General features: G+C 73.7%; 207 protein-coding genes and 3 pseudogenes (2 of these 210 running past the window's edge). 114 read left to right on the top strand and 96 right to left on the bottom strand.

Annotated elements, in window-relative coordinates; translation table 11 throughout:
* From ACFYYW_RS15425 to ACFYYW_RS15435, 3 genes are all read left to right on the top strand, one after another.
* A protein-coding gene (locus ACFYYW_RS15425; RefSeq protein WP_387649033.1) for a winged helix DNA-binding domain-containing protein crosses the window boundary here: on the top strand, positions 1–410 show its final stretch. It extends 715 nt beyond the left edge of the window; 410 of the gene's 1,125 nt are visible here — the last part of the coding sequence; its start codon lies beyond the left edge, outside the window; it ends in the stop codon at positions 408–410.
* A gap of 63 nt (positions 411–473) precedes the next feature.
* A complete protein-coding gene (locus tag ACFYYW_RS15430; RefSeq protein WP_352324527.1) occupies positions 474–1,100 on the top strand; it encodes a PAS domain-containing protein in 627 nt (208 codons plus the stop codon).
* Complete coding sequence (locus ACFYYW_RS15435; RefSeq protein ID WP_387649037.1) at positions 1,097–2,227, top strand: aminotransferase class I/II-fold pyridoxal phosphate-dependent enzyme; 1,131 nt, start codon at positions 1,097–1,099, stop codon at positions 2,225–2,227. The genes ACFYYW_RS15430 and ACFYYW_RS15435 overlap by 4 nt, the downstream gene beginning before the upstream one ends.
* Here ACFYYW_RS15435 and ACFYYW_RS15440 read toward each other — a convergent pair.
* The 4 genes from ACFYYW_RS15440 to ACFYYW_RS15455 all read right to left on the bottom strand — a co-directional run bounded on the left by ACFYYW_RS15440 (position 2,214) and on the right by ACFYYW_RS15455 (position 4,915).
* Positions 2,214–3,023, bottom strand: a complete 810-nt coding sequence (locus ACFYYW_RS15440) for a TetR/AcrR family transcriptional regulator C-terminal domain-containing protein (protein WP_387649039.1) — start codon at positions 3,021–3,023, stop codon at positions 2,214–2,216. The two genes, ACFYYW_RS15435 and ACFYYW_RS15440, sit on opposite strands and share 14 nt — an antisense overlap.
* A gap of 141 nt (positions 3,024–3,164) precedes the next feature.
* On the bottom strand, positions 3,165–3,518 hold the full coding sequence (locus tag ACFYYW_RS15445; protein WP_352355057.1) for a hypothetical protein: 354 nt from the start codon (positions 3,516–3,518) through the stop codon (positions 3,165–3,167).
* 244 nt (positions 3,519–3,762) lie between these two features.
* Positions 3,763–4,398: a GNAT family N-acetyltransferase gene (locus ACFYYW_RS15450; RefSeq protein ID WP_387649042.1), complete on the bottom strand. Its 636-nt coding sequence runs from the start codon at positions 4,396–4,398 to the stop codon at positions 3,763–3,765.
* Between the two features lie 127 nt (positions 4,399–4,525).
* On the bottom strand, positions 4,526–4,915 hold the full coding sequence (locus ACFYYW_RS15455) for a MerR family transcriptional regulator (RefSeq protein WP_352328115.1): 390 nt from the start codon (positions 4,913–4,915) through the stop codon (positions 4,526–4,528).
* 54 nt (positions 4,916–4,969) lie between these two features.
* Here ACFYYW_RS15455 and ACFYYW_RS15460 point away from each other — a divergent pair, with 54 nt between their 5' ends.
* On the top strand, positions 4,970–6,274 hold the full coding sequence (locus tag ACFYYW_RS15460) for an MFS transporter (protein WP_387649045.1): 1,305 nt from the start codon (positions 4,970–4,972) through the stop codon (positions 6,272–6,274).
* Here the strand turns inward: ACFYYW_RS15460 and ACFYYW_RS15465 are convergent.
* The gene (locus ACFYYW_RS15465; RefSeq protein ID WP_387649048.1) at positions 6,198–7,673 is read right to left on the bottom strand and encodes an LLM class flavin-dependent oxidoreductase; all 1,476 of its coding nucleotides are present in this window, start codon (positions 7,671–7,673) and stop codon (positions 6,198–6,200) included. The genes ACFYYW_RS15460 and ACFYYW_RS15465 overlap by 77 nt on opposite strands.
* A 78-nt stretch (positions 7,674–7,751) precedes the next feature.
* On the opposite strand from ACFYYW_RS15465, the gene ACFYYW_RS15470 reads away from it, so the two are divergent.
* Positions 7,752–8,222, top strand: coding sequence for a MarR family winged helix-turn-helix transcriptional regulator (locus tag ACFYYW_RS15470; RefSeq protein ID WP_387649050.1), 471 nt, complete (start codon positions 7,752–7,754; stop codon positions 8,220–8,222).
* 76 nt (positions 8,223–8,298) lie between these two features.
* On the opposite strand, the gene ACFYYW_RS15475 is transcribed toward ACFYYW_RS15470, so the two are convergent.
* On the bottom strand, positions 8,299–9,258 hold the full coding sequence (locus tag ACFYYW_RS15475) for a DsbA family protein (protein ID WP_387649053.1): 960 nt from the start codon (positions 9,256–9,258) through the stop codon (positions 8,299–8,301).
* Between the two features lie 57 nt (positions 9,259–9,315).
* On the opposite strand from ACFYYW_RS15475, the gene ACFYYW_RS15480 reads away from it, so the two are divergent.
* The 6 genes from ACFYYW_RS15480 (at position 9,316) to ACFYYW_RS15505 (ending at position 14,562) form a co-directional block, all read left to right on the top strand.
* The gene (locus ACFYYW_RS15480) at positions 9,316–9,879 is read left to right on the top strand and encodes a TetR/AcrR family transcriptional regulator (RefSeq protein WP_387649055.1); all 564 of its coding nucleotides are present in this window, start codon (positions 9,316–9,318) and stop codon (positions 9,877–9,879) included.
* A gap of 182 nt (positions 9,880–10,061) precedes the next feature.
* Positions 10,062–11,036, top strand: coding sequence for a small ribosomal subunit Rsm22 family protein (locus ACFYYW_RS15485; protein WP_387649058.1), 975 nt, complete (start codon positions 10,062–10,064; stop codon positions 11,034–11,036).
* Between the two features lie 26 nt (positions 11,037–11,062).
* Positions 11,063–11,830, top strand: a complete 768-nt coding sequence (locus ACFYYW_RS15490; protein ID WP_387649060.1) for a GNAT family N-acetyltransferase — start codon at positions 11,063–11,065, stop codon at positions 11,828–11,830.
* Positions 11,831–11,873: 43 nt separating this feature from the next.
* Positions 11,874–12,767 (top strand): pentapeptide repeat-containing protein, encoded by an 894-nt coding sequence (locus tag ACFYYW_RS15495; RefSeq protein ID WP_387649063.1) that lies wholly within the window; start codon positions 11,874–11,876, stop codon positions 12,765–12,767.
* Positions 12,768–12,790: 23 nt separating this feature from the next.
* The gene (locus tag ACFYYW_RS15500; RefSeq protein WP_358001181.1) at positions 12,791–13,270 is read left to right on the top strand and encodes an Rrf2 family transcriptional regulator; all 480 of its coding nucleotides are present in this window, start codon (positions 12,791–12,793) and stop codon (positions 13,268–13,270) included.
* A gap of 44 nt (positions 13,271–13,314) precedes the next feature.
* On the top strand, positions 13,315–14,562 hold the full coding sequence (locus ACFYYW_RS15505) for an MFS transporter (protein WP_387649066.1): 1,248 nt from the start codon (positions 13,315–13,317) through the stop codon (positions 14,560–14,562).
* Positions 14,563–14,599: 37 nt separating this feature from the next.
* Here the strand turns inward: ACFYYW_RS15505 and ACFYYW_RS15510 are convergent, their stop codons facing one another.
* Positions 14,600–15,097, bottom strand: a complete 498-nt coding sequence (locus ACFYYW_RS15510) for a MarR family winged helix-turn-helix transcriptional regulator (RefSeq protein ID WP_387649069.1) — start codon at positions 15,095–15,097, stop codon at positions 14,600–14,602.
* Positions 15,098–15,173: 76 nt separating this feature from the next.
* Here ACFYYW_RS15510 and ACFYYW_RS15515 point away from each other — a divergent pair, with 76 nt between their 5' ends.
* Entirely contained in the window at positions 15,174–16,085 is a 912-nt protein-coding gene (locus ACFYYW_RS15515; protein WP_357981480.1) for an EamA family transporter, read from the top strand.
* A gap of 37 nt (positions 16,086–16,122) precedes the next feature.
* Positions 16,123–16,986, top strand: a complete 864-nt coding sequence (locus tag ACFYYW_RS15520) for an SMP-30/gluconolactonase/LRE family protein (protein WP_387649073.1) — start codon at positions 16,123–16,125, stop codon at positions 16,984–16,986.
* Between the two features lie 16 nt (positions 16,987–17,002).
* On the opposite strand, the gene ACFYYW_RS15525 is transcribed toward ACFYYW_RS15520, so the two are convergent.
* Complete coding sequence (locus ACFYYW_RS15525; protein WP_352327009.1) at positions 17,003–17,491, bottom strand: DinB family protein; 489 nt, start codon at positions 17,489–17,491, stop codon at positions 17,003–17,005.
* Between the two features lie 67 nt (positions 17,492–17,558).
* Between ACFYYW_RS15525 and ACFYYW_RS15530 the strand changes: the two genes are divergently transcribed.
* From ACFYYW_RS15530 to egtE, 8 genes are all read left to right on the top strand, one after another.
* Positions 17,559–17,957 (top strand): VOC family protein, encoded by a 399-nt coding sequence (locus tag ACFYYW_RS15530; protein WP_387649077.1) that lies wholly within the window; start codon positions 17,559–17,561, stop codon positions 17,955–17,957.
* Positions 17,958–18,187: 230 nt separating this feature from the next.
* Positions 18,188–18,781, top strand: a complete 594-nt coding sequence (locus ACFYYW_RS15535; RefSeq protein ID WP_352327007.1) for a sigma-70 family RNA polymerase sigma factor — start codon at positions 18,188–18,190, stop codon at positions 18,779–18,781.
* A 40-nt stretch (positions 18,782–18,821) separates the two neighbouring features.
* Positions 18,822–19,067, top strand: coding sequence for a zf-HC2 domain-containing protein (locus ACFYYW_RS15540; protein ID WP_352327006.1), 246 nt, complete (start codon positions 18,822–18,824; stop codon positions 19,065–19,067).
* Positions 19,068–19,153: 86 nt separating this feature from the next.
* A complete protein-coding gene (egtA, locus tag ACFYYW_RS15545; protein WP_387649081.1) occupies positions 19,154–20,419 on the top strand; it encodes an ergothioneine biosynthesis glutamate--cysteine ligase EgtA in 1,266 nt (421 codons plus the stop codon).
* Positions 20,416–21,711 carry an ergothioneine biosynthesis protein EgtB gene (egtB, locus tag ACFYYW_RS15550; RefSeq protein WP_387649084.1) on the top strand — a complete coding sequence of 432 codons (1,296 nt, stop codon included), beginning with the start codon at positions 20,416–20,418 and terminating at the stop codon, positions 21,709–21,711. The genes egtA and egtB overlap by 4 nt, the downstream gene beginning before the upstream one ends.
* Positions 21,712–22,422, top strand: coding sequence for an ergothioneine biosynthesis protein EgtC (egtC, locus tag ACFYYW_RS15555; protein ID WP_352327003.1), 711 nt, complete (start codon positions 21,712–21,714; stop codon positions 22,420–22,422).
* Positions 22,423–22,441: 19 nt separating this feature from the next.
* Positions 22,442–23,422, top strand: a complete 981-nt coding sequence (gene egtD, locus ACFYYW_RS15560) for an L-histidine N(alpha)-methyltransferase (protein WP_352327002.1) — start codon at positions 22,442–22,444, stop codon at positions 23,420–23,422.
* Positions 23,419–24,555: an ergothioneine biosynthesis PLP-dependent enzyme EgtE gene (gene egtE, locus ACFYYW_RS15565; RefSeq protein WP_387649088.1), complete on the top strand. Its 1,137-nt coding sequence runs from the start codon at positions 23,419–23,421 to the stop codon at positions 24,553–24,555. Before egtD ends, egtE begins: the two co-directional genes overlap by 4 nt.
* Before the next feature lie 74 nt (positions 24,556–24,629).
* Here egtE and ACFYYW_RS15570 read toward each other — a convergent pair whose 3' ends face one another.
* From ACFYYW_RS15570 to ACFYYW_RS15580, 3 genes are read right to left on the bottom strand one after another with little or no spacing between them, the layout of a single operon-like run.
* The gene (locus ACFYYW_RS15570; RefSeq protein WP_387649091.1) at positions 24,630–25,877 is read right to left on the bottom strand and encodes a cytochrome P450; all 1,248 of its coding nucleotides are present in this window, start codon (positions 25,875–25,877) and stop codon (positions 24,630–24,632) included.
* Positions 25,878–25,893: 16 nt separating this feature from the next.
* Positions 25,894–27,270, bottom strand: coding sequence for an NAD(P)/FAD-dependent oxidoreductase (locus ACFYYW_RS15575; protein ID WP_387649094.1), 1,377 nt, complete (start codon positions 27,268–27,270; stop codon positions 25,894–25,896).
* A complete protein-coding gene (locus ACFYYW_RS15580) occupies positions 27,263–27,463 on the bottom strand; it encodes a ferredoxin (protein ID WP_352355003.1) in 201 nt (66 codons plus the stop codon). Before ACFYYW_RS15580 ends, ACFYYW_RS15575 begins: the two co-directional genes overlap by 8 nt.
* A 131-nt stretch (positions 27,464–27,594) precedes the next feature.
* On the opposite strand from ACFYYW_RS15580, the gene ACFYYW_RS15585 reads away from it, so the two are divergent.
* From ACFYYW_RS15585 to ACFYYW_RS15625, 9 genes are all read left to right on the top strand, one after another.
* Complete coding sequence (locus tag ACFYYW_RS15585) at positions 27,595–28,167, top strand: TetR/AcrR family transcriptional regulator (RefSeq protein ID WP_352327684.1); 573 nt, start codon at positions 27,595–27,597, stop codon at positions 28,165–28,167.
* Positions 28,164–29,525 carry a DHA2 family efflux MFS transporter permease subunit gene (locus tag ACFYYW_RS15590; protein WP_387649097.1) on the top strand — a complete coding sequence of 454 codons (1,362 nt, stop codon included), beginning with the start codon at positions 28,164–28,166 and terminating at the stop codon, positions 29,523–29,525. The genes ACFYYW_RS15585 and ACFYYW_RS15590 overlap by 4 nt, the downstream gene beginning before the upstream one ends.
* Positions 29,522–30,028, top strand: coding sequence for an FBP domain-containing protein (locus ACFYYW_RS15595; RefSeq protein WP_364419235.1), 507 nt, complete (start codon positions 29,522–29,524; stop codon positions 30,026–30,028). Before ACFYYW_RS15590 ends, ACFYYW_RS15595 begins: the two co-directional genes overlap by 4 nt.
* Before the next feature lie 46 nt (positions 30,029–30,074).
* Positions 30,075–30,464 (top strand): hypothetical protein, encoded by a 390-nt coding sequence (locus tag ACFYYW_RS15600; RefSeq protein ID WP_387649101.1) that lies wholly within the window; start codon positions 30,075–30,077, stop codon positions 30,462–30,464.
* 71 nt (positions 30,465–30,535) lie between these two features.
* Entirely contained in the window at positions 30,536–31,087 is a 552-nt protein-coding gene (locus ACFYYW_RS15605; RefSeq protein WP_364419239.1) for a toxin-antitoxin system HicB family antitoxin, read from the top strand.
* Positions 31,087–32,073, top strand: coding sequence for a DUF4097 domain-containing protein (locus ACFYYW_RS15610; RefSeq protein WP_387649104.1), 987 nt, complete (start codon positions 31,087–31,089; stop codon positions 32,071–32,073). Before ACFYYW_RS15605 ends, ACFYYW_RS15610 begins: the two co-directional genes overlap by 1 nt.
* Before the next feature lie 17 nt (positions 32,074–32,090).
* Entirely contained in the window at positions 32,091–33,071 is a 981-nt protein-coding gene (locus ACFYYW_RS15615) for an ATP-binding cassette domain-containing protein (protein ID WP_387649107.1), read from the top strand.
* Positions 33,068–33,871: an ABC transporter permease gene (locus tag ACFYYW_RS15620; RefSeq protein WP_387649110.1), complete on the top strand. Its 804-nt coding sequence runs from the start codon at positions 33,068–33,070 to the stop codon at positions 33,869–33,871. Before ACFYYW_RS15615 ends, ACFYYW_RS15620 begins: the two co-directional genes overlap by 4 nt.
* Complete coding sequence (locus ACFYYW_RS15625; RefSeq protein WP_387649113.1) at positions 33,868–34,398, top strand: DUF1707 domain-containing protein; 531 nt, start codon at positions 33,868–33,870, stop codon at positions 34,396–34,398. The genes ACFYYW_RS15620 and ACFYYW_RS15625 overlap by 4 nt, the downstream gene beginning before the upstream one ends.
* A gap of 23 nt (positions 34,399–34,421) precedes the next feature.
* Here the strand turns inward: ACFYYW_RS15625 and ACFYYW_RS15630 are convergent, their stop codons facing one another.
* Positions 34,422–36,518, bottom strand: coding sequence for a prolyl oligopeptidase family serine peptidase (locus ACFYYW_RS15630; RefSeq protein WP_387649115.1), 2,097 nt, complete (start codon positions 36,516–36,518; stop codon positions 34,422–34,424).
* 414 nt (positions 36,519–36,932) lie between these two features.
* Here ACFYYW_RS15630 and ACFYYW_RS15635 point away from each other — a divergent pair, with 414 nt between their 5' ends.
* Positions 36,933–37,724, top strand: a complete 792-nt coding sequence (locus tag ACFYYW_RS15635; protein ID WP_387649118.1) for a putative protein N(5)-glutamine methyltransferase — start codon at positions 36,933–36,935, stop codon at positions 37,722–37,724.
* 172 nt (positions 37,725–37,896) lie between these two features.
* On the opposite strand, the gene ACFYYW_RS15640 is transcribed toward ACFYYW_RS15635, so the two are convergent.
* The 3 genes from ACFYYW_RS15640 to ACFYYW_RS15650 all read right to left on the bottom strand — a co-directional run bounded on the left by ACFYYW_RS15640 (position 37,897) and on the right by ACFYYW_RS15650 (position 41,555).
* Entirely contained in the window at positions 37,897–38,238 is a 342-nt protein-coding gene (locus ACFYYW_RS15640; RefSeq protein WP_387649121.1) for a WGxxGxxG family protein, read from the bottom strand.
* Positions 38,239–38,422: 184 nt separating this feature from the next.
* The gene (locus ACFYYW_RS15645) at positions 38,423–39,793 is read right to left on the bottom strand and encodes a diaminopimelate decarboxylase (protein ID WP_352354979.1); all 1,371 of its coding nucleotides are present in this window, start codon (positions 39,791–39,793) and stop codon (positions 38,423–38,425) included.
* A 151-nt stretch (positions 39,794–39,944) separates the two neighbouring features.
* Entirely contained in the window at positions 39,945–41,555 is a 1,611-nt protein-coding gene (locus tag ACFYYW_RS15650) for a PucR family transcriptional regulator (RefSeq protein WP_387649124.1), read from the bottom strand.
* 45 nt (positions 41,556–41,600) lie between these two features.
* Between ACFYYW_RS15650 and ACFYYW_RS15655 the strand changes: the two genes are divergently transcribed.
* Positions 41,601–42,134, top strand: a complete 534-nt coding sequence (locus ACFYYW_RS15655) for a hypothetical protein (protein ID WP_352331293.1) — start codon at positions 41,601–41,603, stop codon at positions 42,132–42,134.
* Positions 42,135–42,215: 81 nt separating this feature from the next.
* On the opposite strand, the gene ACFYYW_RS15660 is transcribed toward ACFYYW_RS15655, so the two are convergent.
* On the bottom strand, positions 42,216–42,980 hold the full coding sequence (locus tag ACFYYW_RS15660) for a PP2C family protein-serine/threonine phosphatase (RefSeq protein ID WP_387649128.1): 765 nt from the start codon (positions 42,978–42,980) through the stop codon (positions 42,216–42,218).
* A 287-nt stretch (positions 42,981–43,267) separates the two neighbouring features.
* Here ACFYYW_RS15660 and ACFYYW_RS15665 point away from each other — a divergent pair, with 287 nt between their 5' ends.
* From ACFYYW_RS15665 to ACFYYW_RS15695, 7 genes are all read left to right on the top strand, one after another.
* Positions 43,268–44,470 (top strand): sensor histidine kinase, encoded by a 1,203-nt coding sequence (locus tag ACFYYW_RS15665; RefSeq protein WP_387649131.1) that lies wholly within the window; start codon positions 43,268–43,270, stop codon positions 44,468–44,470.
* On the top strand, positions 44,467–45,585 hold the full coding sequence (locus tag ACFYYW_RS15670) for a hypothetical protein (RefSeq protein WP_364419249.1): 1,119 nt from the start codon (positions 44,467–44,469) through the stop codon (positions 45,583–45,585). Before ACFYYW_RS15665 ends, ACFYYW_RS15670 begins: the two co-directional genes overlap by 4 nt.
* A complete protein-coding gene (locus ACFYYW_RS15675) occupies positions 45,555–46,247 on the top strand; it encodes a sigma factor-like helix-turn-helix DNA-binding protein (RefSeq protein WP_352326571.1) in 693 nt (230 codons plus the stop codon). Before ACFYYW_RS15670 ends, ACFYYW_RS15675 begins: the two co-directional genes overlap by 31 nt.
* A 98-nt stretch (positions 46,248–46,345) precedes the next feature.
* Positions 46,346–46,732 (top strand): pyridoxamine 5'-phosphate oxidase family protein, encoded by a 387-nt coding sequence (locus ACFYYW_RS15680; protein ID WP_352326573.1) that lies wholly within the window; start codon positions 46,346–46,348, stop codon positions 46,730–46,732.
* A 111-nt stretch (positions 46,733–46,843) separates the two neighbouring features.
* On the top strand, positions 46,844–48,154 hold the full coding sequence (locus ACFYYW_RS15685) for a hemolysin family protein (RefSeq protein WP_387649135.1): 1,311 nt from the start codon (positions 46,844–46,846) through the stop codon (positions 48,152–48,154).
* Complete coding sequence (locus ACFYYW_RS15690) at positions 48,151–49,152, top strand: hemolysin family protein (RefSeq protein WP_387649137.1); 1,002 nt, start codon at positions 48,151–48,153, stop codon at positions 49,150–49,152. The genes ACFYYW_RS15685 and ACFYYW_RS15690 overlap by 4 nt, the downstream gene beginning before the upstream one ends.
* 82 nt (positions 49,153–49,234) lie before the next feature.
* Positions 49,235–50,206, top strand: coding sequence for a glycosyltransferase family 2 protein (locus tag ACFYYW_RS15695; RefSeq protein WP_387649139.1), 972 nt, complete (start codon positions 49,235–49,237; stop codon positions 50,204–50,206).
* Positions 50,207–50,210: 4 nt separating this feature from the next.
* Here ACFYYW_RS15695 and ACFYYW_RS15700 read toward each other — a convergent pair whose 3' ends face one another.
* The 8 genes from ACFYYW_RS15700 to ACFYYW_RS15735 form a co-directional block, all read right to left on the bottom strand.
* Positions 50,211–51,449 (bottom strand): glycosyltransferase family 4 protein, encoded by a 1,239-nt coding sequence (locus tag ACFYYW_RS15700; RefSeq protein WP_387649141.1) that lies wholly within the window; start codon positions 51,447–51,449, stop codon positions 50,211–50,213.
* Positions 51,446–52,699, bottom strand: a complete 1,254-nt coding sequence (locus tag ACFYYW_RS15705) for a lipopolysaccharide biosynthesis protein (protein WP_387649143.1) — start codon at positions 52,697–52,699, stop codon at positions 51,446–51,448. Before ACFYYW_RS15705 ends, ACFYYW_RS15700 begins: the two co-directional genes overlap by 4 nt.
* The gene (locus ACFYYW_RS15710; protein WP_387649145.1) at positions 52,687–53,433 is read right to left on the bottom strand and encodes an NTP transferase domain-containing protein; all 747 of its coding nucleotides are present in this window, start codon (positions 53,431–53,433) and stop codon (positions 52,687–52,689) included. The genes ACFYYW_RS15705 and ACFYYW_RS15710 overlap by 13 nt, the downstream gene beginning before the upstream one ends.
* An 8-nt stretch (positions 53,434–53,441) precedes the next feature.
* Positions 53,442–54,065, bottom strand: a complete 624-nt coding sequence (locus tag ACFYYW_RS15715; RefSeq protein WP_387649147.1) for an HAD family hydrolase — start codon at positions 54,063–54,065, stop codon at positions 53,442–53,444.
* A gap of 5 nt (positions 54,066–54,070) precedes the next feature.
* Positions 54,071–55,246 (bottom strand): 2-phospho-L-lactate transferase CofD family protein, encoded by a 1,176-nt coding sequence (locus tag ACFYYW_RS15720; protein ID WP_387649150.1) that lies wholly within the window; start codon positions 55,244–55,246, stop codon positions 54,071–54,073.
* Entirely contained in the window at positions 55,243–56,031 is a 789-nt protein-coding gene (locus ACFYYW_RS15725) for a glycosyltransferase family 2 protein (protein WP_387649153.1), read from the bottom strand. The genes ACFYYW_RS15720 and ACFYYW_RS15725 overlap by 4 nt, the downstream gene beginning before the upstream one ends.
* A gap of 4 nt (positions 56,032–56,035) precedes the next feature.
* Complete coding sequence (locus tag ACFYYW_RS15730) at positions 56,036–56,719, bottom strand: hypothetical protein (protein ID WP_387649155.1); 684 nt, start codon at positions 56,717–56,719, stop codon at positions 56,036–56,038.
* 399 nt (positions 56,720–57,118) lie between these two features.
* Positions 57,119–58,324 carry a CoA transferase gene (locus ACFYYW_RS15735; protein ID WP_387649157.1) on the bottom strand — a complete coding sequence of 402 codons (1,206 nt, stop codon included), beginning with the start codon at positions 58,322–58,324 and terminating at the stop codon, positions 57,119–57,121.
* 210 nt (positions 58,325–58,534) lie between these two features.
* Here ACFYYW_RS15735 and ACFYYW_RS15740 point away from each other — a divergent pair, with 210 nt between their 5' ends.
* The 5 genes from ACFYYW_RS15740 to ACFYYW_RS15760 all read left to right on the top strand — a co-directional run bounded on the left by ACFYYW_RS15740 (position 58,535) and on the right by ACFYYW_RS15760 (position 62,194).
* Positions 58,535–59,371, top strand: a complete 837-nt coding sequence (locus tag ACFYYW_RS15740; RefSeq protein WP_387649160.1) for an SAM-dependent methyltransferase — start codon at positions 58,535–58,537, stop codon at positions 59,369–59,371.
* Between the two features lie 103 nt (positions 59,372–59,474).
* Entirely contained in the window at positions 59,475–60,044 is a 570-nt protein-coding gene (locus ACFYYW_RS15745; protein ID WP_352326896.1) for an RNA polymerase sigma factor, read from the top strand.
* Positions 60,044–60,982 carry a CU044_5270 family protein gene (locus ACFYYW_RS15750; RefSeq protein ID WP_387649163.1) on the top strand — a complete coding sequence of 313 codons (939 nt, stop codon included), beginning with the start codon at positions 60,044–60,046 and terminating at the stop codon, positions 60,980–60,982. Before ACFYYW_RS15745 ends, ACFYYW_RS15750 begins: the two co-directional genes overlap by 1 nt.
* Positions 60,983–61,446: 464 nt before the next feature.
* Positions 61,447–61,731 carry an HPP family protein gene (locus ACFYYW_RS15755; protein WP_387649166.1) on the top strand — a complete coding sequence of 95 codons (285 nt, stop codon included), beginning with the start codon at positions 61,447–61,449 and terminating at the stop codon, positions 61,729–61,731.
* 7 nt (positions 61,732–61,738) lie between these two features.
* Entirely contained in the window at positions 61,739–62,194 is a 456-nt protein-coding gene (locus ACFYYW_RS15760) for a MarR family winged helix-turn-helix transcriptional regulator (protein ID WP_387649169.1), read from the top strand.
* Positions 62,195–62,216: 22 nt separating this feature from the next.
* Here ACFYYW_RS15760 and ACFYYW_RS15765 read toward each other — a convergent pair whose 3' ends face one another.
* A complete protein-coding gene (locus ACFYYW_RS15765) occupies positions 62,217–63,260 on the bottom strand; it encodes a hypothetical protein (protein ID WP_387649171.1) in 1,044 nt (347 codons plus the stop codon).
* Positions 63,261–63,565: 305 nt separating this feature from the next.
* Between ACFYYW_RS15765 and ACFYYW_RS15770 the strand changes: the two genes are divergently transcribed.
* Both ACFYYW_RS15770 and ACFYYW_RS15775 read left to right on the top strand, forming a co-directional pair.
* Positions 63,566–64,684, top strand: coding sequence for a methyltransferase (locus ACFYYW_RS15770; protein WP_387649173.1), 1,119 nt, complete (start codon positions 63,566–63,568; stop codon positions 64,682–64,684).
* Positions 64,685–64,847: 163 nt separating this feature from the next.
* On the top strand, positions 64,848–65,621 hold the full coding sequence (locus ACFYYW_RS15775) for a methyltransferase domain-containing protein (protein WP_387649175.1): 774 nt from the start codon (positions 64,848–64,850) through the stop codon (positions 65,619–65,621).
* A gap of 24 nt (positions 65,622–65,645) precedes the next feature.
* Here the strand turns inward: ACFYYW_RS15775 and ACFYYW_RS15780 are convergent, their stop codons facing one another.
* The 8 genes from ACFYYW_RS15780 to ACFYYW_RS15815 all read right to left on the bottom strand — a co-directional run bounded on the left by ACFYYW_RS15780 (position 65,646) and on the right by ACFYYW_RS15815 (position 72,705).
* Positions 65,646–66,917 (bottom strand): cytochrome P450, encoded by a 1,272-nt coding sequence (locus tag ACFYYW_RS15780; protein WP_387649178.1) that lies wholly within the window; start codon positions 66,915–66,917, stop codon positions 65,646–65,648.
* A gap of 1 nt (position 66,918) precedes the next feature.
* Entirely contained in the window at positions 66,919–67,119 is a 201-nt protein-coding gene (locus tag ACFYYW_RS15785) for a ferredoxin (RefSeq protein ID WP_387649181.1), read from the bottom strand.
* The gene (locus ACFYYW_RS15790) at positions 67,116–67,724 is read right to left on the bottom strand and encodes a helix-turn-helix domain-containing protein (RefSeq protein WP_352327213.1); all 609 of its coding nucleotides are present in this window, start codon (positions 67,722–67,724) and stop codon (positions 67,116–67,118) included. The genes ACFYYW_RS15785 and ACFYYW_RS15790 overlap by 4 nt, the downstream gene beginning before the upstream one ends.
* A gap of 45 nt (positions 67,725–67,769) precedes the next feature.
* Complete coding sequence (locus tag ACFYYW_RS15795; protein WP_387649184.1) at positions 67,770–68,156, bottom strand: FixH family protein; 387 nt, start codon at positions 68,154–68,156, stop codon at positions 67,770–67,772.
* Positions 68,153–69,430, bottom strand: a complete 1,278-nt coding sequence (locus ACFYYW_RS15800; protein WP_387649187.1) for a hypothetical protein — start codon at positions 69,428–69,430, stop codon at positions 68,153–68,155. Before ACFYYW_RS15800 ends, ACFYYW_RS15795 begins: the two co-directional genes overlap by 4 nt.
* Complete coding sequence (locus tag ACFYYW_RS15805) at positions 69,427–70,509, bottom strand: hypothetical protein (RefSeq protein WP_387649190.1); 1,083 nt, start codon at positions 70,507–70,509, stop codon at positions 69,427–69,429. Before ACFYYW_RS15805 ends, ACFYYW_RS15800 begins: the two co-directional genes overlap by 4 nt.
* A gap of 148 nt (positions 70,510–70,657) precedes the next feature.
* On the bottom strand, positions 70,658–71,698 hold the full coding sequence (locus tag ACFYYW_RS15810; protein ID WP_387649193.1) for a methyltransferase: 1,041 nt from the start codon (positions 71,696–71,698) through the stop codon (positions 70,658–70,660).
* Positions 71,695–72,705: an ABC transporter substrate-binding protein gene (locus ACFYYW_RS15815; RefSeq protein ID WP_387649195.1), complete on the bottom strand. Its 1,011-nt coding sequence runs from the start codon at positions 72,703–72,705 to the stop codon at positions 71,695–71,697. Before ACFYYW_RS15815 ends, ACFYYW_RS15810 begins: the two co-directional genes overlap by 4 nt.
* 237 nt (positions 72,706–72,942) lie before the next feature.
* On the opposite strand from ACFYYW_RS15815, the gene ACFYYW_RS15820 reads away from it, so the two are divergent.
* A complete protein-coding gene (locus ACFYYW_RS15820; protein WP_387649198.1) occupies positions 72,943–73,485 on the top strand; it encodes a GtrA family protein in 543 nt (180 codons plus the stop codon).
* 2 nt (positions 73,486–73,487) lie between these two features.
* Here ACFYYW_RS15820 and ACFYYW_RS15825 read toward each other — a convergent pair whose 3' ends face one another.
* The gene (locus ACFYYW_RS15825) at positions 73,488–75,350 is read right to left on the bottom strand and encodes an ABC transporter ATP-binding protein (protein WP_364392135.1); all 1,863 of its coding nucleotides are present in this window, start codon (positions 75,348–75,350) and stop codon (positions 73,488–73,490) included.
* Positions 75,351–75,420: 70 nt separating this feature from the next.
* Here ACFYYW_RS15825 and ACFYYW_RS15830 point away from each other — a divergent pair.
* The 5 genes and pseudogenes from ACFYYW_RS15830 to secD all read left to right on the top strand — a co-directional run.
* A pseudogene (locus tag ACFYYW_RS15830) lies at positions 75,421–75,531 on the top strand (PT domain-containing protein); the annotation flags it as partial.
* Positions 75,532–75,651: 120 nt separating this feature from the next.
* Positions 75,652–76,779, top strand: coding sequence for an esterase-like activity of phytase family protein (locus ACFYYW_RS15835; protein ID WP_387650027.1), 1,128 nt, complete (start codon positions 75,652–75,654; stop codon positions 76,777–76,779).
* Between the two features lie 153 nt (positions 76,780–76,932).
* Positions 76,933–78,543, top strand: coding sequence for an amidase (locus ACFYYW_RS15840; RefSeq protein ID WP_387649202.1), 1,611 nt, complete (start codon positions 76,933–76,935; stop codon positions 78,541–78,543).
* 55 nt (positions 78,544–78,598) lie between these two features.
* Entirely contained in the window at positions 78,599–78,988 is a 390-nt protein-coding gene (locus tag ACFYYW_RS15845) for a hypothetical protein (RefSeq protein ID WP_387649205.1), read from the top strand.
* A 38-nt stretch (positions 78,989–79,026) separates the two neighbouring features.
* The gene (gene secD / locus ACFYYW_RS15850; protein ID WP_387649208.1) at positions 79,027–81,264 is read left to right on the top strand and encodes a protein translocase subunit SecD; all 2,238 of its coding nucleotides are present in this window, start codon (positions 79,027–79,029) and stop codon (positions 81,262–81,264) included.
* A 48-nt stretch (positions 81,265–81,312) separates the two neighbouring features.
* Here the strand turns inward: secD and ACFYYW_RS15855 are convergent, their stop codons facing one another.
* The 7 genes from ACFYYW_RS15855 to ACFYYW_RS15885 all read right to left on the bottom strand — a co-directional run bounded on the left by ACFYYW_RS15855 (position 81,313) and on the right by ACFYYW_RS15885 (position 88,195).
* On the bottom strand, positions 81,313–82,296 hold the full coding sequence (locus ACFYYW_RS15855; RefSeq protein WP_387649211.1) for an alpha/beta fold hydrolase: 984 nt from the start codon (positions 82,294–82,296) through the stop codon (positions 81,313–81,315).
* A 96-nt stretch (positions 82,297–82,392) separates the two neighbouring features.
* A complete protein-coding gene (locus ACFYYW_RS15860; protein WP_387649214.1) occupies positions 82,393–84,003 on the bottom strand; it encodes a GMC oxidoreductase in 1,611 nt (536 codons plus the stop codon).
* Position 84,004: 1 nt separating this feature from the next.
* A complete protein-coding gene (locus tag ACFYYW_RS15865) occupies positions 84,005–84,541 on the bottom strand; it encodes a carboxymuconolactone decarboxylase family protein (RefSeq protein ID WP_352325308.1) in 537 nt (178 codons plus the stop codon).
* The gene (locus tag ACFYYW_RS15870; RefSeq protein ID WP_387649217.1) at positions 84,538–85,620 is read right to left on the bottom strand and encodes a dihydrodipicolinate reductase; all 1,083 of its coding nucleotides are present in this window, start codon (positions 85,618–85,620) and stop codon (positions 84,538–84,540) included. The genes ACFYYW_RS15865 and ACFYYW_RS15870 overlap by 4 nt, the downstream gene beginning before the upstream one ends.
* Positions 85,621–85,679: 59 nt before the next feature.
* Complete coding sequence (locus ACFYYW_RS15875) at positions 85,680–86,156, bottom strand: TIGR03618 family F420-dependent PPOX class oxidoreductase (RefSeq protein ID WP_387649220.1); 477 nt, start codon at positions 86,154–86,156, stop codon at positions 85,680–85,682.
* A 34-nt stretch (positions 86,157–86,190) separates the two neighbouring features.
* Positions 86,191–87,630, bottom strand: a complete 1,440-nt coding sequence (locus tag ACFYYW_RS15880; RefSeq protein WP_387649223.1) for an MFS transporter — start codon at positions 87,628–87,630, stop codon at positions 86,191–86,193.
* A 79-nt stretch (positions 87,631–87,709) separates the two neighbouring features.
* Positions 87,710–88,195, bottom strand: coding sequence for a MarR family winged helix-turn-helix transcriptional regulator (locus ACFYYW_RS15885; RefSeq protein ID WP_387649226.1), 486 nt, complete (start codon positions 88,193–88,195; stop codon positions 87,710–87,712).
* 125 nt (positions 88,196–88,320) lie between these two features.
* Here ACFYYW_RS15885 and ACFYYW_RS15890 point away from each other — a divergent pair, with 125 nt between their 5' ends.
* Both ACFYYW_RS15890 and ACFYYW_RS15895 read left to right on the top strand, forming a co-directional pair.
* Positions 88,321–88,755, top strand: a complete 435-nt coding sequence (locus tag ACFYYW_RS15890) for a peptidase inhibitor family I36 protein (protein WP_387649229.1) — start codon at positions 88,321–88,323, stop codon at positions 88,753–88,755.
* A 105-nt stretch (positions 88,756–88,860) separates the two neighbouring features.
* Positions 88,861–90,267: a hypothetical protein gene (locus ACFYYW_RS15895; protein ID WP_387649232.1), complete on the top strand. Its 1,407-nt coding sequence runs from the start codon at positions 88,861–88,863 to the stop codon at positions 90,265–90,267.
* A 99-nt stretch (positions 90,268–90,366) separates the two neighbouring features.
* On the opposite strand, the gene ACFYYW_RS15900 is transcribed toward ACFYYW_RS15895, so the two are convergent.
* Positions 90,367–91,317 carry an SDR family NAD(P)-dependent oxidoreductase gene (locus ACFYYW_RS15900; RefSeq protein WP_387649235.1) on the bottom strand — a complete coding sequence of 317 codons (951 nt, stop codon included), beginning with the start codon at positions 91,315–91,317 and terminating at the stop codon, positions 90,367–90,369.
* Between the two features lie 54 nt (positions 91,318–91,371).
* On the opposite strand from ACFYYW_RS15900, the gene ACFYYW_RS15905 reads away from it, so the two are divergent.
* Both ACFYYW_RS15905 and ACFYYW_RS15910 read left to right on the top strand, forming a co-directional pair.
* Positions 91,372–91,791: a MerR family transcriptional regulator gene (locus ACFYYW_RS15905; protein ID WP_387649237.1), complete on the top strand. Its 420-nt coding sequence runs from the start codon at positions 91,372–91,374 to the stop codon at positions 91,789–91,791.
* A gap of 33 nt (positions 91,792–91,824) precedes the next feature.
* Positions 91,825–92,385 carry a GNAT family N-acetyltransferase gene (locus ACFYYW_RS15910; protein WP_387649240.1) on the top strand — a complete coding sequence of 187 codons (561 nt, stop codon included), beginning with the start codon at positions 91,825–91,827 and terminating at the stop codon, positions 92,383–92,385.
* A 21-nt stretch (positions 92,386–92,406) separates the two neighbouring features.
* On the opposite strand, the gene ACFYYW_RS15915 is transcribed toward ACFYYW_RS15910, so the two are convergent.
* From ACFYYW_RS15915 to ACFYYW_RS15930, 4 genes are all read right to left on the bottom strand, one after another.
* Positions 92,407–92,871, bottom strand: a complete 465-nt coding sequence (locus tag ACFYYW_RS15915) for a MarR family winged helix-turn-helix transcriptional regulator (protein ID WP_387649243.1) — start codon at positions 92,869–92,871, stop codon at positions 92,407–92,409.
* The gene (locus ACFYYW_RS15920) at positions 92,871–94,343 is read right to left on the bottom strand and encodes an MFS transporter (RefSeq protein WP_387649246.1); all 1,473 of its coding nucleotides are present in this window, start codon (positions 94,341–94,343) and stop codon (positions 92,871–92,873) included. Before ACFYYW_RS15920 ends, ACFYYW_RS15915 begins: the two co-directional genes overlap by 1 nt.
* Positions 94,344–94,478: 135 nt before the next feature.
* Entirely contained in the window at positions 94,479–95,249 is a 771-nt protein-coding gene (locus tag ACFYYW_RS15925; protein WP_387649249.1) for a class I SAM-dependent methyltransferase, read from the bottom strand.
* A gap of 563 nt (positions 95,250–95,812) precedes the next feature.
* Entirely contained in the window at positions 95,813–96,244 is a 432-nt protein-coding gene (locus tag ACFYYW_RS15930) for a hypothetical protein (protein ID WP_387649251.1), read from the bottom strand.
* 337 nt (positions 96,245–96,581) lie between these two features.
* On the opposite strand from ACFYYW_RS15930, the gene ACFYYW_RS15935 reads away from it, so the two are divergent.
* Entirely contained in the window at positions 96,582–97,985 is a 1,404-nt protein-coding gene (locus ACFYYW_RS15935) for an alpha/beta fold hydrolase (RefSeq protein WP_387649253.1), read from the top strand.
* A 110-nt stretch (positions 97,986–98,095) separates the two neighbouring features.
* Here the strand turns inward: ACFYYW_RS15935 and ACFYYW_RS15940 are convergent.
* Positions 98,096–98,506 (bottom strand): annotated as a pseudogene (locus tag ACFYYW_RS15940) (TniQ family protein); the annotation flags it as partial.
* A gap of 141 nt (positions 98,507–98,647) precedes the next feature.
* On the opposite strand from ACFYYW_RS15940, the gene ACFYYW_RS15945 reads away from it, so the two are divergent.
* Positions 98,648–99,919, top strand: a complete 1,272-nt coding sequence (locus tag ACFYYW_RS15945; RefSeq protein WP_387649256.1) for a cytochrome P450 — start codon at positions 98,648–98,650, stop codon at positions 99,917–99,919.
* A gap of 202 nt (positions 99,920–100,121) precedes the next feature.
* Here the strand turns inward: ACFYYW_RS15945 and ACFYYW_RS15950 are convergent, their stop codons facing one another.
* Positions 100,122–100,820, bottom strand: coding sequence for an MBL fold metallo-hydrolase (locus ACFYYW_RS15950; protein WP_387649259.1), 699 nt, complete (start codon positions 100,818–100,820; stop codon positions 100,122–100,124).
* A gap of 121 nt (positions 100,821–100,941) precedes the next feature.
* Between ACFYYW_RS15950 and ACFYYW_RS15955 the strand changes: the two genes are divergently transcribed.
* Positions 100,942–101,874, top strand: coding sequence for a LysR family transcriptional regulator (locus tag ACFYYW_RS15955; protein ID WP_387649261.1), 933 nt, complete (start codon positions 100,942–100,944; stop codon positions 101,872–101,874).
* A 37-nt stretch (positions 101,875–101,911) separates the two neighbouring features.
* On the opposite strand, the gene ACFYYW_RS15960 is transcribed toward ACFYYW_RS15955, so the two are convergent.
* Entirely contained in the window at positions 101,912–103,366 is a 1,455-nt protein-coding gene (locus tag ACFYYW_RS15960; protein WP_387649264.1) for an MFS transporter, read from the bottom strand.
* Positions 103,367–103,450: 84 nt separating this feature from the next.
* On the opposite strand from ACFYYW_RS15960, the gene ACFYYW_RS15965 reads away from it, so the two are divergent.
* The 4 genes from ACFYYW_RS15965 to ACFYYW_RS15980 all read left to right on the top strand — a co-directional run bounded on the left by ACFYYW_RS15965 (position 103,451) and on the right by ACFYYW_RS15980 (position 106,863).
* Positions 103,451–104,338, top strand: coding sequence for a helix-turn-helix transcriptional regulator (locus ACFYYW_RS15965; RefSeq protein ID WP_387649267.1), 888 nt, complete (start codon positions 103,451–103,453; stop codon positions 104,336–104,338).
* The gene (locus ACFYYW_RS15970; RefSeq protein WP_387649270.1) at positions 104,335–104,958 is read left to right on the top strand and encodes a hypothetical protein; all 624 of its coding nucleotides are present in this window, start codon (positions 104,335–104,337) and stop codon (positions 104,956–104,958) included. Before ACFYYW_RS15965 ends, ACFYYW_RS15970 begins: the two co-directional genes overlap by 4 nt.
* Before the next feature lie 49 nt (positions 104,959–105,007).
* Positions 105,008–106,132, top strand: coding sequence for an NAD(P)/FAD-dependent oxidoreductase (locus ACFYYW_RS15975; RefSeq protein WP_387649273.1), 1,125 nt, complete (start codon positions 105,008–105,010; stop codon positions 106,130–106,132).
* A gap of 137 nt (positions 106,133–106,269) precedes the next feature.
* Complete coding sequence (locus tag ACFYYW_RS15980) at positions 106,270–106,863, top strand: TetR/AcrR family transcriptional regulator (RefSeq protein WP_387649276.1); 594 nt, start codon at positions 106,270–106,272, stop codon at positions 106,861–106,863.
* Here ACFYYW_RS15980 and ACFYYW_RS15985 read toward each other — a convergent pair.
* Positions 106,844–107,719, bottom strand: a complete 876-nt coding sequence (locus tag ACFYYW_RS15985) for an alpha/beta hydrolase family protein (protein WP_387649279.1) — start codon at positions 107,717–107,719, stop codon at positions 106,844–106,846. The two genes, ACFYYW_RS15980 and ACFYYW_RS15985, sit on opposite strands and share 20 nt — an antisense overlap.
* Positions 107,720–107,876: 157 nt before the next feature.
* On the opposite strand from ACFYYW_RS15985, the gene ACFYYW_RS15990 reads away from it, so the two are divergent.
* The 3 genes from ACFYYW_RS15990 (at position 107,877) to ACFYYW_RS16000 (ending at position 109,614) form a co-directional block, all read left to right on the top strand.
* Positions 107,877–108,857, top strand: a complete 981-nt coding sequence (locus ACFYYW_RS15990) for a prephenate dehydrogenase/arogenate dehydrogenase family protein (RefSeq protein ID WP_387649282.1) — start codon at positions 107,877–107,879, stop codon at positions 108,855–108,857.
* Positions 108,858–109,054: 197 nt separating this feature from the next.
* The gene (locus tag ACFYYW_RS15995; protein ID WP_387649285.1) at positions 109,055–109,354 is read left to right on the top strand and encodes a phosphopantetheine-binding protein; all 300 of its coding nucleotides are present in this window, start codon (positions 109,055–109,057) and stop codon (positions 109,352–109,354) included.
* Positions 109,351–109,614, top strand: coding sequence for an acyl carrier protein (locus ACFYYW_RS16000; protein ID WP_387649287.1), 264 nt, complete (start codon positions 109,351–109,353; stop codon positions 109,612–109,614). Before ACFYYW_RS15995 ends, ACFYYW_RS16000 begins: the two co-directional genes overlap by 4 nt.
* A 61-nt stretch (positions 109,615–109,675) precedes the next feature.
* On the opposite strand, the gene ACFYYW_RS16005 is transcribed toward ACFYYW_RS16000, so the two are convergent.
* Positions 109,676–110,494, bottom strand: a complete 819-nt coding sequence (locus tag ACFYYW_RS16005) for an S-methyl-5'-thioadenosine phosphorylase (RefSeq protein WP_387649290.1) — start codon at positions 110,492–110,494, stop codon at positions 109,676–109,678.
* 405 nt (positions 110,495–110,899) lie between these two features.
* Between ACFYYW_RS16005 and metK the strand changes: the two genes are divergently transcribed.
* The 4 genes from metK (at position 110,900) to ACFYYW_RS16025 (ending at position 114,129) form a co-directional block, all read left to right on the top strand.
* Complete coding sequence (metK, locus tag ACFYYW_RS16010) at positions 110,900–112,087, top strand: methionine adenosyltransferase (protein WP_364420250.1); 1,188 nt, start codon at positions 110,900–110,902, stop codon at positions 112,085–112,087.
* 152 nt (positions 112,088–112,239) lie between these two features.
* Complete coding sequence (locus ACFYYW_RS16015; protein WP_352329767.1) at positions 112,240–112,887, top strand: isochorismatase family protein; 648 nt, start codon at positions 112,240–112,242, stop codon at positions 112,885–112,887.
* 145 nt (positions 112,888–113,032) lie between these two features.
* Complete coding sequence (locus ACFYYW_RS16020; RefSeq protein ID WP_364392097.1) at positions 113,033–113,590, top strand: hypothetical protein; 558 nt, start codon at positions 113,033–113,035, stop codon at positions 113,588–113,590.
* Entirely contained in the window at positions 113,587–114,129 is a 543-nt protein-coding gene (locus tag ACFYYW_RS16025) for a hypothetical protein (protein ID WP_387649294.1), read from the top strand. The genes ACFYYW_RS16020 and ACFYYW_RS16025 overlap by 4 nt, the downstream gene beginning before the upstream one ends.
* Here ACFYYW_RS16025 and ACFYYW_RS16030 read toward each other — a convergent pair.
* The 3 genes from ACFYYW_RS16030 to ACFYYW_RS16040 are packed head-to-tail and all read right to left on the bottom strand — an operon-like array spanning position 114,073 to position 115,918.
* On the bottom strand, positions 114,073–114,798 hold the full coding sequence (locus ACFYYW_RS16030; protein ID WP_352329772.1) for an alpha/beta hydrolase: 726 nt from the start codon (positions 114,796–114,798) through the stop codon (positions 114,073–114,075). The genes ACFYYW_RS16025 and ACFYYW_RS16030 overlap by 57 nt on opposite strands.
* A 17-nt stretch (positions 114,799–114,815) precedes the next feature.
* Positions 114,816–115,586 carry a 4'-phosphopantetheinyl transferase superfamily protein gene (locus ACFYYW_RS16035; RefSeq protein WP_352329774.1) on the bottom strand — a complete coding sequence of 257 codons (771 nt, stop codon included), beginning with the start codon at positions 115,584–115,586 and terminating at the stop codon, positions 114,816–114,818.
* Entirely contained in the window at positions 115,583–115,918 is a 336-nt protein-coding gene (locus tag ACFYYW_RS16040) for a hypothetical protein (protein ID WP_352329776.1), read from the bottom strand. Before ACFYYW_RS16040 ends, ACFYYW_RS16035 begins: the two co-directional genes overlap by 4 nt.
* Positions 115,919–116,287: 369 nt before the next feature.
* Between ACFYYW_RS16040 and ACFYYW_RS16045 the strand changes: the two genes are divergently transcribed.
* Entirely contained in the window at positions 116,288–117,730 is a 1,443-nt protein-coding gene (locus tag ACFYYW_RS16045) for an MFS transporter (RefSeq protein WP_387649299.1), read from the top strand.
* A gap of 9 nt (positions 117,731–117,739) precedes the next feature.
* Here ACFYYW_RS16045 and ACFYYW_RS16050 read toward each other — a convergent pair whose 3' ends face one another.
* Positions 117,740–119,326 (bottom strand): acyl-CoA carboxylase subunit beta, encoded by a 1,587-nt coding sequence (locus tag ACFYYW_RS16050; protein ID WP_387649302.1) that lies wholly within the window; start codon positions 119,324–119,326, stop codon positions 117,740–117,742.
* 275 nt (positions 119,327–119,601) lie between these two features.
* Between ACFYYW_RS16050 and ACFYYW_RS16055 the strand changes: the two genes are divergently transcribed.
* Positions 119,602–119,772, top strand: a complete 171-nt coding sequence (locus ACFYYW_RS16055) for a hypothetical protein (protein ID WP_352354823.1) — start codon at positions 119,602–119,604, stop codon at positions 119,770–119,772.
* Positions 119,773–119,917: 145 nt separating this feature from the next.
* Here ACFYYW_RS16055 and ACFYYW_RS16060 read toward each other — a convergent pair whose 3' ends face one another.
* Positions 119,918–120,904 (bottom strand): helix-turn-helix transcriptional regulator, encoded by a 987-nt coding sequence (locus tag ACFYYW_RS16060; protein WP_364420244.1) that lies wholly within the window; start codon positions 120,902–120,904, stop codon positions 119,918–119,920.
* A gap of 97 nt (positions 120,905–121,001) precedes the next feature.
* The gene (locus ACFYYW_RS16065) at positions 121,002–122,114 is read right to left on the bottom strand and encodes a hypothetical protein (protein WP_387649305.1); all 1,113 of its coding nucleotides are present in this window, start codon (positions 122,112–122,114) and stop codon (positions 121,002–121,004) included.
* A 231-nt stretch (positions 122,115–122,345) separates the two neighbouring features.
* Between ACFYYW_RS16065 and ACFYYW_RS16070 the strand changes: the two genes are divergently transcribed.
* Positions 122,346–123,848 (top strand): benzoate-CoA ligase family protein, encoded by a 1,503-nt coding sequence (locus ACFYYW_RS16070; RefSeq protein WP_387649307.1) that lies wholly within the window; start codon positions 122,346–122,348, stop codon positions 123,846–123,848.
* A gap of 175 nt (positions 123,849–124,023) precedes the next feature.
* Here the strand turns inward: ACFYYW_RS16070 and ACFYYW_RS16075 are convergent, their stop codons facing one another.
* The 5 genes from ACFYYW_RS16075 to ACFYYW_RS16095 are packed head-to-tail and all read right to left on the bottom strand — an operon-like array spanning position 124,024 to position 128,721.
* The gene (locus ACFYYW_RS16075) at positions 124,024–124,827 is read right to left on the bottom strand and encodes a TIGR03084 family metal-binding protein (protein ID WP_387649310.1); all 804 of its coding nucleotides are present in this window, start codon (positions 124,825–124,827) and stop codon (positions 124,024–124,026) included.
* A 13-nt stretch (positions 124,828–124,840) separates the two neighbouring features.
* Positions 124,841–125,959 carry a carboxymuconolactone decarboxylase family protein gene (locus ACFYYW_RS16080; RefSeq protein WP_387649313.1) on the bottom strand — a complete coding sequence of 373 codons (1,119 nt, stop codon included), beginning with the start codon at positions 125,957–125,959 and terminating at the stop codon, positions 124,841–124,843.
* 10 nt (positions 125,960–125,969) lie between these two features.
* Positions 125,970–127,622, bottom strand: a complete 1,653-nt coding sequence (locus ACFYYW_RS16085; protein ID WP_387649315.1) for a GMC family oxidoreductase N-terminal domain-containing protein — start codon at positions 127,620–127,622, stop codon at positions 125,970–125,972.
* Positions 127,619–128,179, bottom strand: a complete 561-nt coding sequence (locus tag ACFYYW_RS16090; RefSeq protein WP_352330936.1) for a DUF5987 family protein — start codon at positions 128,177–128,179, stop codon at positions 127,619–127,621. The genes ACFYYW_RS16085 and ACFYYW_RS16090 overlap by 4 nt, the downstream gene beginning before the upstream one ends.
* Positions 128,180–128,193: 14 nt before the next feature.
* Entirely contained in the window at positions 128,194–128,721 is a 528-nt protein-coding gene (locus ACFYYW_RS16095; RefSeq protein ID WP_364392078.1) for a sigma-70 family RNA polymerase sigma factor, read from the bottom strand.
* A gap of 209 nt (positions 128,722–128,930) precedes the next feature.
* Here ACFYYW_RS16095 and ACFYYW_RS16100 point away from each other — a divergent pair, with 209 nt between their 5' ends.
* A complete protein-coding gene (locus ACFYYW_RS16100; RefSeq protein WP_387649318.1) occupies positions 128,931–129,779 on the top strand; it encodes a metallophosphoesterase family protein in 849 nt (282 codons plus the stop codon).
* Between the two features lie 219 nt (positions 129,780–129,998).
* On the top strand, positions 129,999–130,754 hold the full coding sequence (locus ACFYYW_RS16105; RefSeq protein ID WP_352331111.1) for an AraC family transcriptional regulator: 756 nt from the start codon (positions 129,999–130,001) through the stop codon (positions 130,752–130,754).
* A 69-nt stretch (positions 130,755–130,823) separates the two neighbouring features.
* On the opposite strand, the gene ACFYYW_RS16110 is transcribed toward ACFYYW_RS16105, so the two are convergent.
* From ACFYYW_RS16110 to ACFYYW_RS16165, 12 genes are all read right to left on the bottom strand, one after another.
* Complete coding sequence (locus tag ACFYYW_RS16110; protein ID WP_387649320.1) at positions 130,824–132,194, bottom strand: cytochrome P450; 1,371 nt, start codon at positions 132,192–132,194, stop codon at positions 130,824–130,826.
* On the bottom strand, positions 132,191–132,730 hold the full coding sequence (locus ACFYYW_RS16115; RefSeq protein ID WP_352329447.1) for a flavin reductase family protein: 540 nt from the start codon (positions 132,728–132,730) through the stop codon (positions 132,191–132,193). Before ACFYYW_RS16115 ends, ACFYYW_RS16110 begins: the two co-directional genes overlap by 4 nt.
* Before the next feature lie 22 nt (positions 132,731–132,752).
* Positions 132,753–133,181 (bottom strand): acyl-CoA thioesterase, encoded by a 429-nt coding sequence (locus ACFYYW_RS16120; protein ID WP_352329445.1) that lies wholly within the window; start codon positions 133,179–133,181, stop codon positions 132,753–132,755.
* A 3-nt stretch (positions 133,182–133,184) separates the two neighbouring features.
* Positions 133,185–139,016, bottom strand: a complete 5,832-nt coding sequence (locus ACFYYW_RS16125) for an SDR family NAD(P)-dependent oxidoreductase (protein WP_387649323.1) — start codon at positions 139,014–139,016, stop codon at positions 133,185–133,187.
* The gene (locus ACFYYW_RS16130; RefSeq protein WP_352330166.1) at positions 139,013–139,984 is read right to left on the bottom strand and encodes an enediyne biosynthesis protein; all 972 of its coding nucleotides are present in this window, start codon (positions 139,982–139,984) and stop codon (positions 139,013–139,015) included. Before ACFYYW_RS16130 ends, ACFYYW_RS16125 begins: the two co-directional genes overlap by 4 nt.
* A 4-nt stretch (positions 139,985–139,988) precedes the next feature.
* Positions 139,989–141,935 carry a CRTAC1 family protein gene (locus ACFYYW_RS16135; RefSeq protein WP_387649326.1) on the bottom strand — a complete coding sequence of 649 codons (1,947 nt, stop codon included), beginning with the start codon at positions 141,933–141,935 and terminating at the stop codon, positions 139,989–139,991.
* The gene (locus tag ACFYYW_RS16140) at positions 141,932–142,909 is read right to left on the bottom strand and encodes a DUF1702 family protein (protein ID WP_387649329.1); all 978 of its coding nucleotides are present in this window, start codon (positions 142,907–142,909) and stop codon (positions 141,932–141,934) included. Before ACFYYW_RS16140 ends, ACFYYW_RS16135 begins: the two co-directional genes overlap by 4 nt.
* 143 nt (positions 142,910–143,052) lie before the next feature.
* Entirely contained in the window at positions 143,053–144,045 is a 993-nt protein-coding gene (locus ACFYYW_RS16145; RefSeq protein ID WP_387649331.1) for a DUF1702 family protein, read from the bottom strand.
* 35 nt (positions 144,046–144,080) lie between these two features.
* Complete coding sequence (locus ACFYYW_RS16150) at positions 144,081–144,269, bottom strand: acyl-CoA carboxylase epsilon subunit (RefSeq protein ID WP_352325975.1); 189 nt, start codon at positions 144,267–144,269, stop codon at positions 144,081–144,083.
* 145 nt (positions 144,270–144,414) lie between these two features.
* Complete coding sequence (locus tag ACFYYW_RS16155; protein WP_387649335.1) at positions 144,415–147,186, bottom strand: AAA family ATPase; 2,772 nt, start codon at positions 147,184–147,186, stop codon at positions 144,415–144,417.
* A 57-nt stretch (positions 147,187–147,243) separates the two neighbouring features.
* On the bottom strand, positions 147,244–149,025 hold the full coding sequence (locus tag ACFYYW_RS16160; protein WP_387649338.1) for a 2-isopropylmalate synthase: 1,782 nt from the start codon (positions 149,023–149,025) through the stop codon (positions 147,244–147,246).
* An 18-nt stretch (positions 149,026–149,043) separates the two neighbouring features.
* The gene (locus tag ACFYYW_RS16165; RefSeq protein WP_352325979.1) at positions 149,044–149,370 is read right to left on the bottom strand and encodes a hydroxyisourate hydrolase; all 327 of its coding nucleotides are present in this window, start codon (positions 149,368–149,370) and stop codon (positions 149,044–149,046) included.
* Positions 149,371–149,737: 367 nt separating this feature from the next.
* Between ACFYYW_RS16165 and ACFYYW_RS16170 the strand changes: the two genes are divergently transcribed.
* The 4 genes from ACFYYW_RS16170 (at position 149,738) to ACFYYW_RS16185 (ending at position 155,918) form a co-directional block, all read left to right on the top strand.
* Positions 149,738–149,932 carry a hypothetical protein gene (locus tag ACFYYW_RS16170; protein WP_352325980.1) on the top strand — a complete coding sequence of 65 codons (195 nt, stop codon included), beginning with the start codon at positions 149,738–149,740 and terminating at the stop codon, positions 149,930–149,932.
* Positions 149,933–150,148: 216 nt separating this feature from the next.
* On the top strand, positions 150,149–153,214 hold the full coding sequence (locus ACFYYW_RS16175; RefSeq protein ID WP_387649341.1) for a BTAD domain-containing putative transcriptional regulator: 3,066 nt from the start codon (positions 150,149–150,151) through the stop codon (positions 153,212–153,214).
* A 73-nt stretch (positions 153,215–153,287) separates the two neighbouring features.
* A complete protein-coding gene (locus ACFYYW_RS16180) occupies positions 153,288–154,346 on the top strand; it encodes a glucose-1-phosphate thymidylyltransferase (protein WP_352325982.1) in 1,059 nt (352 codons plus the stop codon).
* 96 nt (positions 154,347–154,442) lie between these two features.
* Positions 154,443–155,918 (top strand): MFS transporter, encoded by a 1,476-nt coding sequence (locus ACFYYW_RS16185; RefSeq protein WP_387650028.1) that lies wholly within the window; start codon positions 154,443–154,445, stop codon positions 155,916–155,918.
* Between the two features lie 96 nt (positions 155,919–156,014).
* Here the strand turns inward: ACFYYW_RS16185 and ACFYYW_RS16190 are convergent, their stop codons facing one another.
* A complete protein-coding gene (locus ACFYYW_RS16190) occupies positions 156,015–157,223 on the bottom strand; it encodes an acyl-CoA dehydrogenase family protein (protein ID WP_387649344.1) in 1,209 nt (402 codons plus the stop codon).
* A 174-nt stretch (positions 157,224–157,397) separates the two neighbouring features.
* Between ACFYYW_RS16190 and ACFYYW_RS16195 the strand changes: the two genes are divergently transcribed.
* From ACFYYW_RS16195 to ACFYYW_RS16205, 3 genes are read left to right on the top strand one after another with little or no spacing between them, the layout of a single operon-like run.
* The gene (locus ACFYYW_RS16195; RefSeq protein WP_387649347.1) at positions 157,398–158,573 is read left to right on the top strand and encodes an acyl-CoA dehydrogenase family protein; all 1,176 of its coding nucleotides are present in this window, start codon (positions 157,398–157,400) and stop codon (positions 158,571–158,573) included.
* An 11-nt stretch (positions 158,574–158,584) separates the two neighbouring features.
* On the top strand, positions 158,585–158,986 hold the full coding sequence (locus ACFYYW_RS16200; RefSeq protein WP_352325986.1) for an SgcJ/EcaC family oxidoreductase: 402 nt from the start codon (positions 158,585–158,587) through the stop codon (positions 158,984–158,986).
* Between the two features lies 1 nt (position 158,987).
* A complete protein-coding gene (locus ACFYYW_RS16205) occupies positions 158,988–160,367 on the top strand; it encodes an FAD-dependent oxidoreductase (RefSeq protein ID WP_364392240.1) in 1,380 nt (459 codons plus the stop codon).
* A gap of 63 nt (positions 160,368–160,430) precedes the next feature.
* Here the strand turns inward: ACFYYW_RS16205 and ACFYYW_RS16210 are convergent, their stop codons facing one another.
* Together ACFYYW_RS16210 and ACFYYW_RS16215 are read right to left on the bottom strand one after the other, a co-directional pair.
* Positions 160,431–161,585 carry an epoxide hydrolase family protein gene (locus ACFYYW_RS16210; RefSeq protein WP_352359654.1) on the bottom strand — a complete coding sequence of 385 codons (1,155 nt, stop codon included), beginning with the start codon at positions 161,583–161,585 and terminating at the stop codon, positions 160,431–160,433.
* Positions 161,586–161,626: 41 nt separating this feature from the next.
* Entirely contained in the window at positions 161,627–163,168 is a 1,542-nt protein-coding gene (locus tag ACFYYW_RS16215; RefSeq protein ID WP_352330770.1) for a 4-hydroxyphenylacetate 3-hydroxylase N-terminal domain-containing protein, read from the bottom strand.
* Positions 163,169–163,321: 153 nt separating this feature from the next.
* On the opposite strand from ACFYYW_RS16215, the gene ACFYYW_RS16220 reads away from it, so the two are divergent.
* Positions 163,322–164,314: a methyltransferase gene (locus ACFYYW_RS16220; RefSeq protein ID WP_387649352.1), complete on the top strand. Its 993-nt coding sequence runs from the start codon at positions 163,322–163,324 to the stop codon at positions 164,312–164,314.
* Entirely contained in the window at positions 164,311–165,522 is a 1,212-nt protein-coding gene (locus ACFYYW_RS16225; RefSeq protein ID WP_387649354.1) for a cytochrome P450, read from the top strand. Before ACFYYW_RS16220 ends, ACFYYW_RS16225 begins: the two co-directional genes overlap by 4 nt.
* Positions 165,523–165,565: 43 nt before the next feature.
* Here ACFYYW_RS16225 and ACFYYW_RS16230 read toward each other — a convergent pair whose 3' ends face one another.
* Positions 165,566–166,405 carry a hypothetical protein gene (locus tag ACFYYW_RS16230; RefSeq protein WP_387649356.1) on the bottom strand — a complete coding sequence of 280 codons (840 nt, stop codon included), beginning with the start codon at positions 166,403–166,405 and terminating at the stop codon, positions 165,566–165,568.
* 161 nt (positions 166,406–166,566) lie between these two features.
* Between ACFYYW_RS16230 and ACFYYW_RS16235 the strand changes: the two genes are divergently transcribed.
* The 3 genes and pseudogenes from ACFYYW_RS16235 to ACFYYW_RS16245 all read left to right on the top strand — a co-directional run bounded on the left by ACFYYW_RS16235 (position 166,567) and on the right by ACFYYW_RS16245 (position 170,781).
* Complete coding sequence (locus ACFYYW_RS16235; RefSeq protein WP_387649359.1) at positions 166,567–169,731, top strand: S8 family serine peptidase; 3,165 nt, start codon at positions 166,567–166,569, stop codon at positions 169,729–169,731.
* Positions 169,732–169,821: 90 nt separating this feature from the next.
* Positions 169,822–170,316, top strand: a pseudogene (locus tag ACFYYW_RS16240) (AraC family transcriptional regulator); the annotation flags it as partial.
* 60 nt (positions 170,317–170,376) lie between these two features.
* Positions 170,377–170,781, top strand: coding sequence for a GlxA family transcriptional regulator (locus ACFYYW_RS16245; RefSeq protein ID WP_387650030.1), 405 nt, complete (start codon positions 170,377–170,379; stop codon positions 170,779–170,781).
* Between the two features lie 5 nt (positions 170,782–170,786).
* Here ACFYYW_RS16245 and ACFYYW_RS16250 read toward each other — a convergent pair whose 3' ends face one another.
* Positions 170,787–172,202, bottom strand: coding sequence for an FAD-binding oxidoreductase (locus tag ACFYYW_RS16250; protein WP_387649362.1), 1,416 nt, complete (start codon positions 172,200–172,202; stop codon positions 170,787–170,789).
* A gap of 49 nt (positions 172,203–172,251) precedes the next feature.
* A complete protein-coding gene (locus ACFYYW_RS16255) occupies positions 172,252–173,157 on the bottom strand; it encodes an LLM class flavin-dependent oxidoreductase (protein ID WP_387649364.1) in 906 nt (301 codons plus the stop codon).
* A gap of 199 nt (positions 173,158–173,356) precedes the next feature.
* On the opposite strand from ACFYYW_RS16255, the gene ACFYYW_RS16260 reads away from it, so the two are divergent.
* Together ACFYYW_RS16260 and ACFYYW_RS16265 are read left to right on the top strand one after the other, a co-directional pair.
* Complete coding sequence (locus tag ACFYYW_RS16260; RefSeq protein ID WP_387649367.1) at positions 173,357–174,079, top strand: SDR family NAD(P)-dependent oxidoreductase; 723 nt, start codon at positions 173,357–173,359, stop codon at positions 174,077–174,079.
* On the top strand, positions 174,069–174,599 hold the full coding sequence (locus ACFYYW_RS16265) for a MarR family winged helix-turn-helix transcriptional regulator (protein ID WP_387649370.1): 531 nt from the start codon (positions 174,069–174,071) through the stop codon (positions 174,597–174,599). The genes ACFYYW_RS16260 and ACFYYW_RS16265 overlap by 11 nt, the downstream gene beginning before the upstream one ends.
* Before the next feature lie 91 nt (positions 174,600–174,690).
* Here ACFYYW_RS16265 and ACFYYW_RS16270 read toward each other — a convergent pair whose 3' ends face one another.
* The 5 genes from ACFYYW_RS16270 to ACFYYW_RS16290 form a co-directional block, all read right to left on the bottom strand.
* Entirely contained in the window at positions 174,691–176,442 is a 1,752-nt protein-coding gene (locus ACFYYW_RS16270; protein WP_387649373.1) for a hypothetical protein, read from the bottom strand.
* Positions 176,443–176,582: 140 nt separating this feature from the next.
* The gene (locus ACFYYW_RS16275) at positions 176,583–177,521 is read right to left on the bottom strand and encodes a hypothetical protein (RefSeq protein WP_387649376.1); all 939 of its coding nucleotides are present in this window, start codon (positions 177,519–177,521) and stop codon (positions 176,583–176,585) included.
* Complete coding sequence (locus ACFYYW_RS16280) at positions 177,518–177,850, bottom strand: helix-turn-helix transcriptional regulator (protein WP_352327610.1); 333 nt, start codon at positions 177,848–177,850, stop codon at positions 177,518–177,520. Before ACFYYW_RS16280 ends, ACFYYW_RS16275 begins: the two co-directional genes overlap by 4 nt.
* 57 nt (positions 177,851–177,907) lie before the next feature.
* Positions 177,908–178,699 carry a hypothetical protein gene (locus ACFYYW_RS16285; protein ID WP_387649378.1) on the bottom strand — a complete coding sequence of 264 codons (792 nt, stop codon included), beginning with the start codon at positions 178,697–178,699 and terminating at the stop codon, positions 177,908–177,910.
* 266 nt (positions 178,700–178,965) lie between these two features.
* Positions 178,966–182,259 (bottom strand): WD40 repeat domain-containing serine/threonine protein kinase, encoded by a 3,294-nt coding sequence (locus ACFYYW_RS16290; protein WP_387649380.1) that lies wholly within the window; start codon positions 182,257–182,259, stop codon positions 178,966–178,968.
* Positions 182,260–182,354: 95 nt separating this feature from the next.
* Between ACFYYW_RS16290 and ACFYYW_RS16295 the strand changes: the two genes are divergently transcribed.
* Positions 182,355–182,927 carry a hypothetical protein gene (locus ACFYYW_RS16295; RefSeq protein ID WP_387649381.1) on the top strand — a complete coding sequence of 191 codons (573 nt, stop codon included), beginning with the start codon at positions 182,355–182,357 and terminating at the stop codon, positions 182,925–182,927.
* A 121-nt stretch (positions 182,928–183,048) separates the two neighbouring features.
* On the top strand, positions 183,049–183,633 hold the full coding sequence (locus tag ACFYYW_RS16300; protein ID WP_352328713.1) for a dihydrofolate reductase family protein: 585 nt from the start codon (positions 183,049–183,051) through the stop codon (positions 183,631–183,633).
* A 65-nt stretch (positions 183,634–183,698) separates the two neighbouring features.
* Here the strand turns inward: ACFYYW_RS16300 and ACFYYW_RS16305 are convergent, their stop codons facing one another.
* Both ACFYYW_RS16305 and ACFYYW_RS16310 read right to left on the bottom strand, forming a co-directional pair.
* Entirely contained in the window at positions 183,699–184,706 is a 1,008-nt protein-coding gene (locus ACFYYW_RS16305) for an RNA polymerase subunit sigma-70 (RefSeq protein WP_387649383.1), read from the bottom strand.
* Between the two features lie 95 nt (positions 184,707–184,801).
* A complete protein-coding gene (locus ACFYYW_RS16310) occupies positions 184,802–185,659 on the bottom strand; it encodes a helix-turn-helix transcriptional regulator (protein WP_387649386.1) in 858 nt (285 codons plus the stop codon).
* Positions 185,660–185,745: 86 nt separating this feature from the next.
* On the opposite strand from ACFYYW_RS16310, the gene ACFYYW_RS16315 reads away from it, so the two are divergent.
* Together ACFYYW_RS16315 and ACFYYW_RS16320 are read left to right on the top strand one after the other, a co-directional pair.
* Positions 185,746–186,528 (top strand): SDR family NAD(P)-dependent oxidoreductase, encoded by a 783-nt coding sequence (locus ACFYYW_RS16315; protein WP_387649389.1) that lies wholly within the window; start codon positions 185,746–185,748, stop codon positions 186,526–186,528.
* A gap of 196 nt (positions 186,529–186,724) precedes the next feature.
* Positions 186,725–188,701, top strand: coding sequence for a right-handed parallel beta-helix repeat-containing protein (locus tag ACFYYW_RS16320; RefSeq protein WP_387649391.1), 1,977 nt, complete (start codon positions 186,725–186,727; stop codon positions 188,699–188,701).
* Positions 188,702–188,852: 151 nt separating this feature from the next.
* On the opposite strand, the gene ACFYYW_RS16325 is transcribed toward ACFYYW_RS16320, so the two are convergent.
* The 4 genes from ACFYYW_RS16325 to ACFYYW_RS16340 all read right to left on the bottom strand — a co-directional run bounded on the left by ACFYYW_RS16325 (position 188,853) and on the right by ACFYYW_RS16340 (position 192,432).
* Entirely contained in the window at positions 188,853–189,698 is an 846-nt protein-coding gene (locus ACFYYW_RS16325) for an SAM-dependent methyltransferase (RefSeq protein WP_352323581.1), read from the bottom strand.
* 70 nt (positions 189,699–189,768) lie between these two features.
* A complete protein-coding gene (locus tag ACFYYW_RS16330; protein ID WP_352323582.1) occupies positions 189,769–190,497 on the bottom strand; it encodes a GntR family transcriptional regulator in 729 nt (242 codons plus the stop codon).
* Positions 190,498–190,553: 56 nt separating this feature from the next.
* Positions 190,554–191,549: an acetylxylan esterase gene (locus tag ACFYYW_RS16335; RefSeq protein ID WP_387649396.1), complete on the bottom strand. Its 996-nt coding sequence runs from the start codon at positions 191,547–191,549 to the stop codon at positions 190,554–190,556.
* Positions 191,550–191,574: 25 nt separating this feature from the next.
* Positions 191,575–192,432 carry an amidohydrolase family protein gene (locus ACFYYW_RS16340; RefSeq protein ID WP_387649398.1) on the bottom strand — a complete coding sequence of 286 codons (858 nt, stop codon included), beginning with the start codon at positions 192,430–192,432 and terminating at the stop codon, positions 191,575–191,577.
* Between the two features lie 147 nt (positions 192,433–192,579).
* On the opposite strand from ACFYYW_RS16340, the gene ACFYYW_RS16345 reads away from it, so the two are divergent.
* The gene (locus tag ACFYYW_RS16345) at positions 192,580–194,481 is read left to right on the top strand and encodes a hypothetical protein (protein ID WP_387649400.1); all 1,902 of its coding nucleotides are present in this window, start codon (positions 192,580–192,582) and stop codon (positions 194,479–194,481) included.
* Entirely contained in the window at positions 194,478–195,386 is a 909-nt protein-coding gene (locus ACFYYW_RS16350; RefSeq protein ID WP_387649403.1) for an aldo/keto reductase, read from the top strand. Before ACFYYW_RS16345 ends, ACFYYW_RS16350 begins: the two co-directional genes overlap by 4 nt.
* A gap of 45 nt (positions 195,387–195,431) precedes the next feature.
* On the opposite strand, the gene ACFYYW_RS16355 is transcribed toward ACFYYW_RS16350, so the two are convergent.
* Entirely contained in the window at positions 195,432–196,232 is an 801-nt protein-coding gene (locus ACFYYW_RS16355) for a hypothetical protein (RefSeq protein ID WP_364419034.1), read from the bottom strand.
* Positions 196,233–196,327: 95 nt separating this feature from the next.
* On the opposite strand from ACFYYW_RS16355, the gene ACFYYW_RS16360 reads away from it, so the two are divergent.
* From ACFYYW_RS16360 to ACFYYW_RS16385, 6 genes are all read left to right on the top strand, one after another.
* Positions 196,328–197,590, top strand: a complete 1,263-nt coding sequence (locus tag ACFYYW_RS16360; protein WP_387649405.1) for an alpha-L-fucosidase — start codon at positions 196,328–196,330, stop codon at positions 197,588–197,590.
* The gene (locus tag ACFYYW_RS16365) at positions 197,580–199,412 is read left to right on the top strand and encodes a heparinase II/III family protein (protein WP_387649407.1); all 1,833 of its coding nucleotides are present in this window, start codon (positions 197,580–197,582) and stop codon (positions 199,410–199,412) included. The genes ACFYYW_RS16360 and ACFYYW_RS16365 overlap by 11 nt, the downstream gene beginning before the upstream one ends.
* Before the next feature lie 215 nt (positions 199,413–199,627).
* Positions 199,628–200,875 carry an ABC transporter substrate-binding protein gene (locus tag ACFYYW_RS16370; protein WP_387649410.1) on the top strand — a complete coding sequence of 416 codons (1,248 nt, stop codon included), beginning with the start codon at positions 199,628–199,630 and terminating at the stop codon, positions 200,873–200,875.
* Positions 200,857–201,807, top strand: coding sequence for a carbohydrate ABC transporter permease (locus ACFYYW_RS16375; RefSeq protein WP_387649413.1), 951 nt, complete (start codon positions 200,857–200,859; stop codon positions 201,805–201,807). Before ACFYYW_RS16370 ends, ACFYYW_RS16375 begins: the two co-directional genes overlap by 19 nt.
* Positions 201,808–201,816: 9 nt before the next feature.
* Positions 201,817–202,674: a carbohydrate ABC transporter permease gene (locus ACFYYW_RS16380; protein WP_387649416.1), complete on the top strand. Its 858-nt coding sequence runs from the start codon at positions 201,817–201,819 to the stop codon at positions 202,672–202,674.
* 25 nt (positions 202,675–202,699) lie between these two features.
* Positions 202,700–204,685 (top strand): right-handed parallel beta-helix repeat-containing protein, encoded by a 1,986-nt coding sequence (locus tag ACFYYW_RS16385; protein WP_387649419.1) that lies wholly within the window; start codon positions 202,700–202,702, stop codon positions 204,683–204,685.
* A gap of 88 nt (positions 204,686–204,773) precedes the next feature.
* Here the strand turns inward: ACFYYW_RS16385 and ACFYYW_RS16390 are convergent, their stop codons facing one another.
* Positions 204,774–205,262, bottom strand: coding sequence for a GNAT family N-acetyltransferase (locus tag ACFYYW_RS16390; RefSeq protein WP_387649422.1), 489 nt, complete (start codon positions 205,260–205,262; stop codon positions 204,774–204,776).
* A 73-nt stretch (positions 205,263–205,335) separates the two neighbouring features.
* On the opposite strand from ACFYYW_RS16390, the gene ACFYYW_RS16395 reads away from it, so the two are divergent.
* The gene (locus ACFYYW_RS16395) at positions 205,336–205,821 is read left to right on the top strand and encodes a hypothetical protein (RefSeq protein ID WP_387649425.1); all 486 of its coding nucleotides are present in this window, start codon (positions 205,336–205,338) and stop codon (positions 205,819–205,821) included.
* 36 nt (positions 205,822–205,857) lie between these two features.
* Here ACFYYW_RS16395 and ACFYYW_RS16400 read toward each other — a convergent pair whose 3' ends face one another.
* Complete coding sequence (locus tag ACFYYW_RS16400; protein ID WP_387649428.1) at positions 205,858–206,676, bottom strand: alpha/beta fold hydrolase; 819 nt, start codon at positions 206,674–206,676, stop codon at positions 205,858–205,860.
* A 176-nt stretch (positions 206,677–206,852) separates the two neighbouring features.
* On the opposite strand from ACFYYW_RS16400, the gene ACFYYW_RS16405 reads away from it, so the two are divergent.
* Entirely contained in the window at positions 206,853–208,106 is a 1,254-nt protein-coding gene (locus tag ACFYYW_RS16405) for a hypothetical protein (RefSeq protein WP_387649431.1), read from the top strand.
* Positions 208,107–208,133: 27 nt separating this feature from the next.
* On the opposite strand, the gene ACFYYW_RS16410 is transcribed toward ACFYYW_RS16405, so the two are convergent.
* Positions 208,134–209,048, bottom strand: coding sequence for a LysR family transcriptional regulator (locus ACFYYW_RS16410; RefSeq protein ID WP_387649433.1), 915 nt, complete (start codon positions 209,046–209,048; stop codon positions 208,134–208,136).
* 154 nt (positions 209,049–209,202) lie between these two features.
* Between ACFYYW_RS16410 and ACFYYW_RS16415 the strand changes: the two genes are divergently transcribed.
* On the top strand, positions 209,203–210,186 hold the full coding sequence (locus ACFYYW_RS16415; protein ID WP_387649435.1) for a nitrilase family protein: 984 nt from the start codon (positions 209,203–209,205) through the stop codon (positions 210,184–210,186).
* 27 nt (positions 210,187–210,213) lie between these two features.
* Here the strand turns inward: ACFYYW_RS16415 and ACFYYW_RS16420 are convergent, their stop codons facing one another.
* A complete protein-coding gene (locus ACFYYW_RS16420) occupies positions 210,214–210,597 on the bottom strand; it encodes an RNA polymerase sigma factor (protein WP_387649437.1) in 384 nt (127 codons plus the stop codon).
* 113 nt (positions 210,598–210,710) lie between these two features.
* Here ACFYYW_RS16420 and ACFYYW_RS16425 point away from each other — a divergent pair, with 113 nt between their 5' ends.
* The 10 genes from ACFYYW_RS16425 to mgtA all read left to right on the top strand — a co-directional run.
* Complete coding sequence (locus ACFYYW_RS16425; protein WP_387649439.1) at positions 210,711–214,208, top strand: DUF4132 domain-containing protein; 3,498 nt, start codon at positions 210,711–210,713, stop codon at positions 214,206–214,208.
* Positions 214,205–215,281 (top strand): AAA family ATPase, encoded by a 1,077-nt coding sequence (locus ACFYYW_RS16430; protein ID WP_352323601.1) that lies wholly within the window; start codon positions 214,205–214,207, stop codon positions 215,279–215,281. Before ACFYYW_RS16425 ends, ACFYYW_RS16430 begins: the two co-directional genes overlap by 4 nt.
* Positions 215,282–215,284: 3 nt before the next feature.
* Positions 215,285–217,531: a DUF5682 family protein gene (locus tag ACFYYW_RS16435; RefSeq protein ID WP_387649443.1), complete on the top strand. Its 2,247-nt coding sequence runs from the start codon at positions 215,285–215,287 to the stop codon at positions 217,529–217,531.
* On the top strand, positions 217,528–218,649 hold the full coding sequence (locus ACFYYW_RS16440) for a VWA domain-containing protein (RefSeq protein WP_387649446.1): 1,122 nt from the start codon (positions 217,528–217,530) through the stop codon (positions 218,647–218,649). Before ACFYYW_RS16435 ends, ACFYYW_RS16440 begins: the two co-directional genes overlap by 4 nt.
* Positions 218,646–220,619 carry a hypothetical protein gene (locus ACFYYW_RS16445; RefSeq protein ID WP_387649449.1) on the top strand — a complete coding sequence of 658 codons (1,974 nt, stop codon included), beginning with the start codon at positions 218,646–218,648 and terminating at the stop codon, positions 220,617–220,619. The genes ACFYYW_RS16440 and ACFYYW_RS16445 overlap by 4 nt, the downstream gene beginning before the upstream one ends.
* Before the next feature lie 96 nt (positions 220,620–220,715).
* Positions 220,716–222,068, top strand: a complete 1,353-nt coding sequence (locus tag ACFYYW_RS16450) for an FAD-dependent oxidoreductase (protein WP_387649452.1) — start codon at positions 220,716–220,718, stop codon at positions 222,066–222,068.
* Positions 222,069–222,173: 105 nt separating this feature from the next.
* On the top strand, positions 222,174–222,554 hold the full coding sequence (locus ACFYYW_RS16455; protein ID WP_387649455.1) for a metalloregulator ArsR/SmtB family transcription factor: 381 nt from the start codon (positions 222,174–222,176) through the stop codon (positions 222,552–222,554).
* 102 nt (positions 222,555–222,656) lie between these two features.
* Entirely contained in the window at positions 222,657–222,887 is a 231-nt protein-coding gene (locus ACFYYW_RS16460; RefSeq protein ID WP_364335331.1) for a twin-arginine translocase TatA/TatE family subunit, read from the top strand.
* A gap of 69 nt (positions 222,888–222,956) precedes the next feature.
* The gene (locus ACFYYW_RS16465) at positions 222,957–223,304 is read left to right on the top strand and encodes an ArsR/SmtB family transcription factor (RefSeq protein ID WP_387649457.1); all 348 of its coding nucleotides are present in this window, start codon (positions 222,957–222,959) and stop codon (positions 223,302–223,304) included.
* Positions 223,288–225,491, top strand: the 5' portion of a protein-coding gene (gene mgtA / locus ACFYYW_RS16470) for a magnesium-translocating P-type ATPase (RefSeq protein ID WP_387649460.1). It continues 271 nt past the right edge of the window; only the first 2,204 of its 2,475 coding nucleotides appear in the window; the start codon lies at positions 223,288–223,290; its stop codon lies off the right edge, out of view. The genes ACFYYW_RS16465 and mgtA overlap by 17 nt, the downstream gene beginning before the upstream one ends.

Below are 225,491 nucleotides of genomic sequence, written 5' to 3' on the forward strand. Positions count from 1 at the left end.
CGGTGGAGACCGAGGAGGTGTCGTTCGACGGGCGTCCGGCCCGGGTGCCGGCGGGGGACACGGCGGTGCCGGACGGGCCGCCGCGCGGCGTGCGCCTGCTGCCGTACTTCGACGCCTACCTGGTCGCGGGCCGCCCCCGCGAGCTGCTCTACCCGGGCCCGGCCTGGCAGCGGGCGTTGTCCGGCGGCCAGGCGGGCAACTTCCCCGTGCTGCTCGTGGACGGCGAGGTGCGCGGGGTCTGGCACCAGCGGCGCTCCGGCAGCCGGATCGACGTCACGGTCGAACTGCTGGCCGGCCTGACCGCCGCCCAGCGCGGCGAGCTCGACGAGCAGGTGGAACGGGTGGGGGAGATCCTGGAGGGCAAACCGCGCCTGACCCTCGGCCCGGTCACCGTGGGCGCGCACGCCTGAGCCCGGGGGACGCACACCGGGCCCGGTTGGACAAAGCGTCCGAACTGGACATAGCATCCGGGCGTGACGAAGACGGATGAACGCGTGCGGCTGTGGTCGCCGGTGTGCGAGGCGGTGGCCGCGCTGCTGGCCCCGTACGCCGAGGTGGTCCTGCACGACGTCCGCGGCGACCAGGTCCTGGGCGTGTGGAACCCGATGTCCGGGCGCGGCCCCGGCGCTCCGTCGCTGCTCGGCGAGCTCGACCGGCTCGACCCCTCGCCCGGCGGCGTCTACGGCCCGTACGAGAAGCTGCTGGCCGACGGGCGGCGGCTGTCGTCGGTGAGCGCCGTGCTGCGCGACCCCGGCGGCGAGCCGTCCGCCGTGCTCTGCGTGAACCTCGACCGCACCCCGCTGGAGCAGGCCGCGGCGCTGCTGGCCGCGTTCGCCGCGCCGTCGGCGCCGCGTCCGGAGGCGCTGTTCGAGCAGGACTGGACCGAGCGCGTGCAGCAGATCGTCGGCGCCTACGTCCGCGCGCACGGCCGGCCGGTGGAGCGGCTGACCCGCGAGGACCGCCTCGCCGTGCTGGCCGAGCTGGACCAGGCCGGGGTGTTCACCGTCCGGCGGGCGCCGTCCGTCGTCGCGGGGGCGTTGCGGACGTCCCGCTCCACCCTCTACACCCTGCTCGCCGAGCTCAGGAGGAGCCGACCGTGACCCCGCTTCCCGACTTCCGGCTGGAGGTCTACTTCTCCCGCTGGGAGTTCACCGCCCGCCACCACCTGGCCGCCTCCGACGCGCAGACCATGACCATGGCCGAGCTGCTCGCCCTGGCCGGCGACGACGACAGGCACGCCTGGGAGACGCTGTCTCTCGGCTACACCGAGACCTTCGGCGACCCGGGGCTGCGCCAGGCCGTCGCGGACACCTACGAGCGCGTCGGCGCGGACGACGTGCTCGTCTTCGCGGGCGCCCAGGAAGCCCTGTACCTGACCATGCAGGTGCTGCTCGGCCCCGGCGACCACGCCGTGGTGGTCACGCCCTGCTACCAGTCCGCCGAGACGGTGCCGATGGCGTTGTGCGAGGTCACCGGCGTCGCGCTCGACCCGGCCCGCGACTGGGCGCTCGACCTCGACGCCGTGGCGGCCGCGATCCGGCCCAACACCCGCGTGGTGTCGGTCAACTTCCCCAACAACCCGACGGGCAAGGTCATCGACGCGGCCGACCTCGCCCGGCTGGCCGCGCTGTGCGAGGAGCGCGGCATCCACCTGTTCAGCGACGAGGTCTACCGCGGCCTGGAGCTCGATCCCGCCCGTACGCTGCCGCAGGCCGCCGACCTGTCGCCGGCGGCGCTCTCGCTGAACGTCACCTCCAAGTCCCTCGGCATGCCCGGCCTGCGCATCGGCTGGATCGCCTGCCGCGACCGCGAGCTGCGCGCCCGCCTCGAACGCGCCAAGCACTACACGACCATCTGCAACTCCGCGCCCAGCGAGATCCTCGCCCGCATCGCGATCAAGGCCCGCGACCGCATCCTGGAGCGCAACCGCGGGATCATCGCCGCCAACCTGCCGCGCTTCGAGGCGTTCTTCGGCGAGTTCGGCGACCTGTTCGAGTACCGGGCGCCGGACGGCGGCTGCGTCACGTTCCCCCGCTACCTGGGGCCGGACGGCGTCGAGGCGTTCTGCGCCGAGCTGGTCGAACGGGCCGGCGTGCTGCTGCTGCCCGCTGGCGTCTACCGCTCCGAGCTCACGCCCACGCCGGACGACCGGTTCCGGCTCGGCGTGGGCCGCGCCGACCCCGAGCCGGGCCTGGAGGCCTGGGCGTCCTTCCTCAAGGGGCGCTGACCGGCCCGTCGGGCGGACCGGTCCGCCCGACGGCGGCCTGCACGCCGTCGAGCAGCACGGTGAGCCCGACCGTGAACGCCTCGTTCACCTGATGCTCCAGGTACGGCTCGCCCTCGCCGGGGACGCTCGCCTCGCTCTCGATCCAGGCCACCATGGGGAAGCGGGCCGCGAAACCCGGCGCGACCTCCTCCAGCAGCTGGGAACGGGTGTGCCACCACTCCTCGTCCGACACGCCGGTGGCCGACGGGGCCTGCCGGGACTCGGCGACCGTACGGGCCGCGCCGCGGACGAAGTCGAACAGCAGCGACACCACGCCGCGCAGCGCGGGCGGGCGCAGGCCGGTCTCGCGCAGGATCGCGACCAGGCTCTCCAGCAGCGCGAACTCGTTGGGGCCCAGCACCGGCCGGGCCTGCGACACCTGCAACACCCAGGGGTGACGCTGGTAGAAGTGCCACAGGTGCCCGGCCCACGAGGTGACCGCCGGCCGCCAGCCGCCGGTCAGGTCGTGGGCGGTGGGCAGCTCGCCCAGGGCCTTGTCGTACATGAGGTCCACCAGCTCGCCCTTGCTGGGGACGTAGGTGTAGAGGGCCATGCCGGTGCGGCCGAGCCGTTCGCCGACCTTGCGCATGGACAGCGCGGCCATGCCCTCGGCGTCGGCGACGGCGATGGCGGCGTCGACGATCAGGTCCACGCTCAGGCCCGGCTTGGGGCCGGGACGCGACTCGCCCGGCTCCTCGGTCCGCCACAACAACGCCATCGAACGGCGCGCGTCCCCCTGCCCGGCGAAGACGACCACAGTACGACTCTCCTCTGCCCCGGATCTCTTTACGGCAGAAGATATCAGCGCCCGCCGCGGCGTCCGCGGGGGCCGCGAGAGCCGGGCGTGCGTCGATCCCGGCGCCCCGCGAGGGCGCCGGGATCGAGGTGGGTGAGGGCGTCAGCCCCCGACGCCGACCCCCGCGCCGGGGCCGTAGCCGTGGCCGATCCAGTTGCCGTTGCCGCTGCCCGGCCAGTTGTGACGGCCGTGGTCGTGCTTCCAGCCCCAGCCGTCGTCGTCGGAGTCGTGCCCGTGCTCGCCGCCCTTGCAGGCGTCGGCGTCACGGGTGCCGGCGAACCTGCCGTACTTCGTGACGTGGTGGTACGTGGAGTCGTCGTTCGTTCCGAGGCTGCAGTTGTCCGGGTGCCAGTGCCTCTCGTCGGACCAGGCGTCCGCGGCGGCCACGCCGGCCATGCTGAACACCGCGGCCGCGACGAGCAGTGCACCGCCGGCGGCGATGAGGTTACCTCTCATGAGCTCCCCCTGTAATCACGAAGTGACATCGGCCATCACTATACGTAGCGATCTTGGACGCCCTCCGCAGCGCCACACCCGGTTTCCCCCAACAGCGGGCCCCTTACCAGCAAACTCCCGGACACCGGCAACCCCGGCCTGGCAAGGGAGCACGGGCCTTCCGCACGGCGTTCCGGCACGGGCGCACGCCGGGCACAGGACGCCGCCCGGGCCAGGACGCCGCCGGGTCCAGGACGCTGATGGGTCAGTCGTTGTCCGGAACGAGCAGCACCTCGGCCCCCATCGGCAGGTAACCCGCGGCCAGGAAGGCCCGTACGCTCGCGGCGTTGCCCGGCGCGATCTGCGCCCACAGCGGGCCGGGCGTCAGGTGCCTGGCCGCCGCGGCCAGCGACCTGCCGAGCCCGCGCCCGCGGTGCTCGGGCTCCACCTCGACGGCCGCCTCCCAGCGGCCCGCCACGCCGCGGCCCAGCGTGACCAGGCCGGCCCCGTCGCCGGTGACCCACACGCGCACGGCGTCCCGGTAGCGGCGGGCCCGGACGACGCGCGGATGGTCGCCGGCGGTGAGCTCCTCCAGCGGGAGCGGGGGCGGCCCGGGGGCGGGGGCGGCCAGCGCGAGCAGGTCGAGGTTGCCGGTCCGCCGGCCGGTCGCGGCCTCCATCGCCGTCAGGAACGCCGGCATGAGCGGCGCCGACAGGTCGCCGGCGGGCAGCAGGGCGTGCACCCGGGCCGGGTCGACGTCGGCGAAGACCACCGTGTGGGCGGTGAAGGCGATGATCCCCGCGTCGCGCTCCGACGGCTGGGGCAGGACGGTCACGCTGCCGTCGGGGGCGGGCGGGCGGCCCGCCGCCGCGTCCGCGAGAAGGTCGGCCAAGGTCTCCATGCCCACATTCCAGCAGACCGAAATCCCGGCGGAACGATCAGGCCGGGGGCCGTGCTCGGGCGCCCAGCAGCGCGGCCTGCCGGCCCTCGGGCGGCGGCGCAGCCGGGCTGCCGTCCCGGCGGAACGGTCACTCCGAGGGTGCGCCCCCGTCCGCCGCGGAGCGTACGGCGGCCAGGTAGGCGTGGATGGCGTCCCGGTTGCGGGACAGGCAGTCGATGCGCTGCTGGATGCGGCCCGCCTCCGCCCGCAGCAGCTCGGCCAGCTCGGGCGTCAGGCACTCCGGATGCAGGTGGATCTCGTCCGGCTTGTTCAGGAACGGCAGGATGCGGCGGATGATCTCCGTCGTGAGCCCGGAGTCGAGCAGGCCGCGGATCTGCTGGACCCGGTAGACCGCCGACTCGGGATAGTCCCGGTAGCCGTTGACGGCGCGGTCGGGGTGCAGCAGGTCCTGCTCCTCGTAGTAGCGGAGCATGCGCGTCGGCACGCCCGTACGCTGGGACAACTGTCCGATCTTCATGCTTCCCCCGAGGATTTGCCTTCACACTGATGTGAAGGTTTCAGCATAGGCGGCATGTCTCCTGCGAAACTCCCGTGGGCGGGGCTGCTCGCGCTGTTCACGGCGGCGTTCACGGCCGTCATGACCGAACTCCTCCCGGCGGGCCTGCTGCCGCAGCTCGCCGTCGCCCTCGGCGTGGCGGAGGGGACGGCCGGGTTCCTCGTGACCGCCTACGCGGTCGCCTCCTTCCTGGCCGCGATCCCGCTGACCGCGTTGCTGCGCGGGCTGCCCAGGCGGCAGGTGCTGGTGGCCGCGCTGCTCGGCTTCGCGCTGCTCAACGCGGTCACGGCGGTGTCGTCGTCGTACGCGGTGACGTTCGCGGCGCGGGTGGGCGCGGGGGCGATGGGCGGCATCCTGTGGGCCATGCTCGTCGGGTACGCCGCCCGCATGGTCCCCCCGGAGCGCCGCGGAAGGGCCATCGCGATCGTCTCGGCCGGGATCACGGTGGCGCTGTGCGCGGGCATCCCGGCGGGCACGCAGCTCGCGGCGGCCGTCGGATGGCGGGCGGCGTTCGGGTCGCTGTCGGCGGTGGCGGTGGTGCTGGTGGGCTGGGTCCTGTGGAAGGTGCCGCCCTTCCCCGGCGAGCCGGCCGCGCGGCGGGTGCCGTTGCGGCGGGTCGCGGTCGTGCCCGGCGTCAGGACCGTGTTGTCGGTGACGGCGCTGGTGCTGCTCGGGCACCAGGCGATGTACACGTACCTGGCGCTGTTCGCCGAGCAGGCGGGGTTCGGCCGGCCGGGGACCGTGCTGCTGGTGTTCGGCGTGGCCACGGTGGCGGGCATCTGGGTGGTCGGCGCGGTGATCGACAGGCGCCCGCGGGCGACCCTGCTCGCGGTGCTGGCCGCGGTGGCCGCGTCCATGACGGCCCTCGGTCTGTACGCCGGGTCCGCCGGGGTGCTGCTGGGCGCGGTCGCGTTGTGGGGCGCGGCGTTCGGGGGAGCTCCGACGCTGCTGCAGACCGCGCTGGTCGTCGCCTCGGGGCCGGAGAACGCCGACGTGGCCACGTCGATGCAGACCACCGTCTACAACGCGGGCATCGCGGCCGGGTCGCTGGCCGGAGGGCTGGTGCTGGAGGGCGCGGGGGCGGGCGCGCTGCCGTGGACCGCCCTCCCGGTGACGCTCGCCGCCCTCGCACTCGTGGCCGCCGCCCGCCGGCACGCCTTCCCGGCCCCCGGCGGCCCGGTCCACGAGGATCCGGTCCACGGCGATCCTGTCGCCGGGAGCCGGGCCTCCGGAGCGGCCGCCGCTAGAAGCCGTGCCTCGACAGCGGCGGCACCAGCTCCCGCTCCTCGTACGACAGGTGGGACAGCAGCGCGTCGCTGAGCAGGTCGACGGCGGCGCGCAGGTCGCCCAGGCCGCCGGGCTCGCCGACGAAGGCGACCAGCGTGCGGTCCACCCGTTCGATGATCTTGTGGATCGCCTCGTGCTCCTCCTGCAGCCGGTCCAGGACGGGCGCGAGCCCCGGCTCGGCGCGGCGCAGCTTCGGGAAGACCATGCTGTCCTCGCCGGTGTGGTGCATGGTGACGAGCCGGCAGTACGACTCGCAGTACGCCCCCAGCGTCCAGTTGTTCTGCCGCATCGTCATGGTCGCGATCTGCGAACGGGCCGCGCCCGCGTCGATCGTGCCCGCCGCCACCTGCTCGACGAGGTCGCGCAGCTGGGCCAGCTCGGCGCGCAGGTGGTCGTGCACGTCCACGAGGTGCTGCCCGGCGGCCTGCTCGGCCGGGGTGTACCGGCGGCCGGGGTCGGGGTCGGGCGCGGTGGGCCTGGTGGCCTCGTCCCAGACCTGGACCGCGGCGTGGGTCGCGGTGCGGGTTGCGGTGCGGGTCGCGGTGCGGTGGTCCGGTTCCGGGCTGTGCCCGCGTCCGGCGGCGACCAACTCCCGTACGGCCGGGGCGGTCTCGGCGGCGAAGCGCTCGATCTCGCGGGGATCGCCGGACATGAGGATGAAGACGCTCACCCCGTGGACGAGCGCGAGTTCGGCGAGCTGCGCGGCGGGCAGCGGGCCGCCCAGGTTGAGCAGCCGCCGCACGTCGGACGGCGACCGCCCGGCCTCCAGCGCGGCCTCGTCGATGACGGCGTTGCCCGCGCCCAGGGCGGAGACGTCCTGGAAGCGGGGGAGCGAGGGCAGCCAGCCGTCGGCCAGCCGCCCGGTGAGCCGGAGCATGCGCGGCTTGTAGGCGCCGAGCCAGATGCCGATGTCGTGGGCCGGTCGCGGGCCGCGCTTGAGCCCGTCCACCCGGTAGTGCTCGCCGCGGTGGTGGACGCCGCCGCGCGTGCCGGTGTCCCAGATCGCGCGGATGATCCCGATGCCCTCCTCCAGCGCGGCCACGGCCTCGGACGGGGTGTGCCGGGGGCCGCCCATGGCCTCGATGGCGTCCCAGTAGCCGCCCGCGCCGAGCGCCAGCTCGAACCGGCCGTGGCTGAGCAGGTCGAGGCTGGCCGCCGCCTGGGCGAGCACGGCCGGCGGGCGCAGCGGCAGCGGGTGCACGTTGCCGGCCAGCCGGATGCGCTCGGTGCGCGCGGCGACGAAGCTGAGCAGCGTCCAGGTGTCGAGGAGGGCGGGCTGGTAGGGGTGGTCCTGGAAGGTCACCAGGTCCAGCCCGGCGCGCTCGGCGAGCTGGGCGAGGGCCACGACCTCGTCCGCCTGCCCGGCGGCCGGGACGAGGTTGGCGCTGAACTGCAGGTCGTGACCGTAGTCGGGCATGAGGGGCTCACCCATTGGTTGGTTGTACGAACTGTTGGTGTCGCGAAGTAAATTTAGTTCGTGCCGCCAACTACTGTCAATTACACTGGTCGCATGGTCGCCACCGAAGCCCCGGCTCTGAGCCTCACCGAGGCGCTCGTCCGCCTGGCGCACCTGGTCGAGCAGGTCTACGGCGAGGTCAGCAGGGAGCACGACCTGACCCCGCAGCAGGCCCAGCTCCTGTGCCTGCTGGTCGGCGGGCCCATCGGGATGACCGGTCTGACCCGGGCGCTGCACCTGGAGAAGTCGAGCCTGACCGGGCTCGTCGACCGCGCCGAGAAACGCGGGCTGGTGGCCCGGGTGCGCGACGCGCGTGACCGCCGAGCCTGCCTGATCGAGCTGACCCCGGCGGGCGCGGAGATCGCGGTGCGCGCCCACGACGGGGTGGCGGCCCGCCTGGAGACGCTGTCCGCCGGCCTGCCCGCGGGCCACCGCGACCTGCTGGCCGCGGCCATCGGGGAGATCCTGGCCGAGGACACCGCCCGCACCGGCCGCGCCTGGGGCCGCCTGGAGCCCGGCCGCTGATCGGGGGAGCGTCGGAGGGGGACCTCCGCGACCTGCTCCCGCGGAGGTGCGGGAGCAGGTCGCCACGGGCTCGGCGTCAGGCGTAGTCGGGGGTCATGACGGCGGCCAGGGTCAGGTGCGGGGCGGCCTGCTCGGGGTGGCCCTGGCGGTGCAGGGTGCGGCCGAGCAGGTGGCGGGCGTAGGAGTCGTCGGGCGCCTCGGCGACCAGGCTCTCCAGCGCCGTACGCGCCCGGCCGAGCTGGGCCGAGGCGAAGTAGGCGCGGGCCGCCAGCAGCCGCACCCCGCGGTCCGTGCCGTGCTCGTCGAGCAGCGGCCGCAGCAGCGTGAGCGCGCCGAGCGGGTCGCGCTGGTCGAGCAGCGACTCGGCGTGGCGCAGGCGCTCCACCTCGGCGGGCAGCCGCCGGACCGGGTGGCCGGCGGCGTCGGCCAGGAAGTCCCTGATCACGTCCGGCGGCTGGGCCCCGGCCAGGGCGCGGCCGCCCGCCACGATGGTCGGCGACGTGCGCACGCCCTTGGCCTTGCCCGTGAGCAGCAGCTCGCGCACCAGGCCGGCGCCCCGGCCGTCCCACGGCACGCCGGTCTCGGCGGCGATCGCCGACAACACGGCCGGGTCGCCGATGTCGAGGGTCTCGACGAAGTGGGCCGACAGGACCCGGCCGACCACGGCCGACTGCAGCGCCGCGCCGCCCGTCTCGTACGCCACGGCGATCAGCCGGTGCGCCTCCAGCGTGTTGGGCCGCCAGGCCGCGCCCCACTGCTGCCCGAGCCCTTCGTCGGCGGCGACGCCGGCCACCCGCAGCCGGTTGTCGGCCGGGGACAGGCCGGGCGAGCACACCTGCAGCGCCTCCTCGACCATGGGGTCGCTCAGCACCTCGGCCAGCGGCTCGGCCTTCGCCGGCGCCGACGGATCGATCTGGAACGGCCGCCAGACCACCTCGACCGGCTCGCCCTCCCAGGAGGCGAGGGCCTTCTCCAGCCGCCGCTTCCCGATGTGGGCCCATCCGCAGACCATGTCCGCCCAGACTTCGATTCGCATGCCGGGCAATCTATGCGACAACTGTCGATTAGTCAACATGTGTCGTATAGTGGCGGCGTGAACCCGGACGATCCGCGCGCGCGGCGTACCCGCGCCCGTCTCAAGGCCGCCGTGCTGGACCTGGCCACCCGGCAGGAGCTGGGCAGCATCACCATGTCGGCGCTGGCGCAGCACGCCGAGGTCAACCGCGCCACGATCTACCTGCACTATCCGGACGTCGACGCGCTGGTCACCGACGCCATGGAGGACGCCGTCACCGCCGTGGCGCGGGCGGCGGCCCTGTGCCCGCTCGACGCCCCCCGCGACCGGCCGCCGGCCCCGCTGGCGGAGCTGTTCGACCACGTGGCCGCCAACGCCACCCTGTACGAGCGCATGCTGGGCGGCCAGGGCAGCGCCCGCTTCGCCGCCCGGATGCGCGAGCGGCTCACCGAGGAGCTGACCGGCCGCTTCGCCACCGGCAGCCGCCCGGCGGGGTTCGAGGACGTGCCCGCCGACGTGCACGCCGCCTTCCTGGCCGGGGCGCTCATCGGCGTGATCACGCACTGGGTGTGCGGCGGCCGCCGCGACGCCGCCGCCGCCCAGTCGTTCTGGCGCCTGTTCCGGCCCCTGGTCCCCGGCTGAGCTGCGCCGCCGCGGGCCGCCCTCCGGAAGCCAGGGCGCTCCGGGCCCTGAGCGGCCGCCGCGCGCCTTCCGGTTGGTACGCTGCGTCGCGACATCGCCGGACAGGTCAGAGGCGTCGTTCCTCCCCTGGCAGCGGTCGCCCGCCCCGCCCTCGACCCCGACCCGACCGCCAGGACCACACGATGACCATGCTTCCCGACGAGCTCAGGACCGCCCTGGACGCGGCCCTGGCCCGCTTCGCGCCGCACGACCTGTCCCGCGCGACGGAACAGCTCACCGAGCGCTACCGCACCGGCCCGTCCGCCGCCGCGCCGCACCTGCGCACCCCGGCCGACATCGCGGCCTACGCCGCCTACCGCATGCCCGCCACGTACGCCGCCGCGGGCACCGCCATGCGCATGGCCGCCGCGATGACCCCGGGCTTCGCGCCGCGGACGCAGCTCGACGTGGGCGGCGGCACCGGCGCGGCGGTCTGGGCGGCCGCGCCGGTCTGGCCCTCGCTGGAGCGGGTCACCGTCGTCGAGCACGACCCGCAGATCATCGAGCTCGGCCGGCGGCTGGCCAGGACCGCGCCCGTGCGCGACGTCACCTGGCGCCGTGCCTCGATCGACCCGGGGCTCGACCGGCCCGCCGCCGACCTGGTCACCATGTCGTACGCCCTGAACGAGCTGCCCGCGCAGCGGCACGCCGACGTCGTGCGCTGGCTGGCCGCGGACGCGACGATGGTGATCGTGATCGAGCCCGGCACCCCCGCCGGCTACGCCAACATCGTCACCGCCCGGGAGACGCTGACCGGGTGCGGCCTGACCGTCGTCGCCCCCTGCCCGCACGACGGCCCCTGCCCGATCCAGCCGGGCCGCGACTGGTGCCACTTCTCCGTCCGCCTGCCGCGCACCACCCTGCACCGCCGCGTCAAGTCCGGCACGCTCGGCTTCGAGGACGAGAAGTTCTCCTACGTGGCCGCCGTGCGGGGGGAGTGGCCGCGGGCGGCGGCACGCGTCCTGCGCCACCCGCAGAAGCGCAAGGGCCTGGTGTCGCTGCGCCTGTGCACCGCCGAGGAGGGCGTGCGCGACGTGGTCGTCTCCAAGCGGCAGGGCGAGCTGTACCGGCTGGCCCGCGACGTCGACTGGGGCGACGACTGGCCGGCCGCCGAGTGACCCGGTCCGGCGGTAGGGTCGGCCGGATGGATCACGATGAGGTGCTGGCGCTGTTCGACCGGCAGATGCGGCGGGAGGCCCGCCCCGACGGGCCCGACGCCAGGGTCGAGCGGGACGCCGACGTCGTCCGCCAGGTCGGCCCGCCGCACGCGTGGAACGGCGTCCTGTGGTCCGGCCTCGACGAAGGGAGCGCCGACGCGGCCGTCGCCCGCCAGGTGCGTTATTTCGGCGACCTCGGCTTGGGCTTCGAGTGGAAGCTGTACGCCCACGACCGGCCCGCCGACCTGGCCGACCGGCTCCTGGCCGCCGGGTTCGCCGCCGAACCGGCCGAGACCGTGATGGTCGCCCGGGTCGCCGATCTCGACACCGAGGTGGCGCCGCCCGACGGCGTGCGCCTGGCGCCGGTCACCGACGCGGCGGGCGTCCAGGCGCTGGTCGAGGTGCACGAGCTGGCCTTCGGCGCCGACGGCAGCCGGCTGCGCGACCACCTGCTGACCCGCCTGTCCGACGACACCGTCGTCCCCGTCCTCGCGGTGGCGGGCGGGCGGGCGGTCAGCGCGGCCCGGCTCGACCTGTCCCCTGGCGCGAGCTTCGCCGGGTTGTGGGGCGGCGGCACCGTGCCGGGCTGGCGGGGACGCGGGCTCTACCGGGCGCTGGTCGCCTGGCGGGCCCGGCGGGCCGCCGAGCGCGGCTACGACTACCTCCAGGTCGACGCCTCCGAGCAGAGCCGGCCGATCCTGCTCGGGCTCGGGTTCGTCCCGCTCACCACGACCACGCCGTACGTGCGCCCCTGATCCCGCCGGTACCCTGGGCAGACCCGTCGAGACAAGGAGAGCGTTGCCCGAGAGGACCCCGCGCGAGCTCGGCCTGCTGGCCGACTGCGAGAGCTGTTTCGGCCTGTGCTGCGTGGCCCTGCCGTTCGCCGCCTCCGCCGACTTCGCCGTCGCCAAGGACGCCGGCCGCCCCTGCGTCAACCTGCGCGACGACTTCCGCTGCGGCATCCACGCCCAGCTCCGGGAGCGCGGCTTCCCCGGCTGCACCGTCTTCGACTGCTTCGGCGCCGGGCAGAAGGTCTCCCAGGTCACCTTCGAGGGCCGCGACTGGCGCGCCGCGCCCGAGACGTCCGGGCAGATGTTCGCCGTGTTCCCGGTCATGCGGCAGCTCCACGAGCTGCTGTGGTACCTCGCCGAGGCGCTGACCCTCGACGCCGCCGCGGAGCTCGTCCCCGAGTTGCGGGCGGCGTACGAGGAGACCGAGCGCCTGACCCGGGAGAGCCCCGGCGTCCTGGAGCGGCTCGACGTGGCCGCCCACCGGGGCGAGGTCAACACGCTGCTGCTGCGTACGAGCGAGCTGGTCAGGGCCGGTCGGCGGGGCAGGGAGCACCGCGGCGCCGACCTGATCGGCGCCAACCTCAAGGGCGCCGACCTGCGCGCGGCCAACCTGCGCGGCGCCTACCTCATCGGCGCGAACCTGCGCGGGGCCGACCTGCGCCTGGCCGACCTGATCGGCGCCGACCTGCGGGGCGCCGATCTGTCCGGAGCCGACCTCACCGGCTGCGTCTTCCTCACCCAGGCCCAGGTCAACGCCGCCAAGGGCGACCCCGCCACGCGGCTGCCCGCCGCCCTGACCCGCCCCGCCCACTGGACGTCCGCCGCCGCGGAGCCGGAGCCGCGCGCCCGGCGCGGCAGGGCCGGATCCCGCGGCGGGCGGGGCCGGCGCGGCCGACCCTAAAGGGACATGTAGTATCCCCTTTCATGCGCATGGGTGAAGGCGTCGAGTGGGGGCTCCACTGCTGCCTGGTGCTGGCGTGGCTGGAGGACGAGGCCCCGCTGCCCACCGGGCGGCTGGCGGCGCTGTTCGAGCTGCCGCCGGTCTACCTCAAGAAACGGCTCCAGGCGCTGGTCCGCGCCGGCATCCTGGCCTCGGTGCCGGGCGCGCAGGGCGGGTTCAGGCTGGCCAGGCCGCCCGCGCGGATCACGCTCATGGACGTCGTCGCCGCGGTCGAGGGCCCCGACGAGGCGTTCAGGTGCACCGAGATCCGGCAGCGCGGCGCGGGGGCCGAGGCGCCCGCCCGCGAGTTCGCGCACCCGTGCGGCGTCGCGGCGGCCATGCGCCGGGCCGAGCTCGCCTGGCGGCGCGAGCTGGCCGCCCAGACGGTCGCCGACCTCATGGACGCGGCTCCGGCCAACGCCCCCGACCGCGCGCGCCGCCACTACGAACGCCTTCGCGGCTGAACTCGACCCCGCCCGCCGGGCGCACACCTGGAAGGAGAATCGGGATGTTGAATGTCCCGAATAAGACGGAGTCCCGTGGCCTCGCCCCGACGCTGGTACTGGCGCTCGGGACGTTCGCCGTGGGCACGGACGCGTTCGTGGTGGCCGGGTTCCTGCCGGACCTGGCCGCGTCGCTGGAGGTCACCGAGGGGGCGGCCGGGCAGTCGGTGACGGTGTTCGCCGTCGCGTACGCGCTGTCGTCGCCCATGCTGGCCACCGTCGCCGCGCGGGTGCCGCGGCGGGCCCTGCTGGTGACGGCGCTGGTCGTGCTCGGGCTGGCCAACCTGGGGTCGGCGCTGGCGCCGTCGTTCCCCGTGCTGGTGGTCAGCCGGGTGCTGGCGGCGGCCGCGGCGGCGGCGTACACGCCGGGCGCGGGCGCGGTGGCGGCCGTCCTGGTGCGGCCCGAGCTGCGGGCGCGGGCGCTGGCCGTGGTGGTGGGCGGGCTGACGGTCGCGACGGCGCTCGGCGTGCCGCTCGGCGACCTGGCCGGCGAACGGCTCGGCTGGCGGTACGCGCTGGGTGCGGTGGCCGTGGCCTGCCTGGCGGTCGCCGCCGGGGTGTACGCGATCATGCCGGTGCTGCCGGGCGCGCCTCGGGTGCCGCTGCGCGCCAGGCTGGACGTGCTGAGGCGGCCGGCGGTGACGGCCATCCTGCCGCTCACCGTGCTCGGCATGGCGGCCAGCTACACGGTGTACGCCTACAGCGTGCCCGCCCTGCGCGCCGTGGGCGTGGAGGGGACGGCGGGCATGCTGTTCCTGTACGGGCTCGGCGCCGTCCTCGGCAACCTGGCCGCCGGGTACACCACCGACCGGTGGGGCGCGCACCGGGTGCTGCCGGTCGCGTACCTGGTCATGGCCGTCAGCCTGGGGCTGCTCGCCTGGATGGTGGCGGCCGGCGCGGCGGACGGCACTCCGGTCGGCCCTGGGGCCGGCGCCACGCCCGGCGCCGCGGTCGGCACCACGGTCGGCACTGTGGCGCTGGTCGGCGTGCTGGTCCTGGCGTGGGGAGCGAGCAGCTGGTGCCAGACGCCGCCGCAGCAGCACCGGCTCATCGCCGCCGCGCCCGGGGAGGCGCCGCTGGTGGTCTCGCTCAACTCCTCGGCGATCTACGCGGGGATCGGCGCGGGCACGCTGCTCGGCGGGCTCACGCTGCCGTCGGGCGCGGCCCTCACGTACGCGACCGGCGCGGCGCTGGCGGCCGCCGCCCTGCTGTTCGCCCTGGCCACCAGATCGGCGGGCGCCACCCCGCACTGACCGGCCCGACCCGCGCCGGGCGGTGGCGGGGGTCGGGTCAGGAGGTGTTGTCGCCGAGGGATTCGAGCAGGTCGCGCAGGGTGGCGGCGAGCTCCTCGCGCCGCTGCCCGGTGAGCGCCGCCAGCATCCGCTGCTCGGTCGCCAGATGGTCGGGCAGCGCGCGGTCGATCAGCGCGAGCCCCTCGGCGGTGAGCGTCACGTGCACGCCGCGTCCGTCGGAGTCGCTGGGCGTGCGCCGCACCAGCCCGCGCGACTCCAGCCGGTCGAGCCGCTGGGTGACGGCTCCGGAGGTGACCATGGAGGCGCGCATCAGGGCGGCGGGGGTCAGGCGGTGGGGCGGCTCGCTGCGTCGCAGCGTGGCCAGCACGTCGAACGAGGCCCGGTCGAGCCCGTGCCCGGCGAACGTACGGCCCAGCTCGGCCTCGATGAGCCGGGACAGCCGCGACAGCCGCCCGATCACCGCCATGGGGGAGACGTCCAGGTCAGGGCGCTGCTCGTGCCACTGCCTGAGGATGTAGTCGACCTGGTCAGCCACCCTGGCAGCCTACAAGTGTCTTAGCGGTGAGGAAAATCACCTGGCCGGAACGTCGGCGTTCGGTTAATTTGTCTTAGTGCTAAGTAATCGAACGGGAACCGTTCTGCTGACCGCCCTCACCCCCGCCATCTGGGGGACCACCTATTTGATCACGACCGAACTGCTGCCGCCCGGCCGCCCCTTGCTCGCCGCGTTGATCCGCGCCCTGCCGGCGGGGCTGATCCTGATCGCGATCACCCGCCGGCTGCCTCAGGGGAACTGGTGGTGGCGTGCCCTGGTGCTCGGCGCGCTCAACATCGGGTTGTTCTTCGCGTTGTTGTTCGTGGGCGCCTACCGGCTGCCCGGAGGGGTGGCCGCCACCGTCGGGGCCATCCAGCCGCTGCTGGTCGCGTTGTTGTCGGCGGGATTGCTGGGGGAGCGGCTGACCTGGCGCGTCGCGCTCGCCGCGGCGGCGGGCGTGGCCGGGGTGAGCCTGCTGGTGCTGCGCGCCGACGCCCGGCTCGACCTGCTCGGCGTGGCCGCCGCGCTGGGCGGCGCGGTGGTGATGGCGGTAGGGGTCGTGCTCAGCAAGCGCTGGAAGTCGCCCGCGCCGTTGCTGGCCACCACCGGATGGCAGCTCACGGCCGGCGGCCTGCTGCTCGCCCCGGTGACGTTCCTGGTCGAGGGGCCGCCGCCGGCGCACCTGACCGGCGAGAACCTCGCCGGGTACGCCTACCTCGCGATCATCGGCTCGGCCCTGGCCTACACCCTGTGGTTCCGGGGCATCCGGGAGCTGTCGGCCACCAAGGTCACCTTCCTCGGGCTGCTCAGCCCCGTCGTCGCCACCGCGCTCGGCTGGCTGGTGCTCGGCCAGCGGCTCACGCTCGCGCAGGTGGCCGGCGCCGTGATCGTGCTCGCCGCCCTGCTCGTGGCGCAGCTCCAGCCCGTACGGCACCGCGCCGCGCCGGAGCCGCTGGAGGCCCCCGTGCCCGCGGGCGGGAAACGATGATCGCGTCCGCCGCTAGGATCGGGCCGAGGAGGCCGGGATGAGCGTGCAGGCGTACCCCGTGACAGGGCCGGTGGCCGAGCACGGCGAGGGGCCCGTGTGGTGCGCCCGCTGGGGCGGGCTGCGGTGGGTGGACATGCTGGCCGGCGACGTGCTCGCCCTCGACGACTCCGGCGGCGTGCGGCGGCGGCACGTCGGCCCGGTCGCCGCGGCGCTGCGCCCGCGCGTGTCCGGCGGTTACGTGGTCGCCGGCGAACGCGAGCTGCTGCTGGCCGGCTCCGACGACCTCGACGCGCCGCTGCGCCCGCTCGGCCAGGCGTGGAGCGACCCCGGCGTGCGCATGAACGACGGCGGCTGCGACCCCGAGGGCCGCTTCTACATCGGCAGCATGCCCTACGACGAGACCCCCGGAGCCGGCTCGCTCTACGTCGCCGGACCGGACGGCGCGCTCAGCCCGGTGATCACCGGCGTCACCGTCTCCAACGGCCTCGACTTCAGCCCCGACGGCGGCCTGGCCTACTACGCCGATACCGCCACCGGCCGGGTGGACGTGCTCGACCACGACCCGGCGGGCGGGCTCACCGGGCGCAGGCCGTTCGTGACGATCGACCCCGCCCAGGGCGCGCCCGACGGGCTGACGGTCGACGCCGAGGGCGGGGTGTGGGTGGCGCTCTGGCAGGGGTTCGCCGTGCACCGGTACACCCCCGGCGGGCGGCTCGACGCCGTGGTGGAGCTGCCGGTCGGCAAGGTCACCGCGGTCACGTTCGGCGGCCCCGGCCTCGACCGGCTGTTCGTCACCACGTCGAGGCTCGGGGTGGACGCCCGGGAGCAGCCGGAGGCGGGCGCCCTGTTCGCGGCCGTCCCCGGCGTGCGCGGCCGCCCGGTGCTGCCCACCACCCTGTGACGGGAGCGAAGGACGATCAGCGGGGATGGTCGCCGGTGGCGCCGTCGATCAGCTCGCGCAGGATGTCCATGTGGCCCGCGTGCCGCACGGTGTCCTCGATCATGTGGATGAGCACCCAGCGCAGGGTCACCCGGCGGCCCGACCACGAGGTGCCGATCTCGTCGAGGGGGAGGTCGGTGATCGCCTTGTCGGCGGCGGCGCGGGCCCGGCCGTAGAAGGCGACGATCTGCTCGGTGGTCTCCCGCTCGCCGATCGCGAAGTCGTCCTCGGGGGCGAACCACAGCGGCTCGGCCTCGCGGCCGAAGGTGGCGCAGAACCAGCCGTACTCGACGGCGGCCAGGTGCTTGACGATGCCGAGCAGCGACGTGCCGGACGGCGTCATCGGCCGCCTGACCTGCTCCTCGCCCAGCCCCTGGAGCTTCCACACGACGACGTCGCGATGGCGGTCGAGGCTGGCGTGCAGGCTCTCCTTCTCGCCACCGGACGGCGGCACTTCCGTTCCCATGCCCGCGACCGTAACAGGCGGCACCGACACGTTGCCGTCGCCCGCCGGGGGCCGCGATACTCCCTGCATGATCGGTCATATCGGCATCAACGTCCCCGACATGCGGGCGGCCAAGGAGTACTACGACGCCCTCCTGCCGTACCTCGGTTTCAAGGAGTTCTTCAGCAGCGAGGAGGAGATCGGCTACATGCCGGCCGACGACAAGCCGGGCACGTACCTGTTCCTCTACCCCTCGCAGGAAGACGGTGACTACTCGCGGCACCGCACCGGGCTGCAACATCTGGCGTTCTCGCTGCGCAGCCGGTCGGCGGTCGCCGAGGCGCACGCGCGGGCGGTGGAGCTCGGCTCGCAGGTGCTGCACGAGCCCAGGGAGTTCCCCGAGTACCCGCCGCCGTACCACGCCGCGTTCTGGCTCGACCCGCACGGCGTCATGCTGGAGGCCGTCTGCCACTACGACCGCGACTGACCTGCGGCGATCCGGGTCCCGCGCGGCTGGACGGCTGCCGCCGGGGAAGGTTCCCTGTCGGTGCCGCCGTACGACGTGCGGGCGCGGACCGGTGTGCGATCTTCAGGTGCGAGGAGACGAGGGCTAGCCTGGAGCATGACGTCCCGCACGGGCCCGGCGGCCGGCCGGGCGTGGACGACGCGCGGCCCGATGTCATGATGTCCCCGACGCTCGACCGGGAGGAAACGATCGTGGGGCCTTTCGCGGGCGGTGGGCTGCCCCCGGACGACGTCGTCGTGGCGGCGCTGCGGGCCGGGGACGAGTCGATGTTCGCCGCGCTCCTCGACACCTGGTCGCGGGGGATGTTGCGGGCGGCCAGGTCCTACGTGTCCACCGACGACTCGGCCGAGGAGGTCGTGCAGGACACGTGGCTGGCGGTCATCGGCGCCATCGACGCCTTCGAGGGGCGCTCCTCGGTCAAGACGTGGGTCTACCGCATCCTGGTCAACACCGCCAAGAAACGCGGCCTGCGGGAGAGCCGGACGCTGCCGTGGAGCGCGTTCGAGCCGCCCGCCGAGCCGGCCCAGAAGGAGGACGGCCCGACGCCGGAGGGCGCGGTGCTCGCCTCGGAGGCGCGCGGTCTCATCGGCGAGGCGCTGGCCGGGCTGCCGCCCCGGCAGCGGATCGTCATCACCCTGCGTGACCTGGAGGGATGCACGTCCGAGGAGGTTTGCGAGATCCTGGAGATCTCGGCCGCCAACCAACGGGTGCTCCTGCACCGGGCAAGAGCCACGGTCCGCGACCGGCTCGAAGGCTACTACCAGTCCGTGAAGCGGTCAGAATAGGTTAAACGGTTCAACGTGCAGAGGTGAGGCGGTCAACGTCGTGAAGCGGTTCACGTGCGACGAGCTGGTAGAACTCATCACCGCCTACCTTGACGGCGCTCTTGACCGGCCCGAACGCGAGGGGTTCGAGGCGCACGCGGCGGCCTGCGCGGACTGCGCGCGGCAGCTCGACCAGTTCCGCGAGACCGTCCGGGCCCTGCGCGAGCTGCCGCCGGAGCGCAAGTTGTCCGACGGCACGCGGGACCGGCTGATGTCGGCGTTCAGAGCCCGCCGCCACCAGCGCTGACGGCCCAAGAGCCGCAAAAAGGGCAAATCTCGGCAGATCATCAGATTTCCGTGTAACGCTGGCGGGTCTCGCGGGTCTGTAAGCACATGCGCCACGCGATGACCGGCCCGGCGGCCGGCGGGTCCGGCGCCTCGGGAGCGGCCGGCGAGCCGCTCCGGGGCGTGCCGGAGGTGGAGGAGTTCGCACGCCGGTGCTTCGCCCCCGCCCCGGGCGACCGGGTGGGGGCCGAGCTGGAGTTCCTGGTCTTCGACCGGGCGGACCCGGCGCGGCAGGTGCCGATGGACCGGGTGGAGCGGGTCGTCCCGGCGCTGGCCGGCGGGAGCCGGGTGACGTACGAGCCGGGCGGCCAGATCGAGCTGTCGGGCCCGGCCGGGCCGCCCGCCGAGGCCATCGGACGGCTGGCCGCCGACGTGGCCGCCGTACGCGCGGCGCTCGGGCGGGACGGGCTGGTGCTGGGCGGCGTGGGGCTCGACCCGCTGCGCCCGGCCCGGCGGCAGCTCCGCCAGCCGCGCTACGACGCCATGGCCGAGTTCCTGGGCCGCCCGTACGGGCCGCTGATGATGTGCTCGACCGCGTCCGTCCAGGTCAACGTGGACCTGGGGGAGCGGCCGGCGGTCCGGTGGGAGCGCGCCAGGCTGCTCGCGCCCGTCCTGATCGCGGCCTTCGCCAACTCGCCGCTGAGCCGCGGACGCCCCTGCGGCTGGATGTCGGGCCGCCAGGCCGTCTGGGAGAACCTGGACCCCACCCGCACCGCCCCCGTCGACGGCTCCGGCGACCCGGCGGCGGCCTGGGCGGCGTACCTGCTCGACGCCCGGCTCATGCTCGTCCGCGAGGACGAGCGCCGCTACCGCGCGGTCGGCGACGGCTCGACCTTCCGCGACTGGCTCGACGGCGCGGGCGAGCGCCCGCCCACCCCCGAGGACCTGGCCTACCACGCCACCACGCTGTTCCCGCCGGTCCGGCCGCGCGGCTGGCTGGAGATCCGCTACCTCGACGCCCAGCACCCGGACGACTGGCCGGTGTGCGTCGCCGTCACCCACGCGCTGATCACCGACGACCGCGCCGCCGACGCCGCCCTGTCGGCCGCCGAGCCCGTCGCCGGCCTGACGGAGGTGGCCGCCAGGTGCGGCCTGACCGACCCGCGGCTCGCCCGCGCCGCCGAGGCGGCCTTCCGCGCCGCCGTCGAGGCGCTGCCCCGGCTCGGCGCGCCCGCCGGCCTCGTCGACGGCGTGTCCGGCTTCGCCGCCCGGTACGTGAGCGCGGGCCGCTCCCCGGCGGCCGACCTGATGGACCTGATGACGGACCCGGTACGGCGCCTGCCGGCCTGGCTGAGCGGAGAAGGACGGGCATGAACGACATCAAGGAACGCATCGCCGCCGAGCTGACCGCGGTGCGCGACCGTTCGCTGACCTACACCGAGGCCGAGGACGACCTCCTGCTGCGCCAGCACTCCCCGCTGATGTCGCCGCTGGTGTGGGACCTCGCGCACGTCGGCAACTACGAGGAGCTGTGGGTGCTGCGCGAGGCCGCCGGCATCACGCCGCTGCGCCCCGAGATCGACGACATCTACGACGCCTTCAAGCACCCCCGCAAGGACCGTCCCACCCTGCCGATCCTCGGCCCGGCCGAGGCCAGGAAGTACATCGGCGGCGTGCGCGGCCGGGTGCTCGACGTGCTGGACGCGATCGACCTGGAGGCCGCCGCGCCGCTGCACCGCGACGGGTTCGTGTTCGGCCTGGTCATCCAGCACGAGCACCAGCACGACGAGACGATGCTGGCCACCTGGCAGCTGTCCCGGCAGCCCGGCCTGGTCCGCGACGGCGACCTGCCGCCGGGCCGCGACACCGGCCCCGCCGAGGTGTACGTGCCCGCCGGGCCCTTCCAGATGGGCACCGCCGCCCTGCCCTGGGCCTACGACAACGAGCGCCCCGCCCACCGGGTCGACCTGCCCGCCTACTGGATCGACCGGCTGCCCGTCGGCAACGCCGCCTACGCCGCGTTCGTCGAGTCGGGCGGCTACGACGACCCGCGCTGGTGGCACCCGGACGGCTGGCGCTGGCGGCAGGAGAGCGGGGCCACCGCGCCGCTGTTCTGGACCCGCGAGGGCGACGCCTGGTGGCGCACCCGCTTCGGCCGCGCCGAGCCCGTCCCGATGGACGAGCCGGTGCAGCACGTGAGCTGGTACGAGGCCGACGCCTACGCCCGCTGGGCGGGCCGGCGGCTGCCCACCGAGGCCGAGTGGGAGAAGGCGTGCGGCTGGGACCCGGACGCCGGGCGGGCCCGCAAGTACCCGTGGGGCGACGAGGACCCCCGTCCCGACCTGGCCAACCTCGGTCACCGGGCGGCCCGGCCGGCCCCGCTGGGCGCCTACCCCGCCGGGGCGAGCGCGTACGGGGCCGAGCAGATGGTCGGCGACGTGTGGGAGTGGACCGGGTCGTGGTTCCAGCCCTATCCCGGGTTCCGCAGCTTTCCGTACAAGGAGTACAGCGAGGTCTTCTTCGGGCAGGAGTACCGGGTGCTGCGCGGCGGCTCGTGGGCGGCCGACCCGGCGGCGGTGCGGACGACGTTCCGCAACTGGGACTACCCGGTCCGGCGGCAGATCTTCACCGGCTTCCGCTGCGCCCGCGACGCCGAGCGGGCCTAGATGTGCCGGCACGCCGCCTGGCTGGGCGCCCCGCGCCCGCTGACCTCGCTGATCCACGAGCCGGCGAACGGCCTGCTCGCCCAGTCGTACGCGCCCCGGCGGCAGCGCCACGGCACGGTCAACGCCGACGGCTACGGCATGGCCTGGTACGACCCGGCCCGGCCGGAGCCGGTGCGCTACCGCCGTGCCATCCCCATCTGGGCCGACGCCAACCTGCCCGCGCTCGCCGAGATCGCCCGCTCCGGCTGCCTGATCGCGGCCGTGCGGTGCGCCACGACCGGCATGCCGGTGGAGGAGAGCGCCACCGCGCCTTTCGCCGGGGGCGGCTGGCTGCTCAGCCACAACGGCCGGGTCGAGCGCGACGCGGTCATGGACCTGGCCGACGACCTGCCCGAGAGCCCCTGCGACTCGGCCTGGCTGGCCGCCGCCGTGTTCGCCCGCGGCAGCGCCGGGCTCGGCCTGGCCGCGGCGCTGGCCGACGTCGTCGTGCGCGCCGGGGAGAAGGACGCCGCCGCCCGGCTGAACCTGCTCGCCTGCGACGGCACGGCGCTCGCCGCGACCGTCTGGGGCGACACCCTCTTCTTCCGCGCCGACCAGGACGGCGTGTACGTGGCCAGCGAGCCCCTGGACGACCGGCCGGGCTGGCAGGAGGCACCCGACCGCAGCCTGCTCACCGCCACGCCGGACGACGTACGCGTCCAGCCGTTGTGACCTTCCCAAGGAGGATCTCGTGCCCGTCACCCAGCCGACCGTCCATGTGATCAACCATCTTGACCCCGGCTACCTGCGCCAGGCGCTCGAACACGACGTCAGGACCGGGCTGACGGCCACGCCCAAGTGGCTGCCGCCCAAGTGGTTCTACGACGAGGCGGGCAGCGACCTGTTCTCGCGCATCACCCGGTTGCCCGAGTACTACCCGACCCGCCGCGAGCTGACGATCCTGCGCGCGCGGGCGGCCGGGATCGCCGCCGCGAGCGGCGCGGACACGCTGGTCGAGCTGGGCTCGGGCACGAGCGAGAAGACCGTGATCCTGCTGGACGCGCTCACCGCGGCGGGCACGCTGCGCGCGTACACGCCGGTGGACGTGGACGCCGTCACCCTGGAGGCGGCGGCGCGCCGGCTGGGCGGCCGCTACCCCGGGCTGGAGGTGCGGCCGGTGTGCGCCGACTTCGAGCGGCACCTGCGGCTGCTGCCGCGCTCGGGCAGGCGCATGGTGGCCTTCCTCGGCGGCACGATCGGCAACCTCGAACCGGCCGCCCGCGAGGTGTTCCTGAAGGAGGTGCGCGCCACCCTGCGGCCCGGCGACACGTTCCTGCTCGGCGCCGACCTGGTGAAGGACACCGGGCGGCTGGTCGCGGCCTACGACGACGCCGCCGGGGTGACGGCCGCGTTCAACCGGAACGTCCTGCACGTGGTCAACCGGGAGCTGGCGGCCGGGTTCGAGCCGGCGGCGTTCGAGCACGTCGCCCTGTACGACCAGCGCAACGAGTGGATCGAGATGCGGCTGCGGGCCACCCGGGACATGCGGGTGCGGGTCGGCGCGCTCGGCCTGACCGTGGACTTCGCCGCGGGCGAGGAGATGCGGACGGAGATCAGCGCCAAGTTCCGGCTGGAGCCGCTGGGGGAGGAGCTGGCCGCGGCCGGGTTCACCGTCCTGCGGTCGTGGACCGACCCCGACGGCGACTTCGGGCTGCTGCTGGCCGGGGCGTGATCGCCGAATGCTGGCGGGCCGCCCGCTCGGCCGCGCCGCCCGGCCACCTGGACGCGGCCGGCTGCAACGTGCCCAGCGACCGGACGCTGGCCGCGACGGTCGAGCACCTGCGGCGCGAACGCGAGCTCGGCGGGTACGCCGCCGTGCCCGGCCTCAGCACGCCCAGGGCCGCGCTGGCCGCCCTGACCGGCGCGGACGCGGCCGACGTCGCCTTCCTGGAGAGCGGCACGGCCGCGATGGCGGCGCTGCTCGGCGGCTGGCGCCTGCCGCCGGGCGCCCGGGTCGGCTTCACCCGCGCGGAGTACGGCAGCACGCTCATGCTGCTGCGCCGCCTGGCCGCCGAACGCGGCTGGACCCTCGCCGAGCTGCCCGCCGACGACGACGCCCGCCTGGACCTCGACGCCCTGTCCGCCGCCCTGCGCCGCGGCCTGGACCTGGTCACCCTGCCGCACCTGCCCTCCCACCGGGGCACCGCGCAGCCGGCCGGCGAGATCGGCCGCCTGTGCCGGGAGGCCGGCGTGCCCCTGGTCCTGGACGTGTGCCAGTCCCTCGGCCACCTGGACGTCACCGGCGCGCGGGCCGCCGCCTACGTCGGCACCTCCCGCAAGTGGCTGGCCGGGCCGCGCGGCGTCGGCTTCCTGATCGTGCCCGGCCTCACCGAGGACATGGACGCGGCGGCCCCCTCGCTCGGCGGCCACGTCTGGCTGGAGGACCCGGCGCGCACCGGGCCGCTGCCCGGCGCCGCGCGCTACGAGAGCGCCGAGTCGGCGGTCGCGGCGCGGATCGGCCTCGGCGTCGCCGTCCTGGAGCACCACGCGCTGGGGCCGGACGCGGTCCGCGCGCACCTCGCCGAGCTGGGCGCGGCGGCCCGGCGCACGCTCGACGGCAGGGGCGGCTGGCGGGTGGTGGAGCCGTACGACGAGCCGACGGCCATCGTCACCCTGCGCCCGCCCGGCGGCGCGGACGCCACCAGGACGGCCGCCGCGGCGGCCGCGGCGGGCCTGCTGGTGGGCGTCGCGCCGGTCGCCCGCGCCCCGCTCGACCTGCGGGAACCGGTGCTGCGCGTCTCGCCGCCCCCGGGAACCCGGCAGGAGACCCTGGACGCCCTGGCCCGCGTCCTCGACGGCCGTTAGAGCCGGCGGGCGTCAGAGCGGCGGTCCTCAGAGCGGCGGGCGTCAGAGCAGGCAGGTGTCAGGGCGGCAGGATGTCAGAGCAGGCGGTCGAAGCCGACCACCAGGTGCGCGGGCCCGCGCAGCGACGCGCTGTGCCGGTACGGCGGCGGCCCGGCGGCCAGCTCCGGCCCGACCAGCCTGCTCACCAGCGCGCCCAGCGCGACCCGCGCCTCGATCCGGGCCAGCGGCGCCCCCACGCAGTAGTGCACGCCCCCGCCGAACCCCAGATGCTGGTTGTCCCGCCGCGCCGGGTCGAAGCGGTCGGCGCCGGCGAAGCGGGCCGGGTCCCGGCTGCCCGAGGCCAGCAGCAGCGCCACGTCCGCGCCCTGGGGCACGGTGACCCCGGCGATCTCGATGTCGGCCAGCGTCGTACGGGTGCGGAACTGCACCGGCGGGTCGTAGCGCAGCACCTCCTCGACGGCCGGCACGATCAGCCCGGGGTCGGCGCGCAGCCGCGCCAGCGCCTCCGGGTTGCGCAGGAACGTCAGCATGCCGTTGGCGATCAGGTTGACGGTGGTCTCGTGGCCGGCGATGAGCAGCAGGGCCATCGTCGCGATGATCTCCGGGGCGTCCATGCGCTCGGCCTCGTCGTCGGTGAGCAGCGCCGACAGCAGGTCGTCCGACGGGCGGGCGTGCCGCTCGCCGGCCAGCTCCACCAGGTACGCGCGCAGCTCCGGCGCGGCGGCCTCGGCCTGCCGGACCTCCTGCGCCGACAGCCCCTCGGGCGGGTCCAGCGTGCGGGCCAGGGCCGAGGCCCAGCCGTGGAAGCGCGGCTCGTCCTCCTTGGGCACGCCGAGCAGGTCGCAGATCACCGTGACCGGCAGCGGGTAGGCCAGGTCGTCCACCACGTCCATGGAGTCGTGGCCGGCGCGCCGGTCGAGGAGTTCGGCCACCAGCGACACCACGTGCTGCCCGAGCCGGTTGACGCGCTCCGGGGTGAAGTGCCGCATGACGATCCGCCGCAGCCGGTCGTGGTCGGGCGGGTCGAGGAAGATGAACGCCGGTTTCCTGGACTCCTGGCCGTCCTGGGCGTCCTGTCCGGCCATCAGCCGGCCGGAGGCGCCGAACGAGCCGGAGCCGCTCCTGCTCTTGCGCTCGTCGGAGCTGATCCGCGGGTCGTGCAGCAGCGAGACGATCTCGGCGTACGTGCTCACCGCGTACAGGTCGTCCCCCTGGCGGGAGACGGGCGTCTCGCGCAGCCGGGCGTACAGCGGGTACGGGTCGGGGCGGTTCGCCTCGTCCAGGACCTGCGCGAACAGGCTCTGCGTCACCTGGTGGGCCATGGTCGTCCTCCGGCTCTCATTCCAGCGGCGGCGCGGTCAGCGGCGAGCGGGGGTCGCGCTCGCGCGGCGCCTCGCGCGCGGTCGGGCCCTGCCCGGTCACCGCGGCCGTCGGGCTGTGCGTGGACTGGCCGTCCACGGCCAGGCCGGCGGGCACCGGGAGCAGCGTGCGCGGCCCGTCGGCGGCCCGCAGGTCGGGCGGGAAGGGCGCGGCCGCCTCGATCAGGCCGGCGTAGGCGGGCAGCGCGCGCGGGGCGTCCACCGCGACCGCCGCCACGCACCGGCCCTGGCGGCCGAAACAGGCCACGAAGCGGCGCTCGGCCACCGAGCCCTGCGTGACCACCACCTCGTCGGCGATCGTCGGCAGCCCGACGGACTTGATGCTGACGCCGAACTGGTAGGACCAGAACGCCGGCAGCCCCCGGTGCGGGCGCGGCCGGTCGGCGACCATGTTGTGCGCGGCGGTGGCCGCCTGGCGCACCGCGTTGTCCCAGCGCTCCACGGCCAGCAGCAGGCCGTCGTAGTGCGGGTGCGGCCAGCGCGCCACGTCGCCGGCCACGAACACGTCGGAGGTGACGATCGCGTCGGCGTCGAAGGCCCGGCAGGCGGCGTCGCACACCACCCCGCGCGCGTCGGCCGCCAGGCCCGCCCCGTCCAGCCACTCGGTGTTGCGGACGGCCCCCAGCGCCACCACCGCGACCTCGACCGGCAGGACGTCGCCGTCGGACAGGTGCGCCGCGCGCAGCCGGCCCTCCGCGTCGCCCTCCAGCGCCATCACCGTGGTGTTCACCCGCAGGTCCACGCCGTGCTCGCGGTGCAGCCGGGCGGCCACGCTGCCGGCCGCCGCGCCCAGGGCGCCGGCCAGCGGGGCCGGGCCGCGTTCGGCGACCGTCACGGCCAGGCCCAGCTCGCGGCAGACCGAGGCGATCTCCGAGCCGGTGAACCCGCCGCCGATGACCAGCACCCGGCTCGGCCCGGCGGCGAGCGCGGCCCGCAGGCTCTCCGCGTCGTCGCGCCCGCGCAGGGTGAACACGCCGGTCAGGGCCGCTTCGGCGGGCTCGGGCCAGGGGCGCGCCCGGGTGCCGGTGGCGATCAGCACCCGGTCGAAGCCGATCTCGCGCCCGCCGGCCAGGCGTACCTGCCGGGTGCGCAGGTCCAGGCCGGTGGCGGGCTCGCCGAGCAGCCAGCGCGCCCGCAGGTCCCGCGCCGTGACGAGCGCGGTGTGCGCGGGCGCGGCGCGTCCGGCCAGCACCTGCTTGGACAGCGGCGGCCGGTCGTAGGGCTCGTACGGCTCGTCGCCGATCAGGGTCAGCTCCCCGGTGAAGCCCTCGGCGCGCAGCGTCTCGGCCGCCCGCAGGCCGGCCAAGGAGGCGCCCACGATCACCGCGCTACGCATGGTCGTCCGGCGAGCAGGTGATCGCCTGCACCGGGCAGGCCGCGGCGGCCTCGCGCACCTGCTCGCGCAGCGCGTCGGCCGGGGCGTAGTCGTACTCGAGGGACTCGGCGCCGTGGAACCGGAAGACCGCCGGCGCCGCGAACACGCACTGGCCGTAGCTCAGGCAGCGGTTCAGATCGACGAGCACTCTCATGTCCGCCACGTTACGAACGGCTGCTCCAGCCACGTTCCAACCTGATCCCAAGTTTTCCTGATTTGCGAAACCTAGGACTCCTAGGATAAAACCTAGGAAGCTTAGGTTTCCTGCTGCGGAGGTGGATCATGATGGCTCGGGCCGGTCTGACGGCGGACCGCGTGACGGAGGCGGCCGGAGAGCTGGCCGACGAGGCCGGGTTCGACAACCTGACGGTCTCGGCCCTCGCGCGCCGCTTCGGCGTCGCGGACGCCAGCCTCTACTCCCACGTCAGGAACCTCCAGGACCTGCGCGTCCGGGTCGCTCTGCGGGCCGCCCGCATCCAGGCCGACGCCCTGACCGCGGCGGTGGCCGGCAAGGCGGGCAAGGACGCGCTGGCCGCCTTCGCCGCCGCCTACCGCGACTTCGCGCTCGCCCACCCGGGCCTGTACGAGGCCACCCAGCTCCGGCTCGACCCCGAGATCGTCGCCGGGTGCGCCGACGTCCAGCGCATCTTCACCACCACCAACGCGGTCGTGGCCGCGTACGGGCTGCCCGAGCCGGCCCACACCGACGCCATCCGGCTGCTGCGCAGCACCTTCCACGGCTTCACCAACCTGGAGGCCCGCGGCGGCTTCCAGGCGTCCCGCGACGTCCGCAGCTCGTGGGACGCGATCATCGACGCGCTCGACAGCGCACTGAGACATTGGCAGGTTTCCCCATGACCGGAACGACCGACACCCGGCCCGGCCTCGACCGGCGGCTGCTGACGGTCGCCGGGGTGCTCACCCTCGGCGCCTTCACCGCCCTGCTCGACGGCACGGTGGTCGGCGTCGCCACGCACACCCTGGCCCGCGCGTTCTCCGCCGACCTGGCGGCCACCCAATGGGTGACGACCGCCTACCTGCTCGCCCTGGCCGCGGTCATCCCCGCGACCGGGTGGGCGGCCCAGCGGTTCGGCGCCGGGACGGCCTGGACCGCCTCGCTCGCCGTGTTCCTGGCCGGCTCGATCCTGTGCGGGTCGGCCTGGTCGCTCGGCAGCCTCGTCGCCTTCCGCGTCGTGCAGGGGGCCGGGGCGGGCATGCTCTTCCCGCTCAGCCGGATCATCGTCGTCGAGGTGGCCGGGCGCGAGCGGCTCGGCCGGATGATGGCGCTGATGGCCGTGCCCGCCGTGCTCGCGCCCGTCCTCGGGCCGGTCGTCGGCGGCGTGCTGCTGGAGACGCTGTCGTGGCGGTGGGTGTTCCTGATCAACGTGCCGTTCGTGGCGGTCGGCGTCGTCCTGTCGGCTCTGTACGTGCGCACCGCCCGGCCGGAGGGCCCGGCCGAACGCCTCGACGTGGCCGGCCTGCTCGGCGTGAGCGGCGGCCTGACCCTGCTGCTGCACGGGCTGAGCGGGGCCGGTGAGCCCGTGGCCGCGCTGACCGCGGCCGCCGGCGCGCTGCTGCTGGCCGTCTGCCTGTGGCGGGCCGCCCGCACCTCCGGGCCGCGGATCGTCGAGCCCGGCCTGTTCCGCGACCGGGCCTTCGCCGCCTCCGCCACGCTGGCCTTCCTGGCCAACTTCTCCCTGTTCGCCGCGGTGTTCCTGGTGCCGCTGTTCCTCCAGACGGCCGAGGGGGCCGGAGCGCTCGGCGCCGGGCTGGTGCTCGCGCCGCAGGGGCTCGGCATGCTCGCCGCGGTGCTGGCCGCCGGCCGGCTGATCGACCTGAACGGCAACCCGCGCCGGATCGTCGTCACGGGCCTGGTCCTGCTGGCGGCCGGCACGCTGCCGTTCGCGCTGGCCGACCCCGGGGCGGGCACGGCGCTGCTGCCGGTGGCGCTGTTCGTCCGCGGGGTGGGGGCCGCGCTCGCGGTCTCACCCACCATGATCACCCTCTACCATTCGCTGCCGCCGGCCAAGGTGCCCGCCGCGACCACCGCCAACGCCATCGGCCAGCAGGTCGGCGCGGCGGCCGGCACCGCCTGCGTGGCCGTGCTGCTCCAGCACGGCGGCTACCGGCCCGCCTTCTGGGTCACGCTGGCCGCCGTCGCGCTCTGCCTCCTGCCCGCCCTGTTCCTCCCGTCCTCGAAAGCAGGCACGTCATGAACCCCGTCACCGAGAACGAGATCCGCTCGTCCTTCGTCAACTGCTCCAAGGGCGAGGCCCGCCGGCTCGCCGTCCCGCGCGGGCTGCCCGAGCTGCCCTGGCCCGACCTCGACTTCCTGGGCTGGCGCGATCCGGGGGCGCCGGAGCGGGCGTACCTGGTGGCCGAACGCGGCGGCGCGCCGCTCGGCGTCGCGCTGCGGCTCGGCCAGGAGGTGCGCAGGAGCTTCACCAAGAGCACGCTCTGCTCGGTCTGCGTGACCCCGCACGCCGGGACCGGCGTCGCGCTGTTCACCGCGGCCAGGGTGGGCGCGGCGGGGCGGCAGGGCAACACGGTGGGCGCCTACATGTGCGCCGACCTGGCCTGCTCCCTGTACGTCCGGGGGCGCAAGGAGACCGAGCTGGGCGTCCGGTTCGAGTCGCTGAGCGTGGCCGAGCGCGTCGCCAGGACGGCGGTCAACCTGGACGCCTTCCTCGACAAGATCCTCGACGGCGCCCTGGCGTGACCCGGACGGCCGGTGAACTGTCGGGCCTGCCTGCGACACTCCCCGGATGCTGATACTGGAACTGTTGCGGCCGACGTTGCGCGCCGCCTGGGGGCCCGACACCTGCGACACCGCCGCGCGGGAGGAATGGCGGCCCGACAACCCGGCCAGGGGGCAGTGCGGGATCACCGCGCTGGTGGTCCAGGACCTGCTGGGCGGAGACCTGATCCTGGCCGAGGTGCACGCCGACGGCGTCAAGGTCGGCCACCACTACTGGAACGTGCTGCCCGGCGGCACCGAGATCGACTTCACCGCCGACCAGTTCCACCCGGGCGAGGTCGTCGTGAATCCCCAGCTCCAGCAGCGTCCCCCGGACGCGCCGCGCCGGTGCCGGGAGCAGTACGAGCTGCTGCGCCACCGTGTCGTCACCGCGCTGTCCGGGCCGCCGCCCGCGTGAGACGTCATATGACGCCATGGTGACGTCATATAGCCTTGCAATGGCGTCACAACGCATGTCATGATGGCGTCATGGACCTTGCCCCGTATGTCGATCAACTTCGGCGCGAGCTCATGCTCGCCGCCGGGACGGGCGGCGAGCAGGCCCGTGCGCTGGCCGAGCGCTTCGCCGCCACTCTCGAGTCGGCCGCCCGGCTCGCCCTGCTGGAGGCCCTGTCGGCCGCCGCGGACGAGATCACCCAGGACCTCGCGCCCGGCTCCGTCGAGGTGCGCCTGCGCGGGCGCGACCCGGCCTTCGTCGTGACGCCGCCGCCCGCCGCCCACCCGTTCCCGGACCAGGACGAACCGCCCGTCAGCGCCGGCCCCGGCGAGCGGCCGCCCATGCCGCCGCCCCCCGAGACCGACGAGGGCGGCACGTCCCGGATCTCCCTCCGGGTGCCCGAGGCGCTCAAGCCGCGCATCGAGGAGGCGGCCGCGCGCGACGGGCTGTCCGTCAACGCCTGGCTGGTCCGCGCTGTCTCCGCGGCGCTCGACCCCGGTGACGCCACCCGTGACGCCACCCGCCGCGCCACCCGGCGCCCGGCCCCCCAGACCGGCAACCGCTACAGCGGCTGGGTGCGCTGATGCCCGCGCCGACGCCCGCGCCGATGCCCGCGCTGATGCCCGCGCTGATGACCATGCCGACCGATGACAGGGAGATCGGAATGCCGGCCTTCGACACGCCACGCCCCATCGTCGCCGTCCTCGACCTGGCGACCGCCGCCGTCCGCGTCGTCGCGGGCGACCGCGCCGAGACCGTGGTCGACGTGCGCCCGAGCGACGAGCACAACGACGCCGACGTGCAGGCCGCCCAGCACGTCCAGGTTCATTACGCCGACGGCCGGCTCACGGTGGCCGCCGGCAAGGAACAGGGCGCGCCGGCGCTCGGCTGGGGGCTCTCGCTCGGCAAGCTCGTCGAGTCGCCCGCCGACTGGGCGCGTTCGCTGCTGCTCGGCACGGGCTCGGTGGAGGTGACGATCGAGCTGCCGGCCGGGTCCCGCCTCGACGTCAGGACGTCCGGCGGCCTGTCGTGCCGCGGGCCGCTCGGCGACGTCACGGCGACCACCACGTACGGCGACATCCGCGTCGAGCAGGCCGGCCGGCTGCGCCTGAAGAGCACCCACGGCGCCGTCTCCGTCGCCCGCGCCCGCGGGCACGCCGAGATCACCACGAACCACGGCGACATCCGCGTCGGCGAGATCGACGGCACCGCCGCCGTCAAGACCGCCCACGGCGACGTGCGCCTCGGCGAGGTCACCGGCGAGCTGCGGCTCAACAGCGCCCACGGCGACATCACCGTGGAACGCCCGCTGGCCGGCGTCGTCGCCAAGACCTCCTACGCCGGCGTGGAGATCCACGAGGTGGCGTCCGGCACGGTCGTCATGGAGACCACCGGCGGCGGCCTGGACGTCGGCCTGCGCGAGGGCGCCTCCGCCTGGCTCGACGTCAGCTCCCGGTACGGCACCGTGAACGTCGCCCTCGACCCCGGCGACGACCCCGGCGACCCGGCGCGGACCGTCGAGATCCACGCCCACACCACGCACGGCGACATCGACATCCACCGTTCCTGACGACCGAGGAGACCGACATGCCAGACGCGATCATGGTCGAGGGGCTGACCAAGAGGTACGGCGACGTGACCGCCCTCGACGGCGTCGACCTGACCGTCCCGGAGGGGACGGTGTTAGGACTGCTGGGCCCCAACGGCGCCGGCAAGACCACCACGGTGCGAATCCTCACCACGCTCCTGCGACCCGACGCCGGCCACGCCACGGTGGCCGGGCTCGACGTCGTCCGCGACGCCCACCGGCTGCGCGCCCGCATCGGCGCGTCCGGCCAGTACGCCGCCGTGGACGACCACCTCACCGGCGCCGAGAACCTGGAGATGGTCGGCCGCCTCTACCACCTGGGCGCCCGGCGCAGCCGGGAGCGCGCCCGCGAGCTGCTGGACCGCTTCGACCTCGCCGACGCCGCCGACCGCCCGGTGCGCGGCTGGTCCGGCGGCATGCGCCGCCGCCTCGACCTGGCCGGCGCGCTGGTCGCCGACCCGCCCGTGCTGTTCCTGGACGAGCCCACCACCGGCCTCGACCCCCGCGCCAGGATCGCCCTGTGGGACGTCATCGCCGAGCTCGTCCGGGAGGGCACCACCGTCCTGCTCACCACCCAGTACCTGGAGGAGGCCGACCGGCTCGCCGACCGCATCGCGGTGGTCGACCGCGGGCGGGTGATCGCCCGCGGCACGGCCGAGGAGCTGAAGGACCAGGTCGGCGGCGACCGCATCGAGCTCTCGGTGACCAGCGCGGCGAGCCTGGAGCACGCCGCCCGCGCCCTGGCGCCGCTGGCCCTGGGGGAGATGCAGGTCGACGCCGTCGCCCTGCGCATGACGATCCCGGTGACCGGCGGCGCGGCCGCGCTGACCCAGGCGCTCGGCCACCTGGCCGCCGAGCGGATCGCCGTACGCGACGCCGGGCTGCGCCGCCCCACCCTCGACGACGTGTTCCTCACCCTCACCGGACGCCAGGCCGACGAGCGGACCGCCGACGACAAGACCGAGGAGACCGTCCGATGAACGCCCTCCGGCTGGCCGCCGCCGACGGCCTGACCATCGCCAGGCGCAACGCGCTCAAGATCCGCCGAGCCCCCGACCTGCTGGGCGGCGTGATCATGCTGCCCATCGTGTTCGTGGTGCTTTTCACCTACGTCTTCGGCAGCATGATCGAGCTGCCCGGCATGTCCTACGGCGAGTACCTGCTGCCCGGGATCTTCGTCATGACGATCGTCACCAGCGCGCAGATCACCGGCTACACGCTCACCCAGGACCTGCAGAAGGGCATCTTCGACCGGTTCCGCACCCTGCCGATGTCGCCCACGGCGGTGCTCACCGGCCAGACCGTCAGCGACGTCATCATGAACGTCACCAGCATCGCCACCATGGCGCTCGTCGGCCTGCTGGTCGGCTGGCGCGTCCACAGCTCGCCGCCGGAGGCGGTGCTCGGGTTCGCGATGCTGCTGCTGTTCGCCTACGCCTTCTCCTGGGTGACGGCCACGGTCGCGCTGGCCCTGCGCACGCCCGAGGTGTTCAACAACCTCGCCACCCTCACCTCGTTGCCGCTGGTGTTCCTGTCCAACGCGTTCGCCGACAGCACGCGCCTGCCCGGCCCGCTGCGGCCGATCGCCGAGTGGAACCCGGTCTCGACGCTCGTCCAGGCCGCGCGGGAGCTGTTCGGGAACACCAGCGCCGCCCTGCCCCAGCCCGCCGCCTGGCCGCTGCGGCACGCCGTGCCGGTGTCGCTGATGTGGTCCGTGCTGCTCCTGGCCGTGTTCGTGCCGCTGGCCACGCGGCTCTACAGCAGGGCCGTCAGCCGGTGAACACCGTCTCGGGCGCGGACCGCGAGCGCGCGGTCGAGCTGGTCCAGCAGGCGTACGCGGACGGCCGGCTCGATCCCGACGAACTGGAACGGCGGCTCGAACTGGCGCTCACCGCCACCTCCGCCCGCGAGCTGGAGCCGATCGTCGCCGACCTGCCGGACGAGGTGGTCCGGCTGGCCTCCGCCGGCGGCGCCGTCACCCGGACCGGCGACTGGGAGGTCCCGCGCCGCCTGTGCGTCGACTCCAGATACGGCCGGGTGCGGCTCGACCTGTCGCGAGCCCGCGTGCCCTGCGGGCGCATCGACATCGAGCTGCTGCTGGCGTACGGCAGCGCCACGATCGTCCTGCCCGCGGGCGCCACCGCGAACGCCGACGGGGTGCGGTCCGCATGGGGGCGCGTGACCTGCAAGGCCCCCGGCCGGCCCCGCCCCGGCCACCCGCACGTCCAGGTGACCGGCGACCTGCCCTACGGCCGCCTGCTCATCCGCCAGGTGACCCGTCTCGGCGGCCGCCTGCTCGGGACCTGAGAACCGTCTTGACCCTCCGGCGGCTACCCGTTCAGGTGGCGGCGGAGGAAGTCGAGCTGGAGGAGGAGCAGGCCCTCGAAGACGTCCTCGTCCGAGGTGGGGGCGTGGGAGGCGCCGGACAGCGGCAGCACCTCGTGCGGGCGTCCCGCGGCCAGCAGCGCGGACGACAGGCGCAGCGTGCCCGCCGGGAACACGTTGTCGTCGGACAGGCCGTGGACGAGCTGCAGGGGCCGGGTCAGGGTGTGCGCCCCGGCCAGGGTGGAGCAGGCTTCGTACCGGTCGGGGTGGCGGTCCGGGTGGCCGAGGAAACGTTCCCGCCAGTGGGTGTCGTACAGGCGCTGCTCGCTGGCGCCGGCGCCGGCGAGCGCGGCGTGGAAGACGTCGGGACGCCGCAGCACCGCCATGACGGCCAGCGTGCCCGCGAACGACCAGCCGCGCATCGCGACCCGGCGCAGGTCCAGCTCCGGATGGCGGGCGGCGACCGCGTGCAGGGCGGCCACCTGGTCCGCCAGCACGGGGCCGAACATGTCGCCGTGCACCTCGCGCTCCCAGCCGGGGCCGCGGCCCGGCGTGCCGGCCCCGTCGGTGACCAGGACGGCGAACCCCTGCTCGGCGAACCACTGCGAGACGAACATCATCGGCGCCTGCTCGTCGGTGACCCGGCGTCCGGCCGGCCCCGCGTACGGGTCCAGCAGGACCGGCAGCGCCGGGTCGCCGGGGCGGTGCCAGGAGGGCAGGTGCAGGTGGCTGCGCAGGTCGCGCCCGGTGGTGACGAGCGACAGCCGGCGCAGCGCCAGCACCGGCCGCTGCGCCGCCGACGCCACCTCGACCCCGCTGCGCGCCGGGGACGACGTCCCGGCCGAAGAGCGTTCCACGCGCACCCGCTCGCCCGGGTGCTCGGCGGTGCGGATGACGTGGACGAGGGTGCCCGCGCGCCGCGTCCCGCCGTGCACCCCCGGCGCGATGCTGAGCCGGCGGGCGCCCGCCGCCGGGGTGTGCAGCCACAGGTGGGTCTGCGCGGGGTCGTCGGAGGCGGTGAAGAGCACGTCCTCGCCGTCCACGCCGAGAACCGCCTCCAGTTGCAGGCCGGGCGGCGTGACCGGGACGCCGCCGACGGTGAGCCGCCGGGTGCCGTCCAGGTCGGTGTGGGCGACCAGGCGGCCGGAGCCGGTACGGGCGGGCGTGCCCGGGACGAGCTGCACCCAGCACGGATCGTGCTGCTCGGCCAGCAGCCGCGTCCGGCCGGAGTCCGGGTCGGCGGCCAGCACCCGGACCGTCCGCTGGTCCCTGCTCTGCACCGACAGGTACGGGCCGTGGGCGTCCCAGCCGGCGGCCGTCAGGTACTCGAAGGCGGCCCGGTCCCAGGCGACCTCGACGCGCCCGCCGTCCGCCGTGCCGTCCGTCGTGCCGTCCAGCCTGGCGATCCAGAGGGTGACGTCGGCGTTGGCGGTGCCGGCCGCCGGGTACCGCACGGCCCGCGGCGGGCGCGCGGGCTCGGCGGGGTCGCCGACGTGCCAGAGCGCGACACGGGCCTCGTCCACCCGGGCCGTCAGCAGGCGGGCGCCGTCGGGGGACCACCAGTAGCCGCGGGAGCGGCCCATCGAGGCGGACGCGGCGTACTCGGCGACGCCGAACCGCACGTCCGGCCCGTCGGGCTCGGCCACGGCGCGGTCGCCGGCGCCGTCCGCGCCGATCACCCGCAGCGCGCCGCCGGAGAGGTAGGCGACCAGCCGCCCGGCCGGGTCGGGCCGCGGGTCGCGGGCCGTGCCGGGCACCGGCAGCAGACGGGCCGCGCCGGTCGGGACGTCCACCGCCCACAGCGCGCCCGCCAGGGTGAACACCGCCAGGCCGGCCGCGTCGTCCGTGGCGTAGGAGCCGATCCCCTGGGCGCCGCCGCCGGTCAGCGCGGCGGGGTCGGCGAGCAGCCGCTCCTCGCCGGAGCCGGCGTCCAGGACCCAGAGGCAGGTGACCGGGTCGTCGCCGGCGCGGCTGCGCAGGAACAGCACGACGGAGCCGTCCGCCGAGACAGTGAAGGCCGAGGGGGCGCCCAGGGTGAACCGCCGGGTGCGGGCGAACTGCCGGGGCAGGCTGATCCTGGTGTCGTCGTCGTGGTGCGGCATGCGTGCCTGGTTCCTCTCACTGTGGTCCGGCTTTCGGGCACGACAAAAAGCGCACACCGTAGTGGTGTGCGCTTCGTTCGTGTCAGGTGAGCGGCGGGACTTCTCGCGCGGCTCCCGCGGCCGCCTCCCGCTCGCCGGGACGATCTCCGGGACGATCTCCGCGGCCGAGCTCCCGGACATTTTACTACGTGATCATCCGTGTGACGGCGTCCGCCTGACCGGGGGAGATCCCCGGCGGCCGCCCGCGTCGGGCGGGAACGGCTCTGGTACTGTGACGGTCTCTGGCCGAGACCGTCCGTAGGAGGTGAGACCCATTACCGCTTCGTCAGGCTGGGGCTCCCTTCCGGCACCCGTCCGGCCCGCCTGGGCCAGGTGACCGCGGGGAGCGCCCATCGGCATCCCGGAAGGCTCCCCATGTCCCCCTCCACGATCCCCCTGTCCGCCGTCGTCTCCCGGCTGCGCGCCGCCGGCTGCGTCTTCGCCGAGGACGAGGCCGAGCTGCTGGTCTCCACCGCCCGTACCCCTGCCGAGCTGGCCGGGATGGTCGAGCGCCGGGCCGGCGGGCTGCCCCTTGAGCACGTCCTGGGCTGGGCGCGGTTCTGCGGCCTGCGCATCGCCGTCGAGCCTGGCGTGTTCGTGCCGCGTCCGCGTACCGAGTTCCTCATCCGCCAGGCCGTCGCGCTGGCCCGCGGGGCCGGCCGCCCGCCCGTCGTCCTCGACCTGTGCTGCGGCACGGGCGCGATGGGGGCCGCGGTCGTGGCGGCGCTGGGGGAGGAGACCGAGGTGCACGCGGCCGACCTCGACCCCGCCGCCGTGCGCTGCGCCCGGCTCAACCTGCCCGGCGGCCACGTTCACCAGGGCGACCTGTACGACGCCCTGCCCGGCTCGCTCCGCGGCCGCGTCGGCATCCTGATCGCCAGCCCTCCCTACGTGCCCACCGAGTCGGTCGGCCTGCTGCCGCCCGAGGCGCGCCTGCACGAGCCGCTGATGGCGCTCGACGGCGGCGGCGACGGGCTCGACGTGGTGCGCCGGGTGATCGCGGGGGCCGCCGGCTGGCTCGCGCCGGGCGGGCACCTGCTGGTGGAGACCAGCGAACGGCAGGCCGCGGCCACCGTCCGGGCCGCCGTGGCGGCGAGGCTCCAGGCGCGGGCCGCGGTCTCGGACGAACTGGACGCCGCCGCCGTCATCGCCACCCGCCCCGCCTGAAGCCCGTACCCACGCCAACCGGACCGCGCGAACCGGACCGCGCCCACCGGACTGCGCGAACCGGACTGCGGGGGCCGGGCTGTAGGGGGCGGTGCTGCGGGGGGCGGCGGTTCCGGGGGCGGGCAGCGCGGTGCCCGGCGCGCCGGAGCGTGCCGGGCACCGCCCGCGTCCCTTACGGACGCTGCGGGCGGGTGGGGTTGGCGGTGGTCCCCGTCGTGGTCCCGGTGGTACCCGTGGTCCCGGTGGTACCGGTGGTTCCTGTGGGACGGGTCATGTGCTCAGCCGTCCCCACCGGGTTGCGGCCCTTGCGCAGGCCCGCCAGCCCCAGCAGTCCGAGCAGCCCCAGCAGGCCCCACAGACCGCCGTTGCCGCCGCCCTCGTCGTATCTGTTCTCGGTCGGTTGCGGGCTCGGCGTCGCCTGGCTCTGGACGACGGGCGTGTCCGCCACAGCGGTGGCGGCCGGGGCCAGCGCCAAGCAGAATGCCATCCCCAGGCCGGTGAGCGTCTTGCGCATGTGGGTTCCCCCGGATCCGGCGGCCCTCAAGGCGGAGAGCCGCCTGTCGCGCCTTCCGGGCGACGGCCCGGAAGGTTCCCCCGAAATGGAGCGAGAACTCCATACTCGCTGGTAGACCTACCCCCACCCGCGAAAACAATCCCCACAAACCAGGACATACCGCCACAGTTGGGACGGCGGCCGGTCAGGCGGTGGCCGCCAGGAGGCCGGTCAGCGCGTCGGCCTGGGCCAGCCCGCTGGCCGCGGCGATCTCGTCCAGGGTCTGCGCCGGGCGCACCTCGCTCAGCCGGACGTCGCCGTCCGCCGTGACGGTGAAGCCGTGCACCGCCGGATAGGGCAGGCTGTTGTAGGCCCACGGGGTGGAGAAGTAGTAGGCGCCGGTGTCGTGCAGCACGACGATGTCGCCCTCGGCCAGCTCCGGCAGCTCCCTGGCGTGCGCGACCACGTCACCGGCGAAGCAGCACGGGCCCGCGACGTCCTGGGCGAGCAGAGGGCCGTCCTTGGGGTCGCCCGCCGGGCCGTACGCGCCGACCCGCAGCGGCCAGGCGTCCGGCATGAGCACGGTGCGGGTGGCGACCTGCGCGCCCGCGTGGGTGATCGCCACCCGCCGGCCGCCGGCGTCCTTGGTGTACTCCACCAGCGCCGCGACGAAGCCGTTCTTGGCCAGCAGCGACCGGCCGAACTCGGTGACCAGCGCGTACCGGCCGTCGAACAGCCCGGGGACGGCCGCGCGCAGCGTGGCGACGTAGTCGGCGTAGGTGGGGGCCACCTCGTCGCCGTCGAAGTTCACCGGCAGGCCGCCGCCGATGTCGATGCTGGTGATCTGCCGGACGCCGAGCGTCGCGTTGATCTCCTCGGCCAGCCGGTACGTCTCGGCGATGCCCGCCGCGATCAGCTCCAGCGGGCACCCCTGGGAGCCCACGTGCGCGTGCAGGCGGGTCAGCCAGGGCCGTTCGGCGAACGCGCGGACGACCGCCTCGCGGGCCCCGGGGTCGCGCAGCGCGACGCCGAACTTGGAGGTGGCGGTCGCGGTGCTCATCGCGCCGATCGTGCCGGTGCCCACCTGCGGGTTCACCCGCAGCCCCAGCACCGAGGAGGAGTCCGGCGCGCGCAGCTCGTCGATGCGGCGCAGCTCGGCCAGGCTGTCGGCGTTGACCGCGACGCCCAGCGAGAGCGCCTGGCGCAGCTCCTCGCGGGTCTTGGCGGGGGAGTCGAAGACGATCGTGCCCGGCGCGAACCCGGCGTCCAGCGCGATCCGCAGCTCGCCGGGGCTGGCCACCTCGCACCCCATACCCGAGGCGGCCAGCAGCCGCAGGACGGGGATCAGGGACGCGGCCTTGGCGGCGAAGGTGTGCAGCACGTCCGGGACCTCGCCGAACGCCTCGTGCAACGCCCTGACCGAGTCCCGCACGCCGGCGGTGTCGACGAAACCGGCGACCGGCTCGCCCGGTCCGAGCGCACCGGCGCGTACGGCATGGCGCAACACGTGGGCGGCGCGTTCGGCGGTGGTGCCGCGGGCCGGGGCGGGCGCGAGCGTGGCACTGCTCTGGATCACGTCCAAGGCTCCTGGATGCATCGGGAAAGAGGGAGTTTCGGAGGGGGGCCAGACGAGATTCGGCCATGACCGCAGGCCACGTCTTCAGCCGGTCGGACAAAGCCCACCTGCGGCTTTGTCCGACCGGCCAAGGAAAATCCGGAGCCCCAGGTCAGGCGGCCAAGCGGACGGCGAGCGTGAGCAGCAGCCGGGTGTCGGGGTCGTCGAGGTCGACGCCGAACCGCTCGCGCACGCGGCGCAGCCGGTAGCGCAGGGTGTTCGGATGCAGGACCAGCCGGCGGGCGGCGCGGCCGACGTCCCCCGCGGCGTCGAGGTAGGCGGCGATCGAGCGGACCAGCTCGCCGCCCGCCGCCAGGTCGGCGTGGACGAGGTCGTACACCGGGCCGCTGCCGCGTTCCCACACCGGGCGGACGGCGTCCAGGACGCGCAGCACGTCCAGGGCGGGGCCGAGGTCGGCCGCCAGGGCGTGGCGGGGGCCGGAGCCGCGGCCGCGCAGGACCCGGACGACCAGGTCGGCCTCCTCCCGCGAGCCCGCCGCGACCAGCGGCGAGGCAGCCACCGACCCCGCGCCCACCAGCACCGCGGCGGCGCCCGGCGTCGAGGCGGCCAGCCCGTCCAGCTCGCGGGCCAGCCCGAGCACGTCCCGCTCGTCGCCGCCGCGCACCGGCACCAGGGCCAGCACCCGGCCCGTCTCCCGCAGCACCCGCACCCCCGTCCGGTAGGAGGCGGCGTGCAGCGCGAGCACCTCCAGCACCCGCTCCCCGGCCGGGCCCCGGGCCGCCGCGCCCTCGCCCGCCGCGTCGGGTCCGGCCTCGGCGATCACGACGGCGCAGCGCAGGTCGGGCGGCAGGCCCAGCGTCCAGGCGTGGGTGCTCATGTCGCCCTCGCCGCCCAGCAGCCCGCGCAGCGCGTGCTCCTCCCGCAGCCGCGCGCCGCTCTCCCGCAGCCGGTGCTGCACCAGGTACGGCACCGCCACCTCCGCGGCCCGGCTCAGCGCGCTGGCCGCGTTGGGCGACAGGCTGCGGCCGTCGGCGGCGGCCCAGATCGAGCCCAGCATCTCCCGCCCGCTGCGGATGGCGATGATCAGCCGCTCGGGGGTGTCGCCGTCGGCGGGCCGGTGGATCACCTCGCCGGAGGACCACAGGGTGCGCAGCAGGCCGCTGCGGCGCAGCTCGTCCACCCGCCAGTCGGGCACCCGGCCGCCCAGGATGGTGGAGCGGCGCAGCTCGTCGGCCTCCGGGCCGGTGGCCGAGTGCGCCAGCACGCGGAACTGGGTGTCCTCGATGGTGATCGAGCCGCCGGTGAACTCGGCGACCACCGAGGCCAGCGCGGCCAGCCCGCCGCCCGCCGTGGCCTCGGCCATCCGGTCGCCGCGTCCCGCCTCGCCGTAGGCGGCGGCCGAGCGCAGCAGGGTCGCCACGTCGTCCCAGTCGGCCCACTCGGCGCGGGCCAGCAGGGCGATGCCGACCTGCTCGGCCGTGTCGAGCGCGTCGTCGGCCAGGTCCTCGCCGGCCCGCACGACCACCGCCGCGGCGCCGCGCCGCGCCGCCTCGCGGATGGAGGCGGTGGCCGCGCCGGTGGAGTGGAACAGCCCGGCCGCGAGCACGATCCGGCCCGCGTACGAGCGAGCGGGCCCCTCGTCGCCGATGATCATGCCGGACACGTGCACGTCCTGGCCCGACGGCGCGAGCAGCAGCCGCAGGACGCCGCCCTCGTCGAAGGCGAGCAGCTCGCGGAGAGTGATCTGCCCCCGTTTGTTCATGACGGGGAGCATACGCAGGTCACGACGCCTGGCAGGCTGGGGGCCATGCGATTCGGCGTACGCCAGTTCGAGCTGGCCCTGATGCACCGCATGCGCGACCTCAACCCGCGGCGCGTGGAGCAGGCGCTGGCCGACCTGGACGCCTCCCGCGCCGAACTGCGCGCCGCCCACACCCACTGGACCCGGCTGGCCCACTCCCCGGCGGCGCCCAAGGGACGGGCCGCGCTGCGGATGGCGCTCGGCCCGCCCGCGTACGCCGGCGCGGCCCCGTTCGGCAGCCTGACCTGCGAGGTGGCCCGCTGGCGGCTGCCGTCCTGGCCGGAGCTGGAGTTCGAGGCGCTGACCGGCCCCGGCGGCGAGGTGTGGAACCTGTGGTTCGTGCGGCCCGGCGGCGACCGGCGGCTGTCGGCCGCCGGCCTGACCCCGTGGGAATGCGTCGTGGCCGACGTCGCCGCGAGCTTCCCGGTGAGCTTCCAGGGCGAGGGGGCGGCCCCGCACCACTGGGCGGTCGACTTCGCCTGCGCGGGCACGCCCCGCCGCGCCCTGTTCGTGTACGGCCTCCTCCAGCGCCTGGCCTGACGCCCCGGCGCCCGCGTGCCGGACGTGCCACCCGGCCCCCGCCTTCGTGTCGGGTGGCACGTTCCACGGGCGGCCGGGCGGTCAGGCGGTGACGAAGTCGGCGACGACCATCGTCGCGTCGTCCTTGGGCGCCGCGGCGGCCACCTCGTCGTACAGCCGGTCCAGGCAGGCGGCCGGGGACGGGCCGACGGCCAGCAGCTCGGCCAGCCGGTGCTCGCCCAGCGCCTTCAGCACGCCGTCGGTGACGACCGCCACGCGGTCGCCCGGCCGCAGCGGCACGGTGCCGACCTCGGGGTTCAGCGTGGAGGCCAGCCCGATCCCGCGCAGCAGCGGCCCGTCGTCGAAGGAGTGCGACGTGGTGAGCCGGCGCGGCCTGCCGCCCTTGGCGCAGTGCCAGATCGCGCCGTTGCCCACGTGGGCGAAACGCAGGCACGGCGTCTCCCCGGGGACGAGCACCAGCAGGTCCATCGTCGTGACCAGCCCCGGCTTGGACGGCGTGCGCAACGCGGCCCGCCGGACGGCCCGGTGGGCGGACTGGGCGCACTCGTCCATGTCCTCCTCCCGCCGGGCGGAGTGCTGCGGGCGGGCGGCGACCACGGCGCCCAGGGCCAGCGCGGCCGCCGTGTGCGCGACCTCCGTGCCGCCCTGCCCGTCGGCCAGCGCGATCAGCCGCTCCTGGACGACGTAGGCGTCGGAGGGGTGGCCGTGCGAGCCGTCGTAGGTGCCGCCCGCGGTCACCAGCCTGGGCCGCGCCGCCGGCATGCCGGGCGGCCAGTCCCCCCGGCGGCCCCGGACCGCCATCACCGAGAGGCAGCCGAGCAAAATCGAGATCGAAAAGACAGTCATGATCGTCCCTCCCGTCGCGCGCGACGACACCCGTCCAGTACATCCCTCTTACGTGGGATGCGACTGACGGCCGATCAGCCGTCGTGGCGGCACGACGGCCGATCGGCCGTCATGCCGCCACGGGCCCGCGCGACCCACAGTGAGGCAGGGCGGCGCACGCGCGCCGGAGAGCCGCCGGCCCCCCGAGGAAGAGCCATGGAACCAGCCGACCGTCATGACGGGAACAAGCCTGTTCGAAGTCGATATTGTGAGACCCGTCCTGTGCTCTCTTCGCGGGCGGATCGCACATGGCTCACCCCGGCTCCACGCGTCTCGGCGACAGGCTCGACCCGAGACACGACACGCGGCACGACACGAGGTACGACTCCGCGACCCGGCAGCTCGACAAGGCCGTCGCGCGTACCGCCGCGGGCGCGCGCGGGGCCGTCGGCCTGGTGTCGGTGGTCGCGGCCGGCCTCGGCGCGGTCCCGCCGGTCTCGGCCGCGTGGCTGGCGCCCGCGCTGGCGGCGGGCCTGGTGTGGACCGGGCTGTACCTGCGCTGGCTGCGCGGCGAGGAGCCGCTGCCGCACTGGCTGGTGGCCGGTGACGCGGCGACCACCGTGGCGGCCTGCCTGGTCCAGGGGCACCTGGTGCCCGTCCGGGCGTTCGACGCCGGGTCGAGCTGGATCGCGGGGCTGGTCACCATGACGATCGTCGTCATCGGGGTGACCTGGCGGCCCCGGATCGCCGTGCCGGCCGGGCTGGCCGTGGCGGGGGCGTACCTGGCGGGGGTGCGGCTCGCCGCGCCGTCCCAGGACGTGGCCGGCACGCTGGGCATCCACCTCGTCCAGCTCCTGGCGATCGTGATGCTGATGACGCTGCTGCGCCGCTCGGCCGCCTCCGCCGACGCGTTCCTGCGCGAGAGCGCGCGGGCCGAGATCGCCCTCATGGTCGAACGCCTGCGCCGCGAGGACGAGCTGCGCCAGGCCGCCAGCATCCACGAGACCGCCCTGCACACCCTGACCATGGTCGGCCTCGGCACCTACGACGAGCCGTCGTCCACCCTGCGCTCCCAGGTGGGCGCCGACCTGGCCGCGCTGGAGAAGCTGCGCGACCGGCCGCGCCCCGAGACCGCCCTCATCGCCCTCGACGCGCTGCTCGACGAGGTGGCCGGCCGCGTGCCCGGCCTGGACGTGCGCCGCCGGCTGATGCCGCAGACCGTCCCCGGCGACGTCGCCGAGCACTTCGCCCGCGCCGTCACCGAGGCCCTGGCCAACGTCGCGCTGCACGCCGGCGTGGCCGAGGCCGTCCTGGTCTCCAGCGGGCACGACGGCGAGATCCGGGTGGAGGTCGCCGACGCGGGCCACGGCTTCGACCAGGACCGCCTGCCGCCCGACCGGTTCGGCGTGCGCGGCTCGATCCTCGACACGATGAACGAGCTGCGCGGCGGCGGCGCCCGGATCTCCTCCGGCCGCACCGGCACGCGGGTGAGCATGTGGTGGCGGCCGTGACCGACGACATCGAGCAGGTCGCCCAGCGCTACGCCCGCTACACCGCGCTCGGCGCGGCCGTCATCGCCGGCTTCTGGCACACCGGCTACGACCTCACCGTCACCGTCACCGGCTGGAGCTCCTTCCGGTGGCCGGTGCTCGCGGCGGCCGCCTGGGTCGTCTACACGGCGGTCGGCGTGATCGCGGGCCTGTCGCTCGCGCGCACCTCGCGCGGCCCCGACCGCGTCCTCGGCCTGGCGGTCGCGGCGCTGGCCGCCGACGTCGCGGTGATCGTGGCCTGCCGCCCGCAGGACCTGCTCGGCATCAGCGACTGGGGATGGGGGTCGGTCGGCTGGCTGGGCGTCATGCTGGCCTGGAACCGGCCGCGCTGGCGGACGGAGCTGGGGGCGTTCCTGGCCGTCAACGCCGCCGTCATGCTGGCCGCGATGGCCGTGGCCGGGGCGCTCGACCGGGTCTCGCTCGCCAAGTACCTGGTGGTCATCGTCGGCGGCGTCACCATGCAGCTCGGCTACACGGCCGGCTGCGCGCTGCTGCGCGCCCGCGCCGAGGACGCCGTGCTGCTGGCCCGCCGGCTCGCCGCCGACGACGCCTGGCGGGAGTCGGCCAGGAGCATCCACGCCGACCGCATCCGCAGGTACGCCGCCATCAGGGACGTGGCCGAGTCGCTGCTCCAGCAGCTCGCCGACGGGGCCGACCCCGGCGACCCGCGCGTCCGCGAGGACTGCACGGCCGGCGCCATGCGGCTGCGCCGCCTGATCACCGAGCGCGAGGACGTCCCGGACGCGCTGGTGGCCGCGCTGCGCGAGCGCATCGACGCGGCCGAGCGGCGTCAGGTGCTGGTGACCGCGCCGCCGTTCGGCGAGAACCTGCCCGCGCTGCCCGAGGGCGTGCGGGAGGATCTGCTCAGGGCGCCCGTGCTGGCGCTGGACGGCGCCCGCTCGCGGGCCAGGGTCACCGTGTCGGCGATGTCGGCCATGGTGAGCGTGGCCGTCGTCGCCGACAACGACGACCTGCCGGTCAGCCCCACCCCGGTGCGCGAGCCCAGCGGGGTCGTGGTCACCTACCAGCGCCAGGGAGGGGAGGTATGGGTCAACAGCATCTGGCAGCGCCCGTGACGGTCGCCCTGGTCGAGGACCACCAGGTGGTGGTGGACGGCGTGCGCTCGTGGTTCGGGCCGGGCAGCGGCGTCGAGCTGGTCGCCCAGGGGCCCACGATCGAGTCGGTCCGCGGCGTGGCCGCCGACGTGCTGCTGCTCGACCTCAACCTCAACGGCACGATGGTCGCCGACCGGGTGGGCGGCCTGTGCGCGGGCGGCCAGCGGGTGATCGTCTTCTCCGAGCACGAGGAGCCCGAGATCGTCCGGGCGGTGCTGGACGCGGGCGCGTCGGCGTTCATCGGCAAGGGACGCGCCACCCGGGAGTCCTGCCTGGAGACGATCATGGAGGTGGCCGCCGACCGGCCGTCCGTGACGCTGCCCATGGCCCAGGCCATCGCCACGGACGAGGGCCCGCATCGCCCCCAGCTGTCGGACAAGGAGCGGGCGGCGCTGCTGTTCTGGTTCCAGTCGATGTCGAAGGCGTCGGTCGCGGCCCGCATGGGCATCAAGGAACGCACCGTGCGCCAGTACATCGACCGGGCCAGGGTCAAGTACGCGGCGGCCGGCCGGCCCGCGCCGACCAAGGAGAAACTGCTCATCTGCGCCATCCAGGACGGCCTGATCCGCCCCGACGAGGTCGGGATCTACACCTCCCACGCCCGCCAGGGCCCGGCCTCCTGAGCCGCCCCTTCGCCGGGCGGATACGATGTCGCTCGCCCGGAGGCCCCGAGTGGGCGTCCGGCGCCCCGAGCAGGCGTCCGGAAACCCTGAGGAGGATCGTGGACCTGGCCGAGCTGGGCGAGGCGTTCGCCGCGTTCTGGCAGGAGCGGCACCTGTGCACGCTCGCCACCGCCCGCGACGGCGGCCCGCCGCACGTCGTGCCCGTCGGCGCGACCCTCGACCTGGACACCGCGACCGCCCGCGTGATCACCTCCGGCTCCTCGCGCAAGGCCAGGCTGATCGGCGCGGACGGCGCCGCGGTGTCGCTGTGCCAGGTCGACGGCCGCCGCTGGTCCACCCTGGAGGGCCGGGCCGTGGTGCGCACCGAGCCCGAGCAGGTCGCCGACGCCGAACGCCGGTACACCGCCCGCTACAAGCCGCCCCGGCCCAACCCGTCCAGGGTGGTGCTGGAGATCCAGGTGACGCGCGTGATGGGCAACGTCTGATCACTGGCGGTTCGTCATGACTTCCGCACGCCCAACCCGGATGCTAGCTTTCGCCCGTGGAGTCTGAGTACGACCGGCCGCCCGCGGCGTTACCCGAGGGCCCGGGCTGACGTGCTCCTCGACGCCGTCCAACTGCTCGCGGCCCTGGCCCTGATCCTGGCCAACGGCATCTTCGTCGCGGCCGAGTTCTCCCTCGTCACCGTCGAACGCGGCCAGGTCCGCCAGCTCGCCGAGGACGGCGACCGGGGCGCCCAGGGCGTCGAGGCCGCAGTGCAACGGCTGTCGTTCCACCTGTCGGGCGCCCAGCTCGGCATCACCGTCACCTCGCTGCTGCTCGGCGTCGTGGCCGAGCCCGCCATCGCCGACCTGCTCGACCCGCTGCTCGGCGGCGTCCCGGCGCTGCCGGTCGTGCTGGCGATCGCGCTGTCCACGGTGGCGCAGATGGTGCTGGGCGAGCTGGTGCCCAAGAACGCCGCCCTGTCCAGGCCGCTCGCGGTGGCCCGGCTGGCGACGCCGCCGCAGCGGGCGTTCTCGGCGGCGTGCGGGCCGCTGATCCGGCTGTGCAACGCGGTGGCCGACGCGATCGTCCGACGGCTCGGCGCCGAGCCGCAGGAGGAGCTGGCCTCCGCCCGCTCGCCCGAGGAGCTGGGCCTCCTGGTACGCCTGTCGGCCGAGGCCGGCGTGCTCCAGCCCGGCACCGCCGCCATGCTCCAGCGGGCCCTGCGCTTCGGCGGCAAGACCGCGGCCGAGGCCATGACCCCGCGTACGGACTGCGTGACCGTCCCCGGCGCCACCAGCGTCACCGAGTTCCTCAAGCTCGCCAGGAGCCGCCGCCACCTGCGCATCCCGGTCTGCGGCGCGGAACGCGACGACATCCTCGGCATCGCCAGCGTCCCCGGCGCCTGCGCGGTGCCGCCGTCCGAACGCGACACGACCCCGGTGGCCGCGATCGCCCGGCCCGCCCTCCAGGTGCCCGAGACGCTGCGGCTGGAGGTCGTGCAGGAGCGCCTGGCCGCCGCCCGCGCCGAGATGGCCGTCGTGATCGACGAGTACGGCGGCCTGGCCGGCGTCGTCACCGTCGAGGACCTGGCGGAGGAGCTGATCGGCGACATCGCCGACGAGTACGACCTGCCCGAGGAGCAGTCCGACGAGCCCTCGCCCGTGCTGCTCGCGCCGGGCGCCTCCGTGCACCTGCCGGCCCTGCTGCGCGCCGACGAGGTCGAGGAGCGCACCGGCTTCCGCATGCCGCAGGGCCCCTACGAGACGCTCGCCGGGCTGGTGCTGGCCGCGCTCGGCCGCATCCCGGACCCCGGCGACGAGGTGGTGGTCCGCGAGTGGGTCCTGCGCGTGGAGACCATGCGGGGACGCCGGGTCGAGCAGGTCACGCTGACCGCGCCGGGCCCGGCGGGGGAACGCCGGTGAGCCTCGCCCAAGGGCTGGTCATCGTGCTGCTGCTGGCCGTCAACGGCTTCTTCGTGGGCGCGGAGTTCGCGCTCATCTCCGCCCGCCGCACCCTGATCGAGCCGCGGGCGCGCGAGGGGTCGCGGCGGGCGCAGGCCGTGCTCGCCGCCATGAACGCCGTCCCCACCATGCTGGCGGCGGCGCAGCTCGGCGTGACGCTGGCCTCGCTGGTGCTCGGCGCGGCCGGGGAGCCGGTGGTGGCCGGCGCGGTCGGGCCGCTGCTGGCCGCCGCAGGGCTGCCCGAGCGGCTGGTCCATCCGATCGCCTTCGCGGTGGCCCTGCTGCTGGTGGTCGCGGCGCACGTGATCATCGGTGAGATGGTGCCGAAGAACCTGGCGCTGTCGGCGCCCGACGTGGCCGCGCTGTGGCTGGTGCCGCCGCTGTTCGTGCTGGCCAGGGCGACCCGGCCGGTGCTGACGCTGGTCAAGGCCATGGCGGGGGTGGTGCTGCGGCTGCTGCGCGTCCCGTCCGCCGAGGAGGTCCGTACCGTCTACACCTCCGGCGAGCTGCCCGTGCTCATCGAGGAGTCGCGCCGCCACCGCCTGCTCCGCCAGGACGAGCGCGACCGCCTGATCGCCACCCTCGCCCTGCACGCCCGCCCGGTGGGCTCGGTGATGGTGCCGATGAGCGAGGTCGTCAGCGTGCCCGAGACCATCGACAGCGCCGGCCTGCAACGGTACGCCGGCCGCCACGGCCACTCCCGCTTCCCCGTGCACGGCGCCGACCCCGCCGAGCTGCGCGGCTACCTGCACGTCCTGGACGCGCTGAACGGCCACGGCGCCGCCGAGCCGCTGCCCGTGCGCGCCCTGCCGCAGGTGCCCGCCACCGCCACCCTGGCCCAGGTGCTGGCCGTCATGCGCGCCCGCCGCGCCCAGCTCGCCGCGGTCGCCGACGAGTCAGGACGGGTGCTCGGCGTCGTCACCCTGGACGACGTGCTCGGCGGGATCATGACTGGCTGAGACGGGGGTCCGTGCGAGATCATGGAGCAGGGCCGCGGGCCGTGGTGACCGCGACCGGGGAACTCGCCGGAGGGCAACGCTCGTGACGACGGTCTCGCTGATCGTGCCGTGCTACAACGCGGCCAGGACCCTGCGCCTGTGCCTGGAGTCGGTGCTGGCCCAGACCCGCCTGCCCGACGAGATCGTGGTCGTCGACGACGCCGGCTCCGACGGCTCGGCGGCCATCGCCGAGGAGCTGGGCTGCCGGGTCGTGCGCCTGCCCGAGAACCGCGGCGTGTCGGCGGCCAGGAACGCCGGCGTCGAGCACACGACCGGCGAGGTGATCTTCTTCCTGGACAGCGACGTGGCGCTGCGGCCCGACGCGGTCGCGCAGGCCGTCGCGATCATGGAGGCCGATCCGGGCGTCGGCTGCGTGCACGGCGTCTACGACACCGAGCCGCTGATCGACGACGGCCCGGTCGAGTGGTACCGGCTGCTGCACCAGGTCCACTGGCGCCGCCGGCACCTGGGCGAGGTCAACAGCGTCGTGTTCGCCCTGGCCGCCATCCGCCGTGACGTGCTGACCCGGGCCGGCCGGCTCGACGAGAGCCTGCGCGACTGCGAGGACGTCGAGTACAGCAGCCGCCTGGCCGTCCACACCCGGATCGTGCTGACCGACGCCGTGGCCGGCCGGCACGACGAGGGCCACCGCTTCCTGCCCGTGTTGTCGGAGCAGTGGCGGCGGGCGCTGCCGCTGATCCCGCTCGCGCTGGCCACGGCCAGGCGGGGCGCGGCCAAGCCGGAGAACGCCAACAGCCGGGCCGGCATCCTCGCCTGCGCGCTGGCGCTGGCCTGCCTGCCGCTCGGCCTGTTCGCGCCGGCGCTGTTCGCGGTGCCCGTCGTGCTGGTCGGGTGGTTCGTGGTGGCCGATCCGGAGCTGCTGCGGTTCGTCCACCGGGAGCGCGGCCCGGCCTTCACCGCCTACTTCATGGCCGTGCACCTGGCCGCGCACGTGGTGCTGGTCACCGGCCTGGCCGTCGGCTCCCTGCGCGTGCTGCGCGGCGGCCCGGCCTGACCCTCTAGGAGGCGGGCGGCTTGAGCGCCGCCCGGTAGACCGCGGTCGTGGCCGCCGCCGCGCGCTCCCAGCTCAGGCTCTCGCGGACGAACCGCTCGCCGCGCTCGCCCAGCGACCGCCGCAGCGCCTCGTCCGACATGACGTCGACGATCCCGCGCGCGATGTCGGCCGGCTCGGCGGCCCGGACGAACCGCGCCGCGGGCCGCGCCGGGTCGTCCCCGAGGAAGATCCGGGAGAAGCCGTCGCCCAGGAGCGTCGCCCGTCCCAGGGCCATCGCCTCGGTCGCGACCAGCCCGAACGGCTCGAACAGCGAGGGGAACACGCACGCGTCGGCCAGCTCGTAGTACTCCAGCAGCTCGCGGCCGGTGACGAAGCGGCCCGAGGTGAGCACCCGCCCGCGCAGCCCGGTCGCGGCCACGATGCGCCGGACGCCCACCTCGTCCCCCTCGCCGACGATCAGCAGCCGCAGCCCCGGCACGGCGGCCGACGCCGTCCGCATCGCCTCCAGCAGCTGGTAGACGCCCTTCTGGCGTTCGATCCTGCCGACGAACAGCAGCACCTTGTCCCGCTCGGACAACCCCAGCCGCCGCCGCAGCGCCGCCGCGCCCCGCCGCAGAGCGTCCCGGTCGAAGGCCGGATCGGCGACGACCCGCTCGTACGTGCCGCCGAGCGGCACCACGTCGACGGGCGTACGCCGCCACCCCGCGGCGAGGAGCTGCTCGCGCACCTCGGGCGTGGCCACCACCACCCGCCGCGAGATCCGGGCCAGGTGGCGTTCCAGCGCCGCGAACAGGTTCAGCGGGTCGCGGATGCTGCGCTGCGCGGCCACGCCGTACTCGGTGGTGTGCACGTGCAGGACCACCGGCAGCCGCAGCAGGTGGTGGCAGAGCAGGGCGGCCAGGAAGTTCGTCGAGTCGTGCACGGCGACCAGGTCCGGCCGCGCGCCGCGGCGCAGCCGCCGCACGTACCGCCAGTCGCTGACCACGACCTGCGCGGCCAGCAGCAGGAACTCGGCGCGACGGGTGCGGTTGAGCCGCCGCCCGCGCGCGCCGGGCAGCCGGACGCGCGGCCGGTGCACGGTGACGCCGTCCACGCGCTCGTCCACCGGCAGGTCGCCGACGTTGAGCGTGTGGACGGTGAGCTCGTGCTCGCGGGCGAGCCACGGGGTGATCAGCTCGACGTAGCGGCCGAGCCCCGCCGTGACGTTGGGCGGGAACTGGTTGACCACGCAGGCGATTCTCATGACAGGTCCTTGAGGTAGACGCGCGCGGCCGTCACGGCCACGACGGCCAGCAGGAGGAGGTTGACCAGCGCGAACCCGGCCAGGCCGCCGGCCACCCCGTGCCACCGGACGCACCAGGCCGGCACGGCGAGCGCGACCGGCGCGCTCACGAGCAGGCAGCCGATCAGCACGCGGGCGCCGCGCACCCCGTCCATAGACAGCGCCACCGAGTACAGGTTGAACGCCGTGTGCGCCCCGATGCCCAGCGCCGACAGCGTCATCAGCCCGGTCGAGTACGGGTACTCGCCGCCCATCAGCAGGAAGAACACCGTGCTCGCGGCGAAGGAGAAGACCGCCGTCACCCCCGCCACGGCCGGGACCAGCCGGGCGATCCGCCGCATCAGCAGCGGTTTGTCGGCGGTCGCCATCCTGGGCAGCAGCACCAGCAGCACGCCGTCGGTGAACACCACGCCGAGCAGCCGCTTGGGGAAGCCGTTGTAGACCGCGTACACGCCGACGTCGGCCGGGGCCGCCCAGTGGTTCAGGTAGAGCACGTCCACGCCGAACAGCAGGCCGGTCAGCGCGGCGACGGCCGTCACGTACGCGCCGTGCCGGTAGAGCGAGCGGGCCAGCCGCGCCGAGAACGCCCGCGGCCGCACCCCGGCCGCCGCCGTCGCCACCACCGCGAACGCCGCGTTCGTCGCGATCAGCGCGACCAGGTACGGACCGGCGTCCCTGATGCCCAGCACCAGCAGGCAGAAGCAGGCGGCGCCCAGGTAGGCGACCGCGACCGCCAGCTTGAGCCGGGCCACCAGCGCGAACCGGCCGAGCCCCCGCAGGAACCCGTCCGCGAGCTGGTTGACCGTCATCGACGCCGCCAGCGCCAGCCCGTAGGTCAATGTGGGGACGTCCACGTTCAGCGCGGGCGTGAGCAGCGGGGCGGCCAGCAGGCCCAGCGCGGCCAGCCCGGCGCTCATCGCCAGCGTCGCCGCCAGCGCCGTCGTGACCAGCGCAGGACGCTCGCCCGGCGCGGCCCGCGGCAGCTCCTGGAGCACGACGTAGTGCAGGCTCGTCAGCATCACCACGGTGACGATCAACGCGATCGACAACACCACCGTGAACCGGCCGAACGCGCTCGCCCCCGCGCCCCGCGCGACGACCAGCGTGGTGGCCGCCGCCAGGCCGCTGGCCGCCGTGCTCACCAGCGTCGGCCCCGCCGCCCACCGGTGCCCCCGGACGAGGTCCGCCGCGCGGCCGCTCAGCCCGTGCACCGCGCGTACGCCCGCCGGGCGAACTCCAGGTCGTCGGCCGTGTTGACGCCGCGCGCCTCGGCCGGATCGGTCACCGGCACGACCGTCACCGGCCATCCCTCGGCCCGCGACAGATGCGCCAGGAACGGCAGGAAGTTCACCTCGCCGGTGGCCGCGCCGCGCGCCGCGCCCGCCGCGTACCGCTCCCACGCCTCCCGCAGGCCCGCGGTGGCCAGGCAGAACACCCCGATGTCGCTGAGCCCGCCCGGCCGGCACGCCTCGCCCTCGCGCGACTGCCGCACCCGGACGAGCTCGCCCCCGGCCAGCTCGTACTCCACGTACGGGTCGTCCATCGGCACCAGCGGCAGCGTCAGCCCCTCGCCCGGATGGGCGGCGACGACCCGGCGCACGGTCCGCGCCGACAGGTTCGCCTGGTCGCCCCAGACCACCAGGATCGTCTCGTACCCGGACCAGTGCCCGGCCGCGCCGAAGATCGCCGTGCCCATCCCGGTCGGCCGCTCCTGAACGCTCACCGACACCCCGGGCGTCCCCGCCACCAGCTCGCCGAACGGCCCCGCGCCCGCCGGGGACACCACCACGTGCACGTGCCCGGCCGCCGGGCGCAGCCGCCGGTGCAGGACGTCCCACACGGTGACGCCGTCGGCCAGGCTGATCATGATCTTCGGGAGGTCGTGGCCGAGCCGCGTCCCGCGTCCGGCGGCCGGGATCACCGCGCACACCCGCCGTTCACTCACGTCGCCGATCACCTCTCCAGCAGGGACACGATGTGGTCCAGGTCAGGGGCCGCGACCGCGCCGGGCGCGGGCTCGGCGGTGTGCGCGTGCAGCGTCGCCAGCCCGGCGCCGACGGCCGAGGCCACGCCGTGCGCGCAGTCCTCCAGCGCCACGGCCGCGGCCGGGCGCACGCCCCAGCGGCGGCAGGCCGCGGCGTAGAACCCCGGGTCGGGCTTGCTCACCGGCACGTCGTCGGCGGTCAGCACGCCGCGCACCGGCAGCGGGCACGCGGCCAGCACCCGCTCCACCGAGGCCCGGCTGCCGCCCGTCACCAGGTACGCGGCCCGGCCCGCCGCGCCCAGCGCGGCCAGCAGGCGGCGCGCGCCGGGGAACGGCCGCACCAGGCCCGCCTCGACGTAGCCGCGGTAGAGCCGCTGCTTGTGCCGCGCCAGCCGGCCGGCCGCCGCCGGGTCGCCGGTCAGCCGGGCGGCCACCGCGGCGGTGCTCGCGCCCGCGTGGTCGGCGTAGCGGAAGGTCTCCAGCGCGCCGGGCGCGTGCTCGGCCAGGGCGTGGCGGAAGGCGGCCTCGTGCGCGGGGGCCGAGTCCACCAGCGTGCCGTCGAGGTCGCACAGCCAGACCGTCCAGGGCAGCATCCGGCTCACCCGGCCCGCGCCAGCGGCGCCTCGCCGAGCACCGCGAGCAGCGCCTCGGCCGTACGCGGGCCGCAGTGGGCGCCGGGCCGGGCCGGGTCCTCCAGGTCGGCGCTGATCCAGCGCGCCCCCGCCCACGAGCCCCGCTCCAGCACGCGGGCCGGCACGACGGGAGCGCCCGCGCCCCGGCCGCTGAGCACGTGCGTGATCGTGGCCCGCTCGTTGCCCGGGTCGCCCAGGTAGGCCAGCGTGCGGTCCACCAGGTCCGTGGCCGTCAGCCCCTGGACGTCGTGGTCGCCGCCGACGTTCACGACGAACACCCTGGCCGCGGCCCCGCTCCCGGACAGGGCCTCGGCCAGGCCCGGGGTCAGGTAGCTGGGCAGCAGCGAGGAGTGGGGGGTGCCGGGGCCGTACACGATCAGGTCGGCCTCGGCCAGGGCCCGCAACGCCTCGGGGTTCGGCGTCACCACGGCGGACCGGCGGGCCAGCAGCTCGCGCACCCGCTCGGCCGGGCGTCCCGCCAGCGCGCCGCGGTCGGCCGCCGACAGCGGCTCGCGCAGCAGGAACAGGCCGGTGATGGGCACGCCGTCCTGCGGCGCGACGATGTCGGCCTCGTCGGCCAGCACCCGGCCGTCCTGCTTGAGCGCGACGAGGAACGCGTTCTCGCCGCCGGTCACGTTCAGCAGCCGCACCGGCGAGCCGAACGTGCGGGCGCACGCCCGGACGGCCGCGTTGAAGTCCTCGCCCAGCCGCAGGTACGCCCCGGCGAACACCAGGTTGCCCAGCGCGCAGTCGGCCAGGTCGAGCCCGCCCGGCCGGGCGGCCAGGCGGCCGGCGACGACCCGCAGCTCCCGCGCCGCCTCCGCCGGGCCCGCCGCGGCGACGTCGCCGATCAGCGCGTCCAGGTCGGCCGGGGTGGCGCCGGGCGGGAGCCGGCGTTCCAGCAGCGTGTGGCGCGGGTCGCCGGGATCGAGGTGCAGCAGCAGGTTCTTGCGGAAGTCGGACGGGCCCAGCATGCCCGGCAGCCAGCGGCGCAGCGCGCCCGTGGACAGCCCGTTGTCGTACCCGTTGACCAGCAGCGACAGGCTCGTCCCCGGGGTGCGCAACAGCGCGCGGGCGATGCCGGCGCCGCCGCGCCCGCCGCCGAACAGGGCCACCGACACCCTGCGCGTCACCGTGCTCACCGCACCTCCTCCAGCGGGGAGCGGCCCAGCGGGAACGGCGCGAGCGGCGCCCGCAGCACGCCCCGGCGCAGCAACCAGCGGCGCAGCCCGAGGTAGCCGACGAACAGCGCCCGGTCGCGCGCCCCGCGCCAGAACCGCCAGCCCCGGCTGCCGCCGCCGCGCTCGCGGTGCTCGATCGGCAGCTCCTCCCACACGTGCCCCAGCTCGGCCACGCGGGCGGTGATCTCGGTGGAGCAGTTCATCCCCGCCGACTCCAGCGGCAGCGCCCTGAACAGCGGGCCGCGCACCACCTTGAAGATCGAGTTGAAGTCGCGGTAGCGGGTGCGGTGCAGCAGGTTGCTGACCGCGCCGCTGGCCGCCGACCCCCACCGGTACGGCAGGCTGTCGGCCTTCCTGACCCGCGCCCCCGAGAAGGCGGGCCCGCCGCCGGCCCGGATGCGCTCCAGGAACGCGTCGAGGTTGGCGATCGGGAACTGGCCGTCGGAGTCGAGCAGCACCACCCAGTCCAGCCGGGTGCGCGCGACGGCCGCGGCGATGGCGGCCCCCGCCCCCCGGTTGCGCGCGAAGGTGACGACGACGAGCTGCGGGCAGTCCTCCTGGAGCTCGCGCAGGATCCGCCCGGTCGCGTCGGAGCTGCCGTCGTCGCACACGACGATCTCCCACGTGGCCACCGCCGGGTGGCGCTCCAGGTACTCCCGCCATTCCGTCACCGCCGCCGCGATGTTGTCCGCCTCGTTGTACGCGGGTGCCGCCACGGAGACGTCGACGGCCGGCCTGTTCGGCAAGGGGTCACCTCCTCCGGGTGGCGTCCGTGTCGGCGCCGGCCCCGGTCAGGCGCCCGATCCAGCGGTCCAGGGGCAGCAGGTTGACCCCGGCGACGACCGGGACGTGCGCCAGCGTGAACACGACCGCCCCCCAGAACGGGATCGGCCCGCCGGTGAACAGGTTGATGTGCGGGGCGTCGATCCGGTCGGGGATCTCGACCGGGTTGACCACCTGCCACATCACGTCCAGGAAGCCGGAGAACACGATCAGCACCCCGCTCGCCATGATCTTCAGGCAGCGGCCCGGTGAGCCGCCCCCGATCCGGTACGCGGCGGCGGCCGTCAGCACGATCCCCGGGTAGAGCAGCAGGTACAGGTGCGTGTAGAAGTCGTCGCCGTGTGCCCGCGCGCCGTCGCCGTAGTAGAACCAGCTGATCCTCGGGATGAGGTAGCCGGTCAGGAACACGAACGGCGCGTACAGCAACCAGTGCAGGCGCGGCGACACCCAGGGGAAGAACGCGATCGCGCAGCACAGGCAGGCGAAGGCGAGCAGCTTGGCGGCGAGCTGCCAGGCGGCGTCGATCTCGCGGGCGTGCGGGGTGGCCAGCCAGACGAAGGCGAAGCCGGCCGCGCCGACGGCCAGGGCGATCCACCAGATGTGGGCGGCCCAGGGGCGCGGGGCGTCGAGCAGGGGGTCGGGATGGTTCACTACCGGTCCTCGTGGGCGTCATCGAAGGGTCACGGGAGCGCTCCCAACGCAGTATGTCACCTGTCCCGGCGGCGGCCACCGCAATATCGGATAACGGACCCACCGGAACTTGCGGACTTGCTGACTAACAGTAGTGTCGGCCTGAAAGTCCAGGTCAGGGGTTATAGCGCGGTCGGTGGAACGATGCAGGAGAAGGGGGACCGCAAAGGGCCTGCCTGCGATGTCAAGACCGGGCGGGAAGTCCGGGCGGGCAGTGTTCTGTCCGGCGCTTTTTAGGTGAAACTTGGATCGTCTTCAGGTGAGCCCAGCTCGGCGGGTGTTTCAGCGTGTTGGGAGCGCTCCCGCGACTTCTCATCTTTCGGGCCCGTAACCACGGTTTCGGGCATGACCAAATCGCGGTCAGCCGACCACGCCCTCCGCGCGCAGGCCGGCCACCTGTGCCGGGGACAGGGACAGGAGCTCGCCCAGCACCTCGTCGGTGTGCTCGCCCAGCTCGGGCGCGGGCGACGGCGGGGCCTGGCGGCCGTCCAGGAGCAGGGGGCCGCCCGGGGCCAGGTGGGGGCCGACGCCCGGCTGGTCGAGCGGGGCCATCAGCGGCTCCGCGCGCAGCGCCGCCGCCCCGCCGGCCGCCAGCTCCGCCAGCGTCCGGTACCGCGACCAGAGCACCGACGTGCCCTTCAGCCCTTCCTCGGCCTCGGCCGCCGTGCGCGCGGCGAACCACGGCGCGAGCAGCCCGCCCAGCGCCTCCCGGTGGACGTAGCGGTCGGACTCGGAGCGGAAGTCGGCGGGCAGCGCCTCCTCCAGCGCCGACACCACGCGCGACAGCCCGGTGGCGGCGACCAGGTCGCGCCAGTGGCGTTCGGTGAGCACCAGGACCATGAGCCGCCGCCCGTCGGCGGTGGCGAAGTCGCGGCCGAAGTCGCCGTAGAGGTCGTTGCCGATGCGCGGCCGGCCGGCGCCGCCGAGCTGGGCCTCGGCCAGGAGGCCCAGGTTGCCCATGGTCGCCAGGGCGACGTCGTGCAGGGCCACGTCGAGGCGGCGTCCCCGGCCGGTCGCGGCCCGGTGGCGGTCGGCCGCCAGCAGGCCCACGGCCAGGTACAGGCCGCAGGCGACGTCCCAGGCCGGCAGCACGTGGTTGACCGGGCCGTCGTGGCCGGCGGGGCCGGTCGCGTACGGCAGGCCGAGCCCGGCGTTGACCGTGTAGTCCACGGCGGGACGGCCGTCGCGGTGGCCGAGCAGCCGCGCGTACACCAGATCGGGACGACGCCCGGCCAGCTCCTCGTACGACAGCCCGGGCCGGGGCGGCGCGTTGGTGAGCACCGTGCCCGCCGCGACGGCCAGATCGGCGACCAGCGCGCGCCCCCGGGCCGAACGCAGGTCTACGGTGACCGAGCGCTTGCCCTTGTTCAGCCCCGCCCAGTAGAGGCTGTGGCCGGAGGGCGCGAGCGGCCAGCGCCGCGCGTCGGGCCCGCCGCCGACCGGATCGACCCGGACGACCTCCGCCCCGAGCTGGGCCAGCGTCATCCCGCCGAGCGGCGCGGCGACGAAGCTGGACAGCTCCACGACCCGCATCCCGGCCAGCGGTGCGGCATGCTCCTCCGCCACGGCCACCTCCCTGTCGATCCGCCGATCCTACGCGCGGACGGCGGCCCGATGATCTGGCCCGGAAGTTCTGGTAACAAACATTTCCCGAAATAACCGGTCTGCCCCATTGTCATTAACTGGAATTGTTGGAACATATGGTCTGAGTCACGAGTGAAGTCCAAAGATCGCCTACCGCAAGAAGGTGGCGGCGAGGGGAAAGGGGCAACGCTCATGCGCCAGCGTGCTGTCCGCAACTTGGCCAGGCTTGGCACGGCGCACGCCAGGATCACGCGGATACTTGACGCCGCCGCGGGCGGGAAGAACAACTTCCTCGCCGACCGAGACCTGGTTCGCCATTTCGATCAAGTAACTCCCGTCGCCACCACCGCGGCCCGTGCCGTTCTTGAATACCTGACGCGAGTGATCGCTCATTTGGCCGCCGTCGAAGGCGTGGACCAATTCATGATCGTGGGGAGCGGCGTGCCGAACGGCCCTTCGGGCGGCAGCCGCCTGCACGAGGTGGCCCGCCTGACCTCGCCCGGCCCGGACGTCCGCGTCGTGTACGTCGAGAGCGACCCGATGGCCCTGACGCTGGCCCAGGCCACCATCGAGCCGTTCTGCGACCTGGTGCGCGTGGTCGACGGCGACGTGCGGGAGATGGACGAGATGCTCGGCGACCCGGTGGTGCAGACCTTCCTCGACTGGGACCGGCCGATCGCCGTGCTGCTGCTGTCGGCCCACAGCCTTGACGACGAATGCGCCCGCACCGTCGTCAAGCGGCTGCGGCACGCCGTCCCCGAGGGCAGCTTCCTCGGGCTGCTGCACATCACGTTCGACGGCGTGCCGGGGGAGCTGGCCCCGGCCGTGCGGGGCATGCTGGCCATGACGTTGCCCGGCCTGAACGTGCGCACCCGCGCCGAGGTCGCGGACCTGCTGGACGGTCTCGACCTGTTGGAGCCGGGCCTGGTGTGGGTGCCCGAGTGGCGTCCCGCCGCCGACGACGACCCGGCCTGCGCGGACGCCCCCGCCTCGTCCGGCAACTACGGAGCCGTGGCCCGCATCCCCTGACCTTCCACCGGACGGCCCTCGCAGCCCTCCCGCCACCGCCGTGAACGATGATGCGGCCTGCGGGAGACAGCGATGTGACCGCCGTCCCCGTGGAAGGAATGATGTGACCCTGCAGAACCTCTCGGAGCAGGACGACGCGGAGGTGATCCTCCGCTCCCGGGACGACCCCGAACAGTTCGCCACGCTGTTCGACCGCCACGCCCGGCAGATCCACCTCTACGTCGCGCGCCGGCTCGGCACGCAGGCCGCCGACGACATCGTGGCGGAGACGTTCCTGGCCGCCTTCCGCCGCCGCGCGTCCTACGATCCCGCCGTCCGCCTGGCCAGGCCCTGGCTGTACGGCATCGCCACCAAGCTGATCGCCCGGCACCGGCGCGACGAGGAACGGCTCCTGCGGGCGCTGAGCCGTACCGGGGCGGAGCCGCTGCCCGAGCCGCTCGGGGACGTCGTCACCCGGCGCGTCGCGGCCCAGGGCGAGGAGCGCCGGCTGCTGGCGGCGCTGGCGGCGTTGTCGCCCGGCGACCGCGACGTCCTGCTGCTCGTTGCGTGGGAGGACATGAGCCTGGAGGAGGCCGCGCAGGCCCTGGGAATCCCGGCGGGAACCGCGCGCTCCCGCATGCACCGCGCGCGCAAGAAGATCAAGGCCGTGCTTCCCGCGGAGGAGGAGAACTGATGGACGACCTGAACGCGGTACGGCGACTGCGCCGCTCCGTCCCGGAGATGACGCCGCAGGCGGAGGGCGCGGCCCGGGCCAGGCTGCTGACCGAGGTACGGACGCCCGCGCCGCCCCGGCGGCGTCCGGCGCGTCCGGTGTGGCGGCTCGCGACGGCGCTCGTCCTGGCCGTCCTGGCGGGCCTCGGCTGGACCGCGACCCGTGCGCCCGGCGCCGCACCGGTGGCGAGCGTGCGGGAGCTGAGCGAATGGGCCGCCGGCGCGGCGGAGGGCGCCCCCGACCCGGGCGCCCGCGGCGACCAGTGGCTCTACGTCAAGGAACTGAGCGCCGCACCCGGCGCCTACAGCGGGTACGGGGTCGACACGGGCAGGCGGATCACCTCCGAGGTGTGGACGAGCGTCGACGGCAAGAAGATCGCCTGGTACGACGACAAGGGTGAGCTCCTCGTCCAGTACACCCACCCCGGCGTCGGCGCCGCCGACCTGGCCGTGGAGCCCGTCACCGCACAGACCGTGACCGACCGGCTCAAGGCCGCGCTGCGCCCGCTCGACTCGTCGGCCGGCGACCCGCCGACTCCCATGAACGAGCGGCTCTTCCAGGCGATCTACCAGTTGATGGGCGAGCAGGCGCTCCCGCCGCGGGTGCGGGCCGCGCTGTTCCGCGCCCTGTCGGGCATCGAGGGCGTGCAGGTCATCCCCGACGCGGTCGACGCCGCCGGCCGGCGCGGCGTCGCCTTCAGCTACACCGGCGACTGGGCCCGCTACGACCTCATCCTCAGCCCCGCCGACTACCGCTTCCTGGGCACCTACGGCGTCAGCGTGACCGACCGCGCCTTCACGTGGACGGGAGGCAGCGCCGATGTGCCCGCCGGCACCCCGGTCACCTGGACGGCCCAGCTCGGCACCGGCCTGGTCGACGAACCCGGACGGCGTCCCTGAGGGCCCGCAATTCATCACCATTGGAAAACCTCACGGGAAAAGCTCTGTAATGGGGGGTGAACAACGTCGCTCCGCCGGACGGCGGCGTCGTCCGGGCCCGTCCCGTCCGGGCCCGTGCCGGCCGGGCGCGTCGAGGGTGGGCCGGCTGCTGGCAATTTCCTTTCGGCCGTCGGCGGAGCGATGAACAGGTGGCCTGTTATGTGAAAAACGTGGGACCGGTGGCTTCGGTAATCCATGGCCGCTCCACGACACCACTCCAAGGTGCGGGCACGGACGACTCGGCATGGTTGCGCCCGACGCCTTTCCGGCGAGGCCGCACATCGTGTATCGCGCCCGCGGTGGAGCGCTGCCCCGATGAGCGCCGAAGCCGCCGCGGAAGGCGCGGAGGGCGCGGAGGGGGGCCGGCGGCCGGGCCCGGGCCCGGGGACGGGGGCGGGGGCGGTCAGGGCGCGGGTCGCCGGGGCGTGCGCGGTCGCCGGGTGCTCGCCGTCGTGATCGCGTTGTCCTGCACGACGCTGGGCATGCCGGCCACCGACAGCTCCCATCCGCCCGGCGGCGCGACCACGCTGATCGTGGCGCTGGGCTTCCTGCGCACCCCGCTGAACCTGGCCGTCCTGCTGACCGCCGTGGTGCTCACGACCCTCCTCCTGCTCGCGCTGGGACGCCTGCGCGTCTCCCGCGTGGTAACTTCGCAGAAGAAGTTACTTCTTGGAGGATTTATCTTCCCCAAGAAGGAGGACAGGAAGTGAGGACCGCGTGCCGAACACCCCCGACCCGTCGGACGCCGGCCGGCGCTACCGCCGCTACCTCAGCGCGGTCATGCTGCACGGCCACGCCGGCGCCAAAGCCTGCGGCCTGGGCGCCACCGACCTGTACGCCCTGAACATCCTCGAACTGGCCGGCCCGATGACCCCCGGCGAGCTCGGCGTCCGCACCGGCCTGACCACCGGCCCGACCACCCGGCTGATCGACCGGCTGGAGCAGGCCGGGTACGTCCGCCGCGTGCCCGCCCCCGACGACCGCCGCAAGGTGATCGTCGAGCCGGTCGGCAAACCCGCCCAGCTCGACGAGGTCATGGCCCCCGTCCGGCAGAAGATCGGCGACATCCTCGCCGGCTACCCGGCCGAGCACCTCGACGTGCTCTACGACTACTTCGACCGGGCCGCCCGCGCCTACCAGGAGGCCGCCGAGGACCTGCGCTCCGGCTCCTGACCCCGGTTTCTGGCCCCTGCGGTCAGCGGAAGTCGGAGATGCGCAGCACCGCCAGCATGTCCGTCGCCCGCGAACCGGTCGAGAACGACGCCTCCACCCCGACCCAGCCGCGGAAGGCCCCCGTGTCGTCGATGACCTGCATCAGCGGCTTGACATGGGAGTTGCCCGTGTAGCAGAACTCGCCGCGCTCCATCGCCAGGCACGTGCACCAGTGCCACAGCGTGTCACGCCGGTCGGACTTGGAGATAGTCGTCAGGTAGTACTGGATGGAGCTGACATTGGCCTTCGTGCCGCCGCCGTACTTGGGGCAGCCGCCCGACTTCTGGCACGCCCCCCGCGAGGACGGCTGCAGGTAGGTCAGGCACGAGGTGGTCGACTTGCAGGCGCGGAAGGAGGAGTGGCCGAACGGCTGGTTCGCCGAGTTGACCAGCGTGCCGCTCGCCCAGCTCGTCAGGTCCTGCCTGAGCGAGCCGGGGAAGGCCCGCACCGAGCTCATCGCGCGCCGGGTGCCGATCGCGGCGTTGCTGCCGTAGCCGTAGCCGTGCGTGGCCAGGCTGCTGCCCTTGAGGTCGAGACGGGCCAGCCTGCTGTCGGGCGAGGTGCGCACGTACCACTGCTCGGTCCAGGTCTGGGCGATCTTCCACCGGATCGTGAGCACGTTGCCCGCCAGCGTGTACGTCCCCGTACGGGTCTCGCTCGGGCCGCCCGTGTAGCCGCCCGCGGTCAGCACCTCGCAGCCGCGTGGCCGCGACGAGACGCCGCCGGCCTTGGTGGTGCAGCTCGGGTCGGGCACGGTGCCGGTGCGCTGCCTGGCCTTGGGGAAACGCTGCCACCACAGGTACAGGGAGGCGCTCACCGTGCCGTTCGCGGCGAAGCGGTAGGTGCCCAGGCGCACCCAGTTCTGCCGGGAGGCGGCCTGGAGGTGGCCCTGCGAGACGACGAACGTGGACTTGCCGCCCGGCAGCGGCGAGGCGGCCGCCCCGGTGGCAACAGCGGCCGTCACCGGCTGGGCGGGGAGAAGGGCGAGGGCGAGCACGAAGGAGAGGACTGCCGCTGCGGTACGCATGGAGAGACTCCGTAGGGCTTGCGGGCGTTGGCCGATGGTCAACGGCCCACCGTATTCCGGCTCGACCCGATCTGTCCTTGAAACGCGGTCAGGAGGAACCTGACAGCGCTCGACGTCCGTCCGTGAAGCTAGGATGAGGGGGTTCCCAGCACCGCGAGGAGGTTGATCATGTCGTTCCCGCCGCCCGGCATGGTTCTCGGCGACGCCCCGGCGCGCACTTCCTCGCGGGAGGCCGCCACAGGCTGACCCTCTCCGCGTCGAAGTGCTTCTCATGGCCATCACTGGTTCGATCATGAGGAGCCCGAGTGCTCGAGATCCGCTGGACCGAAGACGGCGAGGCCCGCTCGGCCCGCTGGCGTTCGGAGAACGGCTCGCCGCCGCCCGCCCGCGTGGTGATCGCCGACGAGCGCCTGGCCGCGGCCACGGCGTACCGGCTGGCCTGCGAGGGCACCGCGCTGCTGTGGCGCGGCGACTTCCACGCCGCCCGCCGCCTGCTGCGCGCCATGACCCGCCGCGCCGACCACCGCCCACCCACCCCCGCGCCTGCGTCGTCGCCCGCGCGGGCCTTTCACCAGTACCGGCAGGCTCGCTCCCAGCGGGCCGTCACGCTGGGCCGGTTGCTGGTGCCGCTCGACCCGGACCACAGCGTCCCCCTGCGGCGCGCCCCCGACGTGCGGAGCGCGTGCGCGCAGGTCTACGGGCCCGCGACGGAGGCTTCGGTGACCTCGCTGCGGGAGCTGCTGGGCATCGTCGGGGCGTACGAGTGGCGCAGGCGAGGCGTCGAGGTGCCCGCCCTGAACGACCGCATCCATCCCCACTACGGCGTCTTCTCGCCGGTGCGCGGCGAGTACGTCGACCTGGTGGCCGCGGCCCCGCTGGTCTCGCGCGCCGGGGCGTTCGACGTCGGCACGGGGACCGGCGTGCTCGCCGCGGTCCTCGCCCGCCGAGGCGTCGAGCGCGTCGTGGCCACCGACCGGGACCCGCGCGCCGTGGCCTGCGCCCGCGACAACCTGCGACGGCTGGGGCTGTCCGGCCGGGTCGACGTCCTGGAGGCCGACCTCTTCCCGCCCGGACGCGCGCCGCTCGTCGTCTGCAACCCGCCCTGGTTGCCGGCCGAGCCCGCCTCGCCCCTCGACCACGCGGTCTACGACCCCGGCAGCCGCATGCTCCGCGCCTTCCTCGGCGGCCTGGGCGAGCATCTCGAACCGGAGGGCGAGGGCTGGCTGATCCTGTCGGACCTGGCCGAACGGCTGGGGTTACGGACCCGGGCCGAACTGCTGTCCGCCTTCGCGAACGCGGGCCTGCGGGTCGTGGGCCGGCTCCGGACCCGGCCACGCCACCCGCGCGCCTCCGACCGGACCGATCCCCTGCACGCCGCCCGCACCGCCGAGATCACCTCCCTGTGGCGCCTCCGCCGCACGTGACGCCCTCCACCCGCGCCCGGCCGGGCCGCCTGCCCGCGCCCGGCCGGGCACTCGGTCGGCGCCCGCTCGACTCCCGGCTGCGTCGCGCGGCCGGGAGCTCGGCTGCACGGAACCTTCACCTGGCGTCCCCGGGATCTGCGCACGTGTCTGGTTGGCTGGGTTCATGATCGACATTGACCCCGCCTCCCGCCCCGACCCCATCGCCTACCTCGACCACGTCGCCTCGACCGACGTCGGCAGGGGCTACAAGCGGCAGGTCCTCGACCTGCTGGCGCTGCGGCCCGGGCACACCGTGCTCGACCTCGGCTGCGGCCCCGGCACCGACCTCGCGGCCATGGCCGACGCCGTCACCTCCACCGGACGGGTGATCGGCCTCGACCGCGACCCGGCGATGGTCGCCGAGGCGGGCGCCCGGCTGGCCGGACGGCCCCAGGTCGAGGTGCGTCCCGGGGACGTGCACGAGCTGCCGGTCGCGGACCGGAGCATCGACCGGGCCCGTACCGACCGGGTGCTGCAACACGTGGACGACCCGGCGCGGGTGCTGGCGGAGTTCCGCCGGGTGGCGCGTCCCGGGGCGCGGATCGTCATGGCCGAGCCCGACTGGGAGGGCATGCTCATCGACTCCCCGTGCCCGGACGTCGGCCGGACGCTGGCCCGGTTCATCTCCACCGAGATGGTCCGCCACGGCACGCTGGGCCGCAGCCTGGCCCGGCTGTGCGAGGAGGCCGGCCTCGCGGTGCGGTCGGTGGTGACGGTCGCGCCGGTCTTCCGCGACCTGGCCACCGCCGACCACGTCCTCGGCCTGCGCCGCAACCTGGTCAGGGCCGTCGGCGCCGGATATCTCGAACCCGGCGCCGAGGAGTGGTTCGACGACCTGCGCTCCCGCCCCTTCCTGGCCTCGGCCCTGCTGTTCCTGGTGACGGCCGAAGCGGCGTGATGGGCCAAGGGGGAGTGGCGAGGGTCAGCCGATGCGGAGGGGGAGGGTGCGGGGGCCGCGGACCTGGCCCGTCGCCCAGGTGACGGCGTCGGGGTCGGCGAGGGTGAAGGTGGGGATGCGCTGGAGCCAGACGTCGAGGGCGGTGCGCAGTTCCATGCGGGCCAGGTGGGAGCCGACGCAGCGGTGGATGCCGAGTCCGAAGGCGGCGTGGCGGTTGACTTCGCGGTCGATGCGGACGTCGGCGGGGTGGTCGAAGTGGGCGGGGTCGCGGTTGGCGGCGGGGAAGGAGAGCAGGACCCAGTCGTCGGCTTTCATGTCGACGCCGTTCCAGTGCATGTCGTCCTTGACGAGGCGGGCCATGGTGACGGGGGCGTAGGCGCGCAGGAACTCCTCCATGGCGGTGGGCAGCAGGGCGGGTTCGGCGACCAGGCGTTCGCGGTCGGCGGGCGTCTTGGCCAGGTGCCACAGGGACGCGCCGATCGCACTCCAGGTCGTGTCGATACCCGCGATCAGCAGCAGCGCGATCGTGCCCGCCACGTGCCCGGCCTCCAGCTTGTGGCCGTACAGCTCGGCCTCGACGAGGTACGTCGTGAGGTCGTCGCGCGGGTGCTCCACGTGGTCGCGGATCTGGTCCAGCAGGTAGTCGAAGAGCCGTCCCATGTTGGCGGTCCGCTGCTCGGGCGGCAGGTTGACGCCTTCCAGGGCGTTCTCGATGAACTCGCGGCAGCGCGGGCCGTCCTCGGGCGGGAAGCCGAGCATGTCGGCGATCACCCGCATCGGGATGTGCTGGGCGTAGTCGCGGGCGGCGTCCACGACGTCCTGGCCCTCCAGGCCGTCGATCAGCTCGTGGCACAGCGCCCGCGTCGACTCCTCCCGCCTGGCGACCGCCGTCTTGGTGAAGGCGGGCAGCAGCAGCTTGCGGGCGTCGTGGTGGAAGGGCGGGTCGGACGAGATCGGCGGCGTGCCGCCCACCGGCGCGCTCTCCCGCGGCGGCCGGAAGTTGCTCATGATGATCGAGCGTGAGGAGAACCGCTCGGTGTCGTAGGCGACGGCCGCGACGTCCTCGTAGCGGGTGGGCAGCCAGCCGCCGCCGAACCGGTCGGTGTGCGCGATGGGGCAGCGCCGCCGCAGGTCGTCCTGGATGGGGTACGGGTCGGCGGCCCACTCCGGCTCCAGGTGGGAGAAGTCGGTGGCCCAGTCCGAGACCGGGCCGGTGACGATCTCGCTGCGGGTGCCGACGACCTCGTCGTCGCCGGGCTCGGCGAAGTTCTTGACGAACCGCTCGTCCACGCTCATGTCACGCCTCCCCGAGCAGGTCGATGGCCCGCTCCGGGCAGTTGGAGACGGCCAGCCGCGCGGTGCGCTCCTGGCCGGGCGGCACCTGGCCGTCGCCGAGGACCGTTCCGTAACCTTCGTCGTCCTCGCCGAACAGGTCGGGGGCGAGGTCGTAGCAGCGGCCATGTCCCTGGCAGCGCTCGGGGTCGATCTGTACTCTCACGGCGTTCCTTCGGGCGGTGGGGCGGGGGAGAGGGCGGCGACGACGCGGATGAGCAGCCTGGCCCACTCCTCCTCGTCCACCTGGTGGGGGTCGGGGGCGATGAGCGCGCTGCCCATCGCGAGCAGGAGGCAGAAATGGGCGATCGCCTCCGGTGACAGCGCGTGGTCCAGCTCGCCGCCGTCCTGGCCGGCGCGGACCAGGCCGGCCAGCCAGTGGGCGCGCTCGCCGACGTAGTCGCGCATGGGCAGGGCCACGTCCTCGTCGCGGCGGGCGGCGGCCAGCGCCTCGACGACGAGGTCGCCGCCGGCGTCCAGGGGGCGGGGCAGCCGGCGGCCGACGGCGACGAGCAGGTCGGCGACCGGCCGGTCGGGGCCGTCGGCGAACAGGCCGTCCATCAGCCGCCGCCCGTGCGCGCCCAGCGCGGCCACGAGCAGGCCGGCCTTGGAGCCGAAGTGGGCGTACAGGGCGCCGTTGCTCACCCCGGCTGCGGCGGCGATGTCGGCGACGCGGGTGCCGTCGTAGCCGCGCCTGGCGAAGACGTCCGCGGCGGCGCGCAGCAGGCGTTCCCGCGTCTCGGCGGCGGTGACGCCGGCGATCCGTCCCATGGACGAATTAAAAGATCGTTCATTTCATCCGTCAAGAGCGGCTGCCTATCCCATGATCGGCGCCTTCACCACCAGCACCTCCTCTCCCGCCGCGCCGCTCAGCCGGACCGACAGCTCCCACACCCCGGCCATCGGGAACAACTCGCCCTCGGCCACGTAACGGCCCGGCTGCCGCGGGTCGGCGACGATCTCCGGGGTGGCGTGGCCCATGCCGGGCATCACCGTGGACAGCGCCACCGTGTGCGGGTCGCCGGAGGTCACCCGCACCTCGGCCGTGACGCGGCCCGTCGTCGGCCTCGGGACCACGACGGTGACGGCGTACCGTTCGCCGGTGCTGGTGAGGGTGAGCGGGCCGGGCGCCGAGCCGCGCACGTACAGGAACACCGCCAGGGCCGCCGCGAGCAGGGCGGCGACGGCCAGGATCCGCCTCATCCGAGGGCCTCCGCGACCTCGACGGTGAAGGGCACGGTCACGATCCGATCGGCGGCCGCGTACTGCGCCCAGGCCAGGTAGCGGCCCGGCGCCGGGAAGCTGAACGTGAAGCGCAGCCGGGGCGCGGGGGCGCCCATCTCGTGCACGTGGCCGAGGAACGCGCCGTCCTGGCTGCGCACGATCAGGTGCCCCGACATGCCCAGCCACTGCCGCGGCGTGCCCCCGAGAGCCACCTCGATCGCCGCCGGACGCCCCGCGACCGGCACGGACGGCCGCACCACCGGCGTGCCCCCCGTCGCGGGCGGCGCCGGCGGCGGAGCGGCCACCGCGGGCCCGGCGACCCGGAACTCGCCGTCGAGCAGCTGGCCGCCGGAGTCCTCGCGTTCCAGCTCCGCGTAGGCCAGGAACCGGCCAGGCCGGTCGGCGCGCAGCCGGACCTCCAGCCGTCCGGGCGCGGTGCGCAGCGGGTGCAGGTGCCGGAACCAGGCGCCGTCCTCGCTGGTGACCACCAGGTGGGCGAGCGCCTCGTGGTGCAGGACGAGGTCGTCCACCGGATGCCCGGTCGAGCCGTCGGTGAGGTCGAGTCGCAGCGTGAACTCCGCGCCGGCCGCCGGACGGGCCGGGACGGTCGTCACCCGTCCCTGCGCGAAGGGCCGTCCGAGAGCCGTCGTGTTCACCGCCGGAGCGGCGCCGTCCGGTGGCGGGGGCGGCAACGCGGGCTCGAACACGACGACCATCGCGGCCACCGTCACCGCGGCCGCCGCGCCACCGGCCAGCAGCATCGCCGGCGTCCTGCGCGACAGCGCGCCGGTGAGCAGGCCGCCCACCAGCAGCAGCCCGGCCACCAGCAGGCCGCCGTAGATCAGGAACTCGCCGGCGGAGCCGCGGTCCACCAGGACGCGGAACGGCAGGACGGCGACCTCGTCGCCCGCCGTCAGCCTGAGCTCGTGCGGCCCGGTGCGCTCGACCGTGATCTTGACGTACCGGGGGGTGGCGGACGGCTGCGCGGTGGCCGTCGCCCTGCGGCCGTCCTCGACCGAGCGCACCTCCAGGCCGATCGGCGGCCCGGTCGCCGGCTCGTAGGCGATCACACCGATCAGCAGCGGCCCGGGCACCCGCGACGTGCCCTTGATCACGACCGTGAGCTCGGCGCCGGCGATGGTCTGGGCGAAGCGCAGGTCCGCGCCGGCCGTGACGTTGTGGGCCGCGGCCGGGGCGGCGCCCGCGAGCAGGAGTACGGCGACGAGACACAGGACCCGGAGCGGCCGGATCATGCCCGTCCGGCGTCGGCCGCGTCCGCGGGGAGCGCGTTCGGCAGGAACAGCGCCCCGAGCGCCAGGCCGATCAGCCCGGCCACCACCGGCGCGCCGGTCCACAGCTCGGGCACCGCGGGCAGCGTGCCCACGGCCGCCGAGGCGACCCCGATGTAGAGCGACCAGGTGACGAAGGCCGACAGCCCGGCGAAGGCCCAGTAGGCGCCCCGCCGCGCGCCGGACGGGCGCAGCAGGCGGATCAGCACGTCGCTCGCCAGGCCCGCGGCGACGAACGTGAGCAGGGTGGACACGTTCTCGAACGCCGTCTGCGCGCCGGGCATCAGGACGGCGATCGTGTACATGACGGTCACCGCGCCGAACGGCAGGTTCCAGCGCCGGGCCACCAGCAGCACCGGGGCCAGCAGGACGACGTTGCTGATGACCATGGAGGTGGCCAGATGCTCGGCGCCGGGCCCGTCCACGCTGGAGAACGCCTCGACGACGCGCGCTGACCGGTACTGCAGGGCGTCGCCGTACGACAGGAACAGCGACACCAGCGTGGCCGCGAACGCGAGCCCGGCCAGCGCCGGGAACAGCCGCCCGAGCGAGGGGCGGACGCCGACGTCGGGGGCGTTCCAGGCCGAGCGCAGCGGCGTGGTGATGATGAGCAGCATGGTCACGATCAGCCCCAGGTGCGAGGGGCTGAACAGGATGTCGACGCTCGTCTCGATGCCGAGCACGGTGTGCCAGGTCATGTCGGCCAGCCCGAAGAGCGCGAACGCCGGGATGGCGACCAGCCCGGCCAGATAACCCTGGGGAACGGCCGCGACCCCCTGCCGGCCGAGCCGCACGTTGCGGAACACCTGCCAGATGATCCAGCCGGACACCGCCGCGAACCCGGAGTAGAACGCCGCGTGCCACGGCGTGAAGAACGTCTCCAGGTCGCTGAGGTTGGTGTGCGCCCAGGCGTCGATCATCAACCCGACGCCGAACCAGACCCCCAGCAGCGCGGTGACGAGATCCGCCCGGAGCGGCACCCATCCGCGCGGCTCCCCGGAGTCCGCAAGTAATCGTCGTACGCCCGCGTTGGCCTCTGCCACTTCGCGTCTCCCTTCTTCCATGATCGAATACTTCCAGAAGCCGCGAAGTGGCGGAAAGCCCAAGATCACTGTCCCCGAGCGGCCCGGGCCGACGCCCGTGGCCGCCAGTCTCGCCGACGGCCGCCGCGGGTGCGCGGCGGCCGGGGCCTCACGCCGGAGCCGGGCGCTGCCTGGCCACCACCAGGTGCAGCCCGTGGGGCAGCGGCTCGGTGCGGACGACGTGCAGCCCCGCCGCCCCCAGCAGGCTCTCGACCTCGGTCAGCGTGCGTTCCTGGCCGCCGCTGAACAGCGTGAGCATCTTCATGTCCAGCGCGACCGCCGACGTGGGCGAGCGGTGCGGGTCGTCGTCGAGGACGGCGTCCACGATCCACAACTCGGCGCGGCCGTCCATCAGGGACGCCAGCCGCGCCAGCAGCTTGGCGGCCTGCTCGTCGGGGTAGTTGTGCAGGATGTTGCCCAGCAGGTAGAGGCCCGCCCGGGGCAGCGGGTCGGTGAACATGTCGCCCTCGGCCACCGTGATGCCCGCCCGCCCGTCCAGGTGACGGCGGGCCTGCGCGGCCACCTCGGGCAGCTCGAACAGCACGCCGCGCAGCCGCGGACGGGCCGCCAGGATCGTGGCCAGGACGATGCCGGTGCCGCCGCCGATGTCGGCGACCGTGTCCACGCCGGTCACGTCCTGCTCGGCGAGCGCGCGGGCCACGGTGACGCTGCGGGTGGCCATGAACTCGTTGAACAGGGCGCCGGCCGCGGGCCGGGCGCCCAGCCAGGCGTAGGGGGAGTCCACCTGGTGCAGCTCCAGCGCGGCGGGCGCGCCCCTGATGATCGTCCGGTGCAGCAGGTCGGCCGAGTCGCGCCACAGCTCCTCGCCCCACATCAGCGCGGCGGGGGCCAGCGAGTCGTCCCGGCCGCTGGTGAGCAGGTCGCCCTCGCCGGTGAGCAGGTAGCGGCCGCGGGCGTCCCGCTCGACCAGCCGCAGGTGCTCCAGCGCCCGCAGCAGGCGGCCGAGCAGCATCTCGTCGGGACGGCCGGCGCCGCCCGCGGAGATCTCGTCGGCCAGCTCGTGCACGGCGCACGGCCCGGCCGCCAGCAGGTCGAAGACCGACAGCCGCAGGGCGGCCCGGACGGCGGCGTACAGGATGTAGTCGTCGATCAGGCGCAGCACCCGCGCCCGCTCCGGCGTCTCGCTCATGGGTTCCCCTTCCCCGACTCCCAGGCCGGACGGACGATCATGCTCTCCACCCGCAGCGGCGCGGGCAGGTAACGGAACCTCACCATGGTGTCCACCACCGACTGCAGCCCTTCGGGCTCCAGCGCGGCGGGGAACGAGCCGAGCGTGATCGTCGGCAGCACCTCACGCGGGATCTTCGTGTACGTGCCCAGCACCCCGGTGACCAGCCTGCGGTCCCGGGCGTCGAGCTGGGCGTGCGCCATGGCCCGCTGGAACCCGGCGACCGCCCGGGGGTGCGCGGCCGCGTACGCGGCGGTCGTGGCCCACCCCGCGATCGGCCACCCGGCGGGGACGTTCGCCATGGCGTCGCCCAGCGACCGGCCGCCCTGCCGGCGGTAGGCGGTGATGAACGGCTCGGTCATCCACGCCACGTCCACCGCGTGCGCGGCCAGCGCGGCCGGCATGTCGGGCAGCGGGATCTCCTTGAACGCGACGTCGTCCGCGGGCACCCCGGCCGCGGCGAGCACGGTCTCGGCGCTCAGCGTGCCGACCGAGCGCAGCGTGGCCACCGCGACGCTCTTCTTCGCGCCGCCGGAGCGCCGCAGGTCGCGCGCGCTTCTGATCGGGCTGCCGGGCGCCACGAAGAGCTGGAACGCGCCCGGCGCGGCGTGGTAGGCGTCGGCGACCAGCTTCAGCCGCCCCGGCTCGCGCCGCTGGTACAGGAACGCCGTCACGTAGTTGACCAGCCCGAACTCCAGGGCGCCGCCCTTCATCCGGTCGATCGCCGGGCCGCCGCCCTGCACGGTCACCGGCTCGGCCGACAACCCCTCGGCCGCGAAGTAGCCGCGGTCGCGGGCCAGGTAGACCAGCGCGCTGTCGGGGATCGGGATGACGCCGATCCTGATCTTCTCCGGCGGCGCGCCGGAACCGGCCGTCCGCGGGCCGCCGGGCGCGGCCCCGCCGCAGGCCGCGACCAGGACGGCCAGCGCGGCGAGCAGGAACAGCGGTGGGGGACGTAATCGTCTCACGGTTCTCCCTTCGAGGTCCGCCGCCGGCCCTCGCTCCCGCTGGCGGCCTGAACACAGGTCGGAACCAACGCCCTTGAGTGCACCATCGGGAGGCCCGCCTTGCAACGCCCGGTCAGAACGGGAAGGCCGCCGTGTCAGAACGCCCGTCCTTCGCGGTCCGGACGGATGAGAAGATCGAGAGTGCTCCGAATCGCAGAAGCAGTACTCGCGAGATTACCGGCGCCGCTGCAGGCGCTCGTGCTGAGGCACCGTGAACTGCTGAAGTTCGCGGTGGTCGGCGGAGCGACGTTCGTGGTGGACAACGCGGTGTTCTACGGGCTGAAGCTGACCGTCCTGGAACCGAAGCCGGTGACCGCGAAGATCATCGCGGTGCTCGTGGCGACGATCGTGTCCTACGTGCTCAACCGCGAGTGGTCGTTCCGGCTCAGGGGCGGTCGCGAGCGCCGCCACGAGGCGGGGCTGTTCTTCCTGGTCAGCGGCATCGGCCTGGTGCTCAGCTCGGCGCCGCTGTGGATCTCCCGGTACGTGTTCCGCCTGGAGGTCCCCGACGTGAGCGTGGCCGCCCAGGAGATCGCCGACTTCGTGAGCGCGCAGCTCGTCGGCACGCTGGTCGCCATGGTGTTCCGCTTCTGGGCGCTGCGGAAGTGGGTCTTCCCCGACGAGAAGACCCACTCCGTCGGCGTGCGGCCGGTTGCCGTCCCCCGGTACCACGGACGCCGCACCCTGCCGGTGGCCAAGCGCAAGCCCCGCAGGTCCGGCGTCCGGCAGGGGCAGCGTTAGGGTCAGCGGTAGGCGGCGGCCTGGAGGGTGTAGAGCTCGGCGTAGAGGCCGTTGAGCGCCATCAGCGCCTGATGGTCGCCCTGCTCGGTGACCTTGCCGTGGTCGAGGACGTAGATCCGGTCGGCGTAGCGCACGCTGGCCAGCCGGTGGGTGATGAGCAGCACCGTGCGGCCCTCGGAGTGGTCGCGGATGCGCTCGAACAGGGCGTGCTCGGCGCGGGCGTCCAGGGCCGCCGTGGGCTCGTCGCAGATGAGCAGGTCGGCGTCGCGGTGGAAGCCCCTGGCCACCGCGATGCGCTGCCACTGGCCGCCGGACAGCTCGCAGCCGTCCTTGAAGCGGCGGTCGAGCAGCGTGCGGTAGCCGTGCGGCAGGCCGGCGACCACCTCGTCGGCCCCGGCGACCGAGGCGGCCGCGACCAGGGCGGGCTCGCCCTTGTCGGTGCCCATGGTGATGTTGTAGCGGGCGGTGAGCGGCCAGCGGGTGTGGTCCTGGGCGATGACGGCCGTGCGCAGGCGCAGGTCGTCGGGGGACACGTCGGCCAGGTCGACGTCGTCCCAGGAGACGGTGCCGGTGTCGGGCTCGTACAGGCCGGACAGGATCTTGGCCAGGGTGGTCTTGCCTGAGCCGTTCTCGCCCACGAACGCGATGACCTCGCCGCGCTTGATCTCGACCGTCACCCCGCGCAGCGCCGGCTGGTCGGCGCCCGGGTAGGTGAAGGTCACGTCGTCGGCCACGATGCGCTCGAACCCCTCGGGCACGGCCGCGGAGCGGGCGGCGGGCACGCGGCGCTCGGCGTCGGCGCAGAACTGGAGGAAGTCGGTGAAGTAGAGGCCGTCCTCGTAGAGGCGGTTGGTGGCGTACAGGAGGTTGGCCAGCGAGGACTGGCCGGTCCTGATGGCCAGCACCGCGGTGCCCGCGACCGCGAGCGGGATCGCCGCCACGGCCAGCAGCACGCCCAGCGCGACGTAGACCAGGGCGGTGCCGAGGCCGCCCAGTGCCTCGCCGACCAGGCCGGCCAGGGTCTGGCGTCTGGCCAGGGTGAGCAGCACCTCCTGCTCGGCCCTGGCGACGGCGTCGTACATGCGCAGCAGGAAGCCGCGCATGGTGAACGAGCGCACCTCGGCGGCGGGCTCGCGGTCGGCCAGCAGCTCGGCGATGATCCACTTGCGGCGGCGGGCGGGGATGAGGGAGTACATCGTCGAGTAGCGCATGCGGGCGCCGCGCACGGTGGCCCACGCGTCGGGCAGCACGGCCAGCAGCAGCAGCGGCAGCAGCACCGGGTGGAGCACGCCCAGCACGCCGGCCGCCGCCGCGATGCCGACGGCCGCCGTGACGACGTTGATGGCCGAGCTGACCACCGCGCTCGCCACGCTGACGCCGCGGATGTTGGCGCGTTCGAGGCTGTCGTGGAACTCCGGGTCGTCGTAGGCGACCAGCTCCACCTGGCTGGTCAGGCCGTAGAGGCGTTCCTCGGTGTGGCGGGAGATCTGCGGGGTCAGGCGCGACTGCGCCCAGCCCGCGCCGGCCTGCACCACCGTGCGCAGCACGGCGGCCGCGCCGACCAGGACGAGGCTGGGCAGGGCGGCCAGCACCCGGTCGGGGGTCGGGCCCTCGCTGAACAGGGCGCTCAGCACGCCGGTGGTGGCCAGCAGGCCGAACGCGGTGAACAGGCCGCCGAGGAGGTTGAGCGCGATGGTGGCCACGGTGTCGCGGGGGCCGGCCCGCCAGGCCATGCGCATCGCCTGGCTCACGAGCGAGGGCAGGCGCCTGGCGATGGTCAGGAAGCCGACCTCGGCCATCTTGTCGTTGTGGGCGTACCAGTCGGAGACGGTGATCTCACCGAGTTCCAGAGGCTCATCGGGCATGCGCTGAGTGTGCGGACGGGCACCGACGGTTTCCGTCGCCTCGCGCGCCGCGGTGACAGGACGGTGGCCCGTGCGCCACCGGCCTGTCCACGGCCCGACAGACGGCCCGACAGACGGCCCGACAGACGGCCCGACAGACGGCCCGACAGACGGCCCGACAGACGGCCCGACAGACGGCCCGACAGACGGCCCGCCAGGCAAAGACGCGCGGGCGGCGGCGTGTCCCGGTCGCCCCGGCGGGCGCGGCACGATTTCATGTCCCCCGGTCACTCCACGTAACCAGAACGACACAGGGGACGGAATGCGAAGAATCACGGGGTTCGCGGTCGCGTGCGCGGTCGCCATGAGCGTCACCCAGCCGGCTTGGGCGGCCCCGCGGGAGGAGGTCCGCATCACCCGGTATCTCGGGGAGCAGCGGCTGCCGTACCTGATGCAGTTCGACGGCACCACCGTCGGCGGGGTGTCGGGCATCGACCGCGACCCGCGCACCGGCGCCTGGTACCTGATCTCCGACGACCGCTGGCGCTACGGTCCCGCCCGCTTCTACACCGCCCGCCTGGACATCGACCGGGACTCGGGCGCGTTCACCGGCATCAGCCTGACCGGCGTCACCACGCTGACCAGGCAGGACGGCACCCCCTACCCCGGCTACGGCAAGCCCGGCTCGGCCGACCCCGAGTCCGTCAGGTACGACCGCTGGTCCGGCCGCCTGCTGTGGGGCGACGAGGGCGACCGCCCCGACGCCGGCCACCCCGACCTGCCGCTGGCCGCCTCCGGCGTGCGCACCGCCGACCTCCAGGGCCGTCACCAGGGGGACCTGCGCCTGCCCGGCAACCTGCGCCTGACCACCACCGAGCACGGCCCGCGGCGCAACGCCGGTTTCGAGGGCCTGGCCGTCACCGCCCGCCGGATCACGGCGATGACCGAGGGCCCGCGGTACGAGGACGGCGAGCCGCCCACGGTCCGGCACGGCGCGCCCGCCCGGCTCACCGTGTGGGACCGGCGGGGCGTCCCGCGCGGCCAGTTCGTCTACCCGCTCGACGCGCTCCCGGCCGCGCCGGTGCCGCCCACCGGGGAGTCCGACAGCGGGGTCTCGGAGATCCTGCCCATCGACGACCACCGCTACCTGGCCCTGGAACGCTCCTGGATCGAGGGCGTCGACTACAAGGTCAAGCTGTACGAGATCGACCTGACAGGCGCGACCAACGTACTGAGCCGGGACGACCTCAGCGCGGGCTACCGGCCGGTCAGCAAGCGGCTGGTCTACGACCTGGGCGACTTCCGGCCGCCGGTGCAGAACCTGGAGGCCATGTCGTGGGGGCCGCGCCTGGCCACCGGGGAGTGCACGCTGGTGATCGGCTCGGACGACAACTTCAGCAGGAACGAGGTCAGCCAGTTCACGGCCTTCGCCGCCACGGGCTGCCCCTGACGCCCCGCCACCGGTCCGGGGCCGCGGAGGAGGGGCCCGCCCCGCCGCCGGCCCGGACCCCGCGCCCGCGGGGAGCGGCCCGGACCAAGGCTGGCGGATATATACGAATTGGAATATTTTCCCGGGAAAGCATCATGGCTACGCTCGACAGCCATGACTCTCCTGAAGCCCGCACGCCGGGCGGCCGCCGCTCTGGCGCTCGCGCTGGCCGCCGGGTTAACCGCGGCCGTCCCCGCGCACGCGCGCGAGGCGGCCCCGCCGTCCGCCGGCACCGTCCTGCGCGGGCTGGACCTCGACCGCGCCACCGTGCTCGACCTGCAACGCGCCATGGACCGCGGACGCTTCGACGCGGTGACGCTGACCCGCTTCTACCTCGACCGCATCCGCGCGGTGGACCCGCTGCTGCACGCGGTCGTCCAGACCAACCCGGGCGCGCTGGGCGAGGCCGAGCGCAGCGACCGCCGTCGCCGCCGGGGCGCGCACGGGCCGCTGGAAGGCGTCCCGGTCCTGCTCAAGGACAACATCGACACCGCCGCGCCGCTGCGCACCACCGCCGGCTCCCAGGCGCTGCTCGGCGCCCGCCCGGCCGCGGAGGCGTTCCTCGTCCAGCGGCTGCGCGCGGCCGGCGCGGTGATCCTGGGCAAGGCCAACCTGTCGGAATGGGCCAACTTCCGCTCCAGCCCGTCCTCCAGCGGGTGGAGCGCGATCGGCGGGCAGACCAACAACCCCTACGTCCTCGACCGCAACCCCTGCGGGTCGAGCAGCGGCTCGGCGGTCGCCGCCGCCGCCACCCTGGCCGCCGTCACCATCGGCACCGAGACCGACGGCTCGATCGTCTGCCCGGCCGGGATCAACGGCGTGGTCGGCATCAAGCCCACGATCGGGCTGGTCAGCCGGGCCGGCGTGGTGCCGATCTCGGCCCGGCAGGACACCGCGGGGCCGATCACCAGGAACCTCACCGACGCCGCCGCCGTGCTCTCGGCCATCCAGGGGCCGGACCCGCGCGACCCCGCGACCGTCCCGGGCGGCGACCGCGACTACCTCAAGGCCCTGCGTCCCGGCGCGCTGAACGGCGCCCGCGTCGGCGTGTGGCGCTCGGTCGCGGGCGACAACCAGGAGGTGCGCGCCGCCCTGGACGCCGCCGTCGCCACCCTCAAGGCCCGCGGCGCGACCGTGGTGGACGTCGAGCTGGAGGGCGTGGACCAGGCCGGCGAGGCCGAGTTCCCGGCGCTGCTGACCGAGTTCAAGCACGACCTGAACGCCTACCTGGCCGCCACCCCCGGACGGCACCCCGCCGACCTGGCCGGACTGATCGACTTCAACCGCCGGCACGCCGGGACCGAGCTGCGGTACTTCGGCCAGGAGGTCTTCGAACAGGCCCAGGCCACCACCGGCGACCTGGACGACCCCGCCTACCGCGCCCTCCGCGACCGGGCCACCACGCTGGCCCGCCGCGCGATCGACTCAGCGATGGCCGCCGGCCGCCTGGACGCGCTGCTCGCCCCCACCAACCACGCCGCCTGGCTGACCGACCTGACCAAGGGCGACGACTTCACCGGCTTCGTCTCCTCCTCCGCGCCCTCGGCGATCTCCGGCTACCCGGCGGTCACCGTCCCGGCCGGGTACGCCAGGGACGTCCTGCCGCTCGGCGTCACGTTCTTCGGCGGGCGCTTCTCCGAGCCGTCCCTGATCGCTCTCGGATACGCCTTCGAGCAGGCCACTCAGGTCCGCAAACCGCCGGCGTACCTGCGCACCCTGCCCTGAGCGGCCCGGCGGCGGGCTACGGTAGGGGCGACGGCCACGATGGGAAGGAGGCGAGGTGCGCACCAGGCTGCCCGCCGCGCTGCTTCTCGTCCTGTCGTGGCTGCTCCCGGCGACGGGCCATGCCGAGGTCGCCGCCCAGGTCGCCGCCCCGGCCGTCACACAGGCCGTCACGCAGGCCGTCACGCAGGTCACGGCGGTCCAGGCGGCGGCCGACCGGCCCGCCGTCGCCCAGCTCGGCTCCACCCCGCCGCCGCCTCCGCTCGCGCAGGTCAGGCAGGCGGGGCACGACCAGGCCGGGCCCGGCGGGCAGGCGCTGCCCGCCGCGGCCCCGGCCCGGTCGCTCCACGTCTGGTCGGCCGTCGTACGGCGGCCCGCCGGCCGTGTCGCCGCCGACCGCCCCCGGGGCGCGGCGGCGGCCCGCGCGCCTCCCTCCCCAGTGCTCTGAAGATCCCTCTTCCGCACACCTGAGCCTGTGGAGGCCTCATGTCACGTGCGCCCATGTGGCGCGCGCTGGCGGCGTTCGCCGTCATCGCGACCTCGATCATCCTGTCCCTCACCGCCACGCCACGCCTCGGCCTCGACCTGCGCGGCGGTACCCAGCTCGTCTTCGAGGCCAGAGACTCCCCGACGGTCACGGCCGACTCCTCGGCCACCGACCGCGCCCTCGACGTGCTCCGCCGCCGGGCGGACGCGCTGGGGGTCGTCGATCCCACGCTGGCCCGCTCCGGCGAGAAGCGCATCATCGTCGAGCTGCCCGGCGTGCTCGACCCGAGCAAGGCGGCCGAGGTCATCGGCCGCACCGCCCAGCTCGCCTTCCACCCGGTCACCGGCCCCGGCAAGGCCGGGGACGCCACCGCGCTGCCCGACGAGAGCGGCAGCCCACTCGCGCTCGGCCCGGCGGCGATCAGCGGCGACGGCGTCAGCGACGCCACCGAGCGCAGCGACCCGCAGCGCGGCCCCGGCTGGTCGGTCACGGTCGACTTCCGCGACGCCGACGCCTGGCAGCGGATGACCGGCGAGGCCGCCTGCCAGCCGGCGGGCGACCCGAAGCGGCGCGTCGCCATCGTGCTCGACAAGAAGATCATCTCTTCGCCGCAGCTCGACCCGTCCGTGCCGTGCGGCGCCGGCATCCCCGGCGGCAACACCGAGATCACCGGGTCCTTCACCCACGAGGAGGCCCGCGACCTGGCGGTGCTGATCAAGGGCGGCGCGCTGCCCGTGCCGCTCGACCTGGTCGAGCAGCGGACGGTCGGCCCCACGCTGGGCGCCGACGCCATCGAGGCCAGCGTCAAGGCCGCGATCGCCGGGCTGGTGCTGACCGCCCTGTTCATCGTCGTGATCTACCGCCTGTCCGGCCTGCTCGCCGCCGTCGCGCTCACCTGCTACGGCCTGATCTCCTACGCCGCGCTGGTCGCGATGGGCGCGACGTTCACGCTGCCCGGCCTGGCCGGGTTCGTGCTGGCCATCGGCATGGCGGTCGACGCCAACGTGCTCGTCTTCGAACGCGCCAGGGAGGAGTACGGCCTGGCCCCGGCCCGCGGGCTCGCCCCGGCCCTCAACCGGGGGTTCAAGAACGCCTGGAGCGCCATCGCCGACTCCAACGTCACCACGCTCATCGCCGCCGCGCTGCTGTTCGGGCTGGCCTCGGGCCCGGTCAAGGGGTTCGGCGTGACGCTGGCGATCGGCGTGCTGGCCTCGCTGGTGTCGGCCATGCTGATCACCCGCGTGCTCACCCATGCCGTCATCGGCCGGATCGGGCCGCGCCTGTCGGGGCTCGGCTCACCGGGCGCGGTCCGTACGTGGCTGGCCCGCCGGAACCCCCAGCTCATGAAGGCCAGGAAACTGTGGCTGGCGGTCGCGGCCGGCCTGGTCGTCGCGGCGCTGGCCGGGCTGTTCACCCGCGGCCTCGACTTCGGGGTCGAGTTCACCGGCGGCCGGCTCGTGGAGTTCGGCACCTCCAGGCCGGTCGACGCCGACACCGCCCGGCGGCTCGTGAGCGAGGCCGGCTATCCGGGCGCGGTCGTGCAGGCCGCCGCCGACGGCGTGACCGTGCGCGCGGGGCAGCTCGACCCGGCCAGGATCCAGGCCGCGCTGGAGGGCCAGGGCGGCGAGGTGAGCAAGGCGCGCGACGAGTTCATCGGCCCCACGCTGGGCGAGGAGCTGCGCCGCAACGCCGTCATCGCGCTCGGCGTGGCCGTGGCGGCGCAGCTGCTCTACCTGGCGGTGCGCTTCCGCTGGACGTTCGGCACGGCGACCGTGCTGGCGCTGCTGGTGGACCTGGCCGTGGTGATCGGGCTGTTCGCCTGGCTCGGCAAGCCGGTGGACGGCGTGTTCCTCGCCGCGATGCTGACGGTGGTCGGCTACTCGGTCAACGACAAGGTGGTGGTGTTCGACCGGGTGCGCGAGCTGTGGGCCGCCCGCCGCACCGCGCCGCTGGCCGAGGCGGTGAACACGGCGATCCTGCAGACCGTGCCGCGGACCGTCAACACCGGGCTCGGCGCGCTGTTCGTGCTCGTCGCGCTGGCCGTCTTCGGCGGCGACTCGCTGCGTGACTTCGCGATCGCGCTGGTCACCGGCATCGTCGTGGGCACGCTGACGTCGTCGTTCGTGGCCGGCCCTGCGGCCATCGGGCTGGCCCGGTACGACCGCCGTCCGGCCCCCCAGCCGCCCGCGCCCAAGGCCGCCCGGCGGCCCCGCGAGGGCTCGGGAGCCGTGTTGTGACCGGCGCCGCGGGCCCGCCTCGCGCGGGCGGGCCCGCGGCGTCGCGGGTCAGAGCCGGGCGAGCCAGTCCAGGAGGATGGCGTTGACCTCGTCGGGCCGTTCCTGCTGGATCCAGTGGCCGCAGTCGTCCAGGAGGCGGGAGGAGACCAGGCCGGGCAGGGTGGTGGGGAAGGCGTCGATCGCGCCGGACAGCCACTGGGTCGTGTCGTCCTGCGCGCCGCCGACGAACAGCGAGGGCTGGACGATGGGCGCGCCGTCGTGGGGCGCGAGGTCTTCCCAGTCGCGGTCCATGTTGCGGTAGCGGTTCAGCGCGCCGGTCAGGCCGGTGCGCTCGAACTCGGCGGCGTAGAAGTCGAGGTCGGTCTCGCTCAGCCAGCCGGGCAGCGGGCCGCCGGCCGGGAACCGGTCGCGCATCCTGCCGCCCGGGGCCACGAACAGCGGGTGGGGCGCGTCCGGGCCCGGCTTGGTGTCGGCGGACAGGGCCGCGTACGTGCCCGCCAGCCAGCCCCGGACGTCCGGCTCGATCTCGGCCTCGGCCCGGCCGGGCGTCTGGAAGTAGCTGACGTAGAACTCGTCCGTCCCGCCCATGGCGGCGAACGTCTCGGTGGGACGCGGCCCGCCGCGCGGCGTGTACGGCACGCTGAGCATGGCGACCGCGCGGAAGACGTCCGGCCGCAGCAGGGCGCTGTGGGCCGCGATCGAGGAGCCCCAGTCGTGGCCGACGATCACCGCCGTCCGCTCGCCCAGCGCCCGCACCACCGCCACGCCGTCCTCGACCAGCTCGGTCATCCGGTACGCGGCCACGTCCGCCGGCTTGGACGAGCGGCCGTAGCCGCGCACGTCCACCGCCACCGCCCGGTACCCGGCGGCGGCCAGCGCCGGGAGCTGGTGCCGCCAGGAGTACCAGGACTCCGGGAAGCCGTGCACCAGCAACACCAGCGGCCCCTGCCCCGCCTCCACGAGATGGACGCGGCCGGCGGGGGAGGGCACCAGGCGGTGGACGCCCTCGGCGACCGGGGTGAGCTGCGACATCGTTCCTCCACGCACATAGTCCTGGCCTGTCACCAGGATCATGCGCGGCCCGTGCCGCGGCCCGCCAACTCCGTTGCCGTTTCGGCAAACCCTGCGTTAAAGGTCGGTGGCGATGATCTTCTCGATGTTCCGCTCGGCCAGCGCCGTGATGGTGACGAACGGGTTCACCGTGGTGTTGCCGGGGATCAGCGAGCCGTCGATGACGTACAGGCCGGGGTGGCCGGCCAGGCGGCCGTAGTTGTCGGTGGCCCTGTTGAGCACCGCGCCGCCGAGCGGGTGGTAGGTGAGGTGGTCGCCCCAGATCTTGTACACGCCGAACAGGTCGGTGCGGTAGATCGTCCCCTCCTTGGCGTTGATCTTGTCGAAGATCGTTTTCGCCATGTCGATGGACGTCTGCTTCCAGGCGGTCTGCCAGCTCAGGTCCACCTTGCCGGTCGCGGCGTTCCAGGAGAACTGCGCGCGGCGCGGGGTGTTGGTGATCGAGAGATAGAACGAGGCGTACGTCTCGATCCCGGTCGGCAGCGGCGCCACCTCGGCGAACGCGCCCCCGGCCGTCCAGTTGTCGATGCCCGCGCACGGGATGGCCGACTGCAGCTTGCCGGTCGGGTCCCACAGGTGGTTGGCCCGGCCGCACATGACGTTGCCGTTGTCGCCCCAGCCCTGGCCGACCTCGTCGTTCAGACCCGGCAGCGCGCCGGTGGCCTTCAGCCTGACCAGCAGCTTGCTCGTGCCGACGCTGCCCGCGGCGAAGAACACCCGCGCGGCCGTGACGGTCTTGGCGGCGGTGACCGAGCCGTCGGTGGCCAGCTGGTCGATCCGGACGGTGTAGCCGCCGCCCGCCGCCGGGGCGACCGAGGTGACCTGGTGCAGCGGCGAGATCGTCACCCTGCCGGTCGCGCGGGCCCGCGCCAGGTAGGTCTTCTGCAGGGACTTCTTGCCGTGGTTGTTGCCGTAGAGGATCTCGCCGGCCAGCGCCGACTGGGTGGCCGTGCCGGCCGCCTCCTGCTTCATGTAGTCCCAGTCGTACACGTCGGGGACGAAGGTGAACGGGAAGCCGGAGCGCTGGGCGTGCTTGCGGCCCACGCGGGCGTACTGGTAGCACGCGGTGCTGTCGAACCAGGCCGGGTCCACCAGGCCGACGCCGAGGCCGGAGTTGGCGCGCGGGTAGTAGACGCCGTACATCTCGTCGGCGTCGACCGACGGCAGCACGGCGGCGAAGTTCTCCCGCTTGGGCGTGACGGCCATGCCGCCGTTGACCAGCGAGCCGCCGCCGACGCCGCGGCCCTGGTAGACCGTGATGCCGGCGAACTCCTCGGCGTCCAGGATGCCGGTGTAGCGGGGGATGTCCCGGTCGATGGGGAAGCCGAGGAAGTAGTTGAGCGGCGCCTTGGTCCTGGTGCGCAGCCAGTAGGAGCGATAGTCGGGCTCGCGCGTGTTGCAGAAGATCTTGCCGTCCGAGCCGGGCGTGTCCCAGGCCATGCCCATCTCGATCATGTGCACCTCGACGCCCGCCTGGGCCAGGCGCAGGGCGGCCACCGAGCCGCCGTACCCGGTGCCGATCACCAGGACGGACACGCGGGCGCCGTCGGCGATCGGCCCGTCGCCGGCAGCAGTGGCGACGGTGGCGGTGGCGGCGCGGCCGGGCAGTGCGGCGGCGCCCAGGAGGGAGGCGGTTCCGGCGATGAAGGTGCGGCGGCTGGTGTTCATGTCACGTGCCCTCGCTCGGTCGGTCTGACGCGGACTCGGTCGGTCGGACGGAGGGTGCCGGGCCGCCGGTCAGCATGCAGGCCGTGTCCAGGCCCAGCACGTGGTTGAGCCGGCCGAAGGCCCACCAGGAACCGATGCTCATGCTCAGTTCCACGATCTCGTTCTGGCTGTAGTGCTCGGTCATCCGGGACCAGAACTCCTCGTCGAGCCCGTGATGGTCCAGGGCGTAGCGCTCGGCGTACTCGGCGGCGAGCCGGGTGCGCGCGTCGAAGGCGTCCGTGGCGCGCCAGTCCGCGACCGCGTCGGCGAAGCCGTCCTCGACCTTGACGCCGTCGCGCTCGGTGCGCCAGTCGAGGCAGAAGACGCATCCGTTGATCTGCGCGATCCGCAGCCGGGCCGCCTCGAACTCGCGCAGGCCCAGCGTGGTGTGGGCGTAGACGGCCATGGAGAACTTCGAGGCGGCGGTCCCGATGCCGGGGACCAGCTCGCCCCAGACGTAGGCGATCGGGTCCTTGCCCCCCGGAACGTCGACGATCATGGGTTCTTCCTTCCGAGCCGGCCGCACGCGGGACGCAGCGGGACGTCGAGCGCGTCGTACAGGCCGGGCGGGGCGGCGGCGAGCCAGTCGATGGCGTTCACCAGCCGGCCCGCCGCGGTGGCGTTCCCGCCCGCCGAACGGCTGCCGCCCTCGTCGGTGGCCTCGATCGTGACCTCGATGCGCGGGCGGCCCTCGACGATGACCCGGTGGGCGCCGTCGCCGCCGTCCGGGGGCAGCGGCCAGTCGGGGGCGCAGGCGGGGTGGATGCGGGTGACGTGCTCGATCACGATGCGCGGCTCGCCCTCGACGACGCCCTGCACCTCGAAGCGCACTGCGCCCTGGGTGCCGGCCTCGAAGTCGCCCATGCCGGCGGTGGTGACCGTGCGGTCGAGCGGCCGCCGCTCCACGACCTCGCGGATCTCCTCCAGCGTGACGCCGAGGGCCCGCGCCATCAGCCGTACCTGCCCGCCCCACACCATGGACGGGACGGTCGGCGCGATCATCGGCGGCTCGTAGTCCATGGGCTGGCCCATGCCGACCATGTACCGGACGGCGTCCGGGCGGTCGTAGCCCGAGTAGTCGAAGATCTCCTGGCAGCGGATGGCGTCCACGACCGAGCCGAGGCCGCTGAGCAGCAGGGGCAGCAGGTCGTTGCCCCAGCCGGGGTCGATGCCGGAGGCGAACAGCGAGCCGCCGCCCTCGGCGACGGCGGCCAGCACCTGGTCCCGCAGCTCGGGCGGGGCGCCGCGGTGGTCGTAGAGGGCGTACAGGGAGGGCGTGACGACGACGGCGCCGGCCCGGACGGCCCGCAGGACGTCGGCCAGGGCGTCGTCGGGACGCAGGTCGCCGGAGGCGGCGTACACGACGGCCCTCGGGCGGGCGGCCAGGACGGCGGCGGCGTCGTCCGTGGCGGTGACGCCGAGGTCGCGGCCGAGCCCGGCGAGCTCCCCGGCGTCGCGGCCGGCCTTGTCGGGGGAGTGCACGACGACGGCGGTGAGACTGAGGTCGGGATGGGCCTCCACGGCCCTGATGGCGGCGCGGCCGACGTTGCCGGTACCCCACACCACGGTGGACGTCATGGGCGGAGCGTAGCAAGCGCTTGGTTTGGTGTACAGGGCCCGGCAACCGGGGCCGCCGGTCAGGCGGCGTCGAGGGCGATGCCGTACAGGTGGTCCACCCGGATCCTGATGACCAGGCGGCGGGCCCTGGCCATCTCCGCCAGGAAGGCGGCCTCGTCCGCCGGGTCGGGGAAGCCGCCGGCCATGTCCAGCAGCTCGCGTCCGGTGGCGTCGCCGGGGGCGAGCGACGGCTCGGAGACTTCCGCCCGTCCTTCGGCGACGGCGTACGACAGGACGTCGTCGCCCTGCAGGTGCACCGTCGCCCGCGGGTCGGCGAGCAGGTGCCGCACCTTGACGCGGCCCTCGGCGGAGGAGATGCGCAGGACGCGTCCGGCGGCGTCCCAGCGCAGGGCCATCGAGGCCAGGTGCGGGCGGCCGTCGCGCCTGAGCGTCGCCAGCACGCCGAAGGGCTGGCGGGCGAGGATGCGCAGCAGTTCGTCCTCGGTGAGGGGGCGGGCGCCGGGGCCCTGTCCGGGTCCGTAGGCGGGCTCGGTCATGATGATCAGCTCCGTTTCGCGGTGAGAGGGGGGATCAGAGGGCAGCGGGCTCGTCGAGCCGCGACGCCTCGGCGGACGCGGCGGCGCGGGGACGGCGCAGGACGGCCAGGGCGACCACGACGGCCGCCGCGAGCAGCCCCGCCGAGGTGGCGAAGGCCAGGTGGTAGCCGCCGGTCAACGCCGCCGCCTCGGCCGCCCCGCCGGCGCGCAACTCCTGCGTACGGGAGGCCGCCAGCGTGCTCAGGACGGCCACGCCCAGTGCCATGCCGATCTGCTGGGTGGTGTTGAACACCCCCGAGGCGAGGCCGGCGTCGTCCGCGCGGGCGGCCGACATGCCGAGCGTGGTCAGCGCCGGCAGCGCCAGCCCGCCACCCGCGATCAGCACCATGACCGGCAACAGGTCGGTGACGTAGTCGGCGTCCACCGGCACCCGCGTGAGCCAGGCCATCGCGGCCAGCAGCAGCACCAGCCCGGCCAGCAGCACGGCCGGCGCGCCGAAGCGGGCGCTGAGTCGCGCCGACACGAACAGCGACACGCCGCCGATCGCCACGGCCGCCGGGAGCATCGCCAGCCCGGTGGCGAGGGCGCCGTACCCGAGCACCTTCTGCATGTAGAGCGCGACGATGATCTGGAAGGCGAACATCGCCGACAGCGCCAGCATCTGCACGACGTTGGCACCGGCCACGTTGCGGGAGCGCAGCACGCGCAGCGGCATCAGCGGCGTGCGCGCGGTGGCCTGGCGCAGGAAGAAGCCGGCGAGCAGGGCCAGCGACGCCGCGCCGAACGCCAGGGTGTGCGCGGCGAGCCAGCCGTGCTCCTCGACCTTGACCACGGTGTAGATGCCCAGCATCAGGCCCGAGGTGACCAGCAGCGCGCCGGTCACGTCGGCGCCCCGCGCGAGGCCGAGGCCCCGGTCGGCGGGCAGCGCGGGCAGCGCCAGCACGATCGTCGCCAGCCCGATCGGCAGGTTGATGAAGAAGATCCAGTGCCAGCTCAGCGCGTCGGTGAGCACGCCGCCGAGCACCTGCCCGATCGACGCGCCGGCCGCGCCGGTGAAGCTGAAGACCGCGATCGCCCGGCCCCGTTCGCGCGGCTCGGTGAACAGCGTCACCAGGATGCCGAGTACGACGGCCGAGGCCATCGCGCTGCCGACGCCCTGCAGGAAACGGGCGGCGATCAGCAGGCCCTCGCTGTTCGCCACGCCGGCCAGCAGGGACGCGCCGGTGAACACCGCGTTCCCGGCCAGGAACATCGTCCGGCGGCCCACGAGGTCGCCGAGCCGTCCGGCAAGCAGCAGCAGCCCGCCGAAGGCGAGCAGGTACGCGTTGACGACCCAGCTCAGCCCGGCGGGGGAGAACCCCAGGTCGCGCTGGATGGCGGGCATGGCCACGGTGACGATGCTGCCGTCGAGGATGGTCATCAAGGCGGACGTCGACAACACGGCCAGGGCGGTGCGCCGGGAGGTGAGGGACATGGTCGTCTCCTGTTCAAGGGGTGCAACAGGAGAGACCGTAGCAGATAGTTCCGTTACAGACGATATGCCACGGAACTTTTCAGCTGCGCTCCCTGGCCCGCCGGACCGGCTGGGGGGCCTCGGCCGGGGTCTCGAGGTGGCCGGTGGCCAGCCGGTTCAGGGCGCGTACCAGCACCTCCCGCTCGTCGTCCGGGAGCGAGCCGAGGGCTGCGGCGTGCACGCCGTCCACGATCTCCTGGCTGCGCCGCGCCACCTGGGCCCCCTTCTCCGTCACGGCGATGATGCGGGCCCGCCGGTCGGTGCTCGACGGCCGCCGCTCGGCCAGCCCGGCCTTCTCCAGGGCGTCGACGGTGACCACCATCGTGGTCTTGTCCATGTCGCCGATCTCGGCGAGCTGGATCTGCGTGCGCTCCTCCTCCAGGGCGTGCACGAGCACGCAGTGCATGCGCGCGGTCAGCCCCAGCTCGGCCAGGGCCGCCGCCATCCGGGTGCGCAGCACGTGGCTGGTGTGGTCGAGCAGGAACGACAGGTCGTGCTCGGTACGCGAGGGCGCCATCGAAGTCATGTCACCGAGGCTACCAACTCATCCCGTAGCGGATTATCCGCTGAAGAACGTGCACCCTGACGGTCTAGCGCAAGTTGATCTCACTGGGTATGTTCGGACCGAAGGAAAGTTTCGTCCATGGAGGCATGGTGGGCAAGAAGTTTCACGTTCTGGCGTTACCGATCGCCGTGGCCGCGCTGGCCGCAGTGGCGTCCCCCGCGCAGGCCGCGACGGGATACGACCGCTGCCAGGAGGGCAACTACTGCCTGTTCTCCGGTCTGGACGGCACCGGCGACATCGTCCAGCTCCAGGCGAGCACGGCCAACCTGGCGGCGCTGGGCATGGGCGACCGCGCCAAGTCCGACTGGAACCGCACCGACACGCTCATCCATCTCTACTCCGAGGCCGACTACGGCGGCTGCTCGGCCGTCACCGGCCCGCGCGGCAAGGGCAACTTCTACGTCACCTTCCGCGACTTCTTCGACTCCGTCCGCTTCGGCGGCCCGAACGGCCCCTCCTGCTCCATCGGCGGTGACGAGCTGAGCATCAAGCGCGCCGCGACCACCGACTCCCACGGCTGACCTTCGAACCCTCCGGCCGGCCCCGCGAACCCCGCGGCGGCCGGCCGTCGCCGTTCCCGGCCCGTGGGGGTGTCGCGATGATCGTTCCGCCCGTACGCTCCCTCCATGTCGGACCTCGCCTCCCTCATCTTCCTCCTGGCGCTGATCGGCGTGCTCGTGATGCTGGCCTGCGGCGCGACCATCTTCGCCGCGGAGACCGCTCCGCGCGGGCGGCACGGCCGGATGCACTCCGGCCATCTGGTCGCCGGCGCGTGGGTGGCGGCGGCCGGGCTCACGGTGATGGCGCTGGTGGCCTGGTCGACGCACGAGGACGTGCACTATGACGACTCCTTGTTCCCCTTGCTGGCCGCCGTGGTGGGCGCCACGACGTTCGTGCTCGGGCTCGGACCCTTCGTCCCCTGGTTGCTGGGCGTGGTCGGGCAGGGCGGCGCCCGGCTTCCGGTGGCCCTGCGGCTCGCGGCCCGGCACCTGGCCGACCGGCGCGCGCGGACGGCCCCCGCGGTGGCCGCGACCATGATCGCCACGGCCTTCGCCGTCGCGGTGGCGACCATCGCTGCGGCCGGGATCGCGCAGTCCAGGGCGCAGTACGTCCCGCAGGCGCGGCCGGGGGCGCTCGTCGTGCGGCTCGATCCCGCACGACTGGCGCTCGGGAGCGCCGCCGTCCGGGAGGAACTGCCCGGAACGGACGTCGCCCAGGGCGTGGGGCCGGTCGACCCGTTGAGCCTCACCGTGTCGACGCCCGACTCCGGGACGTCTTCTCGCACCTACATCGGCGTCGAGGCGCTGCTGCGTTACCTCACGGGGGACCCGTCGTTCCCGTACGACGAGGGCAGGGCCGTGGTGGTCACGTCCGAGCCGGGCCGGCACGACACCGTCACGATCGAGTACCACGCCCCCGAGGACCCGCCGGGCGAACCGAGGATCTCCAGGACGGTTCCCGCCACCGTCGTCGCCCCGCCCGCCGGCGGCGCGGAGGCGGTCTTCCTGCCCGGGCAGCTCGTGCTCGGCATGGGCATCAAGCTGGAGCTGGAGGCGCTGATCGTCGATCCCTCCCTGCACCGGGTCACGGCGGCCGACCGGGACCGCGTCCAGGAGCGGCTGGGCGAGGGCGGGCAGGCGTACCTGGAGGAGGGCTTCCGGCCTTCGCCCTACTGGCTGCTCTTCGCGGGGGCGGCCGTATCGGCCGCTCTCGCGGGGGCGCTCGCGGCCACGGTCAGGTCGCGCCGTCCGGGCCGGCTCCTGCTCCGGGTCGGCGGTTCTCCGGCCGCGGCGCGCGGCCTCACCGCCTGCCGGGCGGCCCTGGCGGCGGCCTGCGGCGCGGTGCCGGGCGCCGCCGCCGGAGGTGTCGCCGGGCTGCTGCTGGCCTGGCCCTTCACGACCTCGGTGGACTGGGACCCGGCGCCGCGGGTGCCGTTCGAGACGCCGTGGAGCTCGATCGTCCTGCTGGCCGTGGCGATCCCCGTGCTCGCGGCGGCGGTCGCGCTGCTGCTCGGGCCCGGCCGCCGCCGGTGAGCCGGGCGGTCGGGAGCAGCCGGCTTCGGAGGTCAGGGCAGGCGGCTTCGGAGGTCAGGGCAGGCGGCTTCGGACGGTCAGGAGACGCGGCTTCGGAGGTCAGGAGTACGCGGCTTCGCCGGTCAGGTCGGCGGAGAGTTTCCACAGGCGGGCGGCGGAGTCGGGGTCGAGGGCCCAGGGTTTGACGCCGCCGATCAGCATGTCGTCGCCCGTCGCCGGCTCGGCCAGGTCGCAGTCCTGGCAGTAGGCGCCGCCGTGCGCGTCCAGCAGGGGTGACGTGGCCGCCCACACCGCCGTCGCCGCGCCCTGTTCCGGGGTCTTGAAGCCGTCGGCCCGGCGTCCGTCGGCCGTGATCCAGCCCTGGGCGACCTGCTCCTCGTGGGGGATGCGGCGCTGCAGCGGGGTGAGGATGCTGCCGGGGTGCACGGCGAAGGCCCGCAGGCCGTCGGCCGCGCCGAGGGCGTCGAGGTGGACGGCGAACAGGGCGTTGGCGGTCTTGGACTGGCCGTAGGCCGTCCAGTGGTCGTAGCCGTGGCGGAAGTGCGGGTCGTCCCAGCGGATGTCGGACAGGAAGTGCCCCGAGCTCGAGACCGACACCACCCGGGCCCCGGCGAGCGCCGGGCGCAGCCGGTTGACCAGGGCGAAGTGCCCGAGGTGGTTGATGGCCAGATGCGCCTCCCAGCCCGGGCCGACCGGCCGGTGGGGGTAGGCCATGACGCCCGCGTTGCCGATGACGATGTCGAGCCTGCGGCCGGTCTCCAGGAAGCCGTCGCCGAAGGCGCGGACGCTGCCGAGGTCGGCCAGGTCCAGCTCGCGCACCTCCGTGCGGGGGAGGTCGCGCAGCGCGTCCCGCGCCACGCCGGGACGGCGGGCGGGCACGACGACGTGCGCGCCCGCCCGTACCAGCGCACGGGTGGCCGCCAGGCCGAGGCCCGAGTAGCCGCCGGTGATCAGGATGTTCCTGCCGGACAGGTCGATGCCGGCCAGGACGTCGTCGGCCGTGCTGTGCGCGCCGAACCCCGAGCCGATCCTGTGTTGTGTACGTGCCATGCCCCCGACCGTAGAATCTAGAGTGCAATCTAGGTCAAACTATGGCGAGGTGCCATGAGCAGGGACGCCGACCGCCTGTCCATCGGGGACGTCGCGCGGGCCACCGGCCTCGGCGTGCACGCGCTGCGCTTCTTCGAGCGCGAGGAGCTGTTCCTGCGCCCGATCCCGCGAACGGCCGGCGGGCAGCGGGCCTACAGCCGGGCCGACGTGGAGTGGCTGATGCTGTGCAACCGGCTGCGGGAGTCCGGCATGCCGATCGCCACCCTGCGCAGGTTCGCCCACCTCGTACGGTCGGGGCCGGGCAACGAGCCGGAGCGGCTCGCGCTGCTGGAGGAGCACGAGCGGGCCGTCCGCGAGCGGATCGCCGACCTGACGGCGAGCCTGGACATCATCCACGGCAAGGTCGTCGCCTACCGCCGGCACGTCCGGGACGGGACCGCGGCCGGGGTCTGGTCACCGACGCCTTCGCCCTGAGCGGCGGCGCGGCTGTCCTAGGATCAAGGACCCATGAGCCGGTTGCCCACGCTGTCCGCCACGGAGATCCGCGCCGAACGCCTGCTGCTGCGCAAGGCCCACGACGGCGACCGTGACGGTCTCGTCGAGCTGATGACCGACCCCGAGGTGCGCGAGCACCTCGGCGGCCCGCGGCCGCGGGACGACGTCGAGCGTTTCCTCGACGCCGCCGGAACCGCCGCCGCCACGGCCGCCCCGGGCGGCTACGTCATCGCGGACCTCGTCACCGACCGGCTCCTCGGGACGCTGGCGCTCGAGCGCCGCGCGGCCGACCGTCCCGGGCACGTCACCGGCGACGGCGAGGAGCTGGAGCTGTCCTACGTGCTGCGCCGCCCCGCGTGGGGCAGCGGGTTCGCCCACGAGGCGGCGACGGCCGCGCTGCGCGCCGCGGCGAGCGAGCTGCCCGACCAGCCGGTCGTGATCGTCACCCGGACCGCGCACGAACGGTCGCTGAGACTCGCCGCCCGCCTGGGCTTCCGGCCGGTCGCCGCCTTCGAGGAGTTCGGCGCCGAGCAGACCCTCTGCGCCGCCCGCCTGTCCTGGTTCCAGGGCTGACGCTCGCGGCCGGCCCCGGCCTCACCGCCGGCGGGCCGGTTCCTCCGGGGTGAGCAGGAGGGCCATGATGCGGTCGAGCGCGGCCAGGTCGCCGGGGTCCAGGGCCAGCAGGGAACGCGGCGGGCGGGCCAGGATGCGCTCGGCCTCCTCGGCGGCGGCCGTGCCCGCCGGGGTCAGCGTGACGATCTTGCTGCGGCGGTCGTCGGGGGAGACGCTGCGGGTCACGTAGCCGCGCCGCTCCAGGTCGTCGACCATCAGGGTGGTGTACGGCTTGTCGGTGGACAGCTCGGCGGTCAGCTCTCGCATGGTCATCGGCCCGGCCAGCAGGCGGCGCAGCGCCTTGATCCGGAAGAAGCTCATGCCGAGCGTGTCGGCCACCTCCTTGCGGCGGTCCTCCTGCCGCAGGACGAGGTCGTACATCGCCGCCCAGACGCGGGTCACGGCGTCGTGCCCGGAACTGCCGGGGCCTTCGGGGGTGTCGGTCATCAAGCGTCCGCCGTTCTGTCGGGAGCGTGGGCGAGCCGTTCGGCGGTACGGGTGGCGCTGCGGCGGGCCCAGCCGGTCGTGGTCAGGATACCGAGCAGCAGGATGGCCAGCCCGCACCCGGCGACGATCCACCAGCCGACGTGGCTGGCCTGCGGGAACCCGGCGGCGAACGGGCCGGCCACGGCCGAGGTGACCAGCGAGCCGATGACCGCGACGCCGAGCGACTGGCCGATCTGGCGGCTGGTGGAGGCCACCGCCGCGGCCACGCCGGCCTGGGCGCGCGGCATGCCGGACACGGCGGTGTTGGTGATCGGCGCGTTCAGCATGCCGAACCCCACCCCGAACAGCACGTACGCGGCCATGAGCCGCCAGGTCGGCGTGTCCGCCGCCAGCCCGGTCATGATCAGGCCGCTGGCCGCCATGGTGACCCCGGCCACCACCAACGGCACGCGGGGCCCGGCGTTCCCGACGATCCGTCCCGACAGCGGCGCGCAGACCACGGTGAGCCCGGCCATGGGCAGCGTGTAGAGGCCGGCGTGCAGGGCGGACAGGCCCAGCACGTCCTGGAGGTAGAGGGTGTTGACGAACAGGAACCCGGCCAGCGCGGCGAAGCCGGACACCGCGATCACCGTGGCACCGGTGAACGGCGCGCTGCGGAAGAAGCGCAGGTCGATCAGCGGGTCGGTGCGGCGCAGCTCGTACGGTGCGAGGACGGCCAGCGCCAGCGCCGCGACCGCGAAGCAGCCCAGCGTGCGCGGGGACCCCCAGCCGGCCGCCGGCGCCTCGATGAAGCCGTACGTCAGGGTGGCCAGCAGCACGATGACCAGCGCCTGCCCGACCGGGTCCACCCGGCGCGGGCGCGGCGCGCGCGACTCGGGCACGAACAACGCGCACAGCGCGAACGCGGCCAGCCCCACCGGGATGTTGATCCAGAAGATCGCCTGCCAGCCGACCGAGTCCACCAGCGTGCCGCCGACCAGCGGCCCGAGCGCCATGCTGATGCCGATCACGGCGCCCCACACGCCGATGGCCCGCGCCCGCTCGCGCGGCTCGGTGAAGGTGTTCGTGATGATCGACATGGCGACCGGGTTGAGCATGGACCCGCCGACGGCCTGCAGCGCCCGCGCCGCGATCAGCCAGCCGAGGCCGGGCGCGAGCGAGCACATCAGCGAGCCGAGCGTGAACAGCGCAAGGCCCGTCTGGAACGTGCGCCGGCGGCCGACCCGGTCGCCGGTCGAGCCGGCCAGCATGAGCAGGCTCGCCAGCACCACCGTGTAGGCGTCGATGATCCATTGCAGGCCGGCCATGGAGGCGTTCAGGTCGCGGCGGATGGCCGGCAGCGCGATGTTCACGATCGTGTTGTCCAGCCCGACGATGAACAGGCTCATGCAGCAGATGGCCAGCACGAGCATCCGCCGGCGGGGGCTGAGCGCGGGGGCGGGGGAGAGGGGCGCTCTACTCGTTATAGGCATATAACGATTATATTCGCATAACTAACCACATGTCCGCCCCACCCCCTCGGAACGCCGTACGGCCCCGAAGCGCCGTACGGACTCTGGGCGCCCGGACGGTCACCGGCGACAGGACCCGTCCTCGTGAAACACGGCCTAACTGGCTTCGAGAACGAAGAACAAGAAGCACAGGAACCGCGTGCGAGTGGGCTCGGTCTCGCGGAACTCCTCCGGGAACAGTTCGCGGGCTTCAGGCACGAACGGCGGTTCGCTGAAGACGCTGATCCGAAAGCCCGCCGCAGTGAAGGCTTCGGTCATCGCGTGCAGGGGCCGGTCCCAGAAACGCATCTGGACGGTCTGCCCGCCCATGGTCCATTCGTCGGTCCGGCTGCGGGTCTCGAAGTACTTGGGCTTCTCCCCGGCCATGTGCTGAAACAAGGTGACGCTGAAAGGATGGTCCACCGAGACGAGAAGCCGGCCGCCAGGCTTCAGCACGCGTCTCAGCTCGGCCAGCGTCGGGCCCCAGTCCTCCAGGTAGTGCAGCACCAGGGACGCGATAACGTCGTCGAACGCCTCGTCGGGGAAGGGCAGTGGGCCGGCCAGGTCGGCGACCCGCAGATCGGCGTCGGCGCCCAGCCGCCGTCGGGCCTGCTCCAGCATTCCGGCGCTCGCGTCGACGCCGGTCACGATGGCGCCTCGATCGCGCAGCTCGGAGAACAGGGGACCCGCGCCGCAGCCGGCGTCGAGGATGCGCCTTCCGGTCACCTCCCCGGCAAGCTCCAGCATCGCCGGCCGCTCGTAGTACGCGTTGAGGAGGCTGGTTTCGTTCTCGGCCGCGTACCCCTCAGCCATCCTGTCGTAGTCGTTGAGTGCGGAGAGGGTCGCGGTCTCAACGTGATCTTCGGGCGTGTCAGACATGCGGGCCATCTTGGCCCAGCATTCCCGGCGGCACAGACATACGGCAGATCTTGGTCAAGCGGGCAAACGGCATGACATCCCGCTCGCCACCGAATGCAGCAGGTCGACCCGGGCCGAAGTGGCCTCTCCTCGCTGCTCGTATGCGCTGAACTCGCCCCAAGCGGCCCATCCCGTCAATCGAAGCGTTCAGTCTGCCCGGCCCGGCGGACACGCGGGGCCGACTGCCGCCTCAATGGGCCTCGGAGAATCGCCGCTCACGTCATGGGAGTTGACAGAATCCGGCCGAGATCGCTCACCTCGGCCCGCGTGGGGGCGTACGAAGGTCGTTGGCTCGGGCTCGTCATGCCGGAGCACACGGGCCTCAGCGGGTCGGCTGGCGCCCTCGGGACTCCAGGGCCGGTTCGAGATGATCAGCGAGGCGGCGGAGAGTGACCGCGAACCGCCCGCGGAGGCGTGGCAGAGCACGCCGGCGCGAGCGCGGCGGGATCATCTGCAGGCGTGCGGCCTCGGCTCGCCGCTCAGCCAAGTCCGCGCGGACGAGCTCTTCCTGCAAGTGATGCACGAAAGGCTCCTCAGGGCTCTTCGGGAAATGCGTGGTAGAAGATGAAGATCGGACGGGTGTCCGGCGGGATCTCGCTCGATTCGACGCGCGCCTGGGTCAGTTCGCGCCACGGCTTCAACACGGCATTGAGCTGATCGGCGAGCTGCGTGAGCTCATCCTGGGTGAGCCGTAGGTGGCGGCTGCTGCCGAAGGACGCGTGGCGCCAGTTCTCCGGAAGCGTCATGTAGGTGCGCTCGAAGTCACGCAGCCGCTCGAACTGGTCGATCACCCACTGTGAAGTCCACGCCTGCAGCGCGGCCCTTGCCTCCGGGGCTTCGGAGTCCCGCACCAAGGCCCATCCGCTCAAAGCCGCCCGTACCCAGCGTTCCCGGCTGTCCCGGGCCAGTTCCGGCACGTCCTCGATCAACCCATGGGGCTGCATCTGCCGCAGGTGGTAGCTCACCTGGCCGGGGTCGGCGTCCGTCTCGCGGCGGCTCCACTCGTTCTGAACCGGGCCGTCGCCGGCGGCCTCCCGCCCTACGTCGTGCGGCTGCTCACCGGCCTGCTCATGTGCATCGATCGGCGACCATCCTCACGGAAACGGTCAGGAAACTACGGCTGCGCTACTACTGGCTCGCATGACATTCCGAACCTCCTTCCCTGCCCTGGCCTTGGCGTTGGCGGGGTTGGTGACGCATCCTTCCGCGGCGGGAGCCGCCGCCGGCACGAGCGCGAACCCCAGCTCGAGTTCCGGCGTGGCCTCCGTGCAATGGAAATCCTGTCCGGCCTACTCCGATGAGGTGATCCGCAGCCTGGGCGTGTCGGAGGACAAGGTCGCGGCTTTCCGTTCCGTGATGAAGCGCCTGGAGTGCGGGACGGTCAGCGTCCCGCTGAACCACCGTGAGCCCGCCGGGCGGAAGATCGACATCGCGGTGACCCGGCTGGCCACCACGGACGAGGCCCACCGGCTCGGTGCCATCGCCGTCCTGCCGGGCGGGCCGGGTAACAGCGGATACCTGGACCCGGTCCTGCGGGCCGCGCTCAGGAACGAGGAGATGGCGAGGCTCAACGGGCGATACGACATCATCGGCTTCGACCCGCGCGGGGTCGGGAACAGCACCAAGGTCGCCTGCCCCTTCGCGCCAGGAGGCCCGCCGGAGCCCGGCACGCTGACCAAGGAGGCGGCCAGGAAGATATACGACGCCCAGGTCGCCGCCAACCAGAAGTGCGGAGGCTCCGACTCCGCCTTCCTCGGACAGCTCACCACCGAGAACGTGGCCAAGGACGTGGACCTGGTACGGACCGCGCTGGGTGAGAGCAAGCTCAACCTGCTCGGCTTCTCCTGGGGCACCTATCTGGGCATGGTGTACCGCAGCCTGTTCCCCGGGCACACCGAAAGGGCCTTCCTGGACAGCGTGGCGCCGCCGTGGACACGCGTTGACCAGCACGCCAAGGACAGCGCGGACGCGGCCGAGCGTGACTTCGAGCGCATGGCCGCCTGGCTGGCCCGCCGCGACGGCACCTACGGTCTCGGCGTCACCGCGCGGAAGGTGCGCGAGGAGGTGGCGGAGCTGGTCCGAACGTACGACAGGAGTCCCAGGACCTACACCGACCTGCCGCGGCCGATCGACGGCTCGGCCGTCGCCGACCTGGCCAGGCGCAACTCGACCGAGTGGGTGCGCGTGGGCAAGGCGCTGGCCGAACTGCGGACGGCGACGGGCGCCACTGCCCCGCCCGCCGTCAAGGAGGTGCTCGGCGCACCGAGGATAGGGACGCCCGTGCCTGGCGCGCCCGAAACGCTGAACAGGACCATGAACCTGGCCGTCGCGTGCAACGAGGACAGCAGCCGGGCCGATTTCGACACCGCCTGGCGTGACTACCAGCAGCTCGTGAAGCGCCATCCGGCGACCGGCCGTTCCTGGGGACTGCCCGCCATGTGTCCCGGCTGGCCCCTGCCGGCGCAGCAGGCCACGTTGAAGCGGAGCAGCGGGTCACTGGTGCTGGCGGGGCACCTGCACGAGTTCATGTCCGTCTACGACTGGACGCTGCAGACGCGGCGCGCCATCGGCGGTACCGTCTACACGGTCGCCGACGACGTGCACGTGTCGACCACCCGGGTGCCCGAGTGCGCCGCCGACGTGGTGCGGTACTTCGAGACGGGCAAGATCGACAGCGGCTGCCAGGGCAGCCCAGTCCCCGACTGACCACCGGCTTCCGGCCCGGCGCCCCGCCAGAGGTCGCCGGGCCCGATGTCCCGGCGGCGACGCCGGGGCCAACGGCGGCACCTCGGGCAGAGATCCACCAGCAGTGTCCGATGTGCGGGACAAACCGCGGCCCAGCCCAGCTTCCACCAGGCCAGCCACACTCCGCCCGAAGCCGCGAGGCAGGTCGGGCATGCCCGGCTGCCGATGAGCTGCGCCCACTCACGGGTCTCTGCCCGGCGGACTGACTCCTTGTCGCCCACGCGGACGCTTGCCAGGTCCACGGCCGAGCCGTCGAACATCTCCAGGTGCATCCCACGGACAATCGCGGAGCTCAGGCCTGTGGCGGCCGCGATCGCCCTGCACGCCTCCGGCGTCGTGACGACGCCGTACGCCGGTGAACGAACGTCACTCGATGCGCGCACATCCAGCCCTGACGCCTCGGTGATCGTCCAGGGCGGGGATCCGTTCCGCAGGGCCATCCGATCGACCCACGACTTGAAGGACTGGCGCCGTACTGACATCTGCAAGCGCCTCAGACAAAGGACATCGTTCGTGGGGGTGCCTTGACGTATCAAATGAATGCTTTTTTAATTCGGGTGAGGGTGCGATTCACCTCAGATCGACTCCGACCGGTTCATCGACGTCAGGGATGGAGCTGCGAGATGACCGTGGACGACCGCTTCGGCCCGGAGCTGGAAGAGACGCGCAGGAGCCGGCTGCGCGGCACCGTCAGTGAGATCGTCACCGATCCGGTCTCCGACTGGGCCACCGACTTCTCCCACGTCGACCCCCAGTGGGCCGCCGACCCGTACCCCATCCAGGACGACCTGCGGCAACGTTGCCCGATCGCGCACACCGACCGGTTCGGCGGGGTGTGGCTGCCCACCCGGTACGAGGACGTCGCGGCCGTCGCCTACGACACCGAGCGGTTCTCCTCCAGGGCGGTCGTCGTGACCAACCTCAAGCCGCCCCGGGAGCTCGCGCCGGCGGGCGGGGTTCCGCCGATCTCGTCCGACCCGCCCTTCCACCACGACGCCCGCAAGTTACTGCTGCCGGCCTTCACCAAGACCGCCGTCGCCAGGCGGGAGGCGAGCACCAGGGCGTTGTGTCACGAGCTGATCGACGGCCTGGAAGGGCGGGAGGTCGTGGACGCGGCCCGCGAGTACGCCCAGTACGTCCCGATGCGGGTGATCGCCGACATGCTGGGCTTCCCGCCCGAGGATGCCGACCGGTTCCGGTGGTTCGTGGAGAACGCCCTGGAAAGCGTGAACGAGCCCACCGAGCACCGGCTGGAGCGCTTCGCCGAGCTGTCGTCCTACCTGGTCGAGCAGATCCACGACCACCTGGCCCACCCGCGGGACGACCTCACGACCTACCTGCTCGACGCCGAGCTCAACGGCGCGAAGCTGGGCCCCGTCCACGTCGTCGGGACGATGACGCTGCTGCTCATCGCGGGTATCGACACGACCTGGAGTGCGATCGGCGCGTCCCTGTGGCACCTGGCCAAGACGCCCGCCGACCGCGAACGCCTGGTCGCCGAACCCGCCCTGCTGCCCACCGCCATGGAGGAGTTCCTGCGCGCCTACGCCCCCGTCACCATGGCCCGCCTCGTCAAGGACGACATGCACTGGAACGGCGTCGACATGAAAGCCGACGACTGGGTCCTGCTTTCCTTCCCCGCCGCCAACCGCGACCCCGCCCACTTCGACCACCCCGCCGACGTCCGCATCGACCGCGAGGTCAACCGCCACGCCGCCTTCGGACTCGGCATCCACCGCTGCGTCGGCTCCCACCTGGCCCGCATGGAACTACGCACCGCCCTCGACGTCTGGCTCCAGCGCATCCCCACCTTCACCCTCGCCGACCCCGACGCCGTCACCTGGGCAGCGGGCCAGGTCCGCGGCCCCCGCACCCTCCCGCTCCGCATCGGCTGACCGTGCCCGCCTTAGTGGACGACCAGCTTCCGTGCAGGACGGGAAGCCGGCATTCCGTTCAGATGGTTGCCTGATGATCGTGGTGACGGGCACGACAGGCACGATCGGACCCTAGGATTCACGATCCAGGCGGCGAGAGTGCTCACTCACCAGCGGCTACCAGGCACCGAGTCTGCCCGAAAAGCCGACCCGGTGACTCCCATTAGGCGGGGAGGTCGGCGGCTGCCTTACGGAGGGCGTCGCCGGCGTCCGTGACGGGGTCGCCGTGGCCCACGCAGGCCGTCCGGACGTCCAGTTCGGCCAGCCGCCGGAACGAGCGGAGCATCTCGTCACGGTCCATGTTGAACACCCCGGGCATGACCAGCCCGGACACGTGCGCCACGGTGTCGCCCGTGAAGAGGACTCCGTGCTCCGGCAGGTGGAGGGCGATGCTGCCGGCGGTGTGCCCCGGGGTGGCGATCACGCGGGCCCCGCCCCCGAAGGCGATCACGTCGCCGTCCTCAAGCTCGCGGTCCACCCGGCACGGCGGCGCGGGCGGCAGCAGGTCGGCGCCCAGACTGCGATGCAGGGCCCGTTCCTCGTCGGTGAAGTTCGGCGGCGGGGCGGGCACGTCCCCTCGGATCACCGGGGCCTCCAGGCGATGGGCCAGCACCGTGACCTCGCCCCACGCCGTCACGTCCGCCGCGCCGCCGCAGTGGTCCTCGTGGTAGTGGGTGAGGACGACCCGCCGTACGGCGTCGGTGCGCAGCCCGAGCCGGCCGATCGCCTCGGCGATCTCCCCGGCCGAGGTGGCGATGCCCGTGTCCACCAGGGTGAGCGCGCCGTCGTCGTTCCACAAGTACGCCTGCCCGAACGTCAGCCGCAGCAGGTGCAGGCGCCGCTCGACCTCCACGACCTCCATCGCGGACCCCCTCTCATCAGCACAAATGTCATGGAACAGGTAACCGGTCCGCCGATGGCGCTGTCCAACAGCCATGGCGCCACGGATTGACAACCGATGGTTGTCGGTGCAGGGTCTGGGCGTGGAAGCAGACGTCTCCGGCGTACGCGCCTTCATCGCGACCGCCGAAGAACTGCACTTCGGCAGGGCCGCCGCGCGCATGTTCATCACCCAGCAGGCGTTGTCGAAACGCGTCCGCAGGCTGGAGGACGCCCTTGGCACGCCGCTGTTCGAACGGACCACCCGGTCCATCGAGCTGACCGCCGCCGGAAGGCGGTTCCTGCCTCTGGCCGTGGCGGCGGTGGCGGCGTTCGACGAGGCGGTGGGGGCGGTCCGCGTGGTGGACAGCCCCGTCCGCGTGGACGTCTACGACGAGCGCTTCACGCCCCTGCGCATGGTCAGGGAGGCCAGCGAGCGCGACCCGCGGCTGCGCGTGGAGGTGAGCATGCGGCAGGGGCTCGCGGTCGCGCTGCCGGCGCTGCGCCGCCAGGAGATCGACGCGGCCTTCGGACGGGCGCGCGACCTCCCGTGGCCGGAGGAGCTGTCCCAGCGGCTGGTCCACCTGGAGCCCCTGGCCGCGTTCGTCCCGGAGGATCACACGCTCGCGCACCTGAGCGAGCTGCGGCCCGCCGACCTGCGGGCGGGCGGCATCGCGATGCCCGACCCGGCGGGCGCCGCCGAATGGCGCGCCTACCTGAGACGCCTCGCCGACCGCCTCGGCGTGCCCCTGCGCTTCACCGAGCCCGCCATCGGCCAGGGGCACCTGGTCCAGCAGTTCCTGCGCGAGAAGAGCGCCGTCGGCCTGGGGGAGTGGAGCATCGACGCGACGGGGAGCGGGCTGCGCCGCATCCCCATCGTGGACCCGATCCCCCTCCTGCCGTGGTGGGTGGTCTGGCACCGCCGCAACCCGCACCCGCTGCTCCGTACGCTGCTCGGCCGGCTCCCGCGCGTGAGCCCGCCGGACCCGTCGGACGGACGGCACTGGATCCCCGACGCCGACCGCGCCCTCCCGTAGGGTCGCCCGGCGCCTCCGCGGGCTGCTGACCGGCCGTTCACGGGTGCGTGTCTCGTGGCCGGCGAGAGGCGGTGCGGAGCAGGGCGTACCCGATCAGGAGCGAGACGGCCAGCACCACGCCGGCGTCCACGGCGGCGGCCAGCCGGACACCGCTCAGCAGAGCCGGGGCCGCAGCCTGACCGGCGGCCTGGAGCGCGGACACCTGAGCCATGCAGATGGCGCTGAGGATCGGGGTGCCGACGGTGATGCCGATCTGCTGGGCGCTCGTCACCAGCCCGGTCGCGAGCCCCTGAGCCGTGTCGGGAAGCCCGGACGTCACGGTGACGCCGTAGGAGACCACGACCGACATGTGGCCCACGGAGGCCAGGCAGATCACGGCCAAGGCCGGCCAGGCGCCCTCGGTCACGGTCATCGCGGCGGTGCAGACGCCCTGCACGGCCAGCCCCGCGACCAGCGTCCGCCCCGCGCCCAGCACCCGGATCACCGAGGAGGAGACCATGCCCGTCACGGCCAGGACGACGCCCTGGCCGCCGAAGAACAGACCTGTCCACAGGGGTGACAGCGCCACGACGTCCTGCAGGTAGAGAGTCAGCAGGAAGATGAACGAGCTCATCATGGAGAAGGTGATCAGGCCGCCCAGGCTGCCGAGGGCGACCGTGGGCCTGCGCAACATCGTCAGCGAGACCAGCGGCTGCGCGGCTCGCGACTCGATGACCACGAACCCGCCCAGCAACAGCACGGCCGCCGCCATGGCCGCGACCTTCACCGCGCCCGCCGCCGACAGGGCATAGATGAGGCAGACCAGGCCGCCGCTGACGGTGGCGGCTCCGGGCAGATCCAGCCGGGGAGAGCGGGCGCCCCGGCTCTCGGTCAGCAGTCCGGGCGCCGCCACGGCGAGGACGCCGCCCGCGACGGCCAGCAGCGCCATCGTCGAACGCCAGCCCAGCGTGTCCGTCATGGTGCCGCCGACCAGCATCCCGACGGTGAATCCGAGTGAGAGCACCGACCCGCTGACGCCGAGCGCCCGGTTGCGCTGCGGCCCTTCGGCGAAGGTCGTCGTCAGCAGCGACATGCCGGTGGGAATGACGGCGGCGGCCCCCAGCCCCTGCAGGACCCGCCCCGCGACGAACACCCCCGGGCTCCACGCGAGGGCGGCCAGCACGGAGGCCGCGGTGAACAGCAGGACGCCGCCCAGGAAGAGCCTGCGCCTGCCGTACAGGTCCGCCATGCGGCCGAACAGCAACAGGCAGCCGCCGGAGGGCAGCGCGAAGGCGGTGATCGCCCATTGCAGGTCGGCCTGGTCCATCCCGAGTTCCCTGCCGAGATCGGGCAAGGCCACATTTAGAATCGAAAAATCCAACGAAATGATGAACTGCGCGGCACACAGGATGGCAAGAATGAGTTTGGCACGCGTGGTGAACCGAGCGCCGTGCTCCCCGGCGGAGGTTCCGGCACCGGCCTCGGCGTCCCTGGACGAGGGGTCGATCGTCATGGCGTCCACGCTCGGCCATCACCGGTCTGCGCGGGGAGAGCGTGGTGACACCGGTGGTGGCACCACCAGTCGAAGCGGTGCGCGGTGAGGCAGGGAGAGGAACGTCGCCGGGACCTGCGTGACTTCCTGATGAGCAGACGGGCCCGCGTCAGCCCGGCCGCCGCCGGGCTGCCGGCCGGCGGGCGCCGGCGCACGCCGGGGCTGCGCCGTGAGGAGGTCGCGGTGCTGGCCGGGGTGAGCCCGGGTTGGTACCAGTGGCTGGAGCAGGGGCGCGACATCAACGTCTCCGCGCAGGTGCTGGACGCCGTGGCCCGGGTCCTGCAACTGGACGAGGTCGAACGACGGCACCTGTACACGCTGGCCGGGCTCAATCCGCCGCCTCCGGCCGGACACCCGCACGCCTACTGCGAGGGACTGCAACGACTGATCGAAGCCTGGGACCCCAAGCCGGCGACCATGCTGGACGCCTCCTGGAACCACGTGGCCTGGAACGAGTCGGCCACGCTCGCGCTGGACATGGCGCAGGCCGAGCGCAACTGCCTGGTGGGCTTCTTCCACGACCCTCGGTACCGACGCCGGGAGCGGGCCTGGCAGGACCTGGCGCCGACCGTGGTGGCGGCCTTCCGCGCCGCGGCGGCTGAGCAGCCCTGCGATCACGACATCCACGACGTGGTCCGCGCGCTGGGGGCGTCCAGTCCCGAGTTCGCCCGGTTGTGGGCGCGACAGGACGTGCAGGCGGCAGGGATCTGGGTCAATGAGGTCGACCATCCCGTCGTGGGCACGCTGACCTTCGAGAGCAGCCAGATGAGACTGCCCGCCAGACCCGACCTGACCCTGGTGCTGTACAATCCGCTGCCCTGCACCGACACCGCCGACAAGCTCGCCTGGCTGCGCTCCGTCACGGCGCCCGTCTGCCCGGCGGCCGTGACAGGAGACGGGCGCATCGGCGACGGAGGGAGCGCGGCCGGATGAGCTTCGGGAACTTCGCTCGCAAGGCGCGCGACACAGCCTTGCCCCACCAGCGACGGGTATCCGCGCTTCGCTCCTGCGTGCAGCTCTACCGTCCGATCGGCTTCGAGGCGACCTTGAGCTTCCTGCGAGCCAAGGCTGGGCCGTTCCGCACCGATGAGTCCGCACTTCTGCGAGCCTTGGCCGTGCTGGAAGCCAGCCGTTCAGCCTGGCAGGCGGAGAAGCTGGCCTACGCGATCGCTCGACGCGAGGCCAAGCGGCGGGGCCGGCGCAGCCCCCGCCCCGGCGACGTCAACCCCTACACCCCGGCCTGTTGGTACGGCGCGCGCCGAGAAGCGGCCCTCCACGCTGTGTCCTTCTGGCACCAGCGACGGCTCGCGGTCCTGATCGTCGATGATGACAAGCCTTCACAGCTCCTTGGTGAATGCGTGCGGACGTGCCTCGCCACGGGCGGTCATCTCCCGCCCGAGCAGCGTCGACTGCTGGCCGACTGCATCGACCAGCTCACCGCTCGCCTCCGGCCGGCACGCTCCCGCGACGACCAGCTCGAGTACTCCCGCACCCAGGACCTGCTGACCGTGGCCCGGCACCTTGAGGCCGCCATCACGGTGGAGGGCCGCTAGCCTGACTCCATAAGCGACCGGGAACTAGTGTCTGTGAGAGAATCGGGTCGTGGAGCGGCCTGGATGTGTTGCCGTCATCGGGGTGGGTGTTCTCGGAGCCTGTGTGGGCTGGAATCTGGCACGGCACGGCGTCAAGGTGGTCTTCCTCGACGCGGGCCGGCCGGGTGAAGGGGTCACCGACTGGTCGTTCTCGTGGGTCAACGCCAGCGCCAAGACCGCGAGCAGGTCCTACTTCGACCTGAACGTCGCGAGCATGGCCGCGTACCGCGAGCTTGCCGAGATCATCGGGCCGGACCCATGGTGGCACCCCGACGGTCACCTGCGCTGGGCGGACGACCCCGCGGCGGAGGCGAGCCTCCTGGAAACGGCCGGGCTGCTGGCCGGCTGGGGCTACCGGGCCGAGGTACGCACGGGAGCCGAGGTGCGCCGCCACCTCGAACCCGCGCTCACGGTGTCCGACGAGGTTCCGGTCGTGTTCTTCCCCGACGAAGCCTGGGTGCACGGACGCCGTCTCGTCGGCCGCCTGGTCGGCCAGGCCGTCGCGTCCGGCGCCGAGCACCGGTTCGGCACCACGGTCCATGACATCGGCACCGCCGCCGACGGGAGCGTACGGACCGTCGTCCTGTCCGACGGCAGTCGTCTCGACGTCGACGTCGTCGTGAACGCCGCGGGACCCGGCGCCGCCCACGTCGCCGGGCTCGTCGCGCGGCACTTGCCGATGCGCCGGGAGCCCGGCCTCGTCACCCGGATCGAGTGTGCTCAGGTGCCGATCCGCCGGGCCATGCACGCGCCCCGCGTCGCGATCCGTCCCGACGGAGGCGCTTCGGTGGTCCTCCACAGCCGCGAGGTCGAAGCGCTCATCGACACCGGTGCAGATCCGGCGGCGCTCGAACGGCTGCTCCACGAGTCGGCGCGGCACGTCGTCCCCGGGTTCGAGGACTCCCGCATCGTCGGGACGCGGGTGGTCGACCGGCCCATCCCGGGCGACGGATACCCCTCGGTGGGAGCGGTGCCGTCCGTGCCGGGCTACTACGAGGCCGTCTCCCACAGCGGCATCACGCTCGGGCCGGTGATCGGCCGGCTCCTCGCGTCGGAGATCGTCAGCGAGAGGCGGGACGAGACGCTCGCCGACTTCCGCCCGGAACGGTTCTCCCATGACAACCCGCCAAGTTGACGATACGGCCTCCGCCGCAGCCTACGAGTCTCGAGGTCCCACCAGAGGCGCCGTTCGTTCGGGCTCACCGGGTTTCCTTGATCCGCTGCACCGGGCTCGTTGCGGCTGTCCGAGTGGGCGGGCTGTTTAATGCTGCCATGGGACGTATCGCCGGCGTCACCGCCGCCGAGACTCGTGAACGGTTGTTGCGCGCCGCCGCGGAGGCGTTCGCCGAGCGCGGCTACGACGGCACCCGCGTCGCCGACATCGCCACCGCCGCCGGGGTGAGCAACGGCGCCCTGTACGCGCACTTCGGCTCCAAGGCCGAGCTGCTGGTGGCGGCGCTGCGCGCGCACGGGCGGCGGGGGCTGGCCGACCTGTTCGCCGCCGACCCCGACCGGCCCGTCCCCGACCTGCTGCTGGAGATCGGACGCTGGCTGCCGCAGCGGCGCGACGCCCGCGGCTACCTCATCGTCGAGGCCCTCGTGGCCGCCCGCCGGGACGAGGACGTCGCCCGGCCCATGCGCGACTACGTCGGCGAGCGCGCCGGGTCGATGGCCGCGCTGGCGCGCCTCGCCCAGGACCGGGGCGAGCTGGACCCGGCGCTGTCGCCCGCCGCGCTGGCCCATTTCTGCCTGCTGCTGTCCATGGGCAGCGCTCTGGTCACGCCCGACCTGCACGCCGTCGACGAGGAGGAGTGGGCCGCCCTGCTCGCCCGGGTCGTCGGCGCGCTCACCCCCGAACCGTCCTGACCGCCCCGCGCTCTGCCCCGGATTCCATGACCGCGCCGCGTCCGGCCGCGGATTCCGCGGCCGCGCCGCGCCCGGCCGCGGGCTCTATGGCCGCGCTGCGTCCGGCTGCAGCTTCGATGGCTGCGGTGATCAGGGGCCAGGTGCTCGACAGGGGGTCGATCAGGCTGAAGTGGCCGGCGTCCGAGGGCTCGATCAGCACCGCCGACGGCTCGGCCGCCGCCGTCCGGCGGCTCATCGACACCGGCAGTACGCGGTCCTTGACCCCGTGCACGAGCACCAGCGGGCCCTGGTCGTAGGGCAGCAGGCGCGCCGGGTCCACCTCGTCCAGCAGGTCGGCGCGGTCGTGGAGCAGGGCGCGGGCCGCGCCGCCGCCGAGCCCCGCCGTGAACGCCTCGCCCAGGTCGCAGACGGCGGCCAGCCCCACCACGCCGCGGACCGCCGGTTCGGCGTGCCAGCGGGAGCCGGGCGGCAGCCGGTGCCGCAGCGCCGACCAGAGCGCGAGGTGACCGCCCGCCGAATGGCCCACCAGCAGCACCTCGGACGGGCACTGCGCCCGTACGAGGTCCAGCGCGGCGGCCACGTCGTCGAACGTGCCCGGGTGGCCGCCGCCCTCCTGGCCCACCCTGCGGTACTCGGGCAGCCAGACCGTGTGGCCGAGCGCGGCCAGGGCGACGGCCATGGGACGGGCGTGCCGCCGGTCGTACTCGGCCATCCAGTAGCCGCCGTGCAGCAGGACGAGGGGCGGGCGGCCGGTTCCCTCGTAGACGTCGATCACCTGGTCGGGGTGGCGGTCGCCGTAGTGCAGCACGCGGTCGGGCGGGCGTACCGGGCGGGTCAGCAGGTCTTGGTAGGACATGTCGTGATCGTAGGAGCGCGTCCAGGGGCTTGACCTGGGGTTGCGCTGGCAGGAACGTGCCGTGGGGCGGCAGCAAGAAGACGGGCCGCGTACCGCCGCCGGGCGCCGCGCGCCGCGACCATGGGGGAGTGACGTCCGAGGGAAGCGAGGTTCGGCCATGTCCCCAATCCGCCGTGTCGTGGTGATCGGCTGTGGGTTGATCGGCACGTCCGTGGCGTGCGCGCTGCGGCGGGCGGGTGTCCGGGTCGAGCTGGCCGACCATGATCCGTGGGCGCTGGCGCAGGCCGCGCGGATGGGCGCGGGCACCGCGCTGCGGGCCGGGGCCGGCCCGGCCGACGTCGTCGTGATAGCCACGCCGCCCTCGTCGGTGGCCGCCGTCCTGCGGGAGGCGCAGGCCCGCGGCCTGGGGAGGGTCTACACGGACGTGGCCAGCGCCAAGACGCGGATCCTCGCCGAGGTCGAGCGCAGCGGTTGCGACCTGTCCTGCTACGTGCCCGGCCATCCGATGGCAGGGCGGGAGGTGTCGGGACCCGGGGCCGCGCGGGCGGGCCTGTTCGAGGGCAGGACGTGGGCGTTGTGCCCCCATCCGGCGCTGTCGCCGGGCGCGTTGCGCACGGTGACGGCCCTCGCGACCGCGTGCGGGGCCGAGGTGCGGCTGCTCGCGCCGGACGCCCACGACCGGGCCGCCGCGGCCGTGTCGCACCTGCCGCTGGTCCTGTCGGCCGCGCTCGCCGCCCGGTTCGCGACCGGCGACCAGGACGGGCCCGCCGACCCGGCCCCGGGCACGGCCTCGGGCATGGAGACGGGCACGGAGACGGGCACGGGGACGGGCACGGGGACGGGGTACGAGGTGGAGCGGGACGCGGGTGGGTTGTCGCTGGCCGCCGGGGCGTTGCGGGACGTGACGCGGGTGGCCGGCAGCCCCGCCGGCATGTGGCGGGACATCCTGGCGCACAACGCGACCCCCGTGGCCGACCTGCTGGACGAGCTGACCCGCGACCTGAGCCGCGTCGCCGCCGCCCTGCGCGCCGCCGACGACGGCCCGGTGGCCGAGGTGCTGGCCAGGGGGAACGAGGGGCACGCGCGCATCGTCCGGGCGCTGTCGCGCACGCGGGAGGCGGAACGGGCCGCGTCCTGACCCCACGAGCGACCTGCGGGCGCGGACGCGAGCGACCCTGCGGGCGCGGACGAACGAGCAGGCGCGGACGAGCGAGCGGGCGCGGACGAGCGAGCAGGTGCGGACGAACGGTCCCGAGTGCGCACGTGAGGACAAGCGCCCGCCGCCCCCCGCGGCTTATGGTCCCCCCAAAGGAGCCTCACGGGAGGACGCGAGACGTGGACCCGGCGGACGTCGACAGACACGTCACCGACATCTGGAACACCGTGCTCGGCGTCGGCCCGGACGAGGCCGGCGCCACCTTCGGCGAGCTCGGCGGCACGGCGCTGGCCGCGCTGCGGATGGCGGCCCGGATCGAGGACCGGCTCGGGGTGGCCGTCGAACCGGCCGTCCTGCTGTGCGACGGGACGCTCGACGCGCTGCTCGGCCAGGTCAGGTCCAGGGCATCCGCGGAGATGCGGCCGCCGCGGCGCCGTTGCGGCAATCAGCAGCAGATCTTGAGAGGGGACGGCCCATGACCGGCGGACTCAGCCTCGCCGAGCTTCGCGAGAAGGTCGGCGACATCTGGTACGAGGTGCTCGACGTGCCCGAGGGTCTGGAGGCGGCGACGTTCTCCGACCTGGAAGGGGAGTTCTCGGCCGCGGCGCGGCTGGTCGGGCGGATCAAGGAGGAGCTGGGCATCTCCATCGACGTCGGCGACGTCTTCGACGCGGACCCGAACCTGGAGGCGCTGGTCGAACGCGTCGCCCTGGACGCGCACGTGCCGATGGCGGTGTAGTCCCCGCGATCACACCCGGGTTCCCGCGGGGACCCGGGTTTCCGCGTGCTCCAAGAGCGCTTCAGGCGGGGAGGTGGTCGGCGTCGGCGGGCAGGGCGGCGTCCTCCAGGGCCCGCGCGCACCCGCACGTACGGGTGCGCGGCAGCCGGGACACGGTCGCCAGCACCAGCGCCCGCAGCCGGTCCAGCCCCTCGTGAAGGATCGAGAAGAGCTCGTCGCGCCGCGCGCCGGAGCCCACGCCGAGCCCGGCGTCCAGGTCCGTCACCAGCGCGACCGGCACGTAGCACAGGGCCAGCTCGCGGGCGAGCGCCGCCTCCGGGCAGGCCGTCATGTCGAGCAGCGACCACCCCTGGGCGGCGTACCACTGCGCCTCGGCCCGGCTGGACAGGCGCGGGCCGTCGAGCACCACCGTCGTGCCGCCGTCCACGCAGTCCTGGCCGGTCGCCGCCGCGGCGTCGAGCACCGTCTCGCGGCCCACTGGGCAGTACGGGTCCGCGAACGGCACGTGCACCGCCGCGTCGTCGAAGTACGTCCGGACCCGTCCGCAGGTCCGGTCCACGAGCTGGTCGGGCACCACCATCACGCCCGGCCCGAGCTCGGGCCGGAGCGAGCCGACCGCGGACGGCGCGAGGATCTGGCGCACGCCCACCGAGTGCAGCGCCCACAGGTTGGCCCGGTAGTTGATCCGGTGCGGCGGCCGGCGGTGGTCGCGCCCGTGCCGGGGCAGGAAGGCGACCGTGCGGCCGCGCATCCGGGCCAGCGAGAGCGGCGCCGACGGCTCGCCGTACGGGGTGGTGAGCGTGACCTCCCGGGCGCCGTCGGCGACCGAGGAGAACCCGCTGCCGCCGATGATCCCGATCTCCGCGCCGATTCCGTTCATGATCAGCCTTTCGTCGCCGGTGCGGCCGGGACCCGGCGTAGGTGATCCGCGCGGCGGGAATTGCCGTCCGGGCATCAGGAGCATCGTGGCCTCCCGGCGCGTCCGGGGCATCTCCTGGATTGCCCGACCGGTCGCGACGCCGCACAGGGAAAGAACCCGCCTCGCCCGGCCGTGGTTATTCTCGAGAGCGAACCTTCGTCGCGCAGGTCATCGGAGAAGAATGCTCGACGCGAAATCTTGGATGATCTGCGTCCGGGAAATTCGAGTTTTCCCGCCGCCGAGATGTGGAGCCATTCCATGCCCAAAGTGATTCGCGTGCCGAGGCCGAAGAGACCGCGTACCCCCGTGACCGCACTCGACCTGCGCACGCCCGCCGGGCGCCGGCTGCCCTACTAGGAGGCGTCGGTGTCACGTCGTTTGTTCACCTCCGAATCGGTCACCGAGGGCCACCCCGACAAGATCGCCGACAGGATCAGCGACGGCATCCTGGACGCCCTGCTGGCCAAGGACCCCGGCAGCCGGGTCGCGGTCGAGACGCTGATCACCACGGGCATGGTGCACGTCGCGGGCGAGGTCACCACGCAGACGTACGTGGACATCCCCGGCCTGGTCAGGGAGACGATCCTGCAGATCGGCTACGACGCCTCCCAGAAGGGCTTCGACGGCGCCTCCTGCGGCGTGTCGGTGTCGATCGGCACCCAGTCGCCCGACATCGCCCGCGGCGTGGACGACGCCTACGAGCACCGCGGCGCGGCCGCCGCCGACGAGCTGGACCGGCAGGGCGCCGGCGACCAGGGCCTGATGTTCGGCTACGCGTGCGAGGAGACGCCCGAGCTGATGCCGCTGCCGATCATGCTGGCCCACCGGCTGGCCCGGCGGCTGGCCGAGGTCCGCAGGTCCGGGACGGTGCCGTACCTGCGGCCGGACGGCAAGACGCAGGTCACCGTCGAGTACGAGGGCGACCGGCCGGTCCGCCTGGACACCGTCGTGCTGTCCACCCAGCACGCCGCGCACGTCGACCTGGCCGGCATGCTGACCCCCGACGTCACGCGCGAGGTCGTCGAGCCGGTGCTGGCCGAGGCGGGCATCGACACCGCCGGCCACCGGCTGCTGGTCAACCCGACGGGCCGGTTCGAGGTCGGCGGCCCGATGGGCGACGCGGGCCTGACCGGACGCAAGATCATCATCGACACGTACGGCGGCATGGCCCGGCACGGCGGCGGCGCCTTCTCCGGCAAGGACCCCTCCAAGGTGGACCGGTCGGGCGCCTACGCCATGCGCTGGGTGGCCAAGAACGTGGTGGCCGCGGGGCTGGCCGGGCGGTGCGAGGTGCAGGTGGCGTACGCGATCGGCAAGGCGCGGCCGGTGGGCCTGTTCGTGGAGTGCTTCGGCACCGAACGGGTGCCCCGGGAGCGCATCCACGACGCCGTGCGCGAGGTGTTCGACCTGCGGCCGGCCGCGATCATCCGGGACCTGGACCTGCTGCGTCCCGTCTACGCGGGCACCTCCGCCTACGGGCATTTCGGCCGCGCGGAGTTCACCTGGGAGCGGGTGAACCGGACGGAGGAACTGCGGGCGGCGGCCGGGCTGTGACCATGGGCCCGGCGCGCTCCGCGGAAAAAGAAAAATGGCTGGAAACGGCGGCGGGAAGTCAGCTTCCTGCCGCCGTCCGGCATTTCAGGGGACGCCGTGGCGGCACATCATGGAATCAGCCTCAAAAAGCTGCGAGAAATTCGGAGGTCGCCGTGCCGGTCGTTTCCGAGATAGAGCCCTACCCGATGCCGGACGCCGCCGAGCTGCCGCCCGCCGCGGTCACCTGGACGCCCGACCCGCGCCGGGCCGTGCTGCTGCTGGTCGACCTGCAGCACGCCTGCCTCGACCTCTTCCCGCCCGGCGAGGCGCCGCTCACCGACCTGGTGCGCAACGTGACGGCGCTGCGCGAGCTGTGCGCGCGCCTCGGCGTGCCCGTCGCCTACGCGGCGCAGCCGGGCCTGCTGACCGGCGAGCAGCAGGGGCTGGCCAGGGACTTCTGGCGGCGCAGCGACCGGCTGGAGCCCGCCCGGCGCGGCTTCCCCGAGCCGATGGCGCCGGGACCGGGCGACTGGATCTTCACCCGGCGGCGCTACAGCGCCTTCCACGAGACCACCCTGCTGTGGTGGCTGCGCGAGTCGGGACGCGACCAGCTTCTCATCGCCGGCGTCTACGCCCACATCGGCGTCCTGACCACCGCGCTCGACGCCTTCACCCACGACATCCAGCCGTACGTGGTGGCCGACGCCGTCGCCGACCTCACCGCCGCCGACCACCGGCAGGCGCTCGGCTACGTCGCCGGCCGCTGCGGCGTCACCCTGACGACCAAGCAGCTGCTCGCCGGCCTGCCGCGCAATTTGTGAGTTGTCAGGCCCGGGATCGCAGCGGACACTGAACTCGCGATCTCCCGGAGCAGGCGCAACCGAAGGGGACCGAAGACCATTCGCCGGCGACCTCGCCGTGCCGGGACGACGCGTGACCGACGATCCCGGAAGCCGAGGTTCCCGCATGGCCACCCACACGGTGTCGACGTCCGGCGGCCTGTTGAGCGCGCTCAACACCCGCTACCACAAGCCCGCCCTCACCCTCTACCTGGTCGTCGTGCTCGCCCACTGGGCCGAGCACGTCGCCCAGGCCATCCAGGTCTACGTGCTGGGCTGGCCGCTGAAGGAGGCGCGCGGCGTCCTCGGCATGCCCTTCCCCTGGCTGGTCAGCTCCGAGTGGATGCACTACGGCTACGCGCTGCTGATGCTCATCGGCCTGGTGATGCTGCGCTCGGGATTCACCGGCAGGTCGCGCACGTGGTGGAACATCTCGCTGGGCATCCAGGTCTGGCACCACCTGGAGCACCTGCTGCTGCTCCTGCAGGCGCTCACCGGGAACAACCTGATGGGCCGTCCGGTGCCGACGAGCATCATCCAGCTCCTCGTCCCGCGCATGGAGCTGCACCTGTTCTACAACGGGCTGGTCTTCGTGCCCATGGTGGTGGCCATGCTCCTGCACCGCAGCCCCCGTCCGTCCGAGCGGGCGGCGATGCGCTGCGCCTGCGCGGTGTCGCCCGCGTGATGGCGCGCTCCGGGCGCCGCGGGCTCTCCCCGGCCTTCTCCTTCGCGCTCAGCCTGGTGGCGGGCTTCCTGCTGTTCCTGACCGTGCCGAACCTCGGCACGGTCGTGCGCGCCGCCCGCGCCGACGGCGTGCCCGGGGTGTTCGTGCCGCGCACGCTGGCCTGCATCACGCATCCGGGGCACGAGTCCTGCGTCTGGACGGGCGACTTCCGCTCCGACGACGGCACCACCGGCCGCACGGGCGTCGAGATGTACGGCAGCGACCGCTACACCCACCGGGCCGGGCAGCCGGTCCGCGCGGTGGACATCGGCTCCGGCGGCCGCGTCTACGGGCCGGACGGGTCGAACGAGTGGGTCTTCAGCGCCCTGCTGCTGGCCGTGGCGCTGGGCCTGCTGTGGTTCCTGCACGCCGGCTCGCTGCGGCGGCTGCTGCCCGCGTCCTCGCGGCCCGGGCCGGCACCGGGCCCGGAGGCCGCCGGCCGCTCAACGGCGGCCGGCGACGGCGTCGGACAGCAGAGCGCTGAGCGGGCCGGGCGCTGAGACCATCGGCCAGCAGCCGGTGTCCAGGGTGTGGAAGTCCCAGGACGGCGCCGCGCGCAGCGCGGACACGTCGGGCGACAGGCTGCCCTGGAAGTGGTCCAGGGCGCACACCACGTAGCTGGCCCGCTGCCGCTCCAGCGGCGTGCTGAGCACGGCGGCCTCGGCCACGGCGCGGCCGGGGTGGCCGACGAACCGGGCGGCCAGCCAGCGCGCCTGCGCCGCCGTGAGGCCCTGTCCCTCGGCCAGCAGGGTGTGGTCGGGGGCGGGCCAGCGGCCCCCGCCCGCCTCGATCAGGCGCAGCTCCTGCTCCCGCTGCCGGTCGGGGAAGGCGTGCAGCATCGAACGGCCGTCGTGCGGCAGGAACGCCTCGACGTAGACGGTGTGGGCGACGCGGCCCGGCGCCCGGTCGGCGACCTGACCGGCCACCAGCCCCGAGTAGCTGTGCCCGACGAGAACGACGTCGCGCAGCCCCTCGTTCTTCATCAGGGTCAGCACCTCGTCGACGTGCGTGTGCAGGCCGACGCCTGCGACGTCGTCGCGCGGCCCGGACAGGCCGCGCAGGGTGACGGCGCGGGCGTCGTGCCCGAGCAGGCGCAGCCGCCGGACGACGGGCTCCCAGATCCACGCGCCCGACCAGGAGCCCGGCAGGAGGAGGAAGGTCCTTCGCATCTGGATCGTCCTCCTCGTCACGCGACGCCGGCCAGCGGCCCCGGCAGGGGGCCCCGAGCGAAGTCTGCCCGCGCGGCGGGCAGGTGGAACTCCACCGCCTCGACCGGACGGCCGGTGATCACCGCGACCGCGGCGACGTAGCCGCGGCCCGGCGACAGGACGCGGAACCGCAGGCTCTCCGGCGGGATGTCCAGCGGCCAGCTCAGCAGGGCCGGGTCGTCGGCCGGCCCGCTGACCGCCACCTCCGTCGGAGGCACCCGCAGGCCGTGCCCGGTGGCCTTGAGCGCCGCCTCCTTGCGCACCCAGACCTTCGCGAACGCCTCGTACCTGTCCTCCTGGGGGAACGCCTCCAGGACGGCCAGCTCGGCCTCGGTGAGCGCGCAGCGGGCCAGGTCGTCCACCGGGTCGGCGGGCACGGCCTCGACGTCCACCCCGAGCGGCCCCTCGGTCGTCACGGCCACCGCGACCCGGTCCTCGGAGTGCGAGACCGACACGTGCAGCGGGAAGCCGGGCGCCCGGACCTGCGGCTTGCCGTGGTACCGGGTGCAGTCGGGGCACGACCGGTCCACCACGACGTCCTCGGGACGGACGCCGAGCTGCACGGCGCTCGCGGTGCGCAGCAGCCACGAGCCGGTCAGGAAGCGCCTGCGGTCGGCCTCGCGGCGGAACCGCGCAGCCCGTTCCAGCTCGGGCTCGCTGAGCACCGACAGCAGGGTCCCCTCCGGATGGTCGCGCGGGCCGGCCCACCAGACCTGGCACTCTCCTGGCGCCACCACAGATGCGATCACTGGTCTTCCTCCCTTGCGGCTGTGCTGCTGTGGGACAGGACGCGGCAGGCCACCAGCTCCCACCGGTCCACCTCGGGGTTGGCGAGGGTCTGCGTCACCTCGGCGCGCACCTGCGCGCTGGTCAGGGGCTCGTCCACGCGCATCCGGATGACGATGTCCCCGCCGGCCTGGGTGAGGTCCTTGTGCCAGTGGCCCGGCAGGAGCGCCATGATGCGGATCCCGTCGATCGGGGAGCCGAGGAACGGCATCCCGCGCACCTGGCGCATCGTCACCTGGATCAGCATGGCTTCCTCGTCGCCGTGCGGCGTGAAGGGGCGAACATGGGGTCTCATCTCCATCTCGTCTGCCGGAGGTCTGTCTCTCGTACCTCCACTGTGGGATCCGGGGAGGGCGCGATCCAGGGATGGCGACGTCAGGAAGCTGCAGGCCGCCGCCGCATGTTGTCACCGGGCCCGCCCCTGGTCCTAGGTCCAAGGTCCCGGGTCACGGCGACCGGACGGCCGATCCCGCGGGCCGCGGCGGACGGCATAGTCGTCCCGGAGACGACGCGGAACACGTGGGGGAGGGGCGATGACCGGACCGGACGGCCCGAGCCCGGGCGCCGCCCACCCCAGTGCCCTCAGGGGGTGTGCCAACAAATGTCCGCCGGTTCCGGTGCAGCCATCAGGCCACCGGAACCCGTACGGACGAAAGGCACATCCATGTCCATCACCCGCTCCCCGGACCGCATCCGGCGGCCGGGGTGGAGCCTCGCGCTGCTCGCGCTGGGCCATCTGATCATCAGTCTCGACTTCACCATCATCTATGTGGCCCTGCCGGACATCGCGTCCGATGTCGGTTTCACCGCGCACACCCTGCAATGGGTGGTCACCGCGTACGCCGTCCTCTACGGCGGTTTCCTGCTGTTCGGCGGGCGCCTGTCCGACCTGGCCGGACGCCGGCGGATGTTCGTGCTCGGCATGGCGCTGTACGGCGTGGCCTCCGTGCTGGGCGGCCTGGCCACGGCGCCGGCGGTGCTGCTCGCCGCGCGCGCCGTGCAGGGCCTGGCCGGCGCGGTGCTCTTCCCCGCGGTGCTGGCGCTGGTCAACACCGCCTTCGCCGAGGGCAGGGAGCGCAACCGCGCGCTGACGGTCTGGGCCATGGCGGGCGCCGGCGGGCTCACGGCGGGCGCGCTGGCCGGCGGGGTGCTCACCCAGGCCCTGGGCTGGCAGGCCGTGTTCTACGTCAACGTGCCGCTGACCGTCGTGGGCGCCGTCGCCGCCTTCGCCCTGCTGCCTCCCGACGGCCGCGCCACCCGGGGCAGCGTGGACGTGCCCGGCACGCTGACCGGCACCGCCGGCGTCACGCTGCTGATCTTCGCGATCGCGCACGGCTCGGAGGCGGGCTGGGCGCGGGCCGAGGTGGTCGCGGCGGCCGTGCTCGCGGCGGTCCTGGTGGCGGTGTTCCTGCGTCTCCAGGCCCGCGGCCGGAGGCCGCTGATGCCGCTGCGGCTGTTCCGCAACCGCGCGCTCAGCGGCGCGGTCGTGGTCATCCTCGTCTTCGGCCTGACGATGCAGGCCGTGCCGTACTTCCTGACCCTGTACCTCCAGGACGTCCTCGGCTTCAACGCGTTGGAGACCGGCCTGGCCTTCCTCGCCCCGACCCTGTCGATCACGGCCGGCAACTTCCTCAGCGAACGGCTCGTCCACCGGCTCGGCACCCGCGGCACGCTGATCGCCGGCATCCTCGTCAACGCCGTGGGCGCCGTGCTCCTGGCCCCCGGCATGCAGGGGGACGGATCCCTCCACACTGTCCTGCCCGGGATCGTCGTCATCGGCCTGGGCATGGGCATCACGTACGAGGCCATGTGGATCGCGGCCGGCACCGGCGTCCCGGCGGACGAACAGGGCCTGGCCTCCGGGGTGGCCTCCACCGCGCTCCAGGTGGGCACCGCGGCGGGCCTGGCGGTCCTGGTGGCCGTCGCCAACCAGGGCATCGAAGGGCTGGCCGGGCAGGCCCTGCGCGACGCCTCCGCGCAGGGGATGCGCGCGGCGGTCCTCGTCCTCGGCGCCGTCATGCTGACGGGCGTCCTGGCCGCGCTCAGGCTCCCCGGCCGGCGCGCCCGGACGGCCGCGGCCGTGCCCTGCGCCGAGCAGGGAAGCTGACGGAAGGCCCTACAGCGGAAGGTTGCCGTGTTTGCGCGGCGCCACGTGCTTGCGCTTGTCGCGCAGCATGGCCAGCCCGCGCGCCACCGCCGACCTCGTCTCCACCGGGTCGATCACGGCGTCGACCAGGCCGCGCTCGGCCGTGTACGCCGGATGGACCAGCTCGCGGGTGTACTGCTCCAGCAGCTCCGCCCGCCGGGCGGCGGGGTCGGCCGCGGCGGCCAGCTCCTTGCGGTGGATGATGTTGACCGCCCCCTCGGCGCCCATCACCGCGATCTCGTTGGTCGGCCAGGCCAGCGACAGGTCGGTGCCGATCGACCGGGAGTCCATCACGATGTACGCCCCGCCGTAGGCCTTCCTGACGATGACCTGGACGCGCGGCACGGTCGCCTCGCAGTAGGCGTACAGCAGCTTGGCGCCGTGCCGGATGACGCCCGAGTGCTCCTGCTCCTTGCCGGGCAGGAAGCCGGGCACGTCCACGAGCGTGACCAGGGGGATGGAGAAGGCATCGCAGAACCGGACGAACCTGGCCGCCTTCTCCGCGGCCGACACGTCCAGCACGCCGGCCAGCACGGTCGGCTGGTTGCCCACCACGCCGACCACCTGGCCGTCGATCCGGGCCAGCGCGCAGATCACGTTGGGCGCCCAGCTCTGGTGCAGTTCGAGGAAGTCGCCGTCGTCCACCACCTCGGCGATCACCAGCCGCATGTCGTACGGCTTGGTCGGCTCCACCGGCACGATCTCGGCCAGCCGGGGCCGGGCGTCGCCGGCCGCGGCCCGCGCGGGCAGCGCCGGCGGGCGGCTCATGTTGTTGCTCGGCAACATCGAGACCAGGTCGCGCACGGCGGCCAGGCAGCTCTCCTCGTCGTCGTGCACGAACGTGGCCAGCCCGGACCGGCTGGCGTGCACCTGCGCGCCGCCCAGCTCGGCGTGCGTGATGCGCTCGCCGGTGACCGCCTCGACCACGTCCGGGCCGGTCAGGTAGAGCTGGGCGGTGTCGCGGACCATGAACGTGAAGTCGGCCAGCGCCGTCGAGTAGGCGGCGCCGCCCGCGCACGGGCCGAGCACGACGGCGATCTGCGGGATCACCCCCGACGCCTGCACGTTGCGCTGGAAGATGCCGCCGTAGCCGTTGAGCGACAACACGCCCTCCTGGATGCGGGCCCCGCCGCTGTCGTTGAGCCCGATGAACGGCGACCCGCTGGACAACGCCAGGTCCATCACCTTGTGGATCTTCTGGGCGTGCGCCTCGCCGAGCGAGCCGCCGAAGACGGTGAAGTCCTGCGCGTAGACGAAGACGCGGCGGCCGTCGATGGTGCCCGATCCGGCCACGACCCCGTCGGTGTGCGGCCGCTGGGCCTCCATGCCGAGCCCCTGGGCCCGATGCCGCCGGAACATCTCGATCTCCAGGAACGAGCCCTCGTCCAGCAGCAGGTCGAGCCGTTCGCGCGCGGTGCGCTTGCCCAGCGCATGCTGCCGCTCCACGGCCTGCGGGCGGCCGCGCGCGATGTCCGCACGCGCGCCGGCCAGCTCCTCGCGCAGGCGGTCCATGGCCGACGGCGGGGCTTCCTGGAGGACCTCGGGGGAGATGGTCATCGTTTCCTCCTCGGACTCTTCCGGTATGTCCAGTTAAGGATCGATGGCCGTTTCATGTCACCTCCTGCAGTGCTTGACCGCGTCGGACATGGCAGGAAGCGGAAACGCCGATGCAGCTTGCTGCCTCGCCGAAGCCTGGTTCGCGCCCCCGCCGCGGCGCAAAGTTGGAAGTGCAAGGAAACAGCGCCACGAACCGCCGAGAAAGAGGCAGTGAAATGACGAACAGCATTGTTGCCAAGAGGATTTCCCAGTGGATTATCGCGATTGTCTCCGGGATGCTCGTCTGGGCCGTCGGCGCCACCGCCGCGCAGGCCGCCGCCGCTGCCGCCGACACGGTGGTGCTGCAGGCGGACGGCAACACCTGGCCCGCGCCGGCCGGCCCTGACGGCAACACCTGGCCGCTGCCCACCCCGCTGCCCTCCCCGCAGGGCAACACCTGGCCGTAAAAAGCCCCGACACCGGAAAGGAATTGACCGTGAATTTCGCCGAGGAGGTCTGCTTATAGGACGAGGGCCGAACACGAGAGAACCCCCGCGACCGGGTCGAGGGGGTTCGTCATGTCGTCCGGCGGGAAACGCCGGAAGAAACGCGTCAGATCCAGTTCTCCTCCTTGGCGCGCAGCGCCGCCTGGAAACGGTTGACCGCGCCGAGCCTGGCCATCAGGTCGGCGACGTAACGGCGGTAGGTGCGCACCGAGATGTCCAGCTCGCGGGCGGCGATCTCGTCCTTGTCGGCCGTGGCCATGACCGCCAGCACCCGCTGCTCCATCTTCGACAACGTCGGCTCCTCGCCGGGCGGGTCGAGGTGGTCGGCCAGCGGCACGGCCGACTTCCACAGGCCCTCGAAGTAGATGACGAGCTGGGAGATCAGGCCCGGCTCGCGGACCAGCAGCGCGCCCGTGGAGTGCGCCTTGGGGTCGATCGGGACGACGGCCACGCTGCGGTCGTACATGAGCATGCGGTCCATCGGCTGGTCGGTGACGCGGATCTCGGCGCCCAGGTGCGCCAGCTCGCGCAGGTACGACACCATGCGCTGGTCCTCCAGCGCCTTGGGGTGGAAGATCTCGCGCAGGGCCAGGCCGCGCCGCAGCGAGCGCGTGTCGAGCGGCAGCGCCGACTCGATCATCACCTCGTTGAACGGCCCGCCCGGGTGCAGGCAGAGCGTCTCCTTGTAGGAGAAGAAGGCCAGGTCGTCCAGGCGCTGGCGGACCCGCGCGCCGCTCTCCACCCGCTCGATGTCCAACACCGCGTTGGAGCGGTCGCCCTCCCGCTTGTCCTCCAGGAAGCTGGAGATGGCGTCGCGGGCGCCGAACACCCGGCGGATCTCCGCGTTCAGCTCCTCCAGGCGCTGCTCGACCAGGCGCTCGATGGCGATCCGCGGCTCGGTCGCGGTGACCCGGTGGCGGTCGTTCAGGTCGAGCATGGCGAGCCGGTCGAGCGTCTCCACCGCCGACTCCACCGTCTCGGGATCGAGGTCCAGGGCCTCGGGCACCGAGCCGACGCTCTCCCCCCGATGGCGCAGGAAGTAGCGGTAGACCGCCTCCGCTTCGGGGGTGACTCCAATGACGGACAGATCCACGCCCCACCTCCCGGGGGGTTCGGCGGCCGGAGCTTGCACTTCCATTATCGGAATCCGGACGGCCGGCGCTCCTCGCAGGTTGCGGTGTCCGCGGAGGTCAGGGCACGGGACAGGGCAGCACGGTGGCCCCCGGCGCGGCCCGGTAGCACGCGGCCCCCGGGCACAACACCTTGACGACCTCGCCGCCGGCCCGCACGGCGACCGGCTCGTGCCCGAACCGGCGCGCGGCGATCTCCGGCCAGCCGGACGGACGCAGCCCGCTCACCTCGTCCACCAGCCGCGGATCGGCGTCGACGGCCAGGCGCTCCAGATGGGCGGCGTAGTCGCCCTCCCGCTGCCACACGGCGAACCGGCGCAGGCAGTCGGGCAGCTCCAGCGTGCTCCACGGCTGCGCCCTGGCCGCCATCGCGCGCAGGAACGCCTCGCACACGGCCGACTTCACGGTACGGCCGGCCGCCGCGGCCAGTGTCGCGCCCTCGCCGCCGACGGTCACCAGGGCGACCCGGAGATCGGGCACCGACAACACGAACGCCGACATCCGCAGCCCCAGCCCCGAGGCCGCGGCCGTCACGCCGGGCGGCAGCAGGCGGTCCAGCGAGCCGGAGACCCGCAGCAGCGGCTCGCGCGGCTCGGCCCACCAGCGCGCCACCACGTCGTGGGCGACCACCTCGGCGATCGCCTCCGGCACGCCGCTGTCCACCACGCCGCTCGTGGCCGGCTCGACCAGGCATTCGTGCCCGCCCGTCCACACCACCTCGACGGGCAGCCGGTAGCGCCGCCCGCTGAGCAGGCCGGTGCCGGGCACGTGCCGCCGCAGGCTCGCCGGCGGGTCGGCGACGAAGTCCGACAGGCGCAGCTCCGTCCCCGTCCACGCGGGCTGGGGGCCGTCGCCGGTCAGGCGGCGCAGGCGGCGCAGGGCGGCGAGCCGGGCCAGGGCCCGCGCCCTGCTCTGGGCCTCGTAGCCGGCGAACCCGGCGACGATGACGGCGAGCTCGTCCTGCGGGGATTCGGCGCAGGCCAGATGGACGGCGCCGCCCAGGCAGTCGGCCGTCGGCGCGAACGCCTCACCGGCCGTCCCGGCGGCGGTCTCACCGGCCGTGCCGCCGGCCATGTCGCCGGCCATGTCACCGACCATGCCGCCGGCCGTGTCACCGGGCGCCTCACCGGTCGTCTCCGTCACCGGCCACGAGCCCGCGGGCGTGGATGCCATCGCTTCTCCTCCGCAGCGCGACGGCCGTCGCGGCCGCCGCATCCCCAGTACACGCGCGGCCGAACGGGCCCGTCAACGCCGCGGCGGCCATCCCGCAATCCGGGAGAAACCCGTCAGCAAGCTGCCACGACCGCCAGCTTGCTGACGCCTCCAGGCCCCCTGCGGACGGCCCGCGCCCGGCACCGTGGAAGGCGGAACCAGCCCGCGAGCAGAGCAGCGAGAAGGCATGTCATGGACTCTTTCAACATCGCCGCACGATTCCTCGACCGCGCCGACGGCACCAGGACCGCGCTCGTCACCCGCCAGGGCCGCGTCGACTACGCGACGCTGCGCGCCCTGGCCGACCGCGCCGGCAACGCGCTGCGCGAGCTCGGCGTACGCCGCGGCGACCGGGTGCTCATCGCCGCCGACGACAGCGTGGAGTCGGTCGCCACCTGGTACGGCGCCCAGAAGATCGGCGCGGTCACCGCCGAGGTCTATACGTTCCTGCGGCCCAAGGACTACCGCTACTTCGCCGGGTACGCCCGTCCGCGCCTGGTGGTCGCCGGGCCGTCGGCGCTGGAGAGCCTGCGCGCGGCGGGGCTGACCGGCCTGCTCGTCACCGGCGTGCCGCGCCACCTGCTGCGCCCCGGCGAGCACCACTTCGACACCCTGGTCGGCGCGCAGGACGCCCGGCTGGACCCGGTGCAGGTCGCCGCCGGGGACGTGGCGCTTTGGAAGTTCACCACCGGCAGCACCGGCGCGCCGCGCGCCTGCGTGCTGCCCGCCAGGAGCCCGCACGTCAGCTTCGACTCCTACGCCCGCGGCGTGCTGGACCTGCGCCCGGACGACGTGGTGCTGCCCGTGCCCAAACTGTTCTTCGGCTACGCCCGCGACCTGACCGCCCTGTTCCCCTTCGGCGTCGGCGCGGCCGGCGTGATCTTCCCCGAACGCAGCCGGGTGGAGACGATCTTCGAGCTGATCGCCGAGCACCGGCCCACGGTCCTGGTGAACGTGCCCACGATGATGAGCGCCATGCTCGCCCACCCCGACGCCGGCCGGCAGGACCTGAGCTGCCTGCGGCTGTGCACGTCGGCGGGCGAGGCGCTGCCGCCCGAACTGCACCGCCGCTGGAGCGACACCTTCGGCGTGGAGGTGGTGGACGGGCTCGGCTCCTCCGAGGCGTACCACATCTTCCTGTCCAACCGCCCGGGACGGGTCCGGCCCGGCACGCTCGGCCAGGTCGTCCCCGGCTACCGCGCCCGCGTCGTGGACCCCGAGGGGCGGGAGGTCCCCGACGGCGAGACCGGGCGGCTGGAGGTCACCGGCGACGCCGTCGCGCTGGAGTACTGGCAGGACCCGGAGCGGACCGCGAGCACGTTCGTGGGCGGGCGGACCGTGCGCTCGGGCGACCTGGTGACCAGGGACGCCGACGGTTACTTCCGCTACCGGGGACGGGCCGACGACCTGCTGAAGGTGGGCGGGTCCTGGGTGGCGCCCGCCGAGATCGAGAACTGCCTGCGCGAGCACCCGGCCGTCGTCGAGTGCGCGGTGGTCGGGTACCGGCTGCGCGGGCTGACCCGGCCGCACGCGTACGTGGTGGCCTCGGCGGCGGTCGAGGCGGCCGAGCTGAAGGCGTTCGTCCGGGCCCGGCTGGCGGCCCAGAAGTTCCCCCGGAAGATCACGTTCGTGGAGCGCCTGCCGCAGACGGCCTCGGGCAAGGTGGACCGCCGCGCGCTGGAGATCGGGGCGTGAGAAGCGGGCGCGCCCGGGACTGGGGGAGTTCCGGACGGGCGCGCCCGCGGTTCGGGAAACTTCTCACACGCCGCTTCTCGGACGCCGCTGTTCAGACGCCGCTTCTCGGACGCCGCTTCTCAAACGTCGCTTCTCGGACGTCGCTTGTCAGGCGCCGCTTGTCAGGCGCCGCCTGTCAGACGCCGGCGCGGGCGAACTGGCCGGGACGCCGGCCGGCGCCGGCCGGCCCGCGGTAGGCCTGCGCGATGTCCAGCCAGCGGTCGGCCTCGGCGCCCGTCGCCGTGACCGCCACGTCGGCGCGGTGCCGCCGCCTGGTCACCAGCAGGCAGAAGTCCTCGGCCGGGCCCGAGACCCGCTGGGCCGCGTCCTCGGGGCCGTAGGCCCACACCTCGCCGGAGGGGCCGGTGATCTCGAAGCGGAACTCCTCGGCCGGCGGGGTCAGCCCGCGCGACAGGTAGCCGAAGTCCCGGGTGAGCACCGCGAAGACGACCAGGTGCCGCAGCCGGTCGGTGCGCTCCAGCCGCACGCCGAGGGCGTCAGCGACGTCCTGCCCGTGGGCGAAGGTCTCCATGATGCCCGCGCACGCCAGCACGATCGGCGGCAGCGGGTTGACCAGCCACGGCACGACCTCGCCCGCGGGCACGGCGGCCAGACCGGCGTGCACCTGCGACCGTCCGGCCCGCCACTTGGCCAGCAGCGTGTCCGGCGAGTCGTTCTCGAACGCCTTGAGCGCGGCGTTCACCGCGCCGTCGAAGTTCTTCTCGGCGCCGGCCGTCATGGCCGCGAACGCCTCCGCGTCGGTGGCGGCGGCGGTGGCGAGGCGGAAGATGAAGGCCAGGTGGGCGATCTGGTCGGCGATCGTCCAGCCCAGCGCGGGGGTGGGCAGCTTCCACTGCTGGGCGTCCAGGCCCGACACCAGCGCGTCGAGCTGGTCGCCGTCGGCCGCCAGGTCGTCGAGCACTACCTCTAGCTCGGTCACGTCCTCGTTCCTTTCAGTCGGCTGTCGATGCGGTCGGAAGCGGGGTGGCGGGCGGCCCGGACCAGGCGCCGGTCCGGCGCGCGGCGGTCATGGCCGCCCAGGAGGCCGCCTCGACGAGCGCGGCGTCGGCGAGCGCGGCGTCGGCGAGCGCGGCGTCGGCGAGCGCGGCGTCGGTGGGCGCGGCGTCGGCGAGCGCGGCCGGACCCGGCGTCGCGGCCCGGAACTCGCCGACCGTGCGCGCGTCCACCTGGTGGGAGGCCAGCGCGGTCAGCAGCGCCAGCCGGGCGGCCGGACGCTGCGCGGGCGGCAGCGCGGCGGCGGCCTGATCGGCCCAGCCGCGGCCGGGGCCGGGCGGGACGCCGTCCCAGCCGGACACCCGCTCGGCGACCAGGTCGCGGACCGGGACGGGCAGCCGCCGCGCGCCGCCCTCCTCGATCGCCGCCGCGGCCCTGGCGAACGCCTCGCCGAGCCGCGGGACGCCGCCCGCCCAGGCCAGGTCGTCCGGCAGTGGCGCGCCGGGCAGCAGGCCCAGCGAGCCGCCGGGGGTCGCGGGCCGCCGCGCGGCGGGCCGCATGAGCGCGCCGAACACCCGCAGCGCGGGCCCACGCGCGGCGCCCGGCAGCTCCGGCGGCAGCGGCGAGTCGCCGAGGAACACGTTGACCATGCGGTTGAGGTACTGGAAGGTCACCGCGACCGCCACGAGCTCCACGGCCGCCGTCCCCGTCACCGGCGGGCCGCCCGCTCCGGGGGCGGCGCTCGCCCTGGCCCAGGCGGCCAGCGGCCGCAGCCCGGGATCGGCGGGGGTCAGCGCGCGCAGGGTCGCGCCGTGCACGTCCACGCAGTACGGGCAGGTGTTGCCGGCCGAGACCTCCCTCGCCACCAGCTCCCCGGCCACCCGGCCGGCCGCGCCGGCGGCCAGCAGCGACTCGCGCAGGACCAGCCAGCACGCGGCCAGGGCGCACGGCGCGGGGGAGTGCAGGGCCACCGGCGGCGCGAGCATGCCGAAGTCCCGCTCGACCTGCTCGTACACCCGGGCCACCAGGCCGCGGGCGGCGCCCGGCCGCACCGGGCGCACGTACCGCACCTGGGCGAGCGCGCCGGGCGCGGTCATCCGGCTGAGCAGCCGTCCCATCGCCGGCGCCCTACCCGCGCAGCGCGGCGGCGGCCAGCGACGCGGTGGCCCGGCGGCCGGCGGTGGAGCCGTCCGGGGCGGGCGCGCCGTAGGAGACCTGCACGCCCCGCTCCCGCGCGGCCCTGACGATCCCCGGCACGGCCCGCTCGGCCAGCGCGGAGATGGTCATCGCCGGGTTGACGGTCAGCGCGCCGGGCACGGCCGAGCCGTCCGTGACGAAGATCCCCGGGTGCCCGCGCAGCTCGTGCCCGTCGTCCAGCGCCGAGGTGTACGGGTCGTCGCCGATCCGGCACGAGGCCAGCGGATGCACCGTGTACGCGCCGACCAGGTCGTTCGTCCACGGCGTCACCGTGGCCAGCCCGTCGCGCTCCAGGATCTCCTTGCACTCGGCGTCGGCCATCGCCCAGGCGGCCGAGGTGTTCGCGGTCGGCTTGTACGACAGCCGGCCGACGCCCAGCATCTGCTGGGAGACCCGGTCGGCGTTGCCGCGCGCGGGCGGCGGCCCGAAGACGCCCTCGTTGTCGTCCTCGATCATCTGGAAGATGATCAGCCAGGACCGCCAGCGTTCCAGCATCTCCTTCTTGCGCAGCCCGAACCACGCCGGCTCGGGGCCGCCGGCCAGCGCGAGGATGGTACCCAGGCCGGGCGGGAAGTAGAGCTGCTCCAGCGAGTAGCGGGTGTACTCGGGCAGCGAGCCGTCCAGGCGGTCCCAGTTGGCCACCGTCGGGCCCTTGCCGATCTGGTTGGCCGCGTACGCCAGGCCGTCGCCGCGCTCCAGGCCCAGCACCTCGAGCACGCGCTCCTCGTTCAGCACGGCGGTGTTGAGCCGCTCGCCGTTGCCGGAGAAGTAGCGGCCCACGGCGTGCGGCATCGCGCCGAGCGCGGCCTCGCTGCGCTGCAGGATGACCGGCGTGGCGGCGGCGCCCGCGGCGAGGACCACCACCTTGGCCTCGATCGTGCCCTCGCCCTCGGTCAGGCGGTAGTCCTCGCCATGGACGATCTTGTAGTGCACCCGGTAGGAGCCCTCGGGCGTGCGCTCGATGCTCTGCACCTCGTGCAGCGGCCGGATCTCGGCGCCGTGGGCGAGCGCCGCCGGCAGGTAGTTGACCAGCAGCGACTGCTTGGCGTCGAACCGGCAGCCGGCCATCATCCAGTTGCAGTTGACGCAGGCCCCGGTGTCCACGGCCGCGGGCACGGGGTTGGCGGTGCGGCCCGCGTGCCGGCAGGCCGCCGCCCACAGTCCGCCGGAGTACGAGACGTCCTCCCAGCCCTGCTGGGTGATGGAGATCGACTCGGCGACCCGGTCGTACCAGGGGTCGAGGGTGTCGCGGCTGATCGCGGCCGGCCACATGCGGCGGTTGATGCTGCCGCGGCGCTCGAAGACGAAGCGCGGCGCGCGCGGCATGGCCGCGAAGTAGACCACGCTGCCGCCGCCCACGCAGTTGCCGCCCAGCACGCTCATGCCGTCGCCGACGGTGAAGTCGAAGATGCGGGTGTAGGACGAGCCCAGCTTGAAGTCGTGCTCGTAGTCGGCCGACTCCAGCCACGGGCCGCGCTCCAGCATCACCACGTCGGCGCCGCCGGCGGCCAGATGGTAGGCGGGGATCGCGCCGCCGAAGCCGCTGCCGATCACCAGCACGTCGGTGTGTTCGACGCCGTTCATGCGGGGCTCCCTGAAGCTGTCGTGTCCGGGTGGAGGTCGGCGAGGGGACGCCCGTAGGAGTAGGCGGGGAAGCGCCAGAGCCCGTCCGCGTCCGGCGGGGCGATGCCCATGGCGGTCAGGCCGGGATGCCCGGCCCTGATGGCGTCGGCGGTGTGCAGGTGGGCGGCGGAGTCGTAGGCCATGTAGCAGAACAGCACCAGCAGCACCCACAGCGCCTTCTCCGGGTGGCCGGGCGCGGTCAGCGTGCGCACCAGCGCGCCGCGCTCCTCGAACGGCAGGGCCACGAACGCCGGCACGCCCTCCTCCAGCACGATGCCGTGCTGGTCGGCATGGGCGCGGGCGTGCTCGTTCAGCGAGCGGGCGTAGTCGTCCAGGCCCTCGGTGACGCCGGTGGCGTCCCATTCCAGCAGCTCGACGGCGCCGGCCGCGACCGCGCCGCCCGTCGGGCTCATGCCGGCCACCGCCCGGTCGTCCGGACCGCGCTTGGGGCCGGGCACGATGGTGTCCGCGAGCGCCTCCAGCGTCTCCACCCTCGTCTCGTAGAGCAGTGGACCCATGGGTACTCCCTCGTTCAGGTCGGCTTTCGGTCGGTACGGTCGGCGGGGTCGGTGCGTGCCAGCGCGGCCCGCAGGGTGCTCAGCGCCCTGACGGTCTGGCTGCGGACCGTGGAGGACTCGTTGCCCATGACCCGGGCCGTGTCCTCGGCGCTGCGCCCCTCCCAGAACCGGAAGAAGATCGTCGCCCGCTGCCGCGGCCCGAGCCTGGCCAGCGCGCCCATCAGCACGATGCGCTCGCCCACCAGGTCGTAGGGGTCCAGCGCCGCGGCGGCGTCGGGCGGCGCGCCGCTGAGCACCTCCCGCGACCAGCGCAGCGACCTGCGGTCGCTGATGAGCAGCCGCCGCATGATCTGCCGCGCGTACGCCTCGGCGCGGTCGCGCCGGTCGAGGCCGTCCCAGTGCCGGTGCAGCGCCAGCAGAGTCCGCTGGACGAGGTCCTCGGCCTCGTGCCAGTCGTCGGAGAGCCGGAAGGCCACCCGGCGCAGCATGGGCCTCGCCTCCCGCGCGAAATCAGCGAATTCCTGCCCCCGTACATCGGCCATCACCCTCACCCCCGGAACACGGCCGTGCAATTTCCGCTTTCTTCGGCATGCTCAGAATTGAATGCGCGGTGCGCCGCAACAACCCCTAACGGACGCCCCCGCGCCCTTATCCACAAAGGCGCCGCCGCCACCCCCTATTCGCCCCTATGAGACCCCTGTTTCTCGCTCCGCGCGCTTCCCGGTCGTTCTCGCGCGCATACGCTCGCGGCGTGAGCGCCTCCGGTGCATTACTGGCGATCAGCGACCTCCACGTCGGATTTCCCGAGAACCGGGCGGTCGTGGAGGAGCTGCGCCCGCGCACCGCGGACGACTGGCTGCTGGTGGCGGGGGACGTCGCCGAGCGGCTGGACGACTTCGAGCGCACGCTCGGCCTGCTCGGCGAGCGCTTCGCCAAGGTGGTGTGGGCGCCGGGCAACCACGAGCTGTGGACCACGCCCGGCGACCCCGGCCTGCGCGGCGAGGAGCGCTACCGGCGGCTGGTGCAGATCTGCCGGCGCCTCGGCGTGCTCACGCCCGAGGACCCGTACGCGGTCTGGGCGGGGGAGGGCGGCCCGGTGGCCGTCGTCCCGCTGTTCCTGCTGTACGACTACAGCTTCCGCCCGCCCGGCACCACCCGGGAACAGGCGCTCGTCCTGGCCCGCGAACAGGGGGTGGTGTGCAGGGACGAGTTCCTGCTGCATCCCGAGCCCTATCCCAGCAGGCAGGCGTGGTGCCGGGCCCGGGTGCGCGAGAGCGAGCTGCGGCTGGACGCGCTCGACCCGGCCCTGCCCACGGTCCTGGTCAACCACTTCCCGCTGCTGCGCGCCCCCACCCGCGTGCTGCGGCACCAGGAGCTGGCGCTGTGGTGCGGCACCGAGCAGACGGCCGACTGGCACCTGCGCTTCCGCGCCGCCGCGGTCGTCCACGGCCACCTGCACATCCCGGGCACGAGCTGGCACGACGGGGTGCGCTTCGAGGAGGTCTCGCTCGGCTACCCGCACGAGCGGCGGCCGCACCACCGCGACGGCCGGGTGCTCAGGCAACTGCTGCCGGCCCCCCGCCGCGAATGGGCCCGATAAAAACCGCATTCTCAGATAAATTGCCGAGATTTCCGAAGATTTCCCAAAAAAGGGCGATTTGTCATGCAGCGTACTGCGCGCCCGCGAGCGTGTACCAGGTGGCAACCGAAAGGCAATGCATCCGGAGCGCCGAGGAATCGTCGCGCCCCCCGGGAATTCTCCGGCCGGAGAATCGACGGGGGACGCGCGCCCGAGGGCTTCCGGGTTCCGGGAGACCATATGGACGACGTCATCGAACGAGCGGTCCTGCGGGTCATCGAGAGCATGCAGGAGAACCACGGCGAGCAGCTCACCATTGACGACATGGCGCGGACCGCGATGTTCAGCAAGTTCCACTTCTCGCGCGTCTTCCAGCGCGTGACCGGGCTGTCCCCTGGACGGTTCCTGTCCGCGGTGCGGCTGCGCGAGGCCAAACGCCTGCTCGTGTCCACCTCGCTCAGCATCACGCACATCAGCCACCAGGTCGGCTACTCCAGCGTGGGCACCTTCAGCTCGCGCTTCACCCACAGCGTGGGCCTGTCGCCGAGCAGGTACCGGCAGTTCCTGAGCGTCACGGCGGCGGACCTGGCCGGCGGCGAGCGCGCGTTCGGCGGCCCGGCGGCGACCCTGCACGGCGTCGTGACCTCGCCGCTGGCCGACCGGCCGGTGTTCGCCGGCGTCTTCCCCGGCCAGATCCTGGAGGGCAGACCGGCGAGCTTCACCCTGATCGACCGGCCCGGCCCGTACGTGCTGGAGAACGTGCCCAAGGGCACCTGGTACCTGATCGCCCAGTCCGTGGCCGAGTCCCGCGAGGACGCCGTGCACCACCCGCCCCAGGGTGACGCCGCGACGTGCATCGCGCGGATCGGGCCGATCGAGGTGGGCGGCGGCGGCAGCGAGCGCGCCGACCTGCGGCTGCGTCCCATGAACGCGCTCGACCCGCCCGTCCTGCTCGCCCTGCGCGACCTGCTGGCCTGGACCGACACCCACACCTGACAGGAAGGGGCGGCACGTGCGGAAGGGCCCGCGGACGACGTCCGCGGGCCCTTCGGTGATCTCCGGTCCCTAGGCCGGGCTCACCGTCATCGGCAGCCCGCCGCGCACCCGCAGCGACAACATGGCCTCCGGCACCGCCCGGCGGCCGGGCAGCCCGGTCAGCCGCAGCTCCCGGGTGACCATCGCCAGCACGAACGTGGCCTCCATCATCCCCAGGTGGTTGCCCACGCAGAAGCGCGGGCCCGCGCCGAAGGGGATGTAGGCGTACCGCGGCCGGTCGGCGGGCGCGCCCGGCTCGAACCGCTCGGGACGGAACGCGTCCGGCTCCCGCCAGTACGCCGGATGCCGGTGCAGCGTGTACGGGCTGACGAGCACGTCCGCCCCCGCCGGGACCCGGTACCCGCCCACCTCGTCGTCCTCCCGCGCCACCCGGGTCAGCGCCCACACCGGCGGGTACAGCCGCATGACCTCCTCCAGCACCGCCGCCGTGTAGGTGAGCCTGCGCAGGTCCTCGTACACCGGCGGCCGGTCGCCCAGCACCGCGACGGCCTCCGCCCGCACCCGCTCGCGCACCTCCGGATGCCGGTCCAGCAGGTGGAAGGCCCACGACAGGGTGCTGGCGGTGGTCTCGTGCCCGGCCAGCAGCACCGTGACCAGCTCCTCGCGCAGGCGCTGCCGGGCGGCCCGCGGGTCCTTCCGCAGCCCGGTGGACTCGATCAGCAGGGACAGCAGGTCGCCACCGCCGGTCGGGTGCGCCAGCCGCTCGGCCACCAGCTGGTCCACGACCCGGTACAACTCCCGCCGGGACCGGCGGAAACGCAGGTGCAGCGGTAACGGCAGCCACAACGGCACCATGGCCAGCGTCACCATCTCGAACATGGCCTGGTCCTGGACGCCCTCGAAGGCGTGCCCGACCGAGCCGTGCGCGCCGAGGTCGGCCGCCAGCAGGGTGCGGCCGAGCACCCCGAGCGCCAGGCCGGTCATCTCCCCGGCCACGTCCACGGGCCCGCCGCCCACCCGGGCCCGCAGCCGCTCGACCAGGCGGCCGGCCTCCTCGGCCAGCACGGTGTCCTGCTGGGCCAGCCGCTTGTTCTGGAACAGCGGCTGGATGGTCCTGCGCTGCTGCCGCCACCGCTCGCCGTCGCTGGTCAGCAGCCCGTCGCCGATCACCCGCCGGGCCTCGGCCAGGCCGATGCCCTTGCGGTAGTTGCCGCTGTTGTCGGCCAGAACGTGCTTGGCGTGGTCGGGATGATTGAACAGGTAGATGCTCTTCGGGCCGATCGTCATGCGCACCGCGTCGCCGTACCGGGCGGTCGCCTTCGACAGCAGCGCGAGCCGGTCGCCGACCAGCCGCCGGTACAGGACGGGCGCCGCCCAGGGCGGCGGGCCGGGCGGCACGCGGCCGCCCAGCGCCACCGGGCGGGTGCCCAGTGTGGTCACGCCGACACCCCCTGCAGGGCGGGCGAGGTCTCACCGAAGCGGCCCCGGTAGACCAGCAGGCCGTCGCAGTCGTCCCGCCGGCTCAGGGACAGCACCTCGCCGACGAAGATCGTGTGATCGCCGCCGTCGTAGGCGCGCCAGACCCGGCACTCGAAGCGGGCCGCCGCGCCCGCGATGAGCGGCACCCCGGTGACCTCGCCCGGCGTCACCTCGACGTCGGCGAACTGGGCCAGGCCGAGCGGCCGGTAGCGGTCGGCGAAGTGCCGCGCTTCGGCCTCCTGGTGCCCGGCCAGCACCGAGACCCCGAACGACGTGGCCGCGGTGATGCACTGGTGCATCACCGCGCCCTTGCCGACGCACACCAGCAGCAGCGGCGGGTCGAGCGAGACCGAGGTGAAGGAGTTGGCCGTCATGGCGTGCGGGACCTCGCCGCCCGTGGTGATCACGGTGACGCCGGTGGCGAAGGCCCCGAACGCGTCGCGCAGCGCCTTGGCGTCCGCGACCTGCGGCGCCGGGGCCGATGAGTGGAGTTGCACGGTGACCTCCTGGGTCCGGGTTCTAGGCCAGGTACGGTTCGAGCGCCCTGACCAGGGGCTCGGGGACCCTCGCCGGCGCGGTCTTGGTGTTCGGCCCCCGCATGCAGGCCACGCGCTGCCTGCCGCGGGCGACGAGGACCTCGGGCGCGCCCGGGGTGACCCGGACGTAGTCGAAGCCGAACTCGATCTGCGTCTGCGCCAGCTCGATCAGGCGCATCCGGATGGACAGCTGGTCGAAGGCCGTGATCTCCGCGAAGAACTCGCAGTCGACCTTGAGGGTGAACAGCTTGAGGTCGTCCTGCAGGTCGGCGAGCACGTCCCGGGCCCGTTCCATGAGGAACATCTCCCGGCAGCGTCCCTGCCAGCGCAGGTAGTTGACGTAGTAGACGTTGCCGACGAGGTTGGTCTCCTCGAAGCCGACCGTGTGCAGGTACTCGTAGTAGGTGCCCATGGGCTAGGACCGCCCTTCGGTGAGTATCGCGACGACGACGGGGGCGGGCAGGCCGTGCACCCGGGTGGCGAGCGTGGCCACGGCCGCGCCGCCGCCGGTCAGGACCACCCACCCGTCGGCCGCGGCCCGGGTGACCGTGAGCGGCACGTCCGTCCCCGCCGCCGTCCCCGCTGCCGTTGCCGCTGCCGCTGCCGCTGCCGCTGCCGCTGCCGCTGCCGCTGCCGTGGCCGCTGCCGCTCCCGCGGTGCGCAGGCAGGCGAGCGCGGCGCGAGTGCGGGCGCGGGCGGTGTCCGCGTCCTCCCCGCAGGCCGCGGCGATCTCGCCGGCGAGCGCGTCCCGCCCGTCGCCCCGGTCGTCCCGGTCGCCCGGGTCGCCGGGCCCGGCGGCGGTGACGGGCTCGACGGCGCACGACAGCGGCCCTGGGGCGGCCACGCACACCGTCAGTCCGGGCACGTGGGCCGAAACCGTCCGCACGCCCTCCGCCGTGCCCTCCGCCGTGCCCTCCGCCGTGCCGAGCCGGGCCGCGGCCAGGTCGCCGGTGCCCTCGCCCGGCTCCACGACGACCGCCACCCGCGCGCCCGTCAGGTCCTCCAGCGTGCGCTCCAGGTACGGGCCGAGCAGCGGCGCCGCCCACGGACCGGCCCCGCCCTTCTTCCGCACGGCCTGCAACCGCAGCCCCTCCCAGCGTTCGACGACCTCGCCGTCCTTCGTCCGGACCGCGACGTCGTAGACGTAGGCGTCGCCGTCCCTGGACCGCTCGGAGGCGCAGTAGCGCACCTCGTCCGCGCCGGACAGCGCGGCCCCGGCCGGGTGCACGCGGTCGATGCCGGTCGGCAGCAGGGTGGCGTCGGGCACGCACACCTGGTTGCCGTGCATCAGCGCGTCCCGCATGCCGGGGTCGCCCAGGAGCAGGTCCGGCGGGAGGAACCCGGCGAACCAGTCGCACTCCTGCGCCACCTGGAGGTCGGCGTCCACCTCGCGGGCCGCGGCCCGGTGGTAGCGGCGCAGCCGCTGGAAACGCCTGCCCTGGAAGAGCACCTCGCCGTAGAGCTGGGTGTCGGGGTCCAGCGCGACCGGCGGCAGCTCGTCGCCGGACTGCTCGGGCGGGCCGGCGGGCGGGGCGCCGGCGTCCAGGCGCAGCACGGCCGTGAAGTGGTCGACGTCGAAGCCGGTCTCCTGGCTGCGGATGGCGACCGCGACCGTGTCGTGCCCGGTGACCGTCGCCGCCACCCGGAGCGTGGTGCTCCCGTCGGGCGGCACGATGATCGGCCGGACGAACTCCGCGTGCTCCACGACGGGCGCGCCGGCCCGGCCGGTGGCCGCGTACGCCACCTGCGCCATGGCCTCCAGCCCGAACACCGCGGGGAACAGCAGGTTGCCGTCCAGCAGGTGATCGGCCAGGTACAGGTCGGTCCCGGCGTTCACCTCGACCTCGCTGACCAGCTCCACGCCGTGGTAGCGGACCAGCGGCGTGCCGACGAAGCGGAGCAGCGGCAGCTCCGGCTCCTCCCGGCGCACGGTGTGGATGCCCTCGGTGCGCCCACTGATCACCACCACGCCGGGCGCGTCGGGATCGCTCACCAGGCGGCGCATGATCTCCACGCCCTGGTCCACCGGGATCGGCGTGATGCCCTGCTCGACCAGCCGGTCCACGACCGACAGCCGCTCACCCATGCCGACCTCGGACCAGACCGACCACTCCATGCAGATCGCCCGCAGGCCGGGATGCCGCTCGCCCGCCTCGCGGGTCAGGTCGGCCAGCCACTCGTTGGCGGTCGCGTAGTGGCCCTCGCCGTGCAGGCCGGCCCGGCCGATGATGCTGCCGAACGTCACCAGCAGCCGCAGCCGTCCGGGCTCGACCGCCTCCAGCACGTTGCGCAGGCCGTCCACCTTGGGGGCGAACGTGCGGCGGAAGGCGTCCAGGTCCAGCCCGGCGATGCCCTCGGGCTCGTTGCGCCCGGCGCCGTGCAGGACGGCGGTCACCGGCCCGAGCGCCTGCTCGGCCGCGGCCACGGCCGCCCGCACCTGGGCGGCGTCGGTGACGTCGGCCCTGGCGTAGTGGACGGTCAGCCCGGTCGCGGCCATGCGCCGCAGGTTCGCGGCCAGCTCCTCGTCCTGGGCGGGGTCGGAGCGGCCGAGCACGGCCACCTTGGCCCCGCCGGCCATGGCCATGGCGCACTCGGCCGTGATGCCCTTGCCGCCGCCGGTCACCAGGAGCACGTCGGAGCCGGTCAGCGGCTCCTCGGCCCGCTCCTGCCGGTACGGCAGCGCCCGCAGCGTCGGCACCCGCCGCACGCCGGCGGCGTCGTAGTGCACCTCGCAGAAGGCCGTCGTGGCCGCCGCCTCCGCCGCTACCCGGGCGGCGGCCTGCGGCGCGTCCTGCGGCAGGTGCACGACCGTGGTGGGCAGGCCGCTCTCCAGGTGGAACGTCTTGGCCAGCCCCGCCGCGCCGCGGCCGTGCTGGACCAGGACGAGCCGGGTGCCCGGCCCGCCGGCCAGCGCCGCCTTGGCGCCGAGCAGCGCCTGCTCCAGGTCGTCGGCCGCGCACCGCGCGGGTAGGCACACCAGGACACCGGAACCGATCTTCTCCCCTTCGAGTGCCTCGCGCAGCGGCCCCGCCAGGGACGCACCGGCGGGCGCGAACACCTGCCACGTCCCCGCGCGCTCCTCGGCCGTCCGCCGGGGCAGCGGCTGCTCGTCCAGGTCCACGGCGAACGGGCGCACCCACGGCGCCGCGCCCGCCACGCCCCGCGCCGACTGCGCGCGCGGCTGCGCGGCCAGCCGGTCCAGGGCCTCGCCCAGCTCCTGGAGCGTCGCGGTGGCGACGTTGGCCGGCGCCATGCCCGCGGGCACGCCCAGCTGCTGGGTGGCCTGGTCGATGATGTGCATGACGGTGACCGAGCTCAGGTGCAGCTCGTCCAGCGGCTTGCTGTCCTCGGTGACCATCTCCAGCGGCAGCTCGGCGCGTTCGGCGGCCAGCCGCCGCAGCAGCTCGACCGTGGACTCGCCCGGCTTGGCCGCGGCCCCGCCGTTCGCGCCGCCGTTCGCGCTGCCGTTCGCGCTGCCGTTCGCGCTGCCGTGCGGATCGGCCGCCCGCTCCGCCGGCTGCGGGGCGGCGGCCTTGACGCGCACCTGCGGCGCCTGCTCGGCCGGGCTGGTGAAGAACGAGAACGCCGCGCCGATCTCCAGCGGCTTGACCAGCCGCCCGTGGAACAGCTCCTCGCAGTCGACGGGCACGCCCGCCACGTGCGCGGCGCCGGCCACGCCGAGCAGCCCGGCCAGCGACTCGCTGTCGGTGTCCAGGGCGACGGCCGGCACGTCGGTCAGCTCGGCCGCCAGCCTGCTGAGCACCCGACCGGGGCCCACCTCGACCAGCAGGTCCGCGTCCGCGGCCACGGCGGCCAGCGCCTGGGCGAACAGCACGGGCGCGGTGATCTGCCGGTGCAGCAGCGCCGGGACGTCGGTCCCGGCGGCCAGGTCCTCGCCGGTGACGGTGGAGACGACCCGCCGGGCGACCGGCCCGAACCGCTCCTCGGCCAGGTATCCGGCCAGCGCCTCGGCCGCCGGGGCGACCAGGGGCGAGTGGAAGGCGTGCGATACGTTCAGCCTGGTCCAGGTCAGCCCGGCGCGCTCGGCCCGGCGGCCGGCCTCCTCCACCGCCGCCACCGGCCCGGCGACGACGGTCTGCAGCGGCCCGTTGTACCCGGCGATCACCACCGGCAGGTCGCCGGCCAGCTCCAGCACGGTCTCCGGCGCGGCCCGCACGCCGGCCATCGTGCCCGGCTCGCTGCGCTCCCGCATCGCCCGGCCGCGCTTGGTCGCCACGCGCAGCAGCGCGTCCTCGTCCATCGCGCCCGCCCAGTGCAGGGCCGACAGCTCGCCCAGGCTGTGCCCGACGGCCGCGTCCGCCTCGATGCCGAGCAGCGACAGCGCGCGCAGGCCCGCCATCGAGCCGGTGACGATGCGCGGCTGGGCGACCTCGGTGGCCGCCATGTCGCCGTCCGTGGGCAGCGCCGCGGTGGCGTACACCTCGGCGACGTCGGCGAAGCGCCTGGCCAGCGCGCCGCCGTCGGTCCCGCGGCCCGAGCCCTGCCCGGGGAACAGGAAGCCGATCCGGGGCCGGGCCGATGCGCGGCCGACGAACGCCTTGCCGTCGGGGGTGGACAGCGCGTTCTCGCCGGACTCCAGCGCCGTCAGCACCCGGGTGAGCTGCCGTACGGCGTCGTCGGGCGAGCTGACCACGACGGCCGCCCGGAACGGCAGGCCGCGCAGCCGCCCGCGCAGCGTGGCGGCCAGGTCGGCGAGCTGGCCGTAGGACACCTTGGGCACGAAGTCGAGCAGCTCCGACACCAGGCCGCGCAGCTCGTCCCAGGTGCCGCCGTCCAGCAGGAACAGCTCCGCGTCCTGGGACGCGGCGGCCAGCGCCTTGACGCGGCTGGACACCCGCCGCCGCGGGCCGGTGTTCTCCAGCACCACGTGCGTGTTGATGCCGCCGAAGCCCATGGCGGTCACCGCCGCGCGCAGCGGCGCGCCCTGCGGCCACGGCTCGGCCGTGCGCAGCACCCGCAGCGTGGCGCCCTCGTCGGTGAGCACCTGGTGCGGGTCGACGCACCCGATGGTCGGCGGCAGCACCTGCTCGTGCACGGCCATGGCCGCCTTGATCAGGCCCGCCACGCCCGCCGCCGCCTTGGTGTGGCCGATCATGCCCTTGATCGAGCCGACCGCGGCCGGCCGCGCGGCCGCGGCCCTGGCCCGCGACAGGGCCGTGAGCTCGGTCGCGTCGCCGAGCGCCGTGCCCGTCCCGTGGCCCTCGAACAGCTCGACGCTCTCGGGGCCGAACCCGGCCTTGTCGTACGCGCGGCGCATCGCGAGCAGGTAGCCGCTCACCTCCGGACGGGTGATCCCGCCCTTGCCGTCGGAGGAGACGCCCCAGCCGGCGATCGTGGCGTAGATCCGCCGCCCGGCGGCCAGCGCGTCCTCCTCGCGCATCAGCACGACGATGCCGCAGCCCTCGCCGGGCCAGAAGCCGTTGGAGTGCCGGTCGTAGAGGCGGAAGTCGCTCTTGGCCAGCGCGCCGGTCTTGGCGAACCCGATCACCTCGAACGGGTCGATGGACAGGTCCACGCCGCCCGCGACGGCCACGTCCACGTCGTGGTCGGCCAGCGCCTTGCCGGCCGTCACCACCGACAGCAGGGACGAGGAGCAGGCGCCGTCCACGGTGTAGCCGCCGCCGTTGAGGTCGAAGTGGTTGCAGATGCGTCCGGCGATCGTGTTGGACAGCCCGCCGGCCAGCGTGTCCTCGTCCACCGGCGGGAACGGGCTCTTGTAGGCGGCCTCGTAGTCGGCCAGGAACGCGGCCAGGCGCTCGTCGTCCCAGCCCTGCTCCTTCAGGGCCGCGGCCAGGGTGCGCCGCACGTACGGCCAGCGCAGCCGCAGCACGTTCGCGCGGGTGAACTCGCCGGTGAGCGTGTTGCCCACGACGACCCCGGTGCGCTCGCGCGGCAGCCCCTCGCCGCCGGCGAACCCGGCGTCGGCCAGGGCCCGGCCGGCCATGTCCAGGGCCAGCCAGTGGGCCAGGTCGGTCGACCGGTACGTGCTGCCGGCGATCTTGTGTGCCACCCGGTCGAAGGCGTAGCCCTCGATGACCGCGGCGGTCTTGGCGTAGAAGCGGTCCGGCGCTGCGGGATCGGGGTCCCAGTAGTCCTCCAGCCGCATGCGCTCGTCCGGGAGCCGGCGGAAGGCCCGGCGGCCGGCCACCGCGTTCTCCCACAGCTCGCGGGGAGAGGCGGCGTCCGGGTACCGGCAGGCCATGCCGACGATCGCGATCCTCGTCATGCCTTCGCGACCTCTTCCCGCGCGTGCTGCAGCGCCTGGGCGGCGGCTGCGCTGACCCTGGCGGCGTCGAGCTCGCGCGCCTTGTTGACGATGTGCAGCGCCCACAGGAAGCCGCCGCGGATCAGGCAGACCGCCGCCGTGGCGAAGAAGATCCCGTACGGGATGTTCATCCCCATGAGCAGGCCGTACACCACGGCCACGCCGCCGCCGAAGGCGACCTGGGACAGCGGCCTGGACGGGCTCGTGCCCGGGTCGGTGATCATGTAGTTGGTGAACAGGATGAACGCCACCCCGGTCATCATCGACAACCCGCCGAGGATGGAGATGTCGTCGATGATCAGCCCGCGCACCACGGCCTGGAGGGCGAAGACGCTCACCCATCCGCCGATCAGCCACATGCGGCCGGTCAGCTTCCCGTTGATCATGGTCCCGCCGATGATGATGATCCCCGGGATGATCCAGTCGATCGGGTTGTCGACGTTCTCCGTGAAGTGGTACGGCGGCGCGATGCTGGCCCACGGCAGCAGCAGCAGGATGATCGCGATGCCGAAGTTGGACGGGTTCATGAAGTGCCGCATCCGCCCGCGCACCGGCGCCTTGAGCACCCACTTGGCGCCCACGGCGACGGTCACGCCGAACATCATGACCAGCACCTGGTCGTTGACGTAGATCAGCATGTTGAGCGCGATGGAGGTGATGTGCGCGGGGTAGAGGAACTCCATCAGCCCGCGCGGGCCGTTGCCGAGGAAGCGCGGCGCGCGGCCCTCCTGGCGGGCGCCGATCACCTCAAGGATGATCTCCACGGTGTAGCCGGTGGCCAGCGCCACGAACGGCCACGACCACGGCTGCTCGAACCCCAGCACGGTGTAGCCGAGGATGTTGAAGATGGTGATCGAGATCGCGAACCGGCGCAGCGCCGTGATCACTTTGGGATCGTGACGTGGCGGGGTGATCGTCTTGGCGGCCATGCCGTCACTTCTCCTTCGCTTGCGAGCCGAGCTGGAGGGTGTGCCAGCCGGGGGTGAGCGTGAGCTCCTGCTGGTGCCGCTGCCCGGCGCGGTCGCGCCAGTTCAGCTTGACCCGCACGGGGCCGGTGACGTTCGCGCCGAGGCCGATGTGCACCGCGTGCGCGCGCTTGCCGGAGTGGCCGCTGCCGCCGTCCACGCGGCCCATGAAGGAGCGGCCGTCGGGCGTGGTGGCGGTCACCGTCGCGCCGATCACCGGCGATCCGGCGGCGGGCAGCGGGCCGGCCGCGGAGGGGGTGTCGTGCAGCAGGCGCAGCCCGAGGAACGAGCCCGCCGACCGGCTGGTGTTGAGGTAGAAGGCGGGGGCCTCCCACTGGCGGGCCACCGCGAAGTCGATCAGGCCGTCGCCGTTGACGTCCCCGGTCGCGATGCCGCGCGTCGGCACGGGCACGGCCAGGCCGAGCTGCTCCGACAGGTTGGCGTAGCGGCCGTCGGGGCCCTTGGCGAAGAAGGCCAGCGTCTGCGCGCCGGCGATGTCGCCGCCCTCGGTGACGTTCGGCCACGACTTGGGGTTGCTGGTCACGCCGTCGTTGGCGGCGGCCAGCTCCTGCAGCGGCGGCCACCGGTTGACGTCGCCCTTGACGAACCCGGTCGCCTGGACGATCTCGTTCTCGCCGTCGTTGTCGAAGTCCTCGATCTTCGGGTCCCAGCCCCAGCCGGACCAGGCGGTGCGCAGCTCGGCGCTGAGGTCCTTCCACGGCGCCTTGCCCTGCCGCAGCTTCTCGCGCAGCTCGGCCTGGGTCTTGACGGTGGACAGGAACGTGAAGTTGCTCTCCTGGATGCCGTACGGGGTGGTGATGTTGCTGACGAAGAAGTCCAGGACGCCGTCGTGGTTGAGGTCGCCGGCGTCCGAGCCCATGCCCTTGAAGGAGTCCTCGCCGAGCACCTTCGACTTCGGCACGCCGATCTCGTGCGTCCCGACGGTCGGGGAGAACGTGATCTTTCCGGGGGAGGAGGTGTTGTAGAGCAGGTGGTCGGGCCCGAAGTCGTTGTTCAGCAGCAGCTCGGGCAGGCCGTCGCCGTCCAGGTCGGCGCTGGTCGCGCCGAGCTCCCAGCCGGTGGAGACGTCCGGCGGCAGCACGCCGTCCAGGCGGGTGAAGCCGCCGTTGCCGGTGCCGCGGAAGAAGTAGTCCCGGCCGCCGTTGACGGCCTTGGACAGCGAGTGGTTCATCTGCACGCCGCCGTCCACGCGGCTGTCGAGGACCGGGCTGCCGTCGGGGAAGTAATTGCCGACGAAGATGTCCTGCCGGCCGTCACCGTCGAAGTCGGCGACGGTCGCGACGTTGCTGTTCCACACCTCGCCGGTGTACTTCGCGCCGCCCGCGTTGGGCACCAGCTCGGCCGCGTCGAAGGCGGCGGCGTCGAACCGGGCCGCGGTCGGCCGCTGCAGGTGCAGCGTGGGCGTGCGGCCCCACCAGTAGACCAGCAGGTCCGTCCGGCCGTCGTCGTTGTAGTCGGCGGGCACCGCGCCCATGGGCGCCATCGCGTCGGTGACCGGCAGCGAGCCGAGCGACAGCGCGAACGGCCGGTACCGCTCGCCGCCGCCCTCGACCGGCGCCGGGGTGACGACCACCTGGTCGGTACGCGGGTCGACGATCACCAGGTCGTCGTCCCTGCCGTTGCCGTCGAGGTCGTTCAGCGCGATCGCGGCCCCCACGGAGGAGATCCAGGCGTCGATGTGCTTGTAGGCCTGGTTCACCTTGCGGACGGTCTTGGCCGGGCCGCCGCCCGGCATCGCGATCGCCAGGGACTTGAAGCCGTACGCGCCGGCCATCTCGGCCTTGGTCGCGTCGGAGGCGAAGGTCGGGTGGCCGATCGCGAAGACGGCGATCATCAGCGCGAGTGCGGCGACTCCCGCCGCCTGCTTGCGCAACCACGCGGCTACCGAGCTCACGAGGGAACACCTCCATGGAAGACGAACGTCTCGGCGATACGCCGGCGCCACGCCTCGTAGGCGGGCGGCGAGTCCTGTGCTGTCGCGGTGGGGCGGGTCGCGCGGCTCACCTCGGCCGCCTGCTCCGCCGTGGTGCCGCAGAGAACGCCCACGGCCGACTCGGTGTGCGGGAAGAGCAGCCCGGCGCGGATCCTGGCCTCGGCGGCGAACACGCTGCCCTGGGCCAGCGGCCCCCGGTGCGCTCCGGCGCGCTCGCGCAGCCACCGCAGCTCGGCGTCGTCGGCGCCGCCCGCGTAGGTGGCGGCCAGGCCGATGCCGGCGTAGAGGTCGGCGTGGCGGGACTCGGGGAACCGTTCGAGCAGCGTGACCGCCCGCTCGGCGCTGGTGCCGGCGACGAACCACAGTGCGCGGCCGATGCCCTGGTCGAGGGCGTGGGCCGCGTAGTCCTCCTGGCCGGCCGGCCAGGAGAAGCGGGGTTCGCGCACCTGCTGGTGCACGTACTTGTCGGTGTGGAAGTAGGCCTGGTGGAAGCCGTACCCGTCGTGGACCAGCCACAGCAGCAGCGGGTCCAGCAGCCGGGGTTTGGGCCACAGGAAGCGGGGGAGCCGGGCCATGGCCCAGCCGATCCCCACGTAGATCATGTAGTTGTGGTGGTGCCCGCGTCCCCGGAGGCAGGCGTTGACCCGGCGCAGGTCGCCGAAGGTCATGCAGTCCAGGATGGCGAAGCCCATGCCCGCGCCCTCGTAGGCGAAGCCCCGGAAGCGGGCGGGCACCTCTTCGAGCCGGTCCTCGGCCTCGGCGACGGTGCGCGACTCCACGGCGTGGGCGTAACCGGCGAGAAAGTATTCGCCGACCGTCTCCAGTAATTCGGTGGACGCCGCGTTCTTCACCCAGAAGCCGCGCGTTTCTACTTTCGTCTCGCCGACGTCCGGCACCAGAATTCTGCGTCTCAGTGACCGCAATGCGCTTGCCAATTGAGCCTCCGCCGCTTATAGCCCGAACAATCCAATTTCATTGACACATGCCGCCCGGTGGCCGGACAACTTCGGGTTTGCTCAGCTCGGAGGCTCATTTTTGGGCGTGCGAAAGCGAATGCCGTGCTTATTCCGGGAAACGCTCAGCGGGCCGGGAGCTCGGCCTCGGCCGCGAAATGCGCGCGCACCCTGCCGCGCCACAGCTCGTAATCCGGGACGCGTTCCGACGTGCCCGCGGCGACTTCGCTGTCGTCGGCCAGCGCCACCGCGCCGGCCACGTCGAGCCCGGTCAGCACCGCGCCCGTGGCCGCCGAATGCTCCGGGACGAAGCCCGACCAGTGCCGGGCCTTGGTCGCGAACACCGAGCCCTGGGCCAGCTCGCCCCGGTGCTCCCCGGCCTCCTCGCGCAGCACCGCCGCCGCGCCCGCCGCGCAGCCGGCGAACGTGGCCGCCAGCCCGACCCCGCTCCACAGGTCCGCCTGCCGCCCCGGCGCGAACGCGCGCACCGCCGCGGCCACGTCGGCCGGCCTGCCGCCGTGGACGAACCACAACGCCCGGCCGACGCCCTGGTCCACGGCGCGCGGGAAGTAGGCCGCGTCGCCCTGCCAGGGGTAGGAGGCCGGCACCTGCTGCCCGTCGACGTACCGGCGGGTGTGGAAGTAGGCCAGGTCGAAGCCGTACCCGTCCACGGCCAGCCAGCTCATCACCGGGTGGTACGGGGTGCCGTCCAGGTCCGGCAGCACCTTCTTCCACAACACCCGCGGCAGCCGGGCCATGGCGAAGCCGATGCCGATGTAGGCCAGGAAGATGTGCGGCTGCCCCGGGCCCATGAGCAGGTCCCGGGTACGCCGCCCGCGCCCGCCGCCCATGGCGTCCAGCACGGTGAAGGCCATCGTCGCGCCCTCGTAGGCGAAGCCGCGCTGCTCGACGTCCACCAGGGACAGCCGGCGCTCGATCTCCCACTGGTCGCGGACGTCGATGCCCCACTCGAAGCCGCACACGACGGCCTGCGGGATGGCCTCCAGGCGGCCGGTGAGCGCCGAGGGGACGACGGGGAAGCCGCGTGCGCCGAAGGTCACGTCGGCCAGGGATGGCGCCAGCACGAGCCGGCGCAGCGAACCGAGCAGAGACGACATGGTGTGCTCCTCCTCCAGTACCGTGAAGACCCGGGTCAGCTCGCCCAGGCCGCCAGCCGCCAGTCGCCGCCACCGCCGGCCAGCGGGCTGCGCACCAGTACGGACGGGTCTGCCCACGCCGACGCCTCGCGCTCGGCCGCCTCGGCCAGGCGGCGGAAGACCGCCGCGACGACCGCTTCGAGTTCCTCGGGGGTCGCCTGCCCCCGCACCACGGTGAGTTCCATGCCTTCGACGCTCGCCCGCGGGCCCGCGCGGCCGCAACTTCCTGCATGCCCGGTGCCCCCCGGGAGTACAGGTGCGCACGGGTGAACCCGGTCCGGCGGCGGAAGTCTCGCCGGACCGGGCGGGCCCCGGGTCAGGACTGGGCGGTCAGGACTGGGCGGTGTCGTCGAACTCCACCACGAGCGGGAGGTCGGCCCGGCGGCGGATGTTCAGCTTGCGGTAGGTGCGGGTCAGGTGCTGCTCGACGGTGCTGATCGTGATGTAGAGCTTGGCCGCGATCTCGCGGTTGCTGTAACCGGCCGCCGCCAGCGCGGCGACCCGGCGCTCGCCGACGCTCAGCACGCCGATCAGGTCGCCCGGCAGGGGGGACGGCGCGCCGTCCCCGTCCGCCGCCCGGCTGAGCGCGCCGATCATCGGCTCGGCCCCGCACTCCAGGGCCGCCGCCTGCGCCCGTCCGGCGACCGTCCGGGCCCGCCGGAACTCGCCCAGCGCCTCGTACGCCTCCACCAGGTCGAACAGCGCCCTGGCCAGCTCGTACCGGTCGCCGGCGAGCTGGAGGTACTCCACCGCCTGGCGCAGCAGCGCCGGACGGCGGGCCGGCTCGGAGACGGCCGCCTTGAGCCGCATCCCGATGCCGCGTCCCCGGTAGGCGCCGGGGCCGCAGCCGTCCAGGTGGGCCTTGATCAGCTCCCTGGCCTCCTCGATCTGGCCCATCCGCAGGCACGCCTCGGCCGCGTCGGCCTGCCAGGGGATCAGCGCCGGGTTGTTCAGGCCCCAGGCCGTCACCAGCTCGCCGCAGCGCAGGAAGTCGTGCAGGGCGGCCACGAACGACTCGCCGGCCAGGTTGTGGCGGCCGCGGGCGTACAGGTAGTGCAGGCCGTAGCGGGTCTGGAACATGGCCTCGGCGACCGGCCGGTCCAGCGGGTCGCGCACGGCCTCGTGCCGGCCCATCGCGGTCAGCGCGATGACCAGGCTGGCCAGCGGGCCGCCGATGGCCACGCCCCAGCTGCTCATCGGGATCGTGTCCAGCGCGATGCGGGCGTGCCGCTCGGCGGCGGGCATGTCGCCCTGGCGGATCGCGATCTCGGCCCGGATGGCCGCCAGCCGGGCCCGGCGGCTCGGCGCCTGCCGGGCCGCCGCCTCGTCGCCGAACAGGTCGCACAGCGGCGCCGCGCGCTCGCAACGTCCGGCGTAGGTGAGGGCGAGCAGCGAGTTCTCCACGACGTCCAGGGACATCTCGTCCAGCCGCTCGCCCTCCAGAATGCGCTCGACGGCGTCGAGGTTGTGCTCGCGCGGGCCGTGGGTGAGCACCTCGGCCAGGGCGAGCGTGGACTCCAGCCGCCGGTTGACGGCGACCGACACCATGCCGGCCAGGATGTGCTCGCGCGGCGGGTTGGCCACGTAGGCGGCCAGCGGCGGGCAGGTCACCCGCAGCCAGAGCTGCGCCACGACCAGCTCGGCCAGCGTCGCGTGGTCGGACGCCGACGCCTCCTGGTTGAGCTGCTCCAGCACGTCGCGGGCGTCCTCGAAGCGGCCGTGCCACAGCAGCGCGCGGGCCAGCACGACGGCGTCGCTGCCGTGCAGGCTGCCCTTCTGCAGCGCCTCGGTGAGCTGGTCCAGGTGCCCGGCGGGGGTGGCCGGGTTGATCCGCCACTCGGCGCGGACGAGCATGGTCATCAGCTTGGAGCGCTGGAGCTCGTCGGTGCACTCGCGCCAGGCCAGCTTCAGGTAGGCCACCGCCGACTCCACCTCGCCCTTGCGCAGCGCGGCCAGCGCGGCCTCCTCCAGCGTCGGCACCACCCACGGCGCCTCGACCCTGGCGGCCTGGAGCAGGCGGTCGGCGACCACGCCGGGCCGCACGCCGCGCGTGTAGGCCAGCTCGGCGGCGCGGCGGTACAGCTCCTTGCGCTCCGGCAGGTCCATGCCGGCCAGCACCGCCGAGCGCACCGCCTCGTGCCGGTAGCCGCCGCCGCGCAGCAGGCCGGTCGCGCCGATCGTGAGCAGCTCCCTGCTGACGTCGACCGCGGGCAGTTCGAGCATCTCGGCCAGCCCGTCGGCCTCGCCGAGCACGGCCAGGCCCTGCGCCACCCGGACGGTACGCGGGTGGCTGCGCCGCAGGCACGTCTCGACCGCCCGGACGAACCGGTCGCCGACGACCAGCTCGCGCGGCGGCTCCTCCACGGCCCGCAGGTGCTGGCGGTAGTCGGCGGCCAGCTCGCCGGCCAGCAGCGGGTTGCCGCCGCTGATCGTGTGCCACTCCTCGGCGAACCGCTCGGTCGCGCTGAGCCCCACCTGGCCCGCCACCAGCGCGGCCACGCCCCTGCGGGAGAGCGGGGCGAGCTGCAGGCGCAGGCAGTGCGGCAGCCGCAGCAGGTCGGTCTCCAGCGGGCCGTCCGTGCCCTGCCGGTCGTTGAGCGCGAACACCGCCACGATCCGGGCGTTGCGCACCCGCCGCGCCAGGTAGGCCAGGCACAGCAGGGAGGTGCGGTCGGCGTGGTGCACGTCGTCCACGACGACCACCAGCGGGCAACGTTCGGACAGGTCGAGCAGCACCGTGACGAGGGCGTGCACGACCTGTGGGTCGAGCAGCCGCTCGGCGTCGGCGTGCGCCGCGGTCGCCGTCCGCACGCCCTCCGCCAGCAGTTTCTCCGAGCGCTCGCGCTCCTCCTCGACCAAGGGGGCGTCCTGGATGAGCTGGCGGAGCAGGCCCAGCTGCAGGTCCTGCTCCATGCGCGATCCTGTCGCCGTCACCGCGAGCGCGCCCAGCTCTATGGCCTGCTCGGACAACGCGCGCAGCAGCGCGCTCTTGCCCGTCCCGGCGGGCCCGCTGACCAGCGCGACCCGTCCACGGCCGAGGATGGCGTTGGCGACGAGCGACTCCAGGCAGGACATCTCCTCCTGCCGTTCGATGAGAGTCATGGCCGTCTCCCCACATGTCGTGTTGCGCTCACGCTAGGCCGGGGTGGTATTCGATCTCTATCGTCCCGCCATCAGCCGCCGGTTCCTGGCCGCGCGCCGGCGTCCGGGCTCGGGAAGGGGCAGCTCAGGGGCAGTGGTGGGTCCAGTGGCGGGCGCGGTGGTGGGTGCGGTGGCCGGCGGGTGGGCGCGGCGGGCGCGGCGGGCGCGGGCCACGGCCGTGCGCACGGCGGCCAGGGCCGCGGCGGCCGCGTCGGGCGCGGCGCCGGCGCCCCACGCCGTGCCGCCGTCCAGGACGCACCGGGCGTAGACGGTCACCTCGCCGCCGGCCGCGCCGTCGAGGTGGTGCACGGCCCGGACCCGGACGCCGGCGGCCTCCAGCGCCGTGCGCAGCGCCGCCGCCGTGTCCGATCGGGCCTGCCCGTACGCGCCGCCGTCGACGTGCAGCGTGGCCACCGTCCCGGCGAGGTCGCCGGGCAGGTCGCCGGGCGGGTCGGCGGGGTCGCCGGGGGTCAGGTACTCCTGCTCGAACAGCCGCCTGATCCGCTCCGGCTCGACCTCGCCGCGCCCGGCCTCGGCCATCGCCTGGACGGCCCGGCCCAGCTCGATCTGCAGCCCGCGCGGCAGCGTGATGCCGTACCGGGCGTTCAGCAGGTACGCCGGGCCCGCCTTGCCCGACTGGCTGGTCACCCGGACCACCGCCTCGTACGTGCGCCCCACGTCCCGCGGGTCCACCGGCAGGTACGGCACCTCCCACGGCAGCCCCGCCGGATCGTTCCCGGTACGGGCCGCCTCCCGGTCCATGGCGTCGAACGCCTTCTTGATCGCGTCCTGGTGCCCGCCGGAGAAGGCGGTGAACACCAGGTCGCCCCCGTACGGGTGGCGCGGCGGCACCGCGAGCCCGGTGCACTCCTCGACGACGCGCCGCACCCGGTCGAGATCGGAGAAGTCGATGCCGGGGTCGACGCCCTGGGTGGCCAGGTTCAGGCCCAGCGTGACCAGGCAGACGTTGCCCGCCCGCTCCCCGTTGCCGAACAGGCAGCCCTCGACGCGCTGGACGCCGGCCAGCATCGCCAGCTCGGCCGCCGCGACCCCGGTGCCGCGGTCGTTGTGCGTGTGCACCGACAGGCAGACGTGCTCGCGGTGCGGCAGGTTGCGGTGCAGCCACTCCATCTGGTCGGCGAACACGTTGGGCGTCGAGCGCTCGACGGTCGTGGGGAAGTTCAGGATGATCGGCCGGTCGGGGCCCGGCTGCCAGACGTCCATGACGGCCGCGCAGACCTCCAGCGCGAAGTCGGGCTCGGTGTCGTGGAAATGCTCAGGCGAGTACTGAAACCGAACATCACCCTCTTCGAGTAATTTATCGGCATATTTCATGACCAGTCGGGTTCCCTGGACCGCCAGGTCCTTGCACTCGTCCCGGTTCATCCCGAACACCAGCCGCCGGGCCAGCGGCGAGGTCGCGTTGTAGAGGTGGATCGTCGCCCTGGGCGCCCCGCTCACGCTCTCCACCGTGCGCTCGATCAGCTCGTCGCGCGCCTGGGTCAGCACGGTCACGCACACGTCGTCCGGGATGAGGTCGCGCTCGACCAGGAGCCGGACGAAGTCGTAGTCGTCCTGGCTCGCCGCCGGGAAGCCGACCTCGATCTCCTTGTAGCCCATGCCCACCAGCAGGTCGAACAGCACCAGCTTGCGGCCGGGGTCCATGGGCCTGGGCAGCGCCTGGTTGCCGTCCCGCAGGTCGGTGGACAACCAGCGCGGCGGCGCGGTGAGCTCGGCGTCCGGCCAGGCGCGGTCGCCGAGCGGCATCCTGGGGAAGGGTCGATAGCGGCTGATCTTCATGTCCGGCCTCACTGTCCCTCAGCTGAGCGATCCGAAATAGACGGTCGAGAAATGCGGCGAGATCAGCACGACGATGTGGTTCACGGCGGTCTCGTCCACCATGCGGAAGGTGACGACGATCTCCGGATACGCCGGCCGCAGCCCGAGCCCGACGAAGTACGGGTCGGTGGCGAACACGATGCGGTACAGGCCGCGGTCGAGCGGGCGGTCGGCCCACTCGCTGACCGATCCGTCCTGATCCGTACGGGTCTCGGCTTCGAGCACCCAATGCCCGTCGGCGTCATGGTCCAGGCGTACGTGCAGGTCAGCCGCACCCCGGCCGTAGACCGCGTCCTGGGCTTGCACCGCTATTCCCATCGAACCTCTCCGAGTGGTCCGCGCGGGCCGTCCGCGCACATGGCCACCCGGACGACGACAGGTCGCGCCGCCCGGGCTCGCGCCCCAGGCTCGCGCCGCCGCCTATCCGCCGGACCTCCGGCCGCTATCGCCGTGCTATCGCCGTCCGATCGCCGCCGATCGCGAAAAGAGGCGGCCGCCTTATTTCGCGCTATCCCCGCTATCGCCGGCGGGTGCGGGGACGGGTGTGCACAGCGTCCAACGTGCACTGATGTCCGGTGAAAAGAAGATGGATAAAGCGCGAATTGCGGGTCGTGTGAGCGTCATTTCCGAAGCCGCGGACGAGAACCGCGGTAATCACCGGAGGTAGATCGAAATGACCGCGACCACCGCCATCACCGCCCGCGTCCGTCTCACCCTCGCCCTGCTGCTCGCCGCGCTGGCCGGCTTCGCCGCCGTCGCCGCCGCACCGGCCCCCGCGCACGCCGTTCCGTCCGCCGGCCAGCACGACACCGTCAACGGGACGATGGACTGGCCGTGGGGCCTGATCGAGGGGGCCTTTCAGCGCTGACGGTGACAGGCAACACGGATCACCCTGAAACGCTCCAAAACTGGCCACATACCCAAGGGCGTTGTACCATCCACCCAACCATGGCAGAAACTTTTTGAGGGGTAAGCACCAGTTACGCCACTCATCATGGCAATCACGCCCGGATTCCGGTCGCGTCGGGAAAGATCTTTGACCGAGGGCGATGATTTGTTTGAGGGGATGCGGGTGGAGTTTCGCGTGTTGGGTGCGCTCGAGGTAACTGCGAGCGAGAGACAGCTCGATCTTGGCGGGGCGCGGCAGCAGATCGTCCTCGCCGTCCTGATCCTGAACGCCAATCACTCGGTCACTCTGGACCGCCTCGTCGAGGCGATCTACGACGAGGACCCCCCGGCCACGTCGCGCGCGCAGGTGCAGATCTGCATCTCCGCGCTCAGGCGCCTGTTCAGCGCCCACGGCCACCCCGAGATGATCGTCACCACCCGGCAGGGCTACATGTTGCGCGCCCCCGCCGACGCGATCGACGCACGCCGTTTCGAGAGCCTGGTGAGCCGGGCCCGCAAGGCTCGCGACGGACGTCTCTTCCCCGAGGCCATCCAGCACTACCGCGAGGCGCTGGCGTTGTGGCGCGGCCCGGCTTTCGACGGCATCGACAGCAGGGCCGTGCAGGCGCTGGCCAGCGGGGTCGCCGAGCAGCGCGTCACCGCCAACGAGGACTGCGTGCAGCTCGAACTGGACCTCGGCCGCCACCACGAGCTCGTCGGCGAGCTGGCCGCGCTGGTCCAGGAACACCCGCTCAGGGAGGGACTGGCCGCCCAGCTCATGGTCGCCCTCTACCGCTCCGGACGGCAGGCCGAGGCGCTCCAGGTCTACCGCGACGCCCGGCGGGTGATCGTCGAGGAGCTGGGCATCGAGCCCAACGAACGGCTCCAGCAGCTCGAATCGGCCATCCTCACCTCCGACGAGAGCCTGGAGGCGCAGCCGCCCCCCGCGGCGGCCCAGGCCGAGCCGCCCGCCCGTCCGCCCGCGGTGCCCGGCATGCTCCCCTCCGACATCGCCGACTTCATCGGGCGGCAGGCCCAGCTCGACGTCATCAGGCAGCGGGTGACCGTCCCGCTGGCCGGGGACGGCCGCTTCGCCGTGCCCGTCATCGCCGTCGCCGGGCGGGCCGGGATCGGCAAGACCACGATCGCCGTGCACGCCGCGCACAGCGTCGCCACGCACTTCCCCGACGGGCAGCTCTTCGCCGACCTGCACGGCGGCGTCTCGCGCCCGGTCCACCCGATGCAGGTGCTCGACCGGTTCCTGCGGGCCTGCGGCGTGCAGGGGACGGCGCTGCCCGACACCCTCGGCGAGCGGGCCGAGCTGTACCGCATGCTGCTGGCCGACCGCAGGATGCTGATCGTGCTCGACGACGCCGCCGCCGAGAGCCAGGTGCTGCCGCTGTTACCCGGCAGCCCGACCTCGGCCGTCATCACCACCAGCCGGACCCGGCTCGGCGGGCTGGCCGGCGCCACCCACGTGGACGTCGACCTCTTCGACGCCGCCCAGTCCGTCGAGCTGCTGTCCCGCATCGCCGGCGCCGAGCGCGTACGGGCCGAGCCGGAGTCGGCCGCCGCCCTGGCCGAGCTGTGCTGCTTCCTGCCGCTCGCGCTGCGCATCGCCGGCGCCCGCCTGGCCTCGCGCCCCCACTGGGCGGTGGAGCAGCTCGTGGACCGGCTCGGCGACGAGGCCCGCCGGCTCGACGAGCTCAAGCACGGCGACATGGGCATCAGGGCCAGCCTGTCGCTCACCTACGACGCGCTCACCGAGCACGCCCGCCGCCTGTTCCGCCGGCTGGCCATCCTGCACTCGCACATCTTCTCCGCCTGGACCGGCGCCGCCCTGCTCGACCGGCCGCTGGCCGACGCCCAGGACCTCTTCGACGACCTGGTCGACGCCCAGCTCATCGAGGTCGCCGGCGTCGGCAGGAACGTCAACGTCCAGTACCGCTTCCACGACCTCATCCGCGTCTACGCCCACGAACGCCTGGCCGCCGAGGAGCCGCCCGCCGAGCGCAGCGCGGCGCTGGCCCGCGTGCTCGACGCGCTGCACCGCCTCACCGAGACGGCCAGGACACGTGAGTACGGCCCGCCCGCCGGCCCCCACCTGCGGCCCGGCCCCGACTCGCCGCTGCCGGCCGAGCTGGTCGAGCGGCTGGTCGCCGACCCGATCGGCTGGTTCGAACGCGAGCGCCACGTGCTGCTGGCCGGCATCCGCCAGGCCGCCCAGGCCGGGTTCGTGGAGCTGTGCTGGCGCACCGCGATGAACGCCGAGCCCTTCTTCGAGCTGCACGTCTACCTCGACGACTGGCGCGAGATCCAGGAGATCGCCCTGGAGGCCGCCCGCCGGGCGGGCGACGAGCGCGGCCAGGCCGAGATGTTGTGCGTGCGCGGCACGCTGGCCCAGACCGAGCAGCACTTCGGCGAGGCCAGACGCGACTTCGAGGCCGCCCTGACGCTGTTCGAGAAGACCGGCAACGTCGTGCAGATCGCCCGGTCCCGGCGGAACCTGGCGTTCCTGGAGCGCATGAACGGCCAGCTCGACGCCGCCGCGACGCACCTGGAACAGGCGCTGGCCATCTTCACCGACATCGGCGACCAGATCTCGGCCGCGCACACGCTGGACAACCTGGCCGCCATCCGGTCGGAGTGCGGCGACATCGACGACGCCAAGATCATGCTGGCCGAGGCGCTGGTCCGCGGCAAGAGCGGCGGCAGCCGGCGCATCATCTCCCAGATCCTGCACCGGATGGGCCGGGTGCACCTGCAGGCCGAGGAGTTCGCGCTGGCGGCCGGCGCGTTCGAGGAGGCGCTCACGCTGGTGGAGGAGATCGGCGACACCGTCGGCGAGTCCTTCGCCCTGCACGGCCTCGGCATCGCCCACCTGCGCAGGGGACGCCTGCGCGAGGCCGGCGACCTGCTGCGCCGGGCGCTGGCCGTGGCCGAGACCGCCCGCCACCGCCTGGCCGAGGCGCACGCCCTGGCCGGGCTGGGCGAGCTGGCCGTCACCGCGAACGAGCCCGGCGACGCGATCGGCCGCCTGCGCAAGGCGGTCACGCTGTTCCGCCAGATGCGCGCGCCGCTGTTCGAGGCGCAGACGCTCACGATGCTGAGCGAGGTGCTGGTCGCCCTCGGCGACGCCAGCGCGGCCGAACGGGCGTTGTCGCGGGTGCACGAACTGGCCGACACGGTCGACGAACGGGCCGGTCAGCGGCTGCGCGACAACCTGTCCTCGGCCGCCGGGCTGGTGGAGGGCATCGGCTGACAAGCCCTTCTTCGCCGTCATCGCGCACTGTCAGAGATGCCCGCGGGGGCCCGCCGTTGGGATTCTGGCGAGCATGAAGGCTCTGGTGCTGTCCGGCGGGTCCGGCACCCGCATGCGTCCCTTGAGCCACTCCATGCCGAAGCAGCTCATCCCGATCGCCAACAAACCGGTCCTGGAGCACGTGCTGGAGAGCCTGCGCGCGCTCGGCGTGACCGAGATCGGCCTCGTGGTCGGCGACAGGGAGGCGCAGATCGCCGAGGTCGTCGGCGACGGCTCGCGGTTCGGGACGCGCGTCACCTACATCCGCCAGCTCCGCCCGCTGGGGCTGGCCCACTGCGTCAAGCTGGCGCGACCCTTCCTCGGCGGCGACGACTTCGTCATGTACCTCGGCGACTGCGTCCTGGCCGACGGCATCGGCCCGATCGCCGAGGAGTTCCACGCGTTGCGCCCGGCCGCCCAGATCGTGGTGCACCGGGTGGCCGACCCCCGGCCGTTCGGCGTCGTCGAGACCGACGAGACCGGCGCGGTGCTGCGGGTGGTGGAGAAGCCGGAGCAGCCGCGCAGCGACCTGGTCATGACCGGCGTCTACTTCTTCACCCCGGCCGTCCACGAGGCGGTGGACCGCATCGTCCCCGGACGCCGGGGCGAGCTGGAGATCACCGACGCCGTCCAGTGGCTGCTGACCTCCGGCCAGGAGGTGCGGGCGAGCCTCTACCGCGGCTACTGGAGCGACGCCGGCCGCGTGGATGACGTCCTGGAGTGCAACCGGCGGCTGCTGGCCCGGCTCGCCCGCGACATCGCCGGCCACGTGGACGCCGCGAGCCTGGTGCGCGGCGACGTCGTGCTCGGCCCCGGCGCGCGGGTGGTCGCCTCCGTCGTCGAGGGACCGGCGATCATCGGCCCGGACACCCTGATCGTGGACAGCCACATCGGGCCCGGCACCTCCATCGGACGCGACTGCGTGGTGCGCTCCACCCGCCTGTCCGACTCCATCGTGCTCGACGGCGCCTCCATCGTGGCCGCCAGCGGCCTGCGCGGCTCGCTCATCGGGCGCTACACCACCGTCGCTCCCGGCCGCAGCGACCACCGTCTCGTGGTCGGCGACCACACGCGGATCGAGCTGACCACATGAACCCAGGGAACAAGGAGTGAGGACGTGACCGACGACGGCGCCCCGCGCGCGGGGCGGAAAGAGTGGCTCGGGCTGGTGGCGCTGTTCCTGCCCACGATGCTCGTGGCCCTGGACATCAGCGTGTTGTTCCTGGCCTTGCCGCACCTCAGCGCCGACCTGGGCGCGGACGCCACCCAGCAACTGTGGATCACCGACATCTACGGCTTCATGACCGCCGGGTTCCTGGTCACCATGGGCTCGCTCGGCGACCGGATCGGCCGCCGGCGGCTGCTGCTGGCCGGGGGCGCGGCCTTCGGCCTGCTCTCGCTCCTGGCCGCCTTCTCCACCAGCCCCGAGATGCTGATCGTGGCCCGCGCGCTGCTCGGCGTCGCCGGGGCCACGCTGCTGCCCTCGACGCTGTCCCTGATCGGCGTCATGTTCCGCGACCCCCGGCAGTTCGGCCTGGCCATGGCCGCCTGGGGCACGGCGTTCATGCTGGGCATCGCGCTCGGCCCGGTGGTCGGCGGCGCGCTGCTGGAGCGCTTCTGGTGGGGGTCGGTCTTCCTGATGGGCGTGCCGGTCATGCTCCTGCTGCTGGCCGCGGCCCCGCTGCTGCCGGAGTTCCGCGATCCCGCCGGCGGCCGGATCGACCTGGTCAGCGTCGTGCTGTCGCTGGCGGCGATCCTGCCGGTGATCTACGGGCTCAAGGCGGTCGCCCGCGACGGCTGGGGCGCCGGTCCGGCCGTCGCGGTCGCCGCCGGGCTGCTGGTGGGGGCGGTGTTCGTGCACCGGCAGCGCGCGCTGGCCCACCCGCTGCTGGACGTGCGGCTGTTCCGCCACCGCGCGTTCACCGCCGCGGTGCTGATCGGGCTGCTGTGCGGAGCGCTGCAGACCGGGACCGGGATGGAGGTCGCGCTGTTCCTGCAGACGGTCGAGGGCATGTCGCCGCTGGAGGCGGGGCTGTGGCTGCTGGGCCCGGCGGTCGCGCTCATCGTCTCGATCAACCTCACCCCGCGGCTGGCCGGCCGGGTGCGGCCGGCGTACCTGCTGGGCGGCGGCATGGTGATCGCGGTCGTCGGGCAGCTGCTGCTCACCCAGGTCGTCGTGGGCGCGGTGACCGCGCTGATCGTCTTCCTGGGCGTGTGCTACTTCGGCGTCGGGCCGGTCGGCGGCATGATCAACCAGGTGGCGATGAGCACCAGCCCGCCGGAGCAGGCCGGTTCGGCCGCCTCGCTGGTGGCCACCGGCGGCGAGTTCGGCGTCGCGCTCGGCGTCGCGACCCTGGGCAGCCTCGGCACCGCGGTCTACCGGGGCACGTTCACCCCGCCCGCCGGCACCCCGGCGCTCGCCCAGGACGGCATCACCGGCGCGGTCACCGTGGCCGCTCAGCTGCCCGCCGACCAGGGCGCGGCGCTGCTCGGCGCGGCCCGCGAGGCGTTCACCGCCGGGCTGCACGCGGTCGCGTGGGCGAGCGCCGCCCTGTGCGCCGTGCTGGCCGTGCTCGCGCTGGTCCGGCTGCGCGGCGTGGCGCCCTTCGCCGGCGTGCACGACGGCCACCACCAGCCGGACCACGAGCCCGCCCTGGTGGACTGAGCCCACGGGACCGAGCGCACGACACCGAGCGCACGACACTGGAGCGCACGAGAAGGCGGGCCCGGTTCACCGGGCCCGCCTTCGCTGTCTGGAGGTTCAGTCCAGGCCGAACCGGGCGCGGGACAGCTCCCGGTTGGCCAGGGCCGCCAGGTAGATCGCGAACCCGGCGTGGCTGTGCGTGGTGGACATGTCCCGCCAGATCCGCTCCATGCGCTGGCCGTCCCTGACCGCGCTGGATCCGGCCGTCGGGAACAGGCAGCCCTCCACGGCCCGCCAGGCCAGCCGGGCCACCTCGCGGCTGACGGTGGCCAGGCGCACGTCCCGCTCCCTGGTGAACGCCGCAGGCCCCGCCGCGCACGTCCGGCTCCACTGCTGGACGGCGTTCGTCATGGCCGCCTCGGCGGCGGCGAGCATGCCGGCGGCCTCGCCGTACCAGAACTGGTAGTCCGGGTCCTCGGCGCGGGTGGTGAACGGCGGGAAGATGGTCGTCCTGGTCCGCATCAGCTCCTCGTAGGCGTCCAGGGCGCCCTGGGCCATGCCCAGCACGACGGCCGCGCTGCCGAGCAGCATGACGCTGAGCGGGCCGCCGCCGTACTCGGGGTTGCCGTGCAGGTCCCGGCCCGGGGTGCCGCCGGTGACGACGGCCTGGCTCAGGTGGGTCGGCAGCGTCAGGTGGCCGGGGACGCGGCCGCCCTCCATGGCGATGCTGTGCGAGCCGCTGCCCTTCAGGCCGAGCTGGCCGCCCCAGTCGTCCAGCCGCCGCCACTGGTCGCGCGGCGCGACGAACAACATCGGCTGCCCGTCCACGACGACGTGGCCCATGAAGTGGGTGGCGTACGGGGCCCCCGAGCAGTAGCTCCAGGTGCCGTCGAGGAGCCACCCGCCCTCGCCGTCCGGACGGGCGGAGCCGCCGGGCGCGACCGTGGCCGGGCAGACGAAGTCCCCGCAGGCGAACAGCTCGCTCTGGGCCCGCTCGCCGAACAGCGTGGCCACCGCCAGGGTGTGCGCCGCGCCGAAGGAGTACATCCAGCCGGTGGACGGGCAGCCCCGTGCGAGCGTCATCGACACCCGCATGAAGGTCTCCACGCCGAACTCGTAGCCGCCGAAGCGGCGGGGGACCAGGATGCGGTAGAAGCCCGCCCTGGCGAACGCCTCGTGGGTGTCGGGTGCGTAGTAGGTGCGCCGCTCCGTCTCGGCCTGGCGCTCGACCAGGGCGGGCACCATGGCCTCGGCCCTGGCGACGATCTCGTCGGGGGTGAGCCCGGGCTCGGGCGGAGCCATGGGGGCGTGGGTGACGGCTGTCATGCTGCGCGAACCCTTCGTCTCGGGTTTTCCCTCAAGGCTCGCCCGGCGCCGGTGACCTTCGCATCTCCGTGCGTGCCCGGCAATCCCGCACGCCGGAAGATGCGCCCGTCAACCGGCGAATGGGACGTTCAGGGAGCAGTGTCTCGACTGACGTCCCGGGAGGACATGGTGTTGATGACAGGTGCTCCGGCGCGGGAAGACCTCGTCCGCCGCGCGACGGAGGCAGGCCCTGTCCTGCGCAGGAACGCGGCCTGGGCGGAGGAGAACCGCAGGCTGCACGAGGAGACGATCGAGGCGCTGGCCGAGGCCGGCGTCTTCAGGCTGCGGACGCCGCGCCGCTACGGCGGTTTCGAGGCGGACACGCGCACCCTGGTCGAGGTCGCCGCCGAGCTGGGCCGCGCCGACGGCGCCGCGGCGTGGACGGCCTCGGTCTACTGGATCCCGACCTGGATGGCGGCCCACTTCCCCGAGGCCGTCCAGGACGAGGTGTTCGCCACCCCCGACGTGCGCATCTGCGGCACGCTCAGCCCCACGGCGATGGCCGTGCGCGCCGAGGGCGGCATCGTGGTCAACGGCAAGTGGGGCTTCGTCAGCGGCGCCCACCACAGCCACTGGCAGGAGATCGTGGCCGTCGTCGTCGGCCCGGACAGCGAGCCCGAGCCCGTCATGGCGCTGGTGCCGATGAGCGACCTGACCGTCATCGACGACTGGCACACCTCCGGCCTGCGCGGCACCGGCAGCGTCAGCACCGTGGCCCAGGACCTGTTCGTCCCGGCCGCGCGGGTCATGCCGCTGGGCGCGATCCTCCAGGGACAGCACGCCGACGCCGCCAACGCCGGCTCCCCGATCTACCGCTCGCCGCTGCTGCCGGTGGCCGCCGCCTCCTCGGTCGGGACCGTGCTCGGCCTGGCCAAGGCCGCCCGCGAGGTCTTCTTCGAGCGGCTGCCCGACCGCAAGATCACCTACACCGGGTACGCCAGCCAGAGCGCCGCCCCGCTGACCCACCTCCAGGTCGCCGAGGCCACCTTCAAGATCGACCAGGCCGAGTTCCACGCCCACCGCCTGTCCGCCACCGTGGACGCCAAGGACGCCGACTCCGCCCAGTGGACGATCGAGGAGCGCGTACGCGCCCGCGCCGACATGGGCGCCGTCTGCCGCCTGGCCAAGGAGGCCGTCGACATCCTGGCCACCGCCAGCGGCGGCTCCTCCATCTACAGCGACGTGCCCATCCAGCGCATCGCCCGCGACGTGCACGCCGTCAACCAGCACGCCCTCATGCACCCCAACACCAACGCCGAGCTGTACGGGCGGATTCTGTGCGGCCTCGAACCCGACACCCTCTACATCTGAAGGAGATCGCCATGACCACCGTGTCGGCCCCCGACCAGACCCTCGCCGTCGCCGCCCTGCCGCAGCAGATCATCGCCGCCTGGGCCGCCCACGACGCCGAGGCGTTCGCCGCCGTCTTCACCGAGGACGGCTCCATGATCCTGCCGGGCGTGTACCGCAAGGGCCAGGCCGAGATCCGCGCCTTCATGACCCACGCCTTCGCCGGGCCTTACCAGGGCACCCAGGTCACCGGGCAGCCCATCGACCTGCGCTTCCTCGCGGAGGACGTCTGCCTGCTGACCACCGAGGGCGGCGTGCTGGCGGCCGGCGAGAGCGCGGTCGCCCCCGAGCGCGCGGTCCGCGCCTCCTGGCTGGCCGTCCGCCGTGACGGGCAGTGGAAGCTGGCCGCCTACCAGAACAGCCCGCGTGACTGAGATGGCCGCTCACGTCGCACAGCGCGCGGTGGTGCTCGGCGGAGGCATGGCGGGGCTGCTGGCCGCGCGCGTGCTCGCCGAGCACTGCGCCGAGGTCCTGCTGGTGGACCGGGACACGCTGACCGGCGCGGCGGGCCCGCGCCGGGGTGTGCCGCACGGCTGCCACGCCCACGCCCTGCTGGCCCGCGGCCAGCAGATCCTGGACGAGCTGTTCCCCGGCCTCACCCAGCAGATGATCGACGACGGGGTGCCCGCCGGCGACCTCGCCACCAGCCTGCGCTGGTACTTCAACGGCCGCCGGCTGCGCCCGGCCCCCACCGGCCTGATCAGCGTCTCGGCCACCAGGCCCGTCCTGGAGGAGCAGGTCAGGAACCGGGTCTCGGCCCTGCCCAACGTGCGCTTCCTGGAGCGCACCGACATCCTCGGGCCGACCGCGACGCCGGCCCGCGACCGGGTCACCGGCGTCCGCGTGCGCGGGACGGACGGCGTCGAGCAGCACCTGGCCTGCGACCTGCTGGTGGACGCGACGGGCCGCGGCTCGCGCACCCCCGCCTGGCTCCAGGAGCTCGGCTTCCCCCGGCCGGACGAGGACCGCGTCAAGATCGGCCTGGCCTACACCACCCGCCACTTCCGCCTGCGCCGCGACCCCTACGGCGAGGACCTGTCGATCAACCCCGTCGCCTCGCCCGCGAACCCGCGCGGCGCGTTCTTCCCCAAACTGCCCGGCGACATGAGCATGCTCTCCCTCACCGGCATCCTGGGCGACCACCCGCCGGCCGATCTGGAGGGCTTCCTCGCCTTCGCCAAGTCCCTGCCCGTGCCCGACGTCTACGACGCCGTCCGCGACGCCGAACCGCTCGACGAGGGCGTCACCTTCACCTTCCCGGCCAGCGTGCGGCGCCGCTACGAGCGTCTGCCCGCCTTCCCCGACGGCCTGCTGGTGCTGGGCGACGGCGTGTGCAGCTTCAACCCGGTCTACGGCCAGGGCATGACCGTCGCCGCCATGGAGGCGATGATCCTGCGCGGGCACCTCCAGGCGGGCGCGGTGCCGCCGTGGCGGGCCTTCTTCAGGGACATCTCGCGGGTCATCGACGTCCCGTGGGACATCTCCGCCGGCGCCGACCTCGCCTTCCCCGGGGTGGAGGGGCGGCGTACCGCCAAGGTGCGCATCGGCAACGCCTACATGGCGCGCCTGCACGCCGCGGCGGCCCGCGACGGCGCGGTCACGGCCGCGTTCATGCGGGTGGCCGGGCTCGTGGACCCGCCGCAGACGCTCATGCGGCCCGCGCTCATGCTGCGGGTCCTGTGCCAGAGCGGCGGCGGCACCGCGCCGGCCGCCGCCCCCGAGCAGCGTCCGCAGGTGCCGCTGCTCAAGTCCTGACCCCGTCCGAACGACGAAAGGGACGCCGGCGGATCCCCGCCGGCGTCCCTTTCGCCGGTACGGCTACCGCAGCGAGCGGGCGAACGCGCGGACGTCGCCCACCAGCAGCTCCGGCTGCTCCATGGCGGCGAAGTGGCCGCCCCGCTCGAACTCGGTCCAGTGGCTGATCGTCGGGATGTCCCGGTCGGCCAGCCGGCGCACCGGCACGAAGATGTCCCTGGGGAAGACCGCCACGCCCACGGGCACGGTGATGGGCGGCGGACGGTGGCCCTCGGCGGCCATCTTCAGCCCCGCCGCGCCCTCGTAGTAGAAGCGCGCCGACGACCCGGCGGTCGCGGTCAGCCAGTAGATCGACACGTTGGCCAGCATCCGGTCCCGGTCCACGGCGTCCTCGGGCGACTTGTCGGAGTCCGTCCAGTCGTGGAACTTCTCCACGATCCAGGCGAGCTGCCCCACGGGCGAGTCGGTGAGCGCGTAGGCCAGCGTCTGCGGGCGGGTGGACTGCAGCTTCATGTAGCCCGACAGCTCCTCGTCGAACCGGGCCAGCCCGGCCAGCCGCCCCTGCTCGGCGGGCGTCAGGCCGGCCAGCTCGGCCGGGTCGCCCGAGGGGAAGGCCATCAGCATGTTGACGTGCGCGCCGATCACGTGCTCAGGGGCCAGCCTGGCCAGCTCCAGCGAGATCACCGCGCCCGCGTCGCCGCCCTGCGCCAGGTAGCGGTCGTAGCCCAGCCGGCGCATCAGCTCGGCCCACGCCAGCGCCACCCGGTACGGGTGCCAGCCCGCCTCCCTGGTGTGCCCCGAGAACCCGAACCCCGGGATCGACGGGATGACCAGGTGGAAGGCGTCGGCCGGGTCGCCGCCGTGCGCGCGCGGGTCGGTGAGCGGCCCGATCACGTCCAGGAACTCGGCGACCGAGCCCGGCCAGCCGTGCGTCAGCAGCAGCGGCACGGCCTGCGGCTCCGGCGAGCGCACGTGCAGGAAGTGCACGTCGGCGCCGTCGATCTCGGTCACGAACTGCGGGTGCCGGTTCAGCTCGGCCTCGGCCGCCCGCCAGTCGAAGCCGTGCCGCCAGTGGTCGGCCAGCTCCTTGAGGTAGCCCAGCGGCACGCCGCGCTCCCAGCCGGTGCCGGGCAGCTCGTCCGGCCAGCGGGTGGCGTCGATCCTGCGGTGCAGGTCGGCCAGGTCGGCCTCGGGGATGTCGATGCGGAATGGACGCATGGGTGGTCCGCCCTTCTCGTGTCAGGGGTGGGTCGAGCAGGTCAGCCGGTGCCGGTGCGCCGCAGCTCCTCGAAGGAGGACAGGTCGGGCACCGTCCAGCCGTCCAGGTCGTACTCGCCGAGGCAGCGGTCGACGAAGGCCGCGTACTCGTCGAGCTGGCCGCCGTTCATCTGCGAGAACAGCAGCTCGACCCGGGTGTTCTCGTGGTTGCCGCCGTAGTTGCGCTCGTAGAGCTCGTGGCGGCCGCCGAACTCCGAGCCGATCGCGTCCCACAGCAGCTTCATCACCTTGACGCGGCCCTCGGCGTCGGTGCCGTCCGAGCCGCGCAGGTATTTGTCCAGGTACGGGCGGATGTCGGGGTTCTTGAAGTCGGCCGCGCCGGAGTTGACGTAGATGAGCCCGCTGGCCACGTCCTGAAGGACGATCTCCTTGATCCGCGGGTAGCCGATCTGCATGAACCAGCGGTAGGCCAGGCCGTACTGCGGGTTGGGCAGCAGCGCGCCGTTGCGCCACTCCACCGGGTTGCGGGCGGCGGCGTCCGACAGCGCCCAGAACAGGTTGCGCCAGGCCAGCACCTCGCCGATCCGGGTCTGCACGCCGCGGAAGTCCTTGGTGCCGGTGATCTCCAGCGCCCTGACCAGCAGCCCGGCGATGAACTCCAGCTTGACCGCCAGCCGGGTGCAGCCGTGGAAGGTGAACCGCTCGGTGAAGCCCGACTGGCCGGTGAACAGCTGCGCCTTGCCGAGGTCGCCGTAGATGAACACGTTCTCCCAGGGGATGAGCACCTTGTCCAGGACGAGGATGCTGTCGTTCTCGTCCAGCCGGGAGGAGAGCGGGTAGTCGAACGGGCCGCCGGTCAGCGCCGCGTTCATGCCGTAGGACGGGCGGCAGATCAGCTTCAGGCCCTGCGCGTCCATCGGCACGGTGGCCACCAGCGCGAACTCGCGCTTCTTGACCGGCAGGCCGTAGTGGGCGATGAAGTTGTAGTGCGTCAGCGCCGAGCCGGTCGCCACCACCTTCGCGCCGCTCACCACGAGCCCCGCGTCGGTCTCCCGCTCGACGTGCACGTAGACGTCGTTGACCTCGTCCGGCGGCCGGTTGCGGTCGACCGGCGGGTGCACGATCGCGTGGTTCCAGAACAGCACCTTCTCCTGCGATTCGCGGTACCAGCGGCGGGCGTTGCCGTCGAAGGGCGCGTAGAAGCCGGCGTTGGCGCCGAGCGTGCCGAGGAAGGAGGCCTTGTAGTCGGGGCTGCGGCCCATCCAGCCGTAGCTCATCCTGGCCCACGTCGCGATGGCCCGCTGGTCGGCGACCAGGTCCTCGACTGTGCGCGGGGTGGTGAAGAAGCGGTGGGTGTAGCCCTCGCCGCCGCTGTCGGTGGGGCAGGTCAGCAGCTCACGGGTGCCGTCGGCGTGGAGGGCGTCGTAGAGCCTGGCGGTCATCCGCACCGGGTTGTGGAACGCCGGGTGCTCGGTGACGTCCTTGACACGGTCACCGTAGAGGTAGATCTCACGATCGTCACGCAGGCTCTCGACGTACTCGCTGCCCGTGAGCGGGCGGGTCTTCGGCGCGGCATCGGGCATCGGACATCTCCCTGGGCAGGCAGCACGGTGCATCCTCAGCGTGGCACCCGCGCCCGCGGCGGCCATCTCGCGATGTGCGCTGTTCCGCCGGCACGGGCGCGGGCGGCATTCTGGAAGGTGCCCGGGCCCGCGCCCCGGTGTGACGATGACCGCGTGACGGAGCATCGCCTGTGGGCGCTGGCCCACCTGGGAACCCCGATGGCGATCCGGGTGGCCGCGACGCTGAGGATCGCCGACCGGCTCGCCAAGGCGCCGGCCACCGGCGCCGAACTCGCCCCCGCCGTGGGCGCCGACCCCGGCGTGCTGGAGCGCCTCATGCGCTACCTGGCCGCCAGGGGAGTGCTCGGCCGGGACGACGACGGCAGGTACACGCTGACCGCGCTCGGCGAGGAACTGCGCGACGACCATCCGGCCGGGATGCGCGCCATGCTGGACATCGAGAGCTGGGAGGGCCGGGCCGAGCTGGCCTTCGCCCACCTGCTGCACAGCGTGCGCACCGGCGAGGCCGCCTTCCCCCGCCAGTTCGGCCGCTCGTTCTGGGAAGACCTGGCCGCCGACCCGGCCCGCGCCGCCGCGTTCGACGCGCGCATGGCCGCCGAGGTCCCCGGCCGGGCCCCCGCCATCGTTGCCGGCTACGACTGGGGCAGCCTCGGCCGGATCGTCGACGTCGGCGGCGGCGACGGATCCCTGCTCATCGCGCTGCTCACCGCCCACCCCGGGCTGCGCGGCACGGTCGTCGACCAGCCCGCCACCGCGCGGGCCGCCGCCGCGGCGCTGGCGGCCGCCGGCCTGTCCGGCCGCGGCGAGGCCGTGGCGGGCAGCTTCTTCGACCCGCTGCCGCCGGGCGCCGACGGCTACCTGCTGTCGTGGATCCTGCACGACTGGAGCGACGACGACGCCGCCGTCATCCTGGGCCGCTGCGCCGAGGCGGCCGGGCCGGGCGGCTCGGTCTTCGTGGTGGAGGACTTCGGCCCCGACGGCGAGTCGCCGCGTACCGGGATGGACCTGCGCATGCTCGTCTACTACGGCGGCCGCGAGCGTGCCGTCGCCGACCTGCGGGCCCTGGCCGCGCGGTGCGGCCTGGACGTCGCCTCGGTGCATCCGGCGGGCGCCTTGCGGATCGTCCGGCTGGTGGCACGCCCGTGAACCCCGCCGAGATCGTCGCCGCCCTGGTCGCCCCCGAGGGCCGCCGCGACCCCTACCCGCTGTACGAGCTGCTGCGCGCCCACGGCCCGGTCGTCCCGGTACGTCCCGGTCTCACGGTCGCCGTCGGGTACGCCGAGATCAACCGCGCGCTGCGCGACAACCGCCTCCGCGTCCAGGACGCCGCCGGGTACGACCACATCTATCCCGCCTGGCGCTCGCACTCCTCGCTGCGCGGCTACACCGACTCCATGCTGTACCGCAACCCGCCCGGCCACACCCAGACCCGGCGCCTGGTCAGCAGCGGCTTCACGCCCGCCCGGGTGGCCGGGATGCAGGAGTCGGTCGAGCGGATGGTCCACCGGCTGCTGGACCGGCTGGCCGACCTCGGCGCCGGCGGCACCCCCGTCGACTACATCGCCGAGTTCGCCTCCCGGCTGCCGATCGCCGTCATCAGCGCGCTCATCGGCGTGCCCGAGGACGACCAGAAGTGGTTCCGCCAGGTCGCCTCGGACCTGACGATCGCCCTGGAGGGCATCACCAACGTCTCCAGGCTGTCCATCGCCGACAAGGCCATGGACGAGCTGGCCGGCTACTTCGGCGAGCTGATCGACGACCGCCGCCGCCACCCCGCCGACGACATGCTGACCGCGCTCGTCCGCGCCCACGACGACGGCACCCGGCTCAGCCACGACGAGCTCGTGGGCAACCTCATGCTGCTGCTGACCGCCGGGTTCGAGACGACGAGCTTCCTGCTCGGGCACGGGCTGCGACTGGCGTTCGAGCATCCGGGCCAGGCCGCGCGGCTGCGCGCGGAGCCGGGGTTCGCCACCGCGTACGTGGAGGAGGTCCTGCGGTTCGAGGCGCCCGTCCAGGCGACCAGCCGGTGGGCCGAGACGGCGACCGACGTCTCGGGCGTCCCGGTGCCGGGCGGGACGAAGGTCGTCCTCATGCTCGCCGCCGGCAACCGGGACCCGCGCCGCTTCCCCGACCCGGACCGCTTCGACCCGGACCGTCCGGACGTCCAGCCGCTCAGCTTCGGCGCCGGGCCGCATTTCTGCCTGGGGGCGCCGCTGTCGCGCATGGAGGCCCGCATCGCGCTGCCGCTGCTCCTGCGGCGTTTCCCGGCGCTGTCCGCGGCCGAGCCGCCGGACCACCGCGACCGCTGGGTGGGCCGCGGCCTTCACCGCTTCCTCGTCACCACCTCCTGACCTCCAGGCGCCCGCAGGACGCCGTGCGGGCGTCAGGCGGCGGTCACGCCCTGACGCGCCCCCGCCGGGCCGCCGCCAAGGAGGCCGCCACGAGAACGGTGAGCACGCTCCAGTACAGGAAACCGCCCACACCGGTCACCAGCAGATTCTCGGCCAGATGCACCAGGCCGGGAACCAGGAAGACGGCGGCGGCCAGCGCCCAGCGGCCGTCCCGGGCGGCCAGCGTGGCGGCCAGCACCAGCAGCAGGACCACCACCTCGACGCCGGCCCGCGCGACGCCCCAGACCGGCTCGTACGCCGGCACCCGCGCGAGCTGCAAGGCCCAGCAGACCGGCGGGACGACCAGCCACCACGGCGACCGGGCCGGCATCGTCGCGCCCCACCATCGGCCCTTCCCCGGCGCGCGGCCCACCCCGGCCCGCCGGACGGCGAGCACCGCCGACGCGGCCGCGACCACCCAGTAGGGCGCGACCGGCGCGAGGTCGCCGTACAGCGGGCCGACGTCGACCACCGGGCCGTGGAGCCACCCCAGGACGACGGGCCAGCTCGTCAGCAGCGCGGCGATCGCCGCGAGAGGAGCCGCGACCCGCGTCCATCCCCGCACGAGCGCCACCGTCAGGACGACCCCGAGCACGGTCCACACCTTGTACGTGAGGTAGGGCAGGACGGGCAGCTGCGCCACGGTGACGACCGCCACGGCCAGCGCGCCGAGGTGCAGGCCGTCGGCCCACCCCGGCACCCCGCCCGCCCGGGCGGCCCGCACGCGCACGGCGAACCCGCCCGCCAGCAGAGACAGCGTCTCGCGGAGCGCCGGCCGCCGGGCCCCGGCCGGGCGGTCGCAGGACGAGCGCGGCGGCGCGCCGCAACCGGGTCGCTCCCGCACGGTCGGCCCCCTTCCCTGCGCTGCTCACTGAGAGCCTGCCGCAAATGTCGCACAGGTGGATCGATCCCTCAATGCCGGCCGGTTGGCGACGTGGCTCATAACGCTTCACGACGGTTCGTCCAAGTAGGGGTGTGGCATTCAGAACTTTGCGAACAGGATTGGTGACCGCCGTACTGGCCGGTTCCCTGGGGGCCGTCACGGCTCAGGAACCCTCACTCGCCGCGGCCCCGGCAGGGTCCGGGCCGGTCGTGTCGGGCAGCGTGACGCTCCTGACCGGGGACAAGGTGACGGTCAGCGGCCGGGGCCACCGGGTGGAGAGCGCCCCCGGACGGCAGGTCCGCTACTCGACGCAGTTCCGCGACGGACACCTCCACGTGATCCCCTCGGACGCGCTCCCGCTCCTCAGCGAGGGACTGCTCGACGAGCGGCTCTTCGACGTCACCCAGCTTCTCGCATGGAGGTACGGCGACGCCGACACGGACGAGATCCCCCTGATCAGTCAGGCCCCGGGGCAGCAGCCGGCCCCGACGCTGACCGGGACCCGCCTGACCCGCAAGCTCGACGACCTCGGCGCGGCGGCCGTGCGGGTGCCGAAGAGCACCGCCGCGCGGACGTGGCGGAACCTGGTGAGCGGGAGCCGTGCGCCGGCCGCGGGCAAGGGCAGGATCTGGCTCGACGGGCGCCGCTCCTTCTCGCTGGACCGCAGCACCGCGCAGATCGGCGCGACCGAGGCGTGGAAGCAGGGGTTCACCGGCCAGGGCGTCACGGTGGCCGTGCTCGACAGCGGCTACGACGCCGGTCATCCCGATCTCAAGGGCGTCGTCACCCAGGAGCGCAACTTCTCCGACGAGCCGGACATGACCGACCGCGTCGGCCACGGCACGCACGTCTCCTCGATCGTCGCCGGGGCCGGGGAGAAGTACCGAGGCGTCGCGCCGGGGGCCCGCATCGCCATGGGGAAGGTGGGCGGCGTGAACGGCATCACCGACTCGGCGTTGCTGGCCGGCATGGAGTGGGCCGCCACCGAGGTCCGCGCCAAGGTCGTCAACATGAGCCTCGGCACGGTGGACGAACCCGGTGACGACCCCGTCGAGCAGGCGATCAACACCCTGTCGGAACGGACGGGCACGCTCTTCGTGGTGGCGGCCGGCAACGGCGGCGGCGAAGGGTCCGTGACCAGCCCGTCCACCGCGGACGCCGCGCTCTCGGTGGGCGCCGTCGACCGGTCGGACCGGGTGGCCGCGTTCTCCGACAGGGGGCCCAGAACGGGCGATCACGCGATCAAGCCCGAGATCACCGCCCCCGGCGTGGACATCGTCGCCGCCGCGGCCGAGGGCACCGCCGACGGGCCCCATGTGGCGCACAGCGGGACCTCCATGGCCGCGCCGCACGTGAGCGGCGCGGCGGCGGTCCTCGCCCAGCGACACCCCGGCTGGACCGGGCAGCAGCTCAAGGCCGCGCTGGTCGACAGCGCCAGCCCCACCAGCGGCACCGGCCCCTACGAGCAGGGCGCCGGACGGGTGGACGTGCCCCGCGCCCTGGCGCAGCCGGTGGTCGCCGCACCCGCCACCGTCTGGGCCGCCTTCCCGTGGCGGCACACCGGCGGCGACCGGGCGACCCGGACGATCACCTACACCAACGACGGGGACGCCCCCGTCACCCTGAACCTCACGACCGACACCGACGTGCTGAAGCTGCCGCAGGACAAGCTGGAGGTCCCGGCGGGCGGGCAGGCGTCCCTCACCCTCACCCTCGACGTCACCGGCAAGCCCGCCGGCGACTACCCGGGCGTGCTCACCGCCGCCTCCGGCGACACGATCCTCCGTACGCCGGCGGGCGCGTACGTCGAACCGGAGTCCCACGACGTCACCGTCAGCACGGTCGCCAGGTCGGGCGCCGCGCCCGCCGTGGTGTTCGGCATGGTCTACGACCAGGCGAGCGGTGACCAGCGGATCCTCAACTTCCGCGGCGGGGTGGCGAAGGTACGGCTCCCGAAGGGCGCCTGGAACCTCTACACCGAGATCTACGACTTCGACCCCTTGGTCCTGACGACCGGACACCGGCCGCTCCCGGTCGGCGACGACGACCTGCGCGTCACGGTCGACGCGCGCGAGGGCAGGCAGGTCCGGTTCGCCGTGGACGACCCCACCGCCGTGCCCGACCAGGTGTTCGGCCTCTACCTCGCCAACGGTCCGTGGCAGTACGGCTGGTACGCCCTCGGTCAGGACCCCAATGACGGCAACTACGTCATTCCGGTCCGGCAACCCGGGCTCACCTACGAGTCCTGGACCGTCTGGCACAGGAAGGACACCGCGCCCAGCCCGTACCGGTACGACCTCGTCGACCGCCGCACCGGCGGCATCCCGGACGACCCCACCTATTCCGCCCGGACCAGGGACCTGGTCAAGGCGTCCGAGACGTTCCGCTCCACGGGCGCGGCCGGCACGGGCACCATGTGGACGGGACCGCTGGACCCGGCCGGCCTCGGGGCGCTCACCCTGCCCACCAGGGACCTCTCGCTGCCCTCCGCCATGACGCACTACCGCAGCCCCGGGCTCGCCTGGTCCTCGGAGTTCCAGACGGGCGGTGCCCGGCAGATCGGCACCAGCCCGGTGCGCGAGCACGCCTTCTCCGAGGTCTGGAACGCGGCGGTCGCCGGCCCGTCGTTCGCCACGCCCGGCGGCAGCCGTACCGGGGACACGCTGCGATTCCTCGCGGGCCGGCTCTACACCGACGGCGTCGCGGGGCTGACCGGCATGGACGCCGCCGCCACCGGCACCCTGACCCTCTCCCGCGACGGCAGGCAGCTCGCCACCAGCGACATCGCCGGGTGCGCGCCGGGCGACAGCGACCGGTGCGCGCTGTCCGCGACGCTGCCGCAGGACGCCGGCACCTACACCCTCGCCGCGTCCTCGCGCAGGGACGCGGCCGTGAACGCCCTGTCCACAGGGGTCGACGCCGTCTGGACGTTCCGCTCGGCCCGTACGGCGCAGGCCACGCCCCTGCCGCTGACGGCGGTCAGGTACGCGCCCAGGGGACTCGACACCGCGAACCGGGCCAGACCGGGGTCACGAACTCCGCTGTCGATCTGGACCGAACGCAACCCCGGCGCCCGCGGCGCCGCGGTGCGCACGGTCAAGCTGGAGTTCTCCACCGACGACGGCGCGACGTGGCAGCCCGTCAGCACCCGGGCGGCCGCCTCCGGCTGGACGGCGACCATCCCCAACCCGGGCTCGCCGGGGTTCGTCTCCCTGCGCGCGACGGTCAAGGACACCGCCGGTGACGGCGTCACCCAGACGGTGACCCGCGCCTACGCGGTCGGCTGACCGGTCCCGGGCCGCGGGACGGGCGACGTCCCGCGGCCCGGTCCTCGCCCGGGGACGTGCCGCCGCGGCGCGCCCCCGCGCGTCGCCGTACTCGCCCTCGACGGGGTCCTGCCGCTGGACCTCGGCATCCCGGCCCGGGTGTTCAACGCGGCCCGCGCACCGGACGGAACCCCGCTGTACTCCGTCAGCACCTGCTCACTCGGCGGCCGGCCGGTGCGCACGCACGAGGACTACCAGATCGTCGTCGCCCACGACGAGTCGCTGCTGGAGACCGCGGACACCGTCGTCATCGCCACGCAGGAGCCCGGCGAGCACCTGCTCGCGACCGGCGCGCTGCCCGAGGAGCTCGCCGCGGCGCTCGACCGGATAGGCCCGCGGACCCGCATCGTCAGCCTGTGCACCTCCGCCTTCCTGCTCGCGTCGGCCGGTCTGCTGGACGGCCGGCGAGCCACCACGCACTGGACGCTGTGCGACACGCTCGCGCGGCTGTTCCCCGCCGTCGAGGTCGATCCGGACGTGCTGTTCGTCGACAACGGACGCATCCTCACCTCCGCCGGCGGCGCGGCCGGCATCGACCTGTGCCTGCACCTGGTCCGTCTGGACCACGGGGCGGCGGTGGCCTCCACCGCCGCCCGGCACTGTGTGGTGGCGCCGTGGCGCGAGGGCGGGCAGGCGCAGTTCATCGAGCACCCGGTTCCGCCGGACACCGGGCGTTCCACCTCGGCGACCCGGCAGTGGGCGCTGGACCGGCTGGCCGAGCCGGTCACCTTGGAGGACATGGCCGCGCACGCGCACATGAGCGTGCGCACCTTCACCCGGCGCTTCCGCGGCGAGGTGGGCAGCAGCCCGCAGAAGTGGCTGGCTCAGCGGCGGCTGGCGCACGCGCGGCTGCTGCTGGAGTCCACCGACCTGAGCGTCGCGCGGATCGCCGCCGCCTGCGGCTTCGGCGACCCCGTCGCCCTGCGCAAGCACTTCCACACGTACCTGGGCCTGTCACCGCTGGCCTACCGTCGCGCCCACAACGCACCCGAGCCGACGACGGCACGGTGAGCGACTCAGCGGCGAGCCGGCGGGATGTTGTGGTTGAAGCGGAACATGTTGCCGGGGTCGTGGGCCGTCTTGACGGCGACCAGCCGCTCGTAGGCCTCCGGGGTGAACGCCTGGCGCACGTCCTCCGGGTCGGTGTGGGCGACGCCCGCCATGAAGTTGAGCGTGCGCGTCCCGCTGTTCCACGGGGCGAGCGTCCGGACGACCCGGTCCTGCCCGGCGTGTACGGCCTCGTCCGCGCCGATGCCGAGGACCCCGGCGGAGTACACCTGGAACTGGTCGGGGGTGCGCGCGACCGCGTTCGGCAGGCGCGGCGGCCGGGCCAGGGCGCCCCCGAGATGACGGATCTCGATGCCGACCGCGCTGTCCGACCCGGGGCCCACCAGCGCCAGGATCGCCTCGACGGCGTCGTGGTCGAGGTGGGTGAGCCGGAAGTTGTCGATGTGGTACGAGCCGGGCGTCGGCGGATCGTTGTGGATGGTGCCGACCTCGGTGTACGGGATGTCGGCGACCGTGTCGAGCAGCGGCGTGGCGATCTCGCGCAGCGGCTTGACCAGCCGGGCGCCGTCCTGCGGCGAGCCGAGGTAGCTCAGGCGCAGGTGCATGGCGAAACGCCCGCGCAACTCCTCGGGGACCTCGGGCACATCGGGCCAGGGCATCATGAGGAAGGAGGAGCTGAGCTCGTCGGGCGCCTCGGTGACCCAGGTGCGGTAGAAGTGCAGCACGTCACGGATCGACTCGGCCGGGAAGTACAGGCCGCCGCCGTAGATCCGCGACACCTCCACCAGACCCACCTCGAGTGCGGTGACCACGCCGAAGTTGCCCTTGCCGCCGCGCAGCGCCCAGAACAGGTCGGTGTTCTCCTCCTCCGAGGCGGTGCGCAGCTCGCCGTCGGCGGTGACGACCTCGATGGAGCGGACGTGGTCGGCGGCGTAACCGTGGCGGCGGGACAGGACGCCGATGCCGCCGCCCAGCGTGTAGGAGACGGCGCCGACGAACGGCGCCGAGCCGTTCAGCGGGGCCAGGCCGTGCCGGGCGGCGGACCCGATGACCTCCCGCCACAGCACGCCCGCCTCCAGCCACGCGGTGCGGCGCCCGGGGTCGACCCGGTGGCCGTCCATGCGCCGCGTGGAGATGAGCACGGCCCCGTCGGCGGGCAGCCCCACGCCGTGGCCGGTGGCCTGTACGGCGACGCCCAGGCCGTGGTCGCGGGCGAAGCGCACCGCGGCCACCACGTCGTCGGCGCCCGCCGCGCCGACGACGACGGCCGGGTGGTGGACGACGGAGCGGTCGAAGCCCTCCGCCTCCTCGGCGTACCCCGGGTCGCCGGGGAGGAGGACCGGGCCCTTGACGCTGCCGGCGAGTCCCGTCACGGCCCCGGCGGTCAGCGTGGGGCCGGCCGTCGGCCGGATCTGCTCGATCACTGCATGTCCTTACGTGTCGTCGGTCGGGTGGCGTGTCGGCCGGTCCAGGTCAGCCCGTGGTGAACTGGAACGTCGGGTTGCACCGGGCCCCCACCCGCTCCAGCGCCTCGGCCAGCAGGTGGACCTGGTCCAGGGAACTGCCGGCCGGGTAGAGCACCAGGTCGTCGACGCCCGCGTCCGACAAGGCGATCAGCTCCTTGAGCAGGCGCTCGTCGGAGTCGAGCGAGTCGGCGCGGACCGCGTCGTAGTACGGCGACTCCTTGGAGCCGTAGTAGTGGGCCACGTACTCGTCGGTGAGCTGGACGGCCTCGGGACCGCAGCAGAAGTAGCGGCCGGTGAGGATGTGCGGCTTGCCGGGCCGCCCGGCCGTGGCCCAGGCCTCCGTGACGCCCTGCACGCCCTTCACCAGCAGGTCCAGGCTCAGCGTCGGCGCCACCCAGCCGTCGCCGAATCGGGCGGCGCGGGCGTAGCCCGCCGGGATCAGGCCACCGATGAGCAGCTTGGGACGGCCCTTGCCCGGCAGCGGGGTGGGGCCGGAGATGCTGGTGACCTCCCCGTCCCAGACGCGGCGCAGCTCGGTCAGGGTCTCGTCGAAGATCTTGCCGTGGCCCTTGTCGGGAGCGCCGCTGAGGGTGAAGTCGTCCGGCCAGCCTCCGATGCCCAGGCCCGCCGTGAGCCGGCCCTGCGAGATCAGGTCGACGGTGGCGAGCTGCTTGGCGAACAGGATCGGGTTGCCCCGCCATCCGACGTTCAGCACGCTGGTGAACAGCTGGACGCGCTCGGTCACCGCCGCGGCGACGCCGAGGGAGACCAGCGGGTCAAGGATGTCGTAGACCAGGCGGTCGATGGATCCCAGGGAGTGGAAGCCGAGGCGCTCGCTGTCCTCCGCCCACTGCTTGACCTCCCGCGCAGGACGTCCGGGAACGGCGATCGGCAGACCGATTCCTATATTCACGAGCACTCCGTCTCAAGATCTCACTACGGCACAACGATGCGGACGGTCCGTTTCCGGCCGTCCTCATGCGCCCCCGTGGCGCACAGCCATGACGCTATTCAGGAAGATCGGCATCGGTCTTGTACGGATCGGACACGAGGGCGGGCACGCCCGACGGGTGTAGCCTGACTTTAGGGCTAAACTCGGAGGAGGAATGAACATGACGCGCACGATCGTGGTCAGCGGCGGCGGCACCGGCATCGGCAGGGCGGTGGCGGCCCGCTTCGCGGCCGACGGGGACCAGGTGGTGATCATCGGCCGTCGCGCCGACGTGCTGGAGAAGACGGCCGCCGAGATCGGCGCCCTCGCTCTGCCCGCCGACCTCAGCGAGCCGGCCGACGTCGAACGGGTGCGCGGCGACCTGGCCGAACGGTTCGGCGGGATCGACGTCCTGGTCAACAACGCCGGCGGCAACGTCGAGGGGCGCGGCGGCGTCGGCGACCTCGCCGAGCGGTGGACGGCCAACTTCCGGGCCAACGTGCTGACCTCGGTGCTGCCCACCGAGGCGCTGCGCGACCTGCTCAACCCGGCCGGGCGGGTGGTGTTCCTCAGCTCGATCGCGGCCCTGCGGGGCTCGGGCGGCACGTCGTACGGGCCGATGAAGGCAGCGCTGCACCCGTACGCCTACGATCTCGCCGCCGCCCTCGGGCCGCGCGGCATCACGGTGAACGTGGTCGCGCCGGGGTTCATCGAGGACACCGAGTTCTTCGGCGGCGCTCTGGACGACGACCGCCGCGCCACCCTCGTCGCCCAGACCTGCACCGGCCGCGCCGGGACGCCGGGAGACGTCGCCGAGACCGTCCACTGGCTCGCCTCGCCCGGCGGCGGTCATGTCACCGCCCAGGTCGTCCAGGTCAACGGCGGCGCCGAACGTGGCCGCTGACCTGCCCCGCGACGGAGCCGACGCGATCCAGGACGCCTGGCGGCGTGAGCTGCCGGGCGTCCCGGTGGAGTCGATCGGGGTCATCACCCGGATCTGGTGGGCCGCCAAGGTCTTCGGCGACGAGCGCCGCCGCCTGCTCGCCCGCCTCGGCGTGGACGTCGCCACGCTGGACCTGCTGTCCACCCTGCGCCGTTCCGGGCCGCCGTACCGGATGAGCCCCGGCGCGCTGGCCGAGGCGTGCATGGTGACGCGCGGCGCGATCACCCAGCGCGTGGAGCGGGCCGTCACGGCGGGACTGGTCGAACGGACCACCGCCGGAACGGGCTACCACACCCGCGCGGTCATCCTCACCGAGGCCGGCCACGCCCTGCTCGACCGCGTCGTGGCCGGTCTGCTCACCGCAGAGGACCGTCTCCTCGGCCACCTGCCGGTCCAGCGGCGCGAGCAGCTCGCCGACCTCCTGCGCGAACTCCTGGCCGGGTTCGGCGGCCCCGAGCCGACCGGCCAGGTAGGCGACTGACTCCCGGACGGCGGCAGGTCCCTGGCAACGCGGCACTACCTGGTCGCTGCCGAACGGAACCCTCGGGGAAGCCCGCCGCCCCCGGCGATCCTCACTGCATGAGCTGAGCAGCGTTGATCTTCACCTCGTAGACGTCGCGGTACGGGCTCGACCCACCTCCCACAGGCCACAGGTAGGGCAGCGGCTGGGTCAGGTCGAAGGAGATGGTCGGGTTGGTCGGCTGGACGGTGTCGACCGGATAGATGGTCCACCGCGGCGTCTGGTCCGGCGTGCCCGTTCCCGGGCTGGGCTGGGAGCTGGGCTGTGAGCTGGGCTGGGGCTCCGGGTGGAAGGGCGGCGGGTCGATGTTCACGTAGGTCATGGTCGAACGCGGGCCCACGTTGGGGGTGCTGGTGCCGCCGCCTCCGCCGCCGGTGCCGCCGGTCGACCCGCCGCTCTGGGTGGCCTTGGCGGGCAGATAGTGACGGTCGCTGGGACCGCCGTCGCACGGCTGCGCCGCCCTGGCCGGTGGGGGCGCCCCGTCGGCCGCCTTGAGCCGCAGCCCGAGCTCACCGGCGATCATCAGGGCGTAGTGACCCGCCAGCGCCTTCTGCCCCTCCTGGTTGGGATGCCCCGACTGCTGCGTCCTGTTGAATTCGTCGCCTCCCTCGGCGGGGGTCCAGCTGATGCTGCGAACGTAGGGGGTCCTGGTCCCCAGCTCGTGGCCGGCGAAGGCGTTCGCGAGGTCCAGCACGTCGGCGGCGATCCCGTGGTCGGCCAGGACCTGCTGCGCCTTCTTGATGGAGGCGGTCAGCCGAGGTCCGAGAGTGCGGAGCGGCTCCAGGTCCGCCGAGGTCACCAGCCATCCCATCAGGCCTCCCGGTGTGAGACCCTGCGCCAGGGGCTGGGGATAGTTGACCATCATGATCCTGGCCTTGCCGCTGGTGGCGACGTTCATCGCCCGCACCAGTTGCACCAGACGCGCCGAGAGGGTCGTCGGCTGCGTCAGCGGGCGGACGAACGGCGGACGCGGCGGCTCCGAGTCCGCCCATTCCTGCGCGGAGGTGCGGGTGACGTCGAGCAGCGGCGCGACCTCCGCCACGATGCTGTCCCGGGAGCCGATGTTCTTCTGGAGCAGGGCCTCCAGCATGGGCCCGAAGCGGGCGTCGTTGCCGCCGAAGCCGGAGATCACCAGGTCGGTGGCGGCGTCCAGCCCTTCGTTCTGCGGCGGGTTGACGCGGCCGTGGTCGTTCTGGCCCACGAAGAAGTGCTCGGTGGCCGCGCCGGAGGAGGCGTTGAAACGCACGTCGAAGAAGACCTCGGGGTTGGCGCGCCGCAGCAGGTCGATGGCCTGCACGACCGCGGCGTTGGCCGAGCGGTGACGGAAGTCCTCGGCGTAGTCGGCCTCGGTGTGGCCCTCCGCCGGGATGCGGCCGCCGTTGGGCCCGGGAAGGAAGCGCATGGGTTCGGGGAGGAAGCCGCGCTTGTTGTAGTAGTTTCCCGCCCCCTCTCCCGACATGTACGAGTCGCCATTGATGACGATCTTCACGACCCGCTGCCCCGGCCGGGGGACGCCCTGGCGGAACTGGACGGGCTTGTCGTCCCCCCAGAACGGCGGCCCGCCCGGCCCGCCGCCCACCGGCGGGCAGGTGTCGGTCGGCGCGTACCGCTGAGCCAGGTACTCCAGGCCGCCGACGGCGGGCAGGTTCGCCAGCGATTCGGCGTCGTAGTCGTCGAGCAGCGGGACGTCGGTGATGGGGGCGGCGCTCGCGGGAGTGAAGCCGGAGCTCGCGACCAGGGCCATGGCCAGGGCCCCCGCGGTGAGGGCGCGGGGCAGGGGCCACCGTAAGGATCTTCGGGTCATGCCGTCAACTATGAGCAACCCTCACGTGGCCTGCCTCCTGCTGAGGAACGAGCCCGCTTCTCCGCCGACTGGCCGCCCGCCCTCCTGCGACAGGCCGGTACCCCGGCCGGCGAGCCCGACGTGCTCCCGGAGCCTGCGCCTCAAGAAGCCGGGGCTCGTCTCAGCTTTCGCCGCCGCCGGGTCAAGGCGGCCGCGGCGGTGAAGGCCAGGGCCGCGCATCCGAGTTGGGCAAGGGCCGTGACGGCCGGCACCGACGGCAGGTCACCGAGGTCGCCGAGGGCCGCCGCGGGCACGAACAGCAACAGCGCCGCCCGCCGCCCCACGGCCGACCGGCACGCGTACCCGGCGGCCAGCCCGACCACGACGAGCCAGGGCACGGGTTTCCAGCTCACGACGTCCTGGTGGGCGATCACGTCCACCCAGCGCACGATGGCCTTGCTGGCGGTCAGCCCGGCCACGGCGAGCGGCCCCCACAGCAGGAACGCGCGCCGGGGAACGACCGCGATCGCGCGGTACGCCACGGGCGCGAAGGCGATGACGACGGTCGCGAGCCGGGCCAGCAGGACCAGGCCGTGGTTGGGGAACAGCAGCGTGTCCACATCCAGCAGGTAGGGGTCGTCGGCCAGTTCCAGCATGAGCGCGACCAGCGCGACCACGGCGATCCATCGCCGGGCGAGCAGCACGGCCAGCACCGGAAGGGCCGCGACGACGATCGGCTCGGCCAGGTACAGCATCCAGGCAGGCCGCTCCACAGCGGCGGCCCCCACGTTCGCCACCGCTTCGGCGCCCTGGAGCACCGCTGTCGCCAGCGCACCTGTGAGCATCAGGAACGGCCACAGCGCCACGGCGAGCGCCAGCCCGGCGCGCCACGCCGGCGTGGACACCGGGCCGAAGGCACGCCGCCCGTGGACGCGCAGCGCGCCCCACAATAAGTCCGCCGCGTCGGCCAGATGAGGACGGGTCTGGCCCGGCCGCGCACCGGCGAGCAGCACGCCGATCATCTCTTCCTCGTGCCGCGCCCGATGGTCGCGTGGGTAGGTGGCCAGGAGACGGCGGTAGCGGGATTCGAGCAGGCTCATGCCGTTCCTCCCGAGCCGATCGCGCGCAGGCGTACGGTGGCCGCCTTGGCGTGCCGGCGCATGCGCTCGGCCTCCGCCGCCAGCCTCGCGGCGCCGTCGCCGGTCAGCCGGTAGTAGCGGCGCACCCGGCCGTCGACGATCTCTTCCCGGTCCTCGGCGATCAGGCCCTCTTCCTGGAGCCGGTCGAAGGCCGCGTACAGGGTGCCGGCACGCAGGCGAACCTGGCCGTCGGAGATGCGCTCCACGTCGGTGATGACGCCGTATCCGTGTTGTGGACCGGCGGCCAGCGCGGTCAGGATCAGGAAGGTCGGCTCCTGCATCGATCTCATGTGATCAATATATACCGGTCATCGGCCTATGGAACGAGCGGCGCTCCGAAGGGGGCTCTAGCGGCGGCGGCCCGTGGACCTCCTGGTGCAGGTGGTGCAGCGGCCGGTCCACGACGGCGTCGAGCCGCCGTCGTCGTTCGCGCAGGAGCCGCCGATCGTCATCGAGCAGGTTCCGCTGTAGGTGCGCGTACGGGTGCCGGCGTCATCGGTGACGGCCGGGGGCTCTTCCTCGACGACCATCGCCTTGCTGCCCTTGCCGCCGCTCGGGCGCGCCTTGAACGACTCGGAGTACTCGTTCGAGAAGTAGGAGCCTTTCGCGGCCTTCCTGCCGACCGCGGGGATCTGGCGGGAGAGCGGAAGGTAGTACCAGCCGTAACCGGACCTGTCGTTCTCGCAGTGCTTGTCGGCGGCGCGGACCCGGGTCTCCTCGCGGACGCAGATCTCGATGCGGTCGTCCCTGTCCAGGATCATGTTCGTCACGCCCTTGCCGCCCTTCTTGGGGGCTCGGTACGTCAGGCCGTCGTACTCGCCGGTCGTTCCCTTCCCGACCTTCCTGCCGATGGCGGGGATCCTCGCGGTGGCGGGCAGGAGGCGGCGGGCGTAGCCCTTCTCCTTGTCGTCGCAGAGCTGGTAGTCGACCCTGATCGAGGTGGCCTTCCTGACGCAGACCTCGACGCGGTCCTCTTCCGCGTCTTCCGCGTCGTCCGTGCTGTCTGCCGAGGGGTCGCCGCTCCACGCCTGCGGGGGCTGGACGGCCTGCTCGGGGGCGGGGGGTGAGGCCGAGCATCCCGCGGCGAGGAGAAGTGCCGCCAGGGAGATGCAGGCGAGGCGTAAGACGGTCGGCGACAAAGGGCCCACTTTCCGAATATGTCGGTATATCGCAGTCGTGACGATCAACGACCCACCTCGGAACCGGGGTTCCCCCATTCAGGTAGGGCGAACTTCCCCTTTCGCCGCAGGAAAGTACCAGCACGTGCGGGTCTGCGGAGAAACGCGGCCAGGCCCGCCCACGCCGGCCGCGCCCGCTCCTGATCGCTGTCCGGCGCGGGCTCCGCCGCGGTCGCCGGCCAGGGACACGCCTTTCTGGGCGGCACAGGCCCCGCCGCGGTCGCCGGCTAGAGGCACGCCTTTCTGTACGGCAGCGTGGGCACGATCACCCGCCACTGGGCCGCGCTCAGCCCGCCCGCCTTCGCGCACACCGCCGCCGCCATCGCCTCCCCGCCCGCGGCGTACCGCCTGACGAGGCCGTTGCCGTCCACGGTCAGCACCGCCGATCCGTCGGCGGTGAACGCCACGTCGAGCGGCTGCCCGATCTCCGGGTCCTGACCGCCGCCCTGGTCGAGCAGCGTGCCGAGGTCCGTGCCCGACATCACGTCGACCAGCCGCACCCTGCCGCCCACCTGGAGGGTGGCGAGCAGGTCCTCGCGCGGCGAGTAGGCGGCGGGTTCGCCGAACCCGCGCGCGGTGGCGAGCCTGCGGCGCGTGGCCACGTCCCAGACCGTCATCCGTTGCCGCGCGTCGAGCACCACGACGGCCTTGCCGGAGCGGGTGAAATACGCGCGCACCCCCTCGGCGTTCCTGCCGCCGCCGCCGAACGCCGGCCCCAGGGCCTTGCCGCCGGCCGTCTCCAGCAGGTGCACGCGGTCGCCCGCCACCACCAGCGTCCGCCCGTCGGAGGAGAAGGCCGCGTACTTCGCCGCGCCCGCCCTGGCCGACCACACCCGCCGCCTGGTCCGCCGGTCCCACAGCTCGACCCCGCCCTGCTCGGTGACCACGGCCAGCCTGCCGCCGTCGGGCGAGAAGGCCACCTGCGCGGCGGACGTGCGAATCGTCCCCTGGACGGCGGCCGAGGCGGTGTCCACGATCCGCACCCCGGGCCCGTACGTGGCGACGAAACGGGAGTCCGGGCTGAACACCGCGTTCTCCGCCTCCGGCAACGCGCCGATCTTCCGCCCGCCGACGGCGGACAACGCGCCGTCGCGGACCACGAGCCGCCCGTCGCCGCTCAGCGCCGCCGTCGTCACGATGTGATCGTCGTCCTTAAGGGCCAGGTCCGCCACGTTCACCGAGAAGACCTGGTCGCCCAGCAGGTAGCGGAACGTGCTTCCGTCGAAGGCTCCCTGCACCGCGTCCTCATCCGCACTCACCTGGACCGAGGTGAGCAGATGCGTGTCCGACCTGCGCCAGAACTGGATGGAGCGCGGTCCCACCGTCGCGATGAGGCCAGGGCCGAACACGGCCGCGCCGCCGTTCCAGGTGCCCTGGGTGCCGGCGCCGTCCTTGTCGCCGATGAAGTCCTTCGCCCCGGTCCTCAGGTCGGTCAGCTCCAGCAGGCGACCGCGCCGTGCGGCCCGCCAGACCCCGTCCCGGCTGAACGTGCCCGCGGGGGCGGGCCCGAGCGCCTTGGCGGCGCCGGTTCGCAGGTCCCAGCGGGTACGCCGGTCAGCCTCCTCGAGCAGGACGGAGTCGTCCCGCTCGAACACCACGTCGACCCACTCGCTCGTGAAGTCCTTGGCGGCGGGGAAGGCGTGGACGCTGATCGGCCTGCCGCTGACGAAGTCGACCGCGGTGGCGCGCGTGGCCGTCACGGTCACCAGCACCTTGCCCGACGGGCTCAGCGTCACGCTGTCCAGCGGCTCGGCCGGGCGGGTGGGGAGCGTCCGCAGGAGCCGGCCGTTGCGCACGTCCCACGCGCGCGTCGTCGTGGAGTCGGCGCTGACCAGCGTGCGGCCGTCGGCGCCGAGCGTCCGTACCGTGTCGCCCGCGGTGGACGGGTCGCCGAACATCGCCGTCTCGCGTTGCGCCAGCGAGGCCACCAGGGCCGCTCTGGTGGCCGGCGTGTGGTCCAGCCGCCAGGCCGCCAGGCTCGCCAGCATCGCCTGGTGCGGGTCGCTGCGGCGGGCCGTGGTCGCCGCCGCCAGCCTGGCCGCCTCCGATCGGGTCAGCTGCCCGGCGATCTGCTCGGCCCGGTCGTCGGCCACCGCGCTCTGCTGCACGGCCAGCCCGCCGGCGACCAGCGCGATCACCAGCAGCCCGCCCAGGCTCAGCGAGGTCAGCCGGGCCCGCCTGGCCCGCTGCCCGGCCAGGGCGGCCGCCGCGGCCAGGAAGTCGCGTTCGGCGGGCGACAGGGTGATGTCGCGGCGGGCGGTGGCCGCCCAATGCAACGCGTTCTCCAGGTCGCTGCCCTGGAACAGGTCGCCGTCCCGGCGTCCCGCCGCCTCCCAGCGCCGCGCCGCGGTGAGGATCTGCCGGTGGACGGCCAGGCCGTCGAGGTTGGACTCGATCCACCGGCGGTACCGCGGCCAGGCGTGGGGGAGGGCCGGTCTGGCCAGCCGTACGCCGCCGTCCTGGCTGGCCAGGAGATAGCCGAACACGGCGAGGATCCTCCGCACGGCGGCCACCTCGCGCGAGGCCCGCCCCTCGACCAGCTCGGCCAGCTCGGCGTGCCGGACCGACAGCTCGCCCGCCTCGTCCACCGTCACCAGCCGCAGGAACACCTCCGGGACCAGCTCACGCTCGGCCGGATCGAGCATCGTGTACGCCTGCTCGGCCAGCGTGCCGAGCGCGGGATCGTGCCCCTGCGCGCCGATCCCGGCGGCCTGGTGGCCGCCCTGGGCCAGCAGCCGGGCGGTGTCGAGGGCGCCGTCGCCGCTGACCAGCGCCAGCAGCAGCTCGCGGGCGGTCGGCCGCTGGGCCGGCTCCTTGGACAGCGCCGAGGAGACCAGCCGGCGCAGCGTCCTGGGCAGCGCGGACAGGTCGGGGGTGGCCGACAACACCTGGTGCATGACGCTTCCCAGGCTCTCGGCGTGGAACGGATCACGGCCGGTGGCGGCGAAGACGATGACGGCTCCCCAGGCGAACACGTCCGCCGAGGCGTCCGCTCGCTGGCCGATGAACACCTCGGGGGCCATGTAGGTGGGCGTGCCGCTCACCACGCCGGTCGCGGTGAGGGACATCTCGGCGGTCCTGGCGATGCCGAAGTCGATCACGCGGGGACCGTCCGGGCCCAGCAGCACGTTGTCGGGCTTGAGGTCGCGGTGGATCACCCCGGCGTCGTGGATGGCGGTCAGCGCCGTCGCGATGGCGGTGGCCAGGCGGTGCAGGTCGTCACCGGCGAAGATCCGGCCCGCCGTGCGCAGGCTCGGGCCCTCCACGTACTCGCTGACGATGTAGGGACGCGGGCCCTCCAGCCTGGCCTCGATGATCGGCGCGGTGCAGAACGAGGCCACCCGCTGCGCGGCCGCCGCCTCCCGGCCGAGCTGGGCCACCTGGTCGCCGTGCAGCACCTTGATCGCCACCCGGCGGCCGTCCTCGGCATAGGCCTCGTACACCACGCCCTGGCCGCCGGCGCCGAGCCGCCCGGCCAGCCAGTACCCGCCGATCCGCTGAGGGTCTCCTTCGATCAACACGCTCGTTTGATGCACTCATCACGGACGAAGTTCCGCCCAGAATGCCGGGAAAAGAGGGCCGAACCCTTTTCGATCGAGCTGCATCCAACCCTGACATGAACAAGATTCAGAACCTTGCCGCCCTGGCCGTGCTCCCCGTTGCCGCAGCTCTCGTGGCCTTCCCCGCGCAGGCGGCGGAGCGTCCCAGTTGTCCCCTGCCCTCCAAGGCGGACGTGCGGCGCTCGTCGGCCGACAAGGTCGACAAGCCCGCGAGAGGCGCGGCGGCGATCAAGGGGGTCCGCGTCAACCACATCCCGAAGGGCTTCACGAACGGGCAGGTGCTCGTCAACAAGCACGACGGCATGGTCGAGTACAGCTACCAGTGGTCGGACGACCGCGACGACATGAGCCGCCGGCACCGGTCGCTGTGGGTCAGGGTGGTGTGCTGGCCGAAGGCGACCTCGCTGGCGCAGCTCAAGAACGCCCCGTTCTACATCGGGACGTTCTCCGGCGACCCGACCACCGCGAAGATCGGCGATCGCCAGGTGCTTCGCCAGCAGGGTGACGGCGCGCTGGGGGCCGGTGTGTACACGGGCTGGGTCGAGCGCCCGGGAGTCGTCGTCACCGTGATGGCGACCCCGCCTCTCGTGCCGGAACTGACGAAGATCATCAAGGGCATCCGGCTCTGATCCTGCGTCCGACCTCGACTCCGCACCGGCCGGGAACCAGCCGCAGCGGATCGCGACCGATGAGGTTTCCGGGCCGCGCCCGTCTGTACACGTGAGACCGACTCACGGAAAGGCCGGCACGATGCGGAAACTGATCTTCGGCATGAACGTGACCCTGGACGGCTACATCGCCGCGCCCGGCGACGACATCGGCTGGAGCGCGGGGGAGGGGCCGGACTCGTCGCCGAGCGCCGAGCTGTTCCAGTGGTGGTACGACCAGATGCGGGCGAGCGAGCTGTCGCTGTACGGCCGCAAGTTGTGGGAGGCGATGAGCTCCCACTGGCCGACCGGCGACCAGCTGCCCGGCGCCACCCCGGCGCAGATCGCGTTCGCGCGCCTGTGGCGGGACATGCCGAAGGTGGTGTTCTCGTCGACGATCGACAAGGTCGACTGGAACGCCCGCCTGGTCACCGGCGACGCCGTCACCGAGATCACCAGGCTCAAGGCCGAGGACGGCGGCCCGATGGACATCGGCGGCGCGACGCTCGCCGCGGCCGCCATGCGGGCCGGCCTGATCGACGAGTACGCGATCGTCACCCATCCGGCCCTGGTGGGCGGCGGCACGCCGTTCTTCACCGCGCTGGACAGCTGGGTGAACCTCGACCTGGTCGAGACGCGGACGTTCCCCGGCGGCGTGCTGCTGACCCGATACGAGACGCGGCGCTGAGCACGGGCCGCCGCGCTGAGGACGAGGAGGACGGCGAGGCCGGCCCGTGCGCCGGCCCTGTCCGGTCACAACGTCGCGGGCAGGCCCAGCCATGGTTTGCCGGTGGCGTCGAACCCGGTGAGCTCGGCGATCCTCCCGTCGACGATGTGCAGCACCGCGATGTTGAACAGACGGTGTCGCGGGTCGTCGGCGGTGCGGCGGTACAACACGGCGGCGGGCATGAGGTTGACCGTCGTGGCGATGCAGCGCCAGTCGTCGTAGCCGCGCTGGAAGAGGCCGTGGGAGACCCAGCCGTCCACCGCGTCCTTGGCCGTGACGGTCGAAGTGCCCGGCTCGGGCAGCATCGTGAAGCGCAGGTCGTCGCGGAGCAGGGCCGTCAGCCCGTCGAGGTCGTTGCGTTCATGGGCGTCCATGTACGACTTCACCACGCCGCGCTCGTCCTGCGACAGCTCGTGCGTGGCCGGGCTCCGCCAGTCGAGGCGGCGGCCGGGCAGCTGCTCGCGCACCGTCACGCGCGCCCGCTGCAGCGCGCTGGTCACCGACGCGACGGTCAGTTCGAGGGCGCCGGCGGCCTTCGAGGCCGGCCAGCCGAGGACGTCGCGCAACACGAACACCGCTCGCTGCCGCGGCGGCAGGTGCTGGACGGCGACGATGAACGCCAGCTCGATCGTCTCCCGCGCCACCACCGACTCCTGCGGGTCCTCCGGGAGCATCCGGTCCGGGTAGGGCTGCAGGTAGTGCACCTCCGAGCCCGCGCCCGGCAGCTCGGCGGGCACGGGCATGCGGTCGTTGCGCTTGTCCAGGAAGTCCAGGCAGGCGTTCGTCGCGATCCGGTACAGCCAGGTCCGCAGCGCGGCGTGACCCTTGAACGACTCCCGCCTGTTCCACGCCCGCAGGAACGTCTCCTGCGTCATGTCCTGGGCGTCCTCGTAGTTGGCGAGCATCCGGTAGCAGTGCACCAGGAGCGCGTGCCGGTAGGGCTCGGTGATGAGGGCGAACTCTGCCGCGTCGTCCGAGCGGGCCGCCGCGATGAACGCGGCCCCGTCGTCGGCCGGCAGTCTGGCGTCGGTCATGGTCGTCAATCCTTCCGCGGGTGGAGAGGGCTGTCAGTACTGACGACGTGGCGGAGGATTTCTGAGCGGTGCAGCCGCTGCCACCGGCCCGTTCCTCAGGGAGGGCCGCTCGCCTTGACGTAGTCGGGGCCGAGGACGTCCAGAAGCGCCAGGGCCTCGGCGTCAGGGGAGCCCGGCGGCGCGCTGTAGAGGATGAGGTGCTGGTCACGGTCGGTGAGCGCGAGGGAGTCGCAGTCGACGGTGATCTCGCCGACGACCGGGTGCCGGAACGTCTTGGTGAGCGTCGGCGTGGTCTGCACGTCGTGCCGCTCCCAGAGCCGGGCGAAGCCGGGGCCGGCCTGGCGCAGCTCGTCGACCAGCCCGGTCACCGCGGGGTCGGCCGGGTAGCGGGCGAGGGTGGAGCGCAGTTCCCTGGCGACCTGGTGCCGGAACGCGGTGACGTCGGAGATCGCGTACCGGGTCGTGCCGGGGCCCGCGGGGCCGAGGAACGCCCGGCGCGCGAGGTTGCGGTCCTCGGGAGCGAGCTCGCCGAAGTCCTCCATGAGCGTGGCGGCCAGGGCGTTCCACGCCAGCACCTCGAACGTGGCCGACATGACGAAGGCAGCCGTCCGCGGCAGCCGGTCGAGGAGGGCGAGGATGCTCGGGCGCACGTCGCGCCGGTGCAGCCGGGTACGGTTCGGCGCGACTCCGGCCAGGACGTGGAGGTGGTCGGACTCGGCGTCGGTGAGGTGCAGCGCTGTCGCGATCCCGGCCAGGACCTCGGCTGACGGACGCGGCGCCCGGCCCTGTTCGAGCCGGACGTAGTACTCGGTGGAGATGTGCGCGAGCACGGCCACCTCCTCGCGGCGAAGCCCCGGTGTGCGACGTCGCGGGCCCGCAGGCAGGCCGGCGTCCCGCGGGCGGAGCCGCTCGCGACGGCTGCGGAGGAACGCCCCCAGCTCCTGTCTGTCCATGGCTCCAGTGTGCACGCCCGGCCGCGGCGCATCCTGGTACCGTCTGTGCCTGCCTCCGGCCTGGGGCGCGGGCCGACACTGCCGTCATGACGAACGACATCGACATCGCGCCGCTCGGCCTGCTCACCGGCAAGGTCGTGTTCATCACCGGCGCCAGCCGCGGCATCGGAGCGGCAGCGGCCCGCCTCTTCGCCGTGGAGGGGGCCGCCGTCGTGCTCGCGGCCCGTGGCATCGACGCGCTGCGGCGGATCGTGACCGAGATCCGTGCCGAGGGCGGGGTCGCGGACGCCGTCCACCTCGACCTGGCCGATCGCGGGAGCGTCCGCGCGGCCCTTGACCGGGTGGCGGAGCTGCACGGACGGCTTGACGGCGCGTTCAACAACGGCGGAGTGGGGCAGCGGCCCGGCCCTCTGGACGGCACCGGCGAGGAGGAGGTCGAGGAGCAGTTCGCGGTGAACTTCCGGGGCCACTGGACGGCCATGAACGCCGAGGCCGCGCTCATGCGACGCCACGGTGGCGGGGCGATCGTCAACACCTCCAGCATCGGCAGCCGGCGCGCCAACCCGGCCCTGCCGGCGTACGGGGCGATGAAGCGTGCACTCAACAGCATCACCGAGACCGCCGCGGTGAGCTGGGCCCCCGACGGCATCCGGGTGAACGGCATCACCCCCGGCGGCACCGCGACGGAGATGATCGAGGCGTGGGAGGCGGCTTCCCCCGGCATCGTCGAGCAGGTGACGGCGTCGGTGCCGCTCGGACGGATGGCCGAGCCGCGCGAGGTCGCCGAGGTGGCCGCGTGGCTGCTCAGCGACCGGGCCTCGATGGTGACCGGCGCGATCGTGCCGGTGGACGGTGGCGCCGGCGCGTGAGGACCAGCCTCGGCCCCGGCTGAAGCCCGGCGGGGAACCTGCGCCCGGCCTTGCGCGGGGGCCCGATTGATTTGTCCAATTTGTCCAAGCTTCGATCTTGTGAGCGGACGCGGGCTACAGTGACGACGGCCAGCAGTCAAAGGCAGTAAAGGCTGGCCGAAACCCGAGGAGAGCATGAATGAGAAGAACGTGGCCAATGGCGTTGGTGGCCCTCGCCGCTGTCGTCATGGGCGGCGCGACGCCGGCGAGTGGCGACGCCGGCGACCCGGCGGCCAAGGCGACGACCGCAACCGCGGGAACGACGGCGGCCAAAGCCGCGGTCTGCGGTAGCGCGTCGCTGAACGGCCCCGCCACACCGCCGGCCGGCGCGGTCGTGGTGCCCGCCGGCGACAACAGCGGCGTGGACTTACGCAAGGCGAACACCACGTACTACTTCGAGACCGGCACGCACACCCTGGAGCCCGCCCAATACGCCCAGATCCTGCCCGGCGAGAACGCGACGTTCATCGGCGCGCCCGGCGCGGTGCTCGACGGGAAGGGCGTGAACCAGTACGCGTTCGGTGACACGGCGACCGGGGTCACCATCCGGTACCTGACCGTCACCGGGTTCGTCGCGCCGCAGGAGGAGGCCGTGGTCAACCACAGCGCCGCAGACGACTGGGTCCTGGAGCACAACACGTTCCGTGACAACTCCGGCGCGGCGCTGATGGCCGGGGCCAGGAACCAGATCCGTGGCAACTGCATCAAGGACAACGGCCAGCTCGGCCTGAACGCGTCCCAGCACGGCGACCACATCACCGGCCTGGTGGTGGCGGACAACGAGGTCACCGGCAACAACACCGACGACTGGGAACACCAGGGCCAAGGGTGCGGATGCACCGGTGGCCTGAAGTTCTGGGCGGTGAACGGCGCCGACGTGACCGGCAACTGGGTGCACCACAACCACGGGCCGGGGATCTGGGCGGACACCAACAACAACGACTTCCTCATCGAGAACAACCTCATCGAGGACAACGACTCGATCGGGATCTTCTACGAGATCAGCTACAACGCCGTGATCCGCAACAACACCCTGCGCCGCAACACCTGGAAGGCGGGCGCCGAGCGGGCCGCGAAGGGCGACTCGTTCCCCGACGCGGCGATCTACCTGTCCGAGGCGGACGGCGAGCCGCGCATCCCGGCGCGCACCGGCAAGATCGAGGTCACCGGCAACCTGCTGGAGAACAACTGGGGCGGCATCACCGCGTGGGCGAACGCCGACCGGTTCTGCGGCAGCGCGGCCTCGACCACCAGCGACTGCACCCTGATCGTCGGGCCGGCCAACACCTCGAAGTGCTCGCCGCCCGCCATCAAGGACCAGCCGCTCTACACCGACTGCCGCTGGTGGACGAAGAACCTCGACATCCACCACAACACGTTCTCCTTCGCACCCGGCGCCGTCGACGGCGGCTGCTCGACGCAGTACTGCGGGCAGATGAGCCTGCTGTCCAACTGGGGCACGGCGCACCCGGACTGGTCGCCGTACCTGGGAGAGAAGATCGAGAAGTCGATCGTCTTCGAGTCGAACAACTCCTGGCACGACAACACCTACACGGGACCGTGGCAGTTCAGGATCTACGACATGGGCAGACGCGTCACGGCCGCGGAGTGGGTCGGCCCCCAGTACGGCCAGGACGCCGGCAGCACGTTCGACGGCAGGGCGCCCGAGGTGCCGCCGATCACCGAGCAGACCTTCGAGGACGTCTCGACGGCGCCCTACTCCGCCTGGTACGGATCCAGCCTGGCGCACCGGACCGGCGACGCGCACGGCGGCACGGGCTCGTTGCAGCTGACCAGCACCGAGGGGTCCGGCAGCGCGGTGGCGCTCGACAAGTACCCCGGATACAGCGGTGTGATCGCCGGTAAGAGCTACCGCGTGTCGCTGTGGTATCGAGAGGCCGTGGCCACCATGCCCACTGTCACCTGGAACGTGCGCTGGCGCGACGAGGACGGCGCGGTGCTGCGTACCGACCCCGTCCCCCTGCCCCGGAACACGGCCTGGACCGAGGCGGCCGGCACGTTCACCGCGCCGGCGGGCGCGACCCGCGTCGACTGGACCTTGGTCTGGAGCGCCCCCACCGGGTCCGCGTTCCGGATCGACGACGTGGCGATGCGTGCCGCGCAAACGCCGTAAGCATGAACAACACCGAGGCCCCCCTGACGGGGGGCCTCGCCCCGACGCGGTCCTGGTCCCTGCCGCCGCCGCACGAGCCTCTACGCCCTGGCCGCGCGACTTCTCCGCATCGCCGAGTTCAACGCCCTCGCCGCCGTCCTGCGGGGGCCGGTCAGGCCTTGACGGCGAGCCCGCCGTACATGGAGACCATGGAGTCCTCCACGAGCAGCGCCCGGTCGTCGGGCCGCCACCGGTGCACCGGCACCACACCCGGCTCGATGAGCTCGAATCCGGAGAAGAGCTCCTCGATCTGCGCCCTGGTACGGGCCTTGGACATGATGCCGCGCCGGTTGTACTGGGCGACGGCCTCGCTCACCAGCCGGCTCGGCGCGCTGTCGAGCGTGATGGTGGACAGGGCCAGGAAGCTGCCCGGCGGCAGCGGCTTCATCAGGTGCTCGATGATCGAGCGGACGGCGGCGTCGTCGCGGATGAAGTGCACCACGGCGATCAGGCACAGCGCGACGGGACGGGTGAAGTCGAAGGTGTCGCGGACCTCGGCCGAGCCGATGATGGCCTCCGGGTCGTTCAGGTCGGCCTGGATGTAGCGGGTCCGGCCCTCCGGGGTACTGGTGAGCAGGGCGCGGGCGTGGACGAGGACGAGCGGGTCGTTGTCCACGTAGATGATCCGGGCGGCGGGGTGAGCCCGCTGGGCCACCTCGTGCAGGTTGGGCGAGGTGGGCAGCCCGGTGCCGATGTCGATGAACTGGTCGACGCCGCGCTCGGCCGCCAGGTGGCGGGTCACCCTGACCATGAAGTCGCGGTTGGCGCGCACGGACGTCGGCATGTACGGGGCGATCTTGATGACCTCCTCGGCCGCCGCGCGGTCGGCCGCGAAGTTGTCCTTGCCGCCCAGGAGGTAGTCGTAGACCCGCGCCGAGTGCGGCACGTTCGTCTTGAGATCGACCGCCGTCCGCCCGTCGCCGGCCACCCCCGCACCGCCATGTTGATCAACTGCCATGCGCCCCACGTTAGCGGGATTCGGGCGGCGGAATCCGGCGAATGCCACCTGGAACGACAACATCCTGGGCTCAGCGCGAGGAGGGCTTGCTCTTCTTGCGGGCGCGGCGGTCGGGGACGGGGGAGCGGCCCGCGGAATGGTCGGCGAACGCCTCGGCCGCCTTGGCGGGGTCGCCGTCGCGCAGCAGCGAGACCAGGCGGCCGTGCTCGTCGGCCATCGCGTGCCAGTCGCCGTCGAAGAGCGGGTCGGCGATGGCGCGCAGCGCGCGCAGGCTCGGTTCGAGGACCTCCCACATCCGGGTCAGGAACGGGTTGCCCGCGATCTGGCTGACCCTGGTGTGGAAGGCGATGTCGATGTCGCGGAACTTGCCGACGTCGTTCATCGCCACGGCCTGGTGCATCTGCTCGACGAGGTCCTCCAGCTCGCGGAGCTGGTCGTCGGTGACGTGCCCGGCGGCGAGCTGGGCGGCGAGGCGTTCGAGCGGCTCGCGCACCTGGCGGGCGTACTCGGCGTGCTCGGTGGAGATCTCGACGACGAAGTTGCCGCGGCGCGGCACGTGCACGAGCAGCCCCTCGCGGGCCAGCTGCTTGACGGCTTCGCGAACCGGCGCTTGACTCACGCCCAGACGGCGTGCGATCTCCGACTCCACCACGCGCTCGTTCGGCGCGAGGTCGCCCTCGACGATGGCCTGCCGGAGCAGCTCGTACACCCGATCGGAGATCAAGGTGGGACGGACCGAGTCTTTGCTCGTGGCCAGTCTGGAGGCGAAGTCACTGTTGGCTTGCCGTGTCGATGCCATGAAGTCCTCATCATGCGATCTCGCGCGTCCCCGGTCCCCGCTGTCATGATACGCGATCATCGGTTAGCAGGTATCGATTGCAGCCGATCCGCCAGCCAGGCGAGCTTGACGGCCTCGTGCGCCGGGCCGCCGCCCTCGTGGTCGTTGAACGGGTAGACGCTGATCCGCTTGCGCGCCGGGGGCAGGTCGTGCAGCGCGCCGTAGTGGTTGAAGGCCGCGTACACCGTCGAGGGCGGGCAGATGCGGTCCATGAGGCCGACGGAGAAGAGCGTCGGCGCGTTGGCCCGGCGGGCGAGCGTCGCGGCGTCGAAGTACGACAGGGTGCGCATCGCCGTCTCGGCGTGTTCCCGGTGCAGCTTCACGAACCGGGTGAACTCCACGTACGGCGGCTGGTCGGTGAACGTCGTCGCGCGCCCGAAGTGGCACAGGAACGGCACGTCCGGCATGACCGCCACGAGATCGGGGACGAGCCCGGCCACGGCCAGCGCGATCCCGCCGCCCTGGCTGGTCCCGGTCACCGCGATCCTGGAGGCGTCCACCTCCGGATGCGTGCGCACCGCCGCGACGGCCCGCACGGCGTCGGTGTACAGGCGGCGGTAGTAGTACCGCTCCGGGTCGAGCACGCCGCGGGTCAGGAATCCGGGGGCCGCGACGTCGCCGGTCGCGGGATCGGGGTCGGGCGTCTCGGCGCCCTGGCCGCGGGTGTCCATGACGAAGTGCGCGTAACCGGCGCACGCCCAGAGCCGCTTCTCGTGGGCCACGCCGCGGCCGCTGCCGTAGCCGAGGTACTCCACGACGGCGGGCAGGGGGCCGGTCCTGGTCACCGGCAGGTGCAACCAGCCCTTGACGGGGTGGCCGCCGTAGCCCGCGAAGGTGACGTCGAAGGTGTCGATCGTCGCCAGCCCGTTCGGCGCCGGCTCGGCCGTCATGGCGAGGTCGACGCCGCTGGTTCCGGCGAGGGTCTTCGCCCAGAACGCATCGAAGTCAGCCGGCTCCGGCAGGGTCGGCAGGTACCGTTCGAGCTGGTCCTGGGGGAGGTCGAAATGGGCCATCGATCAACCAATCATCGCTTATCGATCAACTGTCGCATCGAAGCAGGGGCTCCGGAGCGTTGTCAACCGGAGGTGCCAGGCGGTACGCGCGCTCGGCGGTCGTGCGCAGCACCCGTACGCGCTCCCCGGCCGTCAGCCCGGCGAGCCCGAGCGTCGCCAGCCGCAACGACTCCGCGCGGGACCCGCGGGGCAGGCAGATCGGCCAGTCGGACCCGACGACGCACCGGTCGGGACCGAACGCCTCGACCACGTGGGCGACCAGTCCGGCCACCCGCTCCGGTGGCACGCCGTGCTGCTGGGTGAGCAGGCCGGAGATCTTCATGATCACGTTCGGGGTGCGGGCCGCCCGCCGCACGTGCTCGCGCCACTCCTCCGGATCGGCCGCCAGCAGGTTCGGGGGGTTGCCGAGGTGGTCGACGACCACGGTCAGCTCCGGGTGCCGCGCGGCGACCTCGGCCGCGACGCCGACGGCGGCGGCGTGCAGGTTGAGTTCGAGCGCCACCCCGAGCTCGGCCAGCACGGGGACGAGCGCGCGCGCCGAGGCGGGCGTGGCCGCCCACGAGGGGCCGCCGAGCCGCATCCCGTTGGGCCGGGCCTCGTCCATGAGCTCCCGGAACCGGGACGGCTCGATCCCGGCGTGGACGTTGAGGTTGCCGACGTGCCCGGTGATCAGGCCGGGGTGACGCAGGCGCAGGTCGCGCAGCCGCCAGGTCTCGCCGCGGTCGCCCCTGGACGCCTCGACCAGGATCGTCCCGGTCAGGCCGAGGCCGTCGCCCGCCGCGGCCAGGTCGCCGGCCGTGAACGACCGGTGGTGGGGTGACTCCGGGGTGATCCACGGGTAGCCGCCGTCGAGGTCCCAGAGGTGGGCGTGGCAGTCGATCACCTGTGCTCCGTATGTTCGGCCAGTATTGACACGTTGATCCGCGCTCATGATGATTCTAATCATCGGCTATCGATCAGCGATTACAGGTGTTCTCATGCGCATGGCAGCAAGACGTCCCGGCGGCGCGGCAGAGCGGGGTGGCAGGCGGTGACGGCCTACGACGCCACGCGCGTGCCGGAGGTGCGGGCCTCCCGTGGACTGGCGACTCCGCCGCGGTGGGCCGTGTTGGAGCGGGAGCTGTTCGCCGTCCAGGACAAGGCGTGGCGGATCTTCGCCGACCGCTACACCGAGGACGACGGCCGGCTGGTCTTCCGCGACACGCTGGGGGAGGGGCTCGACGGCCGCGACGGGGTCGACGACTTCTACGAGGCGTTCTTCAACTGGCCCACGCTGTACCTGCTCGGCGGCAGCGCGGACGTCCTGGCGGCGGCGCGGCGGCACTGGCGGGGCGTCACCGCCCAGCTGACCGGGATGGGCATGCTGGTCGAGGGGTTCGAGCGCGGCTACGACTGGTTCCACCAGGGCGAGGGCATGCTGCTGTTCTACGGGCTCTGCCTCGCCTCGCCCGATGACGGCGAGCTGAGGGGGCTGGCCGGGCGCTTCGCCGACCTCTACCTGCCCGGCGGCCCCAACTACGACCCCGAGCACCGGATCATCCGCGCGCCGCACAACGGCGCCGCCGGCCCGCGCTGGGGCTTCAGCGACCACGACGTGTACTTCCCGTGGAGCCTGGCCCTGCGCCCCTACGGGCTGCCCCTGGACTGGATCGACGAGGCCGCGCCCTTCGACGACCTGGCCGCCGATCCGGCGCGGGCCCGCGCGTACGGCCGCGTGATGTGGGAGCGCATGGGCCGCGGCGACACGATCGTCAACCTCTGCGCGACCAGCCTCGTCACCAACGCCTACCTGCTCGGCGGCGAGTCCCGCCACGCCGACTGGGTGGTGGAGTACGTCGACGCCTGGCGGCGGCGGCTGGACGGCCGCGACGTCGTCCCCGACAACGCCGGCCTGCACGGCGTGGTCGGCGAGCACCTGGACGGCCGCTGGTACGGCGGCCACTACGGCTGGTCCTGGCCGCACGGCCTGCCACCCGTCGGGACGGCGGCGATCGTCGGCGCGTCCAACGCCGTGTTGCTGACGGGCGACGCGTCCTACCTGGATCTGGCCAGGAACCCGCTGGACGTCGTGCTCGGCCGGGCCGAACGGCGCCGCCCCGCCGACGTCTCCACCATCACCAAGCGCTGGCGGCCCCACCTGCGCGGGCTGGAGCACGAGCCGACGCTCATGGCGCCCATGCGCCGCGACGACTCCGGGTGGTTCGACCACAACATCATGCCGACCCAGCTGCCCGTGGCCCTGTGGCAGTTCAGCCGGGCCGCCGCCGACCGGGAACGCGTCGACCGGCTCCGTGAGGAGGCGAGCTGGGACTGGACGGCGGTGCACACCCAGCGCACCAAGGAGGAGTCCGGGCACGAGGAGCCCTGGTACGAGTACCTCGCCGGCCGCAACCCCGGCTTCCCCGAGCGGATGCTGCGCAGCGCCATCGACACCTGCGCCCAGCGGCTGGAGTCCATCGCGGCCGACCCGGTGGACCCCGTCGTCGGCCCCGACGCGTTCGGCATCCACGACTGGCAGGACCGCAACCCGGTCGTCACGGAGGCGCTGCTGCAGCTGACCACCGGATCCCCGCAGGTGCTCTACAACGGCGCGCTGGCGCAGATGCACCTGCGGTACTTCGACGCCGAGGAGCGCCGTCCGGGCCTGCCCGCCGACGTCGCCGCGCTGGTCACGAGCATCGACGCCGGGCACACCGTGGTCGAGCTGGCCAACCTCGGCGAGGCTCCGCGCTCGCTCGTGGTGCAGGCGGGCACGTTCGCCGAGCACGTCATCCACGAGGTCCGCGCCGACGACGAGCCGCCCACACCGGTCGAGGGGCCGCATGTCCACGTGCGGCTGCCGGGCTCGACGCACGTACGGCTCACGCTGACGATGACGCTGCGCGGCGGGAGACCCACGTACGAGGCTCCGCCGATGGAGGTGCGGCGATGAAGGTCGAGCTGCCACGGCTGGGCCTCGGCACCGCCCCCATCGGCAACCTGTTCCAGGACGTCTCCGAGCAGGACGCGGCCGCCACGGTGGCCGCCGCCGTCCAGGAGGGCGTCACCTACTTCGACACCGCGCCCCGCTACGGGCACGGGGTCGCCGAGGAACGGCTCGGCCGCGCGCTCGGGACCGGTGGCGACGCCGCCGAGCCGGTGATCTCGACCAAGGCGGGCTGGCTGCTGCGCCCCGGGCAGACGGTGGTCACCGACTGGACGGAACGGGGCATCCGCCAGTCGCTGGAGTCCAGCCTGGAACGGCTCCGGCGACCCTCCGTCGACATCCTGTACCTGCACGACCCCGACGACTTCCCCGACGACGTGCGCCGTACCGCCTACCCGGCCGTGCGCAGGCTGCGGGAGGAGGGGCTGGCCGGGGCCGTCGGCTTCGGCATGAACCACAGCGAACCGCTGGCCGCGTACGTGGCCGAGTTCGACGTGGACGTCGTCCTCATCGCCGGGCGGTTCTCGCTGCTCGACCACGACGCGCTGACGACCCTGCTGCCGCTGTGCCTGAAGACCGGCACGGCGGTGGTCGTGGGCGGCGTCTTCAACACCGGCCTGCTCGCCGACCCGCGTCCTGAGGCCATGTACAACTACCGGCCGGTGCCGGGCGGCGTGCTGGCTCGGGCCGAGCGCTGCCGCGCCGTCTGCGCGGAGTTCGGGGTGCCGCTCGCCGCGGCGGCCGTGCAGTTCCCCTTCCTCCATCCCGCCGTGCGGTCGGTCGTGGTGGGCTGCCGGTCGGCGGCCGAGGTGAAGGGCAACGCGGCCGCCTCGCGTACGGAGATCCCGCCGGAGTTGTGGCGCCGGCTCGCCGAGGAGGGCTTCGTCCCTCCCGAGCTGCTGGACGGATAGAGGAAGACCCCGGCGGGGCGGGTTCGCCGCCCCGCCCCCCGTCTCTCAGTCGGTCTCGCGGGCGGCCAGGTACTCGGCGAGGCCGGCTCCGGTCAGCGGGTAGTAGTCCGACAGCCGGCCGCCCTCGTCCAGGCGGCGGCGGGCGAACTCCTCGCGGTCCTGGTGCAGGAGGGAGTCCTCGGCCACCGCCATGGCGCTGCGCTGCGGGACGACGACCGCCCCGTCCTCGTCGGCGACGATGAGGTCGCCGGGCGTCACCAGCGTGCCGCCCACCCCGACCGGGACGTTGAAGGCCGAGGGGAACAGCTCGGCCTGCGAGGCGTAGTGCGGCGTCACCCCCGTGCACCAGATCGGCACGCCGAGCGCGCGCACCCGCGCGGCGTCGCGCACCCGGCCGTCCACGACGATGCCGGCCCCGCCGCGCAGCTTGAAGTAGCGGACGAGCATGTCGCCGAGGCAGCCGGTGAAGTGGCTGGCCTGCGCGGAGATGACCAGCACGTCGCCGGGCCGGATGGATTCCAGCACCGCCCACAGCGCGGTCTTGCGCTCGGCGTCCTCCTGTCCGGTGCCGGAGAAGACGTCCTCGCGCTGGGGCAGGAACTGCAGGGTCACGGCGCCGCCGGTGATCCGCACACCGGGCTCCCTGTGCAGGGGGACGGGGCCGTCGATGAAGGTCCGGGTGATGCCCATCTGGTGGAGCTTGGCGCAGGCGGTGGCGGCGCTCACGTCCGCGAGGGCGTCCACCAGGCCCGCGCCGGGCCGGACGAAGGGCGAGGAGTGCGCCGGCCCCAGCATCGTCTCGTAGACGCCGGTCTCCGGGGCCCCGACATGCCCGTTCGTGCTCATTTCTGCCTCATCCCAACACATCGACAATTATCGCCTATCGATGGTAGATGTAACTGCCGACCGATGAGGGCTGTCAACCGTGAGAGGAGACCGGGATGCCGGCGGGGCCGACGAAGTGGTTCGAGGAAGCGCGGTTCGGGATGTTCGTCCACTTCGGGCTCTACAGCCTCGCCGCCCGGCACGAATGGGTGCGCAGCCGGGAGAAGATGCCGGACGAGGACTACGACCGCTACCTGGAACAGTTCGATCCCGACCTGTTCGACGCGGCCGAGCTCGCCAGGAACGCCCGCGCCGCCGGGATGCGCTACGCGGTGCTGACCGCCAAGCACCACGACGGGTTCTGCCTGTTCGACTCCGAGCTCACCGGCTACACCAGCGTCCGCGCGGCCGGCCGGGACCTGGTCGCCGAGTTCGCCGCGGCCATGCGGGCCGAGGGCCTGCGCGTGGGGCTCTACTACTCGCTGCTCGACTGGCGGCACCCCGACTTCACCATCGACCAGTACCACCCGCTGCGTGACAGCGCGCCGCCGGACGCGAACGCCACGCGCGACATGGCCCGCTACCGGGCGTACATGAACGGGCAGGTACGCGAGCTGCTGACCGGGTACGGCCCGATCGACCTGCTCTTCTTCGACTTCACCTACCCGGCGAAGGGGCCCGCCGACTGGGGTGCGGAGGAGCTGATGGCGACCGTGCGCGCCCTGAACCCGCAGATCGTGGTGAACGACCGCCTCGGCATCCCCGGCGACTACGTGACGCCCGAGCAGTACCAGCCCGACCGGCCGCTCACCCGCGACGGCGTCCAGGTCAGGTGGGAGGCGTGCCACACGCTCAACGGCTCCTGGGGCTACGACCGCGACAACCGCGACTACAAGGACCCGGGGCTGCTGATCCGGATGCTCGTCCAGTCCGTCGCGTGCGCCGGCAACCTGCTGCTCAACGTCGGGCCCACCGGCCGGGGCGCGCTCGACCCGCGGGCCCGGCACACGCTGGCCGCGATCGGGGAGTGGATGTCCCTGCACGCCAGGGCCGTGCACGGCGCGGGGCCGAGCCCGTTCACCCCGCCGCCCAACGCCCTCTACACCCAGCGGGCCGGCCGCCTCTACCTGCACCTGCTGTCCTGGCCGCTCAAGCACGTCCACCTGCCCGGCCTCGCCGGACGCGTACGCTACGCCCAGTTCCTCCACGACGGCTCCGAGGTGCGCTTCCACCAGGCGGACGGGGACCAGCACGAGCACAACAACCTCGCCCTGCCGGGCCAGCCGCCGGGCACGCTCACGCTGACCCTGCCCGTCGCCGCGCCGGACGTGCCGCTGCCGGTCGTCGAGCTCGTGCTGCGCGACGACGATGGTTCCTGACGTCACCGCGCGGCCGGTGTGGGACGCGGCGCCCGCCGGGGCCCGCGACGCCGTCCTGGCCGCCGCGGCCGAGGAGCTGGCCCGGCCGGCCCCGCACCTGTCCCTGGACGACTGGGCCCGGACGTTCCGCGACGGGGCGCGGGCCGTCCACGAGGACAAGGCGCGGCGGCTGCGCGAACGCGTGGACGTCCTCGCCCTCGCCGCCGTGCTCACCGGCGAGGTGGCCCCCGCGACCGCGCCCCCCGGAGCGTGCCCGCACCTGGACGCCGTCGTGGACGGGCTGATGGCGCTCGCCGAGACGAGCACGTGGTGCTGGGCGCCGCACGATCGCGGGGCCGCGGCCCGGGGCGAGGTCGTGCCCGATCCCGACGACCCCTTCCTCGATCTGGGCGCGGCCGAGATCGCGACGCTGTTCGCCTGGGCCGACCACGCGCTGGGCCCGCATCTGGACATCCGGGCGCCGGGGCTGCGCCGCAGGTTGCGCCGCGAGGCTGACCGGCGGGTGCTCACGCCGTTCGAGCGGGTGCGCGACTGGCACTGGATCGGCCGCGACGGCCGCGCCAACAACTGGAACCCCTGGATCCACGGCGCCGTCCTGGCGGCCGCGCTGCTGCTCTGCGACGACGTCCGGCGGCGCGAGCGCCTGGTACGCCTGGCCGCCGAGGGGCTGGACCACTACGTCGCCGGGCTCCCCGACGACGGCGGGATCGACGAGGGCATCGCGTACTGGTGGCAGGGGGCGTGCCGGCTGCTGGAGGCGCTGGACCTGCTGGAGGACCCCGGCCCGCCGGTGCTGCCCGCCCTGCTCGCCTATCCGCCGCGCATGCACCTCGGCGCGGACTGGTACGTCAACACCGGGGACGCTCCGGCCCGGCTCTCCGGCGAGCGGCCGTGGCAGGTGCTCTTCCGCTGGGGCGAGCGTCTGGGGCAACCGGAGACCGTGGCGTACGCGGTGGCCGCCGCACGCGGGTCCGGCGGCGTCGTCCAGCCCAGGGCCGGGCTCGGGCGCGCCATGACCGCGCTGGCCGACCGGCGATGGTGCCGGGCGGTCACGTCCGGCGGGACGCCGGACGGCTCGCCCTGGCTGGCCCGCGAGTGCTGGCTGCCGCGCGTCCAGGTCATGGTCGCGCGCGAGCGGGCCGGGAGCGCGGACGGGCTGACCGTGGCGGCGAAGGCCGGCCACAACGGCGAGCACCACAACCACCTCGACGTCGGCTCCTACTGGGTGGCGCTCGACGGACGGCCGATGGTCGTGGACGTCGGCCAGCCGACCTACACCGCCGCGACCTTCGGCCCGCGCCGCTACGAGGAGTGGCCGTTCCAGAGCGCCTGGCACAACGTGCCGGAACCGGGACACGGGCAGCTCCCGGGGGCCGAACACGGCGCGCGGGACGTCGCCGTCCGGTTCGACGAGGGCCAGGCCGTCCTGCGGGCGGACCTGAGCGCCGCCTACCCGGCGGGCCTGCTCACCCGCTGGGAGCGGGTCGTCCGGCTGGTGCGCGACGGCCCGGAGCCGTCCGTCACCGTCGAGGACGAATGGGCGGCGGGCCCGCGGACGGTGTTGTTCCGGCACGTTCTCGCCGGCGAGGTCGCGTGCGAGCCGGGCCGGGCGGTCGTCACGGCGGACGGGGGACCGCCGCTCGAACTGCGCTGGGACCCCGCCGTCGGCGTCGCGTCCGTCGAGCACCGGGACATCGACGACCCGCGCCTCGCGCGCAGCTGGGGCTCCCGGCTGACCCGGCTGACGCTGGCCGTCACCGGCCCGGGGAGCGGCGGCCGGTTCGCCGTGAGCTTTCGCCGGCACTCACGAAATGACTCTTGAACAAGTTAGGTATGCCACATAACATCACCTATCGATAGGCGATGGACATAGACGGTGGTCGATGTCGCCGCGTCGATCGTGTCGAGCCGCCACGCCGGCCCGCGCAGCCCGACCCCCTCACCCAGGTGGCCCCCGGGCGGGCGGCTCCCGAAGACGGCCAGTCCACCCCCGACCTTCCACCGGTCATGACTATGCAATTGGAGCGTGCAGCGGATATGGGAACACAGTTGCGCCGGGCGTGCGCGGTCGCGGTGGCCGCCACCACCGTGGTGGCCGCGGCCACCGCCTGCGGCGGCGAGGACCCGGCGCAGGCCGGCGCCACGACTCTGCGGATCATCGTCAACATCAGCCCGAACCTGACCGAGCAGTACTGGAAGGGACTGTTCGCGAAGTACGAGCAGAGCCACCCGGGGGTGAAGGTCAACCTGGAGCTCACCGGGACCGTCTCGGCGACCGCCAAGCTCTCCCAGGACCTCGCCGCCGGCGACCCGCCGGACATCGCCCAGCAGATCACCCCGACGAAGGAGAACGCCGCGCTGTTCGCCGACCTCACCGGCGAGGCGTGGACCGGCCAGACCCCGCTGGCCGACCAGTACGCCGTGGACGGCAAGCGCTACCTGGTCGGCGTCGGCCAGCAGATCCAGTCGCTGGTCTTCTACAACAAGGCCGCCTTCGCCAAGGCCGGTCTCGACGCCACCGCCATCAAGACGCTCGACCAGTTCCAGGACGCCATGGCCAAGCTGAAGAGCGCCGGCTACACGCCGCTGCAGAGCGCCGGGCAGTGGGTGCCGGGAGCGCAGTTCTCCCTGATCGCCGACTCCGGCGTGCTCACCGCCGACCCCGACTGGACGGTCAAGCGCAAGCAGAACCAGGTCTCCTTCGCCACCGGCGACTACCTGAAGTACCTCCAGCGCTTCCGCAGCTGGATCGACCAGGGCTACCTCGACAAGAGCGCGCTCGGCCTGACCTACGCCGACGGGCAGACGGCCTTCCTCGACGGCAAGTCCGCGATGTACGTCATGGGCTCCTTCTTCGTCCCGGCCGCCGACGCGGCCAAGAAGAGCGACGAGATCGGCGTCTTCTCCATGCCGACCGACGGCTCGTACCCCACCGGCCAGTACGGCAACATCGCCAGCCCGTACGTGGTCGTCAACGCCTCCAAGCACAAGACGGCCGCGATCGACTTCGTGAAGTGGCTGGTCACCGACCCGGCCGCGATCGAGAGCCAGCTCGCCGCCGACGGCAACCTGCGCAAGGCCTTCACCTACAAGATGTCCAGCCTCGGCACGCAGGTCCAGAAGATCCTTGAGGAGGCGCCGTCCGTCCTGGTCAAGTCGGGCGAGCGCCAGCCGGTCGAGGGTTATCCGGCCGAGCTCAACACGCAGGTGCAGAAGCTGTACACGGGCGCCACGGCCGAGCAGGTCGCCGCCGGTTTGGACAAGTGGTGGAACTCGCAGAGCTGACCCGGCGGCCGGAGCGGCAGGCGTCCGAGCCGCGGCGCCCGCGCCGCGAGTGGCTGCCGGCCAGGTACCGGGCCAGGGCGGTGACCTTCGGGCTCGTCGCGCCGTCCGTGCTGGTCTACACGGTGATGACCGTCGTCCCGGTGGGCGTGGCGGTCTACCTGAGCCTGACGGACTGGAACGGCTTCTCCGACGCGGTCTTCATCGGCTTCGAGAACTACCTGCACCTGTTCGACGACCCGAGCTCGACCAGCGCCTGGTACGTGACCGCCCTCGTCGCCGTCACCGGCACCCTGCTCATGATCGGCGGCGGTCTGGCGTACGCGCTGCTGCTCAAGGAGCGCTCGCGGACGAACTCGTTCTTCCGCACGCTCGCCTACTACCCGCACGTGATCAGCGCGCTGATCCTCGGCTTCCTCTGGGCCGCGATCCTCGGCACCAACGGCGCCGTCAACAGCACGCTGCAGCACTTCGGCATCGGGCCCGTCGGCTTCCTGTTCGAGGAGAACCTCGCCTTGGTCTCGCTCATCGCGGTGATCGTGTGGGCCGGCTTCGGGTTCAACGTCGTGCTGTTCGTCGCCGCGCTCCAGACGGTCCCCGCCGAACTGCTGGAGGCCGCGGCGATCGACGGCGCGACCCGGCGCCAGGCCAACCTGCGCGTGGTGATCCCGATGATCTCCCCGGTGGTGACCGTGGCCACCGTGCTGAACCTCATCGGCCTGATCAAGACCTACGACCTGGTCGTGAGCCTCACCAACGGCGGGCCCGCGGGCGCCACGCAGACGTACTCGTTCCTCATCCTGGCCAGGTCCTTCGAGGGGACGAAGGTCGGTTACGCCAACGCGCAGGCCGTGTTCCTCATGGTCGTGTGCGCCGGCCTCGCCCTGCTGGTGACCGCCGCGCGCAACCGGCAAGACCGCGCCACGACGAGTTAGGGGACGGTGATGATCGAACAGAGGCAGGCCGCCCACGGCAGGCGCCGCTCCTTCGTGCGCCCGGTCATGCTGGCGCTGCTCCTGGTGGCCATGACCGTGCCGGTCTACCTGCTCGTGGTCAACAGCTTCAAGTCCCAGGACGACATCCTCGGCAACCCCTTCTCCCTCCCGTTCGGGGACCTCACCTTCGAGTACCTCGCCAACGCCGTCAACAGCCCCCAGTACAACGTGATCCGCAGCTACGGCTTCACGCTGTTCCTGGTCGTCGTCGTGGACGTCCTGTGCATCCTGCTGGCCGGCCCGGCGGCGTACGCGATCGCGCGCAGCCTCAGCCGCCGCTCCCAGCTGTTGCTGCTGTACTTCCTCGCGGGCACGTTCATCCCGGGCGCCGCGCTGGTGATCCCGGTGATCTACGTGCTGCGCTCGGTCGGCCTGGCCAACACCGTGGCCGGCCTCGTGGCCCACGACGTGGCCTCGACCCTTCCGGTGAGCATCTTCCTGTTCGTCGGCTTCATCCGTACCATTCCGGCCTCCATCGACCAGGCGGCGATGATCGACGGCGCGGGCCGGCTGCGCACGTTCTGGACGATCATCTTCCCGCTGATGCGGCCCGCGGTGGTCACCGTGCTGATCCTCAACTCGATCGGGATCTGGAACGACTTCGTCAGCCCGCAGATCCTGCTCAGCCCCGGCTCCGGCCGGTACACGGTGACGACGGCCATCTACGCCGGGATCAGCCAGTACTCGACCGACCTGACCAGGGTGTTCCCCAACCTGCTGCTGGCGGTGGCACCGGTCGTCATCTTCTTCGTCTACATGCAGCGCCACATCATCAGCGGCCTCACGGTCGGCGCGGTCAAGGGCTGAACGGCCCGTCACGGAAAGAGGGACCATGACGTTGTTACGCAATCGGCGGCCGCGCGCGGCCGTGGTGCTCGCGCCGGTGATCGCGACGGTGCTCGCGGTCGTGTCGGCGGCCGTCCCGGCGGCGGCCGAGCAGGGCGCGGGCGGCACCACCTACCACGTCGCGCCGTGGGGCAGGGACTCGGCCGACGGCCGGTCGGCCGCGACGGCCTTCCGGCACATCCAGCGGTGCGCCGACGTCATGACGCCCGGCGACACCTGCCTGATCCAGGCGGGCACGTACGAGGAGACCGTCGTGCCCGCCAGGTCGGGCGCCGCCGGACTGCCCATCACCTACCGGGCGGCCCCCGGCGCGCGCGTGACGGTGAGCGGCGCCAAGCGGATCAGGGGCTGGTCCCCGGTCACCGCCCGGGACGTGGCCCGCATCGCGCAGTGGGACCCGTACGCGCCGGACTCGCCCTTCGCCCAGGCCGTGCGCGACGGTCGCGTCCACAGCGCCCGCGCCGACCTCGGACCCGACGTCACGACCGTGCAGACCTTCACCGACCAGCGGATGAACGTCGAGGCCCAGTGGCCCTACCCCGGCCTCGACCTGCTCGAACCCGCGGTGCGGTACGCCGGCCCCGGCAGCGCGGAGGCCACCGTCGCCGACGACGCGCTGACCCGCCCGGCCGGCTACTGGACCGGCGCCCGCGTGACGACCAACTACTGGTACATCACGGCGACCTCCACGATCAAGAGCTCCGACGTGGGCTCGGTCGTGCTCGACGCGGCGCCGCCGTGCGTCCACAAGGTGATCCCGAAGGACACCCGGTACGCGCTCGCCGGCAAGATCGGCGAACTCGCCCACCCCGGCACCTGGTTCTACGACCCGGCCGGCAAACGGCTCTACCTGTACAGCGAGGACGACCCCAACCGGCACGTGATCGAGGCCAAGGCCCGCACGCTGGCCTTCGACCTGCGGAACACGAGCCACACGACGATCGCCGGCGTCGGCCTGTTCGCCGCCACCATCGAGACCGGGCCCGGCAGCAGCCACGTCGTGATCGACGGGATCACCGGCAGGTACCTGTCGCACTACACCGACATCACGCGCGGCGCCACCGACTGCGGCTCCACCGTCACCCGGGGCGTCGCCGACACCGGCATCGTGCTCAACGGCACGGACAACCAGGTCGTCGACAGCGACCTGTCACTCAGCGCCGGAAACGGCATCGCGCTGCGCGGCATGCGGAACACCGCGACGAACAACGTCATCCACGACGTGGACTACCTGGGCACCTACGCGGCCGGCGTCGCCGTGCAGGGCAACAGCCAGACGGTCACGCACAACACCATCTACCGGGTCGGCCGCAGCGGCGTGAACCTGCAGTGGGACAACGCCGCCGGCGGCACGCCGGGGCCGGACCGCATCGCCTACAACGACATCTCCCAGTACGCCCGGCTGAGCCTGGACGTGGCCGCGGTCTACACCTGCTGCGGCTCCGACATGCTGGGGACCTCGATCGACCACAACGTGCTGCACGATCCGGCGCCGAGGTGGGGCGCCACCAAGTTCGGGGTCACCGGCGTCTACGCCGACAACGGGCAGAGCAACATCACCATCGCCGCCAACGTGGGCTGGGGCAACCCCGAGGGGACCGTGATGCTCAACGGCCTCGGCGGCGGCTCGCACAACAACGGCGTCTACAACAACACCGGCGGCATGACGATGTTCTACGTCAAGGAGCCCGGCAACTCGACCGGCACGAAGGTCTACAACAACATCGGCCCGATCCGCGGCCTCGACGGCGCCACGAACGGCGGGATGGTGCTGTCCAACAACCTGCCGGCCGACGTCGACCCGCTGTTCGTCGACCCGGCCGGGCGCGACTACCGGCTGTCGGAGGCGTCCCCGGCGCGCAACCGGGCGATCCCGCTGCCCGGCGTCAACGACGGTTCGACGGACCCGCTCCCGAGCCTCGGCGCCTACCAGTACGGCGCCCCCAAGTGGGTGGCCGGAGCGACCCGCTAGGACAACCGGACGCAGCAGCAGCCCGGCGTCCGTGGCCGCCACCACGGGCGCCGGGTCCGGTGCGCGCAGGGCGTGCTCGGGGAGGTCGTCAGAGAGGGCGGTGCATGATGTGCAGTCCGACGTAGCCCTTCGCCGGGCTCCGGAAGCCCTCCGGCACGGTGCCGAGCACCTCGAATCCGAGTTTCCGGTACAGGCGCACCGCCGTCTCGTTGGTCTCCACGACCGCGTTGAACTGCATCGAGCGGAAACCCGTGGTGCGGGCCCACTCGATGGTGTACTCGCACAGCGCGCGGCCCACACCACGTCCGGAATGTGCTGGATCGACCATGTAGCTGGCGCTCGCGACGTGCGAGCCGTTGCCCATCTGGTTGTTGTTCATCTTCGCGGTGCCGAGGATCGTGCCGTCGTCGGCGACCGCGACGACCGTACGGTTCGGGGCGGGCAGCAACCACCAGCCGCGCCCCTCTTCCTGACCGAGATCGAGCGGATAGGTGAAGGTCTCACCGGCGGCGACGATCTCGCGGAAGAACGGCCAGATGGCCGACCAGTCGTCCACGGTGGCTTCCCTGATCAGCATCCGCCCAATATACCGGCGACGCCGAGACGTCAGGCGAGCCTCCGGAGCGCTCTGATGCTGCCACCCTTGTGCCATGGTTCGCACATCACTGATCGCATGCTGCTTAGCCGTCTCGCTCGCCGGCTGCGCAGGTGATCCGGCGCCGGTCGAGTCGTCCAGGTCCGCTCAGCCGGAACCCGCCGCCGCCCCGCAGACTCCGCTGCAGCAGAGCGCCGTTCCCGGCACGCAACGGTATTACGCCACCGAACTGCGACCCGGCGACTGCATCGAACCCCTTCCCCAGACGTACCTGGTGACCGTCGTCCCCTGCCACGTGCCGCACTCGGCCGAGTTCGCCACCACCTACGTCCTCCCGCAGGGGCCGTATCCGGAGGCGGACATGACACGGCTCGCGGAGAACGGATGCCTTCCCAGAATGCGCGTCAAGAAGTCGAAGAGGGATGTCATCGGGATGACGTGGCTCGGGCCGGCCGCGGAGGACTGGCCCCGCTACCGGACCGTGTACTGCCTGGCCGTACGCACGGACGGACAGAAGACGACAGGCCGGGTGGTCGAGTGAACCACCGAGCCACGGCGGTCATGACCGCGACCGCCGTCAGGTGGACTTGATGAAGGTGTGCAGGTCGTCGTTGAACCGGTCACGGTGGGTGACGAACAGGCCGTGCCCGCCGGTCGGGTACTCCAGGTAGGTCGCCCCGGGAACCAGCTGGGCGGTGCGCCGCCCGGTGACGGCCACCGGCACGGAGGCGTCGGCGGCCCCGTGCACGACCAGCGCGGGCACGGCGATCTCGGCCAGCGAGGCCCGGTGGTCGAAGGTCATGGCGGCCCGCTGGTACTGGCGGATCGCCCACGGCGAGACCTCAAGGCACTGCCGCAGCGTGAACTCCACCTGTGCCGGGGAGATCTCGTTGCCCAGGTGCGTGGCGAAGAACGCCTGCGCCCGCTGGGCCAGCCACTTGGGACGGTCGGCGTCCAGGGCCGCCATCGAGGCCTCCAACATGGCGCCCGGCACTCCCTCGGGGTTGTCGTCGGTCTGCAGCAGGAACGGCAGCATCGCCGAGACGAACGCCACCCGCGCGACGCGTTCGTCGCCGTGGCGGGCCAGGTACCGGGCGACCTCGGCGCCGCCCATGGAGTGACCGACCAGGGTGATGTCACGCAGGTCGAGCAGCTCGATCAGCTCGGCCAGGTCGTCGGCGCCGGTGTCCAGGTCGTAGCCCGTCGAGGGACGGTCCGAGCGGCCGTGGGCCCGCCGGTCGAGGGCGACGCAACGGTGGCCGCGCTCCACGAAGTACGGGATCTGGTACTCCCACATGTCGGCGGAGAGCATCACGCTGGCGACGAAGACGATGGGCTTGCCCTGGCCGTAGTCCTCGTAGGCGAGGCGGGTGCCGTCCGTGGTCTCGAAGAACATCTCATGACTCCTCATGTCGTGCGATGTCCTGAGTTTGTCAGCCAGAGGTAAGGGCGACAATTACGTCCCAGGTAAGCGTGCGCGGCCCCCGCATCAGCATGTTGACGCTGCCGGCGCCGCATGTTGTGATCCACACAGGCGTATTTCGTACTGGTTCAGTAGGGAATCGGGTGGTCATGAGGCTCCTCCAGAGTGCGGCCGCGGTTGTCATGCTCCTGGTGAGCGCGGCGGGCATCCAGGTCGCGCGGAGCGGACCGGCGCAGGCGGCCCTGCCCACAGCCGCCGTCGCGCTCGGCGACAGCTTCATCAGCGGGGAGGGCGCGGGGGACTACCAGCCCGTCGTCGACGCCTCCGGTACGGCCCAGTCCTTCCCCGGCTGGTCGGCGGCCAACAGCAACGCCTACTTCTGCCACCGGTCGGCGAACGCCTCGGTGTTCGCGGCGTCGCTCCCGGGCATCCAGCAACGGTTCAACCTCGCGTGCTCGGGCGCCCAGCCCGCCGACATCGCCAGCCCCTCCAGCGCCAGGGCCGAGGGCCGCACCGTCGCCTCGCAACTCGACCAGCTGCGCGCCGTCGCCCGGACGCACGACATCGACGTCGTCCTCGTCGGCCTCGGCTCCAACAACACCCAGTTCACCTTCGGCGACGTGGCCACGCTGTGCGCCAACCGCTTCATCGCCGACGCCTGGACCGGCTGGTGGGAGTTCTGGGCCTACCTGAAGGGCGAGGTGCCGCAGAAACCCTGCACCGCCTCGGACCTGGCCACCGACGCCGAGGTCGCCGCCGCCACCGCCGAGACCACCGCGGCCCTGCGCCAGATCCTCGACACCCTCGACCAGATCGACGCCGACGGCAGCCACCAGGTGATCCTGCAGACCTACACCAACCCGCTGCCGCCCGACGTAGCCCCGCAGTACTACGACGAGGACGGCCGCACCGACACCCGCGACAAGTTCCGCGCCCTCGGCGCCGAGCGCTACGCCGCCGGGTGCCCGATCCACCGTGCGAGCCTGGCCCCCGGGCACGTGTTCTCCCAGAACCTCGGCTCGCTGGTCAAGAACGCCTTCACCACACTGGCAGCCGAGCGCCCGGCGGCCGACCTGCGCGTCCTGGACGTCCAGAGGGCGTTCGACGGGGCCAGGCTCTGCGAGAACCCCGGCAGCCCGGCCGGTGCGCTCGCGACGCCGGTCCGCGTGCAGGACGGGCCGTCCGGCACGTTCGTCACCAGCCTGTCGGGCTGGGACAAGATCGGGATCCAGCGCGCGGCGAACACCTGCGTCACCTACTTCCAGACCTGTCAGGAGTCGTGGCACCCCAACGCCGCGGGCCACACGGTCCTCGGCCAGTGCCTGACCGGCGCCCTCACCGCGGCGCCCCGCGTGGTCGTCACGTGCGCCCGCAACCCGGACGGCACGCTCACCCTCTCCTGACGTCTCCTCGGCCGCGCGTCCGCCTGTCTACGGCCGGACGCAGCCGCCCGAGCCGCCGGCCTCCAGAAGGCCGTGTTCCCGTACGAGGTCGAGGAAACCGGCCGTCAACGGGCCGGGCCGCCCGTCCTTCCACACCACGGCGATCTGCCATGCGGCCGCCGGATGGCGAACCGGCGTGATCACGACAGACGGGGGCGCGATACGGCGGGCGCTGGCCGGCACGAACGCCACCCCTGCGCCGGCCGCCACCAGCGCGAGCACGGTCTGCAGGTCCCGCGCCTCCTGGACGACGGCGGGGCGGACCGCGACGGCGGTGCACAGGCGGCTGATCTGCCCGGCCAGCCCCGGCCCTCTCTCCTGCGCCAACTGGAGGAAGTCGTGGCGGGCCGCCCACTCGGCGAGATCGCCGGAGTCGTGCGGCGGCCGGTCGTCATGGCCGGCCCAGGCGAGGGCGAGGCGGTCGCCGGCCAGTGGCAGTCGTCCCCATCCGCCTTCGAGGGGCAGGCGGACGAAACCGACATCGAGGTCGCCCGCGTCGATCCGGTCGAGCTGGGCCTGTGACGACATGTCATCCAAGGTGACGTGCACGTCGGGGTGGCGCCGCCGGAACGCGGCGACGATCCGGGGGGCCAGGTCGATGCTCGACAGCCCGAAGCCGACCGCCAGTCTCCCGGCCTCGCCGGCGGCCATGCTCGCCATCCGCCGCGTGAGCGCGTCGGCCTGCCGCAGGAGCGCCTGCGCGTCCGGGAGCAGGACGGCGCCCAGACCGGTCAGCACGGCGCCGTGCCGGCCGCGGTCGAACAGCCGGCCTCCCACCTGCGCCTCCAACGACTGGATCTGCTTCGTGAGCGTCGGCTGGGTGACGTTCAGCGTTCGCGCGGCGCGGCCGTAGTGGCCGTGCCCCGCGACCGCGAGGAAGGCGCGCAGCAGGACCAGTTCCATTCCGCAAGCTTATCGAACAGCGGAAAAGATTCATTGGACGAATGGGAGGCGCGTGCGCTCTCCTGGTGAACCAACCCCAAGGATCCGGAGGTTCGCGATGGCGCGGAACGACGAAGCGGCCGAGACCCCAACGCCGGCACTGCGGTGCGCGACCGTGCAGTTCGAGCATCGTCCCGATGACAAGACCTACAACCTGGCCCAAGTCGAGCACTACGTGCGCCTGGCGAGCGCGGACGGCGTGCAGGTCGTCGCCTTCCCGGAGATGTGCCTGCTGGGGTACTGGCATCTCCGCCGCCAGACCCCCGAGCGGCTGCGGGAGCTCGCCGAGCCGGTGGACGGTCCGTCCGTCACCGCCGTCCGCGCGCTGGCGGCCGAGCACGGCGTCGCCGTGGGGGTCGGCTTCCTGGAGAGCGACACGGACGGGCGGCTGTTCAACAGCTACGCCCTCTGCTTCCCGGACGGATCCGTCCATCGTCACCGCAAGCTGCACGCCTTCGAGCACCCGGCGATCAGCAGCGGCGACGCCTACACCGTCTTCGACACCCCCTGGGGCGTCCGCATGGGCATCCTCATCTGCTGGGACAACAACCTGGTCGAGAACGTCCGCGCCACCGCGCTGATGGGCGCCTCGATCCTGGTGGCGCCCCACCAGACCGGCGGCACCGCCTCGCGCAGCCCCCACGGGATGCGCCCGATCCCCGTGGAGCTCTGGCGGAACCGGCACGGCGCCCCGAAGGCGATCGAAGCCGAGCTGCGCGGCCCCAGCGGACGCGAGTGGCTGATGCGCTGGCTGCCCGCCCGCGCTCATGACAACGGGCTGTTCGTCCTGTTCAGCAACGGCATCGGGGAAGACGACGGCGAGATCCGCACCGGCAACGCCATGATCATCGACCCCTACGGCCGCATCCTCGGCGAGACCTGGGCGGCCGCTGACGACATGGTCACCGCCGACCTCGACCTCAGCCTGCTGCCGCTCTCGACCGGCCGCCGATGGATCCAGGGACGACGTCCGGAGCTCTACGGCATCCTCACCCGCCGGTTCGGGGACGAACGCGAGCCTCGCGCCGCCCGCTTCGCCACCGACCCGGTGCCACTCCTCCGCACCCCCGGCAGCGGGCCCGGCGACGCCGGAGCCTGAGGCCCGGCGCCGCCGTGGCGCCCCGGGTCAGCCGCGCGCGGAGCCGCCCGTGGCCGGTGTGCCCAGGTGCGCGCCCGTCCAGCCGGTGAGGTCCTCCAGGGAGACGCTGTGCCGCGATCCGTCCCGGAGGATCGTCGTGACGCCCTTGACGCCACCCCGGCCCGAGGAGGCCCTCTCGTTGCGGAGGGTGCGGTGCGCCACGCCGAACAGCCAGGCCCGCGCCTCGTCCGCCGCGGGCGGCACGTCGTCCAGGCGCCTCCAGGCGACGAGGAACACGTCGGCGACCACGTCCTCGGCGTGCGAGGGGTGGACGCGACGCTCGACGAACCGCAGCAACGCGGTGTACGTCTGCTCGTAGAGCCGGGCGAAGCGCTGGTCGCGGTCCGGCGGCCCGGTGTCGGTGACGTTCATGCCTGGGTCATGTCCGGCAGCCTCACAGTTGTGTCGCAACTTTGTCGGTCGTGCCCGCCATACTCGCCGCTGTCGATCAAGAGGACGACGGGATGCGGCGTGGAGGTATCGGCATGAGCGTGGAGCGCACGCTGACGTTCGTCGGCGGAGGTTCGGCCAAGTTCTGGGAGGTGCGCCAGGACGGCGCCGAGCTGCACATCCGGTACGGGCGGCTGGGCGCGGCCGGTCAGACGCAGGTCAAGTCGTTCGGCTCGGCCGCCGCCGCCACTGCCGCCGCCGACAAGCTGGTGGCGGAGAAGGTGCGCAAGGGCTACGCGGAGGACGGCACGGCTCCCGCGTCGCAGGCAGCGGCCGGCGGCGCCGAGGACGAGCACGGGCTGACGTTGCCGCCCGCCTGGTTGCGCGCTCTCCACCCCCGGCGGGGCGGAGCCAAGGTCCCGGTGCACCGGCCGGACCCGAGCGCGCCGCAGAAACTGGCCGCAGAGCTGGGCAGACGCGGGAAGGGGCTCGCCGACATGGTGGCGAGGTGCCCCGACCCGGAGCTCGCGTCCGCGGGCGCGGCGTACCTGGCGGGGGAGCCCGCCGCCACACCGCTGGGCGCGGCGGTGGTCGTCAGGGCGGTGGCCGCCTCCCTGCCGTGGAACGAGCGCGAGATGTTCTCCCTGTTCCCCGACACCTGGCTGGCCGAACGCGGCCCGGTGTTCGCGGCGGTGGCCGTGACCGAGCTGGCCTCGCTGGACTACGGTCACGACGGGGGCGCCTCGGTGGTCCGCCGGCTGGCCGACGGCCAGGCCCCCGACCCGTGGCTCGGCTGGGCCTCCGGCGAGCAGATCGACGCCCGGGTCCGCGCCGTGCTGGCCGCCGCGTCCGACGACGAGTACGCCGAGGTCGTCGCGGCGCTGGAAGTGAGCCGCGCGGGCGGGCTCCACCACCGCGTGGCCGCCTCCTTCCTGGCGCCCACCGAGACCGCATGGGTCGCGGCCGACTGCGCCGAGGTGAGCCAGGTCCTCCCGGCGCTCGCCGTCCGCCTGATCGCCGCCGTCAGCACGCCGGAGCACGCCGAGCTGATCGCGGACCAGGTGCGTGGCGTCTACCTGGGGGACTCCCTCACCCTGCCGGCCACGGTCGTCGACGGCATGGGCGAGGCGGCCGTGCCGCTGCTGGCCGGCTGGGTGGACCACGCCTACGGCGCGGACAGCCGCAAGCGGCTGCTGCACATGCTCGCCGACCTGCCCTACGACACGGCGATGCGGGCGATCCTCGACCGCGTCGAGCAGAAGTACACCCAGGCGGCCCTCCTGCGCGCGGCCTCCCGCTTCCCCCGCCGCGCGATGCGGATGCTGGCCGAGTCCGGCGGCAAGGCCGTCGACCTGCTGCTGCGCACCCACGTGGCGGCCCGTCCCGACCTGGTGGAGGAGGTGCTCGCGAGCCTCGGCGACGGCGCCGCCGCCGAGCGTCTCACCAGGGTCGTGACCGCCGGTGCCGTCGCCGCCGCTCCGCCGGAGGCGCTGCCCGAGGTGCTGGTCAGCCCGCCCTGGACCCGCCCGCGCAAGGCGCGCAAGGTGGTCGTGGTCGATGGCCTGGCGTGCACCGACGAACCGGACCTGTCGTGGGCGCCGGGCGAGCGGGACAACTGGCGTTCCTCCCGGGCGGCGGATTCCTGGGGCCGGTCCTGGCGCCAGAGCTGGAAGGACGTCGCCCGCGACATCGCCGAGGGGCGGAGCGTGCACTGGGTGGACCAGATCGCCCTGTTCGTCGCCGGGCCCGAGGAGCTGGCCGCGCCGCTGATCGGGAAGTGGCGCCCCGGCGACCTGTGGGGGGCCGGCGACTGGATGCCGACGGTGGTGGCCAGGTTCGGGCCGGCGGCGCTGCCCATGGTGGTCGACAGCGCCCGGCGTGGTCCCAGCTCGGTCGCCGCGGCGCTGCTGCCGTTCGCGGCGCCGGAGGTCGCCGTGCTGATGGCCGACTGGCTGGCCCGGCTGAAGTCCGTCCGCGCCACCGCGCTGGCGTGGCTGAACCGTCACCCCGGAGCGGCCGCCAGGGCGCTGATCCCGGCGGCTCTCGGCAAGCCCGGCGTGGCCCGGCTCCGGGCCGAGCGGGCGCTGGCCGCGCTGGTCGCGGGCGGCCACCGCGACACCGTGGCCGAGGCCGCCGCAGGGTACGGGCCCGCCGCCGAGGCCGCCGTCGCCGACCTGCTCGTGGCCGACCCGCTCGACGCGCTGCCCGCCAGGATGCCGGTGCTGCCCGAATGGACGGAGGTCGCCGTCATGACCCCGATCCACCTGCGCGGCGAGGCGGGCGCGCTGCCCCCCGAGGCGGCCCGCCACGTGATGACGATGCTGGCGATCTCCAGGCCCGGCGACCCGTACGCCGGTCTGGCGGTGGTGAAGGAGTCCTGCGACGGCCGCAGCCTCGCCGACTTCGCCTGGGCGCTGTTCGGGTGCTGGCAGGCGGCCGGCTACCCGTCCAAGGAGAGCTGGGTGATGGACGCGCAGGCGCTGCTCGGCGACGACGAGACGGTACGGCGGCTGACCCCGCTGATCAGGACCTGGCCGGGCGAGGGCGGGCACGCGCGCGCGGTCACCGGCCTGGACCTGCTGGCCTCCATCGGCTCCGAGGTGGCGCTGATGCACCTGCACGGCATCGCCGAGAAGGCCAAGTTCGGCGGGCTGAGGAACCGGGCCAGGCAGAAGATCGACGAGGTCGCCGCCGAGCTCGGCCTGAGCCCGCAGGAGCTGGCCGACCGGCTGGTGCCCGACTTCGGCCTGTCCGCCGACGGCAGCCTGACCCTCGACTACGGCCGCAGGAGGTTCGTGGTGGGCTTCGACGAGCAGCTCAAGCCGTACGTGGCCGACGCCTCGGGCAGGCGGCTGAAGAACCTGCCCAAGCCGGGCGCCAACGACGATCAGGAGCTCGCGACCGCCGCCTACCGGCGTTTCGCCGGGCTGAAGAAGGACGTGCGCTCCGTGGCCGGGGACGCCATCCGCCGCCTGGAGCAGGCCATGGTCAACCGGCGTCGCTGGAGCGCCGGCGACTTCGGCCGGCTGCTCGTCGGCCACCCGCTGCTCCGGCACATCGTACGGCGGCTCGTATGGGGCCGGTACGACCCGTCGGGCCGGCTCACGGGCACCCTGCGCGTGGCCGAGGACCGCAGCTTCGCCGACGTCCAGGACGACGCGCTGACGTTGCCCGAGGACGCCCTCGTCGGCGTGGCGCACCCGCTGGAGCTGGGGGACGATCTGGCCGCGTGGGGTGAGGTGTTCGCCGACTACGAGATCCTTCAGCCGTTCCCGCAGCTGGGCAGGGAGACGTACGAGCTGGATCCGGCGCTGGTGGCCGAGATCGAGGCGGCCAGGATCCCCACCCGCGCGGTGCTCGGCCTGGAGCGGCGCGGCTGGCGGCGCGGCGCGCCCCAGGACGCCGGCTGGCAGGGCTGGATCGAACGGGACGTGCCCGGCGGCAGGACCATCACGATCGGCCTCGATCCGGGCATCGCGATCGGCTACGTCGACTTCGCCGACGAGCAGACCCTGGTCCAGCTGGGGCTCGACGGCCTTGATCCCATCACCACCTCCGAGATCCTCCGAGACCTCAGGGAGATCACCCGATGAACGGACACGCCCAGCGGCCCCCGGCCGAGATCCGCTACGCCGGTGAGCTGGCCAGGCTGCGGGAGCACGACACCGACGACCGGCCGCCCGGCTGGGCGCTCAGCCTGCGGGCCGCCCGCCGTTTCGTCCTCGGGGACGAGAAGCTGGGCGTCAGCCGCAAGTTCGTGGGCGATCCCTCGCTGATCGACCGGTCCCTGGTGACGCTCGCGACCAACCGCGGGCTGATGCTGGTGGGCGAGCCCGGCACGGCGAAGTCGCTGCTGTCCGAGCTGCTGGCCGCGGCCGTGAGCGGCACCTCGACGCTCACCATCCAGGGCGGCGCGGCCACCACCGAGGACCAGATCAAATACTCCTGGAACTACGCGCTGCTGGTCGCCGAGGGCCCCTCCACCCGGTCGCTGGTGCCCGCGCCGCTGCTGCGCGGCATGGCCGAGGGCAAGGTGGTGCGCTTCGAGGAGATCACCCGGTGCCCGCTGGAGGTGCAGGACTGCCTGCTGTCGCCGCTGTCGGACCGGGTGCTCGCCGTACCGGAGCTGAGCGGCCCGGAGTCGATGGTGTTCGCCCAGGAGGGGTTCACGATCCTGGCCACCGCCAACACCCGCGACCGCGGCGTCAACGAGATGAGCGCCGCGCTCAGGCGCCGCTTCAACTTCGAGACCGTCTTCCCGATCGCCGACTTCGACACCGAGCTGGCGTTGGTGGAGGCCGAGGCGGGGGCGCTGCTCAAACGCTCGGGCGTCACCGCGCCGCCGCGCCGCGACGTTCTGGAGGTCCTGGTCACCACCTTCCGCGACCTGCGCCAGGGGCAGACCGCGCGCGGCGAGGCCACCGACCGGCTGTCGGGGGTGATGAGCACCGCGGAGGCCGTCTCGGTCGCCCATGCCGTCGGGCTGCGCGGCTGGTTCCTGCGCCGCGAGCCGGGCACCGCCGCCGACCTGGTCTCCTGCCTGGCCGGCACGGCCGCCAAGGACAACCCGGAGGACCTGGCCAAGCTGCGCAGGTACCTGGAGCGCAGGCGGCACGGCGACCAGTGGCAGGCCCTGTACGAGGCCCGCCACCTGCTGCCGGGCTGACCGATGGCGGTCGTCTTCCTCGGCGTGCGGCACCACAGCCCTGCCTGCGCCCGGCTGGTCGCCGACACCATCCGTGCCGTACGCCCCGCGTACGTGCTGGTCGAAGGCCCGTCGGAGATGAACGGCAGGATGGACGAGCTCCTGCTCGGCCACGAGCTGCCGATCGCCGTCCACACCGGCTACCGCGACCATGAGCGGCGGCACGGTTCCTGGACACCGTTGTGCGACTACTCGCCGGAGTGGGCGGCGCTGACCGCGGGCCGCGCGACCGGCGCCGAGCTGCGCTTCATCGACCTGCCCGCCTGGCATCCCGCGCTGGCTGACGTCAGCAACCGGTACGCCGACGCCGAGGCCCGCTACACGGAGGCGACCCGACGGCTCTGCCGCGCCTTCGACGTGGACAACGTGGACGCGTTGTGGGACCACCTGTTCGAGATCGAACCAGCCGACGGGCTGGCCGAACGGCTGGCCACCTACTTCGACCTCGTACGCGGCGACACGGAGGCCGATCCCGGCGACACGGCCCGCGAGGCGTACATGGCGCAGTGGATCCGGGCGGCCGCCGGCGAGGCGGGCGAGCGCCCGGTGGTCGTGGTCACGGGCGGCTTCCACCGTCCCGCGCTGATCCGGCTGGCCGGGCAGGGCGAGCGGAGCTGGCCGCAGGTGCCGCAGCCGCCCGAGGGGGCGACGGCCGGCAGCTACCTGGTGCCGTACTCGTTCCGCCGGCTGGACGCCTTCGACGGCTACCAGTCGGGCATGCCGTCGCCCGGCTACTACCAGGACCTGTGGGAGCACGGCCCCGACGGAGCCGCCCGCCGGCTCACCGAGGCGGTGACGGCCCGGCTGCGCGCCCGGCGCCAGCCGGTCTCCACCGCCGACCTGATCGCCGCGCGCGCCACCGCCGACGGGATCGCGCTGATGCGCGGCCACCCGCATCCGGCCCGCGTCGACGTGCTCGACGGACTGGCCACCGCGCTGGTCGGCGAGGCGATCGAGACCCCGCTGCCCTGGGCGTCCCGCGGGCCCCTCCAGGCGGGCCACCACCCGGTGGTCGTGGAGATGATCGCGGCGCTCAGCGGCGACCGGACAGGCCGCCTGCACCCCTCGACCCCGCTGCCGCCGCTGGTCCACGCGGTGCTCGCCGAGCTGGGCGGCCCCGGCGCCGAACGGCTCGACCTCGGCGGGCAGGCCGGCCGCGCGCGCAGCCGCTTCCTGCACAGGCTGCGCGTCCTGGGCGTCCCTGGCGTGGTCCGCACCTCGGGGCCCCGCCCCGCGGGCGGCGCCGAGCTGGTCGAACAGTGGACCCTGACCGACGCCCACGACCGCCTGCCCGCCCTGATCGAGGCAGGCGGGTACGGCGTGGACCCGCAGGAGGCGGCGGCCTCCGTGCTCGCCGAGCGGATCAGGGGCGCCGGCCTGGACGAGCTGGCCGACGTGCTGTTCGACGCCGCGCTGTGCGGCATCGGCGAGCTGACGGGGCAGGTGCTCGACGACCTCGCGCGGGCGATCGCCGCGGCGGCCGACCTGGGCTCGCTGGGCCGCACCCTCACCGTCGCCCTGGCGATGTGGCGCCACGACGAGCTGTTCGCCACCAGCGGCAGCGCCACCTTGGGCGTCGTGGTGCGGGCCGCCGCCCTCCGCGTGTTGTGGCTGGCCGAGGGCGTGCGCGGCGGGCCCGTACCGGCCGATCCGCGGCGCATCGGCGCCCTGGCCGCCGTACGCGACGCGCTCAGGCACGCCGGCCCGCCGCTGGGCCTGGACCTGGACGCGGCGCTGGGCGTCGCCGACCGCGTCGCCGCCTGCCAGGACGCGCCGCCCGACCTGCGCGGGGCGGCGCTCGGGCTGGGCTGGTCACTGCGCGGCGCCCCCGCCGCGGACCCCGCACGGGCGGTACGCGGCGCGTTCGTCCCCGCCTCGGCCGGCGACTGGCTGGCCGGGCTGTTCGCGCTCGCCCGCGAGGAGGTCCTGCACACCGGCGGCATGCTGGAGCTGCTCGACGAGCTGGTCGCGGCGATGGGCGACCACGACTTCCTGGTGGCCCTGCCGGCGCTGCGCCAGGCGTTCGGCTACTTCCCGCCCCGCGAGCGGCACCTCATCGCCGCCCGCCTGGTCGAACTGCGCTCCGGCGCGGGCGCGTCCGCGTGGGACCTGATGCGGCTGGAGGCGGCGCCGGAACTGGTGGCCGCAGGCATGGCACTGGACGAACGAGTCGATGCGGCACTGCGCCGGGAAGGACTGATCACGCCATGACCGACCCCACCCTCATGCGGTGGCGCCTGCTGCTCGGCGAGGCCGGCGGTGCCTGCCTCGGCGGCGGGCAGCTCGACGAGGAGGCCGCCGGCCGCGACGCCGCCCTGGACTGGCTGTACGGCCGCGACGAGGACCTGCGCAGGCGCGGCGTACGAAGACGAGCCGGGAGCGGCCCGTCGAACCTGACCACGTTCGGCTGGCTCGACGACATCACCCGCCTGTTCCCCAAGGAGACCGTCGAACGCCTGCAGCGCGACGCCGTCGAACGCTACGAGATCCACGACCTCGTCACCGACCCCGACGTGCTCGCGCGCATCGAGCCCAACCCCGCGCTGCTCAAGGCGGTCCTGCACACCAAGCACCTGATGAACCCGCAGGTGTTGCGGCTGGCCAGGCGCATCGTGGAGCAGGTCGTCCGGCAGCTCGTGGACCAGCTCGCCACCGAGGTGCGCAGCGCCTTCTCGGGCACGAGGGCACGGCGGCCGGGCCGGCTGCGGCTGGCCCGCAACTTCGACATGGTCCGCACCCTGCGCGCCAACCTCGGCCGCTACCAGCCCGACACCGGCAAGATCGTGATCGAGACCCCGCTGTTCTTCTCCCGCACCCGCCGTCACCTCGAACAGTGGCAGGTGATCCTGCTCGTCGACCAGTCCGGCTCGATGACCGACTCGGTGATCCACTCGGCGGTCACCGCGGCCTGCCTGTGGGGCCTGCCCGGCGTACGCACCCACCTGGTCGCCTTCGACACCGACGTGGTGGACCTGACCTCCGACGTGGACGATCCCGTGGAACTGCTCATGAAGGTCCAGCTCGGTGGCGGCACCGACATCGCCCGCGCGGCGGCGTACGGCGCCGGGCTCGTGGACCAGCCGCGGCGGGCCGTCGTCGTGCTGATCTCCGACTTCTACGAGGGCGGCGATCCCCACCGGCTGGTCCGCATCGTGCGTCACCTGGTCGAGCAGGGCAGCAAGGTCCTCGGCCTGGCCGCCCTCGACGAGCAGGCCAACCCCGACTACGACCGGGACCTCGCGCAACGCCTGGCCGACGCCGGCGCGTTCGTGGGCGCGATGACCCCGGGCGAGCTGGCGTCCTTCGTCGCGGAGCACGTGGGCCGATGAGAACGGACCTGCTCGGGCTCACCACCGACTCCCTCGCCGCGCTCACCAACCGCGGCCTGGTCAAGCGGGCGGGCAAGGAAGCCGCGCCCGACCTGCGCACCGACGCCGACGGGACCGTGCACGGCGACTTCGCGGGCGGACCGACCGTGAGCCTGCCCCCCGGCGGCCTCGACGCGGCCCGCTGCACGTGCGGCGCCACCGGGGTCTGCCGGCACGTCGTCGGGGTGGTGCTGGCGTACCGGCACCAGCACGCCGCGACCGTCGAGACCGTCGGACATCCGCAGGTCGAGGGCGCTGTTCCGGAACCCGCCGCCTGGTCGCCGGGGCAGCTGAGCGACGACGAGCTGACCGCCAGGATCGGCGCCCGCCTGATGACCGCCGCCCGGCGTACCGAAAGGGCCGGATACACCGCCCGCGTGCGCCGCGCCACCGCCACCGACCCGGTGCCGCAGGTCGAGCTCGCCACCGCGACCGTGCGTTTCCTGATCCCCGGCGACCTCGGCTTCGTGCACACCGACGCCGTCGCGGGCAGCCGCGACGACGTCATCGCCCTCGCCGTATGGGCCTTCCGGGTGGCCGACGAGCTGCATCCCGGGACGCCGGAGGTACGGGTCGACGTCGGCGGCGAAGCCGTCACCGGGGCCGGAGCCGGGTTGGAGGGGGCCCTGGGGCTGGCCGGCACGGTCCTGCGCGAGGGCGCGGCGCACCTCGGCCAGGGATTGGCGGCCACCATCGCCGACGTCCAGCGCCGCCTGGACGCCGCCGGATCGCGCTGGCCGCTGCTGGCCGTCGGCGACCTCGCCGAGCAGCTGGCCGCCTACCGCGACCGCGGCGCCCACTACCGTCCCGAGCTGCTCGCGAGCCACCTCGCCGAGCTCCACGCCCGGCACCGGGCCGTGACCCGCCCCGACGCCACCCTCCGCAGCAGCGTGCTCGGCACCGCCGAGGCCGCCGAGACCCCGTTGCGCCGGGCCCGGCTGGAGAGCCTGGGCTGCCGGGTCCGCAGCCTCGGCGACCGGCGGATCGCCGAGGTCTACCTGGCCCACAGCGACAGCGCGATGGTCCTGGTGCTCCGCCGCGAATGGGACCGCGAACAGGACGGCGACGACTGCGACGGCGCCGTACTGGCACGGCGACGCGTCGCCGGCTCCACGCTGGCCGCCCTGGCCACCGGCAACCTCGTCACCGAGTCCGCCGTCCGCAGCGCCAGCCGTACCGTGCGGCTGGCCACCGGGCGGATCGCCAGGACGACGGTCAGCCCGTCGCGCGGCGACTGGGGTGAGCTCTCGCCGTCCCTGGTGGTGACCGACCTCGCCGCGCTCGGCCGCGAGCTCGACGCCCTCACGCTGCGGCCCATCCGCCCGCGCGTCGAAGCGGAGCTGGTACGCGTCGTCGCCGTCTCCCGGGTGGTGGCCATGACCTACGCGGCCGGTGACCAGCGCCTCGACGCCGTCATCGCCGACCGGGCGGGCAACACCGCCACCGTCACCGCCGTCCACACCGGCGCCGCACCCGGCCGGCTCGACGCGCTGGCCGCCGTGCTCGCCGGGGAGGAGGGCGAGCTGCGTTTCGTCAGCGGCGTGGTCGGCCGTACCGCGGGCGGTGTCGTCATCGACCCCGTCGGCCTGGCCGCCGGCGGCCGGGTCGTCGTGCCCGACCTGCGACCCGCCGAAGGCGGCGGCCGGCTCGCGGCCGCCGAGGACGTCCGGCACGACCCGCTGACCGCCGTGCTGATCGACGCCCGCGGGCTGCTCGCGGAAGCGGCCCACCACGGCCTGTCCCACCTGCCGCCGACCTACGACGCCCGCCTCGGCACCGCCGCGCGACGGCTGACCACGCTCGGGCTCCACCGCATCGCCCAGGCCGTCACGGCGTTCGCGGCGGCGCGGTCCCAGGGGGCGGGCGAGGCGGCCGAGCAGACCTGGGTCGACGCCTACCTGCGCCTGGAGGTGGCCCTGGAGCTGACCTGACCCGATGTGGGTCCCACGCTCGCTGATTTGACTTCCGTCGAAACAGGGGCTCATGATGGCTCTTGCTTAGATGAGCTTCTATTCAAGGGAGCAGTCATGAGCGACAGTTGCTGCAGCCCCACCACGATCGCGATCGAGCAGATCGCGGCCCCTCGCCAGGCGGCCTCGGTGCGGGACGACCTGCCGGTGGTCGTGATCGGCGCGGGCCCCGTCGGCCTGGCCGCCGCCGCGCACCTGACCGAGCGCGGCCTCGGCCACCTGGTGCTGGAGGCCGGCGATCAGGTCGCCGCGTCGATCGCGCAGTGGGGGCACGTACGGGTGTTCAGCCCCTGGACGTACGACATCGACGCCGCCGCCCGCCGCCTGCTGGAGGCCGACGGCTGGACCGCCCCCGACCCCGGACGGCTGCCGACCGGCGCCGAGCTCGTCGCCGACTACCTGGCCCCGCTGGCCAAGCTGTTCGGCGACCGGGTGCGCACGAACGCACGAGTGACCGCGATCAGCCGCCTCGGCCACGACCGGCTGCGCACGGCAGGCCGCGAGCAGGCCCCCTTCGTGATCCGCCTGGCCGACGGCGGCGAGCTCCAGGCGGCCGCGATCATCGACGCCTCCGGCACCTGGACCACCCCGAACGTGCTGGGCGCGGCAGGCCTGCCCGCCCACGGCGAGAACGACGTGCCCATCGACCACGCCCTGCCCGACGTCCTCGGCGCCGACCGGCACCGCTACGAGGGCCGGCGTGTCCTGGTCGTCGGCGCGGGACACTCGGCCGCCACCACGCTGCTCGCCCTGGCCCAGCTGGACGACACCCCGATCACCTGGGCCATCCGCGCGGGCACCGCCGGCCGCGCCTACGGCGGCGGCGACGCCGACGCCCTCCCGGCCCGCGGCGCGCTCGGCACCCGGCTGCGCGCCCACGTCACCTCCGGCCGCATCGCCTTGCTGACCGGCTTCTTCACCCACCGGGTGCGCGCCACCGCCGACGGCGTCGAGGTGACCAGCCGCACCCCCTCCGGCGCCGAGCAGTCGATCACCGTGGACCGGATCGTCCGGGCCACCGGCTACCGCCCCGACCACTCCATCGCCGCCGAACTGCGTCTCGACCTCGACCCGGTGCTCGGCTCCACCCGCGCCCTGGCGCCGCTCATCGACCCCGACCAGCACTCCTGCGGGACCGTCCCGCCGCACGGCGTGGACGAGCTGGCCCACCCCGAGCCCGGCTACTACGCCATCGGCGTCAAGAGCTACGGCCGCGCCCCGACCTTCCTGCTCGCCACCGGGTACGAGCAGGCCCGCTCCGTCGTCGCCGCTCTGGCCGGCGACTGGCAGGCCGCCCGCGACGTGCGGCTCGACCTGCCCGAGACCGGGGTGTGCTCGTCCAGCCTGGCCGAGGACCAGGAGCGGCGGGCCGGCCTGGCCGCGGGCGTCGGCGGCGGCTGCTGCGGCTGAGCGGGGGCGCCGCGCCACGGCCGTGGCGTGGGCCGTCTCCGCGTTCGCGCCGGTCGCCTGCCAACGCCTATGATTTAGACCGGCATCGAATCAAGGAGTCACGCCATGGCAGCCCCCGCCACCGCCCAGTGCTGTGCGCCGATCGCCCGCGAGCCGCTCGGCGAGACAGCTGCCGCCGAACTGGCCACCCTGCTCAAGGCCGTCGCCGACCCCGTACGGCTGCGCCTGCTGTCGCTGATCGGCTCCCATCCCGGCGGCGAGGCGTGCGTGTGCGACCTGACCGGCGTCTTCGACCTGACCGCCCCCACCATCTCCCACCACCTGAAGGTGTTGCGCACCGCCGGGCTGATCGACGGCGAACGCCGCGGCACCTGGGTCTACTACCGGATCGTCCCCGAGGTGGTGAACCGGCTGGGCGCGCTGTTCACGCCGCTCGCCGCCAAGGCGCAGAACACGCCGGTGGACGTGGAGCTCCACACCGTCTGACCGACACGGCGCACCCTCGCGGGACAATGTCTGATTTGCGCATCTGAGCAACCTTGCTGCAGTCTGAAGCTGACAAAACGCCTGCTCAGTAAGGACGACACCATGGCCGACCTCGGTTGGGCGGAGATCCTGATCATCGCCCTCGTCTTCATGTTCCTGTTCGGGGCCAAGCGGCTGCCCGACACGGCCCGCGCCGTCGGCCGTTCGTTGCGGATCTTCAAGGCCGAGACCACCAGGACGGACGAGCCGGCCCCTTCGCTGGAGGAGCAGGCCCGGCGTCTGGAGGAGCAGGCGGCCAGGTTGCGGGCCGGCGCGCGGCAGGACGGCCGGTAGCGGATGCGACGCTAGGGAGCCGGCGCGCCGCGCGCCTAGACTTGGCACCTGTCCCAAGAAGGAGTGAAGGTGGCCGGCGCACAGACCCCTGACCCGCCCGCCGAAGTGCTGGCCGAGGCCGCGGCCGCCTTCGCGCTGCTCGCCTCGCCGCCCAGGCTGCACATCGTGTGGGCGCTGGCGCAGGGCGAGTGCGACGTGTCCGGGCTGGCCGAGCGGGTGGGCGGCGCGCTGCCCGCGGTCAGCCAGCACCTGGCCAAGCTCAAGCTGGCCGGCCTGGTCCGCTCCCGCCGCGAGGGCCGCAGGGTCGTCTACCTGATCGACGACGAGGACGTCGTGGCCACCGTGCGCGGGCTCGTCGGGCGGCTCTCGCAGCGGGCCGGCACCTCCGCAGGACGCGTCCATGGTCTGGGCGCCTGACGCGCCGACCACGGCCGGCGCCGGACCGGCCCCGCTGACCCAGCTCCAGACCCTGCGCCTGCTGGACACCGGGCCGCGCGGCCTGACGGAGGACCAGGCCGAGGCCCGCCTGCTGGACCACGGCGAGAACACGATCCCCGCCCAGCGGCCGGTGTCCTGGCCGCGCCGCCTGGCCCGCAGCCTGCGTGATCCGTTCACCATGACGCTGCTCGCGCTGGGGCTCGTCGCCGCCGTGATCAGCTCCTGGGGCACGGCGGGCGTCATCGTCCTGCTGGTCGTGGCGAGTTGCCTGCTGCGCGCCAACGGCGAGTTCCGGGCCGACCGCTCGACCGCGGCCCTGCGCAGGCTGGTGGCCACCACGGCCACCGTGAGACGGCGCGCCCACGAGGGAGGCGAGCCCCGGGAACGGGAGATCCCCGTCGACCAGCTCGTCCCCGGTGACGTCGTCAAGCTGGGGCCCGGCGACCTGGTCCCCGCCGACGTGCGGCTGCTGCGGGCCGCCGGCCTGACCGTCCATCAGGCGCCGCTGACCGGCGAGTCGGCGCCCGTGCCCAAGCGGGCGCGCGACCTGCCCGAGGGCGACGACCACCTGTGCTGGCAGGGCAGCAGCGTGGCCTCCGGCAGCGCGCTGGCGGTGGTGACGGCCACCGGCGGCGGCACCCGGTTCGCCGGCGCCCACCACGCTCCGGCGCGCAGGCGTTCGGCCTTCGACCAGTCGGTGAACGGCATCTCCTGGATCCTGGTCCGGCTCATGCTGGTCGTCCCGCCCGTGGCGCTGGTGGCCGGCGCCGTCCTGCGCGGCAGAGGGCTGGAGGCGCTGCCGTTCGCGGTGGCGGTGGCCGTGGGGCTGACGCCCGAGATGCTGCCGGTCGTGGTGACCACGGCGCTCGCCCGGGGAGCGGCGCTGCTGGCCCGCCAGGGCGTGATCGTCAAGCGGCTGCCCGCGCTGCACGACGTGGGGGCGATCGACGTCCTGTGCATGGACAAGACCGGCACGCTGACCCGCGACCGGCCGGTGCTGAGCGGGTCCGTCGGCCCTGACGGCAGGCCGGATCCCGAGGTGCTGCGCTGGGCGGCCGTCAACAGCTTCTGGACGCTGCACCTGGCCGATCCGCCGATCCCCGACCCGCTCGACGAGGCGATCCTGGAGTGCGCGCCCGACCTGGGCGACACCGAGGGGCTGGAGGCCACCCCCTTCGATCCCGCCCGGCGCCTGTCCCGCGCGGTGGTCCGCGACGGCGGCGCGGACGTCGTCGTGGTCAAGGGCGCCGTGGAGGCGGTGCTCGACCGGTGCGCGATGGGACCGGGCGACCGGCTGCGGGCCGGCGAGGTCGCCGGAGCCCTGGCCGAGGCCGGTGCGCGGGTGCTCGCGGTCGCCGTGTGCGACCGGTCCGCCGCCGGTCCCGGCACAGAAGGCGGGCTGACGCTCGCCGGCTTCCTCACCCTCGTCGACGAGCCGTCGCCGGACGCCGCCGCCGCGCTGGCGCTGCTGGCCCGCAGGGGCATCACCCTGAAGGTGCTGACCGGCGACCATCCGGCCACCGCCGCCCGTACGTGCCGGGAGCTGGGCCTCGACGTGGGGGCGGTGATCGAGGCGGCCGACCTCACCGCCGCGTCCGCCGAACGGGCCACGGTGATCGCCCGCTGCACCCCGGACGACAAGGCCCGCGTCGTCCGCATGCTGCGCGAGGCCGGGCACACGGTCGGCTTCCTCGGCGACGGCGTCAACGACTCGCCCGCCATGCGCGCCGCCGACGTCGGCATCTGCCCGCGCGCCGCCGTGGACGTCACCCGCGAGGCCGCCGACGTCGTGCTGGCCGGCAAGGACCTGTCGGCGATCGACCAGGCGATCGTCGCCGGACGGCGCAGCACCGGCAACATCGTCACCTATCTGCGCATCGCGCTGTCGTCCAACCTCGGGAACGTGATCGCGATGCTGGCGGCCGGGCTGGCGCTGCCGTTCCTGCCGATGTTGCCGGTCCAGGTGCTCCTGCAGAACGTCTGCTTCGACGTCGCCCAGCTCGCCTTCGCCTTCGCCTTCGACCGGGCCGCGCCGGCCGTGCTGCGGGGGCCGTTCGGGCTGCGCCCGCGTGGCATCCTCGGGTTCATCGCCCGTTTCGGGGCGCTCAACGCCGTCGCGGACCTGGCCACCTTCACCGTCCTGACCCAGGTCGTCGGCGCGGGTGA

It is taken from the genome of Nonomuraea sp. NPDC001831 (genome assembly GCF_042892035.1).
Lineage (GTDB): Bacteria > Actinomycetota > Actinomycetes > Streptosporangiales > Streptosporangiaceae > Nonomuraea.

Excerpts from the sequence above, each read along its gene's own strand:
- ACFYYW_RS15960 (WP_387649264.1), bottom strand. The coding sequence starts at position 103,366 with ATGACGATCGACCCCTCGTCCAGGGACGCCGAGGCCGGTGCCGGAACC.
- egtB (WP_387649084.1), top strand. The coding sequence starts at position 20,416 with ATGAACGACATCAAGGAACGCATCGCCGCCGAGCTGACCGCGGTGCGC.
- ACFYYW_RS15990 (WP_387649282.1), top strand. The coding sequence starts at position 107,877 with ATGTCCCCAATCCGCCGTGTCGTGGTGATCGGCTGTGGGTTGATCGGC.
- ACFYYW_RS15790 (WP_352327213.1), bottom strand. The coding sequence starts at position 67,724 with ATGGGACGGATCGCCGGCGTCACCGCCGCCGAGACGCGGGAACGCCTG.
- ACFYYW_RS15910 (WP_387649240.1), top strand. The coding sequence starts at position 91,825 with ATGAGCCGGTTGCCCACGCTGTCCGCCACGGAGATCCGCGCCGAACGC.
- ACFYYW_RS15655 (WP_352331293.1), top strand. The coding sequence starts at position 41,601 with ATGCGATTCGGCGTACGCCAGTTCGAGCTGGCCCTGATGCACCGCATG.
- ACFYYW_RS15500 (WP_358001181.1), top strand. The coding sequence starts at position 12,791 with ATGCGCATGGGTGAAGGCGTCGAGTGGGGGCTCCACTGCTGCCTGGTG.
- ACFYYW_RS16390 (WP_387649422.1), bottom strand. The coding sequence starts at position 205,262 with ATGCTGATCAGGGAAGCCACCGTGGACGACTGGTCGGCCATCTGGCCG.
- ACFYYW_RS16275 (WP_387649376.1), bottom strand. The coding sequence starts at position 177,521 with ATGAGCCTGCTCGAATCCCGCTACCGCCGTCTCCTGGCCACCTACCCA.
- ACFYYW_RS15795 (WP_387649184.1), bottom strand. The coding sequence starts at position 68,156 with ATGAGGCGGATCCTGGCCGTCGCCGCCCTGCTCGCGGCGGCCCTGGCG.
- ACFYYW_RS16440 (WP_387649446.1), top strand. The coding sequence starts at position 217,528 with ATGACCGACCCCACCCTCATGCGGTGGCGCCTGCTGCTCGGCGAGGCC.
- egtC (WP_352327003.1), top strand. The coding sequence starts at position 21,712 with ATGTGCCGGCACGCCGCCTGGCTGGGCGCCCCGCGCCCGCTGACCTCG.
- ACFYYW_RS15675 (WP_352326571.1), top strand. The coding sequence starts at position 45,555 with ATGGGTCAACAGCATCTGGCAGCGCCCGTGACGGTCGCCCTGGTCGAG.
- ACFYYW_RS16260 (WP_387649367.1), top strand. The coding sequence starts at position 173,357 with ATGACGCGCACGATCGTGGTCAGCGGCGGCGGCACCGGCATCGGCAGG.
- ACFYYW_RS15860 (WP_387649214.1), bottom strand. The coding sequence starts at position 84,003 with ATGAACACCAGCCGCCGCACCTTCATCGCCGGAACCGCCTCCCTCCTG.
- ACFYYW_RS15525 (WP_352327009.1), bottom strand. The coding sequence starts at position 17,491 with ATGGGAACGGAAGTGCCGCCGTCCGGTGGCGAGAAGGAGAGCCTGCAC.
- ACFYYW_RS15915 (WP_387649243.1), bottom strand. The coding sequence starts at position 92,871 with ATGACCGACACCCCCGAAGGCCCCGGCAGTTCCGGGCACGACGCCGTG.
- ACFYYW_RS15610 (WP_387649104.1), top strand. The coding sequence starts at position 31,087 with ATGCCCGCGCCGACGCCCGCGCCGATGCCCGCGCTGATGCCCGCGCTG.
- ACFYYW_RS15600 (WP_387649101.1), top strand. The coding sequence starts at position 30,075 with ATGCTGATACTGGAACTGTTGCGGCCGACGTTGCGCGCCGCCTGGGGG.
- ACFYYW_RS16050 (WP_387649302.1), bottom strand. The coding sequence starts at position 119,326 with ATGACCATCTCCCCCGAGGTCCTCCAGGAAGCCCCGCCGTCGGCCATG.
- egtA (WP_387649081.1), top strand. The coding sequence starts at position 19,154 with ATGCGCCACGCGATGACCGGCCCGGCGGCCGGCGGGTCCGGCGCCTCG.
- ACFYYW_RS16325 (WP_352323581.1), bottom strand. The coding sequence starts at position 189,698 with ATGGCAGTTGATCAACATGGCGGTGCGGGGGTGGCCGGCGACGGGCGG.
- ACFYYW_RS15905 (WP_387649237.1), top strand. The coding sequence starts at position 91,372 with ATGAGCAGGGACGCCGACCGCCTGTCCATCGGGGACGTCGCGCGGGCC.
- ACFYYW_RS16105 (WP_352331111.1), top strand. The coding sequence starts at position 129,999 with ATGGACGACGTCATCGAACGAGCGGTCCTGCGGGTCATCGAGAGCATG.
- ACFYYW_RS15875 (WP_387649220.1), bottom strand. The coding sequence starts at position 86,156 with ATGACCGAGCCCGCCTACGGACCCGGACAGGGCCCCGGCGCCCGCCCC.
- ACFYYW_RS16185 (WP_387650028.1), top strand. The coding sequence starts at position 154,443 with ATGCTCGTGGCCCTGGACATCAGCGTGTTGTTCCTGGCCTTGCCGCAC.
- ACFYYW_RS15445 (WP_352355057.1), bottom strand. The coding sequence starts at position 3,518 with ATGAGAGGTAACCTCATCGCCGCCGGCGGTGCACTGCTCGTCGCGGCC.
- ACFYYW_RS16030 (WP_352329772.1), bottom strand. The coding sequence starts at position 114,798 with ATGCGAAGGACCTTCCTCCTCCTGCCGGGCTCCTGGTCGGGCGCGTGG.
- ACFYYW_RS15945 (WP_387649256.1), top strand. The coding sequence starts at position 98,648 with ATGACCGTGGACGACCGCTTCGGCCCGGAGCTGGAAGAGACGCGCAGG.
- ACFYYW_RS15775 (WP_387649175.1), top strand. The coding sequence starts at position 64,848 with ATGATCGACATTGACCCCGCCTCCCGCCCCGACCCCATCGCCTACCTC.
- ACFYYW_RS16330 (WP_352323582.1), bottom strand. The coding sequence starts at position 190,497 with ATGGCATCGACACGGCAAGCCAACAGTGACTTCGCCTCCAGACTGGCC.
- ACFYYW_RS15970 (WP_387649270.1), top strand. The coding sequence starts at position 104,335 with ATGAGCTTCGGGAACTTCGCTCGCAAGGCGCGCGACACAGCCTTGCCC.
- ACFYYW_RS16130 (WP_352330166.1), bottom strand. The coding sequence starts at position 139,984 with ATGGCCGCCAAGACGATCACCCCGCCACGTCACGATCCCAAAGTGATC.
- ACFYYW_RS15590 (WP_387649097.1), top strand. The coding sequence starts at position 28,164 with ATGACCGGAACGACCGACACCCGGCCCGGCCTCGACCGGCGGCTGCTG.
- ACFYYW_RS16200 (WP_352325986.1), top strand. The coding sequence starts at position 158,585 with ATGACCACCGTGTCGGCCCCCGACCAGACCCTCGCCGTCGCCGCCCTG.
- ACFYYW_RS15520 (WP_387649073.1), top strand. The coding sequence starts at position 16,123 with ATGAGCGTGCAGGCGTACCCCGTGACAGGGCCGGTGGCCGAGCACGGC.
- ACFYYW_RS16315 (WP_387649389.1), top strand. The coding sequence starts at position 185,746 with ATGACGAACGACATCGACATCGCGCCGCTCGGCCTGCTCACCGGCAAG.
- ACFYYW_RS16160 (WP_387649338.1), bottom strand. The coding sequence starts at position 149,025 with ATGAAGATCAGCCGCTATCGACCCTTCCCCAGGATGCCGCTCGGCGAC.
- ACFYYW_RS16310 (WP_387649386.1), bottom strand. The coding sequence starts at position 185,659 with ATGGACAGACAGGAGCTGGGGGCGTTCCTCCGCAGCCGTCGCGAGCGG.
- ACFYYW_RS16360 (WP_387649405.1), top strand. The coding sequence starts at position 196,328 with ATGCCGGCGGGGCCGACGAAGTGGTTCGAGGAAGCGCGGTTCGGGATG.
- ACFYYW_RS15635 (WP_387649118.1), top strand. The coding sequence starts at position 36,933 with ATGTCCCCCTCCACGATCCCCCTGTCCGCCGTCGTCTCCCGGCTGCGC.
- ACFYYW_RS15605 (WP_364419239.1), top strand. The coding sequence starts at position 30,536 with ATGGACCTTGCCCCGTATGTCGATCAACTTCGGCGCGAGCTCATGCTC.
- ACFYYW_RS15460 (WP_387649045.1), top strand. The coding sequence starts at position 4,970 with ATGTCTCCTGCGAAACTCCCGTGGGCGGGGCTGCTCGCGCTGTTCACG.
- ACFYYW_RS16335 (WP_387649396.1), bottom strand. The coding sequence starts at position 191,549 with ATGGCCCATTTCGACCTCCCCCAGGACCAGCTCGAACGGTACCTGCCG.
- ACFYYW_RS15895 (WP_387649232.1), top strand. The coding sequence starts at position 88,861 with ATGTCGGACCTCGCCTCCCTCATCTTCCTCCTGGCGCTGATCGGCGTG.
- ACFYYW_RS16070 (WP_387649307.1), top strand. The coding sequence starts at position 122,346 with ATGGACTCTTTCAACATCGCCGCACGATTCCTCGACCGCGCCGACGGC.
- ACFYYW_RS16155 (WP_387649335.1), bottom strand. The coding sequence starts at position 147,186 with ATGACTCTCATCGAACGGCAGGAGGAGATGTCCTGCCTGGAGTCGCTC.
- ACFYYW_RS16190 (WP_387649344.1), bottom strand. The coding sequence starts at position 157,223 with ATGACAGCCGTCACCCACGCCCCCATGGCTCCGCCCGAGCCCGGGCTC.
- ACFYYW_RS15825 (WP_364392135.1), bottom strand. The coding sequence starts at position 75,350 with ATGCCCGATGAGCCTCTGGAACTCGGTGAGATCACCGTCTCCGACTGG.
- ACFYYW_RS15865 (WP_352325308.1), bottom strand. The coding sequence starts at position 84,541 with ATGATCGTCGACGTTCCGGGGGGCAAGGACCCGATCGCCTACGTCTGG.
- ACFYYW_RS15835 (WP_387650027.1), top strand. The coding sequence starts at position 75,652 with ATGCGAAGAATCACGGGGTTCGCGGTCGCGTGCGCGGTCGCCATGAGC.
- ACFYYW_RS15810 (WP_387649193.1), bottom strand. The coding sequence starts at position 71,698 with ATGAGCGAGACGCCGGAGCGGGCGCGGGTGCTGCGCCTGATCGACGAC.
- ACFYYW_RS15870 (WP_387649217.1), bottom strand. The coding sequence starts at position 85,620 with ATGACGTCCACCGTGGTGTGGGGTACCGGCAACGTCGGCCGCGCCGCC.
- ACFYYW_RS15840 (WP_387649202.1), top strand. The coding sequence starts at position 76,933 with ATGACTCTCCTGAAGCCCGCACGCCGGGCGGCCGCCGCTCTGGCGCTC.
- ACFYYW_RS16450 (WP_387649452.1), top strand. The coding sequence starts at position 220,716 with ATGAGCGACAGTTGCTGCAGCCCCACCACGATCGCGATCGAGCAGATC.
- ACFYYW_RS15780 (WP_387649178.1), bottom strand. The coding sequence starts at position 66,917 with ATGAGCGTGGACGAGCGGTTCGTCAAGAACTTCGCCGAGCCCGGCGAC.
- ACFYYW_RS15630 (WP_387649115.1), bottom strand. The coding sequence starts at position 36,518 with ATGCCGCACCACGACGACGACACCAGGATCAGCCTGCCCCGGCAGTTC.
- ACFYYW_RS16295 (WP_387649381.1), top strand. The coding sequence starts at position 182,355 with ATGAACAAGATTCAGAACCTTGCCGCCCTGGCCGTGCTCCCCGTTGCC.
- ACFYYW_RS16270 (WP_387649373.1), bottom strand. The coding sequence starts at position 176,442 with ATGACCCGAAGATCCTTACGGTGGCCCCTGCCCCGCGCCCTCACCGCG.
- ACFYYW_RS15800 (WP_387649187.1), bottom strand. The coding sequence starts at position 69,430 with ATGATCCGGCCGCTCCGGGTCCTGTGTCTCGTCGCCGTACTCCTGCTC.
- ACFYYW_RS15505 (WP_387649066.1), top strand. The coding sequence starts at position 13,315 with ATGTTGAATGTCCCGAATAAGACGGAGTCCCGTGGCCTCGCCCCGACG.
- ACFYYW_RS16420 (WP_387649437.1), bottom strand. The coding sequence starts at position 210,597 with ATGAACGTCACCGACACCGGGCCGCCGGACCGCGACCAGCGCTTCGCC.
- ACFYYW_RS15985 (WP_387649279.1), bottom strand. The coding sequence starts at position 107,719 with ATGTCCTACCAAGACCTGCTGACCCGCCCGGTACGCCCGCCCGACCGC.
- ACFYYW_RS16215 (WP_352330770.1), bottom strand. The coding sequence starts at position 163,168 with ATGCCCGATGCCGCGCCGAAGACCCGCCCGCTCACGGGCAGCGAGTAC.
- ACFYYW_RS16095 (WP_364392078.1), bottom strand. The coding sequence starts at position 128,721 with ATGGCCGATGTACGGGGGCAGGAATTCGCTGATTTCGCGCGGGAGGCG.
- ACFYYW_RS16170 (WP_352325980.1), top strand. The coding sequence starts at position 149,738 with ATGACCGCGACCACCGCCATCACCGCCCGCGTCCGTCTCACCCTCGCC.
- ACFYYW_RS16080 (WP_387649313.1), bottom strand. The coding sequence starts at position 125,959 with ATGGGACGGCTGCTCAGCCGGATGACCGCGCCCGGCGCGCTCGCCCAG.
- ACFYYW_RS16090 (WP_352330936.1), bottom strand. The coding sequence starts at position 128,179 with ATGGGTCCACTGCTCTACGAGACGAGGGTGGAGACGCTGGAGGCGCTC.
- ACFYYW_RS15855 (WP_387649211.1), bottom strand. The coding sequence starts at position 82,296 with ATGTCGCAGCTCACCCCGGTCGCCGAGGGCGTCCACCGCCTGGTGCCC.
- ACFYYW_RS15475 (WP_387649053.1), bottom strand. The coding sequence starts at position 9,258 with ATGCGAATCGAAGTCTGGGCGGACATGGTCTGCGGATGGGCCCACATC.
- ACFYYW_RS16040 (WP_352329776.1), bottom strand. The coding sequence starts at position 115,918 with ATGAGACCCCATGTTCGCCCCTTCACGCCGCACGGCGACGAGGAAGCC.
- ACFYYW_RS15660 (WP_387649128.1), bottom strand. The coding sequence starts at position 42,980 with ATGACTGTCTTTTCGATCTCGATTTTGCTCGGCTGCCTCTCGGTGATG.
- ACFYYW_RS15595 (WP_364419235.1), top strand. The coding sequence starts at position 29,522 with ATGAACCCCGTCACCGAGAACGAGATCCGCTCGTCCTTCGTCAACTGC.
- ACFYYW_RS16020 (WP_364392097.1), top strand. The coding sequence starts at position 113,033 with ATGGCCACCCACACGGTGTCGACGTCCGGCGGCCTGTTGAGCGCGCTC.
- ACFYYW_RS15450 (WP_387649042.1), bottom strand. The coding sequence starts at position 4,398 with ATGGAGACCTTGGCCGACCTTCTCGCGGACGCGGCGGCGGGCCGCCCG.
- ACFYYW_RS16125 (WP_387649323.1), bottom strand. The coding sequence starts at position 139,016 with ATGACGAGGATCGCGATCGTCGGCATGGCCTGCCGGTACCCGGACGCC.
- ACFYYW_RS16410 (WP_387649433.1), bottom strand. The coding sequence starts at position 209,048 with ATGGAACTGGTCCTGCTGCGCGCCTTCCTCGCGGTCGCGGGGCACGGC.
- ACFYYW_RS15980 (WP_387649276.1), top strand. The coding sequence starts at position 106,270 with ATGGGACGTATCGCCGGCGTCACCGCCGCCGAGACTCGTGAACGGTTG.
- ACFYYW_RS16445 (WP_387649449.1), top strand. The coding sequence starts at position 218,646 with ATGAGAACGGACCTGCTCGGGCTCACCACCGACTCCCTCGCCGCGCTC.
- ACFYYW_RS16005 (WP_387649290.1), bottom strand. The coding sequence starts at position 110,494 with ATGAACGGAATCGGCGCGGAGATCGGGATCATCGGCGGCAGCGGGTTC.
- ACFYYW_RS15740 (WP_387649160.1), top strand. The coding sequence starts at position 58,535 with ATGCGCCAGCGTGCTGTCCGCAACTTGGCCAGGCTTGGCACGGCGCAC.
- ACFYYW_RS16430 (WP_352323601.1), top strand. The coding sequence starts at position 214,205 with ATGAACGGACACGCCCAGCGGCCCCCGGCCGAGATCCGCTACGCCGGT.
- ACFYYW_RS16350 (WP_387649403.1), top strand. The coding sequence starts at position 194,478 with ATGAAGGTCGAGCTGCCACGGCTGGGCCTCGGCACCGCCCCCATCGGC.
- ACFYYW_RS15765 (WP_387649171.1), bottom strand. The coding sequence starts at position 63,260 with ATGCGTACCGCAGCGGCAGTCCTCTCCTTCGTGCTCGCCCTCGCCCTT.
- ACFYYW_RS15885 (WP_387649226.1), bottom strand. The coding sequence starts at position 88,195 with ATGACTTCGATGGCGCCCTCGCGTACCGAGCACGACCTGTCGTTCCTG.
- ACFYYW_RS15925 (WP_387649249.1), bottom strand. The coding sequence starts at position 95,249 with ATGGCCCGCATGTCTGACACGCCCGAAGATCACGTTGAGACCGCGACC.
- ACFYYW_RS16365 (WP_387649407.1), top strand. The coding sequence starts at position 197,580 with ATGGTTCCTGACGTCACCGCGCGGCCGGTGTGGGACGCGGCGCCCGCC.
- ACFYYW_RS16425 (WP_387649439.1), top strand. The coding sequence starts at position 210,711 with ATGAGCGTGGAGCGCACGCTGACGTTCGTCGGCGGAGGTTCGGCCAAG.
- ACFYYW_RS16280 (WP_352327610.1), bottom strand. The coding sequence starts at position 177,850 with ATGAGATCGATGCAGGAGCCGACCTTCCTGATCCTGACCGCGCTGGCC.
- ACFYYW_RS16370 (WP_387649410.1), top strand. The coding sequence starts at position 199,628 with ATGGGAACACAGTTGCGCCGGGCGTGCGCGGTCGCGGTGGCCGCCACC.
- ACFYYW_RS15465 (WP_387649048.1), bottom strand. The coding sequence starts at position 7,673 with ATGGGTGAGCCCCTCATGCCCGACTACGGTCACGACCTGCAGTTCAGC.
- ACFYYW_RS15640 (WP_387649121.1), bottom strand. The coding sequence starts at position 38,238 with ATGCGCAAGACGCTCACCGGCCTGGGGATGGCATTCTGCTTGGCGCTG.
- ACFYYW_RS15490 (WP_387649060.1), top strand. The coding sequence starts at position 11,063 with ATGGATCACGATGAGGTGCTGGCGCTGTTCGACCGGCAGATGCGGCGG.
- ACFYYW_RS15880 (WP_387649223.1), bottom strand. The coding sequence starts at position 87,630 with ATGTCCCTCACCTCCCGGCGCACCGCCCTGGCCGTGTTGTCGACGTCC.
- ACFYYW_RS16355 (WP_364419034.1), bottom strand. The coding sequence starts at position 196,232 with ATGAGCACGAACGGGCATGTCGGGGCCCCGGAGACCGGCGTCTACGAG.
- ACFYYW_RS16380 (WP_387649416.1), top strand. The coding sequence starts at position 201,817 with ATGATCGAACAGAGGCAGGCCGCCCACGGCAGGCGCCGCTCCTTCGTG.
- ACFYYW_RS16405 (WP_387649431.1), top strand. The coding sequence starts at position 206,853 with ATGAGGCTCCTCCAGAGTGCGGCCGCGGTTGTCATGCTCCTGGTGAGC.
- ACFYYW_RS16055 (WP_352354823.1), top strand. The coding sequence starts at position 119,602 with ATGCTCGTCTGGGCCGTCGGCGCCACCGCCGCGCAGGCCGCCGCCGCT.
- ACFYYW_RS15665 (WP_387649131.1), top strand. The coding sequence starts at position 43,268 with ATGGCTCACCCCGGCTCCACGCGTCTCGGCGACAGGCTCGACCCGAGA.
- ACFYYW_RS16065 (WP_387649305.1), bottom strand. The coding sequence starts at position 122,114 with ATGGCATCCACGCCCGCGGGCTCGTGGCCGGTGACGGAGACGACCGGT.
- ACFYYW_RS16455 (WP_387649455.1), top strand. The coding sequence starts at position 222,174 with ATGGCAGCCCCCGCCACCGCCCAGTGCTGTGCGCCGATCGCCCGCGAG.
- ACFYYW_RS15900 (WP_387649235.1), bottom strand. The coding sequence starts at position 91,317 with ATGGCACGTACACAACACAGGATCGGCTCGGGGTTCGGCGCGCACAGC.
- ACFYYW_RS16045 (WP_387649299.1), top strand. The coding sequence starts at position 116,288 with ATGTCCATCACCCGCTCCCCGGACCGCATCCGGCGGCCGGGGTGGAGC.
- ACFYYW_RS15920 (WP_387649246.1), bottom strand. The coding sequence starts at position 94,343 with ATGCCTATAACGAGTAGAGCGCCCCTCTCCCCCGCCCCCGCGCTCAGC.
- ACFYYW_RS15575 (WP_387649094.1), bottom strand. The coding sequence starts at position 27,270 with ATGCGTAGCGCGGTGATCGTGGGCGCCTCCTTGGCCGGCCTGCGGGCG.
- secD (WP_387649208.1), top strand. The coding sequence starts at position 79,027 with ATGTCACGTGCGCCCATGTGGCGCGCGCTGGCGGCGTTCGCCGTCATC.
- ACFYYW_RS16085 (WP_387649315.1), bottom strand. The coding sequence starts at position 127,622 with ATGAACGGCGTCGAACACACCGACGTGCTGGTGATCGGCAGCGGCTTC.
- ACFYYW_RS16145 (WP_387649331.1), bottom strand. The coding sequence starts at position 144,045 with ATGTCGTCTCTGCTCGGTTCGCTGCGCCGGCTCGTGCTGGCGCCATCC.
- ACFYYW_RS16195 (WP_387649347.1), top strand. The coding sequence starts at position 157,398 with ATGACAGGTGCTCCGGCGCGGGAAGACCTCGTCCGCCGCGCGACGGAG.
- ACFYYW_RS15715 (WP_387649147.1), bottom strand. The coding sequence starts at position 54,065 with ATGCTGCCCTGGACGGTCTGGCTGTGCGACCTCGACGGCACGCTGGTG.
- ACFYYW_RS16305 (WP_387649383.1), bottom strand. The coding sequence starts at position 184,706 with ATGACCGACGCCAGACTGCCGGCCGACGACGGGGCCGCGTTCATCGCG.
- ACFYYW_RS15650 (WP_387649124.1), bottom strand. The coding sequence starts at position 41,555 with ATGAACAAACGGGGGCAGATCACTCTCCGCGAGCTGCTCGCCTTCGAC.
- ACFYYW_RS15750 (WP_387649163.1), top strand. The coding sequence starts at position 60,044 with ATGGACGACCTGAACGCGGTACGGCGACTGCGCCGCTCCGTCCCGGAG.
- ACFYYW_RS15470 (WP_387649050.1), top strand. The coding sequence starts at position 7,752 with ATGGTCGCCACCGAAGCCCCGGCTCTGAGCCTCACCGAGGCGCTCGTC.
- ACFYYW_RS16395 (WP_387649425.1), top strand. The coding sequence starts at position 205,336 with ATGGTTCGCACATCACTGATCGCATGCTGCTTAGCCGTCTCGCTCGCC.
- ACFYYW_RS16000 (WP_387649287.1), top strand. The coding sequence starts at position 109,351 with ATGACCGGCGGACTCAGCCTCGCCGAGCTTCGCGAGAAGGTCGGCGAC.
- ACFYYW_RS16400 (WP_387649428.1), bottom strand. The coding sequence starts at position 206,676 with ATGTTCTTCGAGACCACGGACGGCACCCGCCTCGCCTACGAGGACTAC.
- ACFYYW_RS15485 (WP_387649058.1), top strand. The coding sequence starts at position 10,062 with ATGACCATGCTTCCCGACGAGCTCAGGACCGCCCTGGACGCGGCCCTG.
- ACFYYW_RS15950 (WP_387649259.1), bottom strand. The coding sequence starts at position 100,820 with ATGGAGGTCGTGGAGGTCGAGCGGCGCCTGCACCTGCTGCGGCTGACG.
- ACFYYW_RS15455 (WP_352328115.1), bottom strand. The coding sequence starts at position 4,915 with ATGAAGATCGGACAGTTGTCCCAGCGTACGGGCGTGCCGACGCGCATG.
- ACFYYW_RS15570 (WP_387649091.1), bottom strand. The coding sequence starts at position 25,877 with ATGGCCCACCAGGTGACGCAGAGCCTGTTCGCGCAGGTCCTGGACGAG.
- ACFYYW_RS16300 (WP_352328713.1), top strand. The coding sequence starts at position 183,049 with ATGCGGAAACTGATCTTCGGCATGAACGTGACCCTGGACGGCTACATC.
- ACFYYW_RS16180 (WP_352325982.1), top strand. The coding sequence starts at position 153,288 with ATGAAGGCTCTGGTGCTGTCCGGCGGGTCCGGCACCCGCATGCGTCCC.
- ACFYYW_RS16120 (WP_352329445.1), bottom strand. The coding sequence starts at position 133,181 with ATGGGCACCTACTACGAGTACCTGCACACGGTCGGCTTCGAGGAGACC.
- ACFYYW_RS16460 (WP_364335331.1), top strand. The coding sequence starts at position 222,657 with ATGGCCGACCTCGGTTGGGCGGAGATCCTGATCATCGCCCTCGTCTTC.
- ACFYYW_RS16210 (WP_352359654.1), bottom strand. The coding sequence starts at position 161,585 with ATGCGTCCATTCCGCATCGACATCCCCGAGGCCGACCTGGCCGACCTG.
- ACFYYW_RS15700 (WP_387649141.1), bottom strand. The coding sequence starts at position 51,449 with ATGAGAATCGCCTGCGTGGTCAACCAGTTCCCGCCCAACGTCACGGCG.
- ACFYYW_RS15620 (WP_387649110.1), top strand. The coding sequence starts at position 33,068 with ATGAACGCCCTCCGGCTGGCCGCCGCCGACGGCCTGACCATCGCCAGG.
- ACFYYW_RS16150 (WP_352325975.1), bottom strand. The coding sequence starts at position 144,269 with ATGGAACTCACCGTGGTGCGGGGGCAGGCGACCCCCGAGGAACTCGAA.
- ACFYYW_RS15580 (WP_352355003.1), bottom strand. The coding sequence starts at position 27,463 with ATGAGAGTGCTCGTCGATCTGAACCGCTGCCTGAGCTACGGCCAGTGC.
- ACFYYW_RS15890 (WP_387649229.1), top strand. The coding sequence starts at position 88,321 with ATGGTGGGCAAGAAGTTTCACGTTCTGGCGTTACCGATCGCCGTGGCC.
- ACFYYW_RS15615 (WP_387649107.1), top strand. The coding sequence starts at position 32,091 with ATGCCAGACGCGATCATGGTCGAGGGGCTGACCAAGAGGTACGGCGAC.
- ACFYYW_RS16205 (WP_364392240.1), top strand. The coding sequence starts at position 158,988 with ATGGCCGCTCACGTCGCACAGCGCGCGGTGGTGCTCGGCGGAGGCATG.
- ACFYYW_RS16435 (WP_387649443.1), top strand. The coding sequence starts at position 215,285 with ATGGCGGTCGTCTTCCTCGGCGTGCGGCACCACAGCCCTGCCTGCGCC.
- ACFYYW_RS16385 (WP_387649419.1), top strand. The coding sequence starts at position 202,700 with ATGACGTTGTTACGCAATCGGCGGCCGCGCGCGGCCGTGGTGCTCGCG.
- ACFYYW_RS15530 (WP_387649077.1), top strand. The coding sequence starts at position 17,559 with ATGATCGGTCATATCGGCATCAACGTCCCCGACATGCGGGCGGCCAAG.
- ACFYYW_RS16320 (WP_387649391.1), top strand. The coding sequence starts at position 186,725 with ATGGCGTTGGTGGCCCTCGCCGCTGTCGTCATGGGCGGCGCGACGCCG.
- ACFYYW_RS15585 (WP_352327684.1), top strand. The coding sequence starts at position 27,595 with ATGGCTCGGGCCGGTCTGACGGCGGACCGCGTGACGGAGGCGGCCGGA.